The sequence below is a fragment of the Paenibacillus liaoningensis genome (assembly GCF_059609455.1).
This window is the reverse complement of the sequence record NZ_JCAALU010000008.1, coordinates 173,014-354,528: the sequence shown is the minus strand read 5'-3', so window position 1 is coordinate 354,528 and position 181,515 is coordinate 173,014. Positions and strand designations below refer to the sequence as shown.

The 181,515-nt window shown below is 50.4% G+C and carries 149 protein-coding genes, 4 pseudogenes, 1 CRISPR repeat array and 1 riboswitch (1 of these 155 only partly in view); of the genes and pseudogenes, 11 read left to right on the top strand and 142 right to left on the bottom strand.

Annotated elements, in window-relative coordinates:
• The 6 genes from AC6B99_RS14500 to AC6B99_RS14475 form a co-directional block, all read right to left on the bottom strand.
• Positions 1-15,483, bottom strand: a 15,483-nt coding sequence (locus AC6B99_RS14500; RefSeq protein WP_496663584.1) for a non-ribosomal peptide synthase/polyketide synthase, incomplete at its 3' end; no start/stop codon positions are given.
• A 681-nt stretch (positions 15,484-16,164) separates the two neighbouring features.
• On the bottom strand, positions 16,165-16,749 hold the full coding sequence (locus AC6B99_RS14495; protein ID WP_496663583.1) for a hypothetical protein: 585 nt from the start codon (positions 16,747-16,749) through the stop codon (positions 16,165-16,167).
• Positions 16,750-16,867: 118 nt separating this feature from the next.
• Entirely contained in the window at positions 16,868-17,836 is a 969-nt protein-coding gene (locus AC6B99_RS14490; RefSeq protein ID WP_496663582.1) for an EamA family transporter, read from the bottom strand.
• 273 nt (positions 17,837-18,109) lie between these two features.
• Positions 18,110-19,357: an MFS transporter gene (locus AC6B99_RS14485; protein WP_496663581.1), complete on the bottom strand. Its 1,248-nt coding sequence runs from the start codon at positions 19,355-19,357 to the stop codon at positions 18,110-18,112.
• Between the two features lie 137 nt (positions 19,358-19,494).
• Complete coding sequence (locus tag AC6B99_RS14480; RefSeq protein WP_063892601.1) at positions 19,495-19,944, bottom strand: GNAT family N-acetyltransferase; 450 nt, start codon at positions 19,942-19,944, stop codon at positions 19,495-19,497.
• 34 nt (positions 19,945-19,978) lie between these two features.
• Positions 19,979-20,725 (bottom strand): RNA polymerase sigma factor, encoded by a 747-nt coding sequence (locus AC6B99_RS14475; protein ID WP_056037841.1) that lies wholly within the window; start codon positions 20,723-20,725, stop codon positions 19,979-19,981.
• A 191-nt stretch (positions 20,726-20,916) separates the two neighbouring features.
• Between AC6B99_RS14475 and clpP the strand changes: the two genes are divergently transcribed.
• Complete coding sequence (gene clpP, locus AC6B99_RS14470) at positions 20,917-21,501, top strand: ATP-dependent Clp endopeptidase proteolytic subunit ClpP (RefSeq protein WP_056037843.1); 585 nt, start codon at positions 20,917-20,919, stop codon at positions 21,499-21,501.
• 426 nt (positions 21,502-21,927) lie between these two features.
• On the opposite strand, the gene AC6B99_RS14465 is transcribed toward clpP, so the two are convergent.
• The 18 genes and pseudogenes from AC6B99_RS14465 to AC6B99_RS14380 all read right to left on the bottom strand — a co-directional run bounded on the left by AC6B99_RS14465 (position 21,928) and on the right by AC6B99_RS14380 (position 39,300).
• Entirely contained in the window at positions 21,928-22,440 is a 513-nt protein-coding gene (locus AC6B99_RS14465) for an acyl-CoA thioesterase (RefSeq protein ID WP_046233197.1), read from the bottom strand.
• Between the two features lie 70 nt (positions 22,441-22,510).
• The gene (locus AC6B99_RS14460; RefSeq protein WP_494863890.1) at positions 22,511-23,470 is read right to left on the bottom strand and encodes a nucleoside hydrolase; all 960 of its coding nucleotides are present in this window, start codon (positions 23,468-23,470) and stop codon (positions 22,511-22,513) included.
• A gap of 167 nt (positions 23,471-23,637) precedes the next feature.
• Entirely contained in the window at positions 23,638-25,368 is a 1,731-nt protein-coding gene (ilvB, locus tag AC6B99_RS14455; RefSeq protein WP_496663580.1) for a biosynthetic-type acetolactate synthase large subunit, read from the bottom strand.
• 807 nt (positions 25,369-26,175) lie between these two features.
• Positions 26,176-26,955, bottom strand: a complete 780-nt coding sequence (locus AC6B99_RS14450) for an ATP-binding cassette domain-containing protein (RefSeq protein WP_494863891.1) — start codon at positions 26,953-26,955, stop codon at positions 26,176-26,178.
• A gap of 37 nt (positions 26,956-26,992) precedes the next feature.
• A complete protein-coding gene (locus AC6B99_RS14445) occupies positions 26,993-27,775 on the bottom strand; it encodes an ATP-binding cassette domain-containing protein (RefSeq protein WP_056039024.1) in 783 nt (260 codons plus the stop codon).
• Between the two features lie 66 nt (positions 27,776-27,841).
• The gene (gene nikC, locus AC6B99_RS14440) at positions 27,842-28,711 is read right to left on the bottom strand and encodes a nickel transporter permease (protein WP_056037855.1); all 870 of its coding nucleotides are present in this window, start codon (positions 28,709-28,711) and stop codon (positions 27,842-27,844) included.
• Entirely contained in the window at positions 28,708-29,649 is a 942-nt protein-coding gene (gene nikB, locus AC6B99_RS14435; protein WP_496663591.1) for a nickel ABC transporter permease, read from the bottom strand. The genes nikC and nikB overlap by 4 nt, the downstream gene beginning before the upstream one ends.
• 4 nt (positions 29,650-29,653) lie before the next feature.
• On the bottom strand, positions 29,654-31,255 hold the full coding sequence (nikA, locus tag AC6B99_RS14430; protein WP_496663579.1) for a nickel ABC transporter substrate-binding protein: 1,602 nt from the start codon (positions 31,253-31,255) through the stop codon (positions 29,654-29,656).
• A gap of 396 nt (positions 31,256-31,651) precedes the next feature.
• Positions 31,652-32,158, bottom strand: coding sequence for a hypothetical protein (locus AC6B99_RS14425; RefSeq protein ID WP_496663578.1), 507 nt, complete (start codon positions 32,156-32,158; stop codon positions 31,652-31,654).
• A gap of 242 nt (positions 32,159-32,400) precedes the next feature.
• A pseudogene (locus AC6B99_RS14420) lies at positions 32,401-32,556 on the bottom strand (IS110 family RNA-guided transposase); the annotation flags it as partial.
• Between the two features lie 134 nt (positions 32,557-32,690).
• On the bottom strand, positions 32,691-33,176 hold the full coding sequence (locus AC6B99_RS14415) for a MarR family transcriptional regulator (protein WP_056037865.1): 486 nt from the start codon (positions 33,174-33,176) through the stop codon (positions 32,691-32,693).
• A 36-nt stretch (positions 33,177-33,212) separates the two neighbouring features.
• The gene (locus AC6B99_RS14410; protein WP_056037869.1) at positions 33,213-34,127 is read right to left on the bottom strand and encodes a DMT family transporter; all 915 of its coding nucleotides are present in this window, start codon (positions 34,125-34,127) and stop codon (positions 33,213-33,215) included.
• Positions 34,128-34,228: 101 nt separating this feature from the next.
• Positions 34,229-35,728: a monooxygenase gene (locus tag AC6B99_RS14405; protein ID WP_496663577.1), complete on the bottom strand. Its 1,500-nt coding sequence runs from the start codon at positions 35,726-35,728 to the stop codon at positions 34,229-34,231.
• Positions 35,729-35,745: 17 nt separating this feature from the next.
• Complete coding sequence (locus AC6B99_RS14400; protein WP_056037876.1) at positions 35,746-36,150, bottom strand: RidA family protein; 405 nt, start codon at positions 36,148-36,150, stop codon at positions 35,746-35,748.
• A 493-nt stretch (positions 36,151-36,643) separates the two neighbouring features.
• Positions 36,644-37,003: a hypothetical protein gene (locus AC6B99_RS14395; protein ID WP_056037878.1), complete on the bottom strand. Its 360-nt coding sequence runs from the start codon at positions 37,001-37,003 to the stop codon at positions 36,644-36,646.
• The gene (locus AC6B99_RS14390; RefSeq protein ID WP_494863893.1) at positions 37,003-37,329 is read right to left on the bottom strand and encodes a hypothetical protein; all 327 of its coding nucleotides are present in this window, start codon (positions 37,327-37,329) and stop codon (positions 37,003-37,005) included. Before AC6B99_RS14390 ends, AC6B99_RS14395 begins: the two co-directional genes overlap by 1 nt.
• A 31-nt stretch (positions 37,330-37,360) precedes the next feature.
• Positions 37,361-38,350, bottom strand: a complete 990-nt coding sequence (locus AC6B99_RS14385) for a carbon-nitrogen hydrolase family protein (protein WP_496663576.1) — start codon at positions 38,348-38,350, stop codon at positions 37,361-37,363.
• Positions 38,351-38,520: 170 nt separating this feature from the next.
• Positions 38,521-39,300 carry an IclR family transcriptional regulator gene (locus AC6B99_RS14380; protein ID WP_056037887.1) on the bottom strand — a complete coding sequence of 260 codons (780 nt, stop codon included), beginning with the start codon at positions 39,298-39,300 and terminating at the stop codon, positions 38,521-38,523.
• A gap of 281 nt (positions 39,301-39,581) precedes the next feature.
• Between AC6B99_RS14380 and AC6B99_RS14375 the strand changes: the two genes are divergently transcribed.
• A complete protein-coding gene (locus AC6B99_RS14375) occupies positions 39,582-40,310 on the top strand; it encodes an alpha/beta fold hydrolase (RefSeq protein ID WP_496663575.1) in 729 nt (242 codons plus the stop codon).
• 341 nt (positions 40,311-40,651) lie between these two features.
• Here the strand turns inward: AC6B99_RS14375 and AC6B99_RS14370 are convergent.
• Positions 40,652-40,882 (bottom strand): annotated as a pseudogene (locus AC6B99_RS14370) (metal-sensing transcriptional repressor); the annotation flags it as partial.
• Positions 40,849-40,944, bottom strand: a pseudogene (locus AC6B99_RS14365) (IS30 family transposase); the annotation flags it as partial. The pseudogenes AC6B99_RS14365 and AC6B99_RS14370, both read right to left, overlap by 34 nt.
• 354 nt (positions 40,945-41,298) lie before the next feature.
• Between AC6B99_RS14365 and AC6B99_RS14360 the strand changes: the two are divergent.
• Together AC6B99_RS14360 and AC6B99_RS14355 are read left to right on the top strand one after the other, a co-directional pair.
• Entirely contained in the window at positions 41,299-41,946 is a 648-nt protein-coding gene (locus tag AC6B99_RS14360; protein WP_056037893.1) for a metal-dependent hydrolase, read from the top strand.
• A 72-nt stretch (positions 41,947-42,018) separates the two neighbouring features.
• Positions 42,019-42,558 (top strand): GNAT family N-acetyltransferase, encoded by a 540-nt coding sequence (locus AC6B99_RS14355; RefSeq protein ID WP_496663574.1) that lies wholly within the window; start codon positions 42,019-42,021, stop codon positions 42,556-42,558.
• 140 nt (positions 42,559-42,698) lie between these two features.
• Here AC6B99_RS14355 and AC6B99_RS14350 read toward each other — a convergent pair whose 3' ends face one another.
• The 20 genes from AC6B99_RS14350 to AC6B99_RS14255 all read right to left on the bottom strand — a co-directional run bounded on the left by AC6B99_RS14350 (position 42,699) and on the right by AC6B99_RS14255 (position 62,868).
• A complete protein-coding gene (locus AC6B99_RS14350) occupies positions 42,699-43,241 on the bottom strand; it encodes a histidine phosphatase family protein (RefSeq protein ID WP_494863895.1) in 543 nt (180 codons plus the stop codon).
• Between the two features lie 28 nt (positions 43,242-43,269).
• Positions 43,270-44,040 carry a metallophosphoesterase gene (locus AC6B99_RS14345; RefSeq protein WP_056037902.1) on the bottom strand — a complete coding sequence of 257 codons (771 nt, stop codon included), beginning with the start codon at positions 44,038-44,040 and terminating at the stop codon, positions 43,270-43,272.
• A 251-nt stretch (positions 44,041-44,291) separates the two neighbouring features.
• Entirely contained in the window at positions 44,292-44,714 is a 423-nt protein-coding gene (locus AC6B99_RS14340) for a VOC family protein (RefSeq protein WP_056037905.1), read from the bottom strand.
• 86 nt (positions 44,715-44,800) lie between these two features.
• Positions 44,801-47,023 (bottom strand): heavy metal translocating P-type ATPase, encoded by a 2,223-nt coding sequence (locus tag AC6B99_RS14335; protein ID WP_494881883.1) that lies wholly within the window; start codon positions 47,021-47,023, stop codon positions 44,801-44,803.
• A 183-nt stretch (positions 47,024-47,206) separates the two neighbouring features.
• The gene (locus tag AC6B99_RS14330) at positions 47,207-47,716 is read right to left on the bottom strand and encodes a GNAT family N-acetyltransferase (protein WP_056037910.1); all 510 of its coding nucleotides are present in this window, start codon (positions 47,714-47,716) and stop codon (positions 47,207-47,209) included.
• 33 nt (positions 47,717-47,749) lie between these two features.
• Complete coding sequence (locus AC6B99_RS14325) at positions 47,750-48,115, bottom strand: ArsR/SmtB family transcription factor (RefSeq protein WP_056037911.1); 366 nt, start codon at positions 48,113-48,115, stop codon at positions 47,750-47,752.
• Positions 48,116-48,260: 145 nt separating this feature from the next.
• Positions 48,261-48,935 (bottom strand): ThuA domain-containing protein, encoded by a 675-nt coding sequence (locus tag AC6B99_RS14320; RefSeq protein WP_494863899.1) that lies wholly within the window; start codon positions 48,933-48,935, stop codon positions 48,261-48,263.
• Positions 48,936-48,974: 39 nt separating this feature from the next.
• Positions 48,975-50,027 (bottom strand): adenosine deaminase, encoded by a 1,053-nt coding sequence (add, locus tag AC6B99_RS14315; RefSeq protein ID WP_056037918.1) that lies wholly within the window; start codon positions 50,025-50,027, stop codon positions 48,975-48,977.
• Between the two features lie 202 nt (positions 50,028-50,229).
• Complete coding sequence (locus AC6B99_RS14310) at positions 50,230-51,459, bottom strand: pyridoxal-phosphate-dependent aminotransferase family protein (RefSeq protein ID WP_496663573.1); 1,230 nt, start codon at positions 51,457-51,459, stop codon at positions 50,230-50,232.
• A 2-nt stretch (positions 51,460-51,461) separates the two neighbouring features.
• Positions 51,462-52,712: an allantoate deiminase gene (gene allC / locus AC6B99_RS14305; protein ID WP_496663572.1), complete on the bottom strand. Its 1,251-nt coding sequence runs from the start codon at positions 52,710-52,712 to the stop codon at positions 51,462-51,464.
• Between the two features lies 1 nt (position 52,713).
• Entirely contained in the window at positions 52,714-54,129 is a 1,416-nt protein-coding gene (locus tag AC6B99_RS14300) for an allantoinase (RefSeq protein ID WP_496663571.1), read from the bottom strand.
• Positions 54,130-54,183: 54 nt separating this feature from the next.
• Positions 54,184-54,555, bottom strand: coding sequence for a hydroxyisourate hydrolase (gene uraH, locus AC6B99_RS14295; protein ID WP_056037929.1), 372 nt, complete (start codon positions 54,553-54,555; stop codon positions 54,184-54,186).
• Entirely contained in the window at positions 54,552-55,520 is a 969-nt protein-coding gene (pucL, locus tag AC6B99_RS14290; protein ID WP_056037932.1) for a factor-independent urate hydroxylase, read from the bottom strand. Before pucL ends, uraH begins: the two co-directional genes overlap by 4 nt.
• A 51-nt stretch (positions 55,521-55,571) precedes the next feature.
• The gene (gene uraD, locus AC6B99_RS14285; RefSeq protein WP_056037935.1) at positions 55,572-56,066 is read right to left on the bottom strand and encodes a 2-oxo-4-hydroxy-4-carboxy-5-ureidoimidazoline decarboxylase; all 495 of its coding nucleotides are present in this window, start codon (positions 56,064-56,066) and stop codon (positions 55,572-55,574) included.
• Positions 56,063-56,581 carry a (2Fe-2S)-binding protein gene (locus AC6B99_RS14280; RefSeq protein ID WP_081418917.1) on the bottom strand — a complete coding sequence of 173 codons (519 nt, stop codon included), beginning with the start codon at positions 56,579-56,581 and terminating at the stop codon, positions 56,063-56,065. Before AC6B99_RS14280 ends, uraD begins: the two co-directional genes overlap by 4 nt.
• Positions 56,578-58,860 carry a xanthine dehydrogenase subunit D gene (pucD, locus tag AC6B99_RS14275; protein ID WP_496663570.1) on the bottom strand — a complete coding sequence of 761 codons (2,283 nt, stop codon included), beginning with the start codon at positions 58,858-58,860 and terminating at the stop codon, positions 56,578-56,580. The genes AC6B99_RS14280 and pucD overlap by 4 nt, the downstream gene beginning before the upstream one ends.
• 50 nt (positions 58,861-58,910) lie before the next feature.
• Positions 58,911-59,828 carry an FAD binding domain-containing protein gene (locus AC6B99_RS14270; protein WP_496663569.1) on the bottom strand — a complete coding sequence of 306 codons (918 nt, stop codon included), beginning with the start codon at positions 59,826-59,828 and terminating at the stop codon, positions 58,911-58,913.
• Complete coding sequence (locus AC6B99_RS14265; protein WP_496663590.1) at positions 59,815-60,468, bottom strand: nucleotidyltransferase family protein; 654 nt, start codon at positions 60,466-60,468, stop codon at positions 59,815-59,817. The genes AC6B99_RS14270 and AC6B99_RS14265 overlap by 14 nt, the downstream gene beginning before the upstream one ends.
• A complete protein-coding gene (locus tag AC6B99_RS14260) occupies positions 60,350-61,471 on the bottom strand; it encodes an XdhC family protein (protein WP_494864014.1) in 1,122 nt (373 codons plus the stop codon). The genes AC6B99_RS14265 and AC6B99_RS14260 overlap by 119 nt, the downstream gene beginning before the upstream one ends.
• Before the next feature lie 71 nt (positions 61,472-61,542).
• Complete coding sequence (locus AC6B99_RS14255) at positions 61,543-62,868, bottom strand: 5'-deoxyadenosine deaminase (RefSeq protein WP_056037947.1); 1,326 nt, start codon at positions 62,866-62,868, stop codon at positions 61,543-61,545.
• A 380-nt stretch (positions 62,869-63,248) separates the two neighbouring features.
• Here AC6B99_RS14255 and AC6B99_RS14250 point away from each other — a divergent pair, with 380 nt between their 5' ends.
• Entirely contained in the window at positions 63,249-64,316 is a 1,068-nt protein-coding gene (locus AC6B99_RS14250; protein WP_496663568.1) for an NAD(P)/FAD-dependent oxidoreductase, read from the top strand.
• 193 nt (positions 64,317-64,509) lie between these two features.
• Here the strand turns inward: AC6B99_RS14250 and AC6B99_RS14245 are convergent, their stop codons facing one another.
• The 16 genes from AC6B99_RS14245 to AC6B99_RS14170 form a co-directional block, all read right to left on the bottom strand.
• Positions 64,510-66,483, bottom strand: a complete 1,974-nt coding sequence (locus tag AC6B99_RS14245; RefSeq protein ID WP_496663567.1) for a copper amine oxidase N-terminal domain-containing protein — start codon at positions 66,481-66,483, stop codon at positions 64,510-64,512.
• 110 nt (positions 66,484-66,593) lie between these two features.
• Positions 66,594-68,003 (bottom strand): MDR family MFS transporter, encoded by a 1,410-nt coding sequence (locus AC6B99_RS14240; protein ID WP_056037954.1) that lies wholly within the window; start codon positions 68,001-68,003, stop codon positions 66,594-66,596.
• A 608-nt stretch (positions 68,004-68,611) separates the two neighbouring features.
• Complete coding sequence (locus tag AC6B99_RS14235) at positions 68,612-70,015, bottom strand: cobyrinic acid a,c-diamide synthase CobB (RefSeq protein ID WP_494883672.1); 1,404 nt, start codon at positions 70,013-70,015, stop codon at positions 68,612-68,614.
• A 157-nt stretch (positions 70,016-70,172) separates the two neighbouring features.
• Positions 70,173-71,306, bottom strand: coding sequence for a cobalt-precorrin 5A hydrolase (locus AC6B99_RS14230; protein WP_056037960.1), 1,134 nt, complete (start codon positions 71,304-71,306; stop codon positions 70,173-70,175).
• On the bottom strand, positions 71,303-72,082 hold the full coding sequence (gene cobM, locus AC6B99_RS14225; protein WP_046233158.1) for a precorrin-4 C(11)-methyltransferase: 780 nt from the start codon (positions 72,080-72,082) through the stop codon (positions 71,303-71,305). Before cobM ends, AC6B99_RS14230 begins: the two co-directional genes overlap by 4 nt.
• Entirely contained in the window at positions 72,079-72,789 is a 711-nt protein-coding gene (gene cobI, locus AC6B99_RS14220; protein WP_046233157.1) for a precorrin-2 C(20)-methyltransferase, read from the bottom strand. The genes cobM and cobI overlap by 4 nt, the downstream gene beginning before the upstream one ends.
• Positions 72,782-73,999, bottom strand: a complete 1,218-nt coding sequence (cbiE, locus tag AC6B99_RS14215; RefSeq protein ID WP_494864015.1) for a precorrin-6y C5,15-methyltransferase (decarboxylating) subunit CbiE — start codon at positions 73,997-73,999, stop codon at positions 72,782-72,784. The genes cobI and cbiE overlap by 8 nt, the downstream gene beginning before the upstream one ends.
• A gap of 72 nt (positions 74,000-74,071) precedes the next feature.
• Complete coding sequence (locus tag AC6B99_RS14210; RefSeq protein WP_056037963.1) at positions 74,072-75,163, bottom strand: cobalt-precorrin-5B (C(1))-methyltransferase; 1,092 nt, start codon at positions 75,161-75,163, stop codon at positions 74,072-74,074.
• A gap of 5 nt (positions 75,164-75,168) precedes the next feature.
• On the bottom strand, positions 75,169-75,819 hold the full coding sequence (locus tag AC6B99_RS14205) for a precorrin-8X methylmutase (RefSeq protein WP_056037965.1): 651 nt from the start codon (positions 75,817-75,819) through the stop codon (positions 75,169-75,171).
• Positions 75,820-75,859: 40 nt separating this feature from the next.
• Complete coding sequence (gene cobK / locus AC6B99_RS14200; protein WP_496663566.1) at positions 75,860-76,627, bottom strand: precorrin-6A reductase; 768 nt, start codon at positions 76,625-76,627, stop codon at positions 75,860-75,862.
• 3 nt (positions 76,628-76,630) lie between these two features.
• Positions 76,631-77,746 carry a sirohydrochlorin chelatase gene (locus AC6B99_RS14195; RefSeq protein ID WP_496663565.1) on the bottom strand — a complete coding sequence of 372 codons (1,116 nt, stop codon included), beginning with the start codon at positions 77,744-77,746 and terminating at the stop codon, positions 76,631-76,633.
• Between the two features lie 24 nt (positions 77,747-77,770).
• Positions 77,771-79,612: a precorrin-3B C(17)-methyltransferase gene (cobJ, locus tag AC6B99_RS14190; RefSeq protein ID WP_494863913.1), complete on the bottom strand. Its 1,842-nt coding sequence runs from the start codon at positions 79,610-79,612 to the stop codon at positions 77,771-77,773.
• A gap of 165 nt (positions 79,613-79,777) precedes the next feature.
• A riboswitch (cobalamin riboswitch) is annotated at positions 79,778-79,927 on the bottom strand.
• Between the two features lie 136 nt (positions 79,928-80,063).
• Positions 80,064-80,333 carry a hypothetical protein gene (locus tag AC6B99_RS14185; RefSeq protein ID WP_046233152.1) on the bottom strand — a complete coding sequence of 90 codons (270 nt, stop codon included), beginning with the start codon at positions 80,331-80,333 and terminating at the stop codon, positions 80,064-80,066.
• Positions 80,334-80,357: 24 nt separating this feature from the next.
• Complete coding sequence (locus AC6B99_RS14180; protein WP_056037975.1) at positions 80,358-80,831, bottom strand: DUF6376 family protein; 474 nt, start codon at positions 80,829-80,831, stop codon at positions 80,358-80,360.
• A gap of 217 nt (positions 80,832-81,048) precedes the next feature.
• Positions 81,049-81,372, bottom strand: coding sequence for a hypothetical protein (locus AC6B99_RS14175; RefSeq protein ID WP_056037977.1), 324 nt, complete (start codon positions 81,370-81,372; stop codon positions 81,049-81,051).
• Between the two features lie 185 nt (positions 81,373-81,557).
• On the bottom strand, positions 81,558-83,798 hold the full coding sequence (locus tag AC6B99_RS14170) for an MMPL family transporter (protein WP_494863914.1): 2,241 nt from the start codon (positions 83,796-83,798) through the stop codon (positions 81,558-81,560).
• A 135-nt stretch (positions 83,799-83,933) separates the two neighbouring features.
• Here AC6B99_RS14170 and AC6B99_RS14165 point away from each other — a divergent pair, with 135 nt between their 5' ends.
• Entirely contained in the window at positions 83,934-84,548 is a 615-nt protein-coding gene (locus tag AC6B99_RS14165; protein WP_056037982.1) for a TetR/AcrR family transcriptional regulator, read from the top strand.
• A gap of 158 nt (positions 84,549-84,706) precedes the next feature.
• Here the strand turns inward: AC6B99_RS14165 and AC6B99_RS14160 are convergent, their stop codons facing one another.
• On the bottom strand, positions 84,707-85,495 hold the full coding sequence (locus tag AC6B99_RS14160) for an undecaprenyl-diphosphate phosphatase (protein ID WP_099520601.1): 789 nt from the start codon (positions 85,493-85,495) through the stop codon (positions 84,707-84,709).
• Positions 85,496-85,702: 207 nt separating this feature from the next.
• Here AC6B99_RS14160 and AC6B99_RS14155 point away from each other — a divergent pair, with 207 nt between their 5' ends.
• On the top strand, positions 85,703-86,236 hold the full coding sequence (locus AC6B99_RS14155; RefSeq protein ID WP_056037986.1) for a hypothetical protein: 534 nt from the start codon (positions 85,703-85,705) through the stop codon (positions 86,234-86,236).
• Here AC6B99_RS14155 and AC6B99_RS14150 read toward each other — a convergent pair.
• The 20 genes from AC6B99_RS14150 to AC6B99_RS14055 form a co-directional block, all read right to left on the bottom strand.
• On the bottom strand, positions 86,231-87,517 hold the full coding sequence (locus AC6B99_RS14150) for a hemolysin family protein (protein ID WP_056037988.1): 1,287 nt from the start codon (positions 87,515-87,517) through the stop codon (positions 86,231-86,233). The two genes, AC6B99_RS14155 and AC6B99_RS14150, sit on opposite strands and share 6 nt — an antisense overlap.
• 158 nt (positions 87,518-87,675) lie before the next feature.
• On the bottom strand, positions 87,676-88,035 hold the full coding sequence (locus AC6B99_RS14145; RefSeq protein ID WP_056039034.1) for a Lin0512 family protein: 360 nt from the start codon (positions 88,033-88,035) through the stop codon (positions 87,676-87,678).
• Positions 88,036-88,099: 64 nt separating this feature from the next.
• On the bottom strand, positions 88,100-89,242 hold the full coding sequence (locus AC6B99_RS14140) for a DUF3900 domain-containing protein (protein ID WP_081418922.1): 1,143 nt from the start codon (positions 89,240-89,242) through the stop codon (positions 88,100-88,102).
• A 2-nt stretch (positions 89,243-89,244) separates the two neighbouring features.
• On the bottom strand, positions 89,245-90,351 hold the full coding sequence (locus AC6B99_RS14135; protein WP_496663564.1) for a nitric oxide synthase oxygenase: 1,107 nt from the start codon (positions 90,349-90,351) through the stop codon (positions 89,245-89,247).
• Positions 90,352-90,554: 203 nt separating this feature from the next.
• Positions 90,555-91,007: a disulfide oxidoreductase gene (locus AC6B99_RS14130; RefSeq protein ID WP_056037989.1), complete on the bottom strand. Its 453-nt coding sequence runs from the start codon at positions 91,005-91,007 to the stop codon at positions 90,555-90,557.
• A gap of 32 nt (positions 91,008-91,039) precedes the next feature.
• Positions 91,040-91,732: a DsbA family protein gene (locus AC6B99_RS14125; RefSeq protein WP_056037992.1), complete on the bottom strand. Its 693-nt coding sequence runs from the start codon at positions 91,730-91,732 to the stop codon at positions 91,040-91,042.
• 107 nt (positions 91,733-91,839) lie between these two features.
• A complete protein-coding gene (locus AC6B99_RS14120) occupies positions 91,840-93,939 on the bottom strand; it encodes a HelD family protein (protein ID WP_496663563.1) in 2,100 nt (699 codons plus the stop codon).
• Between the two features lie 410 nt (positions 93,940-94,349).
• A complete protein-coding gene (locus AC6B99_RS14115) occupies positions 94,350-94,643 on the bottom strand; it encodes a DUF1294 domain-containing protein (RefSeq protein WP_494881309.1) in 294 nt (97 codons plus the stop codon).
• Positions 94,644-94,689: 46 nt separating this feature from the next.
• Entirely contained in the window at positions 94,690-97,215 is a 2,526-nt protein-coding gene (gene hrpB, locus AC6B99_RS14110) for an ATP-dependent helicase HrpB (RefSeq protein ID WP_496663562.1), read from the bottom strand.
• 24 nt (positions 97,216-97,239) lie between these two features.
• Positions 97,240-98,064, bottom strand: a complete 825-nt coding sequence (locus AC6B99_RS14105; protein WP_056038003.1) for a hypothetical protein — start codon at positions 98,062-98,064, stop codon at positions 97,240-97,242.
• A 66-nt stretch (positions 98,065-98,130) separates the two neighbouring features.
• Positions 98,131-99,720: a cobyric acid synthase gene (locus AC6B99_RS14100; RefSeq protein ID WP_056038006.1), complete on the bottom strand. Its 1,590-nt coding sequence runs from the start codon at positions 99,718-99,720 to the stop codon at positions 98,131-98,133.
• A complete protein-coding gene (gene cobD / locus AC6B99_RS14095; RefSeq protein ID WP_056038011.1) occupies positions 99,713-100,825 on the bottom strand; it encodes a threonine-phosphate decarboxylase CobD in 1,113 nt (370 codons plus the stop codon). The genes AC6B99_RS14100 and cobD overlap by 8 nt, the downstream gene beginning before the upstream one ends.
• Before the next feature lie 18 nt (positions 100,826-100,843).
• Positions 100,844-101,653: an adenosylcobinamide-GDP ribazoletransferase gene (gene cobS, locus AC6B99_RS14090; RefSeq protein WP_056038013.1), complete on the bottom strand. Its 810-nt coding sequence runs from the start codon at positions 101,651-101,653 to the stop codon at positions 100,844-100,846.
• Positions 101,635-102,615: an adenosylcobinamide-phosphate synthase CbiB gene (cbiB, locus tag AC6B99_RS14085; RefSeq protein ID WP_496663561.1), complete on the bottom strand. Its 981-nt coding sequence runs from the start codon at positions 102,613-102,615 to the stop codon at positions 101,635-101,637. Before cbiB ends, cobS begins: the two co-directional genes overlap by 19 nt.
• Positions 102,612-103,217 (bottom strand): bifunctional adenosylcobinamide kinase/adenosylcobinamide-phosphate guanylyltransferase, encoded by a 606-nt coding sequence (gene cobU, locus AC6B99_RS14080; RefSeq protein WP_056038018.1) that lies wholly within the window; start codon positions 103,215-103,217, stop codon positions 102,612-102,614. Before cobU ends, cbiB begins: the two co-directional genes overlap by 4 nt.
• Positions 103,218-103,228: 11 nt before the next feature.
• Positions 103,229-104,293, bottom strand: a complete 1,065-nt coding sequence (cobT, locus tag AC6B99_RS14075) for a nicotinate-nucleotide--dimethylbenzimidazole phosphoribosyltransferase (RefSeq protein ID WP_494863923.1) — start codon at positions 104,291-104,293, stop codon at positions 103,229-103,231.
• A gap of 4 nt (positions 104,294-104,297) precedes the next feature.
• Positions 104,298-105,098 (bottom strand): heme ABC transporter ATP-binding protein, encoded by an 801-nt coding sequence (locus AC6B99_RS14070; protein WP_496663589.1) that lies wholly within the window; start codon positions 105,096-105,098, stop codon positions 104,298-104,300.
• An 8-nt stretch (positions 105,099-105,106) separates the two neighbouring features.
• Complete coding sequence (locus AC6B99_RS14065; protein ID WP_056038024.1) at positions 105,107-106,141, bottom strand: FecCD family ABC transporter permease; 1,035 nt, start codon at positions 106,139-106,141, stop codon at positions 105,107-105,109.
• Positions 106,142-106,144: 3 nt separating this feature from the next.
• Complete coding sequence (locus AC6B99_RS14060; RefSeq protein ID WP_496663560.1) at positions 106,145-107,122, bottom strand: ABC transporter substrate-binding protein; 978 nt, start codon at positions 107,120-107,122, stop codon at positions 106,145-106,147.
• Between the two features lie 193 nt (positions 107,123-107,315).
• Positions 107,316-109,613, bottom strand: coding sequence for a heavy metal translocating P-type ATPase (locus AC6B99_RS14055; protein ID WP_496663559.1), 2,298 nt, complete (start codon positions 109,611-109,613; stop codon positions 107,316-107,318).
• Positions 109,614-110,059: 446 nt separating this feature from the next.
• A CRISPR array of direct repeats spans positions 110,060-111,020; the repeat unit is 32 nt; unit sequence GTCGCACTCTATGTGAGTGCGTGGATTGAAAC.
• Between the two features lie 377 nt (positions 111,021-111,397).
• Between AC6B99_RS14055 and AC6B99_RS14050 the strand changes: the two genes are divergently transcribed.
• Positions 111,398-111,700, top strand: a complete 303-nt coding sequence (locus AC6B99_RS14050) for a BLB8/JUQZ-1 family protein (protein WP_155973307.1) — start codon at positions 111,398-111,400, stop codon at positions 111,698-111,700.
• Between the two features lie 288 nt (positions 111,701-111,988).
• On the opposite strand, the pseudogene AC6B99_RS14045 reads toward AC6B99_RS14050, so the two are convergent.
• From AC6B99_RS14045 to AC6B99_RS14000, 10 genes and pseudogenes are all read right to left on the bottom strand, one after another.
• Positions 111,989-112,750 (bottom strand): annotated as a pseudogene (locus AC6B99_RS14045) (Rpn family recombination-promoting nuclease/putative transposase); the annotation flags it as partial.
• Positions 112,751-112,835: 85 nt separating this feature from the next.
• Positions 112,836-113,144: a rhodanese-like domain-containing protein gene (locus tag AC6B99_RS14040; protein WP_046233130.1), complete on the bottom strand. Its 309-nt coding sequence runs from the start codon at positions 113,142-113,144 to the stop codon at positions 112,836-112,838.
• A gap of 114 nt (positions 113,145-113,258) precedes the next feature.
• Positions 113,259-116,270 (bottom strand): VWA domain-containing protein, encoded by a 3,012-nt coding sequence (locus tag AC6B99_RS14035; RefSeq protein ID WP_496663588.1) that lies wholly within the window; start codon positions 116,268-116,270, stop codon positions 113,259-113,261.
• Positions 116,260-118,245: a BatA domain-containing protein gene (locus AC6B99_RS14030; protein ID WP_496663558.1), complete on the bottom strand. Its 1,986-nt coding sequence runs from the start codon at positions 118,243-118,245 to the stop codon at positions 116,260-116,262. The genes AC6B99_RS14035 and AC6B99_RS14030 overlap by 11 nt, the downstream gene beginning before the upstream one ends.
• Positions 118,246-118,304: 59 nt before the next feature.
• A complete protein-coding gene (locus tag AC6B99_RS14025; RefSeq protein WP_496663557.1) occupies positions 118,305-119,345 on the bottom strand; it encodes a DUF58 domain-containing protein in 1,041 nt (346 codons plus the stop codon).
• The gene (locus tag AC6B99_RS14020; RefSeq protein ID WP_056038039.1) at positions 119,342-120,331 is read right to left on the bottom strand and encodes an AAA family ATPase; all 990 of its coding nucleotides are present in this window, start codon (positions 120,329-120,331) and stop codon (positions 119,342-119,344) included. Before AC6B99_RS14020 ends, AC6B99_RS14025 begins: the two co-directional genes overlap by 4 nt.
• 16 nt (positions 120,332-120,347) lie before the next feature.
• A complete protein-coding gene (locus tag AC6B99_RS14015; RefSeq protein ID WP_496663556.1) occupies positions 120,348-122,096 on the bottom strand; it encodes a DUF8809 domain-containing protein in 1,749 nt (582 codons plus the stop codon).
• A 38-nt stretch (positions 122,097-122,134) separates the two neighbouring features.
• A complete protein-coding gene (locus AC6B99_RS14010; RefSeq protein ID WP_496663555.1) occupies positions 122,135-123,028 on the bottom strand; it encodes an ABC transporter permease in 894 nt (297 codons plus the stop codon).
• On the bottom strand, positions 123,025-123,957 hold the full coding sequence (locus AC6B99_RS14005; protein ID WP_099521825.1) for an ABC transporter ATP-binding protein: 933 nt from the start codon (positions 123,955-123,957) through the stop codon (positions 123,025-123,027). The genes AC6B99_RS14010 and AC6B99_RS14005 overlap by 4 nt, the downstream gene beginning before the upstream one ends.
• Before the next feature lie 73 nt (positions 123,958-124,030).
• Positions 124,031-126,412 (bottom strand): DUF8725 domain-containing protein, encoded by a 2,382-nt coding sequence (locus AC6B99_RS14000; protein ID WP_056038048.1) that lies wholly within the window; start codon positions 126,410-126,412, stop codon positions 124,031-124,033.
• Between the two features lie 359 nt (positions 126,413-126,771).
• Between AC6B99_RS14000 and AC6B99_RS13995 the strand changes: the two genes are divergently transcribed.
• Entirely contained in the window at positions 126,772-127,977 is a 1,206-nt protein-coding gene (locus tag AC6B99_RS13995) for an MFS transporter (RefSeq protein ID WP_496663554.1), read from the top strand.
• A gap of 328 nt (positions 127,978-128,305) precedes the next feature.
• On the opposite strand, the gene AC6B99_RS13990 is transcribed toward AC6B99_RS13995, so the two are convergent.
• The 6 genes from AC6B99_RS13990 to AC6B99_RS13965 form a co-directional block, all read right to left on the bottom strand.
• The gene (locus AC6B99_RS13990) at positions 128,306-128,593 is read right to left on the bottom strand and encodes an S-layer homology domain-containing protein (protein ID WP_496663587.1); all 288 of its coding nucleotides are present in this window, start codon (positions 128,591-128,593) and stop codon (positions 128,306-128,308) included.
• On the bottom strand, positions 128,577-128,810 hold the full coding sequence (locus AC6B99_RS13985; RefSeq protein WP_056038055.1) for an S-layer homology domain-containing protein: 234 nt from the start codon (positions 128,808-128,810) through the stop codon (positions 128,577-128,579). Before AC6B99_RS13985 ends, AC6B99_RS13990 begins: the two co-directional genes overlap by 17 nt.
• 46 nt (positions 128,811-128,856) lie before the next feature.
• Positions 128,857-129,015, bottom strand: a complete 159-nt coding sequence (locus tag AC6B99_RS13980; protein WP_496663553.1) for a hypothetical protein — start codon at positions 129,013-129,015, stop codon at positions 128,857-128,859.
• A gap of 9 nt (positions 129,016-129,024) precedes the next feature.
• A complete protein-coding gene (locus AC6B99_RS13975) occupies positions 129,025-129,318 on the bottom strand; it encodes a hypothetical protein (protein WP_496663552.1) in 294 nt (97 codons plus the stop codon).
• A 544-nt stretch (positions 129,319-129,862) separates the two neighbouring features.
• Entirely contained in the window at positions 129,863-131,653 is a 1,791-nt protein-coding gene (locus AC6B99_RS13970) for an ATP-binding cassette domain-containing protein (protein WP_496663551.1), read from the bottom strand.
• Positions 131,650-132,519 carry an ATP-binding cassette domain-containing protein gene (locus tag AC6B99_RS13965; RefSeq protein ID WP_496663550.1) on the bottom strand — a complete coding sequence of 290 codons (870 nt, stop codon included), beginning with the start codon at positions 132,517-132,519 and terminating at the stop codon, positions 131,650-131,652. Before AC6B99_RS13965 ends, AC6B99_RS13970 begins: the two co-directional genes overlap by 4 nt.
• Positions 132,520-132,644: 125 nt before the next feature.
• On the opposite strand from AC6B99_RS13965, the gene AC6B99_RS13960 reads away from it, so the two are divergent.
• Positions 132,645-133,274: a biotin transporter BioY gene (locus AC6B99_RS13960; protein ID WP_496663549.1), complete on the top strand. Its 630-nt coding sequence runs from the start codon at positions 132,645-132,647 to the stop codon at positions 133,272-133,274.
• Between the two features lie 142 nt (positions 133,275-133,416).
• Here the strand turns inward: AC6B99_RS13960 and AC6B99_RS13955 are convergent, their stop codons facing one another.
• From AC6B99_RS13955 to AC6B99_RS13850, 22 genes are all read right to left on the bottom strand, one after another.
• A complete protein-coding gene (locus AC6B99_RS13955) occupies positions 133,417-133,908 on the bottom strand; it encodes a YlbF/YmcA family competence regulator (RefSeq protein ID WP_056038065.1) in 492 nt (163 codons plus the stop codon).
• A 76-nt stretch (positions 133,909-133,984) separates the two neighbouring features.
• Positions 133,985-135,574 carry a tRNA (N6-isopentenyl adenosine(37)-C2)-methylthiotransferase MiaB gene (gene miaB, locus AC6B99_RS13950; protein ID WP_056038068.1) on the bottom strand — a complete coding sequence of 530 codons (1,590 nt, stop codon included), beginning with the start codon at positions 135,572-135,574 and terminating at the stop codon, positions 133,985-133,987.
• 254 nt (positions 135,575-135,828) lie between these two features.
• Complete coding sequence (locus AC6B99_RS13945; protein WP_056038071.1) at positions 135,829-136,404, bottom strand: phosphate propanoyltransferase; 576 nt, start codon at positions 136,402-136,404, stop codon at positions 135,829-135,831.
• A 217-nt stretch (positions 136,405-136,621) separates the two neighbouring features.
• Entirely contained in the window at positions 136,622-136,882 is a 261-nt protein-coding gene (locus tag AC6B99_RS13940) for a stage V sporulation protein S (RefSeq protein ID WP_025335291.1), read from the bottom strand.
• 139 nt (positions 136,883-137,021) lie between these two features.
• A complete protein-coding gene (locus AC6B99_RS13935) occupies positions 137,022-137,816 on the bottom strand; it encodes a TIGR00282 family metallophosphoesterase (RefSeq protein WP_056038072.1) in 795 nt (264 codons plus the stop codon).
• A 76-nt stretch (positions 137,817-137,892) separates the two neighbouring features.
• On the bottom strand, positions 137,893-139,434 hold the full coding sequence (gene rny, locus AC6B99_RS13930; RefSeq protein ID WP_046230788.1) for a ribonuclease Y: 1,542 nt from the start codon (positions 139,432-139,434) through the stop codon (positions 137,893-137,895).
• A 231-nt stretch (positions 139,435-139,665) separates the two neighbouring features.
• Positions 139,666-140,295, bottom strand: coding sequence for a RecX family transcriptional regulator (locus AC6B99_RS13925; RefSeq protein ID WP_056038075.1), 630 nt, complete (start codon positions 140,293-140,295; stop codon positions 139,666-139,668).
• Between the two features lie 119 nt (positions 140,296-140,414).
• Positions 140,415-141,476 (bottom strand): recombinase RecA, encoded by a 1,062-nt coding sequence (gene recA / locus AC6B99_RS13920; protein WP_056038078.1) that lies wholly within the window; start codon positions 141,474-141,476, stop codon positions 140,415-140,417.
• A 260-nt stretch (positions 141,477-141,736) separates the two neighbouring features.
• On the bottom strand, positions 141,737-142,984 hold the full coding sequence (locus AC6B99_RS13915; protein WP_056038082.1) for a competence/damage-inducible protein A: 1,248 nt from the start codon (positions 142,982-142,984) through the stop codon (positions 141,737-141,739).
• Between the two features lie 158 nt (positions 142,985-143,142).
• On the bottom strand, positions 143,143-143,718 hold the full coding sequence (gene pgsA, locus AC6B99_RS13910) for a CDP-diacylglycerol--glycerol-3-phosphate 3-phosphatidyltransferase (protein WP_056038085.1): 576 nt from the start codon (positions 143,716-143,718) through the stop codon (positions 143,143-143,145).
• A 221-nt stretch (positions 143,719-143,939) separates the two neighbouring features.
• Entirely contained in the window at positions 143,940-144,431 is a 492-nt protein-coding gene (locus AC6B99_RS13905) for a YajQ family cyclic di-GMP-binding protein (protein ID WP_046230783.1), read from the bottom strand.
• 37 nt (positions 144,432-144,468) lie between these two features.
• Positions 144,469-145,368, bottom strand: coding sequence for a helix-turn-helix domain-containing protein (locus AC6B99_RS13900; protein ID WP_056038088.1), 900 nt, complete (start codon positions 145,366-145,368; stop codon positions 144,469-144,471).
• 20 nt (positions 145,369-145,388) lie between these two features.
• Positions 145,389-146,156: a DUF3388 domain-containing protein gene (locus tag AC6B99_RS13895; RefSeq protein ID WP_046230848.1), complete on the bottom strand. Its 768-nt coding sequence runs from the start codon at positions 146,154-146,156 to the stop codon at positions 145,389-145,391.
• Positions 146,157-146,353: 197 nt separating this feature from the next.
• Positions 146,354-146,605 carry a DUF3243 domain-containing protein gene (locus tag AC6B99_RS13890; RefSeq protein WP_056038091.1) on the bottom strand — a complete coding sequence of 84 codons (252 nt, stop codon included), beginning with the start codon at positions 146,603-146,605 and terminating at the stop codon, positions 146,354-146,356.
• A gap of 106 nt (positions 146,606-146,711) precedes the next feature.
• Positions 146,712-147,440, bottom strand: a complete 729-nt coding sequence (ymfI, locus tag AC6B99_RS13885; RefSeq protein ID WP_056039063.1) for an elongation factor P 5-aminopentanone reductase — start codon at positions 147,438-147,440, stop codon at positions 146,712-146,714.
• A gap of 14 nt (positions 147,441-147,454) precedes the next feature.
• A complete protein-coding gene (gene yfmH, locus AC6B99_RS13880; RefSeq protein WP_056038094.1) occupies positions 147,455-148,741 on the bottom strand; it encodes an EF-P 5-aminopentanol modification-associated protein YfmH in 1,287 nt (428 codons plus the stop codon).
• Between the two features lie 5 nt (positions 148,742-148,746).
• Entirely contained in the window at positions 148,747-150,021 is a 1,275-nt protein-coding gene (yfmF, locus tag AC6B99_RS13875) for an EF-P 5-aminopentanol modification-associated protein YfmF (RefSeq protein WP_494863936.1), read from the bottom strand.
• A gap of 169 nt (positions 150,022-150,190) precedes the next feature.
• A complete protein-coding gene (gene sleB / locus AC6B99_RS13870) occupies positions 150,191-150,979 on the bottom strand; it encodes a spore cortex-lytic enzyme (protein ID WP_056038100.1) in 789 nt (262 codons plus the stop codon).
• 110 nt (positions 150,980-151,089) lie between these two features.
• A complete protein-coding gene (locus tag AC6B99_RS13865; protein ID WP_056038103.1) occupies positions 151,090-153,915 on the bottom strand; it encodes a DNA translocase FtsK in 2,826 nt (941 codons plus the stop codon).
• A gap of 87 nt (positions 153,916-154,002) precedes the next feature.
• The gene (locus AC6B99_RS13860; RefSeq protein ID WP_473759297.1) at positions 154,003-154,221 is read right to left on the bottom strand and encodes a YlzJ-like family protein; all 219 of its coding nucleotides are present in this window, start codon (positions 154,219-154,221) and stop codon (positions 154,003-154,005) included.
• Positions 154,221-154,967: an ATP-dependent Clp protease proteolytic subunit gene (locus tag AC6B99_RS13855; RefSeq protein WP_494863938.1), complete on the bottom strand. Its 747-nt coding sequence runs from the start codon at positions 154,965-154,967 to the stop codon at positions 154,221-154,223. Before AC6B99_RS13855 ends, AC6B99_RS13860 begins: the two co-directional genes overlap by 1 nt.
• Positions 154,968-155,123: 156 nt before the next feature.
• Positions 155,124-156,437, bottom strand: coding sequence for a molybdopterin-binding protein (locus AC6B99_RS13850; RefSeq protein WP_494863939.1), 1,314 nt, complete (start codon positions 156,435-156,437; stop codon positions 155,124-155,126).
• Between the two features lie 463 nt (positions 156,438-156,900).
• On the opposite strand from AC6B99_RS13850, the gene AC6B99_RS13845 reads away from it, so the two are divergent.
• Positions 156,901-158,142, top strand: a complete 1,242-nt coding sequence (locus AC6B99_RS13845) for a nitrate/nitrite transporter (protein ID WP_056038115.1) — start codon at positions 156,901-156,903, stop codon at positions 158,140-158,142.
• An 82-nt stretch (positions 158,143-158,224) separates the two neighbouring features.
• Here AC6B99_RS13845 and AC6B99_RS13840 read toward each other — a convergent pair whose 3' ends face one another.
• The 21 genes from AC6B99_RS13840 to AC6B99_RS13740 form a co-directional block, all read right to left on the bottom strand.
• Positions 158,225-159,904: a ribonuclease J gene (locus tag AC6B99_RS13840; protein WP_496663548.1), complete on the bottom strand. Its 1,680-nt coding sequence runs from the start codon at positions 159,902-159,904 to the stop codon at positions 158,225-158,227.
• Positions 159,905-160,379: 475 nt separating this feature from the next.
• On the bottom strand, positions 160,380-161,270 hold the full coding sequence (gene dapA, locus AC6B99_RS13835; RefSeq protein ID WP_494863941.1) for a 4-hydroxy-tetrahydrodipicolinate synthase: 891 nt from the start codon (positions 161,268-161,270) through the stop codon (positions 160,380-160,382).
• Positions 161,271-161,452: 182 nt separating this feature from the next.
• Positions 161,453-162,664, bottom strand: coding sequence for an aspartate kinase (gene dapG, locus AC6B99_RS13830; RefSeq protein WP_056038124.1), 1,212 nt, complete (start codon positions 162,662-162,664; stop codon positions 161,453-161,455).
• A gap of 67 nt (positions 162,665-162,731) precedes the next feature.
• Positions 162,732-163,766, bottom strand: a complete 1,035-nt coding sequence (locus AC6B99_RS13825; RefSeq protein WP_046230766.1) for an aspartate-semialdehyde dehydrogenase — start codon at positions 163,764-163,766, stop codon at positions 162,732-162,734.
• Positions 163,767-163,813: 47 nt separating this feature from the next.
• Positions 163,814-164,407, bottom strand: coding sequence for a dipicolinate synthase subunit B (locus tag AC6B99_RS13820; protein WP_496663547.1), 594 nt, complete (start codon positions 164,405-164,407; stop codon positions 163,814-163,816).
• A complete protein-coding gene (gene dpsA, locus AC6B99_RS13815; RefSeq protein WP_056038125.1) occupies positions 164,404-165,303 on the bottom strand; it encodes a dipicolinate synthase subunit DpsA in 900 nt (299 codons plus the stop codon). Before dpsA ends, AC6B99_RS13820 begins: the two co-directional genes overlap by 4 nt.
• Positions 165,304-165,406: 103 nt before the next feature.
• A complete protein-coding gene (gene dut, locus AC6B99_RS13810; RefSeq protein WP_056038128.1) occupies positions 165,407-165,850 on the bottom strand; it encodes a dUTP diphosphatase in 444 nt (147 codons plus the stop codon).
• The gene (locus AC6B99_RS13805; protein ID WP_494863944.1) at positions 165,831-167,096 is read right to left on the bottom strand and encodes an insulinase family protein; all 1,266 of its coding nucleotides are present in this window, start codon (positions 167,094-167,096) and stop codon (positions 165,831-165,833) included. The genes dut and AC6B99_RS13805 overlap by 20 nt, the downstream gene beginning before the upstream one ends.
• Before the next feature lie 43 nt (positions 167,097-167,139).
• Complete coding sequence (locus AC6B99_RS13800; protein ID WP_056038133.1) at positions 167,140-168,144, bottom strand: polysaccharide deacetylase family protein; 1,005 nt, start codon at positions 168,142-168,144, stop codon at positions 167,140-167,142.
• Positions 168,145-168,436: 292 nt separating this feature from the next.
• On the bottom strand, positions 168,437-170,518 hold the full coding sequence (gene pnp, locus AC6B99_RS13795) for a polyribonucleotide nucleotidyltransferase (protein WP_494864018.1): 2,082 nt from the start codon (positions 170,516-170,518) through the stop codon (positions 168,437-168,439).
• Between the two features lie 188 nt (positions 170,519-170,706).
• Positions 170,707-170,976 carry a 30S ribosomal protein S15 gene (gene rpsO / locus AC6B99_RS13790; protein WP_046230760.1) on the bottom strand — a complete coding sequence of 90 codons (270 nt, stop codon included), beginning with the start codon at positions 170,974-170,976 and terminating at the stop codon, positions 170,707-170,709.
• Between the two features lie 177 nt (positions 170,977-171,153).
• Complete coding sequence (locus tag AC6B99_RS13785) at positions 171,154-172,095, bottom strand: bifunctional riboflavin kinase/FAD synthetase (protein ID WP_235533232.1); 942 nt, start codon at positions 172,093-172,095, stop codon at positions 171,154-171,156.
• 61 nt (positions 172,096-172,156) lie between these two features.
• Positions 172,157-173,056 (bottom strand): tRNA pseudouridine(55) synthase TruB, encoded by a 900-nt coding sequence (gene truB, locus AC6B99_RS13780; RefSeq protein ID WP_056038141.1) that lies wholly within the window; start codon positions 173,054-173,056, stop codon positions 172,157-172,159.
• Positions 173,057-173,059: 3 nt separating this feature from the next.
• The gene (locus AC6B99_RS13775; RefSeq protein ID WP_056038144.1) at positions 173,060-174,049 is read right to left on the bottom strand and encodes a DHH family phosphoesterase; all 990 of its coding nucleotides are present in this window, start codon (positions 174,047-174,049) and stop codon (positions 173,060-173,062) included.
• Entirely contained in the window at positions 174,046-174,402 is a 357-nt protein-coding gene (gene rbfA / locus AC6B99_RS13770) for a 30S ribosome-binding factor RbfA (protein WP_046230756.1), read from the bottom strand. Before rbfA ends, AC6B99_RS13775 begins: the two co-directional genes overlap by 4 nt.
• 7 nt (positions 174,403-174,409) lie before the next feature.
• Positions 174,410-176,977 (bottom strand): translation initiation factor IF-2, encoded by a 2,568-nt coding sequence (gene infB, locus AC6B99_RS13765; protein ID WP_235533233.1) that lies wholly within the window; start codon positions 176,975-176,977, stop codon positions 174,410-174,412.
• Positions 176,978-177,017: 40 nt separating this feature from the next.
• Positions 177,018-177,365, bottom strand: coding sequence for a L7Ae/L30e/S12e/Gadd45 family ribosomal protein (locus AC6B99_RS13760; RefSeq protein WP_056039066.1), 348 nt, complete (start codon positions 177,363-177,365; stop codon positions 177,018-177,020).
• Complete coding sequence (rnpM, locus tag AC6B99_RS13755; RefSeq protein WP_046230754.1) at positions 177,358-177,672, bottom strand: RNase P modulator RnpM; 315 nt, start codon at positions 177,670-177,672, stop codon at positions 177,358-177,360. Before rnpM ends, AC6B99_RS13760 begins: the two co-directional genes overlap by 8 nt.
• Positions 177,673-177,718: 46 nt before the next feature.
• Positions 177,719-178,822 carry a transcription termination factor NusA gene (gene nusA / locus AC6B99_RS13750; RefSeq protein ID WP_056038147.1) on the bottom strand — a complete coding sequence of 368 codons (1,104 nt, stop codon included), beginning with the start codon at positions 178,820-178,822 and terminating at the stop codon, positions 177,719-177,721.
• Positions 178,823-178,959: 137 nt separating this feature from the next.
• Entirely contained in the window at positions 178,960-179,421 is a 462-nt protein-coding gene (rimP, locus tag AC6B99_RS13745) for a ribosome maturation factor RimP (protein WP_046230752.1), read from the bottom strand.
• Positions 179,422-179,633: 212 nt separating this feature from the next.
• Positions 179,634-181,515, bottom strand: the 3' end of a protein-coding gene (locus AC6B99_RS13740; protein WP_056038149.1) for a PolC-type DNA polymerase III. Its footprint extends 2,429 nt past the window's final position; the window shows 1,882 of its 4,311 coding nt (coding positions 2,430-4,311); the start codon falls outside the window, past its right edge; the stop codon is at positions 179,634-179,636.

Here is a 181,515-nt window from a genome sequence, read left to right as displayed (position 1 = left end):
GAGCATATACGAGGGAAGTCCCTCTGCCAGCTTGCTGCGCATTTCCTTCGCTCCCAGCTCGCTGCTGCCGGTCACATACGCGCACAATTCCGCTGCGTCCGTCTCCCTTTCTCCAGCGATCACCGTCACCACCACTTCTTTTACCCCTTCGATTTGCAGCAGATGCGCTTCCACCTCACCCAGCTCGATCCGGTAACCCCGTATCTTCACCTGATGGTCCATCCGGCCCAAATGCTCCAGTCGACCATCCGGCAGCCATCTGGCTAAATCGCCAGTCCGGTACATCCGCTCGCCGGGGGCAAACGGATGCGCGACAAACCGCTCATTCGTCAGTTCCTCGCGTGCCCAATAACCACGGGCTACGCCTGCTCCTCCGATGCACAGCTCTCCCACCGCTCCGATCGGCTGCACCTGCAGCGCCTCGTTCAGCACATACACCTGCGTATTGCCCAGCGGACGGCCGATGCTCATTTTTCCGCCTTCGCCCGCTTCTCTCAGGTGTTCAAACGTCGACCAGACCGTCGTTTCCGTCGGGCCGTACATATTGTACAGCTCCGCCTCCGTTTGAACGCGCAATTGTCTTTCCAGCGTGACAGGGAATGGCTCCCCCCCAATCAGCAGCGCCTGCATAGGACGCAGCGCTGCGGCACTGCGCGCATCCTCCAGCAGCATCACCAGCCGGGAAGGCGTCGTCTGCATTACCTGGGCTGGATGCTTCATAAGCAGCGCAGCCAGCTGGGCAGGGTCCTGCTGCTCCGCTTCGCTCGCCAGCAGAACCTGCATGCCGCAGCTCAGCGGTACCCAGCTCTCGGTCACGAAAATGTCGAAGGACACCGTCGTCACACTAAGCATCGTCGCAGATGGCGCAAAGGGCAGTGCTTCCACCATCCCCGTCATAAAGTTGACGACGTTTCGATGCTCCACCACCACCCCTTTCGGCGTGCCGGTCGTCCCGGAGGTGTAGATCACATACGCGCTGCCCTCAGCCCGGGTCTCCACCTTCGTTGATGCCGAGGAATAAGCTTTCAGTTCCTCCACGGAGGCAAACCTCACCTGCGAATCGTCATCCTTCTGTTGTCCGTCTGAAGCATACCCCTCCTGCTGACCATCTGCATCTGAGATCTGCTCCTTCTGCCGTCCGCTCGTGGCCTGCTCCTCCAGACACAGCACCTGACGCAGCGGGGTTTCTACCCAGCCCGCCACCGTTTCCCGCTGGGCTTTTTCGCTTAAGAGAATGCGGATTCCGGCATCTCGGATCATCCCTTCGATGCGCCCGGCTGGTAGCGCCGGATCCAGTGGCACATAGGCCGCACCGGCTTTCATAATCCCCAGCAGACCGGCGATCAGCCAAGGCGAACGGGATAGCAGCACACCGACGCGGTCTTCGCTGCTCACGCCATGCGCGCGCAGCCAGCCCGCGATGCGGTTCGCTTGACCGTCCAGCTCGCCGTACGTCCAGACGGCCAGTCCACTCACCAACGCCGGATGCCCCGGCGTTCGGGCAGCCTGCTGCTCGAACAGCCCATGCACCGTCGCGTTCTCAGGGAGCTCCAGCTCCGTAGCGTTAAAGTGCACCAAGAGCTGCTCACGCTGCCCTGCCATCAGCAAGTCCATGTTTCCAAGCGTTGTATGCGAATCGCGGGTCACTTGACGCAGCAGCTCCGTAAAATGACCCACCCAGCGCTCTATTGTGGCCTGCTCGAACAGCTTCACCGCGTATTCCAGCGTGCAACGCATGCCCTGCTCTTCTTCACTCACCGACAGCGTCAGATCGAATTTCGCCGCTCCGCTTTCTATCGGGTACGGCGTCCATTGCAGATCCGCCAGCTCCAGCTCCGACTGCTCCGTGTTTTGCAACACCAGCATCGCATCAAAAAGCGGATTCCGGCTCAAATCCCGCTGCCTGACTACCTGCTCCACCAGCTCCTCGAACGGATAGTCCCCATGTTCGAAGGCACTTAGCGCCGTCTGCTTCACTTCCTGCAAGTAGGCAGAGAACGTTTTTTCCCCCGACGGACTCAGCCGCAGCGCCAGCGTGTTCACGAACATCCCCAGCATGCCCTGCAAGTCAGCATGCGAACGTCCCGCGATCGGCGTGCCAACGATTAGCTCCTCCTGACCGCTTAACCGGCCAAGCAACGCGCTGTACGCCGCCAGCAGCACCATATACACCGTCGCCCCGCTCGTACGGGCCAGCTCCCGCAGCGCTGCTGACAGCTCGCTGTCCAGCTCGAATTCTACGCGTGCTCCCTCGAAGCTCCGCACCGCCGGAAGCGGATAATCGAGCGGCAGGCTCAGCACTGGCAGCTCCCCGGCGAACTGCTTCAGCCAGTAGCGCTCCATCTCCCGATAAGACGCGCTTTCCCGGTAGCTTTGCTGCCAGACCGCATAATCTTTATACTGCAAACGCAGCGGCTTCAGTTCTTCTCCTCCGTACAGCTTCGTAAACTCCTGGATAAATATGCTCATTGACGTGCCATCAGAAATAATATGATGCATATCGAACAATAGCAAATGATTCGCTTCGCCCATACGCACCACCGTCGTCCGCAGCAGCGGCGCTTCGCTGAGGTCAAACGGACGAAGGAAGGTACGAACGCGCTCCTGTGCTTCCTCCTCCGTCGCCTCCTCGTAAGTTACCGCGAACACGGGAGACGCCGCAATACGCTGCATCGGCTCCCCGTCAACTACTGCAAATCCTGTCCGCAGCGATTCGTGGCGGGCCACCAGCGCTTGCAGCGCCCTTTCCAGCCGCTGACGATCCAGCGGTCCTGACAGACGCAGGGCGGCTGGCATGTTGTAACTAAGCTCGGCTCCCTCCAGCTGCTGTAAAATGTACAGGCGCTTTTGCGCTGAGGACAGCGGATACGCCTCCTGAGCCTTCACAGGCACCAGCGCTTCAAATTCGCGCTCGTCGGCTATTTCTAGTACGGCCGCCAGGCCTTCGACCGTAGGCGAAAGGAATAACTGCCGCAGGGGAACCTCGATCTCCAATACCTGATGAATGCGCGATACGAGCGTCATCGCTCGGAGCGAATGGCCGCCAAGCTCGAAGAAGTTGTCGCGAATGCCGACGCGTTCAAGCCCCAGCACCTCCTGCCACAGCAGAGCCAGCTTTGTTTCTACTTGCGTCCGTGGCGAGACGTAATCGCCTTCCGCCAATCTTTCCGTCGGCTTCGGCAGCGCTCTAAGGTCAATTTTGCCGTTACGCGTAACCGGCAGCTCTGCAAGCTGCACGAAATAGGCCGGTATCATATATTCCGGCAAGATCGTTCTAAGCGCTGCACGCAGCTCAGCAAAGGTATATTCACGCTCCCCTGCCACATAAGCGCACAGCTCATTGCTGCCGCGTTCATCTTGCAGTGCAATTACAGCTGCCTCTCGAATCCCGTCCAACTCCAGCAGCTTGGTTTCGATCTCGCCCGGTTCGATTCGGTATCCTCTAATTTTAACCTGATGGTCGATACGGCCTAAATACTCAATGCTTCCGTCGGCCAACCAGCGGGCCTTATCCCCCGTTCGGTACATCCGGGTTCCGGGTGACCAGGGATTAGAAAGGAACTTCTCACTTGTCAAATCAGGCTGATGCAGGTAACCTCTGCCGACACAAGCTCCCCCAATATACAGCTCGCCAGCTACGTTGATCGGTTGCAGCTGCCCCAGAGAATCGACAATATAAACAGACGAATTGCTAATCGGTCTACCAATCGGAGGCAGCGCAACCATCGGCTCTTTCGGTATTATCGTATACGTCGTAGCCACATGCGTCTCGGAAGGACCGTAATGATTGTGCAGCGTTACGCCCTGCTCTCGCAAAAATTGCTGTAGTGTATGACCAACAATTAGCGCCTCTCCCGCTGTAATCAAATGCTTCACGCACTTCGGCCATACCGATTCATAAGTCGGATCGTTCCAGACGAATTTGACAAACGACGAAGGCAGAAGCAAGGTCTGAATGCCTCGATCCTCCACATAACGGAAAAGCGCAGTTGCATTTTGGCGCATCTCCTCCTCGATCAAGTGCAGCGTTCCTCCGGCAAGCAAAGTCGAGAAAATTTCTTGATAGCTCACATCAAAGCTATACGAAGCATACTGCAACACATCCTTGTCAAACGGAATATAAGTATGCTCATATTGATGCATAATCAAGTTGATGAGGTTGCCGTGTTCAAGCATGACACCTTTCGGATTGCCTGTCGTACCCGATGTATAGATGACGTAGAGCAACCGGCTGCTTTCGGTCGCTGCCGGACTTTGAAGCTGCTCATGTGAAACCTCAATTGTATCGCTGAAGCTTATTGTCGCAAGAAGCTGCTCGATGATTCTCGTTTTGCTGCGATGGACAAGGCGATCATGCGTTTGGGCGGAATCCGAATCCACCAGTAGGCAAGAGACTTTAGAATCTTCCAGTATGAACGAAATTCGTTCCTCAGGGTAGGAAGGATCAAGCGGAAGGAAGGCCGCTCCCGTTTTCAAAATGCCAAGCAAACCGATAATCATTTTGGGAGAACGCTGAGCCATTAGCCCTACAATGCTTCCGTCTCCGATCTGCTCTTGTCGCAGAGCAGCAGCCATTTGATCCGATAAACGGTCAAGTTCCCCGTAAGTAAGCATGGTATCGCCAAATACGAGCGCAGCCGCTTCCGGTGTTTTCTCCGCCTGCTTATGGAATAACTGATGCACATTTGTGTCTTCGAGCTTCTTCACAGGCCCGTCCATCCACCGATGCAGAGTCATCAAATCTTGTTCATTAAGCAAGTTCGCCTTGCCGAGCATGACGTCCGGCTCAGCCACGGTATGCCGAAGCAATGCGATAAAATGATCTTTCCAACGTTCAATGGTACTCGCCTCAAACAGCGATGTTGCATACTCCAAGCTGCCGTGCAACTCATCTGCGGACTCGTTGACAAACAAAGACAAATCAAATTTTGCCGTCGGATTTTCCATCGGGACAGGAATGATCTCGACATCTGACATATGCAGAACAGATCGTTTCATATTTTGCAGAGCGAACATCGCATCAAAGACCGGATTCCGGCTCACATCCCGGTGTTGAACGACTTGATCGACAATTTCCTCAAACGGGTAGTCCGCATGTTCAAACGCCGCCAAAGAAATTTGCTTGATTTCCTCCAAGTAGTCCCTGAATGTTTTGTCTACAGACGGCATTGATCTAATCGCTAACGTGTTCACGAACATCCCCATCATATCGGACAGGTCGACATGAGGACGACCGGCAATCGGCGTGCCCACGATAATGTCATCTTGACCTGAAATTTTCGCTAGGAACACGTTGTAAGCAGCAAGCAATACCATAAATAAAGTAGTCCCTGTGTCTTGCGCCAGTTGTTTTACATGGGTGCTCAATTTTGCATCTATGACAAAATCCAGCCGACTTCCCGCAAAGCTTTTTATAGCTGGACGGGGGAAATCCGACGGCAAATGAAGAATCGGGACATCACCGCCAAGCTGCTGCACCCAATATTCTTTTTGCTTGACATACGTTTCCGAGTGTTTGTTAGCTGCAAGCCATACCGCATAATCCTTGTAATGAAGGGATAACGGCTCTAAACGTTTGCCAGCGTACAGCCTTGTCATCTCCTCGATGAAAAGACTTATTGAAGTCCCATCGGAGATAATGTGATGCATATCAAACAGCAGCAGATGCTGCGTATCGGTCAGCTTCGTCAACTGAATGCGCAGCAGCGGAGCCAGGCCCAAATCGAAAGGACGCATAAACGCCCGAATCATTTCTTCTATTGGTCTGTCTCCCGCTTCCCGGTAAGACAAATTGAAATCAACCTCTGCGCTAATTTTTTGAACTGGCTCGCCATCAAGCATCTCAAAACTGGTCCGCAGCACTTCGTGGCGGGCGATAAGCTCCCTAAAAGCGCGTTCCAGTTGGGCAAACTCCACCCGTCCATTGAATAGCAGGGCCGCAGGCATGTTATAGCTCATTTCCGCACCTTCAAGCTGGTGCAGCACGTACATCCGCTTTTGCGCGGAAGACAGCGGATAGTAGTCACGCGGAGCGGAAGGCTGCAAGCCTTCAAACAGGTCTTTCGCTCCCTGTTCTACTCTGAGCGCCAGCGCTTCAAGAGTCGAAAAACGGAATAGGTCACGAATCTCCACTCGCACATTCATCACTTGATGGATGTGCGAGGCCAGCGTCATCGCGCTTAGCGAGTGCCCTCCCCGTGCAAAAAAGTTATCTCGCGCTCCCACTTGCGACGTCTGCAATACATCCCCCCAAATTGCCGCTAGTTGAGCTTCCGTCGTTGTACGAGGAGCCACATATGGCGCAGTTGCCGCTGCATCGTATGCAGGCGCAGGCAATGCCGATCGATCCAGCTTCCCATTTCTCGTAAGCGGCAGTTCCGTAAGCCGAATGTAATACTCAGGAACCATATATACAGGCAGAGCTGTGCTCATCATATATCTCAATTTTGAAGGATCTAACATACCGTCGCTAACATAATAAGCGCAAAGCACTTCGTTTCCAGGTGTATCTTTCCGAATGACGACTGACGCTTGACGAATATCGGCGTGCACCAGCAGATGCGCTTCAATTTCGCCCAGTTCAATCCGGTATCCCCGAATTTTGACCTGCTGATCGATTCGGCCCATATATTCGAGGTTGCCATCAGGCAGCCAGCGCGCCAAATCCCCTGTTGCATACATGGTTTTACCTTCAATAAACGGATCAGACTTGAATTTTTCCTTCGTAAGCTCAGGCTGGTTCCAGTAGCCTTTGGCTACACCGGCACCTCCGAGGTGCAGCTCTCCCGGTACGCCAACGGGAAGCATCTGACCGCCAGCGCCCAGCACGTAGGCTGTCGTTCCGCCAATCGACCGTCCGATCGGAATGCTCGTCATCCCGATCGTCTCACTGAGAAGGAAGGCAGTCGAAAACGTAGTGTTCTCCGTCGGCCCGTATCCGTTCCATATCGTGATGGACGGGCTAGCCTTCTGAACAGCGTGAACAGGCTTCGGCAGCAATATTTCTCCACCCATGATCAAATGCTGAAGCCCAGCAAACATTCCCGCATCCTCATTGGCCAAGTGGTGAAATAGCGATGTTGTCAAAAACATGACCGTAATGCCGTTTGCTGCAATAAAATGTCCGAATCGTCTCGCGCTCAGCAGCACGTCTTTTTCTACCGGGTACAGCGCTCCGCCATGAAGCAGCGCGCCAAAAATTTCAAATGTTGCCGCATCAAAGCTGACCGAGCCGGTCTGCGCATAACGATGATCGCTATGAAACGGAACATACCCGCCTCCTGTCACCAGGTTGACGACATTGCCGTGTGTGACCAGCACGCCTTTTGGACTGCCTGTTGTGCCAGAGGTGTACATAATATAGGCAGGATCATCGCTGCGGGTTTTACGGATCGTGCGCAATTCCCCGTTGTCCTCCAGACCTTCCTCCAGAAGCATATCAGCATCAAGCCTGATTACCGCCCCCTCATACCGTTCCGGCACGCGCAAATCGCCAACAACGAGCAAGCAATCCGCACCGCAATCGTTCAATATATACATGTGACGGTCATCTGGTGCCTCCGGGTCCAAAGGTACGTAAGCGCCGCCCGCCTGCAAAATGCCCATGACTGCAACAACAAACTCGATGGAACGCTCAGCCAAAATGCCAACAGCCGCTTGAGGCAGCAGCCCTTTTCTAAATAGCTTCCCGGCTACAGCTCCGGACTGGCGCTGCAACGCCTCGTACGTAAGCTGCCGCTCGCCGCATACAACGGCCAGTCGTTCAGGATGATGATGGACGATTTCTTGAAAACGCTCTGTAATAGACACTTGCATCACAGGCGACACAGGTAGCCCGCTATAGGCCATAAGCTGTTCATGTTGCTCTTGCTCACGAAGCAACCTCGCTTCGGCAAGCCGCATATCCGGCTCAGCGACTACATGATGCAGCATGTCCGTAAAATAGCGGCACCAGCGCTCTATCGTTTCACGAGCAAACAATGCCGTGGAAAACTCCATGGAGCAGTAGTAGCCGTCCTGATGCTCGTTAACCTGAAGCGTGAGGTCAAACTTCGCCGATGTTTCGGCAAACGGATACGATTCTACGCTCAAGTCAGGTAGCGCAATGGGCAACAAATCGGTATTTTGCAGCACAAAAACGGCATCGAACAACGGATTGCGGCTCATATCCCGCTCTCTGACAACCTGATTTACAACATCCTCTAAAGGATAATCCCCATGCACTAAAGCATCCAGTGTCGTTTGCTTGATTTCCTCTAAAAATTGGGCAAAACCCTTTGGTCCTGAAGGGAATGTACGCAAAGGCAGCATATTAACAAACATCCCCATCATGGATGACAAATCTGCATGCGGACGTCCAGCAACAGGGGAACCAATGATGATCTCATCCTGGTTGGACAGCCGCGACAGGAACGTGCTGTACGCCGCCAGCAGCACCATGTACACAGTGGCCCCTTTATCCAGCGCGAGCTTTTGTACCGCCTCCGACAACGCATTGTCTAGCTTGAAATCGACTCGGTCCCCCGCAAAACTGCGCAATACCGGACGTGTGTAATCGGCAGGAAGATGCAGCACAGGCAATTTTCCGCCCAAATGCTGGAGCCAGTAGCCCTCTTGCTCCAGATACACGGCACTTTGGGCGTATTTCTGCTGCCATACGGCATAATCTTTGTACTGCAGCCGCAGCGGTTCCAATTTTTCTCCAGCATACAGTTTCGTAAATTCTTCTACAAAAATGCTCATTGACACGCCGTCAGAGATCATATGGTTCATGTCGAGCAGCACATAGTGCAGCTGTGCTTCCACGCGCACAACCTCCACGCGAAGCAAAGGAGCCTGTCCAAGATCGAATGGCCGTACAAACTCCGCGATTACGGCATCAAGCTGCTGCTGTTCCGCCTCCCGGTAGGCTGCGGCTATCTGCACATGCTCATGCACTTGCTGTACGGGCTCGTTGTCAATGAATGCAAAGGATGTTCGCAACGCGTCATGACGCAAAATGAGCTGCTGCAAGGAGGACTCAAAGCGTAATGGGTCCAGCATGCCTTCCATCCGCAGAACGGCGGGCATGTTGTAGCTGACTTCTGCTCCTTCCATTTGTTGCAGCACGAATAGCCTTTTTTGCACGCTCGTAAGCGGATAATAGTCCATCTGCGTCGCTAGCTCCAGAGCATCGAATATTTTCATCGACCTGGATGCGATCACTTCTGTCATCGACTCAACGGTCGGGTATTGGAACAGATCCCGCAGCGTAACGTCGGCCTGAAGCTCTTTTTGCATGCGAGCAACTACAAACGTGGCCTTTAACGAATGCCCGCCTCGTTCAAAGAAATCATCCCGAATCCCGATCGGACGTACGCCCAGCACTTCCTGCCACACTTCGATCATCTTTCGTTCTGCCTCGGATCTCGGAGCCAAGTAGCTGCCATCTTTGGTCAGATTGCTGCTGTCAGGAAGCGGAAGCGCTCGGCGGTCCAATTTGCCATTGGCAGTCAGCGGCATTTGCGGTATTTGAACAAAATAAGACGGCATCATATAAGACGGCAATGCCAAGCCAAGCAGCTGTCTTAATTCCTTCACTGCGTATTCCCGCTCCGCTACAAAATAAGCGCATAAACTGGCGTTGCCCTCTGATTCCTCGATCACAGTGACGGTTACCTCATTCATTTCTGGAAGCGTTAATAGATGCGCCTCAATGTCGCCGAGTTCAATCCGGTTCCCCCGAATTTTCACTTGATGATCCATTCGTCCCAAATACTCCAACGTGCCATCGGGCAACCACCGGCCCCAATCGCCTGTTCGGTACATACGTTCGCCCTTCACGAAAGGATCAGCCGTAAACTTGGATGCCGTCAATTCCTGTTGATTCATATAGCCCCGGGCCAAGCCGGCCCCGGCAATGCAAAGCTCGCCCGGTACACCGAGCGGATTCAGCATGCCTTGTGCATTCAAAATATAAACCCGCGCATTCGGTACGGGGCGCCCAATGGTTACAGCCGTCTCTTCCGTTAGTTCCACTGCTGTCGTCACGACGGTATTTTCGGTTGGACCGTATTCATTCATCAGCTGCATATCGGGATTCATAGCCTTCAGTCGACGAATTAAAGGCAGGCCAACCGCCTCGCCGGCTACTACCGCACTTCGCACCGAGCGCCAATCCTTATGCATCATGCTTTCCAGCATGGCAGAGTAAAAGCTCGGAGGGCTTTGCAAATGGGTAATTTGATGGTTCACGATCGCTTCGCGAATGGCTGAAGCATCTTTGCTGCCTTGATCACTCAAAATAACAACGGCTGCCCCTGAGACGATAGGCCCAAAAAAGTGAGTCACAAACGAATCAAAAATAAAAGGATTCAACATCAACGCTCTATCTTGCGGGCCAAACGAATAGTGGCGTTTTTTCCACTGTATCGTGTTCGCCAAGCTGCCGTGTTCAATCATAACGCCCTTAGACTTCCCTGTAGTACCCGATGTGTAGATGACATAGGCCAAGTGTTCTAGAGCGAACGAGCGTTTTACTGCCTTCACTGGGATCTGCCGTAGCGGGTGGTCCTCAAAATATAAAACAGAAATGTCCTGATGGAGTTCCGCTACGAGCGGCTCATACGTTCTGAACGTAAGCAGCACTTGAGGGAGGCTGTCCTCCAGCATATACCGGATGCGATCGATCGGAAATTCAGGATCGATCGGAAGGTAGGCACCCTCTGCTTTCAAGACCGCTAGTATGCCTACCGCCATTTCTAACGAACGATGAGTCATAACAGCGACAATCGTGTTCGCTCCCACTCCCTGCCTCCGCAGCTCAGCGCCGAGCTGCTCTGCCCACTCATTGAGTTGCCGGTAGCTCAGCTCGTCCTTTTCCAAAATGACCGCCGGTTGGTCTGGAGTTTCCACAGCTTGCTGCTCAAATAACGTTAGCACCGAGGTTGCTGGGCCATAGTTTTTCTTAGTCCCGGCAAATTTGCCTAACAGTTGCTCTCTTTCCTGACCCGTTACTATATCGTATGTCCCTAGCTTCGCATCCTGGGAGCGAGCAGCCTGAACCAGCAGCTCATGGAAGCAATCGCTCCAGCGTGTTATCGTACGATGTCCAAACAAAGCGGAGTCATACTCCCAACTCAATGAGAAGCTTTCCTCCCGCTCCGTCACGGTGAGCGTCAAATCAAACTTGGCGGCCGTATAATCCAATGCGTACGGAGTAACATGGACATTGGCCAGCTTAAACTCCTCGTGATCCGCATGCTCCACAACGAGCATCGCGTCAAAGAGCGGATTGCGACTTAGATCACGCTGCTGAACAATGCGCTGGGCCAATTCCTCAAACGGGTAATTCCCATGCTCAAACGCAGACAATGCCGTCTGCTTCACTTCTCGCAGATAGGCGGCAAACGCTTTGTCGCCTTCCGGGTACATGCGAAGCGCCAAGGTGTTGACAAACATACCTAACATGCCTGACAGATCCGCGTGCTGACGCCCTGCAACAGGCGTTCCGACAACGATCTCCTCTTGCCCGCTGATTCGCGACAACAGCGCGCTGTATGCTGCTAGCAGCACCATGTATACGGTGGCACCGTTCTTGCGAGCCAGCTCCCGGACCGCTGCTGCAAGCTCGCCCCGAAGCTCGGCGTCTACTCGGTTTCCTTTAAAACTGCGTACTGCCGGGCGAGGATCGTCGGTCGGCAGCTGAAGCACAGGCACGTCCCCGGCAAACTGATCCAGCCAATAGGCTTCCTGCTTGGCGTAATCTTGTGTGTACTTGTAGGCTTGCTGCCATACAGCGTAGTCTTTATATTGCAGCTGTAACGGCTCCAGCGTTTCTCCGGCATAAGATGCAGCTAGCTCTTCGGTCAAAATTTGCACAGAAATACCATCCGAGATAATATGATGCATATCAAACAAGAGCAGATGCCGTTGCTCCCCAATACGTACAATCTTTGCCCGCAGCAGCGGAGCCATGCCAAGGTCAAACGGCCGGATGAAAGTCGAAATTTGCTCGTATGCCTCTTTTTCCTCTGCTTCCTCATAAGGAAGGGAGAAGACAACCTGCTGATGCACATGCTGAACAGGCTCTCCATCTACAACTGTAAATGAAGTGCGCAAAGCGTCGTGCCGAGCAATAAGGACGCCCAATGTTGCCTCCATCTGCTGCTTGTCCAGCGGCCCTTCCAAATGCAAGACAGCTGGCATATTGTAGCTAAGTCCCGAAGCATCCAATTGCTGCAGCATAAATAGCCGTTTCTGCGCAGATGACAGCGGGTAATACGGCTGATGTGGCGCAGGCATAAGCGACTCGTAAATATATTCGGTGGCTGAGCTGACCGCCTCGGTTAAATCTTTGAGCGTAACGGCCTGAAAAATGTCCCGCAAGCCGAGCTCTATCTGAAATTCCTGATGGATGCGCGTCAGCAGCGTTATGGCTTTCAGCGAATGGCCTCCAAGATCAAAGAAATTGTCTTCCAGCCCGATCCGTTCTTGACCCAGCACCTCCTGCCATAACACAGCCATCCGCTGCTGCGCATCTGTAACTGGACGTATGTATAATTTGGAGGAAACTATTTCATCCAGTGCAGGCAAAGCTCTGCGATCCACTTTGCCGTTTGTTGTCAAAGGCAGCTTCTCCAGCTTCTTAAAGGCAGCAGGCACCATATAGTCCGGCAGCATCGAAGACAAAAATGCTCGCAGTTCGGCCGTTTCCAGCGCTGCTTCTGCTGTGTAATATGCGCAAAGCACCAGCTCTCTCTGGCGATCTGGCATGACAGCAACAACCGCCTCGCGGATGGATTCAATATCTAGCAGACGCGCTTCAATCTCGCCCGGTTCGACCCTGTAGCCCCGAATACTGAGCTGGTCGTCCAAGCGCCCGAGAAACTGCAAATTTCCGTCCGGCAGCCAGCAAGCCTGATCCCCTGTGCGATACATGCGCCCATCTTCAACGAATGGATCTTGAGCGAAACGCTCGGCCGTCAGTTCCGGCCTGTTCAGGTAGCCCCGAGCTACGCTGGCTCCGCCAATGCACAGCTCCCCTGGCACGCCGACGGGCTGTAAGGTACCACCCTGACCTAGCACGTAAAGATTGACATGAGGAAGCGGCCGACCAATCGGTATACTTCCTTCCTGAGGCAGCATGCCCCCCATCCCCACTTCATAATAGGACGCATCAATACATGCTTCCGTTACCCCATAACTGTTGAGAATGCGCATGGCAGAGCCGAAACGCTCGTGCACCCTCTGAAAGTCTTTCGCAGGAAAGCGGTCAGAGCCCATAATTAACAAACGCAGTTGCCCCGTACTTAAATCATTCTCATATATATAATCCATCAGCGGTACAAGCAATGCTGGCGTTGATTCCAGCAGCGTAATGCCGTATTCGACGATAGCGGCATGGAGACGAGGCAAGCTGAGACGATCCTCGTCCGAACATAAGGCAAGCAGCCCTCCACTGAGCCATGCTCTGGCCAAATCGCCAGCAAATACGTCAAAAGAAAAGCTCGCCAATTGCAGGAGCCTTACCTCCATAACTTCCAGTTTATATTCATGGCCCCAAGACCTCGCTGTTTCAGCCCAACTGAGTTGATCGACCATAACCCCCTTCGGTCTGCCTGTAGTTCCAGACGTGTAGATGACATACGCAAGCTGTTCAGCAGAACAATGATGTAGTAAATTGGCCCCATCCTCGGCATAGCTTGCCTCTTGTCTCAAATCAATGACTTGGCAGTCATCAGGAATAGCCATAATGACATCATCTGCCGTAAGCAGGATACGTGCTTCACTATCCGACACCATATAGGCCAGCCGTTCAGCAGGCAGCGAATTATCCAGCGGAACGAAAGCCCCGCCTGCTTTTAATACAGCAAGAACAGCGGTCACGATGAGCGGAGATCGTGTTCCCAAAATGGCCACAGGTTCCCCTTGGCGTATGCCTTGTTGACCCAATGTTCTCGCCAACTTGTTAGCTCGCTCATTCAATTGACGGTAGGTCAGCGACGAGCCGTCAGATCCCGCAACAGCGGTACGATCTGGTGTGTTTGCAGCATGCGCCTCGAACATTTCGTGCAATAAAAGCTCTTGTTGGTGCTTAATTCGCTGTCCAAAGCTGTACGAGCTCAGTACGTCCTGCAGCTCCCAAGGAGGCAGAATGTTAAAACGTCCTATCACTTGCAAAGGATCAGATATGGCTTCTCTGATCACATGCAGCAAGCGTTGAATCAAAAGGTCAATGTCTTCGCGTGCAAACAGGTCTGTTAAATAATCGATTTGAATAGCCATTTCGCCTGTTTTTACATGTTCGCGAATGTGCACCGTCAATTCGTTATCTTGATGATCATTTCCGAGCGGCTTCGTCTCATATTGGAAAGGTGCGTCAGCGGGCAGCGCATCCCACTCCATCGGATGGTAATTGAAAAATACAGGCAGCAGCGCATCAGTAAAGCCAAATTGGTTGCGAAGCTCAGGTACAATCCGGTTAAACGGGTATTTCTGATGCCGAATCAGTTCGCTTTGCTTGCCTTTCACCTGTTTCAGGAAATCCGCGAACGACCATGAAGTATCCAGCCGCATACGGAAAGGCGTCGTGCTGACCAGCATCGCCACCATCGCTTTCTGTTCTCGTGATGTCCGATTGGCATACATCGTTCCGAGCACGATCTCCTCATCTCCGCAAATTCGCGACAAATAAAGACAAAGAGCAGCCACGAACAAGTTAAATGGGGAAACTTGCTGTTCCTCACAGAAAGCATGGATAACGTCGCCTTCGGATGCAGCTATTTCATAATGTACACAGCTTGCCGAACTGCTCGCTAGCTGCCTCGCGCTTTGGGAAGTATCAATCCGTGTAATTGGGGGAAGCGTGCTGAACTCTTCGTCCCAGAAGGCTTTATCTTTCAGAAAGCGGGAAGATTGCAAATATTGTTCCTCACTTTGCAGCAGCCCCGTACAAGCAGGCGCCGGTTCCATAGGAAGCTCCTCATGACAAAGCAAGGCCTTATAGCCGCTAATGATTTCATTCCCTATCAAATTGAGCGAATAGCCGTCGGCAATAATATGATGAATGCTCAAAAACAATCTGGCTTCCTGTTCTCCAGTCCGAAGCAAGGTGAACTTAAATAACGGGGAATCAAAAAGAGAGAACGGCTGACGCGACAGAAAATCGACGTTTTCCCGCCATGCTTCAGCTTCACTTTCTCTTAAATCCACAACATTAATGTCAAATGGTTTATAAAGCACAACATAGCTGAGAGGCTCCTCCCCCTCCCTATACTGCAATTGCATGCGCAAAGCTTCATGACGAATTGCAAGAGTTTGCAGCACTTCCAGAATCAAATTCTCTTGTATCGTCCCCTTGATGGTAAGCAAGCTGTTAAGTGTGGCTACCGTGGTATGGGGATTCAGCAGCTCCATATACCATATTCTTCGCTGTGCTTCTGTAAGCACGTAAACAGCGCCTTCATTTTCTTGAAGTTGCAAATTGGTTTCACTCATTGACATGGAATAACCCTTCTTTCCTTTGACATATTTATTCAATCTCTATTGGCTCGCGAAAAATTTCCTGCATTGTTTCAGACATAAGTGCGGAGGACTCTACAAAGGTACCCGACAAAAAATGCACATCATGGAGAAGAAACTCGAATCGCTGGATTATATTACCTTTTCTATACCGAAAGCCAAACTCCTCTTTATCAAAATGTAAAATTTTATTTAAATAAAAATAAATTGTAAATAAGGATTATTTTGATATCTCTACAAAATGCCTGTTCTCCGATTCCAGAAGGGAATCCCTTACAGTACCAACTCGATAACTTAGCCCAGCCTGCCCTCACCAAACTGCATGTACTAAAAAGACTACAACGAAAAGCCGGGGATCTTCATCCCAGGCTTTTCGTTACTTATTTTTCAATTAAAGTCAAAGTGTTCATTTATAGATAAATACTGATGTATCGGGAATTCTGATCAAGTAAAGGGACTTAATAGCGTTCCTCCTTGGCCTTAGGAGCGCAGCCGCATGATTTTCGCAAGTGAAAAATGCAGCGTTTTGGCTAGCAAATGTCGACTACACTTGCTAGCCAAAAACTTTACTGCACAATGCAGTAGTAGAAAATTCTAAAAAACAGAAAAAGCCTGATTGCTCAGGCTCTCTCCTTCATTATGGCAGTATCGCATTGCGATCAATTACTTGTTCCGCCTGCCGTAGCGACGATAAACGATCACTCCTACCAAAATAACCAGCACCAATAATGCGATACCCATCCCAATCCTGCTTGATGAGCTGCTTTCTAGATTCTGACTACTCTCCACATTCCTCTCGGATATAGGCGAAGTCAGCTGTTTAGCTGCCGATTCTTGAGCTTTAAGATCTAATTCCTTGTCCTTCAGAAAAGCCGCCATTTCCTTGCTGACTGGCGTTGTCACGGAAGGCGCGCATAGCGGATGCTCCCACTTCCCGTCCTTCTCTTTTAGAAAAAAGAGATACTCCACGCCCTCTTCACTCGGACCATTTAAAGCTCCCCAGGTCGGGTTTTCCGACGCCGAAATGGTGCGCGCTTCAATTCCCTTATAACTCTTGCTTACGGTTAGAACAATTTGGTTGTCATCGGAGAATATAGACTTATACTGTTCATTTACTTTCGCAATCACAATGCCGTCATACCACTCATAAGCCTCAGCTGGTGTTCTCATTTGTGCGCAAGATAGCGCGGACACCTGTGATGGGAGCAGCCACAATAGCAGCAGCGACAAAATGAGCCATCTTTTCAAAGCTTACACCGCCTTTATACTACAGACGGAAAATTCAACTAAATGTTTCAAAGGTTGATGATAAAGAAGTTATGCCCTGTGAAAAGCTGCATCTTTTTAACAAGAAAGCAAGCGCTAGTTAAGCAGCCATTGTGCGCTGTGAACGCCCTTTAAAGCGTTTCAGCTCCGGCAGCAAAATGCCCGCCAGCACGACGGCGACGCCCAGCCATTGCAGCATGCTCACATGCTCATTCAATATAATTGCCGACATCGTGACAGCTACAGGAAGCTCGGCTGCGCCTAATACGCCAGCCATGCCTTCACCAATATGCGGCACTCCGATTGCGAACAGGACAGGCGGGATAAACGCCCCGAACAGCCCTAGCAGGAAACCGAATACGAGCAGCTGTCCCCATATCAAACCATTAAACAGGAACATTGGCGGGAATAAAATAAACACGAGCAGCAATCCGCCAGTAATCATCCACGCACTGCGGTAAGCCGGGTGCACGGCTGGCACCGCTTTGCCGCTAAACAAAATAAACAAGGAATAGCTCACGGCGGACAATAAGCCGAAAATAATGCCGATCCAGTTGAACTGGGCTGCGCCATCCTCCATAATGCCGGCAGCGAGCAGCGTGCCTCCGAATAATACAATCAATGCCAGCAGCATAACGCCTTTAGGACGTTGGCGCTTGCTGAAAGCTTGAATCAATACGCTGATCCATGTGAATTGAAATAATAATATAATCGCCAGCGAGGCTGGAATATAATGAAGCGAATGATAATACAACAAGCCTGTTATAGCTGTGGGCATACCCGAAAGCATCAGCAACACTCTGCTTTTCCACGTCAGCTTAGAGGCAAGCGTTTTGGCAGCCTCTGCCGCTCGAGTAATTGAAGAAACTGTGTTTGGGGCTGTACGGGCTTTGCGCTGCTCTCGCCATTTTGTATAAAAAGCCAGCATCCAGGCCAAAATAAATCCCGTCAGCAGCTGCGTTCCAACTACTTCTCCTAATTGGTAGCCTTGACCATATGCCAGGACTACGATTGTAGATAACACACCGTAACTAATCGCACCGAATAAAACCGATAATAAATACTTCATTTGTGCCTTTAAACCTCCTTGATTGTCTCTCTAAACGTGCCCAGACAACACAAAAAATCCTAACCACATAGCAACGACCAATACAGCTTGATCCTTGTTATCGTAGTTAGGAAGTAAAGGCTTCCTGTAGATACCCCCGACCTGTTCTTATATCCAGCTGCAGCTGAATACGGCTTACGAGGTTATACGAAAAAATATATGGTTTGATGCCCTGCTGTCATCTGATGTTAGATCGTAATTCATTTTACATGTTACATGACAAGTAAGGTCGTGTCAATTGTTTTTCATTGAAATGTTTTGGGAGACCGCTTCCGGCTTGCTCCAGCCCCGCTTTTTATTTTTTGCAGCCGCCGTCATGCTAATGATCATGTATACGAGCAAAAAGATAATCATGACGCCAGCAGCGCAGCGATACATCGTTTCATAGCTCGTTGCTGAGGCAATAGCGCCTAACAAAATAGCACCTGTAGCTACGCCAAGATCGGTTGCATTGTAGAACATGCTGTTCACAGCTCCATGCTGCTCCGGACTTGAGCTGCGCAGCATCCAAGCTTGAATCGTTGGCTGGACAGCACCGAATCCTAGACCATACAGCAGGGCCGATACGATCAGCAGCGAAATGGAAGTTGTAAACGATAGCACCGTCAAGCTTGCAATGACACATAATGCACCAGGAATAAGTACCGCGGCATGCCCTTTGCTGTCAAACAGTTTGCCAGAAATCGGACGAACAATAATAATCGTCACCGCATTAAACAAGAAAAACAAACCGATTTGATTGATCGCAAGCTTTTCTCCGTACAAGGCGATAAAGCTTAATATTCCGCTGTATGTAATCGACAGCAGTATATTTAATAGCGCTGGAAACACGAGCTGGAAATTAAAAGGCGGCTTGCTCGCGGCAGCCCGTTTCCGCTCTTCCTGATTAAGGCGCGGAGGCTCTGGCGGAAGCGGACGAAAAACCAAAAGAATCGGGATAATCAGCAGTATAGCTGCCGTCCCCGTTATGCTTAACGCCTCAAATCCGAATTGCTTCCAAATATTCAGCCCAATCATTGGTCCAATGGACATCGCAATGCTGGTGGATAAGCCAAAATAGCCAATTCCTTCGCCGATTCTTCCAGCGGGAATAATTTGCGATACGAGCGTTGGTATAATCGTACTGGCTATGCCAAAGCCAATGCCATAAAATACACGCATGATAAGCAAGGAGCCTACGGAATCTGCCGCGATATATAGGGCGGTAAATAGGGCCGCAAGCACAATGCCTGTGTACAAAATGGCCGATCGCGGCATTCTTTTCATCACAAATGCCGTCATAAAGCGCGTCAAAATCGCAGAAACAGCAAACACGCTCGTCACGAGGCTGACCGATACGTCGCTTGCCATAAAAGTGCTTTTCGTATAAGCCGTAAGCGGAGATAGAAGAAGCTGCAAATTAAAGAAAACTAAAAAAGAGCACACGGTAAGCGTAATAAAATTAGTAGTCCATAAGCGCGGGCGTTGTTCTTGAGACAGCATGCCGTTCCCCCTCATTGATGCAAAAGCAATATAGTTGTCTTAAACAATTATATTTCAGACAACTATTACTGTCAATGAAAGTGGCATGACTTGGATCGCTTGTTAGACACTGGACTGCACTCGCTAATTATCAGTAATTAATTACCTAATTCATGCATAGTTAGCTTTTTCACAAACCGATAGCCCGTAATATCAAAGCCACGGGCTTCATAAAAAGCATGAGCCTTCTTGCGCGATTCTTTAATTCCGCTCGTTAAATAGAGCGCACTTGCGCCCCTTTCCCTCGCCCATTGCTCTGTATATGCAACGAGCGCAGTGCCGATTCCGCTCCCTTGCTCCGATTGCTTTGTTACAAGCAGGCTGATTTGGACGACCATGCCATCCTCCTCATAATAGAAAATGTCACGGCAGCCAATCATCCCGACCGCTTGCCCATCTCGCACCGCAACAAACGTATAATAAGACGGAATGGAAGCTATTTTTTCCATACGGGCGCTGAGCGCTTCTTTATTCGTTGGGTAGCCCAGATCGGCCATGAGCTCGATAACTGCCTCCACATCCTGCTGCTCATATGAACGTATGAACATAGTTGATTTTCCTCCTCTGCTATCCCATAAACGATTAGGCTGCATTGTGTATAAAAGCATATTCCAGCTCCATATTCCTCGCTTCTGCTGGAACCGTCTGGCGCCGTGATGAAAGGCGCCCCAGCTCATGCTGGGCCATATGGATGGCCAGCTCTGGATCATTTTCGCTAAGCTGCATTAAAGCGGCAACTGTCTTCATATTGCCTAACAAATAGGCGGAGGCCAGCGCCCGTACATAGGTTTTCATATGCTCCTCCTGCGGCTGGGGCAGCCCATCCTGAAGCAGCTGCTGGCGCACAGCTATAAGCGCTTGCCTGGCACGGTGAAGCGCCGCTTTTACCGCCCCATCCGTCATCCCCAATATTTCCGCAGCTTCGATGCTTGAGCATCCGTATACGTCCCGCAGCATAAAAACAGCCCTTTGCGCAGCTGTCATATGCTTCACCAGCACATGAAAAACAATCTCAAGCTCGCTAGCATCTTGATTATTTATTGCGTTTCCCTGCTGATGCAAATGCAGCATTTCTCCGCTTATTTTTTGCCAGACCGCTTTTCTGCGGCTTTGGTCAATCCAGCTATTTTTGGCAATGCGCCGCAGCAGCGCTTCGGGATTCTGATGGCTGGCGGCATCTACAACGGGGCTCGCTTTCAGCCACGATTCCTGCGCCAAATCATCGGCATCCCAGCTTGAGCCTGTCAGCGAGATGCTGTACTTGCGCAGCGATACCAGCTGCTGACCGGTATATTCGTTCGGTAAGGCGGCTTTATTTTTCAAATGCATGGGACACGCTCCTCTTTACCAGATTCCGGGCGAAGACGCGGCAGAACCGTTTATTTTATAAACGAATGAAGCCCCTAATAAGATACGCGGATGAGCAAAAAAAAGCTTGCAGCGCTGCATATCCTTTTGGCCCCCGATAATCGTTTACTAAGTGAAAGCAAACATCAAACGGAATAAATGGAGGTAAACCTATGACCAATTATGTGCCTTACGTAGTGGAGCAAAGCGCGCGCGGCGAAAGATCCTATGATATTTATTCACGACTGCTGAAAGATCGCATCATCTTTCTCGGCTCAGCCATTGACGACCAACTCGCGAACAGCATCGTTGCCCAGCTGCTGTTTCTCGCGGAGGAAGACCCGTCGAAAGACATCAGCATCTATATTAATAGTCCGGGCGGCTCTACTTCAGCGGGCTTCGCCATCTATGACACGATCCAATATATTAAGCCGGATGTCAGTACGATATGTGTAGGGCTTGCAGCATCCTTCGCCGCTATTTTACTGCTTGCGGGTGCTGAAGGCAAGCGCTTTGCCCTGCCCAACAGCGAGGTAATGATCCACCAGCCGCATGGCGGTGTCCAAGGCCAAGCAAGCGATATTGCGATTTCTGCCAATCGGATTATTCGCATTAGGGAGCATCTCAACCAGATCGCCGCCACGCGAACCGGCCAGCCGCTGGAGAAAATCCAGCTGGACATGGACCGCGATTATTTCCTCTCCGCAGAGGAGGCTGTTCAATACGGCATCGTGGATCGCGTCATTACGACCTTATAAGAAAAACGCCTGGCGGCGTCCTTTCTATGAGACGCCATCGTTTTGGCGAAACGTATAGAGAAAGGATGAGAACATTCATATTCTTACCCTATACGTCAAGCGTAAACGGCAATAGACAGCAACGCCCCTTTCGGCTTATCGGCTCGAAGGGGCGTTGCTGCTATTCTGATTCTATTTAACGGTTCTGCCATTGCGTCGCCATGACATTCACTCTCATCTGCTTTATAATATAGAAAGAATTGATGAAAGTTGGTGTCCATGTGAGCGGCAAAAAAGCAGTTTATATCGTTTTAGGCATATGTACAGGCCTCGCCTTGTTTGTATACACATGCATTCAGTACGTCCTGTCCTTACGACCTTAATCGCAGCAGCAATACGAACCACCGCAAGCACGATCTATTACACTCTGACAGCTATCATTCACACTCAGTCCCAAGGATGCTTAACCGTCAAAAATTCAGCAAAGCGTTTACTCTGCTCGCGGCGGGTACGGCGCATTTCCGCCCGCTGCTCTGCTGTCTCAAACAGCTTAAGCTCCTCTTCCGTTTCGGGAACGACCGCTGGCACAGCTACCGGACGCCTGTCCGAATCAAGGGCAACGAACGTCAGAAAGGACGTCGCCGCCACTTCTCGCTCTCCGCGCAGCAAATCCTCTTTCACCACTTTAACGAACACTTCGATGGAAGAACGGCCCGTCCAAGTAACGAACGCTTCTAGACATACGGAATCCGTTGGGCGGATGGGGTATAGAAAATCGACCGAATCCGTCGAAGCGGTAACGACGGAACGGCGGCAATGCTTCGTTGCCGCAATGGAGGCAATATCATCGATATAGGCCATCAGTTTTCCGCCAAACAGCGTATTATGATTGTTCACATCGGTTGGAAACACCCTTGCTGTTTTATAACATCTAGATTCCCGCGAAAAACGCTGCTCCATCTGCCAAAATCCTCCCTTAATTACGTACACTTAACTTAACTTAACTTAACTTATCTTTCATTCTCTTGCTTTATTCGCTCCAGAATACCGACATCATTTGGCGAATCGCTCTGGCCGAATCCACCTCAACGCAAAATTCCACACTTCTGCCCACAGATGGACGTGGTCTTCTGTCTGTTACAATCATACCCGCTGTCAGCCCGCTGCTGCAATCAACGACGGCATTAAATTTTTGTGTCGTAACGAGCGACGGATTAAGCGCTACAAGAACAGCAAGCGCATCATGCATTGGACATTCCTCAATGAAATAGTTCACCTTCCGGTAAAACTCAAAATAAACGCCCAGCGATTCATTCAAAAAGCGGATGATAGCTTGCTTATGTTCCGGCGCGTAGCGGACAAGCTTCTCCAGATCAGCTCCAGTAAGCCTTGTGGGAACAGTTACATCCAGCCCGACAATCGTGAGTGGAACATTCGATGCAAAAACAGCCGCTGCCGCTTCAGGATCGGCATAGATGTTAGCTTCTGCAACTGGCGTGACATTGCCGGGTGCAAACAGCGTCCCGCCCATCGTCACCACCTGTTTCAGCTGCCCCGCAAGCTCGGGCGCTTTTTCCAGCGCAAGCGCCAAATTCGTCATCCTGCCCGTCGTCACCAGAGTGAGCTCTCCTGGATTTTCCGCAGCTTTGCGAATGATGAAATCGACCGCATTTTCCTTCAGCGGCTGTTGGGAGGAAGGCGGCAGTACAGCATCCCCAATACCATTATGCCCATGAATATGCGCATCCGTACCACGCGAAGGCCTTACGGTAGGCGCTACCGCCCCTGCTGCAACTGGCACCTCGTAGCCGCAATTGGCAAGCTGCACGACTCTTAGCGTATTATCTGTAGCTTGCTCCACCGTCGTATTTCCGTACCCTGTCGTAATGCCCTCCACCTTAATTTCAGGAGAAAGCAGCGCGTATAAGATCGCGATGGCATCATCGACCCCAGTGTCTACATCGAGTAAAATTCTTTTTCTGTCGCTCATCGCAAGTCTCCCCTTACTCATTGTGTCGAAGCAGCCATGCTCAGGCTCGGCACCCGCTTCATTCCTCCTCATTGTAAACGATGAAAGCTGACACTGACAAAGCCTATCTGCACAAAACGACAGTATTTATTTAACCACATAAAATAAATGGCTGCTCAGCCGCTTTATTATTCAAAATCTCCCATAATCATCTGATCCAATGTCGTTCCGGCTAAAACCATCGGATATACATTCTCTTCGGTCGGCACGACAAACTCAACAAGCACAGGTCCTGGTGTGTGCAGTGCCTCCTCCCAGACGCGAATGGCCGCTTCTTTAGTGCTTGCTCTTAGCCCCTTAATGCCATACGCTGCAGCAAGCTTAACGAAATCAGGGCTGCCGGCAAGATCGATCTGGCTATAGCGCCTTTCGTACATGAGCTCCTGCTGCTGCTTAACCATGCCAAGCACTTGATTGTTAATAACGACGATTTTAACGGGAATCTGGTTGATCGCACATATCGCCATCTCTTGCGCACACATTTGCATGCCCCCGTCACCGTTTATGGAGACAACCAGTCGGTCTGGGTTTCCGATTTGAGCACCGATAGCAGCGGGGAAGCCAAAGCCCATTGTACCTAGGCCTCCGGAGGTAATGAGCGAGCGGGGATGCTTGAATTTATAAAATTGCGCGGACCACATTTGATGCTGCCCCACGTCCGTCGTAATAATCGCATTTCCTTGGGTCGTCTCATGAATCATTTCAATAACAAATTGTGGTTTAAGCTCCGTATCGGAATCCTTGTACCTCAATGGATACAGCCTTTTATTTTGCTGCACTTCAGCAATCCAACTGCTCGATTGCGAGCTTACCGCGAGCGAATTGGCATATTGCAGCACAGCCTTTATATCTCCGATGCATGCAATATCCGTTTTAATATTTTTGCCAATTTCAGCTGGATCGATATCGATATGGGCAATCCATTTTGCTTGCGGAGCGAAGCCATCGAGCTTCATCGTCACCCGGTCATCAAATCGTGAACCTATTGAAAGGATGAGGTCAGCGTTTTGGATAGCCATATTCGCCGCATACGCGCCATGATGGCCTGGCATACCCAGCCATAAATCATGTGCACTTGGGAACCCCCCCAAACCAAGCAAGGTCGTGGCAACTGGAATATTGGTTTTGTTCGCAAATGCGATAAGCTCATCGGAAGCATTTGAATAAACGACGCCACCACCCGCTATAATAACGGGTTTTTGAGCTTGGGCAATCGCCTCGATTAATCGATCTATCTCCGCATGATTCGGAATCGGATTGCCGTGATAACCGCGTATATGAATAGGGCTAGCAGGCTTAGCCGGCATTTTCTGATTTGATACATCTTTTGGGATGTCGATTAAAACCGGACCTTTCCGCCCCGTGCTTGCGATATGAAACGCTTCATGGATAATGCGCGGAAGCTCCTGTGCGTCACGAACCAGATAACTATGCTTCGTTATTGACATCGTCATGCTAACGATATCGGCTTCCTGAAAGGCGTCCGTACCCATAACCGCTGTTGAGACATTGCCCGTAATAATAACTAATGGCACAGAATCATAATAAGCAGTCGCAATGCCGGTCACTAGATTCGTCGCGCCTGGACCAGAGGTTGCGATGCAAACGCCCACTTTCCCAGTTGACCTCGCATAGCCGTCAGCCGCATGAATAGCCCCTTGCTCGTGCCGGGTCAAAATATGCTTGAAAGCCCGATTATGAACCATTGCATCATAAATATACAGGACATTTCCGCCCGGGTAGCCAAATACACAATCTACCCCTTCCATCAGCAAGCCGCTTAATAGCATTTCCGATCCGGTTACCCATCTCTGATCCTGCTGCTGTAATTCGCTCGTAAGTATAGTTGATTTAACCATGTGACTGCCTCCTTAAAATATAAATAGCCCCTCTCATCCGCAAGCGACGGCAAACTTCTGCCATGCTTAAGGGACGAAAGGGGCAATCATTTCGTGGTACCACCCTGATTCACTGAAATCCTGCGATTTCAGTCTCATGAGATAGGGCCATGCCCTACCTGCCGCACAGTAACGTGTGCCATTCCGTTTGAGTCTACTTACGGGGCCCAGCGCACACAGGCTCCGCTTTCCATCAAAAGCTCCGAGATGACGACATACAAGAATTATGGCAAAGGTCTCAGCACTCCCCCTGCTCTCTGAACATAATCGCTAATGCATGTTTTCTCTTCCTCGCTTTTCCTATTTTCGGAAATAGAAAAACCCCTCTCATCCGCAAGCGATAGCAAACTTCTGCCATGCTTAGGGACGAAAGGGGAAAGTTTTCGTGGTGCCACCCTGATTCACTGGAATCTTGCGATTTCAGCCTCATGAGATAAGGCAAAGCCTTACCTGCAGCACGATAACGAGTGCCATTCCGTTTGAGTCTACTCACGGTAGCCCTTGTGAACACAAGCTCCGCTTTCCATCAAAAGCTCCGAGACGACGGCATACAAGGATTACGGCAAAGGTCTCAGCACTCCCTCTGCTCTCTGAACATAATCGCTTTCGTATGTTTTCTCTTCCTAGCTTTTTAAGATGGTTTTGATAATAGCACAGTTTCTAAAATGTTTCAAATTATAATTTTCTGACAAATTTGATAACCAGCAAAAAAGCCTATTTTTGTTCCGTAGCTCTACCCCGTTTTCTATGCTGTTTCAGACAAGACGGCTAGCTCGCCGCCTCCACCAACAGCTTGGTGTAGAGATGCCGCTCTTGGTGTGTCAACTCGGAGCTCGCAAACTCGTCAATCATTTCTCCATCCTTCATGACAATCATTCTATCGCTCATATATTGGACAGAAGCTATGTCATGGGAAATAAACAAATAGGACATACCCAGCGTTTGCTTCAAGCTTTTGAGCAGCTGCAAAATTTGCGCCTGAACGGATACGTCGAGGCTTGAGGTTGGTTCGTCACAGACGAGCAGCTTCGGGTTCAAGCTGATCCCCCGCGCAATGGCAACCCGCTGCCGCTGCCCGCCGCTGAGCTCATGCGGATAACGGGCCAAATGATCCATAGGCAGGCCGACCAGCTCTAACAGCTGCGCCGCCAAACCGAGCCTATCTGAGCGATCTCCCGTCAGAAAAGGCGGCATTACCTTTGGAAAATTATCCAGCGGCTCCATGATCGAACGCCAAATGGGCATTTTGCTGTTAAGCGCGGCGTTCGGGTCCTGAAATACGACCTGCACATGCTGCCGCTGCTCTCTAAGCGCTGCCCCCTTTAGCTGAAGCAGGGGTACATCATCCAGCCATACTTCACCGCTATCCGGTCGCTCCAGCGCCAAAATCACTTTGCCTAATGTGCTTTTTCCGCTGCCGCTTTCGCCAACAACGCCAAGACATTCTCCCCTGGCAATTTGCAGCGAAATTTCTTTCAGCGCATAAACCTGCTCCTTCGATTTCATAAAGGTTTTACATAAACGCTCTACGCGCAACAAAGGCTGCATCTACTTCTCACCCCCTTATTTCTCATAGTTAAATCATTTATGTTATATAAGGCCTTGCATTCAATAGCTGCTGCGTATACTCGTGATGGCAGTGATACAAAATATGCTCTGCTGTATCCAGCTCAACAATATGCCCATCCTTCATGACGGCTATCGTCGAAGCTCGTTTCACCACATGCCGCAGATCATGTGAAATGAGCAGCACTGCGCAGCCCGTTCGCTTCTGAAGACTGGCCAGCACATCCAGCACCTTTTCGCCAGAAAGCACATCCAGCGCCGTCGTCGGCTCATCTGCTATAAGCAGCGAAGGCTGAAGCATCATCGCCGCAGCGATGGCAGCCCGCTGAAGCTGCCCCCCGCTCAGTTGGAACGGATAGCTGCTGTAGACACGCTCCGCGGGCAGCCCTACCTGCTCCAACCATTCCAGCGCATGCACCTTCGCCTGCCGCCTTGTCAGCTTCTCATGAGAACGCAGCGTTTCATTCATCTGCTTGCCAACCGTAATAAATGGCGTAAAGCTCTCCTGATAATTTTGAAAAATAAATCCAATTTCGCGTCCACGCAAACCTCGCCGCTTCTTATCCGCCCACTCTAGAACATTGTCGCCGCGAAACCGAATTTCCCCACTGCTTATGCCAAGTGAGCTAGACATCAAGCCAAGTACAGCGCTTGCGGTTACACTTTTGCCGCTGCCGCTTTCCCCTACGAGTGCAAGTGTCTCGCCTCTAGGGATGACGAAGCTAACACCATGAACGAGCGGGCGCTGCTGCTTCCCCTGCCGTGTGAAAATTTGCAGCTGTGAAACCTCCAGCACTGGCATTTCCTTTTCCATTAATTGCGGTATCAGGTCATACGCCTCCTTTCCCTAGCTATCGTTGAATCAATATTAGCGACTGCGGACATCCAACGCTTCGCGCAGCCCTTCACCGAGCAGATTGCAGGCAATGACGATCGCCATAATGGCAAGTCCCGGATAAATCATGAGCTGCGGCGCAGATTGAAAATAAGGTCGGCCATCATTGAGCATGGCGCCCCATTCCGGTGTTGGCGGCTGTGCGCCAAGTCCCAGATAGGAGAGCATCGAGATGATCATAATGATTTTCCCAATATCCAGTGCCGCCAACACGATAACAGGAGAGATTATTTGCGGCAGCAAGTGGCGGCGCAAAATCGTCCACGTGCTGCAGCCCGCAACCTTTGCCGCCAGCACATATTCCTTCTCGCGCTCAGATAAGGCGACGCTGCGCACAACCCTGGCGTAGCCGATCCATTTCACCAGCACAATGGCAAAAATCAAATTAGGCAAGCTTGGCCCGAGAAAGCCGGCAAACGCGATAGCAAAAATAAATTCCGGCAGCGCCCCCATGCCATCTACAAGCCGCATAATAATCGAATCGAAGCGTCCGCCGATATAGCCCGAAATAAGCCCCAGCGGTACACCAAGCGCGATTACCGTGACAATGACAATGGCTGAGATGCCTAATGTGAGCTGCGCACCTATAACAAGCCTTGTGAAGATGCATCTTCCGAGATGATCCGTTCCGAGCGGGTATTGCCAGCTTGGGGAGAGCAGCCGTTCTCCCATTTGCACAGTTAAAGGATCATTCGGCACAATAATCGGTCCGAACAGCGCAAGCAGCACGATAATTCCAAGCAAGCCCATGCCCAGCATCATCGTACGGTTATGCAGCATTTGCCGGCCTGTTTGGCTCCGTCTTAGCGGCAGTGAAAGCTCAGCGGTTATTTTCCCATTCATGAGGCGGCTCCCTTCCCTAAGCGAATTCGCGGATCAAGCAAGCTGTAGCTAAGATCAACTAGCAGATTGACGATGACAACGAATAGCCCCGTCGCCAGCACATACCCTTGAATAATCGGATAATCCCGTTCAAAAATCGCTTCAAGCGCCAAGCTGCCAAGGCCTGGCCAAGCAAATAGCGTTTCAATGACGACAGAACCTGCGAGCAAATTTCCGAAGCTGACGCCGAACACCGTAATAACCGGAAGCAGCGCGGCACGCAGCGCATGTCCCATCAATATGCGCCGTTCAGCTAGCCCACGTGCCCTTGCTGCTTTAATATAATCCTGGGACAGGCTTTCCAACAGCCCAGAGCGCAGCAGCCTTGCATAGACAGCAGCCATTGCAAAGCCGAGCGTAATGGATGGCAAAATCATATGTGCGAAGCTGCCCTTGCCGCTTGTCGGCAGCCAACCTAGCTTTAAGGAAAATAAGTAAATGAGCAGCAGTCCCATCCAAAAGCTCGGAATCGACGCACCAACAAGTGCAAGTACCCGGCTTACATGATCCGGCCAGCGGTTGGGATAGCGTGAAGCAATGAGGCCGAGCGGTAGTGCTATGGCTACCATAACGACCAAGCCACTAGCTGTGAGCTGAATAGTTGCCGGCAGCTTATCCAGCAGTTCATCCAGCACCGGACGGCCTTTTAAATATGAAGTGCCAAGATCAAGCTGGATTAGCCCGAGCATCCATTTTCCGTATTGCACAAGCACGGGCTGGTCGAAGCCAAGCTCCTCGCGGAGCGCAGCTTCATCGGACTGTGTAATCGACATTTCATCGGCATGCAGCAATGTAAGCACCGGGTCGCCAGGAGCGAGCTTCATCAGAATAAAAATAACTAAGGATAAAATGAAGAGTACAAATACCAGTTGAATCAAACGTTTTTTTATGAGCTGCAGCACGTTAAGACACATCCATCTTGTTTGTAACTAAGTAATATTCTTCAGGTCCTGCCGTCCAACCCGTCACCTTCTTGTTCATGCCTACAATTACGTTTGGATAGACCGCATAGGAATGCAGAGCCTGCGCTTTAATTACCTGTACGGCAGCTTGGGTAAGCTTTACGCGCTGCGCTGCCTCACCCGTTGCATTCAGCTGTGCAATGATTGCGCTCAGTTCGTCGCTGTTAATATTAGCCGGATTAAGCGAACCGCCCACTATAAACGCCGAGTTTAGGAAAAAGCCTCCATCCCCGCGCGGTGCTGTCAAATTGCTGTAGGTGGCCAAATCCCAATCGTTATTTTCGCGCAAATACGTATCTACATTTTCAACGTTCTTTATCGTTAACGTTACGCCAATTTTAGCGGCATCGGATTGCAGGAGCTGGGCAATGAGCGGAAGCTCTGGCCGGCCTTTATAAGTAACGAGCTCAAGGGTCAGCGGCTTTCCATCCTTCTCCAGCTTGCCGCTGCTGCCTTGTGCATAGCCAGCTTGTTCGAGCAATAGCTTGGCCTTTTCCGTATCGAGCGGCTGGACCGCCTCCTTGCTGCCGAAAGGCAAACTCGCGTTAAATGGACCATTGGCAGGAGAAGCATTGCCCAGCATAACGTCCTTCGCCATGCTTTCACGGTCAATGAGCAAGTCCAGCGCCTGTCTGACCAGTACGTCTTTTAAAGCAGGCTGCTGTTGATTGAAAAGCAGGAAATGCGCACGCAAGCCAGCAAGCGACTCTATTTTCAACTCCTGATTCTGCTTAATGACGTCGACCATTTCGGCTGGAAGCTGAAAAGCCAGATCGGCCTCCTTCGCCTGAAGCGCCAGTGCCCGTACATTGCCGTCCTCATTAAATTTGAACGTAATTTCTTCAAGCTGTGCGGCACCATCCCAATAGCTGTCATAACGGGCCAGATTTATTTCCATATTCGGCGTGAAGCCTTTTACTTGAAAAGGGCCTGTACCGACTGGCGCTTTATTAAACGCTTCGGTGCCCATTGCTTGCTCAGCCGCCACATCGATAATTCCGCTATATGGATTTACAAGCTCGGATGGAAAAGCTGGCAGAGGCTCCGTAGTCGTAACGGTAAGCTCTTGGCCTTCCGCCTTCATAGAAGCGATCTTAAGTGTCGTGTCCAGCGCCTTGTTCACGCCTATGCCGCGTTCAAGCGAAGCTTTAACAGCGGCCGCATCAAGCTTGGCGCCATTATGAAAGGTAACACCTTCACGGATTGTAAGACGCCACGTTGAGGCATCTATCGACTCCCATTTGGATGCTAGCCACGGCTGAAGCTCCAGCTTATCATCCATGCGTACAAGCGTTTCAACAACGCCCGCTTTCAAAACAATATAATCATTATGCGGATCCAAACTTCCGCTCTTAAAATGGTAGAGCAGCGTCAGCTTTTTTCCCGCTTTATTTTCCGCAGTAGCAGTGTTTTGACCAGCATTTCCCGTCTCCGAAGATGGATTTGCAGCTTTTCCGCAGCCTGCAATGACCATGGACAGAATGAGCAGCAGGATGGTCATAAAAAATCGTTTATTCCTTTTATTCTCTTTCCATAACAGCATAACCAAGCTCCCTCTCCCTTTCGGGCATGTCTTTCGCTATAAATATATGTAATCATTACGATTAGCATCCAAAGAAAAAACGAGCACTGTAGCTCGTTATCTATTCGTAATATTTACTATCAGGAATGATACCATGGCCTTCATTAATGTGTCAATCGATTGCAATTAACTTTTTTGCTGAAAAACAAGCGTAAACGGCTGTCTCCATCCTCTGGCGGCAAAGCTTCCGTTTCGAGGTTGAAGGATAAGCCGATTATAGGGGGTAGCTTATAAATGCTTATATTTAAAAAAGCTGCTATGCATAATTGCATAACAGCTTCGCTTGCAGCTATTCATCAAGTCCAGAGTTAGGGTTATGTGTTCCTTGGCTCGAAAGCCCTGGATTCACACTCTGGTTTACGGGATATATTGCTGAACAATTTTCACAATTTCCCCGTCTTTAATCGTAACGTGATAAGGGAAATTTTTCAATTGAAAAGGATCATCGGAACTCATAATCGAGACAAATTTGTCTACAGTGATTGGCTCATTCCATTGAATGTCCGCTTCTGCTGCGTTGCCCGTGCGATTGTAAATTTGCATGAATACTTCAGCATCTGCTGCAATCGGCAAGTCGTGAAGCTGAGGATCGTCATTAACAATGTAGTAGCCGTCTGGGGCATCCGTCATTTCAGCATCTTGTTCATGCTGGCGGAACTGGACGCTAGCCGCCTCTCCTTCGTACCACTGAATTTCATCATATGTAACAACGAAGGCATTATTTTGTTTGATTATATGATCCATATAGACGGTTGTCTGATTAATCGGGCTGGTGGATGCATTGCCTTTGCCATTGTCTACGGCCAAACCAAGTGTTAATAAACAAGCGATGGCGAGTGCTGCGCTGAGAATTGCTTTTTTCATTTTGTACCGCTCCCTTACTCGTTTCTATGCTTATAACTATACAACGCAGATGCGGCGAAAAGTGTTGCAAAAAAGAAACAAAATTAATTTTTTCTTTTTTGACGATTGGCGTAAATTGCTGTAGGGTACGTCCGCTGGCGGAGTCTTCAATCAAGGTGCGAAGCCGCTTCCTGCTCCCTGAAAGCCGCTTCCTCCTCTGGTGCCAGTACAATATGCTCCGGCTACTGCTCATACGCATATACGTTACTAAATGAGAGATGTCGATTCGAGAGCACGATTTCCCGAAAATTCGTAGCTTGCACCACATGAGTTTCTTTAGCCATATCGATACCTACAACAAGATGAGATGTGCTAATTCGTTCAATTCGTTGTTTTTGTAAATCCCCCTCGGTATTCATTCTGAGGAGGATTATCTTATAGGCAGTGAAGGGGACGAAGATGGGGAGGACTTGACGCTTACTTATTGTCCTCAGACAAAAAAACGGCATCTTGTTTTAAGCTGCCGTTTTTGTTCCTACACCGTACAAATTGCTTAATAATCCCATTCCGTCAAGTCTTGCATTAGGTTTCTCGCAAAATTGAGCTGTTCATCTGTGTATTTATCCAAAAGCTTCATAAAGCGCTCTTCAATTTCATGATGGATTCGATTGTGAATAAGATGAACTTTTTTGCCTTTTGGAGTCAATCTATAATAAACTTCTTTTTTATTATCGTTAATCTGCTGTCTTTTTACCAGTTCAAGCTTCAATAGCTTTTTACTAATTCTTGTGATGGAGCCTTTCGTTAATCCGGTTTTTTCGGAAATGGAGGTTACATTGATCGGGGAGAAATCTCCGATACATGCGATTAGGTGAATATCCGACAGAGTCAGATTGCTCTTTTCGCCAAATTCCTTTTCGAAATTTTGCAATTCTTCGCGCATTCGGACTGCGAACTTGCTATCCCTCATCTCCTGTTGGCTAACAAGATTTATAAAGTTTTTGAATATCCACTGTTTAGATAGATCCGTTGGCTGCATCCGTTTCGTCTCCTCTATGCATGACTCTCCTCTCCATTATACATGATTGTTTTGCGTAAAACATTCGGGGCGGCTTGATTTCGGAGTCCTCGTCGACAAGATAATCCCGCAAATGGTGACAAGGGCGCCAATTAGCTGAGCCGTACCTATTCTTTCGCCCGATAAGGCAGATATGGCCATCGTTGAGATGGGAACGATATTAAAGAACAACGACGTTTTATTAGCGCCGATACGTGATATACCTTGATTCCACCATAAATAAGCTAGTACAGAACAGAATAAAGCCATAAAGATCACGGCTAGCCATGCTTCCATGACCTTAGCTGAAGTCGCTTCCCCCGTAGTAATAGAAGAGTAAGGCAGAAAGAACAATGCACCTACTGCCATTGTTATGGCGGTTGTTGCAAGAGGCGAGCCGTTGCCGACATATTTTTTGCCGAGGATTCCATACAAAGACCAGAGTGTAGTGGCAAGCAATACGTATAAGTCACCTTTCGAGATCAATCCCAGTTCAGTCAGCAAACCATTCGTAAGAACTAATAACACTCCCAAGAAAGAGATCACGATTCCTCCAATTTGGCGAAAGTTAATTTTCTCCTTTAATAAGAAAACAGACAGGCAAATCGTAAGCATCGGATTGGTAGCCGTTATTAATGATGTGTTGATGGGGCTTGTAACCTCTAATCCTTTAAACAAGAAAATATTCATTAAAAAGATCCCGACGATCCCCATTAGGAGATAAATCAGAGCATAGGGTTTGATCAATGACCAGGTGGGTCGCTCCTTTACCCAGTACAAAGCAAGAATGACCACACCAGCTATAATAAATCGCCAAGCTGCCACTTGTGTCGGACTCATCACTTCTACAGCAATCTTTCCGGCGTTAAAGTTTGCTCCCCAAAAAATGGCCGATAATGTGAGCGTAATGTAAACAACTGGAACTTTCTTCATAAGGACTCCCCCAAATAAAAAGCTTCTGCCCGGAAAGCTTTGGTTAAAATGCTTCCGGGCAGAATATTGTTTTTCCAAAAACAATATAGGCAAAGAAAGGTTTAACCTCTGCTGATTTGCTTAATTCCTAGCTCCATTCGGTTAATTAAATCGGCTTCGGCTGCAGAGATTGCCCATGCAATATATCCGTCCGGTCGAATCAATGCAGTGTGCACATTTTCCCAGCCTTTGGCTTGTTCAGCCAAAGTTGCACTTACGAATTTGAAATGTTGGTGCTGCAGATTACTAACGATGTCTTCTGTAATTTTATCCGAAGCTAGATTCAATAATATATATTTACCATCACGGAACAGCTCATAACTGCTGAAGACATCGCCATTCTGTGAAAGTAATTTAATCTCTGCAAGTCGGCTGCCATTTAGAAGATGTGACGATACATTCTCTTGTTCGTTGTAATGAACATCCATGGCCGCAATTTGACAGGCTAAGCGATAGTTTGCATCCGGACTTTGTAACAAATCCGAAATCATTCTGCGAAGGTGAATCGTTGTAGGTGAAAAATCGGTGCCGAACAATAGGGTTTGTACTTTTGTATTCCAAAGTAATGCCGTATTAACGGGGAACCGTTCCGCATGGTAACTGTCCAGCAACACCTCGGGAGCCCATCCCTTCACTTCGGCAGCTAGTTTCCATCCAAGATTCATGGCTTCTTGCAAACCCACATTCATTCCTTGTCCGCCGGCTGGGAAATGAATATGTGCGGCGTCCCCCGCAAGGAACAGTCTTCCTTCCCTATAGCGCTCCGCTTGACGGGTTGCATTGCCGAAACGAGTCATCCAGTAAGGATCAGAAATCCCGTAGTCATCCCCTAACATGCGGATCATACCCGAGCGCAGTTCTTCCAAAGTAACGGGCTCGTCCTTAGGTATTGATTTTCTTTCCGGATCGATAAAGACGACACGGTGCAACTCCTTCGAGACGGGTACAATCATGATCATTCCATTTTCATTAAAGCTTGAAACGACGCTCGTTTTCGGCGGATTTTTAAAAACGACATCTCCTTGAACCGCAGTAAGTGTTGCATCCGTTCCGTTAAAGGCAATCTTGGCCTGCTTTCGTACAATACTGCCTGCTCCGTCGGCGCCAACCGCATAAGCTGCCGTTAATGTAATTTGACCGCTAGCTCCGGAAGCAATAACCTCGACAGAATCAGAGCTCTGAGTTACCGATAATACTTCCATTCCGCGGCGAATATCAGCGCCAAGTTCCTTCGCTCTTTGTTCTAGCACCTTTTCCGTTTCCGACTGGGCGATAAACAAGGAATAATTAGAGGAAGAGTCGATGACTGTAAAGTCCAACCGAGTTTCCAAGCCTGCAAAATGGCCAGTAGGGAGAGGTTTTCCAATCTTCAACAATTCCGATTTCAATCCCCGCAAGTCCAACATCTCTAATGTACGGGGATGGATGCTAAGAGCCCGCGAGTAAGGCGTAGTGGCTTCTAATTTTTCCAATACGCAAACCTTAACATCAGCCAATGCCAGTTCCTCAGCCAACATCATTCCAACAGGTCCTCCACCAATTACAATAACGTCATAATTCATTCTTATTTGCTCCTCTCTTAGTGTGAAATGGCTACGATAGCATCGACTTCAACTAACCATTCCTCAAAGCCAAGCGCCTGAACGCCTATAAAGGTGCTTGCCGTAAGCGGCCACTGGTCGCCGAATACTTCAAAGCCTGCTCTAAAGATCGAATCAACCAACTCGGGCTTATGGTTCACGACATGAATTTTCATTTGTACGATATTCTCCGGCCCGGTCGCAATTGCTTCCAATGCGAGCTTTACGTTAGTAAACACTTGCTTTGCCTGCAGCCCGTAGTCCCCCTCTCCGATAAGCTCTCCCTTTTCATTTAACGCGACTTGCCCGGAAATAAAGGCTAGCTGAGAAACGGGAGCAACGACGATTTGAGATATCAGACTCGTCACTATACTCGTAAGGGTGTCGGGATTTATTTTCTTCATATGAAATCCTCCAATTTTATTTTGTGCAAAACAAAATTTTTTCATGAAATTTAGTTTCGTGGGAAACAATTAAATATGAACAACACGTCCTATACATTGCAATAACAATTATAATAATAGTTTATTACAAAATAATATTTCTCTGAAAGGAATGAAACTCATCGTTATTTTCAATCCTTTTGTCTATCCAAAGTTCAAATCTCCAATTTATCGTTATAGCAAATAAGTTAAATCCTGTTCCACCGTAAACTGCCTAACCATAAAATACTGATTATCCATCTGTTGCCAGACGTAATGATGAATGGCTTGCTCCTCTCCCTTAACCATCCGATATAAGAGCGAACAAATGTCTCCATATTCGGATATGCCTAATAATTCGATTTTATTCAGACCGGGAAGTGACAACTTCTGTTCTTTCAAACATTCGTACGTCGAGTTGAATGCTCGCAGTAAAATAATCCTTCATCCTATCCGTAACATTCTTGTTTATCATTTATTCTCCCAGAGAGCGATCGAGTACTTTAGAGCGCATATCTCGAAGCACCCAGGTTAAGGAATTATCGGGGATCAGGTATCCCCCCACTCCGTCTGTAAACAAGATGTCATAGATACGGCGGCAAGCAGCATCCAATGCCTCATTGCTCGTATCTTCCTCTACCGGCGATGGAAGGAGAATCGTAATGGTATCCGGTTCTTGGGAGATAATTTCAATTCGAAATTCCCCTTCAGGTACCGTGCCTGATCCAAAATACTCATCCAATCCTGCTTTTGGACCGGTCATTAAGCGCTGGCGGGCAGCTTGATCTCGTTGAAGCAATCGGTAATGACCGGTAAAAATATCATGTTGATCCATTAGGGGTTATTCCTCCTGTAGCTTTGTCGCATCGCCAAGAGTTGTACTTTCAGCTTCTGAGGCATGATCCAGACGAACAACTCGGCACTCTGCCACAGATCCATTTGATTAATGACCGTATCGGCCTTTTCCGGTTCCTCTGAATAAGGCGGAATAACGTAGTATAGGGTGTCTCTCCTTTGCCTCCGAATGTCAAGATTAACATTTTCGGGCACTTCTACCCCTATTTGCGCCAGCGCTCGATGCGGATCCGTTTCAATCATTTCAGCAAACAAAGGGTCTCTCCATGCGAGTTCGGTAATTTTCCGTTCAAGACTGCTATTCATGGTTTTAATTAGTCCTCTCCGACAATTGTTGTTAGCTATTTTGAATAGCTTCGTAACCGATAACATTTGGCTTCGATTCGCCGATCACCTTTACGGGCTCATGAACGGATTTATCGAAAGTTAAGCTTAAGAAGCCGGGAGTGGAATAATGTCCCGCATGATCGATCAGGAATTTACCGGGAATGATTTGTTTGAGGTCGATGTCCGCATACACGATACCTTCCTCATCATGCTCTAGCGTATTGCTGATCACATGACCGTTCGGCGCGATGATCTTCGCGAAGCCGTATCCAATCTTCATATAATTTCTTTGGTACTCGGTTTCTCCGAGCATATCTCTCATTTCTTCTGTCCAAATCTGGGAAGCCAACAGACAGAAGGCTTGATTAGATATCGCGTAGTACTTCGTTGCAATTTCGCACACCTCGACGCTGAACAAATGACCATCATATGGCAATCCTGTTGGCCAGGAGGCAACATGCAATTGTTCATTCATGGATGCCATTGCCGAGAGATTTAGTGGGATGAGGTGCTCCCAACATTGCAACCCGCCGAGATTGCCATACTCCGTCTCGAACACGGACATCATGCTTCCATCGCCGTCGCCCCAGATCATCTTCTCCGCATTCGTTGCTTTTAATTTACGGTGTTTGCCGATTAAGTCGCCTTTAGGATTAAACCATAACTGCGTCAGATATAAGGAACCGCGATCTTTCTCGGTGACCGATACGCAGAAATAAACCTTGTTGCGTTTGGCGGCTTCAGATAACTTCCGAATGGATTTGCTTGGGATTTCAACGGAGTTCTCGAACAGCCTAATGTAGTGCTTCATTCCATAGTCGGCATTGCCAAGCCATATCCACCAAGGGTATCCCGGTACGAATGCTTCCGGAAAAGCAATAACCTTAGCACCGTTAGCTGCAGCCTCATCCACGAGCCTGCACGTTTTGTCGATTGTTGCATCCAGATCCAAATAGACGGCTGCAGCTTGAACGGCAGCTGCTTTGAAAGTTTGATTCACTTTTGAACAACTCCTATTCTTTAGTTTTTAATTAGTTCACTATTAGTGTACAGTGTACACCATTAGTGATTTTAGCCCATTATAATTTAACTTTGTTTCTTATGCAAGGAAAAGTTACATAAAAAAAAAGACACTGCGGTCGATGTCGATGAGCGCAGTGTCTTTTTTCCCTATGTCAGTTGATTGGTTATTTGATTAGCTTTCTCCTTGAGCTTGAGTACATCTATTGAGGATGGACTAGTGTCGATTTCGCCAGTAAATCCGATGAGACAAAGTGCGGCAACCATGTTTCCCGTATAGTCAAAAATCGGACTTGCTACTGACATGCTCCCGGGTATTCCGCCAAACAGCGTATTTCGAAAGGAAACTCGTTCCTCTCGAATCGTCTGCAATTCCTGCTTCACCATCTGCTCGTCAAGTTGATAGTTGTCGATCTCCCGTTGTATTAATGGTTGAACCTGGGAGAACGGAAGAAAAGCGGCAAAACACTTACCAAGGGCCGTCATCAACAGTGGAAAGCGATAGCCGGCTTGAATTTCGACCTGTATCGGTTTGTCGCTTCGTTCGTATTCAGCAATTATCGGCCCTTCCTCGCTCCAGATGGCAAGCGCTACGGAGTGATTGATTTGTTTGCTGAATTCGCGGATATGAGGTTTGGCGATTTTAGCAACATCGAATTGTTGGAGCGCGACCAAGCCTAACTCGATTAGGGATGGCCCCATGGCGTAAGACGAGTCTTTTTTATTCTGAATAAGAGCGCCGACTCTTGTAAAACTAACCAGGTATTTATGAATTTTATTCTTCGGCATATCCATTCTTTTGGACAGTTCCGATACGGACAAGGGAGCTTTCGCCTCTTTGAAACATTTCAGTATGGAAAAAGCGATCTCTAGAGATTGGATTCCCTGAGAGGAGGAAATTAATCGAGTTGGAGCTTCCATCTCTTTCATGCATTCACCCTGCCTTAAAGTAGTGTTCTAGCCCATACATTTGTTGATGTTATCTAAATAGTAATAGATTTGATATTTTTTCGCAAGGAAGGGACAAGGATGTTTATCTAGGCCACGCGCGGTATGTTTTTCACCCCCTCTCCTTTCTTTGTAAATTAAGTTGACATCTGTTCTGAAAATAGTTGCAAAATTGATAAACATCGTTATAATGATGTTTAAAACATTCACAAATAGTGAACATATACACTAATAGTGAACAATAATAGGAGGGTGAGCGTACTATGTTTTACGATGCAGAGATTTCAGAGAATCCATCAGTTGTCCTCATTCATGGTTCTTGGTTAGGGGGATGGAGTTGGAGAGAAGTCGCCAATCAATTGGCTGCCAAAGGGTATCGTGTTCTGGCTCCGACTTTAACTGGGCTTGGCGAACGCAAACATCTGCTGACTGGGGACATTAATTTATCCGTGCATATCGAGGATATTGTAAATCTTATATTGTTCGAGAACATGACGAACGTTGTGCTGGTCGGTCACAGCTATGGAGCAATGGTTGCTGCGGGAGCCGCAGATCGTTTGTTCGGTCGAGTCAGTTGCGATATCGTAATTGTAGACGGTTTTATTACCGAATCAGGCGAGTCTGTCGTGGACCATTATCCAGAAGTATATTCCCTCATGCAGCATTTCTTGTCATTGAACCCCTCCTTAGTTGAACCGCCGCCTGTAGAGACATTTGGATTAAACGATACCAAAATCTCTGCAGCCATTACTCCCTTTTTAACCAGAATGCCGCTATCGACACATATGGAGAAACTCAACTACTCCTTGGAAAAACAAGCACAAATGTCCCGTTCTTATATTTGTTGCATGGAATTCCCCATGTTTCATCAAACGGCTTCTGAGGCAGCCGAACAAGGTTGGCGCAGTTTTGAAATTAGCGCAGGTCATCTGGCTCCAATTACTCATCCGAAACAAATTGCTGATTTAATCATTGCTTCAATCCAACCATAACATTAATTTCCTTGGATAAGAATCACATAAAGCACGTTTAGCTTTACGTCTGACGCTTGTCAAGAGGACATTGTCGTCAATCGAGGACCACAGTAAACTATGCAAGTTGTTGTCCTCAATCGGATAACGATGCAAGATCTTGTCCTAATTACAGGACAAGATCTTGCATCGTTAAAATGAAAAAACCGCGCAGCGCGCAGATCCTAATGAATGTATTAAACTGTTACCCCGGGTGAGGATGTAATATAATTCCCCCTGATTCATTCTCACTAATTGGCCCAAGTTAACAAACAACAATAAGAGCCCCGTTTTCGAGGCTCCGTATTGTTCCGACTATATGAACGACTCCTTACAAGTAGCTCGATTGCTTCCTTCACGACTTTATTAGTATCTCTTCCTGATGCCTGTTCTTCCAGAATACATCGCTCTCGGTTTTCCGCCACGATCTGCGCAATGGCTTTATCCGCAGCGTTGCGTACTGCCAAAAGCTGTCTCACCACGTCTTTGCAGTTCTTGCCTTCCTCCATTAATTGAAGGACCCCGCGTAATTCGCAATGACTCTCGTCAACCACCCCAGTCGATGCAGCGTCTCTAGTTGCCCACGTTCAATTATGCTGAGATGGGAGTAGCTCATGTTGGATTCTCCTGTAAAATATCACAGTTATTTTTAATTCAAACCCATTTACTTGGCAATGGCAAGAGGATTGATTCTGTACGCTAGTCCAGTCAAGCTAACCTATATTCTCCCTTTTTATCATCTGACGGATCATTTCATAAGGATGAGCCTTATTTTACGTATACAGTTGTATAAATATTCATTTTTCAGCAATTATGAAAGATTATTCTCATATTTTCTGAAACTTTTCTCAAAAATTATGACGTCACACAGATGCGTACTCTTGTTCCCTTCGGCTGTTTCTAGTATAATAACATAGCGAACATACGTTTGAATACACAACTGGATAATAGCCAGGCATTAGGAGGAACAATGAAAGGCACGACACATCTTACGATTGGCATGGCTATTGGAGCCGGTGCAGCAGCTTATTATTCCTTTACCCCTGCGAATGCGGCTGCTTATGTAGCCGTTGCCGCGATCTCCGCCTTAAGCGCGGATCTGGATGGCCCCAGTATTTTGAGCAGCAAGCTCGGCAAAGTGTCCAAGCTCATTCATGATTTGCTCATTTGGGGCGGCGTTATTATGATTGCGATTGTCAGCTATTTGTATGTGGTCAATCATACCGTTGGCTGGAAGCTGCTTGTTGCTTCCGTTGGCGTCGTGCTGCTGGGGCTCGTTGCGAAACGCGGCGTCATCCGCAATGCACTTGTCAGCGCTATCGGCGGAGCCTTTGTGTACGGGGGCTTCTGGTTCGGCATGAACTGGCTTATCGGGCTAGGTGCATTCGTGGCTGTGGCGCCTTGGCTTAAGCATCGCGGCATGACCCACACGGTATGGGCTACCGCGGCATGGGGCGCAATCGCCTGGGGACTGGAGCAGCAGCTTCATCTTGAAGGCATTATGCGAGTTGCCATTATCGGATACTTATCCCATTTATTCGCAGATACGTTGACGCCGAGCGGGGTCAAATGGCTTTATCCGCTATACAAGAAGCCTTTTAAGCTTAGCATTTTTTAATTGCCCGCCTCTATCCCCGTTGGCCGCACCTTCGATTTCAGGTGCGGCTATTTTAGAAAGGAGTACCGATAGATGACAATAAAGCAGAGTATTTATTTGAAGCCCCTCGAGCTTGCTGATGCTGAGTCCATGCTTGTACTTAGATTAAGCAACCAAGCCTTTCTCCAGCCTGTAGATCCCATTCGCCCCGATAACTTCCTCACCTTGGAAGGCCAGCAGGAGCATATTAGTCTTGGCATACAGAAACAGGCTGAAGCTGCTTCTTATCCTTTCGGCATTATGCTGGAGCAGCAATTAATTGGACGAATTGAGTTGTCTAATGTAATAAGGGGACCACTGCAAAATGCGAATGTCGGTTATTTTCTCGATCGCGCTCATCAAGGCAACGGTTATGTATCGGAGGCTGTTCGCTTGGTCACCGCTTATGCTTTCGAGCAGCTCGGTCTGCATCGCTTGCAAGCCGGGGTAATGCCGAGAAACACCCCTTCCATTCGTGTTCTGGAGCATGCCGGCTTTCGCCGCGAGGGCCTAGCCCTTCGCTATTTACAAATTAATGGGGTTTGGGAGGATCACCTCCTCTTCGCCTTGACTGCTGAGGAATATAAGTCCTGAAAGTCATGACCATTCTCAGCCAAGCGAGACGCATCGTATACTCAGCTTCTTTTAGCGAGTAGACGATGCGTTTTTTGCAATAGAAAAAAGCAGCTCATTTTCCTCATAAGGATAAGCTGCTTACGGTATCTTTTATTTTGCTAATCGGCCATCAATGTTTTGAATTCAAATGTCTTGTAGTCCCCATTAGCTGATGAGTACCTCGTAATATTTCCATCATCCGGTATGCCATTGAAGTAAGCACCGATACAGCCTGTTGTACAAGCATGTCCGGATATTAAAATATTAACCTCTTTGCCTTCATTCTTCGCTTCGAGCTCACTCATAAAACTAAAAATTCGCTCGGCAAAATGATCGGTTTCTTCCACTCCTTTATAGACGCTTGAATCAGGAGTAAAACCTTTCATTTTCACTTCGCTTGCTTTTAATTTATCCGCTTCCCCTAAATCGAAAGCATCGAGCCTTGCATCAATAATGGCAGTAGCGCCGGTTGCTATTTCAGCTGTTTGTACAGCCCTTTCCTGTGGTGAGGAAAATACAAAATGGAAGGTGACATCCCGCAGTCTCTCTCTTAGCTGCTCCGCTTGTTTTATCCCCTGCACATTTAATGGCAGTCCCGACCTTCCTTGCATTCTTTGTTCCTTGTTAAAATCGGTTTGCCCATGTCTCACTACATAAATCATCGGTAAGCTCCCCCTTTGTTATAGCCGCCTACAACTGATGCACCGTCACTTCACTGCGAATGAGGAATCTCGCATTGGGCTCGGTCTGGCTAATGCCTTTGGAAATATAGAAGGTGCCGTTGCTCCATTTATGCTGGCCTTTATAAATGCCGGAAGCAGCAAGCTTGCCCTTGTTAATAAACCGGAACAGGAACGGAACATTAAACTGCATGCCATGAAAATGGCCCGCCATGAGATAATCATAGGAATGCTTAATATGCAGCACCGTATTCGGATCGTGTGCGAGCACAATAATAGGCTTTGACGGGTCAACGTGGAGAAAAGCTCGTCCCGGCTTGCTCTTTTTGCTGCTCCAATCGTCAATGCCAACCAGTTGAAATGCGCCTAAATCGATGCTCTCATTAATGAGAACGGTAACGCCTTCCCGCTCCAGAAGCTTCTTCAGCTCGCGCACTCCGGAAGGCTTTATTCGATGGTCGTGATTGCCATACACCGCATAAACCGGAATGCCGCCCGCGCAAATCGCCTTCACATACTGCCTGACCTTCGGTAAATAACGCAGCTTCTGGGTAAAGTCTCCGGTGAGAAATATGTATGCCGGCTGCTCCCTTGCAATCAGCTTCTGGATTCGCCTTGGGCTGATGCGAATATTTTCAACATGCAGATCACTAATTTGCAGCACCTTGAGCCCTAATCCCGCTTGATAATGGCAACGCTCCACTTTAAACCACTGCGTAGGCAATATCAAAAATAAATAAAACAGCAGCGCAAGCGCTGCAATGCCAATAACAACGACCATGCAACCCCTCCTTACTACTAAAACCGCTAACAAGGTGAAACGGCTGACTACGTCCATTAGCGGCGCAGCGCGTTTCAGTCCGAGAAATGTAGAGAAAGGATGGCGACATCATATCCTTTCCTATATTTTAAAAATAGCGGCCCGCCTTCATAATGGGAGGCCATAAGCCGGAACAACCGAAGGCATCGCCTTCGGCCGTCGCAGCATTTTTGACATAAGATGATGATTCTTGCTTATAGCCTGCCGATTGCTTACAGCTGATTTTCACCTGTGCTTTGGAAAAACTCAATGATTTCGCCGTTCAAGCCTTTAACGAATGCGATTTTCACTGGAGTTGGCGGATTGTCGCCGAGTACAACTTCCTTCGTCTCTACCGTTACTACTGCGCCAGCAGCTACTGCTGACTGAACCGCCAGCTCTATATTTTCGGAGCGGTAAGCTAAATGGAAATAGGAGCCTTCGTCCGCCACCGGCGCTTTGCCGCCAGCGAATACTTCGAGATAGTTGCCATCGCCGCTATCGAGCATAATAACGCGGCCATCTCCTTCACCCCAGCTATGTCTTGGTGTAAAGCCGAGTCCTTCTGTATAAAATTTCACGGTTGCTTCAAAGTCAAATGCGCGCAGCGCAATATGATGAAGGCCGCCGCCGCCAATTTTTGCATTTTTATTCATTGGATGCTGTCCTCTCCCAGAAACGAAATGAAGTACCCTTTTAGAATACCCGATTCATAGGCGGACGGGCAACCCTGCCATTAGCATCAGCCTTTGATTTTCATCCGCTGCAAGCGCAGCGCATTGAGTACGACCGATACGGAGCTAAGCGCCATCGCCGCCCCCGCCAGCCAAGGAGCAAGCAGGCCCGCTGCCGCTATCGGAATGCCGATGACGTTGTAGGCCAGCGCCCAGAACAGGTTTTGCTTAATGTTGCGCATCGTTTTTTTGCTCATCGTTATGGCATCGACAATGCTGTTAAGATCGCCGCGCATAAGTGTGACATCTGCCGTCTCCATGGCAACATCCGTTCCTGTCCCCATCGCCATGCCGATGTCTGCTGCCGCCAGCGCCGGAGCATCATTAATGCCATCACCAGCCATTGCTACTTTCATGCCAGCCGCCTGAAGCTTCTTAACCTCCTCGGCTTTTCCTTCCGGCAGCACGCCAGCAATGACATGCTCGATACCCGCTTCGCTCGCAATAGCCGCCGCTGTACGCGGATTATCTCCTGTAATCATCATGACCTTAATGCCAAGCTCCTTGAGCCGGTCAATCGCTTGCTTGGATGAAGGTTTAATCGTATCGGCAACCGCAATCATGCCTGTATATTGGCCATCAACAGCCGTCAGCATAACCGTCTTCCCAACTTCCTCCAGCTTAGCCATTGGCGCTTCGCTGTTGTGTGCAACATCGTAACGCTCCATTAAAGCACGGGTTCCGACAACAACATCGCGGCCCGCTACAGTTGCCCGAATGCCAAAGCCCGGAATAGCTGAAAATTCAGTCGCTTCGGGAAGTGCAATGTTCCGCGCTTCAATTGCGGCTACAATAGCTTCGGCGAGCGGATGCTCCGAGCGTTTCTCGGCTCCGCCAACGAGGGCCAGCAGTTCCTGCTCCGGTATATTCCCTTCGACAATAACATCGGTCAGTGAAGGTTTACCTTCCGTCACCGTTCCTGTTTTATCGAGCAGCACCGCTGTAACGCGATGGGTTGATTCTAAATGCTCTCCGCCCTTGAACAAAACGCCGACTTCTGCCGCCCGGCCCGATCCCGCCATAATAGAGGTCGGTGTCGCAAGTCCTAGCGCGCATGGGCAAGCGATAACGAGCACTGCGATAGCTTTCTCCAGCCCTTCAGCAAACATGCCTGGCTCGAGCCAGAAGTACCACAAAGCAAAAGCGAGTAGGGCAATTCCTACAACGATGGGAACGAATATGCCGGAAATACGGTCTGCTATTCGCTGAATCGGCGCTTTGGAACCCTGCGCCTGCTCGACAATGTGAATAATTTGCGCAAGCGTCGTATTTTTGCCAACCTTCGTAGCCTGAATGCGCAAGACGCCATTTTTATTAATCGTCGCTCCAAATACTTGATCACCTGACTGCTTGTCAACAGGCAGGCTTTCTCCAGTCAGCATCGATTCGTCGATCGCCGAGCTGCCGTCCAGGACAATACCGTCGACCGGAATTTTGCCGCCCGGCTTCACAATAAGCTGATCGCCAATGACCACCTGTTCGACCGGGATGCTCATTTCGGAGCCGTCACGCACGACAAGCGCTGTTTTCGCTTGCAGTCCCATGAGCGAGCGAATCGCTTCCGATGAACGCCCTTTAGCGAGCGCTTCGAACCATTTTCCAAGTAAAATCAACGTAATGAGCAAGGCGCTTGTCTCATAATACAGCTCCTGCATAACGGGCATATTAGCCATCCCTACATGCTCTTCAGGCTTCAACGTCAAATACAGGCTGTAAAAATAGGCGGCCGATGTTCCAAGCGCTACCAAGACATCCATATTCGCGCCCCCACTCCGCAGCGCATTAAATGCCCCTTTATAAAAGGGCCAGCCGATTATGAATTGCACAGGAGTCGCCAGCGCTAATTGAAACCACGGATTGAGCAATAAATCCGGCACCCATATAAACGACGTAAATGAAAAATGTGCCGCCATTGCCCACAGAAGCGGCAGCGACAGTATCGCCGATAAGATGAACTTCAGCTGCTGCTTGCGGATCTCGTCACGCCGGCGATCCCCACCTTGCTTCTGCTCCACCTTCTCCTCAGCTGTAAAGCCAAGCTGCTCTATCCGCTTGATGACTGCAGCCAAATCGATCGTATCCGCACGATATTCGACATGGCTCGTCTCCATCGTAAAGTTGACCGTCGCTTGCGATACGCCTTCCAGCTTATTTAAGCCTTTCTCTATACGATTCGCGCATGCCGCACATGTCATACCCGAAATTTCCAGTGTAGTCTGCCTGTTCTCCATTGTAGTTACCACCTTTTCATACCCTATGGGGGTATCTCTTGTTGTTTTCATCATATAATACCCCGTGGGGGTATGTCAAGGGTTGACCCAATCTATGCCAAAAAAAACGACCCAAGCGCTGCGCGCTTGAATCGGTCTGGTTACAAATTGCAATTTAAAGTTCGTATAATACGATAAGTACGCTTATGTAACGCTCGCATCCATATGTACCGTTTGCCATTCATCCTGATCTTCAGCCGTAATAGCAAAGCCCTGCCGCTGCCAAAAATCGACGGCTCCCTTAAGAAAACGATGCGTATGCAAATACGCTACGCTATAGCCCTGCTCTGCAATAAAACGTTTGGCCTCTGCTGTAAGCAGCGAGCCTACACCGCTTCTGCGGCTGCTTGCAGCTACATAACATTTCACTATTTCTGCGGCTGGCCGGTTCGCTTCATACTTAGCCGTCTCAATTCGGTTATCATAGGGCTGCACACCGATGCACCCCCATATTTCTCCACGCTCCGAAAGTGCCAGGAAAAAACCAGCTCCCTCCTGGTGCAAATAATGCTCGGAGAAATTCACGAGATCCGGCGACAATCCATTTACCGCAAACATCGGCATAACCTCTTCACGCACTTGAGCTGCAAAAGCGACAGCATCCGCAATATGCTCCTCGCGAGCCTGTATAATAACTGGCGACACTACTGTCACTTCTAGATCCTCTCCTTAATATGGACGCAACACCTAGCTGTGATGCAAATGCTGAAGCGTCTGGATGAAAATTTCCTTTACATGATCATCGTCCAATGAATAATAGACGGTTTTCCCGACCTTGCGGCGCTTAACAATTCGCACATTGCGCAAGTAACGCAATTGATGCGAAATAGCCGACTGCGCCATATCCAGCACGACGCATAAATCATGCACGCACAGCTCTTGCGACAGCAGCGCATAAATCATTTTAACCCGCGTCGGGTCGCCTAGCGCCTTGAACATTTCAGCCAGATCAATGGCCGTCTGCTCCTCGACCTTTGCGGTCAGCAGATCTGCACCCTCCTGCTTCGTTCCCATACATGTGTCGTCACATTGCTCATCTATTACTTTGTCCATTCGGCTACACCACCCTCTAATCGTAATGCTTATGATCTTATTATAGCAGACAAAAGCGCAGTTCCTCTATTATTTGCAGGAACCGCGCGTTTCAAGCGTTATAAGGCCTTAAATCTTAAATGATCGTTTATAAAAAATACCAATGCTACGCCATGCGGGCGCACCACTGCACACAGGCATTTACCAGCTCGCCCAGCACCGGATGCAGCAGGCTTTCGCGATTATGCGCAGGCGTCAAACAACATACGCGGCCTTCCCCATAAGCATGGGACCATCCGCCAATCGACTGCCCATCCTCGGAATACGTCCGCATAAATACCGTTGTTGACGCTTCATCACAATCGACAAAATAATGCTCATCTACCGTTTCGAATGCTTGGTCTGCCGCTATATTGACATGCTCCTCGCCTGAACGCCCAGCAGGCTCAACCGTTATGGAACGCACGAGCTTCTGCTCCGGATGATGCTGAAAATAACCCCGCGTCATCTGTACATAGCCACCTTCTGCCGGATACGAAGCAAGCCCGGAATGCCAGGCGAGCCAGCCTCCGCCCGCCCTTACATACCGCAAAATCGCCTGCTCCGTCTCGTCGCCAAGCCATTGCTGCACTTGTTCATCAGCGGGATTGATATTATTATCTTTGTACAAAATGACGGCATCCGGCTTCGCCGCCAGTTCCTCGGCCAAATATTTGACTGTCGTATAGCTGAGCTCGATGTCCCCTGACGCCATTAATGGCGCCAAGCTTTGCTGCAAGCCTTCGGCAATCGCCTCCGCAGGATGATAATAATCCCCAATTACGGCTAAAATGGTTCGCATACGTCACTTCCTCCATTGTTTCCGAATCAGGGACTCTCCTTATACGGCAGGCTTCACTCCCGCAGCTGCGAGCCCCTGTTCAATATCGGCAATCAGCTGCCGTTTTTCTTCCTGCTCCAAAAAGGCCGCATAGGCGCTGTTCAAAATCAGCCTGCCGATTTCCTCCAGCGTTACGCCGCATTTTTCCATCAACAGCTCATATTCCAAACCAATCGTCGTACCTGAAACCGTCAGGTTATCCGTGTTAATGGTCGCCCGAATGCCTGCTGCCAGAAAGGCTTTAATCGGATAAGCCTCCCAGCCGCTAACGGCCTTCGTCTGGATGTTGCTCAGCGGGCATAGCTCCAAAGGCGTGCCTGTACGGCGTACCATTTCCATAATAGCAGGATTTTCCGTAATGCGCACGCCATGGCCGATACGTGTGGCGCCCAGGCTTTCAATCGCCTCCTGCACATTTTCCGCACCGCCTGCTTCTCCAGCATGAATCGTAATCGGCAGCCCCTTGCTAGCAGCGAGGTTAAATAAGGAACGATGCAGCTCTGGTGGGAAGGAAGCTTCATCACCAGCCAAATCTACCGCTGCGATTCCATCGCCATGCAGCTTGGCAGCGGCCAGTATGACCTGTTCATTGCGCTCATAGGCATCATGGCGCAGGCAGATGGCGATACCGCGCGCTTTCACGCCGAAATCCCGTTCTCCACGCCGCAAGCCACGAATGGTATGGCGCATCGCCTCCTCCAGCGACAAACCTCCTTTAATATGCAGCAGCGGCGCAAATCGCACCTCGATATAACGGCAGCCTTGTGCCGCCGATTGCTCAACCACTTCATAAGCTACGCGATCCAGCGCCTCTGGCGTTTGCAAATAGGGCTCCACAAACGCAAATTTGCTCAAATATTCTTTTAGGCTAGTGCAGCTCTCATCTGCAAGCATCCACGGGGTAAGGTCGCTGCCTTCCTCAACGGGCAGCTCCTTGCCTTGCTCCTTCGCCAGCTCGCGAAGCGTATTTGGCAAGACGCTGCCATCCAAATGCAAGTGCAAATCGATTTTGGGAAGCTTTTTCAATTGCTCCCGCACCACTATATCTTTCATCGTAAGCACTCCTTTAAATTTAAAATAAAAGCAAAAGCTATAGCAAACCGCCGAACCAGGTTAAACGGCCGAAAGCCGTCCTCTGGCGGCGTGGCGCGTTTCAGTCCGAGAAATATAGAGAAAGGATGGCGAAATCGTATACTTTCCTATATTTCCAGGAAAAACCCGGGCGGCGGTATAAAATAGCATTAGTTAAACGGCCTTAGTTCTCATACACAGCCAGTGCCGCTTGCAAGCCTTCTCCAGCTGGCACAATTGCGCCATGCCGAATCAGTACGGCTTCAAGCGCACCAAGCACATGCAGCACATTTTTCTGACTGCAGCTGTAGCCCATCGTGCCGATGCGCCAAATTTTCCCTTTTAGCACACCGAACGAACTGGCGATTTCGATGCCAAAGCTGTTTAGCAGCATGCTGCGAACAGCTTCTCCATCCACGCCTTCAGGAATCGTCACGCAGGTGACAACCGGAAGCTTGCAAGCCGGATTGCCATACAAGGTTAATCCCATCGCTGCAAGTCCTGCCATTAGCGCCGCTTCATGTCTGCGATGTCTCGCGAATCGCTCCTCAAGTCCTTCAGCGAGCAAAATACGCAGACCTTCGCGCAAGCCATACAGCATCGAGGTCATCTCCGTATGATGATTGAGCCTTGCTGGCCCCCAATAATCCTGAAGCTGGCTCAAATCCAAATAGTTGCTCTGGATTGCTGGACGCCGGTTGCTGCTTGCGGCATCGCCGGGAACGAGCAAGCCCCGTTCGACCTTTTTGCGGGCGGCAATTTTCCGCTCTGCCCTGTCGTTGTACGTAATAGGGGCCATGCCCGAAGGAACGGATAAACATTTTTGCGTGCCGCCAATGACCGCATCGATACACCAGGCGTCCGTCTCAACGGGAACGCCGCCGATGGTCGCAACCGCATCAACGACAAACAGAATATCTTGCTCCCTGCACGCTTTGCCAATCGCATCCAAAGGCTGAATCCGGCCTGTGGACGTTTCCCCGTGAACCATTAGCACAAGCGCCGGACGCTCATGCGAAATAGCGGCGATGACTTCATCCGGCTCAAAAACTTCGCCCCATTCCTTCTCCAGCGCCACAACCAGCGCACCGCAGCGCTCGGCAATTTCATAAAGCAGATTGCCGAAACGGCCATAAATCGGAACCAGCACTTTGTCACCCGGCTCAATTAAGCTGTTAAGTACCGCTTCAATGCCTGAACGCGACGTTCCATCTATTGGATAAGCCCAGCGATTGTCCGTTTGGAACAAGCTGCGCAGCATCTCCATCGTATCATTCATAAGTGCCGTAAACTCGGGGTCAAACTGACCCAGTATAGGATAAGATAACGCACGAAGCACGCGCGGGTCAACCTCAACGGGGCCAGGTGTCATAATCGTGCGGGGGGAAGGCGACAGTTCTCGGTAGCTCTTCATCATCATTTCTCCTCGTAAGCAAGTTCATATAACAAAGCGGACAACATCTCCGCCCCTGCTGCCAATTGGTCCGGCGACGTATATTCCTCTGGGGAATGGCTGATGCCGCCGCGGCTCGAGACGAATAACATCGCTGTAGGACATATGCCTGACAGCAGTTGGGCGTCATGTCCCGCCCCGCTCGGCATGACCGTATAAGGCAATGACAATTGCTTCGCAATACGTTCCAGCCGGACACGCAATTGTCCGTCCATCGGGGCAGGCGCGGCCTCCATCCATTGCTCAATCGTCACATGCAGCTCCCGCTCGCCGGCGATTTCTTGAAACTGCTGAAATACCGTTTGGCAAAATTCACGAATGGTCGGCTCATCAATATGGCGTACATCGACCGTAAAGCTAACGGAACCGGCAATAACATTCGGCGTATTAGGCGTTGCCGTCAGTTTCCCAACCGTAGCAACGAGCGGCGAGCCCGTTAAAATAGCTTCCGTCTCCAGCTGCACAATCATTGCAGCCGCTCCAGCCAGTGCATCGCGGCGCAGCGGCATCGGCGTCGTCCCGGCATGATTGGCTGTTCCGCCCACCGTTACCGTATAACGATGCTGCCCGACGATGGCCTCGACAATGCCAACGCTGAGCTGCTGCCGTTCCAGAACAGGCCCTTGCTCAATATGCAGCTCCACAAACGCTGCAATATCTGATCGGCGGACAGCATGCTGCTCCGCTTTGCCGAAACCGCAATGAAGCATCGCCTCTTGCAGGCTAGTTCCGGCTGCATCATAGCGCTCCGCACCTTGCTCTAAATCATATAGCCCGGCCATATTGCCCGAGCCCCAATACGTAAGCGGAAAACGGCTGCCTTCCTCTTCGCAGAGCGAGACTACCTCAAGCGTTTTTACAGGCTGCCCATACGTTTCCTTCAAATGCGCCAAAGCGGCAATTCCGGCAGCGACACCATAAGCCCCGTCATAAATGCCGCCCGATTGCACCGTATCGATATGGGAGCCCGTCATAATAACCGGACCTTCTCCCGAACTGCCTTGCAGCCTGCCGAATAAATTGCCTACTCGGTCAAAATAAACGTCCATGCCCAGCTCTTGCATCTGCTCGGCTAAATATTGCTGCGCCTCCAGCCACTCTGCCGTATAAAGCAGCCTAGTCACACCACCGCGCGGATCAGCGCCGAACTGGGATAATTCCTCCAGCAGCTTAGAGACGAAGGAGGCGAGCTGCGATTTGCTTGCCATTGTCATATCAAACACACCCCTTCATCATACCCTTTTCCGAGCCCGCCTCAAACGGTAGCAGCAACTTGCCCGAAGCTGGCTGTGCAAGGCCGCCGTCAACTGTATATACAACGGTTCCTCGAACGAGTGTCGCCACGACTCGGCAGGCCATTTCTTTCCCCACATAAGGGCTATGCTTGTGCCGATAAAACAAATGTTCCTCCCGCAGCTCATAGGCCGCATTAGCGTCTATAATAGCCAGGTCAGCGTCAGAGCCGATTGCGATAGCTCCCTTGCGCGGATACAGCCCGAGGCGCTGCGCAGGTCCTGCAGACAGCAAAGCGGATAACAATGGCAGCGGCAGCCCACGCTTGATCCATCCTTCACCTAGCACCAGCTCCATACTGCTCTGTGCCCCGGATATGCCTCCCCATGCCTCGAAAAACGTTTTGGAAGCATCCTCCTTCATCGAAGTCGGACATGGCGAATGATCGGAAGCGATGACATCCATCTTGCCTTCGCCAATCATTCGCCACAACCCCTCCCGCTGCACCTCGCTGCGCAGAGGAGGCGCGCATTTGGCAACTGCTCCAAGCGCCGTCATATCCTTCTGCGTCAGCAGCAAATAATGCGGACAGGTTTCCACCGTCACCGGCAAACCGCGCCGCTTCGCCCGATCAATCAGCTCCACCGCGTCAAAGCTGCTTATATGGACAAAATGAACTTTGCAGCCCGTCTGCTCCGCAAACAACAGCGCCTTGTTCACCGCCTCCAGCTCGGCAATAATCGGACGCGAGGCTGCGAATGCCTCTGCATCATGGCGGCCGGCTGCTAGAGCCGCATCAGCCAGTTGGGACGTAATGGCGTCACTCTCGGCATGAAGGGCGACAAATCCGCCGAGCGCGGCGATTTTTTTCATCCCCTCATACAGCGTCCAGTCATCAACCTCACGAAATCGCCCCTCCCCTTCGCCGCCGGGATTGGACATAAATGCTTTAAAGCCGACTACGCCCGCTTCGAACATAGGGGCAAGCTCATCCAGCTTCCCTGGGACGAGTCCGCCCCAGAACGTATAATCAACAGCTGAATGGCCTTCTGCCTGGCCTGCTTTCAACGCAAGCGCCTCGGTCGTAACAGTCGGCGGATTGCCATTGAGCGGCATATCAGCGTAGCAGGTTGCACCTCCGGCAGCTAGTGCGGCAGAGCCGCTCGCAAACCCTTCCCAATGCCCCAAATTCGGCTCATTGAAATGTACGTGAATATCGACCATGCCGGGCAGCACATACTGCCCCTCCGCATCGATTCGAGAGCCAGCCTCGGCACCTGCGAGAGACGGCTCCAAGGCGGCAATGCGGCCATCGCGAATGCCAATATCCAGCTTTTTCACTTGGTCAGGCAGCACAACAAAACCATTCATCACGATACAATCATAGTAGGAAGCCATGCGTATCCACCCCTTTTTCCCCATAACATAAGCCTGCGTGTTTACTCTGCTCTTCTAAGTACCGCGATAAGTGCTATAGCCCCCTGGCGCAACAAGCAGCGGAATATGATAATGCGCCTGTGCATCCTTAACGCGAAATCGAATCGGTATTTGCTGAAAAATAAATTCAATAGACGACTCCCGCGCAGCGTCATTATCGCGTGACAAAAAGCTTCCGGCATTAAACACAAGCTCATAGACGCCTGGCTGCATATTCTCGCCAGCAAGCATGGGCGCATCGAGCCGTCCATCCGCATTGGTGGAAGCGGCCTGAAGCAGCCGCCGTTCCCCAGTCTCCTCGCTCAACTGCCACAGCTCTAGCCCCATCCCCGCCGCAGCCTTCCCCGTAGAAATGTCGAGCACATGCGTCGTTATTTTGCCGCTCATGACGAAGCTTCCTCGTTTTCCAAATCCTCGCGGGTAAGCGTGAAGCCTTGGAAGCCGAATGGCGGACGCGGCTCGGTGTAGACAGCGGCTGCATCCTCTTCCGTATGGTCAACCACCGTTTCCCATGTCCGGTTATTCGATTCAAACCGCACCTCCGCCAATTGCGGGAAACGGGTCAAAATACGCAAGCCGACTTGATAAATTAAATATTGAATCGATGGCGTTTTATATTCGTGGAACACATTATGGGTAATATCCCGGATATGCTCAGCCGCAACGTATTGTCCGAAGCCCGTATCTACCGCATGTTCAACGTCTGCATAGCTCCAATAAATATTTAGAAAAATAAAGAGCGGCCGATCATAGCTTTCCGGCAGCGTCGTATATTCATCACGGACAAATCCATAGAAGGAGCTGCCGCTTACTTTAATCAACTGCAAATCAGTAATAGCGCACTCATGCTCGACGATAACCGGAGCGCCCTCTTCGCCGTCGCGGACAAGCTTCATCGAAGCGCTCGCATGATCATTATGGGAACGGCGGTACACAAGAGGGCTATCCACCAGCCCATCGCTGCCATCTGCCACTTCAAGCGTATGGAACGGGATGCGGTCCGCACTCAGCTCGATAGCTTCAATATGCGGATAGCGGCTAAGGAATTGCTTGCTGATGAACGCAAGCAGCCCTTCTGTCGTGCTCCCCTCAAAGTCGGCTGTTTGCCGCAAAATAAAATTTTTCATCGAATCTGTCGCCACAACCTGCGTATTGTCACCTTTAGTGAAGGAGGTGAGCAATGTCTCGCCGCTTACGGCAAATGTAATGTTATGGGCAAAAATAACGTTCGTATCGCCGGTAAAAGCCGATTCTGGGATGGACTTCACCGCCAGTGGCGCTGCATAGGTCCGATAAGTCAATACATCCCCTTTGCCATAATAAAGTGTACGTCCGCTGCCAAGTTTCAACATGTATACCCTCTCCCTTTGCTCTATATCAATTTTGGTATGATTTTTTTAGTCTCACTCTTCTATTAAATCGTTCAGGCGCAAGAAGGTGATGCGGGCGATTTGCCATTTTGCCTCCTCCAGCTCCTCCTGAAGGCTGTTGCCGATTCGCGCTGCCATCGCTTCCTTGATATCGGCTTTGCTTTTGCCACGAACCGCTAAAATAAATGGAAAACCAAACTTCTCCGTATACTGGCGGTTCATCGCTGCAAACTGCTCAAATTCCTCAGGCGTCAATTGGCTTAGTCCCGCGCCCTGCTGCTCTTTTGTGGAATATTCGCCAATGCTGATTCGAGTTGCCAGATCGGGATGTTCGCGAATAAGCACCAGCACCCGTTCTTCTCCCGCTGTATAAGCTGTGTTCACCATGCTCTCATGCAACTGCTCAACTGAGCGGAAGGGTTTATTCTCCCATGCCAGCTCCGCCACCCAAGGCGAATGTTCAAAAATAGCGCCAAGCGCTTCCGTAAATGCCTCACGGCTCATCGTATTTAATAAGTCCAATTTCATGGCGCGTTCCTCCTCCACTCTATCGCCCGCTCTACAGCCCGTTTAATGCCTCCGTAGCCGGTGCAGCGGCAAATATTGCCGGATAGTGCTTCTTCAATTTCATCCTCACTCGGATCAGCATTTCGATCCAGCAGCGCCTTGACCGAAATAATCATGCCAGGCGTGCAATAACCGCACTGAAAGCCTCCCTCTTCTAGAAAAGCGCGCTGCACAGGGTCAATTCCACCATCAGCCGCCCCTATACCTTCAATTGTCGTAATCTGTTTGCCCGCGCATTGGTAGGCCATCGTCAAGCAAGCGTTAATTGGCTTGCCATCCACCAGCACCATGCAGGCGCCGCAGCGGCCAATTTCACAAGACCGCTTCGTCCCTGTAAGGGCCAAGTCGTCGCGCAGCATATTCAGCAGCCGTTTGGAGCCCGCAACTTCAAGCTTCATTTCTTCGCCATTAATGGTACAGGCCAGCTCCGACTGCCCAGTGCCCCGCGTCACTCCCAGCATTTCATGCTTGCTCATCTTTCGCTCACCGCCTCTCCTGCAAAAGCGAAAGCCATTTGAAGCAGCTCTGGCTCAATTGGCAGCTTCGTCACGCGGATACCCACCGCCTGATGAATGGCAGCTGCAATAGCCGGAGCCAGCGTAACCGAGCCTACTTCGCCAATGCCGCGCGGACCATAGCTATCTCCTTGCGGCAAATGCTCAATCGGCTCAACGGTGACCGTACCGCGATGCTCTGCAATCGTTGGCACCAGATAAGTATCTAAATTTTTCGTCATATATTGCCCCTGCTGCATGACCGCATCTTCCGTTACTGCAAAACCAAGCGCCATGCTGCTGCCGCCTTCGATCTGCCCAAGAAAGCCCTGAGGATTCATGACAGGCCCTGCCGCTACCGCATGGTACTGGTCAAGCACCTTCACTCGTCCTGTCAGTTGATTGATCTCAACCTTCACAACAACGGCCGCATACGTATATAAAAAATGGGCTCCTGTTCGCGGGGTATCTGATGTAGGGAACTGAAAGGCAGTCGAACAGCTGATCGGCTCCCCTTCCGCCTCCGCCAGTTCCTTATACGTCAGCAGCATGGAAACGCCTTCTGCCTCATAAATGCCTCCTGCTCCCATAACGAGCACATCGGCTGTTTTTCCCAGCAGCTTCGCCGCCCGCTCCAGCATTTGCGATGTAAACGGCGCTTTCAGATTTTGCAGCGTCTTCCACATCATGCTGGTTGCTCTTGAAGCTGTTGTAGAGCCGCTGTCGGGCACAAGATCGGTATCCCCGATAATCATTCGGATATCGGATTCAGCCAAGCCGAACTGTTCAATTAGCATCAGCTCCAGCGTAGCAAGCAAGCCTTGCCCAAATTCCTCGTAGCCGAATATGGCTTCAATTCGGCCATCGGCCGCCAGCGAGAGCCTGCCGCCTGCCGGATCAGGAATACCTACACCAAGCCCGCCGCCGTGCATGGTAAAGGCTGAACCAATGCCCACCTTTATCCACGGCTCGCGCTCCTCAGCCCTATCCGGCATCCCTCTTTCCTGCCACAAGCCGCTCGCTTCAGCTGCATTCCACACCTGCATGGCGCCTTCGGTTACGACGATCGGCTGGCCGAACGGGCCTGGATCATCAGGCATACGCATATTGATCCGCCGCAGCTTCCAAGGGTCCATGCCAAGCTTTTCTGCCAGCCGATCAAGCTGCCCTTCCAGTGCGAAAATCGCCTGATTTCCGCCAAAGCCGCGGAATTCACCGGACATTCCGTTGTTCGTATAGACGGAATAACCGTCTACTTCCACATGATCGTAGCGGTATGGTCCAAGTACATGCTCAACGGCAAAGTTAAGCACCTCTGCTCCCAGCGTGGCGTATGCGCCAGTGTCGGCGATGATCCGCACTTGATGGGCAAGCAGGCGGCCACTGGCGTCTGTACCGGTTTTCATCGAAATTTTCATCGGATGACGTTTCAGACCGGCGCGGACTGATTCCCATCTAGAATGATGTAGCTTGACGGGGCGGTTTGTTTTTAGCGCCAGCAGCGCGCCATAAGGCTGCACATTCAATTCGTCCTTGCCGCCGAAGGAGCCGCCAATCGGGCTTGAGACGATGCGGATTCGCTCCTGCTTCATCGCGGCAATCCGCGACAATTGCAGACGATCCATAAATCCATGCTGAGTAGGCGAATATACCGTCAACCGCCCATCCTCCTCGGGCACGAACAAGCCGCCTTCGGTTTCCATATAGGTGTGCATCTGTCTCGGCGTGAAATAAGTTTCCTCTACAATATGGGCACAGGCGGCGAACCCGCTGCCTAGCTGCCCTCTATTAAACTGACTGCGGTGAAGCACATTGCCCTGCGGATGAAGCAGCGGCGCATCCTGCAAAAGCGCCTGCTCGGCATCGTCAACAATCGGCAGCAGCTCATAATCGACCTCAATAAGAGAAAGAGCATATTCGGCTAGTTCAGCCGTCTCTGCAGCTACAGCTGCCACCGCGTCACCGACATAACGAACTTTATTTTCACAAAAGACAGGCTGATCCTGAAGGGCAATGCCATAGCGATTCAAACCGGGCACATCAAGATGCGTCAGCACGGCATGGACACCTTCCAACTGCAACGCCTTCTCGGTACAAATGCTGAGGATAAGGGCATGAGGGTGGGGACTTCGCAGAACCCGGCCATAGAGCATGCCCGCTGCCGACATATCCGTCAAATACGCAAGGCGGCCTGTTACTTTCCCCAGCCCATCCGGCCTGATTCGCCACCGATTGCCACTTGTCTCGCGGTTCAACAGCATCGCTATCACCACTCCCCTATGAACGATAAGCTTGCTTGCTTATTTAATTATCATTTGAACTGCATGGCTTTCCACAGCTCTGACACAATCAGATTGGCAGCGGTTTTCTGGCGATAGCTTGCCGAAGCGAACACATCGCCTACCGGATGAAAATGTTCCAAGACCGACGTATAACAAGTCTGGAGCAGCGAATGGTCAAGCTTGCCGCCCTTCAGCAATCGCTCTGTATGCTCAAGCTGCTTTGGCATCGTCTGGCCGCCCCCAACCGCAAGGCGCAAATCAACGATATGCCGCTCGGCACTTACAACGGCGCTTATCGCAACAGTTGCTATTGATGGCGTGAATACTTCGCGGCGGCCAACCTTGTGATAAACATCCAGCCTGTATTGCCCCTCCTGTTCCGATAGATCGACTGGCGGCAAGATAATGGCGAGCAGCAAACGATTTTTCCATGCGTGATTGGCCTGCGCTTCCAACAGCCATTCTGCAAGCGGCTGCTCAAACGCTCCTTGCCCATCGTGCCAGAGGAGCATGGCCTCATATACGATTAACGCTGGAAGTGCGTCGCCTACGCGGGACAGCACATTGCCGCCTAGCGTAGCCAGGTTCCGAATCGATGGGGCAGCGATATTTTTCATCGCAGTTGCCAGCAGTGAATAATGAGTGCATATATGAGAGTCATTTCTGACCTCTGACAGCAGCGCCGCCGCTCCGATCTGACAAATTTGCCGATCATGACTGCTGGAAGCAAGCGTAATCGGCTTTTGCATGCTGGAAATACCGCTAATAACGATCAAATGACCAGGCATACGGGCAGTTCCCGCTTCCCACCACGTACGAAGCAGCGTACCGCCAGCAACGAAAACGCCTTCCGCGCCAAGCTGCTGTTTAAGCGTGCAAGCTTCCGCAGCATTACTTGGCTGCCATACGACGGGAGACTCCGGCTTCGTTTGTTTATCCATGGCCATCGCTCTCCCTCCTGTTCCAAAAACCAATAGCAGCCTGCAAGCTGTCCTCATCATCTATATCATGAAGCGCAAAATCTTGTTCCCCGTTTAAATCTAGTACTGCCCCTTTATACTTGCCTGTGGAGGCAAACAGCCGTCTTGCGCCTTGGTCACCCTCAAGCTCCTCCAGAGCGGAAAACATCGTTGCTCGCAGCAGCGCCGGAGGCATCGTTGCCGATCCATCGCTGTATGCCGCATAATCAAGCGTGGAATTGTGCTCCAGCGCCTCAACCAAGCGCTCTGCCATCCTTGCCGTCACAAAAGGCTGGTCAGCTAACGCAATCAGGACGGCATCCGTATGTGGATATTGAGCAAGCAGCGCTTCAAGACCACTGCGCAGCGAGCGGGACATTCCCTGCGCCGAAAGCGGGCATTCTTGCTTGTGCAGCTGTGCTGCGCGGCAAGCCCGCTCCAGTTCAGGAGTGTCCAGCCATTCCATTTCGTCGTTGCTTCGGTGAACGACGATCCAGCTTTTAATGGCACTATTTAATAGAGCATGAAGCGCCTGGCTGCCAAGCATTGCTCCCGGCGATAAAGGGAGCCTCAGCTTCGGCTGCTTCATCCGGCTGCTGAGGCCAGCCGCCAAATAAATGCCTGACACCTTCATCGCGAATCGCCTCCCTACTTTTCGCACGATACGCTGCCCGTACCTGTATAAGCTCGGAAACGATGCTTAAGGCAATTTCGTATGGTCCCTCTGCCTGTATCGAAAGTCCGATCGGTGCATAAACATTTTCAGGAAGCGTCCCTTCGCCAAATAACTGCTTGATCCGCTTACGCGAGCCCATAACGCCGATGTATATCGGCTGTGCTTCCAATGCCAGCTGAATCAGTTGATAATCGTAGTGGAGCTGATGGCTGCATACGATGAAAAAGTCATTTCTATTAAATTGCAGCTTGGAGGCAAGCTCCTCAGGCTTTCCAGTTACTCTCGCCACGCTAAACCAGCTATTATCCTCACTTTCCGGGCTTATCTGTGTACGCCAATCCGCCACAACCACATGAAATCCGCAGCCTGGAAGCATCGTGCAAAGCGCCTTCGCATCTGGTCCTGCCCCAAACACAATCGCCCGTGGTCGCGGCTCCAGCTTCGTCGAAAATGTCCCCGCCTCTTCTATAAGATCAGCTCCAGCTTGCCAGCTATTGCGAGATTCGCTTGCCGCTGAGGCAGGCCCTAATCTATAAACGATGCCCGTGCAATTGCCATTGCCAGCCTTCGGCCAGCTTCTATTCACAACAACCGCTTCTCCTGCCCGAAGCCTCTCTCTTGCTTGAAGCAGCTGATCTCTGAGTGCTGTCGTTACAGGCTCCAGCAGCACATGGATAATGCCGCCACATCCGATCGTATCGCCCCACATGATGTCCTCTTCCGGCTGCATATTATAGATAATGATTTCAAAAGCTTCGGCAGAGCACACGCGGCTAACCCGCTCCTGTAGATCTGCCTCCAGGCAGCCTGGGCTGATACTGCCCGTCTTCGTTCTATCCAGCCTCAGCAGCATGGCTGCCCCTTCCTTGCGGTAAGCATGGCCCTCTACTCGTATAATCGTTGCAAGCGCGGCCGGCTGCTCAAGCTTCACAATTGAATCCAGCACTTCGTGCATATCCACAAGCAGCCACCGCCTCTTTTTTAAAACGTTATGATGAAATGAAGTTCTGGCCTACAGCCTAAATGCTACAGCCTTGCCAGCAGTCCCTTAAGCGAACGGTCTGCTTCCCGCAGCACAAGCGGCTTGTCAATCGTCTTCATTATGCGTTTCTCCATGACGATTTGTCCGTCAATAATGACGGTATCCACGTCGCCGCGGGTTGCTGCATAAACAACACGCGAGAACCAGTCTGCATCATAGGACGGATACACATGAAAGTCTTCCAAATCAAGCATTTGCAAATCCGCTAGCTTGCCTTCCTCTAAGCTGCCAATATCCTCTTCCATGCCAAGCACCTTTGCCCCGCCCATCGTAGCCATCCGCAGCACCGTGCGCGCATCCATGACCGTTGGGCCATGCTTCACCTTCTGAATAAAAGCGGTCAGCCGCATTTCCTGATACATATCCAAATTGTTGTTGCATGCTGCGCCATCTGCCCCGATGCCAATATCGATGCCTTCGCGCAGCAGCTCGGGAATTTCCGCAATGCCCGATGCCAGCTTCATGTTGGAGCCGGGGCAATGGGTAACTTTAACGCCTCGCTCCTTAATAATCCGCTTCTCTTCCTCATCGAGCCAAATACTGTGGGCCAAAATCAAATTCGGCCTTGCCAGCCCGATATGATCCAAATAAACGACGTTGCGCTTGCCGCGTTCCGCTTCTACAATCGCGATTTCTCCCGTATTTTCGGAAGCATGGGTATGCACCTTGACCTTATATTGCTCGGATAAATCGCGTACCCCAATGAGCAGCTCCTCTGTACAAGACACAACGAACCTTGGGCAAAAAGCATATTGGATGCGGCCGTCGCCAGCGCCATTCCATTTCTCAAGCAAGTCGACGCTTTGCTGCAGCGATTGCTCTGTATTTTCCTGAAGCGCCAGCGGCACTTCCGTGCCATGGTCCATCATCACCTTGCCAGAAATGGCGCGAATGCCGCTCTCTAATATCGCCTGGAAAGCCGACTCGGTATGATGCACCGTCTCCATATCCAAAATCGTCGTCGTCCCGCTGCGGATCAGCTCGCCTATGCCCAGCATCGCGGAATAATAAACCGAATCGGGGCTGTGAGCTGCCTCTAGCGGCCAAATCCGCTCACGCAGCCATTCAATTAAAGCCAAATCATCTGCACGCCCGCGAAATAACGTCTGGCATAGATGTATATGTGTTTGTACGAAGCCCGGCAACACAACTTTGCCATCAGCCTCAATGATCCGATCTACTCCATCCGCCGCGATCTCCCCGCCAATCTGAGCAATACGCTTGCCGCGAATGAGCAAATCACCCGTAAAAATATCGCCACGTTCATTCATCGTCATTATCGTTGCGTTGCGAATAAGTATAGTTGTCATTGAATTGCCCTCTTTCAAGTTTGAGTCATGTTTTATAACATAATAAAGCACCAAACCCGATTTATCAATAGTATATGTAATTAAACTTAACATGTTGTCGTGGGTGAATGCCTGAAATACACTAAATACACCGCTTTCAAAGTAAAATATGACATGAGCAAGCTTCTATCGTTCCAAATTCCCCTTACAATTAACTGAAAAACACGCGCTATCGTTCGCCTTTTCAAGTATAATCAGCAATCGCCACTCCATCGCCTTCCATGCGAGCCTATTGAAATAAACAGATTGATCCCCTATTATGTAACGTTCTGCCGCATAGTTCTCTCGATTCTTTATGTCTACTATAATTAACTGAAATACAATGCTTATGTTAAAATAGGATGAAAAAGGGGGCGTCACTGCTGGAAAAACAAAAAGTAGTAATTATAGGAGCAGGAATAGTCGGAGCCTGTATGGCCTATCAACTAGCAAAACGAAATCAGGATGTAACCGTTATTGAACGACACACTACCGCAGCTCGTGAAGTTACAGAAAAATCATTTGCCTGGATACATACAACACATAGGGTGGCTCCGCAGTACAGACATTTGTATGACAGTGCTTCAGAAGAATACCTTGCATTACAGCAAGAGCTATCCGAATTACAAATTCAATGGCATGGAGCATTAACGTGGGGCGATTCGAGCCTAAATGAACAAATCCACCTTCAAAAATTAAACCGAGAGCAGATTGAGGCATTGGAACCGAATCTGAAGGAGTATCCGAACGATGCGATGTTTGCCAATGATGAAGGAGCAGTAGATCCGATCGGATTAACGGAACTATTGTTAAGAAAAGCACAGGAATACGGAGCAAAGGTACAGTTTGATACCAACGTTACACAACTGCAGCAAGAAAATTCACGCTTAATAGGCGTACATACATCCAAGGGGTTTATGGAGTCTGATATTGTGGTATTGGCCGCGGGTACAGGCGTATCCGAACTTTGCAATCCGTTAGGTTTCCCCATACCAGTAACGCCGTCACCTTCCATTCTGATTCGGATGAAGACCTCGAGTAGATTAATACACACACTAATCTCGAATGCGCAGTTTGAAGCGCGTCAGCTAACCGATCATTCATTGCTAGCTGCGGAAGATTATATCGATGATTCGGAGGAAAATGGGCCCGAGGCCGTGGGCAAACGTGCCTTCGAGACGCTGCGTCGCAGTCTGAAGGGTGGGGAGCAATTGGAGCTGGAAAGCATCAAAGTTGGGTTGAGACCAATGCCAGAGGACGGCTATCCGATTGTAGGCTTTCATAATCAGATGAAGGGACTTTATGTGACGGTGATGCATTCTGCCATTACTCTGGCTCCGCTAATTGCGCGTCTAGCTGCAACTGAAATAATCAATCGAGAATCAAGATGCGAACTAGAGTCTTGTCGTATTTCCCGATTTAAGCAGTAGAGTTATAAAATTGCCAACTTAAAATCATTTATGATTTCAACATCAAAACTCATTAACCAAAATCGACGAGCTATCATAAATGTTCAGATGCTGCCTAATGTTCGGAAATTCCTAATCGCAATAAAAAAAGCATCTTTGTGTTCAAATTTGTGAACACAAAGATGCTTTTGCTTGAATTTGCTTGCTGCATTCGCTAGCTTTTCTTCTCTGGCATTGGCATAAACAGCAAATTGATTGGCAAGTTGCTGCCGGATGCCGGCGAGAATACAATCGTTACCGCTTCTGATGAGCTGCCCGTCCGGTACAGAACACCCGCCTCACCATTGTTCGCTAGGAAGGAATTATTCGTCGTCAGAACAACATTGTTGTTAACGAGGAAGGCACCGCCGTAATGTCCGCCACGCGGGTTCAAGGCAATGAGCGTATTAGGCTGAACATTGAACAGCTTCACGACGTATACGACGCCATAATTTCCTTCATTGTAAATCGTTGCACCTGTAAGCTTATCGATCGTTGTAAGGCGTGTATCCACTACTTTATCGCCAAATACCATACGGCCTGGCTGTGCGCCTACTGGCTGGGTCAGGTTGATCGTACGATCAGCCTTTTCGAATGTGCCGCGAATGTGAATGCCATCCGGTTCCAAGTATGGCAGCAGTGGAAGCTCGGACAGAACATCCTTGCCGTCATCAATAATGACGTAGCTGAATTTGATTGGACCTGAGGTCGAAACATCCGCCATCATCGTCAATACGCGGTCCGGCGAAATTTTCAAATCGCTGAGCTGCTTCAAAATAAGACGGCTCTCGCCCGCTGGAATCGTTGTAATATCGTTCATGACCGGATTCATGCGCGAGGTCAAATATTTGCTAATGGAAGATTTGCCTGTTGCCGATACATACAGCGCAGGACCGCCAATACCGACGCGCTGTGTCTGAACCGTCGCTTCCTGATTGGTCTCGTTCGTAGCAACGATGTACATGCGCACATTGTTTAAACGGTTGTTTACATTATGTGACATCAAGCGAACGTTGCCTGAAGCCGAATCCGTATAATACACGCCTTCATTGACAATTCGCTCTGGACTGTTGCTGCGAAGCAGAGTCTGCTGTCCATACTCTGTCAATGAATAAGGAATGACATCATAATTCAGAACGGAAGATCCATTAATCGAGAAGCGCTCTCCCGGCGGCGTAAATAACATGCCAAAATCCTGCTTGGAATATAGCTCCTGATCTTCAATCATAATGGAGAGCGAATATTCATTGCTTGCCCCATGCTTGTCCGTTACTTTCAAGGAAATGGTCTGCGGGCCCGGCTCGAAAAAGCCTTGCTCCTTATTCGTCCAGTTGGTGCTCGTAATCGCATTTTCTTCGTCGCTGCTGAGGTCGGTATATTCAATTGGCTCGCCCATCAAGTAGCTCGTTTTGTTAGTGACGAACTTCGCTACTGGAGGCAAATTCGGTTGAAGCACTTCAAGCGTTACCGAATATGGTTCACTCCAGACGCCATCCGAATCTTGAACCCAATGAGTTACCGTATACATGCCCGGCTGGTCAAACATCGACAAATTGCCTTCCCAGCGCTCGTCCACAATGGGAGTGCTGCTGCTCGCCTGGTTCGTATAAGTCACCTGTGTTTCATTTGCATAAATGACTTTAGGACTTACTGTAAATGTTGCGACTGGCGCAATCTTGAACGTCCAAGCCAGCGTAATTTTTTTCTCCGCCTTGTTCACCTTCATCGTGATGCCCTGCGGCTGCAGCAGCGTACGAAGCGGAATCATCAGCGTTCCCTTCAAGTTATAAGGAGCTCCAGTAAACGGCTGTACCGCTCCATTCACATTGTAGGAGGATTTGCCAATGGCATAACGAAGCACGTTTTTTTCTGTCGTCAGCACATACTCCTTGGCTACCTTGTCGTATACGATTTTGCCGCCGAGCCGCTCTGCGAGCGAGCGCGCCGAAACGTACGTCGTGCCTTTCAGCTCGGTTACCGGCTGCGTAGCTGTATACAGCGTGCCATTGTGATACATTTTATTCGACTTTTGAAGCAGAACGAGCTGCTCTTGACCTAGGACATTTTGCGCTGCTTCCGCCTGAATCGGCACAGCCAAGGTAAAGACAAAAAGGAATACGAGTGCAAATAAGCTGACTTTTTTAAGCATGTGAATCTCCTTTTCCAAAATAAATTGCGATTTCTCTACATATCCGCCAAAAGTTTGGACGCAATATAATCTGAAAAGTTGCACTCTGCCTATTATTTATGACAAATATTTTAAGAAGCGTGCTTCGTTTCCTGTCGTTCTGCAGAAGAAATACGTGGTAATGCTAGCGATACTGCACCGACGACGAGGGACAAAACGACCACAATCGTAAAGATCTGGTGCAAGCTTTCCTCCAGCAATAGCGGATCAATAATGTTCGTGCTGCCAGTGTGCAGCAGCAGGCCGAATAAAGCGATTCCGATTGTCTGGCCGAGCGTGCGTATAAAGTTATTCGTTGCAACCGAGGCACCGCGCATTTGCCGCTCTACAGCGGATGACACGGATATCGTACAACTGGTTAGCGCAAGCCCAAAGCTTAAGCCCGTTAAAAACATATACAGCATAAACCAAGCAATCGGCGTCGTGGCATTCAGGAACATAAAGCCCAAACTTCCCAATAAGAGGGAAAATGCGCTGATTAGCGTTATGTTTCTAAGCCCAATTCGCGAAATCCATGTGCCTGCGAGAATCGAGCCGAGCGGCCAACTGACCGAAAGCGGAATCATCGCCAAACCGGAATAGGTAGCGCTTTTACCATATACGCCTTGCAGCCAGAGCGGCAAATAAAAAATAATAACGACATTGACGACGCATAGCAAAAAGCTGAGCAAATTCACCATGCTGATGGTGCGGTTTTTGAACAAAACAAGCGGTATCAGCGGCTCCTGCACACGCTTCTCAATGTAGAAGAATAGCGTCATCAGCACCGCAGCCCCTGCAAAAAGCAGCCCGATCTCCGTATAGCTGGCACCCTGCTCGCCCGTCTCTGAACGCAGCAGTGTCAAGGCATAGAGAAAACAGAACATCCCTACCGCAAACGTGCCAATTCCGCCATAATCAATCGATCGCTTCCGCTTCTCATAGGCTTCCTTCAAAGTAGAGCCCAGCAGAAACATCGCCACAATGCCAAATGGCAAATTCATATAAAATATCGCCCGCCACGAGACAAAATCGACTAGCAGCCCGCCCAGCAAAGGACCCGATATACCAGCTATTCCCCAAATGCTCGACATCCAGCCCTGCACCTTCGCTCGCTGCTCATAAGCATATAAATCACCGATGATCGTATAAGGAATCGTCGTGAGCGCACCAGCCCCCAGCCCTTGAATCGCGCGAAAAATAATAAGCTGCGTCATCGTCTGCGCAAGGCCCGACAGCATTGAGCCGCATAAAAAAATTGCAGCCCCGATCATAAACATATTTTTGCGGCCGAATAAGTCTGACAGCTTGCCGTAAATCGGCGTCGTGACGACCGTAGCTAGCAAATAAATCGAAATAACCCAGCTATACTGCTGGGTTCCTTGCAGCTCTCGCGTTATGCTCGGCATAGCCGTACTGACGATCGTCCCTTCGATCGCTGCCAGAAAGGTCGCAACGAACAGCGCGATAGTAATGCTGCGTGTATTGCCTGTTTTGATCATAGTCGCTCTGCTTCCTTCCCTTAACAACAAACACGCCCCTTATGAAGTTTTCATAAAGGAGCGCATCTGTGATTGATTTAAATAAGCATTGCTTGCGATCCGAAAAATATACCGATCCCTGGCTGAATCAGACGTTTTCCAAAACTGCTCGTCTGCAAACAGGCGCATGAGCAGCCATTCCGTCGCTTTCGCCGCCTGCTGTTCGTCCTGTAATAGCTTTAGGCATATCGTGTAGCATATAGACTCGCATTGTCTTAAACGATTTATTTTATATTGAAAATCCATCATAGTAATTGGAATCCCCCGGTCATATGTTTAGGTCACTCATCGTTACTATGATAGCGGAAACAATACGTTTAAAAGTTACGAAATGTTTAAGATGGTCAAGCGTAAACGGCTGTCTCCGTCCTCTGGCGGCAAAGCTTCCGTTTCGCGTAGAAATATAGAGAAAGGATCGGAAAATCATATGCTTTCCTATATTTCAAGCGTAAACGGCTGTCGCCGTCCTCTGGAGGCAAAGCTTCCGTTTCGCGTAGAAATATAGAGAAAGGATGGAACAAGCATATCCTTTCCTATATTTCCAAAAAGCGTAAGCGCTTCAGCGCAAATTATGCTTTACGGGCAGCATAGGCCATACATGCAGCAATCCAGCGCTCTGCCATCAGCGGATTTGAGGCAAAATGAAAGTGCGTATAGCCTGCGACCAGCTGCGCGAGCTGCGCCCCTTCCTGCTTCACGCCGCGTCTGCCCTTTGTCTCGTAGGCCGGCTCCAGTCCTTCACTATCGGTACTGGGCACATAAACCGAATAATGAAATTCATGTCCACGCGCCTCGTCGCCTTCCGGCAGCAGAAAATTAGCGCCCAGCCCCTTTGCCTCCCGATAGCCTAACGCGGCAAGCTTGCCTTGCATGACTACGCTTCCTGGCAGCACGCCAGCCATCGCATAGCTATTGCCGCTCGTATCGGTAAGCTGCTCCGTTAAATACATATAACCGCCGCATTCGGCAAGCGTCGGCATGCCGCCAGCAATAGCGTCCTGCACCGACTGATGAACGTGCTGCTGCTGCGCCAGCTGCTCGGCAAATTCCTCTGGAAAGCCTCCGCCAATATACAAGCCCGACACTTCATCCGGCACAGCTTCCCCTGCAAGCGGCGAGAAGTATACAAGCTCGGCACCATACGCCTCCAGCAGCTCAAGATTATCCGGATAATAAAAATGAAACGCCGCGTCCTTGGCAACCGCCATTCGCACGCTGCCCTCGGGATTTCTCCTCTCGAATAAGGAAGTACCCGCTGCTGCTCCACGAATGACCGGCGCTTCTGCTAGCGCAAGCACGTGTTCAAGATCAACCGACGCTTCGCACATCGCCGCCAGCTGGTCAAATAACGGCGACAGCTCGCCCCGCTCAATCGAAGGGACTAAGCCCAGATGACGCTCAGGTATATGAAGCTCGCTGCTGCGCTTGAAATAACCGACGACTGGAATGCCGCACTCCTGCTCGATGGCCGCTTTCACAATCTCATAATGGCTGTCGCTGCCCACCTTGTTCACAATGACGCCGACGATGCGCACATGGTCATCCAGCGCCTGAAAGCCCTTCACAATGGCTGCCGCACTGCGAGCCATGCTTTGGCAGTTGACGACCAGCAGCACGGGACAGTCCAGCAGCACGGCAAGCTCAGCGGTGCTGCCTTCGTTCGAAAGCGGATTTTTGCCATCATATAAGCCCATCACACCTTCAATGATTGAAATATCCGCCGTGCTCGCAGCACGCGAATATATTTCCTTCACCGTAGCGGGCGGACACATCCAGCTGTCCAGATTGCGTGACTGCCGTCCTGTCGCCGCCGTATGATAGGTCGGATCAATGTAATCGGGCCCGCTCTTGAAGCCTTGTACCGCTAGTCCTCTGCGCGCTAAAGCAGCCATCAGCCCGACGGTAGTCGTCGTTTTGCCAACTCCGCTGCCCGTTCCGGCAATAATGATTCTTTTTTGCGTTGCTATCGTCATAACGTGTGAATTCCTTTCTTTAAGGACTTGTGGCAAGGTGAAACGGCTGTCGCCGTCCTCTATCTAGCGGCACAGCGCGTTTCATTCGAGAAATATAGAGAAAGGATCGAGCAATCATATACTTTCCTATATTTTAAAAAAAGCAGTGCTGCACGGCTTATGCGAATGGAATAAGCCCAATTGAAATCGTGACATTGCCGGATTTTTGCTTGCCCAGCAGCAGCTCATTGTTTTTCGTATAACGCTTTACCGCAGGCTCGCTTACTCCGTAAGCTCCAGTAAATTTAAATACCGTTTCGGAGGGCTCGCTGATTTCCTCTTCGTTCAGCTCCGCAGGCGTATACGTCACCAGCGGCCAGCCGTATTTGGCGCATACCGCAAGCAGACCTTCTTCATCCTTTTTGAGATCAATGGTGCAAATCGCCTTGACGCTCCGAATCGAAGCCCGAATGCCTTCCAAAGCAGAAACGATAACCGCCTCGATTTCCTCTGCTGGCGTTCCCCGATTGCAGCCCACGCCAAGCGCCAGCACCTTCGGACGATAAAGCACGCCGTTATCCAGCAGCTTCTGCTCATCTGCCTCCAACAGGCGGTGCGTGACTATGAGCGCCGCATTAGGCGCGGCCGCCTCCGCTGCGGCAATGGAGTCGTAAATAACTAGATTAGGAGGCATCGGTGTATCATGCATCCACCAGTTCCGCTCGCCTGACTCCTGCACAATGGCAACGGGCTCTTCATTGACGACAGCAGCGCTGACAGGTGTCAGCTTTGCATCGCTTTCCCACTCCCAGCCAAAGCGCCGCCCGAACAAATCGACTGGCAGCGTACGCTGTACATCCGATGCCGTCGTCAGCACTGGACGCGCGCCAATAGCTGCTGCCGTCTCCCGCGTCAGCTCATTCGCTCCGCCGAGATGGCCGGACAGCACGCTGATGACATGCTCCCCCTTATCATCAATAACGACGATGCCGGGGTCCTTCTTCTTGTCCTGCAGCAATGGAGCAATCATTCGCACAACTGCGCCAAGCGATATGATACAAATAATTCCTTTATATTTCGGAAACAATGCAGGAAACAGCATGCGCACCGAGCCATTAAACAGCTGAATGCCGCGGCTTTGTTCATCGCCTGCTTCGAATTTGCCCATATAATACAAGTCGACTGCGCCCATATTTTCCAGCAGCCGTCTGCCTGTCTGCACGCCATGCTTCGTAATCGCAACTACCGCATATTCGTGCTTCTGGCGAATTTCCGGGATGACGCCTTCTTCCAGCTGAATGATCGCGCTCATTCCGGCTTCACTCCTCTGCGGAAGCGGTGCGTGAACGTTTTGTCATACAGCTTCGAACGGTGCGCGTCCTTGTTGTGCAGCTCCGGATCAAGCGCCCAGCCGGCCAAAATCATCGCATGCGCACGAATGCCATGCTCGCGCATCGCATTGTCAAGCTCCGCAAGCGTTGTGCGGATAATTAATTGATCCGGCCAGCTCGCTCGGCGAACGACAGCGATTGGCGTCTCGTCTTCCCAGCCGGCATCTTTAAATTCCTGCACCACTTTGCGCGTCAGCGTAGCGCTGAGGAAGAGCGCAATCGTACAGCGATGCGCCGCCAAATCCTTCAGCTTCTCCAGCTCAGGCACAGGTGTCCGTCCTTCTGCCCGTGTCAAAATGACCGTTTGCGTCAGGTCAGGTATCGTCAGCTCAGCCCCAACCGCAGCAGCGGCAGCGAATACCGAGCTAACGCCCGGCACGATTTCACAATGGATGCCTTCGCGTTTAAGCAGCACCATCTGCTCCAAAATAGCCCCATACATCGCTGGGTCGCCAGTATGGATGCGTGCTACGCTTTTCCCCTGCTTTACCCGGTCTACGATGATGCCAACCATTTCGTCCAAATCCATGCCGGCGCTTTTCAGCACCTCGGCTTCGGGCTTGGCTTTCGCAATCAGCTCTTCATTAACAAGCGAATCGGTATACATAACGACATCTGCCGCTTGCAGCAGCTTGAGCCCTTTTACTGTAATGAGATCGGGATCGCCGGGACCCGCTCCAATAATATGTACGATCATTTTCTCACCACCATTAATGTCAAGTATTCAAGCTCGCGCCCTTGCAGCTCTTCGACATCCATCCATACCTGCTCCTCGGATGATGTAACCTTCGTCAACACATAAGCGTTCTTAACCAGCTTCAGGTCGCGCAATACGGTCAGCATCAAGTCCAGCACTTTCGCCACTTTAATGAATACGACGCAGTCATGGCGCTCAATTGCCGTACGCATCGCTTCATAGCTTGGCGTTGCCGGAACAATCGCCACATGCTCATCGCCGTCGGCAAGCGGAATGCCAAGGCGGGAAGCCGACGCATTAAACGAAGAAATGCCGGGAATCGCCTGCATTTCCACTTCTGGGTGGCGCTCGCGCATAAGCCGCATCAGGTGGATATAGGTGCTGTAGATCATCGGATCGCCTTCCGTAACGAACGCCACATCGCGGCCTTCGCTAATCGGCTGCCATACCTGCTGCACCGTCTTCTCCCACTGGCGCTCCAGCGATTCGCGATCCTTCGTCATCGGAAAGGTCAGTCCGAGCATTTCCTTCTCCGCTGCATTTACATACAGTTCAGCTATCGTCAGCGCGTAGCTTTTGGCGCCCATTTTTTTACGCGGGTACGCGATAACCGGGCATTCCTTCATAAGCCGAAAAGCTTTAACCGTAATCAGCTCCGGGTCCCCTGGTCCAATTCCAATTCCATATAATTTGCCGAGCTTAGTCATTGCTGCTTTCCTCCTCGGTGAGTGTCTCTGGCTGCTTCCAAGCTGTAATTAGAAAAATCGGATTAAGCGCATCAAAACGCGTCAAATCGAGTATCGGTTTGCTGCGCGACAGCTGCGCCAGCGTAATATCGGTTTTAAAGCCTTCATCCTCAAAAGCGCTCATCGCTTTGCCCATCGTCTCAATCGTTGCCGCATTCACGACGATGCGTCCGCCTTCCTTGAGCCGCGTGCAGCAAATATGCAGCAGCTCGCGCAGCTCGCCGCCGCTGCCGCCGATAAATACAGCATCGGGATCAGCGAATGTGTCCAGACCAACAGGCGCGCGTCCCAGCCGCGTCGTCAGGTCGGTTCTGAATTTCCGGGCATTCTCCACACAATTGGCAAGATCGCCTTCGTTCTTCTCTATGGCATATACATCGCCTTGGCGGGCAATCCGTGCAGCCTCAATCGCCATGGAGCCTGTGCACGTGCCAATATCCCAAACCGTGCTCGTCTCCCTGAGTTGCATAGCCGCAAGGCTAAGCACGCGGATTTCACGTTTGGTAATTAGCCCTTTGTCCGGCTTCCGCTGGGCAAATTCGCTATCAGCAATACCTAGCGGCCACGAAGGGCTCGGCCCTACACGCTTCAAAATCAATACATTCAGCGGAGAAAATTCCGCCTCCGCAAGCTCGCCCAGCTCATACCACCCCGTGCGCTCATCCGCTCCACCTAAATTTTCAGCCAAAAAAGCTTTATATTCAGTCATGCCAAAGTCGAGCAAGTAGCGGGCAATAACGCTGGGGTTGTTCTTATCGTCGGTCAGCAGCGCAATCTTCGCTTTGCCGTCGATACGCTGCGCCAGCCCCTTGATGCTCTTGCCGTGAACGCTTGTCAGCAGCGCATCATGCCAGCTTTCGCCCATTCGCGCAAATGCAAGCTGCACCGAGCTGTGCGCCGGATAAATGTCCAGCTCCACCTTGCCGGCCAAATAACCGCCAATGCCATAAAACAACGGATCGCCGGAAGCGAGAATGACCGTCCGTCTGCTCTCCGCCTGCAGTTGCTTTGCCAGGTCAGCCAGGCCGCCTTTAATGACCATTTTCTCGCCCGCATATTGTGGAAAAAAGGCTAAATGGCGCTCGCCGCCAACTAGTACTTCACTCTCTTGAATCCAGCCTTCATAAAGCGACGGCAAGCCTGACGCTCCGTCATCGCCAATGCCGATCATTTTGATTTTGTTCCCCAAGCCTATCTCCCCCGATCCTTTGCTGCCGTGCAGCTTAAATGCAGCTTAAAAACGCTATTGTTCAGCTCTTCCTAACAGCTGGGCTTTCATCGATATAATGACCGTCTCGACGATAAGCTGCCCGCCAGCTTCCTTCTTGCTGTGATAGCAGCACAGCTCGCTCATCCGTTCGAAAAAAGCATCGATGCCGCGCTCCTGCATCATATCTCCAACCTGTGAGGCGGTGTTCGCGCCGCGAATTTCTTCCACAAGGCCTTCGGGAACAGCTGCATATTCTGCTATTTCAGCGAGAAAGCCAAAGTCGACAGGCGCGCTTTTGGAATGCACCATCATGACGCCCTGTGCCACCTTCGAAAACTTGCCCATCATGCCGACTAGCGTTACTTTGCGAATATGCTTGTTTCGGGCCATTTTCAGCGAAAAGCCGATAAAATCGCCCATCTCGATAAAAGCCTCCTCCGGCAAATCGGGATACAGCTCCATCCCAAACTTTTCCGTTCGGCCACCTGTCGATAAAACAAGATGGTCGCAGCCGCTGACGGCTGCGACATTAATCGCTTGCGCGACGCTCGCTTTATATGCTGAGGTCGAGAATGGCACAACGGTGCCTCTCGTCCCGAGTATGGAAATTCCGCCTAAAATGCCGAGGCGCCCATTTAACGTTTTGAGCGCGATCCGCTCGCCTTCCGGCACAGAAATGACGACGCTTACGCCCCGCCCCTCCAGCTCGAAGCAGCGCAGCACCTCTTCCACCGCTTCATGAATCATGCGGCGCGGCACCGGATTAATGGCGGCTTCGCCAACCGGCACGGGCAGGCCAGGCTTCGTTACCCGTCCAACCCCAATGCCGCCATCTAGCAAAACACCTTCGCCGTCATGCCATTTGACCTCCGAAAAAATGCTCGCGCCATGCGTAGCATCCGGATCATCGCCGCCATCCTTAATAACTTCTGCTATTGCGGAATCTCCGGTCAGCTCACAGCTTACAATGGTAAAAGTGACCCGCTCGCCAATCGGCAGCACAATTTCCGACTCGGTCTGCTGCTCGCGCAAAATCAGCGCTGTCAGCGCCGCTTTCGTCGCGGCAGTCGCACACGAGCCTGTCGTATAGCCATGGCGAAGCGGCTTATCCTCTTTCTTGTCCACGCTTTTTACACTTGGCGCTCTGCCAGCAGGGAAATCGCGTTAACCGCAGCCACGGCAACCGGGCTCCCGCCCTTTCGTCCGAGATTCGTAATGAACGGAATGTCCAGCTTGGCAAGCTCCTCCTTCGATTCTGCTGCCGATACGAAGCCGACAGGCACGCCAACGATAAGGCCAGGCTTGGCTTCGCCATTTTTCACCAGTCTAATTAGCTCCAGCAGCGCCGTAGGTGCGTTTCCAATCGCATAAATTCCGCCGTCCGCTTCACGAATCGCCTTGCGAATGGAAATAATCGCCCGGGTCGTATTGAGGCGCTTCGCCTCCTCCATTACATCTGCATCCGATATGTATACGCGCACGTCGCCGCCAAACTTCTCAATGCGCGGCTTGCTGATGCCAACCTGAACCATCTGCACATCGGCAACTACAGGCTTGCCCGCAAGAATCGCCTTAATGCCCGCCTGAACCGCATCCTTATGAAACATCATGCTGCGCCCCAGCTCAAAGTCTGCCGAAGCATGAATAACGCGCTGAACAACAGCATATTGCTCATCCGTGAACGGGTGCTCCCCAAGCTCCTCGGTAATCATTTCAAAGCTGCGTGCTTCAATTTCCTGCGGCTGTACAGTAAGCGGTTTAAAATCCGTCATAAAATCCATGTTTTTCGCTCAGCTCCTTCAATCTTGATCTAACGTTTATTTATTTCAACATTTCCTTTAATGTATCACTTATTTCGTCAAAGCGCGAAAAAACATGCCCATAGGCAAGCTTAGGGCGCCCAATAATAATTGTCTCAATACCCATTTCAAGTGCGGCTTCCAGCTTCTCATCCACAGAACCGACCTTGCCGCTCTCCTTCGTAATCATCAGCGTCACGCCGAATTGCTCATAAAGAGCGCGGTTGAGCGCTTTGGAAAATGGCCCTTGCATCGCAACGATATGCTTTTGCGGCAGTCCCAGCGCTTCGCATTTTTCCATATTGTCGAGGCGCGGCAGCATACGGGCGATCAGCGTCACGTTAGGCAAGCCTAGCAGACGCTCGGTAAAAACCTGGAGCGTTTTGCTGCCTGTCGTCAGCATCACGACGCCGCCCTTGGCAGCCGCCATTTCGGCTGCTTCGGCATAATCATCCGCATACTGAATCAGCGGCTGTCCATCAAAGGTCAGGCTCTCGCGCTCATAGCGAATATATGGCACCGATGCTTGCTCGGCCGCCGCCATTGCATTGCGATGCGCTTCCTCGGCAAAAGGATGGCTGGCATCAACGACAGCCTGTACCTGATTTCCCTTCAGGTAAGCAGCCATCTCGTCTGCGGTCAGCCGACCTACTCGCACGTCAAGCCCGGCTTCCTTCAAGCTGCCTGCCGCACTATCGGTCACGACCGAAGTCAGCACACTATAGCCCTGCGCCTTAATTTGTACGGCAAGCTCCCTCGCATCGCTTGTTCCACATAGCATAAAAATCATTGCTTAACCCTCCCCGACAAGCGTAGCCGCCTTGGACGGATCATTTTTCTTCTGCGAATCTTCCTTGGCATCATCGGCAGCAAGCTCACCGATTTCAAGATGCTCGTGCTCGTGGTGATCATGGTCATGTTGGTCATGATTATGCTCGTGCGTATGGCCCTCATGATGCTCGTGATCATGCGCATGGTGATCATGATCGTGACGATGGTCATGGCCGTGGTCGTGTGCATGATCATCATGACCATGGTCGTGATCATGATGATCATGGTGGTGGTCGTGATGGTCGTGATCGTGATCATGGTGGTGGTGATGGTCATGATCTTTCATCGCTTGCAGGCGGAACTGGCACATATCGCAGTTCATCTTCACTTCGTCCTGCAGCGCTTCTGCTGCGCGGTCTTTCAAAATCTCTTTAAGCAGCGGGTGGAAGCCGAAATATTCTGCAAGCACAAATTCCGTATCCGGATATGCAGCCGTATATTGCTCCATCGCCGCTTCCATCCGTTTAATTAAGACACCGGTAAACAGGAAATAAGGCAGTATAATGACTTTGCGCGCGCCCAGCTTGAGGCAGCGCTCTACTCCTTCATCCATCAAAGGTGCCGTAACGCCAATAAAGGCGGTTTCGACCCATTTCACTTTTAGACGCTCCCAGAACAAGCGGGAAATTTTGAATAGCTCACTGTTCGCATCCGCATCGCTGCTGCCCCGGCCGACGATCAAAATGGCCGTATCCGCAAGCTCGCTTTCCTCTGCGGCAACCGCTTCGCCAAGGCGGGAGGTCAAAATTTCCAGCACCTGATCGTGGACGCCAATTGGCCGTCCATAAATAATATTTACAGCAGGGTAACGCAGCTTTGCCTCATCAATTGCTGCTGGCATATGCAGCTTTGCATGCCCTGCCGAAAATAACGTAATCGGAATGACGGCGATCCGGGTCGCCCCTTTTGATACGCAAATATCAAAGCCCTGCTTCATCGTCGGCGTGACAAACTCCAGAAAGCACAGCTCTACCAAATCTGCTTTCAGTGTTGAAGCTACAGAGGCGACAAACTCGCGTACCTCTTCATTGCCTCTCTCATCCCGGCTTCCGTGCCCTACAAACAAAACCGCATCCATCTTCCTTCATCTCCCTTGCTGTCGCTAGTCTCCGCACAATGCGTCTTCGATATGAAAAACAGGCAGCTCCTGATAGCGATAGCCTTCTATTTGACCCATTCGTTTGAAAAATTTATGAAAGCGCTCATTCGGATGGCCTTCCGATTTATAAAGCGCAATAATGCGTTCAATCAGTGGCACGATTTCGTCGACGGCAATGCCTTCGGCAACCGGCTGCGCGGCATGCGCGTTGCGGCCGACGGTTTTGCCGCCGAGGAACAAATCGAATTTGCCACGGCGATACACGATGCCGATATCCTCGTTAACTGCGCCATAACATGCCATGCCGCAGCCATTGAACCCGACACGCAGCTCCTTCGGCATTGCCATGCCGCCGATCTTGTCTTGCAGCTCATCGGCATAAGGCACCGATTCCGCCTTCTCCAGATTGCAAAAATCGCAAGCCTTCAATTGCAGTACATCACCGATTGGAGCTAGGCTGAGCCCATCCGCGCGCAGCTTCGCCGTCACACTGTCCGGGTCCGATGTTGGAATCCGCACCAGCAAATGATGATGCGGCGTATATTCAATCGAACCCTTCTCGCCAACAGCCTGCGCCAATGCTACGAGCTGCTGGGGCGTGAAGTTTTTTGTCGCGACACCTGGGCTTACGGCAAACTCAAGTACCGATTGCTGCGCAAACACAGGCATAGGGCTCGATACTGCGCCAAACGCCGCACTAGGCTCGATCCCCTTGCTGCGATCATTCAGGAGAACCGCTTCCATCGCCAAATGCAGAGGCGATACTGCAGGTGCCGGGGCAGCCTCTGCCCTCATTGAAACGGCTGTATTTATTGGGGCTGGGGCCGGCTTCACGGGCGCAACCGGGGGGGCTACTGCAACCGCCACTCCGCCGCCCTGTCCATTATCATTTCTCGGTTCATCTGGCGCAACCGCCTGCGGCTCCTCCCGCTCGAGCAGCTGGTCCGTCGCGTCATATTCATCCGCACGATAGCCCCCGTCCGCTGGAAGCTCAGGCATTCCTGCCGTATGAAGCGCCCACGGCTCATTCTTCTCTTGCAGACGCTGGTGGGGCTTCAAAGGCTGCGCGCCTTCGCCAAGCGTATATTTGCGCTGATAGCCGCGCGGCGTAATCATTAGCCCGTCATAATTGACGGTCGTCGAGTTGCCGATGACGACTGTTGTCAGCATGCCGATATCATGGTCAAGCATACGGGCAAGCGTCGTCACGACAATGTCTTCACGGTCGCGGTACGCGCTTTTCACAATGCCTACCGGCGTATCTGGCGAGCGGTATTTGAGCAAAATCCGCTGAGTCTCCACGATTTGCCGCGTTCTTCTGCCGCTGCGCGGGTTATAAAGCGCAATGACGAAATCCGCTTGTCCGGCCGCTTCTACCCTGCGCGCAATCAGCTCCCAAGGCGTCAAATGATCGCTCAGGCTGATCGTGCAAGCATCATGCATTATCGGCGCGCCAAGCAGGGATGCTGTCGAGTTAATGGCAGAAATGCCGGGAATCACTTCAACCTCTACCCCGCCATTACGCTTCCAACCTTTCTCAATCAGCACCTCATACACGAGTCCTGCCATGCCGTATACGCCCGCATCGCCGCTTGATATAACGGCTACCTTCTTGCCGTTCTCCGCTTGGCGCACCGCTTCCTGCGCCCGGCTGACCTCCTCTGTCATCCCCGTACGCACAATCGCCTGATCGCTGATTAGCTCCCGAATCAAGTCGACATACGTGTTGTAGCCGATGACAATATCGCTCTCCTGAATCGCTTCACGGGCGCGTTTCGTAATATGCTCGAAGCTCCCTGGGCCGAATCCGATAATTAACAGCTTGCCGACGCCTGCTTCACTCATTGATGCCCAACTCCTTCTATGTAGCAATTTACAATTTCTATCCAACAAAAAAAGCACCTCTAACGATATGTGTTAGAAATGCTTGAAAAGACCAATGTCCTTGTTAAACGCAGACAGCGAAGGGCCATCCAATCTCTAACACCTTCCTAATATCCACGTAGGTTTACAGTGTCGTTGAAATAAGCAGGTCTCCTGGCTTTGAAGCGTTAGGACGCTTCATACAGTGGCGGGTCCGCGCCGGTCTCTCACCGACTTCCCTATTAAGTCAACTTGGGCGCTTTGGCGCCTGCTGACACTTATTCCCTTCCTATTAAATTGTAATCTTAATGATAACATTAGATTGTATGATCGACAAGTGCGTTTATGCCATCAGCCTTGGCGCAAATAGAGCCGGCGCAAGCACGGACAGCATGTCCAGGCTGACACCAGCTCTATTTTTTACCGGAGCTATTTATTTCTTCTCAAGCGTTTCCCAAGCTGCATTCACGAGGGAATCAAACAGTTCATCGTCCTCTTCCAGCTCATCCTCAACCGCCAAAAGATCTTCTTCCTTGCCCGATTCATTCAGAAAAAACAAACCGTAGCCCCACTCTGTCGCCTTGCGGCTATGAAGGGTAATTTCGTATTGGTTCGTCTGGCCCTCTACTTCAAAATGAACCTTGCCTACGAAACCGGATTCCTTGGAGTTCGTCATGCTAGCATGCAAAATATTTACTTTCATCTTCCACTCTTCCTCTCTTTACCGTTACGATACCAGCTGCTGAAGTTGATTCACTTGATTTAACAGCTCGTTGATTTTGTTAATCGTATTTGGAATTTCCGTTGCGTCAATCAATGCTTTGCCGTCTTCGATCTGCTTCAGCACCGCATCAATGCTTTCCTGCAGCTTCAAATTATAATCGACCACGGACTGATGGACGTCCTTGGCAAAATCCGGCGCGTGCAGCTCGCCAAACTGCTTGATGGACTCCTGCACAGCTACCAGCTGTTCTTTATAATCAGCGCGTGCACTCGCATCGTTTACGGCTTGCTCCGCAAGCTGCGTCGCCTGCTCGCTGAAATTTGTCAGCGTCTGCATGTACGTTGCTGCTCCCGTCACATATTCGGCCGAGTTTGATACGGAATTGACCGTCTGCTTGGCTTCCTCAAATAACGAGCATCCTCCTAATAATAACATTCCAATGATTAAAAGTATGCTTTTTCCTGAACGAATGGCCATGTTTAATCTCTTCCTTTCCGCCTGTCTTACACAGAGCACTACTTATACGGCAGATGCGTCCAAACGGTTGCATTTCGTCTTATCATTAAGCTTGTCCATCATTTAATAGAAAAATAAAACATGAGGCCGCAGATAGCTAAAATGCACGCTGGCTATTGTTCGCGTCTGCGGCATAACGATGCAGCCCTATCATTAAGCTGCGCCACTCCTTTGGCAGCTAACGCTTCGACTTGAAAGCATGCTGGCGCCATATGACGACGATAATGAGAAATAAAGCAATGACACCTGTAAGCAGCCACCCGGCCTGCTCATCGGTCAACTGATCCCCGGGAGCGGTTGCAGCCGGATCTGGAGCCTCATGACCCGCATGTTCATTACAGGGGGAGTCGGTTGGCGATGAGGCGGCAGCATTCGTCTGCTGCTCATTATTTGCAGGAGTACAGACATCTGCTGCGGACACGGATAGCGATGCGGAACTCCAGAGGCTTATTCCAATAAACAGGACTACGATAAATATTAGACGAAGGAACCTCTTTCTCATTTTGGCGAACCTCCTTTGCGCTTTTCGTTTCCCCTCATTTTATTCCTGTGCGCCCAGAACGGAAGCTTGGCCTATGGAATTTTCACACCTGTACATATATTAGCAGCAAAATAAAAAGCGCCTTTCCCTCCTGGTCATGCCGACCAGACAGAAAGGCGCTTTGCTGCTGCAAATAATAATGCGATTTAAACGATTTGCCTATGCTTGCCAGACTTGCTTTGTTCTTCTCCCACTAGCTCTGCCCTAGCCGGCCAGAAGGCTCTATTGCCAAGCAGCGTTGTAATGGCCGGCACGAGGAACGGTCTCACGATGAACGTATCCATCAGCACACCAATCGCTGTAATTACGCCGAACTGCACCAATACCTGAATAGGCAGCGTCGCTAGCACTGCGAACGTAGCAGCAAGGATCAACCCTGCGGACGTAATGACGCCGCCAGTCTCTGCGACACCTTCACGAATGGCTTGCTTGAGCGGCATTTTCGCTTTTTTCTTCCAAATGCTCGAGATCATAAAAATGTTATAGTCCTCGCCAAGAGCAATGAGGAACACGAAGGCGTACAGCGGAATCGCTCCTTGAATCGCTTCTGCCCCCATCCCATAATGCAATACAATCCAGCCGAGGCCTAAAGCAGAGCCAAATGACAATAACACGGTGGCGATTAAATAAAGGGCTGCAACGATGGAGCGCAAATAGACAATCAGCAGCACTAAAATCATCCCAATAACGAGTGGGATAATAACTTTATTGTCCCGATCGGTCAACAGCTGGGAGTCATGCTGCGTTGCTGTCTGTCCGCCTACCCACACTTTAGACTCCGCATCCGAAACTCCTACTTTATCCAATGCTTCCTCCGCCGCTCCGCGAAGCAGCGGAACCAGATCCATGGCCTCCTGTGAATAAGGATTAATGTTTAGCGTAACCTGAACGGACTGCAAATTCGGGTCCTCTTCACTTTGAACCGGCTCCGATACGGAATCAACGAGATCCATATCCGAAAGGCTGGCGACAAGCTCCACTGGCTTGCCATCGGTTTGAGCCGCCACGGTTATAGGAGCCAATTGGCCTGGTGTGAAAGCTGTTGAAATCGTATCAAAACCTTCACGCGACGGCATAGCTTTCGGAAAGGAAGACAATAAATCATACGTAAACTTAACCTGTGGAGCAAAACCAGCCAGCGCACCGAGAAAAATAACGCTCGCGATAACAACGGTCCAAGGCTTCGCCACGACTAGGCTTCCTACTGCTGTGCCTAGCTTGCTGCCTTGGCGACGCGGGCGAAACGGCTTGCTGCGCTTCTCTGCCCGCTGCTGCTGCATTCCTTCGGTGCGAGGAATGAACGGGAAGAAAGAAGCTCTTCCCATAATCGACAATAGCGCAGGCACGAGTGTCAGGCTCGCAATGCCCATAATGAAAATCGACAAGCTGAATGGGATAGCAAAGCGCTGGTAAGCACCATATTTGGCGGCAAGCAGCGCCAGCAAGGACAGAACGACCGTGAAGCCGCTCATCGCAATCGCTCCTGATGCATCACGGAAAGCGATTTTGAGCGCCGTCATCTTATTGTCTTCCCGCTCCAGCTCTTGGCGGAAATGTGCAATAAAGAACAGGCAGTAGTCTGTGCCTGCACCAAACAACAGCACCGTCATGATCGAAATGGCTTGGGCATCTACTGTAATCCAGCCCTCTGATGCAAGCCAGCCGAGAATGGGGCTCGTAACCAAATAAGCGAACCCTACGCCTACAATCGGAACGACCGCTAAAATAGGCGAACGATAAATAAGCAGCAATAGAATAAGTACAATCAGCACCGTAGCAATAAGCAGCGATACATCCGCTCCTTTAAATAATGCCGATGCGTCCACCTGAATGCCCACAGGACCGCTGATTCTTGCACTCAGCGCGTCAACACCAGTTGTTGCTGCGTCAAACGGGCTCGTGCCGCCTGCCGCTTCTTTAACAAGCCCTTGCAATTTCTCCAAATTGCTGCGCAAAATTTCCGTATCCGCATTTTCTGCAAATGTAATCGGTTGAACAAGCGTGCCTCCGTCTTCCGATGCCAGCTTTGAGAGCGCAGGAGCCGGCATTTGATGCAGCGGCAGCAATTCTCCTTGTTCTGGCAGCGGCTGCTCGCTGAGGAGCTGCGACGTTTTCTGAATGAGTGCATAATCCTCTTCCGTAAGCCCGGCATCCCTATGCCATACGAGCAGGGCGGGCACACCAGCCCCATTCGGGAATTTATCCTTCATTAATTGATCTGCAAGCACGGACGGGCTGACTGTTTCCAGATTAGGCGCATTATTTTTCTCTTGCCCACCAACAGCAGGAAGCCACATTGTTAAAGCCCCTGCAAGCACGATCCATACGATTACGGTGATCCAGCGTGTACGGCGGCCCGCAACCGCACTGCCTAATTTCTCTAGCATTACTCCCATCCTCCGTTTCACATCTTCAGTCATTTGGTTTAAAATAGATTTTGTAGACTAAATTAATTATATATACTCGAAGGTTAATTAATCAACTGCTTTTATTACAATGACATGAACATGGAGGGTCACGACATGGTAAATGAACAAGAAAAGCGCAAACCTGGCCGTCCAAAAGGCAGCAGCACCGCTCAAACGATGGAGAAAATTTTATTTACGGCATCGTATCAATTTATGGAGCTTGGCTTCGAGAAAGTATCGCTCGACGGCGTTGCCAAAGCATCCGGCGTTACCAAGGCAAGCGTCTACTACTATTTCAATAATAAAGCGGTGCTTTTTACCGAGGCGATTTTATTCGTCTTAAATATCGCTTATCAGCAAACGCGTAAAATCATTACCGGTCCCGGAGAGCTTAAGGACCGACTGCTTATTGTCGCTGAACGGCATATGGCGAACGCCCATGTCGACTTTGAAACGATGATGCGCGAAGCGGCTTCAGGCCTCACAGAGGAGCAAACGTTATCAATCCGTGCCGGAGAATCACGGCTCCATGAGCTGCTCGCTGACATTTTTCAAGAGGCAATGGATAAAAAAGAGCTGGTTTCAGGCAATCCGCTGCTGCTGGCCCACGCCTATACCGCAATGCTGAGCATCCGCAACCGTAAAAAAGTTGTCAATGATGAAGCTTCACTCAAGCAAACGGCGCGTGAGCTTGTAGAACTATTCTGGCATGGCGCCGCCCCCCATTAGTACGTGCGCCAGCTAGGAGGAGCTAGGCGGGCGTTTTCACGATCATTCAGCTATACGCAGACGCTTGCCGCGAAACCATAAAAAAAGACTCCCTTCAGCCTCCAAGGGCCAAAGAAAGTCTTCTAATGATTTAAGCTGCTGCTTTGTCCTGGCACCGGCTACAAAATAATAAAAGCAAACACGATGGCAAGCGCAAAACGGTAGTAGGCGAACCAAGATAAACGCAGCTTTTTGATTAAATTAATAAAGGTAACGACAGCAATGAGCGCTACGATAAACGCGGTAATGAAACCAATCAAAAACAACGGCATATCCGCCATCGTCAGAAATTCACGGCTTTTAATCAGATCAATACCGCTTGCTCCCGCCATCATCGGCACCGATACGATAAACGTAAATTCTGCAGCTGCCTTCTGGCTCGCCCCGAAAAACATGCCCCCCGATATCGTCGATCCGGAACGCGAGAAGCCCGGCCATAGCGCCAGTACCTGAAAGCAGCCAATCGCAAGGGCCTGCTTGTACGACAGGTCATCCAGCTCTTCAGCCGTTACTTTCCGCTTAATCCGGTCAGCGAAGATCATCAGAATACCGCCTGCGACGAGACCAACCAATACCGTAGTTGTACTAAACAAATATTCTTTAATAAATCCATGAAATACGACACCGATTAGACCTGCCGGAAGCATAGCAAGCGCAATATGCAGCGCGTTCATCCCGGATGATTTGGAGAAGTTGAAGTTCAATAGCTTCAAGAACCTTTTGCGATAAAGCACCAGCACGGCCAGCACCGCTCCAAATTGAATGACGACCTCAAAGGTTTTCGCACGGTCTCCTGTAAAGTTAAGTAAATCCGCGAGTAAAATGAGATGCCCTGTCGATGATACAGGTAGAAACTCCGTCAAGCCTTCCACGATTCCCATCAGAATCGCATTTAATAAATCCACCATTCTCCTGCCTCCTGCATCCTAATCTCTAATTTCTAATTTCTAATCTCAAATAAACTCTATTATTGTAACACATGACTTCCGCCAAGTCTTGCTCAGCAAGTCCCAGATTTTCGACAACGAAAGCTTGGTTTTTGCAACTAGTTGTAAGGGCCTTCCGTATTAGTGATGTGATATTTTCAACGTATGCCAAGAAGGGAGCCTGCACTATTGAATCAACAAGAAAACATGCCAAATAGCCCACTCCATAAAAGAGAAGGCGACCCGCTCGCGCTCACCAAGAGCGAAGTGATTATGCAACCGGATATTACCGCTCAATTAAGCGGCACATGGAAAAAGCTCTCGTTTTGGATAAAAATGACGGCTGCTCTAACGATGCTGTTCGGCTTGTTTCAAACGTTCGCCAGCCTGCTGCAATTTGGCCTCGGAACGATTGCTGGGCTGCTGGAAATCAGCATCGCCGTCGTCTTGTTCCTGCTAGGGAAACAGGTAAGCAAGCTTGCTGGCCATTCGGATGAAAATGCGATGCTCAAGCTGGCGCAGCGGCTGCTGCTTTATTTTCGGCTGCAAGCCGCCTTTATCGTTACGTTCGCTATCGTCTTCATCATCATTGTCGTGACCGTCATTCATTTTCTCGTGGACTGGGACTGGGCCATTAACCTTATGCAGCACGGGCGAAAAATGAACAAGCTGCTCCTGCGGCTGGAAAGCTTGTATAACACCGTTGCAGGCTGGTTCTCATAACGAACTGGAGACGATAATTTCGATTTTGCGAATGCGATGCGTCTCTTTTTCGCGAATGATGAATGTCAGCTCCGCAAACGTCCACGCCTCCCCTACAGGGAGGTCGGGCATTCGGTTAAACAGCCAGCCGCCAATGGAATCCACCTCTTCACTTTCTAAATGGCTTCCCGTCGCTGTATTCACCTCGCTAATGAGCGCATTGCCATTTACCATGAACCTCCCCTCCCCTAGCTGGTCGATTTCCTTCACTTCATCCGCATCAAATTCATCGCGAATTTCGCCTACGATCTCCTCGATAATATCTTCAATCGTAATCAGCCCCGATGTCCCGCCATATTCATCGAGCAAAATCGACATATGCACCCGTTCCGTTTGCATCGTTCGCAGCAGCTTTTTAATTGGCATAACCTCCGGCATAAACATGACCGGCTGCATGAGCGAGCTTACCTCGGTCGTCTTCTGATCCACATAATGCATAAAAAACTGCTTCGTATTAATGACGCCGATAATATTATCCTTGCTCCCCTGTGCCACTGGAAAACGCGTATATTGCTCGCGTTTGATGGTCGCGACATTTTCCTCATGCGGCTTATCGCTATACAAGCACACCATGTCGGTGCGCGGCACCATAATTTCTCTCGCCAGCCGCTCGTCGAATTCAAAAATCCGATTCACATAGCTGAGCTCGCTTTTATTGATTTTGCCGCTTTCGTAGCTTTCGGACATAATCAGGCGGATTTCCTCTTCAGAATGGGCTTCATGCTCCGTAGCAGGCTTAAAGCCCACTAATCGCACCAGCCCATTTGCTGACCCATTCAGCACCCATATAAACGGAAAAAACAGCCGGTAAAACCAAATGATAAGCGGCGCCGTGAGCTGGCTAATTTGCTCAGACTTAATAATGGCCAGTGTCTTCGGCGCAAGCTCGCCAAGCACGACATGCAAGTAGGTCACAAGACTAAAGGATACGATAAAGGACAGCACATCGGCAAAATCACCCACGACGCCCCAATGATGCAGCAGCGGATGCAGCACCTCATGAATCGTCGGCTCACCGAGCCAGCCAAGTCCGAGCGCTGTAATTGTAATCCCTAGCTGGCAAGCAGATAAATAGCCGTCCAAATTGTTAATGACCTTTTCTACCGCAGCCGCGTTTTTCGCGCCTTCGGCTACCATCTGATGCACGCGGCTTGCCCGTAAACGGACGACAGCAAATTCAGTCGCCACAAAAAAAGCGGTGAAAATAAGCAAAATTACGAATACCGTCAGCTTCCAAATCATGCCGAATCTCCTCTGCCATTTTGGACTATGCCCTATTGTTTCCATGAACGGCGAAAATCATTACAAATGGCTCGGCTGAAAAGAAAAAGCCCGCAAGGCAAGCTGTAAAGCTACAGCTGCCTGCGGGCTTTTTATAAGAAGCATGGACTAATTTCGGACTAATAGCCTACCTCAACGGATGCATTGACAATGTAGATCAAATCATTGCGGTCCGCCTTGTCCGGAAGCACAATGCCGCTTGTCGTCAGCATGCCGCCGTCCACAAGCTCCACAGTCACCGTCCCATAAGGGAGCACCGCTTTCACTTGCTCGATATCCAGCAGCTCCTTGTCGCAAGGAACAGCAAGGCGCACTCTGACCTTCATCGCATCCAGCGTTCCGCCAGGCAAAATTTCAAGCAGGCCAGGCATCGAATTGTGATGAATCGCATTTTGCACAGCCCGTACCGCCGCTTTCGTAACGTCTTGACCATGCAGGTCGCAGCCCATGCCGATTTCAATAAACAGCAGCTTTTCCATCGTTGCTCCTCCTTTATATTCCTTATTGCTTATTCCATATAGCTTGCCAATATGGCTGTAAATGTTATTCGCCTTCGTAATTCGGATCATTCGCTAGATCATCTGCATAACGCTGCAAATCCTCAATTGCGCTGCTCTCTTGCTTATGCGTCCCGATCTCCGGCAGCAGCTCCATCAAATCCGGCGGCTGAAGCAGCTCGATCGGCGACATCCCTTTATCAAACTGGAACGAATCCCCTTCAATGACGACAACATAACGGCCATTATGCTTGGCAAAATGCAGCGCTGTACCGAATTCGGCCAGCAGACCCTTAACCGTTACGCTGTCCAGCTTGAACGTGAATGGCAGATCTGGCTTTTGCTCCACAAGCGCTGCCGATGCCAATGTTACCTGCTCCTGTGACCAGTACTCATGAATATCGCGTTTCTCGCTGTGGGCCCATACTTCAATTGCATTTTCTTCCTCGTGGCGTTCAGTGCTCTCCGTCACGCCCTCCCACTTGTCATCCATATACTGCTGCACCATGTCCAGCAGCTGGTCGCTCATCACTTCCGGAAGCGGCTTCTCATAGGATACGTATTTGAGAAAATCCTCAAAATAGCGGGCATGCGACGCCTGATGAATTTTAAGCTCCCAATGCTCCAATATTCCCTCCTCGGGCATATGCGGATATTGAATCGACTTGATGCTGCGGGCGCTAATCGCCATTTCCACTTGCGAAATCAAATTGCGCTCATCGGAGATGCGGGCGATTTTCGGCTCAAAGTCACATTTTAGAAGGAATAAAAAGGGCTCATCAAAAAAAGTATTCAGCTTGGCTCTTGCAATAATAAAAGCACCGCCGCGCACCGCGCTCGTATCCATATAAATATGCACCAGCTCGTCTGCAATGCCAATGTAACGCTCCTTGTTGTCCGCATCACGCAGCCGCTGGAACAAATTATAGTTCTGATTGCTGCCCAGCTCATAGCCAGGCTCGACCATGAAGCGGCCGATCTTAGTCGGCGCATTTTCCGAATTCGGGTTGCGCTCTACTTTGCGCTTGACGATGCGGGCAAACTCCCCGTCCAAAAATCGCTTAATCTCACTATCTTCATAATCCTCTTCCTCCAGTGTCTGATAATGCTTGTACCGCTTGGAGGAGCTGCTGTCCTCTCCCTCAGTAACAATGACGAAAAAGGATAAATATTCCATTATAAAATCCACGTTTATGACCCTCCGCTTGTATACGCCTTTTCCTGATATAAATAAGCCGGCTTTAATTCCGTATCATCATAGCTCCGATGCCATACTGCTGTCGTTGCCGGAGACATCGGCGGTATAAGCCATGACCAGCGGCCTGTAACCGCACGTCCCTGTTCCTTCTCCTGCTTCTCAAAGCGCGTAAACTGCTCGGCAGCCGTATGATGGTCAACGATGCTGGCGCCATGCTTTTTGAACGAATGAATGACGGCCGCGTTCAGCTCTACCAGTGCACGATCTTTCCAAAGGGACGTATTCGTCGTCATATCTAATCCCATTAATCTCGCGACGACAGGCAGCTGATTGTATCGGTCCGTATCTGCCAAATTGCGCGCCCCGATTTCCGTTCCCATATACCAGCCATTAAATGGCGCTGCTGTGTAAGAGATTCCGCCGATTTCCAGCTGCATATCTGCAATGAAAGGTACCGCATACCAACGCAGGCCCAGCTCCGCAAACGACTCCAGCTCCGGATGCGACAGTGGAATTTCCAGCGCCAGCCCTTCCGGAAGCTCGTACAGCTTCGGTTCTTCTCCCTGCTTCTGAATAACAAGCGGCAGCACATCGAATCTGGTTCCCGCACCTTTCCAGCCCAATGCCTCGCAAGCCCTCGTAAATGACAGAGATGCAGGATCGCCAATGACACCGCCAACTCCGTCCTCATAGCCTGCATAACGAACAAGCTGATGGTTCCACAGCCGGATTTGGTTCTTCTCCTGCTTCGCTGCAAAAATCGTAATCGCCGGCCGGACTTTGCCGCCATTCGTTGCATAGCGAATATGCGAAAATATCGCGTCTGCAATATCGTCTTCCTGCTGCAGCGAACGGGCGTCAAACACCTCCATCGTATGCCAAAAAAGACGGCCAATACAGCGATTGCTGTTGCGCCACGCCATTTTCGCCCCATGCTGGAGCTCTTCATATGTATGCTCATAAATACCTGTACGCTCTACTTCGGACCGGATTTCAGCAAGCCGAAGCACAACCTCCGCTTCACTTTTGCCAAGCTCTGCATAACAGGTAAAGATGAACTGCTCTGCTTCTCTATATAGCTGCTGCTCCACTTCGATCATGGTGTTCCCTACTCTCTTTATGCTTTGACATCGCTTCTTTTAAGATACCCCATTTTGCCTTCATTCGCTAGCTGATTGCTAGGAGATTAGACGATCGGTCCGACGTTTGTTCACGGCGTTGTCACTTATGCTGCATCCCGAATATGCAAAAAGCAAAGCTCCGTTTGGCGTTGTCAGCCTCGGAGCTTTGCTTGGGAATACAGCTAGTTTTCGTTTGCTTCTTGATCATTGCTTTGGCGAGCCAACAGCAGAAACACGATAATAAGCACAAATGCGATCATGGACATCATCGGAATCGTCAGAAAGCCAAACCAGTTCAAATAATCAAAATTGCACGGGATGCCAGAGCGGCAAGGCACCAGCTCGCCCACCTTCGGAAACCAAATCTCGAAGTTATGGAAAACGGAAATCGCCAGGCCAATTATATTAATCGGCAGTAAGTATTTAACAATATTTCGGTCTCCGCGATACGTCGCAATACCTAAAATGATGACCTGCGGATACATGAATATACGCTGATACCAGCATAAATCGCAAGGCAGAAACCCTTTAATTTCACTAAAATACAAGCTTCCGCCCGTTGCGGCTAACGTAATAATCCAGGCGAAATATAAAGCGTAACGTTTCAACCACGATTCATAGGGTGGCGTTGTCATTTTCGACTGGGCTCCTTTTTAATCAAGGCCCCTTATTTTAGAGCTGCCTCGATTGTTGATTTGAGTGTTGCGTAATCGAGACTTGAAACCGCCTTGCCGTTAATAAAGACGGTAGGCGTTCCTCCGATATTCAGCGGACGAACGAGCGAATTATCGCGGTCTACCTGCTTTTGATAGGTTTTGTTCTCGATGTCGCTCTTCAGCAAATCAAAATCGATAGGAAGTTTGGCATCCTTTGCAAGCTGCACCAAATGTTCCGGCGTTGCCCATTCGATATTTTCATTCTGTTGATTATCATAAATCGCTTGGTTATAAGTCCAGAAGGCGTCATTATTTTGCTGATAGACCGCTTCCGCCGCGAGTGCAGCTGTCACGGAATCTTTGCCGATGAACGAATAGTTCGCAAAATAAAAGGAGGCTTTGCCTGTTTCAATGTAATCCTTCTCCAGCTGAGGTTTGATTTGTTGCGAAAAATCACGGCAAACCGGGCACTTGTAATCGCCAAACTCAACGATTTTGACAGGTGCATCTACACTGCCCTGCACAGGCATTGCGGCATAGTCAAATTCAAACGGCTTGTTCTGGTTGTTAATGCCGAGTACGATGACGATGATAACCGCCAAAATACCAATCGTCAGAAAAATAAGCGAGCTGCTCGAATTTTTCTTCGGCTGCTGCCTTTGCTGCTGATTGCTGCTAGAACCTTTTTTCTTTGTTTTCGTCACTACCGCTCAAATCCTCCTCAAAAAAATACAGGTATATACATCTTGTAGCAATTTTAGTTACAAGGCCTGCTAAAGTCAAGAATTTGCGGCAAAATGCCTTAATACTGTCATAATTCTTGCACGCCTTCCGCAACGTCCGCTACTAACGTGGTAAACAAGCCTTGATAAACTAATTTTAGCTTATGAAGCGCTCTCGTACAACCAACATATAGCAGCTTGGCGTCCTGATCGGTATAAGCAAGCGCCCCGGCATCGGCAATGAGAACCGCGTCAAATTCAAGCCCTTTGGACAAATATGCCGGCACAACGGACAAGCCGCCGCTGTATTCAGGCTGTCCTCGTTCTACGAGTGATGCTTCCACCCCCGCAGCATTCAAAGCCGCATGGATAACGGCACATTCCTCCGTCGTTCTTCCAATTACCGCGATCGTCTGATAGCTGCCGTCTGCCTGCCATTCTCGAACCGTTTGCTCCAGCATATCCATCCACTCGCTTGGCTGTGCTGGCGCAAGCTCCACGGCATCTCCGCTCCGGAATACAGGTACTGCTGCCTTGACGCCCGCCCCCATTGCACCAAGAATCCGATTGGCGAATGCGATAATTTCCATCGTGGAACGATAGCTGCGGTTCAGTTCAAAAAATCCGGTCTGTTCTTCGTCATACAGCGCCGTAAGCTCCTGCCAGCTATGAATGCCTGCATAGGCGTGGATGCCCTGCTGCAAGTCTCCCAGCACGGTCAATGACGGCGTTTGCTGGCAAAGACGCAGCGCTTCCAGCTGGAACGGCGAATAATCCTGCGCCTCGTCAATGACGATATGGTCATAAGGCGCTGTTTGCAGCCCAAACAGGCGCAAATGAATATAGGCGAGCGGCGCCAAATCCTCTGGCGCAATCGTTCCCGCTTTCAGGCGGGCAGCCGTTGCTGCCGCTATTGCTTTTGGCACCAGGCTCATCGCCTGCTTGCCTTGAAAGAATGACGCATATAGCTTCGGCGCGGTATAGGCCGGAATTTTTTTCGCTAATGCATTTAAGCGGGTTAACGCCTTGGCCCGTACTTTTTTATCATGAATGCCGCGCATTTTCAGCTCGGATTCCAGCCATCTGCGAATACGGCTGACGAATCGCTCGCGCTTGCGCATCAGCGGCTCCTCGCCATAATCGGTGCGATACCATTCAAGCATTTGCTCCGGCATAAGCACCAGCTTGTCTACAGGCTTAAATGGCTGCAAAGGCACGATGCTTTGTTCAAGCTGCTCCAGCCGCTCGTCAATCGCCTGCTTAAAATCAAGCGAGCCTTTCAAGCGTCCGGGCGCCTCCGCAATTTCCTCCGCGCTGCGATAATGCTCAAACCAATATTCTAGTGTATCGGTTTTATCATCCATTCGCACTTCAAGCTCCAATAGATCCAGCGCCCAGTCGGCAAACGTCGTTTGCTGAATATCGCCTACGCCCAGCTCCGGCAGCACGCCGGAAATATATTCGAGAAACATGCGGTTAGGCGCAAAAATAACCATACGCTCCGCCCGCATCCGATCGGCATATTGATAGAGCAAAAAAGCGAGCCGGTGCAGCGCTACCGTCGTCTTGCCGCTTCCCGCCACGCCCTGAATAAACAGCGCCTTGCTCCGTCCTGAACGAATGATCGCATCCTGCTCCTGCTGGATCGTCGAGACGATATCCCTGAGCCGATTGTCTTTATTTTCACCAAGTCGATAGAGCAAAAACTCGTCGGTGACCGATTCTTCTTCCTGACCACGGGTGAAGCTGTCTACCATCCTTACAAGCTCGCCCTGGCGAACCATCAGATTGCGCTTTAAATAGACGATCCCTTCGATTTCGCCATCAGGAGAATCATAGGTAATCGCCGCTTCACCGCCTGTAAAAGAATAAAACAAGCTGGCAATTGGGGCACGCCAGTCAATAACGATTAGCTCCTTGCCGCCCTCTCTAGCTACGCCTGCCTTGCCAATATAGAGCTCCTGCTTAGCGTCACCCGGCAGCTCCTGAAAATCAATTCTTCCAAAATACGGCTCGCGGAAAGCAATTTCCAGCCCCCGCTTCCGTTCCTCTCGTTGCAAATCGAGCATTTGCTCCGTAAAATCATCGCCTGTGTAGCGCGGGCCTATCGCGCTTAGCTGTGATTGTATTTCATCAAGCGAGCGTGCCAGACGCTCTTGCTCTTCTTGATAGGCACTTTGAACCGTCATATCAGCCAGTTACCTCCTAAGAATATAGTGGGAAAACGAACTGTCAATATACCATAGGAGAATAGCGGGAATCAACTTCTGATTTCCAATCAAGGTGAAACGGCTGTCGCCGCCCTTTGGCAGCGCGGCGCGTTTCATTCCGAGAAATATAGAGAAAGGATAACGAAATCATATCCTTTCCTATATTTCAAGCAAAAACGACTTCGTCGTCTTTCTGGGACGTGCGAAGAGCTTTGCCCTAGAATTCTAAGCGGATATAAGGATGAAACTTATAAATTCTTAGAATTCAAGGTGAAACGGCTGTCGCCGCCCTTTGGCAGCGCGGCGCGTTTCATTCCGAGAAATATAGAGAAAGTATGGCGAAATCATGCTTTCCTATATTTTAGAAAAAGCTAGCTGCGCCCATTGAGCTATTTGAAAATCGAGATGTCGAACACATAGTGGAATACCGCTGCAAATAGAACCAAATTCAACATGACAAGCAGCGGTATGCCAATAACGAAGGAGCGATGCTTCGTCTTGTGGCGCCATGCCCGCATTCCGGCATAGGCGCCAATAGCGCCTCCAAAAGCGCTCAAAGTAAACAGCCGTTTCTCTGGGATGCGCCTTTGCTGGCGGCGAGCGCTCTGCTTGTCGAGATACATGAGCGTAAACGTCCAGCAGTTAATCGCGAGTATAAATAAAATAAAAAGCTGCATCGACATTTTCTAGACCTCTTTTCCTTGTTGCTATCTAAATGAATCCTGCAAGCTACTTGCGCGGCTTGACCCGATTCGTCGGCTGCGCCGCGTAAGGGTCATCCGGCCAATAATGCTTCGGATAGCGTCCTTTTAAATCCTTCTTCACTTCAAAATAAGCGTGGCTCCAAAAGCTGCCCAAATCGCGCGTCACCTGAACCGGACGCTGCGAAGGGGAAAGCAGATGGAGCGTTAGCGGCAGTTTGCCGCCTGCGAGCAGAGGCGTATCCTTCATGCCGAACAGCTCCTGAAGCCGGACGGCGATGAACGGCGCTTCCGGGTCATTGTAATCGACCGGAATGCGCGAGCCGCTTGGCACCGCTATATGCGTCGGAACCTGCTTGTCCAGCTCCTGCCGCTGCGTCCAGGTGAGCATGCCTTCCAGAAGCTGCTGCATGCTGAGACGCTGCAGATCGGCTTTGCTCTTCATCCCTTGAATATGCGGCAGCAGCCATTCGGTGAGTGACGAGGTGGACAGCAGCCCCTCATCAGATACATCCGGCCAGCTGCTGTCATAGTGCCTCATCAGCCGCATACGGGCGAGCAACTGGGCTGCCTGCTTGGACATCGGCAGCAAGGCCCAGCCCTCCTGCTGCACACCCTGTGCCAGCGCCGCAGCGACGAGCTCCGCATCCGGCTTCGGCAGCGGTTTTTCCTGCAATAGGAGTGCGCCAAGCCGGACGCGCTCACGCGCCCTTACCGCTTGGGCGGACGCATCCCATTCCACGATGCGCTCCTGCCGGATTTGGTCGCGGGCCGCCGATGCCAGCTCGCCCTCCGTCAGTTCAGCCGCCAGCCGGATACGGCTTTCCGTTCCGGCGTCGTCAAGCTCCGCCGCAACCAGGTAGGCTGCGCGCGACAAGGGCTGGGCTTGCGGCAACGCCGCGCCGCGGCCGTTCGCCAGCAAATATCTGCCGTCGCTGCGCCGCTGCGCAATGCGATCGGGATAAGCGAGCGCCAGCAGCGCGCCGCAGGACATCGCGACGTCCTGCTGGCCCGCTCCGGCAGCCGCTGCTACGCGCGCGGCCGATCCTGCTTCGCCGGCTGCTGCGCTAGCCAGCAGCCGGCTCCATTGCTGCGCCTGCGAGCGAATTCGCTGCACGGCGCCGCGATCCACCTCAGCACCGTCGCCGCGGTGCAGAGCATCCAGCCGCAGCTGCACATCCGCGCTGCGCTGCTGTGGCAGCAGGTCGCGCTCGCTTAGCAGCGCGGCCAGCTCGCAAGCACGCTCCACCGCGCCATACTGCTGCGCGCGGAGCAGCATATATCCGAGCCTCGGATGAAGCCCGAGCCTCACCATTCGCCGGCCCGACTCCGTAGGCCGGCCTAATGAATCAACAGCCTGCAGCAGCTCAAGCAGCTGCAGCGCCTGCTGATACGCGCCGATCGGCGGCGGGTCCAGCCAGCCGAGCTCCTCCGGCTGCTGGATGCCCCATACCGCAAGCTCCAGCGCGAGCGGCGCAAGATCGGCCTCCAGCATTTCCGGCTGGCTGAAGGGCTGCAAATGCATTTGCTCCTGCTCCGTCCACAGCCGGTAGCAGACGCCCGGAGCAAGCCTTCCGGCGCGCCCCCGGCGCTGGTCGGCTGACGCTTGCGATACCGCTACCGTCTCCAGCCGCGTCATGCCGGTGCGCGGTGAAAAACGCGACACCCGCATCAGCCCGGCATCGACGACGATACGCACGCCTTCAACCGTCAAGCTGGATTCGGCAATTGCCGTCGCCAGTACGACTTTACGCTTCCCCTCAGCGGACGGCTGGATCGCCTGATCCTGCGCATCCAGCGGCATCGTGCCATAAAGCTCCGCCACCTTAACGCCCTTCATCCGCTCTTCACTCGCAAGCAATGAAGCGACGCGCCGAATTTCCCCAACGCCTGGCAGAAAGACGAGCATATTCCCTTCATCAGCAGCAAGCGCCTGAAGGATCGTACTGACAACACTCGGCTCGATGCGCCCTTCCACTTTCGAGGAACGATAGATCGTCCGCACCGGAAATACTTTGCCGGCGCTCTCAATGATCGGCGCTCCGCCGAGCAGCTCCGCAACGGGGCCCGCTGCAAGCGTCGCCGACATGACGAGCAGCCTCAAATCGCTGCGCAGCAGCGCCTGCGACTGAAGGCTCAGCGCCAGCCCCAGATCGCCATGCAAATGGCGCTCATGAAATTCGTCAAATATAATAACGCCAACGTCCAGCACAGCTGGGTCCTCCTGAAGCATGCGGGTCAGCACGCCTTCCGTCACCACTTCAATGCGCGTCCGCGCACTCACCAACGCATCCAGACGAACGCGGTAGCCGACCGTGTCGCCTACCTGTTCTCCGAGCATCGCCGCCATATATTTGGCGGCAGAGCGGGCTGCAAGCCTGCGCGGCTCCAGCATCATAATTTTACGGCCGTCCAGCCAGGCCGCATCCAGCAGCGCAAGCGGCACGCGCGTCGTCTTTCCGGCTCCTGGCTCGGCGACCAGCACGGCGCCGCATCCAGCAGCCAGCACCTCAAGCAGCTCCGGCAAAACCGCATCAATCGGAAGTTGATTCATCTTTTTCTCCTCAATAAAACCGTCTTATTTCATAATGCGCAGCATTTGCACAACGGGACGGCTATCGCCTTGAAGCGTCGCCTCCGCGCTGCGCAGCTGCGAGGAGCCGTCACCATCGAGAAAGATGCCGCCGGCAAGCTTGTTGTCGCCAATCTTTTCGATAACAGCTTCGCGAAAAGCAGGCAAGCTCCCCTTCGTGCTGCTGACTACCAAATAAATATTGCCCAGCTGATCGTATACCGCAGCAGACCTTAACCGCGCGTCATCGGGAAAAGGAGCATTTTCCTGTTCCGCCTGCGCCAGCCAGCCCGCATCATTGCCGATGCTCATGCTAATGCCGCCCTGCGCCCAGAAGCGTGTATGATCCTGAACTTTAAGCTCGGATGCCTTGCTCGCGATTTGGACGCTTAGCTGATCCTTAACGCCATCCCAAACGAGCGTACCGCGGGCATATTTGGCATTTTCGCTGCCGGAGCCATATTCGCCCTGCTCTTCATTGACTGCAAGGCTGTTGACCACGGCAATGCTGAGCAGCGATTTTTCATAAAAAAATCCGCCATTTATGCCATAATACGGCGTTAACGCCACATTATTTTGCACCAATTGAGGCTTTACGTTGGCTGGCCGGGTTTTCAGAACATGCAGCATGAAGCCATTTGCCGCTTCCACAGCCGCATAGCTGTAATTAACAGGCTGCTGGGTGCCGTCGCTTGCCGCTCCGCCCTTTTGCTGCATCGACTGAATCATTCCGTAAAGCAGCAGCGCGCAAAAGGCAAGAAACGCCAGCATAATGCCTGCGATGATCCAGCTTTTTTTCTTTCCCAAACGCTGCGCAGCTTGCTCCTCCATGACCTCGCCCACTCCCTTTTCCGCTCTTTGTCTAAAGATTCCATCCTACTAGATCTGAAACGTAAGCTAACTACCCAGTTCCCCGCCCGCAGCAAGCACCTTATAAACGAGCGGCATATTCAAATGCTGGCGTGTATGCTCTGCAAGACGATCAAACGCCTCTTCGCGGTTTTCACGAAAACGAAGCTCTGCCGCAAGCGGCTCCCAGCCGCGCGCTATACGAATGTCATTCAGCCACGCCCGGCGCAAATCATCATTATGTAAAATGCCATGTATAAACGTGCCCCAAAGCCTGCCATCCACCGAGCATGCTCCTTCGCCTGCATAATCAAGCTCGCCATCTTGCAGCGGTTCTACACCAGCCAATTGGCTTCGAATGGCAAAGGGCTGGCGCAGCACGCCATGCTGGAAAATTTCTCCCATATGAATTTCATAGCCTTCAACAGGCAGCTGTTCGGTCAGCCAAGCTGCGGCAGCGCGGGCATGGCCCTCTACACGAACCGTTTTCTTCTCCCCTGCAAACTTTACGTCAAAAGGAAAAAAGCCAAAGCCCGGTGTTTCCTTATGCTCAGACTCCACACCTGCCGGATCAAGCAGCATCGCGCCAAGCATTTCATAGCCCCCGCAAATGCCAACGAGATATCCACCCTTCTCAGCGAACGCGGTTATTTGCTGGGCAAGGCCCATTTCGCGAAGCCACAGCAAATCCTCGACCGTATTTTTGCTGCCTGGCAAAATAACCGCATCAGGAGTGCCCCATTGCTCAGGCCTGTCCACAAAACGCAGCATGACGTCCGCTTCAAAGTAAAGCGGATCAGCATCGGTAAAATTGGATATGCGCGGCAGACGCAGTACGACAATATCAAGTGTATCAGGCCGCTGTTTTACTTGCTCTTCCAGCTTGCGGTCCAGCGACAGCGAATCCTCATCCTCCAGCGCAAGTCCCGGTAAAAAAGGCAATACGCCAAGCACCGGCTTGCCCGTCCGCTCCTCCAGCCAATCGACTCCGGGCTGCAGCAGTCCTACATCGCCGCGAAATTTATTAATAACGAAGCCGCATACGCGCTCGCGCTCATGCGGTTCAAGCAGCTCAAGCGTACCGACAATCGAAGCAAAAACACCGCCCCTGTCGATATCTGCCACCAGAATGACGGGCGCATCTGCCCAAGCAGCCATGCGCATATTGACAATGTCGCGATCTTTCAGATTAATTTCCGCAGGGCTGCCCGCGCCTTCCAGCACGACAATATCATGGCTGCTGCGGAGACGGGCGAGCGCCTCCCGCACGATAACGCCAGCCTGCGGCAAGTAGCTCTCCCGATATTCACGCGCGCTGAAATCGCGCAGCGGCTTCCCATGAACGACGACCTGTGAAGACATCTCCTTCGTCGGCTTCAGCAAAATCGGGTTCATATCCGTCGTCGCCAGCACGCCGCAAGCATCGGCCTGCATCCCCTGCGCCCGTCCAATTTCCTTGCCATCCCAGGTAACGTAGGAATTAAGCGACATATTTTGTGATTTGAAGGGAGCGACGGTATAACCATCCTGTCTAAAAATCCGGCACAATGCGGCTGTCACCAAGCTTTTTCCAACATCGGAAGCGGTGCCCTGCACCATAATTGTCAGCCCGGCATTGTTTTCTGATTGCTTACTCATGCTTATCCCTACTATCCTCTTTAAAATCTTCCAGGCATTGTGCCAGCGCCTCGAGCAGCTTTTCATTATCGCTGCGGAGCTTGATCGCAAAGCGGCAGTACCGGTCATCAAGTCCGACAAAATGGGAAGCATCGCGAATAAGCACCCCGCGGCTGCCCATTTCCTGCTGCAAAGCAGCAGCCGTTAGATGAGGCAGAGACGGCAGCCTTACGAGCACATAGTTGGTTTTGCTTGGCGTTACGGAAAAGCCAAGCCCCTCCAGCTGCGAAGTGAGCCAAGGCCGCTCTTCATTAAGCCATTTCAGCGTCTCCTCTGCATATTCCGCATCCTCCAATACGCCCTCTCCAATAAGCTGCGCGAGCGAGTTGACGCTCCAAGGAACCTGCAGCAGCCGCAGCGCTGCAATCCGCTCTGGCGTACTGATCACATACCCGAGCCGAATGCCAGGAATCGCATAAAATTTAGTCATAGAACGAATGACATACAGCCTGTCATTGCTGGCAGCTTCCTTCACCAGCGAATAATCCGCTTCTTCAGGCACAAAATCCATGAAGGCTTCATCCACGACCACCGTAGCGCCGCCAGCCAGCAGCTTCTTGATGAGTGCCGGTTGAACAAGCCGACCCGTCGGATTATTGGGCGAGCCCAGCATATAAAAAGGCTCTTCCATCTCGGTCGTCATGCTTTGGATCGCCTCTTCCGTCAGCTCAAAGCCATTTTCCGGCTTCAGCATGATCGGGGCAATGCCGCTGCTAATTTTATGAACGGCGTCGCCATATTCGCTGAAACATGGAAACGCAAGGCTTGTAATAATAGGATTTACAGCACGAACGGTCAGATCGATCAACTCTGCCGCACCATTTCCAATTAATATGCACTGCTCGTCAATGCCGTGCAGCTTCGCAAGCTTCGCCCGTAATCCGCGTACCGCAGGGTCAGGATACTTGCCAATCTGCTGGGCATAAGATAGCAGCACCCTATGTACCAAGGGGGGCGGGCCTAACGGATTCATATTGGAGCTGAAATCGACAAACTGATCAGCTGGCCGTCCGAAATTTTCCTCTGCCGTACGCAGGTCACCGCCATGTCCGTATCTTTCAAGCATGGTGCGTATTCCCCTCTTCTAATGAGTTGTCAATAATAGCAGTGCAAGCAACAATATAGCTTCAATCGCTTCATTCATGGCGCCGTAGGTGTCGCCAGTCAAGCCTCCCAGCTTGCGGACGAGCCAGAAAGACATGAATGTCCCTATCGCCATCGTCACAGCAGCAGCACCTGCCGCTGTGAAAGCTGACGTGCTGAGCGGCAATCCGAATGCCAGGCCGATCCCACAGGCTAGCAGGAAGGTCAGCACAAAACCCGACCATACATGCCGCAGCGAGGCCGCTTGGAATAAAGCGCCGATCCCTTCTCCCTCACGGGCACTCGGCCAAATGACAATCGCCGCCGCCATCCACCAGCGGCTCCACGCCGGTATTGTGACCAACAGTGGAAGCACATAAATAGACTTTGTATTATAAAGAAGCTCATATAACACGGTGAATTTGAACAGCACCAGCAAAACCGCGGCAAGGACACCCATAGCGCCTACTCGGCTATCCTTCATAATTTCCAGCATCCGCTCTCGCGAGCGATGGCTCAGCACGCCGTCTGCCGTGTCCATCCAGCCGTCCATATGAAGCGCGCCGCTAAGCGAGAGCCACAATGCAAGCAGCAATACAGCTCCCGGCCCAGCAGGCAGCCAGCTTTGCACAGCAGCAAAGCCTAGCGTAATCATTCCGCCAATCATGCTGCCCGCAATCGAAAAATAAGTTGTGCTGCGCGATAACACTTGCGGCTCAAACGGAACGGTTAACGGCACCGGAATTCTCGTCAAAAATTGAATAGCGGCGACCAGCGCCTGAGCATGCAGCTTCAATGAACGAACAGCCATAATGCCAGCACCCCAACTACAAGTAATAGACTTACCAGATACAATAATCTAGTTGTGAAAATGATATCCCGCGCGGACAATGGACGCAAGGGCTCTCCCATACGTGCACGTTCGCTAGGCTCTCCAAAATAATAATTGAGTCCGCCCAGTTCAATACCGAGCGCACCAGCAACGGCCGATTCGGGAATGCCGCTGTTTGGGCTCGGATGTCGATGGGCAAATTTGCGAATCGCAGCGACCGAACGGCCGGCAGACATGCCCGGCAGCAGCCACGCCGAGAACGCGAGCAGAGCTCCCGTCAACCGCGCTGGTATATAGTTGAGCACATCATCGGTTCGTGCCGAGCACCAGCCAAAATCAATATACTTATCATTGCGGTAACCGACCATAGAGTCAAGCGTGTTTGTCGCCCGATAAAGCATAGCAAGCGGCGCTCCGCCTATTAATGCGAAAAAAATAGGCGATACGAGCGCATCGACTGTATTTTCCGCCACCGTTTCCACAGCAGCACGGGCAGCCTCTGATTCACCCAGCTTGTCCGTGTCCCGTCCGACAATGTAACCGACATATTTGCGTGCTTCCTCAAGGTTTCCAGCTGCAAGTGGGGTATAAACGAGCATCGCTGCCTGTTTTAATCCTTTGACCGCGATAGTCGTTGATACAAACCATATGGTCACCGCATAGCCGAGCCAAGAATGAATAAGTGAAGCGGCCGCGACAATTCCCCACATGACGCCATATGAAACGACCAACGTTATGAGCATTAACAAGACGCCCTTTAGCTTGAGGCGCTTGGAGGATTCTTTCTTATCGCTCCTTCGCAGCCTCTGCTCCAGCCAAGCAATGAACCTGCCGATCCAAATGACAGGATGCGTAGGCCATTTTGGATCGCCAACGATCCAATCCACGACAATAGCTGCTGCAATCAGCCACAGCATGTCCGGCAAGGAATAGAAAATCATAGCTGCTCCCAGCGGAAAGCCGCTGCCTTAAGCTCAATGGGAATGCCCGCCGTTACGAGAAACACTTTATCGCAAACCGCAGCCACCCGCTGATTCAGCCTTCCTGCCTCATCGCGAAACTTTCTGCCCATTGGATAAGCAGGCACAATACCAGCCCCTACCTCATTTGTTACTAATACGAGCGGATATGGATAGGCGGCAATCGCTTCAATGAGCATTTCCGTCTGGCGATGCAACTGCTCGTCTGCTTCTTTGCCGGGTTGTCCCGCCTGCTCCTCCGCTGCCATTAAAGCGTTCGTCAACCAAAGGGTTAGACAATCTACGAGCACAACCGGTGGCTGTTCTCCGGCTGACGCCACAGCTGCCGCAGCCTGTGCCTGCTTCTCCAGCAATTCGGCCAGGTCAAGCGGCTCCTCAACCGTCTCCCATTCAAAAACTCCCGCGCCGCGACTCTGCTGATGCCTATTTACGCGTTCAGCCATTTCTTCATCCCAAATGCGGCTTGTTGCTATATAAATGCCTTTTTTGCCAAGCCTCATCGCGAGCTGCTCAGCGAATAAGCTTTTGCCGCTGCGCGTACCGCCTGTTACTAACATTGCCATTTCAGCTTCACCTACGCTTTCGATACCCCTGCACTTTCAAAAGTGGCCATTTCCTGCATGAGCTTTAATGCCGCATCGATAAAATGAAAGCATAATACCGCGCCTGTGCCTTCTCCAAGCCGCATATCCATATGAATCATTGGGCTTAAGCCAACGGCTTTCAATAGCTTCGCATGACCCTGCTCATAGGAAAGATGGGACGCGATCATGCTTGGTTTTGTCTTATCTGAAATACGCGAAGCTACTAACGCTGCGACAGAGGAAATGTAGCCGTCTATAACGACCGGGCAGCTGTTCGCCGCTGCTCCAATAATTACGCCTACCAGTCCAGCAATTTCAACTCCGCCCAGCTTCATCAGTACATCGAAGGGATCCAGCTCATCAGGTGCATTAACCGCAATAGCCCGTTTAACAACCTCGACTTTATTTTTCCAAGCCTCATCATTAATGCCTGTTCCTCTGCCAACCGTTTCTTCGGGCGGAAGCCCTGTCAACACCGTCGTAATCGCAGCGCTAGCCGTCGTATTGCCGATGCCCATTTCACCTATGGCAAAGGCGCGGTAGCCTTTTTCGTAAAGCTCATCCACGACTTCTACCCCTGTCAAAATCGCTCTAATGGACTGCTCTTTCGTCATCGCAGCCTCTTTCGCCATATTAGCGGTTCCGTACATGATCTTGCGGCTTAGAAGCTTCGGATGCGCAAGCTCTGCGTTCACCCCAATATCAACGCAAAACACGTCAGCTCCCGCCTGACGGGCAAGTACGTTGACTGCTGCGCCGCCATTCAAGAAATTCAGCACCATCTGAGGGGTTACCGCTTGGGGAAATGCACTGACCCCCTCCTCGCACACCCCGTGGTCGCCAGCCATAATAATGACCGCTTTGCGCTCCATATCTGGCCAGCGCTCGCCCGAAATTCCCGCAAGCTGGCAGGCAACATCTTCAAGCTTGCCCAAACTGCCCGGCGGCTTCGTCAATTGGTCGGAATGGCGTCTTGCCGCCTCCGCTTCCTGTTCATTAAATGCCGGGATTCTCCCAATTGCGTTCGCCAGCAGCATGCAAAATTCTTCTTTCATCTTTTCATTCCAGCTCCCCATTGTTTATTCGCACATTGGGCGCAAGCAAAATTTGCGGCACCCCTGTTAACGGATGATTCATTATTGAAGCTTCAGCGCCGTATACCTCGCGAATAAGCTCCGTCGTATAAATATGCTGCGGCTTGCCCAGAGCTGCAATACTCCCCTTATGCAGCACCAGCACTTCATCGCAATATAAAGCGGCTAAATTTAGATCATGCAGCACGGTTACAACGGTAATACCCTGCTCACGCTGCCAGCTCTTTACCGTATCCAGCAATTGAATTTGGTAGCCAATATCCAAATAGGTCGTTGGTTCGTCAAGCAAAATGACATCCGCTTGCTGCACGATCACTTTTGCCAGCGCCACGCGCTGCCGTTCACCGCCGCTTAGCTCAGCCATTGTACGCTGCTCCAGCTTCTCAAGCCCCATTGCAGCAATCGCCTCATTAATAATTGGCGAGCTGTCGCGAGGCTCATTGCCGAACCAATTTTGATACGGAAAGCGTCCCATTTCAATCACTTCACGCACCGTAAAACCTACCGGAGGGAGTACGCCCTGCTGGAGCACCGCAAGCTTGCGCGCAGCCTCCTTGCGTGAATAGGCGGCAATGCTGCGCCCTGCCAGAAAAATATCACCTTGCGAAGGAGGCAATACGCCGGAAAGCAGCCGCAGTAAAGTGGATTTTCCGACGCCATTGGGGCCGATAATGCCGTATGTATACCCTTTTTCAAAGGAAAAGGTTAAGTCATTCAGCACATTTCTCCCGCGAATCGTCGTCCCGAGTTGACGCGCTTCAAGCATGATAGCCATCATCCCCCTCCTTCCAGCCGCTTGCGCCGATGCAGCAAATAAGCGAAAAATGGCGCACCGATCAGCGCCGTTACTACGCCTAGCGGAATTTCCTTCGGACTAAGCGCCATACGAGCAAGCGTATCGGCCCAGAGCACAAATATGCCGCCGCCAAATGCAGATAGCGGAATAAGCAAGCGGTAATCCGGCCCAACGATCAAGCGAATCACATGCGGTACGACGAGGCCAACGAAACCAATGACGCCCGCTACCGATACGGCAGCCGCTGTGAGCAGCGTCGAGCAGGCCAGCACGACCAGCTTCGTACGCTCTACCCGAATGCCCAAATGCGCCGCCTGCCCCTCGCCAAGCAGAAAAACATTCAAATGCTGCGCATAAGCGATCAGCACAATGACGCCAATAATGAGGAACGGAATCAGCATATAGACGTTCGCCCAGCTTTTCATCGCCAGCGAGCCCATGAGCCAAAATAAAATCTGGTTCACTACGCTGTTGGACAGCGAAACCATAAACGATACGAAAGCTCCGAGGAACGCCTGGATAATAACGCCGGATAATATAAGCGTTTCCAACTGCAGCCCCTCAGAGCTGCGCGCCAGCCAGAAAACGACCAATAACGTCGTAATTCCGGTTATGAAAGCGACGATTGGAATGGTCCAAATGCCAACTGCCGCCTGATAGCCGAATAAAATCAATGCCGCAGCGCCAACCGAGCTGCCGGAAGCAACCCCGAGCGTATAAGGATCGGCCAGCGGATTGCGCAGCACGCCTTGAAAACCGCTGCCTGCCAGTGCCAGACATGCGCCTACAAGCACCGCAAGCAGCACACGGGACAGCCTGACCTGGGTCACAATTGCAATTTCTCCTTCACTCCAGCTAACGGGCTGATCTCTAAGCCATGGCAGCTGGTGCAGCAAAATACCCCACACATCGGTAAAGGAAATGCCTGCTGAGCCAATCGACAAGCTCGCGATAATAGAAACAGCAAGAAGGAGCACTGCTGCTCCTCCATAGCCTAGCCATTGATGTCTCATCCGCTATTTAACGAGGTCTGGATGAACAGCCTTCGCCAGATCAAGCAAACCGTCGGCAAGCCGCGGTCCTACACGCACGAGCGGATCTTCCGCAACCGCGATAACCTGCTTGTTTTTCACCGCGTCAATGACGTTCCAGCCTGCCCGGCTGTCCATCGCTGCAACGATGGGGTTCGGTTTTACCTTCATATCCGGATAGATGATGATTTCCGGATTTTGCTTAACGATCTCTTCGGCGCTGACTTCATACCAGCCTTCTTTCGAGCCGGCCACATTGGCACCGCCTGCCATCGTCAGCAGCTCATCCAAAAACGTACCCGATCCTGCTGTATAGCCAGGGCTGAACTCCAAATACACCTTTTTCGCAGGCGCATCCTTCACCGCATTCATAACCTGATTCATGACGTCGCGCATATGTCCCGCAACGGTCTCGGCATCCTTCACCCGGTTCAAAATTTGGCCGACCGCCTCAATATGGGCAATCGTTTCGCCATACGTTTTCGGATCGGAGGCAAATACCGGAATATTCAATTCACGCAGCTTGGCAATCGCATCGCCATTCATGCTGGAGGATGCCAGCACAAGGTCCGGGTTCAGCTTCACGACAGCTTCTATATTAGTCGTCATATCGCCAATTTTCTCAATATCATTCGCTTCTTCCGGATAGTTGCTGTACTGATCCACGCCGACTACTTGCTTGCCTGCTCCTACAGCAAACACAACTTCGGTTTCGCTTGGCACAAGCGTTACAATTTTTTCAGGCGCTTGCTCGAAGGTCAGCTTAGTATCCATTCCATCGGTTACGGTGAGCGGATATGCGGCGCCTGTCTCGGCGGATGGAGATGCAGAAGGTGCGACAGATGGTGCAGCAGATTCCTTATTATTGTTTACCGCACTGCCGCAAGCGGCAAGCAGCGTTAGCGTTGCTATAAGCCAAATGGCAAGGCTTGTTTTCAGCATATGGTTCATTTTAACTTTCATTAATCGTATACACTCCTCTAAAATGGTATGTTCTCTCCATGCGGAGGGATGCTTCAGGCAAATCAGGCATAAAAAAAGCATTCACGGCAGCTGTGCCGAAAATGCGGTATCCCTGCTTGGCGCTGGCCCTCATCATTATGTAGGTTAGACGTAGTAACTATACCATCGTTTTTCCGTATTTGTCCACCTCACGCTAAGCAGCAAGCTGCTTGTGCCGCCGCAAAATATAGCTCAGCCGCATCGCATTTCCAACTACAGACACGGAGCTCAGCGCCATCGCTGCCCCTGCCATCCATGGTTCTAGCAGACCGAAGGCGGCAAACGGCACAATACTGCTGTTATATAGGAAGGCAAGCAGCAAGTTCTGCTTAATATTGCGCACCGTCAGCCGGCTGATGCCCAGCGCATCAACAATCGCGGTCATACGCGGCTGAAGCAGCGTTAAATGTCCGGCGGCGAGCGCCGCTTCCGTGCCATTGCCCATCGCAATGCCCACGTCGGCAGCAGCAAGCGCAGGTGCATCATTCCAGCCGTCGCCAGCCATGCCGACCCGTTTGCCCGAACGTTTAAGCTGCTCTACCAGCTCCAGCTTCTGCTCTGGCAGCAATCCGGCGAACACTTGCGTAATGCCTGCTTGACGGGCTGCATTATGAGCAGGACTTTGGTGGTCGCCTGTTGCGAGCATCACTTGCAGTCCATAACGTTGAAGCTGCTGAACGGCAGCAAATGAATGAGGTTTAACCCGATCTGCAAGCGAAATAGCCCCGATGAGCAGGCCATTTGCCGCTACATATAGCAGTGTTTCTCCTCTTTTTTCCCGTTCTGCGCAAAAAGCAGCTAAAGCTGCGGCGACCTCTGCATTCGCTTTCCACTGTTCGGCTTTGGCAAAGGTTGCATTTCCGACGGTTATTCGCCTTCGCTCCACTACCGCTTGAACGCCTTTGCCGGGAAAATAAACCATTTCTGACGCGCTTGGCGGCGTCAACCCGATTCGCCCCGCTTCACGCCCTATCGCTTGCCCTAGCGGATGCGTGGAACCTGCTTCAGCGGCAGCGGCCAAACGCAGCACGGCTGAACGCGTCTGATTTGGCGCAGCCCATACGGCGCTAACCTGCGGGCTACCCTCGGTGAGCGTACCGGTTTTGTCCAGCAGCAGCGTATTAAGCCGGGCGAGCCGCTCCAGCGCCCCGCCTTGTTTCAGCACAATGCCCTGCTTCGCCAGGCGGCCAGAAGCAATGACCAGTGAAATAGGCGCGGCCAGACCTAGTGCACATGGACAGGCGGCGAGCATAACGGCGACCCCGCAGCGGAAAGCTTGATGCCAATTGCCGGGGTCCAGGAGCACCAGCCAAAGCATGAAGGTGAAAGCCGAAAGGGCGAGCATCGCCGGAACAAACCAAGCGGCCACCCGGTCCACCTGCTGCTGAATCGCAGATTTGGAGCGCTGCGCCTGACGAAGCAGCTCGCTAATCCGGCTGAGCAACGTCGCATGTCCCGCAGCGGTTGTACGGATGCGTTGCATCGCTCCCACATTCGTTGTTCCTGCCCAAATTCGGTCTCCTGCCCGTTTAACGACCGGCAAGCTTTCTCCTGTCAGCAGCGATTCATTCATATCGGTTTCCCCGCTCGTTAAAACGCCGTCAACCGGGACCGTCTCACCTGTGGCAATGCGCACGATTTCGCCTTCCCGTACGAAAGCGGTCTGTACATTAACCCACTGGCCTGCCCGTTCTACAGTTGCGGTTTGCACCTCCAATTGGCTGTACCCGCCCGCCTCATCCTGCGCCCGCGATGCAGCTGTCATCTCCAAATATTTGCCGAGCAGCACTGCGCTGATAACGACAGCAGAGGTTTCAAAATAAAGCGGCAGCGTATGTCCAGCAGCAAGCGTTTTTCCAGTCGGAAGGCTGGAAAAAACAATATAATGGCTGTATAAATAAGCGGCAGACGTTCCTGCCGCTACCAAAACGTCCATATTCGCTGCACGCGAACGCAGCGCTTGGTAAGCTCCAATATAAAAAGGCAGCCCAATGACGAATTGAACGATGGTAGCTAACGCGAGCTGCAGCCATGGATGCAGCAGCCAAGCCGGAATGGGGAGCCCGCTTAACAGGGGCAGATGCTGGGTCATTCCAGCAAGCAGAGGCAGTGTAAGCAGCAGCGAGATCATAAGCCGGAGGCCAAGAGCGCTGCGTTCCTGCTTCCACTGTTTTTTGCTGTGCTCAGCTGCCGAAGCTTGAAAGCCGATGTGACCGATTTTCGCCATAATCTCCTCAGACCGCAAGCTTTCAGGCACAAATTGTACCCAAGCCGATCTTGCGGGATAGCTGACCGCGACCGATTGAACACCCTCCATTTTGCCCACGGCTTTCTCGATTCGCGCGGCGCAAGCTGTACAGCTCATGCCGCCCACTGCATATTGCAAAGTCACACTATTTTCACTATCATTATTCCGCTGCTCCAATCGCACACCCGCCCTTTCGCCTTTCAATTACACCAGCCGCCGCCATATTCAAAGATCAATTCATGATGATTTATTTTCTTTGTATCATCATATGTTCGGTAGGGGGCTGACATGTGTACAGGCTGAGGTTAGCCATATGGATCAAGCGTAAAAAGGTGTGAGCAGGGTTGAGCAGGCGTTGCCGACTTTTGACGACAGCTCTTATATCAGATAGAGATAGAAGCCTTATTATTCGCGTAAATAAGTATACTTTTTTCTTTCTATAAGCCTAATCAACCGTGGCCGTATTTTTGGTGCGAATGTGAAGCTCACATAAAAACCCTAGGTCACTCGCACCTCAGATTTTGTCGATTCAAGTCGAAAACGTGCTATTCAAGTAAAAGTCAATACCTCAGTCCATTTTTCTTGCTTTGTTTTTATTGAAAAAATGTAGCATTAATGCCATTATGGAATTAATTATGCATTTTTTCGCTGTCGCACTCTATGTGAGTGCGTGGATTGAAACAATGATATTGCGCCCGATCTCCGTTAGGTCGATGGTCGCACTCTATGTGAGTGCGTGGATTGAAACCCCGATCATGCTTGACGCCGCTGTATATGCAATGGTCGCACTCTATGTGAGTGCGTGGATTGAAACCTCCTTATCTTGATGTGCCTAGCGCGTCTTACGGGTCGCACTCTATGTGAGTGCGTGGATTGAAACAGATTAGTTTGGACGTATCCGATCTGTAAACCAGCGTCGCACTCTATGTGAGTGCGTGGATTGAAACGATTTCGTCGACGTGAAGATCGAAGAAGTCGTTGTGTCGCACTCTATGTGAGTGCGTGGATTGAAACATAACTACGATCAGATTCTAATACTCCTCTATCATGTCGCACTCTATGTGAGTGAGTGGATTGAAACTCACAAGTTTCATCGCATCCCACCTCTCCGCATATGTCGCACTCTATGTGAGTGCGTGGATTGAAACTTGCAAATAGTCGGTCATTTTAGCGGTGTTCCGCGTCGCACTCTATGTGAGTGCGTGGATTGAAACACTAGGAGGATTAGAGATGACTGAATTGATTAAAGTCGCACTCTATGTGAGTGCGTGGATTGAAACCCGTTCCGATGCTAGGCGACCGTTAGCCAATTCGTCGCACTCTATGTGAGTGCGTGGATTGAAACGTTTCAGTACCAAAACTGCTAACGATAATCAGAGTCGCACTCTATGTGAGTGCGTGGATTGAAACATCTCCTGCGACCACATCAACACTTCCCCTGCATTCGTCGCACTCTATGTGAGTGCGTGGATTGAAACTTGCCACGCTGTTCAATAGTCATGTATACCACTCGTCGCACTCTATGTGAGTGCGTGGATTGAAACGTAAAACTCGCCCCATATAAGCTGGCTGCGCGCGTGTCGCACTCTATGTGAGTGCGTGGATTGAAACATTTATTAAGCTCCGCTGCGGTGGGGCTATTTTAGTCGCACTCTAGTGAGTGTGTGGATTAAAACTTGCCAGTTCCACATAAAAGGTGATTGCCTTGCTCGTCGCACTCTATGTGGGTTCGATGATTAAAACATATTGGCTTGAGTTATCTTGCCAAGCAAGCTTTGTCGCGCTTTTGGTGGGCGTGTATATACAGCGCCTAATGTAGCCTCTTTAAACACAGTCGCACTCAACTATACAGAAACAAACGTGCTAGCAATTAATAGTCTTAATACGACAATTTACACCTCTATGCAAGCAGAAACTACTATTGTATGATTAAATTGGATTTACTTATTATTTCTATTTAAGTAAATTAATTGAAATAGGAGGTTCAAATGAAAAAATCCATTCAGAAAACTTTTCTCGCCACCACCTTAGCCCTTGCATCCTTTACAAGTTTCGCATTACTAGCTCCAACAACGGCTTCAGCAGCTGGAACAACCTTTATAACTTTGAAAAAAGGAAATTCTACGTCACTCTTTGGTGCGAATAGCTATGTTGTTGCATCAGGAACATCTATTGTTTCCGTATCTTCATCTGGATGGCTAACTGCTTTAAATACGGGCAGCGCAACAATTCGTGGCTACAGTTCCAGCGGGGTCCTTCTCTCGACTTGGTTTGTTACTGTAACCTCATAAATTTATCTATCAGACCGCCACACAAGGCGGTCTGTATTTTTTTATACAGTCTTTCTATTCAGCGCTGCTGTATTACTGTTTTTGCTCATGACCTACTGCGTGGATTGAAACCCAAACTGCTCAAGCCAAACCTGCCAGTAGTTTGTATCGCACTCTATAAGAGTGAGTTGATTAAGATTTATCTGGTTGGAAATAAAACAAAGATCAATTGACGATTTTTTTTGTAAAAACATCCCCTTAAAGACAAAACGAGCCGACCGCAATGGGGCGGCTCGTCTCTATTTTTTACTATAACGACTTTAAATCAATTATTTCTTTCTCAGTTAGACCGGATGCTTCGACGATAACGGAAAGCTCAACTCCAAGAGCAAGGAGCTTTCTGGCAATTTCCTTTTTCGCCTCCGCCTTTCCTCTTGAGTTAGCTACTTCATACATCGAAGCTTCATCATGTAAATACTTCTGGCGATCTTCATACTGTCTTCGTCCTTCTAAATCCTGACTCAAAAATTCCAGCGTATCCATGGCCTTTTTTAGTACCGGTTCATTCATCGTTAGCACCTCCCATTTGGATTGATCTGCACCTTTCAGAAATAACAGCCAGTTCACAAGTCCGCCTTCCTCAATTGAAATGGCTTGTTCGTCTAGCTTCGGCAGCTCCAGAAAGTGAAATTCAATATCGTCAATTAGTGAAATTCCGGTTCGATCTTCCCGCAGATGAAATACGTTATGATACAAATCATTTGGCAGCAAGGCGTAGTTCAAAATATTAATAGTCACGCACCGTTTCAGTTGGCTATAAGGCTGCCCTTCCTGCAATTGCCCAGAGTATTGCTTACTCTAATAGAAAAGCATTCTTTTCTCAGTATCATATTTATTAAAAAGCTGCATTTCAACATTAATAATTTCGCCTTCAGTTGTCCTGGCTCGAATGTCCAGAATGGACTGCTTGTCGCGCGGAGAGTCCTTATCTGTATAAGGGTTGAGCAAAATAATCTCTTTCAATGGGAGCCTTCCAGCCTCATCAAATGTTCGGTTTAAAAAGGTTAATAGTGAAAACCAACCTACAAAATCAAAAGCAGCCTAGCAATCCGCCAACAAGCGGTTGCAAGGCTGCTTTTCGTTTTAACGCTCTGTGCTACGCTCCAGTCACAATGGCTCCCGGCCAAGCGAGCATGCCGCCCGTCATATTAGTGACGGAGTAGCCCTGTGGCGCGAGGAAGCCGCATACTTTGCCACTGCGTCCGCCGCTGCGGCAGACGAAAATAATATTTTCATCCTTAGGCAGCTCATCCAAACGCTCCTGAATTTCAGACAATGGCAAATGCGCTGCTTCGGCAATGTGTCCCTCTTCCCACTCGTCAAGCTCACGAACGTCGATTAAATGAAACTTTTCCTTATTATTCAGACGCGCCTCTACTTGCTCCGGCGTGATTTCGTTATACATCGTTACGTCAGCTCCTCAGAAAAAATCTTTTATGTGCATTGTAACTTTCGACGCCGCCATTGTCCATTCCTCTAAACAAAACCAACATTCTAGCCTAGCAGCTTGTCAAAAATGCTACCGCTTGCCGCGCTTCTTCGCGGCAAGCAGACGATTGAGCGTCGCATGGCCGTCAGCTGGGTTTGTCTCTGAATTCGCAGGCGGAGCTAATGGCTGACTGCTTGTGCCTACTGATTTAAACTGCTGGTCGTCTCGCTGTTGCTTGCTTGCCTGACCTTGTCCCTCCGGCCGCACAGCTTGGGCTCGATTTGAGCCACTAGCAATCTGCGACGAATGGATCGCAGCTCGCTGCACGCCAGCAAGGTCTGCACCAGCACCCTTCGCCTGACCAGATGCTGGCGAGGCGGAAGCCGCATCACTTGTGCCCGCGCGCTCGCCATAAAAGCCTGCGGTGCGGCTTTTACGCTGCTGCAGCCTGCTCACTCCTGAAGGTGCAGCGGCGTCTGGCTCTTTCCTCTGCAAACGTCCGCCCGCTAATCCGAGCCTCGTCAAAAGCATTCGCCCGATTCGCTGCCAAGGCAGCGACAGCCGACGCAGCAAAATGTCGAGCAGCCACAGCGCCAAAATCAATAGGAGCAGCTCACGAGTCCAATCATAAGGCTGCCTGGACTCTACTGGAATGAAGCGGTAAACCTCCTGCGGCGCGTCCAGCGACAGCAGGCGTCCGCCAGTAGCGTTAGCAAGCTGCTGCAGCGCTTCTGTTCCATTTTCACCCGTCAATCGATACTCAGGCGAATATGGAATGACAAAACCCGTTGTCGTGCCACTACCCGTATTTGGCGTTTCCGCTCCGCCCGCAGCAGCGGTCTGTTCATTCACTTGCATTAAATACACGCCCGGCTCAGACACCGGAAGGCTTGCCGCATATTCGCCCGGAGCCGCGGGAAGCGGAGAAAGCGTCGTGCTTTTGCCAGCTTCGTCCGTGACCACAGCTGACAGCTTCGCTGCTGTATCACTGCCCTCGGTGCGCAAGCGCAGCATCGCCTCTCGACCATCCAGCTCAGCTGTTGCGGAATACGGCGTGCTCTCAAATTGGGGAAACGTCCATTTAATCCACTCGGCGAGAACATTAGGCAAGGCGGACCACTGTACCCAGTCTCGTGACCATTTTCCAGTCAAGTCGCTCGTCCAGGCTACCGTTCGTCCTGAGCCATAAGCCCAGCGTGCCAAAATCGGATCGCCTTGTGGGGATCGCAGCGCGACCTCTGCCGTTTCCTTCGCTGTCGTTGCGATGTACGCCTGCAAAACCGGCAAGCCATTTTGCCACATCGTCGCCCAGCTTCCGGCTTGCCCGATGAGCGGCGGCGCATTTTGCTCCACAATATACGTTCGTGACATTAACACCGTCTCACGGCTGAAAATAGCCGGAAGCGTGCTTTCATCATTTGTAAAATAAAACCGTCCCTTTGCCTGCTTCGCAAGCTGCTCCAGCATCACCTGATCCGCACCGTCTCCTACTGCAACTGTAGACATCGTCATTTTATTGTCGACCATGCCTTGTGTCAGTGTAGCATATCCCGGATTAGAAGCCGATTGGCCATCGGTGAGCAAAATAATATGCTTGCGCTGGGCATCCATTTCCAGCAGCTTGTTGTAAGCGGTATCCAGAGCCGGGAAAATTTCCGTGCCCCCATCAGCCTGAATGCCTTGGATTTTAGCCAAAACATCGTCGCGTTCCGTCAGCTTGGTCGGCTCCACGATCCACCATGGCGTCGAGTCGAAGGCGACTACGCCTACCGAATCCTCGGGACGCATCAGCTCAATCGTTCGCATCGCCGCTTCCTTCGCGAGCTCCAGCTTGCCGCCAGACATACTGCCGGAACGGTCAATTACTAATATCAAGCCGAGCGACGGAAGCTGTCGCTTGCCCTTCAAATCCATGTAAACCGGCAGCGCCTTCTCGATAGGCGTTTGAAAATAGCCGCCCAAACCAAAGCTGTTGTCGCCCCCTAGCATGACTAGGCCGATGCCATAATCGCTGACCGCTTTGCCGAGCCACTCCATCGGTTTTGCCGCAATGCGGGTTGCCGGAACATTATTTAAAATAATGCTGTCATAGGCAGCATATGAAGCCAGCTGTACAGACAGCCGCTCAGGCGGAATCGTCTCGTAACGAATGAGCGAGGCTTTCAAAGCTGCCTCCACATTTCCCGATGAGCCCGGCACGCCTTCGACAATAAGCACAGCGGGCGGGCCGCTAACTCTGCTGAACGCATAAGCCGTATTGTTCTGCTCGCGTTCATCCCCTTCGGCATATAGCTCGGCCCGGAAACGGTGAAAGCCCGGTTCCAGCGCAGCGCTTTGCAGGGCAAAACGATTTTCGCCCGGCTCCAGCACGATATCACTTGTCGAAAGCTCACGGTTATCTTCATAGATCCTCAGCTTGGCCGCACCGGATGATGTGCTGTTAATCGTAAACTCAAACGTAAACTTCTCGCCCTGACGCAGCGTTTGCGGTACGTCCATCGCTTCGAGCGAAGCGTCCACCCGCTGCGGGGCAGCTATCGGAACGACATCCACCTCAATGCCAGCATGCTTTAGCAGCTCTGCTTGGCGCAGCATGCTTCCGGCGTTTTCAGCGCCATCGGAGAGCAGCACGATTTTGCCGCCACCGGCTTCATGCAGCATGCCAGACGCAAGGCGGAGCGCTTGAGACAGATCCGTGAAATTTTCATTCACACCTGAACGGAACGTATATCGTTCCGCACTTGGAAGCTCATCAGGCGAAAGTACCTTATCGATTGCCGCATCCAGTCCGATGGACACAATTCCGCTTCGGTCCTCTTCGTCTTTCGCCGCCGAGGCTTTGGCAATCCACTCGCCTAAAGAGGCATCGGCATTGACGGACGCGGAGCGATCCGCTACAAAAATAACGTTTCGCTGCTCGACACGCCAGTAAGGCTGCACGCCAGCAGCGATCGCAATGACCAGTAGCAGGATGAGTCCACGCAGCGCAATGGCTATCTTTTTACGAGTGCCCTGCAGCCGCAGCGTACCTCGAATCATCCACCACACCGCCGCAGCCCACGGGATAAGAAGAAGGAGCGCCCAAGGTGAATCAGCCTGCATTCCCACGCCTATACACCTCCCATTCCACCAGCATCAGCGCAAGCAGTGCCAGCGCGAGCCATGCGGCAAAAGCATTTGCAGCATTTGCCGTCTCCACGCTGCCCGCAGCACTTCCCGCATCAGCCTGGTTTTGACTTGTCTCAGAGGAAGCAGCTGCAATCGGCTTAATATCGGCAGTTGCAGACATCGATGCACTTTCGGCGGAAGCCGCATTTACAGCAAGCATCCTCTGGCCGATCGTTTCTCCTTCTGCGTTTTGCTCCATTAAACGGTACAAGCCCGGAACCGCTGGGGCGATAGCCGGTTCTTGCGAAGCAAGCGCCGCAGACAGATTGCTGTCAGGCAGCGATTTTTCGCTATAGCCGCCTATAGTTTCAATCATTTCCCACTTGGCACTTACTGTCTCATTTAAAAAAGCAAGCTGTAGCGCACTTCCGGCATCCGCCGTCCCTAGCTGAGCCCGACTGCCACCGCTCATCCAGTCCGCAGCCTGTACAATTAGCACGGGAAACTCCGGCCGCAGCGGCAAATCGCTGCTTTGCATATCAAAGGTAAAGCGCAGCTGCGGCCTGCCTTGCACCGAGCCTGCATAAATAGCAGGCAAGCCGCCATAGGTGACGATGGCATCTCCCCAAGTCCCCGCATCCTTCGCCTTCACCATCCGTCCAATATGGGTATCTTCAAATGAAAGATAGGCGGTAACGGGATGGTCGGCTATCGCCACCCTGCTATTCGCAGGCGAAGCCGTCTCTTCCTCGGTCGCTTCTGGATGATCAATATACCAGACGGGCTTGGAGGCAAACAGCTCCTGCCAGCTTTTGTCCGTACGAAGCTTCGCTGTGTCTCCATCCATAATGACCCAGTCGATGTCCTTAACATGCTCCTTGGAAGGAACGTATTGTGTTGGATCAACCTTTATCGTTTTTACCCCAGCGAGCTGGAGTGCTTTTTCCAAAAACAAGTTGCCGGATGTAGCCAAAAGCACCTGCTGCGCTTTAGATACAATCGGAAACTGATAGGCGATATTGTCCGCCGCATAATCATCGGTCGCTCCGCTGATTTTGGCTGTATAATAGCTTGCCGCTTCCGGCAGGCCATTCATATCTACGCTCGTCCAGCCTCCAGACTCAAGCTTGACCGATTTTGTCGCCGCAGGCTCCGATTCCTTGTCCGCATAAACAGCAAGCTGGATCTGCTTGGAAGCAGCGCTGTCATTGCGAAGCGTCACTACGCCTGCCCGCTTGCCATCCTCCCCAACTGCCGCATGAATGCCAAAATACAAAATAGCACTATTATTGCTGCCAGCTTGTGGGGCAGAAAGCTTGAATTGCTCTAGCTTTGCATGAAGCGTGAGCAGGTTAACGGAGTCCGCATCCTGCCACCTGCCATCGGTTAAAAGCAAAATCTGCCCGCCTTGTTCATTCGCAAGCAGCGAGTCGGCTAGTGATAAAGCCGCTACGTTGTCCTGAGTACCGAAATCTGGAGTTATGGCTTTCAACTGCTGCAGCACGAGCTCATGTTCCGTTTCCTTGGACAAAATAATGCGAGGCTGCTCGCCCGTTACAAGCAAAGTAATGAGCTCCCCTTTCGGCTGCTCGCTCAGCCACAGCTCCGCCTGCTGTACAGCGGCGTGCAGCAAGCTGCCTTGCGAGCTTCCTCCGGGCATAGCCGCTGTCATGCTTGCGGAGCGGTCAAGTACGATGACGGTATGACTGCCGCTGCGGCTATCTGCCGTGAGATACGGCTGCATGAGCGCCAGCACTAATACAGCAGCTGCGAGCAGCTGCAACAGCATAAGCGGGCGGGTACGCAGCTTTTGCCACGGACGATTCGCCTCCTGCTCGCGCAGCATGCGATTCCACAGCATATGGCTCGCAATTTCGGTATCCATATACGTGCGCTTGAATAAATACATTAAAACGATGGCTGGAAGCGCCAAGCCGAATAAAGCCGATAGCGGCGATAGCAGCTGCATTTCTCCTCCTCCTTTCACCCAAGTTGCAAGTTTCTCCTCACATCAGTTCCCGTTCAAACTTAACTATGACTGTGCAGCACACCAGCGCGCAGCAGCGTATGCTGAACCGTTTGCTCCACCGGCTTGCTCGTATCAATAAAAATATAAAGCGCTCCACGCTCTGCGCAAAGCTTCTTAAGATGACTGCAATAATCGTTAACTGTAACGCGATATTGTTCGAGCAAACGGCTGCCTAAAGCAACCTCCTTGCCCGTGCCGAGTTCACTGTCGAGCAAATTCAATTCACCTGTCAAAGCTGGGTTTAGCTCCTCTGGGCTCAATAAATGGAGAAAGACAACCTGCTGCCGGGCAGCAAGCAGGCTGAGCAGCGTCTCTTCAATGCCCGCTTCATACATCGCATCGGATACGACCCAAGTGACGCCCGTACGATGCGGGAGCTGACCAGCCTGCTGAATAGCTTCCCTCATAGACAGGGCTGCCGCCTGTTGTTCCATTGCTCTTCCTAGGCCCGTCATAGAAGGCTTAAGCCCCTCGCCCTGTTGAAAAGACGGCTGCTCCATTCCCCGTTCCAGAGCCGCCGCCAAAAAATGAAATAAACGCGCAGTGGAGCCCCTGCCGCGAAGCGAGGGAAGCTCTGCCGGAGCTGTGCCGCCAAACAGCTTGACCGCAACGCGGTCCTCGCCTGACAGCGCAGCGTATCCCCCGCTGGCCGCCAGCTGCAAGGCGCAGAGCAGCTTGTTAGCCTGTTCGCTGCCAAAGTTCATCGATGGAGATACATCAACGTACACATGCAGCGTAAGCTCCTGCTCATCCCAATATTGCCGCATATACGCTCTGCCTGTTCGTCCATACACATTCCAATCCAAGCGGCGAATGTCGTCGCCGGGCGCATAAGGACGATAGTCTGCAAATTCCTGCGAGCCGCCGAGGGTGCTAGAGCGGCGCTTGCCAGCCATCGAACCCTTCACCCGGCTGCCCGCAGCCACTTTCATCCGCTCCAAACGATGCAGCAGCGAGGAATCGGGAAAAAGCTTGGCTAAGGCACCGCTGAACGCTGAATGCTGGAATCCGCTTCCAGAACCGCTGCCTTGCCCATTCATCTTGTCAGCTCCAATGCGCTTAGGATGGATTCGGTCATTTGATCCGTCGTTATGCCTGCTGCCTGTGCCTCGTAACCGAGTACAACCCGATGCCGAAGCGCTGGCACAGCTACCTCGCGAATATCGCTCCACGATACGTGCAGCTTTCCGCTGCAAAGCGCCCTTACCTTGCTGACCGCCACAATCGCTTGCAGCGCCCGCGGTCCGGCGCCAAATCTAACATATCGCTTCACATCATCAGGAGCATCTGCTTCAGCGGGATGCGTCATCATCACTAGCCTGACCGCCAAGTCCAGCACATCATCAGCGACCAAAATATGCTTGGCATACAGCTGCAGCTCGGTCAGCTCTTCCCCGTTCATCTTCACTTGGGCGCGGGGCTGAGCAGCCGCCGTTGTGCGCAACACAATTTCTTTGAGCTCCTCGCGCGTCGGATAGCTGACGCCGATTTTGAGCAGGAAGCGGTCAAGCTGCGCTTCCGGCAGCGGGTATGTCCCTTCCTGCTCGATAGGATTTTGCGTTGCCAATACAAAAAAAGGACGCGGCAGCTGGCGGGTTTCTCCGCCAGCTGTCACCGTGCCTTCCTGCATCGCTTCGAGCAATGCGCTTTGTGTTTTTGGCGTAGCACGGTTAATTTCATCGGCCAGCACCAAATTGCCGAAGATCGGTCCGGGCTGGAAGCTGCGTCCCGCTGCCCCCTGCTCGGTAAAATCGATCAGCGTCGTTCCCGTAATATCCGCAGGCATTAGATCAGGCGTAAATTGAATCCTTGAATATTGCAAGGAAATGGTATCCGCCACCGTGCGGACAAGCATTGTTTTCCCAAGACCGGGGATGCCTTCCAGCAGCGCATGTCCGCCTGCCAGCAAGCACCACAATAGCTGCTCGACTACCTTTTTTTGCCCTACAATGACGCTCCCAATTTCCGCTTGCAGCGCAGCTATACGCTCAGCCGCTTGTGTAATCTGTTCCTTGGATTCTATCATTTGACCACCCCGCTCCTTATCGATTCGGCTGTATGTTGTCGAAATATTGCTTTACTTTATCCTGCATGGCCTGTGGCAGCTGGGAGCGTCCAAGCGCTTTTTTGGCTTCGGTCGCATATTCGCTGTACACTTCCTCGTAAGGGCGTGTCGTGCCGTCAATCATTGGAGATTTGCCGCCCGTTTGCTCTTGGCCGCCAGTAGATGGTCCGCCATCCTCCTGCACATTGCCCTCACCCGCCATCGTGCGCGGCGTTGTTACAAGCGTTCGTCCGCCCGCTCCAGTACCGCCTTGCAAGCCTCCTTGCCCACTGCCCGAGCCACTGCCAGCACCTTGGCCGGCCCCGGCGCCTGTACCTGAGCCAGCACCAGCTCCTGCTCCAGCACCGGCCCCAGCACCGCTGGACGAAGGATCGCCGCCGCTGCCAGAAGCGCCGGAGCTTCCTGGCGCGGCGCCCGATACGGGCTCGCTCGGCGAGCCCGATGCTCCGCCAGCGCTGCTGCCGCTAGGCGAGCCATTGCCGGAGGCCGCCGCTGCCCAGCTCGGCGGCACGGTACCGCCGCTGGCAGCCAATTGGCCCGCAAGCGGCTGTCCGCTTTGTCCAAGCTGGCTCGCCATTGCGCTAGCCAGCTGCTCCAGCTGTGCCTGCGACAATTCGCCGGCCAGCGCTTCTTCCAGGGCGGCGAGGCCATCGCCGCCCTCCGTTTTGCCCGAAGCGTCATCACCCGCTTCGGAATTGCGCGCTTGCTCCGCGGCTTCTGCCAATGCGGACGCGAGCGCCTCCTTGTCTTGCGGCAGCTGCTCGGCAAGCTGCTCCAGCGCCTGCGCAAGCTGCTCCTTCTGCTCAGGCGTCAGCTTCTGCAGCTCCGAGCGCATATCGCTAATCGCTTCGCGCATGCCCGATTCCAGCCGGTCCTGCAGCGCAGCTCCCAGCTGCTTCAGCGCAGGCTCGCGCTGCATCGCTTTCGCAGCCTCATCAAGCTGCGACGCCGTTTGCTTCGCCAGCTCCGCCGTCTGTTCAAGCTCGCGCATCGCCTCGGCCAGCTCGGCAAGCGCCGCTTCCATGTCGCTGTCGTTTTCCTCCAGCTTGCTGCGCAGCTTCTCAAGCGGCTCGGCAAGCTGCTGCTTCGCCTCCTCAGGCACATCTGCCTGCTCCGCTTCCTCCGCGAGCGCAGCCGCTTCTTCCCGCAGCGCTTCGAGCTGCTGCCGCTCAGCAGCCCGCTCCTCCGCCAAATGATCCAGCGGATTCGCCCATACGAGCAAAAGCGCGGAAATAGCCCATACCGCGCTAACCCCCAGCACGGCCCGCTTCCACGCTGGCCATGCGGGCCAAGGCAGCCGCTTGCTCAGCATAGCGGCATAAGCTTTCGCTGCAGCGATAGCCTCCTGCCGCTGCAGCATAACAATAGCAGATGGCTGCCCAGCCGGGCGCAGCCATCCATCAAGCGCGGTCGACACGGCATCATCCGTGTCATGCCGATCCATCGCTCTCGCCGCATCACGCAGCGAGGCGCGCCGCCGAAGCCCATACAGCAGCCCCGCCAGCAGCCCCGCCGCCGCCAAAATCACAGCCGCTGGCCGCGCATGTAGCAGCGGCCACAGCCTGCTTGCGACCAGCAGCAGCAAGCCTGCCGAGCTGCCTATAAGCAAGCCTTTCAGCCCATACTTGCACATCGTGAACATCGTCAATCTCAGGCGCACCGGCAATAGCAGCTCAGGAAGCTGCTGCTGTTCTTCTTTAGCCCGACTGCTTCCGCTTGGCTCCATTCGTGTTCCCTCCTGATTTAATACCGACTTCTCATCCCTTATTTCCGGTTTTGCTTCATGCGAGGACGCAAGTAACGAATACTTAACCAAATCGCTAGAGCGGCTAATACTAGATAAATGAGCATGAACTCCTGCCATAGCTGCAGGAACGGTTCAGATGCTGTTGCACCAGATCCCGAATAAACGATTTCTCTGGTTATATTAGGGTCCAAAATGCTGTACATCGCCACCGCTGGATTCCATGCAAAAATATGAGCGATCCATTCGTTAGAAGAGCTGTTTCCTGAAACCTGCATCGATACCATTATCGCTACATAACCGATGAGCGCCGTGCCCGCATACAAAAACAAGGTCACGCCATACGTCAAAATGACAGCAATCATCGTCCGCTTGACGAGGGTGGAAAACAAAACGCCGAATGCTCCGATTACGATCATCAAAAATAAATAAAAGCAAAAGATGAGCAGCAGCTGCACAGGCGATATGCCGCCGAACAGAAACATCATGCTGTATATGGGAAGTGTACTTATGACGATTAAAATCATAAAGCTCAGGGAAGACAGCAGCTTGCTTAAAATAATCGTTGTCGAGCTTTGCTGCGTCGTAAGCAGCAGATTAAGCGTCTGCCGCTCGCGCTCCCCACTTATAACGCCAGCCGTCAAGCCCGGAGCCATAAAGGAAATAAGGCCAAGCTGTACGAAGCTGAGAAAATAAAACAGTATCCGGCTTTCACTCGGATTAAAGGAGGCAGTATTGCCCGAGCTCATATTGAGCAAATAGATAGAGCTAAGGGCAAACAGCCCAATGGCGAATAAATAGGCAAGCAGCGTCCACATCGTGCGCGGCGTCCGCATCCGCAAGCGGAATTCCTTATCCAGCACCGGATTGATCAGCTTGCTGCGCCAGTCTTTGCTTACTGTATCGTTTCTCATTCGAAGCCGTCCCCTCCTCTCGTAATTTCCAAAAAGACATCTTCCAAATTCGTCTGCCCTTCACTGAACGAAATAATCCGATAGCCCGCAGCAATCAGCTCGCCGACCAGCTCAGCCTGTTCGATATCCTGTCCGCTAAAATGGACATGAATGCCCCGTTCATCGCGCATCAGGCGCGTCACATGCGGCTGCTCCTGCAAAAACTGCTCAGCCTCGTCCAGCCGCTCCAGCAGCCGAATATATAAAATCCGCTTCACCCGCAGCCGGTTCTGAATATCCGACACATTGCCCTGAGCAATCATCTGTCCATGCTCGATGACGCCAATTTCGTCAACCATCTCCGCAAGCTCCGGCAAAATATGCGAGGAAATAATGATCGTTTTGCCCATTGCCTTCAGCTCAAGCAAAATTTCCCTCATTTCGATTCTCGCCCGCGGATCAAGCCCGGAAGCGGGCTCATCGAGTATGAGCAAATCGGGGTCGTGCACAAGGCAGCGTGCCAAGCACAGCCGCTGCTTCATGCCACGCGACAGCGTATCGACATAAGCGTCCCGCTTGTCACTGAGATTGACCAGCTCAAGCAGCTGCGGAATGAGCTCTTCCCGTTCCTTTTTGGGAATGCCATAGCTCGCACCATAAAAATGCAAATATTCGACCGCTTTAAACTGATCGTACACACCGAAGAAATCCGGCATATATCCAATGCGCTTTCTCACTTCTGCCGGATGCTTCGTCACATCAAAGCCATCTACTTTGGCATAGCCTGATGTGGGAGACAGAAGCGTAGCCAAAATCGACATCGTCGTTGATTTTCCTGCTCCATTCGGCCCTACAAAGCCAAACACCTTGCCTTTGGCAATCGTTAAATCGAGCGATTTTAAAGCATGAAACGAGCCGAAAGACTTACTTAGTCCTTTAATTTCAATCATAGGAACGGCTGCTTGCTCATGATCAGGCACAATCCCCGCTTCCTGCTCCCTTTGTATTTCCGCCTGCTCCGCCTTATTCATGCTTCGCCACCTCGCCTTCCACTGCAACTTGCGGCATTCTCGTCTCGAGATCCGTGTTTACGATCAGCTTCATCCGCAATTTGAAGCCGTCAATGAGATAGCTCGAAGGATCGTCCATTTCCGCTGCTACTTTAATCCATTTGCCTTGCGCTTCATCCCAAATGAGCCACTTCAAATTTTGCCCGGATTGGGAAGGATCAAGGTGAATGTCCAATTGGTCGTATGTCAGCTGTTCACGCTCAGGGAAGCTGTATTCCAGCACCAGCTCACCTTGCCCAATTGAAAAAGTTGAGTTTCCATAATTTTCTATTCGATTGACGCTTTTCTCAATAATAACAGGATTCACGAATCCTGCCGGCACGACAAGGCGGCCGTTTTCATCCGGCTCCATCTCGCCCAAGCTCTGCACCCACATCGTCAAATTAGCAGCTTTTACTTTATTGTTATTAACAGTAAACAATGCGTCTTCATTTTCACTGAATCCGATAATGACCGGACCATAAATCATCGGTATTGTCGAAGAACTGTAGTTCATATTAAAATACGTTTCGACCAGCGTGCGCTGCCTGCTGAACGTATCCTGATTGCCGCTCTGATACGGGAATATCATGCTGCCGTAATTAAAATATCCCATATTCGTGTTGGGATTGTTGGAGATGAGCGCAGAACCTTCTTCGCCTTGCTTTAAATCACCGATTGAATAGCTGCTGCCGTTCATCACCACAACCACATCATTTAAATCGTTCAAGGTGTCATTTTTAATGATATACTCCATTTGCCCGTTGCTGTTCTGGTAGGACACCTTGAATTGTCCGACCTGCTCCTGCATGGGAACATTTTCAAACACGGCTTTGCGTGTCGACCAATATTCCACATTTTTCCATTCAGCTGTCGTTTGTCCTTCTATGCTCACCACTCTGCTGTCGCTGCGCAAATTCAAGTCGCCCGTGCTGCTGCCTGATGCATAAGGTGTGAGGGGAAGCATTTCATCGAAGCGGGCAACAACTTCGCCGCCATTCGGAACGAAGATCGAAAATGCCCCGGTTTTAACCCCGTCGCCTTGGCCAGATAATTGCACGGTTTGAACCGTGTGGGTAGACATAAAACGTTTATTTTCAGCACCGAAGAAGAAAATAGCAACAGCGCAAATAATGGAGATGAGCGGAATGAGCCACCATGACCACTCCCGCTTATCTGCCTTGCGCAGCACCAAATACAGCACTGGAGCTACAATAATCATATAAATGATAAACATGACGAGTAGCAGGCCAAAATTAGGCGGTGTAATCGAAGGAAATTGATCTACAATTTGTTGAAAGCCCCAATACGCATTGTTGCCGCTCATATAGCCCTGCTGCATCGGAAATAACGAGCTTTGCAGCCAATTCGCATATAACGTGGCACTTCCCGACCAAGAAGCAATGGGCTCCAGTGCGGGATCAAAAGCAATGTACAGCACCTTGCCAAGTCCCAGCTTGCGCTCAACCGCAATCGGCGTTTCCCCGCCTATCAGCTTTGTTGCCCCAGTTGCAAGCTTGCCTGTCGACAGTGTCATATCACCTGCACTTGCGCTTTTTGCTTCGCCGGCGTTCACCATTTCAGGCGAAATCGGCTGTGACACCGTCCCGCCATCCGGCTCAACCGGCGCAATAGCTGCAAAAGCTTTCGCTGTTTTGCTGTAGCCTGCGCCTCCAGAGAGCAGAAGCGTGCCTCCCTTGCTGATCCAGCCAGTAATAGCCGCCACCTGCTGCTCGCTCCAATCCGAAGTCGCAACATCATTAATGGCAAGGACATCAAAGTAATCGAGCAGCGAAGCTTCGTTCGGCAGTTGCTCCCGCGTCAGCGGCATTACGGAAATTTGATAGCCTCGCACATTCAGCGAAGGCATGAAATTTAACGTATCGGGATCGCTTGCAAGAACCCCGAAAGTGTAATCGGAAGTGCCATTGCTATCCAAAAAGGCTTTGCCAATGAAAGCTACTTCCTTCCCTTTGGCTGATGCGCCTTCAAAAAAGCGTATTTTGTTATTGTCTTTGCTCAGCTGCGTGCCTGGCAATGAAACCGTCAGCTCGACGGGCGTTTCTTTCGGCAATTCGACCGGCACGACATAATCGGTCGTCATCCCGCCATAAGGCGAAATAATCGAAATGACAACCTCGCCCTTTAAGTCGGCATTCGTCCGATTCGTCAATGTTAGATGGGCAGGCATTCTTTTATCCACTTTCACACTGCCCTGATAGCCTGCTTCTGCTTTCAGCTCAATGCCTGCCGTTTCGGCAAACGCTTTCGAGCCTGTTGCTCCAAGGTCCGCACATAAACTGGCGATCATAATCATCATGACAAAAAGCTTTAATTTAAACCCTAATCGACTCACAGACAGACCCCTCCCTATTTTTTTATGTACTCATCCAAGTTTCTAACGCAAAATACGACGAAAATGTTTCATAATTTTACATAATTCATCCAATGCAGGAAAAAGAAAAGCCTTGTTCGCATAAAGCGACCCAAGGCTTAAGCACAATCTCATTTATTTACACTTGCTGGATAAATCCATAATCGGCAGAAGTTCGCCCCTTCGGGACCACACTGCGGCTTCACGGTACTAGCAGCATTTATCTTATGCCAAAAATATAAAACTCGTCATTCCCATTTATTTGAAGAAACCAACCATATTTGTGGGTGACAAAGAGCCGGATCGTAGGCTAAAGTAGTGATGAAAGGGGTTTTATAAAGATGTCTACTGCTTTGTCAGCTTCTGAACCAGCTCATTCTACTGCTTCACAGCGCTTGTTGTTTACGATTGTTACGCTATTATACTGGACTTCAATGTACGTTTACGTACCGACGTTATCGCCTTTTTTGAGCGGCCGCGGCTTGTCGATGCAGCTGATTGGCATTGTGCTTGGCAGCTATGGCTTTGTTCAAATGCTCGTCCGTTTCCCAGTTGGTGTCGCTTCTGACCGCTTCGGCAAACGCAAGCCTTTTATTATACTGGGCATGGTGACTGCTCTGTTAAGCTGCCTGATGTTTCTGGTGCCAGGACACTGGCTATGGCCGCTCGGAGGCCGGGCAATGGCAGGCATATGCGCCTCAACGTGGGTTGCTTTTACAGTCATGTATGCCAATTATTTTGCCGCAGAAGATGCTGCGAAGGCGATGGGAAGCATCAGCGTGATGATCGTTAGCGGCCAAATGCTCGGCATGCTGATGAGCGGAACAGTGACCGATATGTGGGGAGAAGCAGCACCATTCATTACTGGGGCTGTTATCGCTGGGGTAGGGCTGTTGCTAGCCCTAATTTTAAAAGAACCGCAAAAACAGCTGCATGAGCGCATCGGCATGACACTCGCGATGGCGCGCAGCATTATCGGCACGAAGCTCTTGCTTCAAGTATCGCTGCTCTCCATTCTCGCACATGGCGTGCTGTTCATAACGATGTTTGGCTTCACGCCACTCAAGGCAGAGACGCTGGGCATTACCGGGTATGGGCTGACTTTCATTGTTTTTGCCTTTATGCTGCCGCATGCGCTCGCTTCGATGTTCACCGCCAAATGGTTCGCACCGCGTTTTGGCAACTGGGTCACGATTGGAATTGGCTTCGTGTTAAGCGCAATATGTACGGTGGCCATTGCCTATACGGATTCGTTCGCTATGCTGGTACTGACGCAAGCGATAAACGGCTTCGCTCAAGGCTTGCATTTGCCGCTGCTGCTCGGGCTCTCGATTCGTGACGTCCAGCCTGCTGGGAGAGCTACTGCAATGGGCCTTTATCAGGCCGTGTATTCGATTGGAATGTTCTCCGGCCCTTTTCTAGCCGGTTGGCTCAACGACAGCTGGGGCATGAATAGCGGCTTCTGGTTCGGCGGCATGCTCGGCGCTGCCGCAGCGCTGCTTAGTGCGTGGTGGTATATGAAGGAGCTCAGAGAAAAAGGGCATTGAGTTGTAAGCGTGCTGAAACAACGGTTCGTTCGTGATGAAGATAGCCGTTTCCCAAAAACGAAAAATAGCGCCACAGGTGTAAGTGCCTGCGGCGCTATTTTTGTAATTTCAGCAGAGGGTCTCAAAGGTTGTCGTTCATTTCTGCCCTTTATATATCCGCCCAATGTATTCATTCACATTTCATTATTTGCTTTACGCATCCAGGATCCGCTAATCCATCCAATTTATTTATTCTTCTGTGCCAGCATGTTAAGCAGCACCGTAACTGCCTCAGCTCTTGTCGCAAGGTCTTGAGGGGCGAAATCATTATCTCCTTTTCCTTTTCCTTTTACCGGATTTCTTCATAATAAGCAATGCTGCCTTTTGCCCATGCCGGAATTACCGCTTCATCTGCAAACCCAGTTGCAGCACTCGCTGCGCTTGTATGGCCTAATGCAATCGCGATCATTGCTGCCATCTCAGCACGTGTAATTTGTGCGTTCGGACGGAAGCTTCCATCCTCGTAACCGTTAATAATGCCAGCTTGCAAGGCTTGACCGACTGCTTTATGAGCCCAGCTGCTAGTATTCGTTGTATCTGTGAAGGTTAGAGCCTTTCCATCATCTTGCGGCTTCAGCGTATAGCGTATTCATCAGCATCACAACAAATTCCGCTTGAGAAACCATTTTACCCGGTTTAAAGGTGCCGTCTGCATACCCGTTCACAATGCCGCTGCTGACTGCTTGATCAACATTTGCCTCCGCCCAATGCCCGGAGATGTCACAAAAATTAACATTAATTGGATGAATATCCACAACTAATACCGCAAACTTCGTAAAGGGATTGACATCCACTGTGATTTTATTGCCGCTTATTTTGCTGCCTGCGTATCTACTGTCGTTACTGTAATTCCCCCAAAGACAGGCACCCAGGCACCGTTATTCCCGGTATCGCTGTTTCAGCAATTACCGCTGCTGTTGCTGGGAATATCGCTGTTACAACTCCTGAATCCGTTTCATTTGATGCTGTTGCTTCGAAGACATCCAAGGAATCTTCCATTCCTCCTGTTTATGTATATCCGTTTTTCGGTGTAATGGTAATGGTTGCTGTATATGCTGTATTGGCAGCAAATGTGCTATGCGCAGGCAACCAGCCAATAGTAGCTGTGTACTCGGTCGTATCCGCTAGAACCGCTACTGGCCTTTCGCCAACTACTGGCACGTTTATTCCAGCAATTGAAGAGCCTGCAATTGTGACAATTTTGATATTCTCGCTTACTACCACCAGCACTTGTTCATAGGATGCCGGTTTGCCCGTGGTTGCCGCTGTTCGGACATAAATTTTAGCTCCTGAGACAGGCATACTGCTCCTTGCTTAGCGCTTATTCCAGGAAAAACGCCTCTGACGCTTCAAGGCTTGGAAACTACAGCCTTACAGCCTGCGATTGTTGCTCGGATCACTATTGCTGAGAACACAATTGCTGAGATTACTGTGGCTTGGAACACGAAACTCTGGACCCTCACTCCTTTTTTGGCGGACTGAGGTTCCGCTATTCTTACTTTTTCTCCGATTTCAGGCCGCACGCGGACAGGAGATCCGCTATTGCCCTCCTCATCCTGCCAAAATGGCGATGGGCAGCATATTAGCGGCTTCTGAGTCCGCAGCCTGTCCCAAAACCCATGCTTCGATTGAAATAGCGGCTGCTGTGTCCTCCAAAGACACCTTTGTGCAGGGAATAATGTAAACACTTGAAATTAAGAGCATGGCGCTACCTTTCACTCACATTCATTAGACGGCAGCATTCCCGGTAGTAGAGGGATTAAGTACAGGGTTCGAATGTCAGTGAAGCCAGCTTGCTTCCTCGAAAAATACGAAAAGAACGCTAAACCTTCGTCATCCTGAACGTTTAAAATAATGCTACCATATACAGCAGAGCCGCTCCGAAAACCGCCCCGGCAAGCAGCAGCACATCCTGACGGCCAAATCGCAAGCGAAAGCCTTGTGTCGAACGAATCTCACTGTTGCCAAACCCTCTCGCCTCCAGCGCCTCTGCCATTTGCTCCGCCATTCGCAAAATCGAACGAATGTAAGGGATAATCGCCGATGCCAGCATCGAGGGCGGCAATGAGCCGACTGGCGTAATTGCCTTCCCTCGCGTATGCGCGATTTTCGCAAACCGCTCCCATTCCTTAAGCAGCAGCGGAATAAATCGAAATATTAAGGTCACGGTCAACGTAATCGCTGAGATCGGTACTTTAAACCGGCTCAGCCAGCCGAATGTTTGCTCCAGCGCCCGCTGAATTCGCAGCGGCGTCATAAGCAGCAGCATCGGCAAGCCCAGCAGCATGGCGCAAAAAAGCGTCGCCAAGCGGAGCATCGTTCGTGCTGATTGCTCCCAATCAAACGATAAGGGCTGGATCTGCGCTCCGGCTACTACACCGAAGAGCAGAATGATTAAGGCGTAGGCTCGAATAAAGCCGAGCCAAGGCCGCATTTGAGCGCGCAGCGGCAGCCATATGGCGGCTGCAAGCGCTCCTGCCAGCAGCAAGCCGCTCCAGCTATGCTGCATGATGATGGTCGCCGCCAGCAGCATGTAGGCGGCGATAAGCGCTCTTGGATCGAAGCGCGTCGCCAGGCGCTGCGCTTCGGGCTGCGCCGGCGGGAGTTGCCGGCGCTTGGGTTTAGGCAGCGGCGGCGAAGCGTTCGCCGCTGTGGGCTTTGCGCCTGGCGATGGGCGAAGCTCCATCGCCGGAGGCGCCTGCGGCGCGGCGAGCGGCAAAGCCGCCGCGCCAGGCAGCGCCGCTGCGGCCGGGGCATCCGCCCGGCCGCTTTGCGGCTGCGCGGCGGCGGCATGGATCGCCGCCGCAAGCGCCTTTGGCGCCGGCCATACGGCGGCGCCACCGCCCGGCGGCTGCGCCGCGAAGCCGCGCAGCTTCGCCAGCGCGCGCAGCGCCTGCGGCGCAGCTGCATCTGCAGCGTGTGCGTTCGCCCACGCCGATGCAGCGACCGCTTCGCGGACTGAGCCGCCCTCGACCACGACGACTTCGTCCGCAAGCGGCAGCAGCGCTCCCGGGTCGTGCGTTGCCACGACCGCTCCGCGCCCAGACGCCTTGTGCGCCGCTAATACGGCGCACAAGCGGCTTATGCCCTCGGCGTCCAGCCCCGCCGTCGGCTCATCCAGCAGCAGCCATTGCGGCTTGCAGGCCAGCAGGCAAGCGAGTGCGAGCCGCCGCTGCTGTCCGCCGCTGAGCGACCAAGGATCGCGGGCAAGCAGCTCGGCAGGCAAGCCTGCTGCTTGCAGCGCATCATGCAGCCGCCGCTCCTTCTCCGGCGGCTCCAGCTTATACGGCTTCAGTGAATAAAGGAGCTCCTCCTTCACGGTCGCCGCAAACCATTGCGACTCCGAATGCTGGAGCGCGATGCCCGTATTCTGCACAACGCTGCGACTGAGACGTCTGCGTCTGCCCTTTTTCATCCAAAGGTTATCAGCGCCAAGCGCAATTTCGCCTTCGTTCAGCCTGCGAAGCCCTGCCATTGTTTCCAGCAGCGTGGATTTGCCCGCACCATTGCTGCCAATGAGCAGTGTAATCGTGCCTTCTTTAAAAACGAGCTTTTCTTTAATAGTCAGAAGCGTCTTGTCTCGTTCTCCCGCAGCACAGACGCGTATCTCTTCCAGTCTCCAGCTAAGGTCGGTCATCTTTGCAGCGCCTCCGCAAGCCTGTCTACGGTCAAAGGCAAAGGCTTTAAAACGATACCCAGCTTCTCCAGCTCCCAAGCGGTCTGTACCGCATAGGGGGCTTCAAAACCGAGCCGCTCGCACCAGCTCCGCCCTCCTTCTTCACTCCCCGTACTCGCCGCATCTTTTACAATAGCACTACGCTCATAAAACGACTCCGTAGTCCCGTCAAAAACGATTTGGCCCTGTTCCATCACAACGACTCGATCACCATGTCGAAGCTCAGCCAGCTTTTGCGTAATCCATATGATCGTTCCTCCTGCGGCATGAAGCTCCCGCACTTGCTCCCCAATAGCCAGGCTTGCTTCAGGATCAAGCATTGCCGTGGCTTCATCGAGCACCAGCACAGGCGAGTTGACAGCCAAACAGCCAGCAATAGCTGTCAGCTGCTTCTGCCCGCCCGACAAGGTGCCGACAGCTTGGTCCTTCCGTTCCAGCAAGCCGGTTAAGCTAAGCGACTGTTCTGCCAATGCAGCTATTTCATCGCTAGCAATTCCATGCTGCTCCAGCATCAGCACAACATCCTCCCAAGGTGTTGCGCCAAGCATGGAAGCCTCGGGCTGCTGCATCACAATTGGAATCGGCTTATTGTAGGCAGCAAGCTTTCCCCCCATTAAATAAGTCCCGCTTTTCTCGCCTACAGGAAATCCGGCTATGACCTTAGCGAGCGTACTTTTGCCACTCCCATTGCTCCCTAGCAGCGTCAACCAATCCCCTTCCTTCAGGGCAAGACTGACACCTCTTATTATTGGAAGCTGCTCACTCGCCGCATCAAAAACGCGTGGCTTAACCGTAAGCCCCTCAACCCGTATTAAATAATCGTTCAAAAAAATTTCACCTGCCCTCTTCCCCAAAGCGCCGCTCTGTGCTACAATCCATTTTGTTAACCATAAACAAATGATAATTGGTTAACATTATAAAAGCAATCATCATTTTAAAGGAGACGATTTCATTGATCAAAAGCAGTACGAATATTCGCAGCATGGTGTACATAGCCTTGTTCGCTGCCTTATTTATTGTCATGAGCAGCCTTCAATTCAAGTTTGCCGCTTCACCCGTACCGATAACCCTTCAAACACTCGCCGTTGCACTCGCAGGGATATTCCTCGGTGCACGCAATGGATTTTTCTCTATTTTGATTGTCGTTGTACTAGCTACGATCGGACTTCCGCTTATTAACGGAAATGGCGGCTTCGGCATGATAGCTGGACCTACCGGCGGTTTTCTCGTTGCCTTCCCCTTTTGCGCTCTGCTTGTAGGCTTCTTCACATCCAAGCTGCTTCATAGCTCTTTTGCAGCAAAAAATCGGGTCGCAACTGCTATTTTGCTATTTGTCATTTTCGAGCTGTTTAGTTCTTTTTTCGCTTATGTCATCGGCATCCCTTGGCTCATGCAAGCAACAGGCCTCTCGTTTCAAAAAGCAATGATTAATGGCTGCTACCCATTCCTCCCCGGCGATGCTGCCAAGTCCGTACTGGCCGTCATTATAACGCTGGCGTTAAAGCCTTATATTTTGCGGATACAAGCTTCAACTAGCAATAAAAACGCCGCTCCTGCTGTTCCATTCACAACAACACCATAAATTCCTTCAAATTCATTACACTCTTTACCTTCAATAGTTACAAAAAAAGGGGCTGCAAGCAATGGTATTCCACCATTGCACAGCCCCTTTCCTGTTTCATTGCACTTGCCCGAATTCCACTGGTTCAACCTCAAGCAAGTTGTTAGTCGCACTCAGCAGGCGCTTCCTCAGCTCCTGCCTCCACATTGATTTTCTCAGAAACCGTATCCCGTACAATGGAAATAACGAGCTGCAGCAAATAGTTGATGTCGGACTGGCTTTGCTGGAATTCCGTTACAATCGGAATGCCGTCCAGCTCATCCTGCAGCACTTCCATTTCCTGCTCGATTTTTTTGACCATCGTTTCGTTTTTGAAAGTTGTCTCAAATGCGACTAGTTCCTTCTGCTTTTTCTTTACAGTCGCAATTAATTCCTGAATTTTCGTATTGCCTTGAATTTGGCTTTCCGCACGGCGGTAATGCTGTACTTCCTCAGAAGTATAAATCAGGTCAGCAAGCTCCTTCGCCTTCTTCATAATGTCTTCGCGAATTAGCAAATCACGCGTATCAAACTTTGGAATGCCGCATCCTTCACCATGCTCATGATGGTGATGGCCATGCTCCGTATTGCCTTGGACCGTTTGTTGCTCAGACATATATCATCTCTCCTGTTATTTAGTTTCAAGTGTAAACGGCTGAAGCCGTCCTTTGGCAGCAAAGCTTCCGTTTCGTTTAGAGTACAACCGCTTCGCGCAGCTCCGTTCCTGTAGGCTCTGCTTTAATATACCAGGTTTTCGCTTCTGTTACTTTCGCTTGAATGAGCTGGCCAATCCATTCCTGCGGACCTTCCAAATGAACGAGCTTGTTCGTACGTGTACGTCCAGCTAGCACATTTGCGTTATTTTTGCTCTCACCTTCAATCAGCACCTCGATTGTCGTGCCGATCATCCGTTCATGACTCTCCAGGCTCATCTGCTTCAGCAAATCATTCAGACGCTGCAGCCGACGTTTCTTGACATCAAGTGGAACATTATCCTCCATACCGGCAGCTGGCGTGCCCTCACGCGGCGAATAGATGAAGGTATAGGCTGAGTCAAAGCCCACCTCGCGAACGAGCGAGAGCGTATCCTCGAACTGCTCATCCGTTTCGCCAGGGAACCCGACGATAATATCAGAGGTCAGCATAGCATCCGGGATAGCCGCCTTAATTTTACCCACAAGCTCTAAATACATTTCACGCGAATATTTACGGCTCATCCGTTTAAGCACTTCCGTGCTGCCCGATTGAACAGGCAGATGAATATGCTCGACCAGATTGCCCCGCTGCGCCAGCACCTCAATGAGATGATCATCAAAATCTCTAGGATGGCTCGTTGTAAACCGAACACGCGGAATGTCGATTTTAGACATGTCGTTCATGAGGTCGCCAAAGCGATACGCTATATCTTCAAAATCTTTGCCGTAAGCGTTCACGTTTTGCCCAAGCAGCGTCACTTCCTTGAAGCCTTGTCTTGCCAGCTCCCTTACTTCGGCGATGACGTCCTCCGGACGACGGCTGCGTTCCTTGCCTCTTGTATAAGGCACAATGCAGTAAGTGCAAAATTTATCGCACCCATACATAATGTTAACCCAAGCCCGCATGCCTTCACGTTTCTTCGGCATGTTTTCGATAATGTCGCCTTCTTTGGACCACACCTCGACAACCATCTCTTTGCTGAAATAGGCATTTTGCAGCAGGAACGGCAAGCGGTGAATGTTATGCGTACCAAAAATCATATCGACGAAGGAATGTTTTTGCAAAATACGTCCGACAACCGATTCCTCCTGCGACATGCAGCCGCATACGCCGAGCAGCAAGCCCGGCTTCTGCTGCTTCAGCACCTTAAGATGCCCAAGCTCCCCGAACACTTTATCCTCGGCATTTTCCCGGATCGCACATGTATTCAGCAGCACCACATCCGCCTCAGTCCGATCTTCCGTCGCCGTATAGCCCATTTCCTCGAACATGCCCTTCATAACTTCCGTGTCATGCTCATTCATTTGGCAGCCGTACGTTTGAATCAAATAAAACTTGCCTTTGCCCAGCGTCCGGAATTCCTCCGGTATGGAAAAATCATAATGAACCTCTATATCCTCTTTGCCCCGTTTTTTCTCTTCCTTGTGGTTCGGAGCAGCATTGATTTGAATATTGCGTCCTTTGATTCGATAGGTGATTTTGCCGTCTTCCTCGCTAAGAACCTTCGCATCAGAGAAATCAAAATATTTCGAGTAATCCCTATCTTTATTAGCGGCTTTCAAATCCGCTGAATTCCCCTTTGTCATGCTTTAGTCACATCCTTATATCCTTGTGCTCACCCGTGTTTAAACATCAATAAGAAATTATAACACATATAAGTCCATCGAATCCATTACTGTTGCTGCTAATGCTCTATTTTTTCCAACAAATCTTGAAAACGCCTTCTTATTTGCTTGTTAAAATCAAAAAACGGATAGCAGCTTCTTCGCTGCTATCCGTTTCAAAAATGAGAAAAACCTATTACAGCTTCTTCACAAGCTGTATCTTGGAAAAAGGATGATTAGCCTACAATTTCAGCTGTATCCCCGTTTTTAATGCCTGCGGCATTCGCTTCATCCGTATCAATATGCATGTCCAATGCGAAATCTGGGGATACACGGGCGATCACTTCCTCAAATACGACGCCACGATCTCCGCCAAAACGCACTTTCAGCTTTTGCTTGTCGGCAATGCCCCATTTTTCAGCATCGCTCGTGTGGAAATGAATATGGCGGGCTGCAACGATAACGCCCTCCTCAATCGTCACTTCGCCAGCCGGCCCTTTCAGCGTAATGCCAGCCGAGCCGCTAATATCACCGGATTCTCGGACCGGCGGGTTTACGCCAATCGAGAAAGCATCCGTGCGGGAAACTTCAAGCTGAGTCGCCTTGCGGACAGGCCCAAGAATTCTTACTTTAGGAAAAGAAGATTTCGGTCCGATTACGGCAACCGTTTCATTTGCTGCATATTGTCCTGGCTGTGAGAGAGCTTTCGCCTCCGTCAGCTCGTAGCCTTCTCCAAATAAAATCGCGACATGCTCTTGAGATAAATGAATATGGCGTGCCGATACCCCTACAGGTACTAGTTTTTGTGTCATTGCATTTACTTCCCTTCGCTTATTGATCTGCTTTCCTTGCAACAAGGATCATGTGCCTAATCTGCAACATGCTAGGCAATCATAACATTTATTTGTTTTATCCCACAACAACATATGTCACTATAAAGCAAAAAACCTGCTTACGCGATTGTAGGCAGGCGTTACATATGAACTTTTTTCTACATTTCTCTAACGACTTAAGGCTTCGTTTAAGCGCTTATCTAGGCTCAACAATGAGCTTAATCGCTGTCCGATCCTCGCCATCAATTACGATGTCTGTAAAAGCCGGTATACAAATTAAATCCACCCCGCTGGGAGCAACAAATCCTCGCGCAATCGCAACTGCCTTAATTGCTTGATTTAGTGCACCCGCCCCGATAGCTTGTAATTCAGCGGCGCCGCGTTCACGTAAAACTCCGGCCAGCGCACCTGCAACGGAATTTGGATTGGACTTTGCTGAAACTTTTAATACATCCATAAAAATGTACCTCCTCGGGAATGATGGATGGATTCCACTACTAGCAATAGTATTCGAGAGAGGTAGAAAAATTCCTGCTTTTATTGCCGAAATTAACGAACTGTTCTGAATTGTCTAAACTTTCAATAAAAAAAAGCTGCTACATGAGCAGCCAATCTTCTTCTACAAGTCTAATTTTTTGGAATTTGGTCGTTTCGCCTGTCGCATCGTCGATTTGGATCGACACGCCATGCAAATGCCATTTGCCTTCATCCACGACAAAACGTGTAGGCATTTGGGTCATAAACCGATGCAGCACCGCATTGCGCTCCATCCCCAGCACACCGTCCTTCGGCCCCGTCATGCCAACATCCGTCAAGTAGGCTGTGCCGCCTGGCAAAATCGTGTCGTCATTCGTCTGAACATGTGTATGTGTCCCTACAACGACAGAAGCATGTCCAGCCAAATGCCAGCCCATTGCAATTTTTTCCGAAGTCGCTTCCGCGTGAAAATCGACCAAAATATTTTTCGTTGTTCCATGCGCCACCTCGATTAGCTCATCCGCTTTGCGGAACGGACAATCAATCGGCGGCAAAAACGTTCTTCCCTGCAAATTTATAATGGCGAGCTGCTTGCCGTTCGCTTTAATAATCGCCATGCCTTGTCCTGGCGTTCCTTCCGCGAAGTTCGCAGGTCTTACGATACGAGGCTCATCATCTATCCAGTCAAAAATATCTTTGTTATCCCAAGTATGATTGCCCATCGTAATCCCATGAACACCGCATTCAAACAGCTCATTGACAATGTTCTTTGTAATGCCCCGGCCTGCCGCTGCATTTTCGCCATTTACGATAATAATATGCGGGTTGTATTTCGATTTAAGCGCTGGAAGCACTTGCTTAACGGCTGCACGCCCTACACTTCCAACAATATCCCCAATAAATAATACGTTCATTGCTGCTCACTTCCTTTACCTATTCAGACAGGAAAAGTGGCTGCAGGGCAGCCACTTTTCCGCGTTGCTATGCTGTTTACTTCGCGTATTCCACAGCCCGTGTCTCACGAATAACGGTGACTTTGATGTGGCCTGGATAATCAAGCTCACTTTCAATCTTCTTCGTAATGTCGCGAGCGAGTCGGAATGCTTCTGTATCGTCAATCTTCTCAGGCTGTACCATAACGCGTACTTCACGGCCGGCCTGGATGGCATACGATTTCTCAACACCATCGAATGACTCCGAAATATTCTCCAGCTTCTCCAGACGCTTGATGTACGTTTCGAGCGTCTCACGGCGTGCGCCTGGACGTGCTGCCGACAAGGCGTCAGCTGCACCAACCAGCATTGCGATAACCGAAGTGGCTTCACAATCACCATGGTGGGAAGCGATACTGTTAATAACAACAGGATGTTCTTTGTACTTCTTGGCTAATTCAACGCCAATCTCAACGTGCGAGCCTTCAACCTCATGGTCAAGTGCTTTACCGATGTCATGCAGCAAGCCTGCACGCTTCGCGAGAGTAATATCCTCGCCCAGCTCGGCAGCCATAAGTCCAGTCAAGTAAGCAACCTCCATGGAGTGCTTGAGCACGTTTTGACCGTAGCTTGTCCGATACTTGAGTCTTCCCAAAATCTTAATCAAGTCAGGATGCAAGCCATGCACACCCACCTCAAAAGTAGCTTGCTCCCCGTATTCACGGATACGCTCGTCCACTTCCTTGCGTGATTTCTCAACCATCTCTTCAATACGAGCAGGATGGATACGTCCGTCAGCGACAAGCTTCTCAAGTGAAGTTCGGGCAATTTCACGCCGGATAGGATCGAAGCCGGACAGGATGACCGCTTCCGGTGTATCGTCGATAATGAGATCGATACCGGTCAATGTTTCCAGAGCGCGGATATTACGACCTTCGCGTCCGATAATGCGGCCTTTCATTTCCTCATTCGGTAAGGAGACGACTGATACAGTCGTTTCTGCTACGTGATCAGCCGCACAACGTTGGATAGCGAGCGATATAATATCACGTGCTTTTTTATCTGCTTCTTCTTTAGCCTGCTGCTCGATTTCCTTGATCATCTGCGCTGTCTCATGTCGTACTTCCTGTTCAACATTAGACAAAATAATCGATTTCGCACCTTCCATCGTCAAGCCGGAAATTCGCTCCAGCTCGCTAAGCTGCTGCTTATAGATGGTATCAATCTGTTCTTGGGTTTCATCGATCCGTTTCTCTTTGTTGGCAACTAATTCTTCTTTGCGTTCCAGCGCTTCTAATTTTTTATCCAACGACTCCTCTTTCTGGAGTAAACGTCTGTCCTGTCGCTGAACCTCATTACGACGTTCACGAATGTCTTTTTCAGCTTCGGTACGAAGTTTGTGGACTTCATCTTTCGCTTCCAGCACCGTTTCCTTTTTCTGCGCTTCTGCTTCTTTTTTCGCATTTTCTACGATTTGGATAGCAGCCTGCTCAGCACTGGAAATTTTGGCTTCGGCAATCGACTTTCGAATAAAATAACCAACTCCAAAGAAAATAACGCCAACAACGAGACTGATCAAGATCGTCCAAATAGGATTCATCCTCTTGTTCACCTCCTCGTTGCATTCACAAAAGCAAACGCTTGGAATGATATTTGATTTTAGTCGGTTTCCATACCGTTTTCATCTTCTAACAACTTGCCGAAAATAATCTTCTCAAATCAATTTTTGGAAGGAAAATAGATTTGATGTGGAAGGAATACAAATTCATTTTATCTTTTGGTAAAATCAATTGTCAAGCAAAAGCCCAACGTGATCTTTTTGCTTTATTGATTATGCATTCTCTTCCGCTGATTTTACTGCGGCTTTAATAATGTCTACAGGAAAGCCCCTTCGTATTAAAAAAGCTGCCAGCTTGCGTCTGCGCTCAAACGGCTCGCCTTTTATAGTTCGCCATTTTTTGGAAGCTGTAGCAATAGCTGTTTCAAGCTCCATTTCACTGTCAATTGCCGAAGTAGCGGCAAGCGCAGCTGTTTTCGACACACCCCGCTGCAGCAATTCCTGCTGAATGTAACGCCTGCCCTTCTGGCTGCTTTTCATTCGCTGAGCAGCAAATTGCATCGCATACTGTTCATCATCCACAATATGTTCCTTTTCTAAACGCTCAATGGTGTAATTAATATGATCCTCAGCAATTATTTTCCGTTTCAGATACTGCTCTATTTGCTTGCTTGTCCGCGGCTTAAAACCCAAATAATAAACCGCCATCGCATAAGCGCGATAACGCTCGTCCTCGCTGCCAATTTCCTCTATTTGCGCCTCTGTAAGAAGTTGTCCTTTAAACAGTGTATGGCGGATCAACAGATCCTCATGAACCGATAAAATCGGCTCTTCGCCTTCCGCGAATATAAGATAGCGGCTTCGATGCTTGCTGTCTTTCTCAACCGCTCTGATTTCAATCATAGGCCCTCCATGTTACGTTTTGCAACTAGTTATAAATGCTAAATAAAACAAGTTCGCCGTCCCTAGAAAGGAACGGCGTCATCATCATTCTTTATCCATTTCGCTACTAATTGAGCGTATTAGTCCAATTCAGACTCATCAAAATCGTCTTCATCCTCTTCTTCTTGACCAAGACCTGTCGCTTGAGTAGCAGTCGCTACCAAGTTGCTGGCATCACGAATTTGCTTATCAATGACGTCTGCAATATCTTCATGGTCTTTCAAAAACTGCTTAGCATTTTCCCGGCCTTGACCGAGGCGCTCGCCATTGTAAGAGAACCATGCACCGCTTTTTTGTACAATATCGAGTTCAACGCCCAAATCAACGAGCGTACCCTCTTTGGAAATGCCCTCACCGTACATAATGTCAACCTCGGCTTGCTTGAACGGCGGAGCCACTTTGTTTTTGACAACTTTAATACGTGTACGGTTACCAATCATATCATTGCCTTGCTTCAGTGTCTCAATCCGGCGGACATCAAGACGTACGCTGGAATAAAATTTCAAAGCGCGTCCACCTGGTGTCGTCTCAGGGTTACCGAACATAACGCCGACTTTCTCACGCAGTTGGTTAATAAAGATCGTAATCGTCTTCGATTTGCTGATGGCTCCGGATAGCTTGCGAAGTGCCTGTGACATTAGGCGTGCCTGCAAACCAACGTGCGAGTCACCCATGTCGCCTTCGATCTCAGCCTTAGGTACCAGTGCTGCAACAGAGTCGATAACAACAATGTCAACCGCGCCACTACGAACGAGCGCTTCTGCAATTTCCAGCCCTTGCTCCCCTGTATCTGGCTGGGAAAGCAGCAATTCATCGATATTAACGCCCAGCTTGCTTGCATATAACGGATCAAGTGCATGCTCCGCATCGATAAAGGCAGCTTGTCCGCCTGCACGTTGAACTTCTGCAATCGCATGAAGCGCAACGGTCGTTTTACCAGATGATTCCGGTCCATATACTTCAATAATACGTCCTCTCGGGAAACCCCCGATTCCAAGTGCGATATCTAAAGCAAGCGAGCCGCTCGGCACGACCTCCACTTGCATATGTGTTGATTCCCCTAGTTTCATGATAGAGCCCTTGCCGAATTGTTTCTCAATTTGACGCATAGCCATATCTAACGCAGCACGACGATCAGCCAATCAACTCACATCCTTCGTTATTTATAATATAATGATAACCTTTTTCCGACCCTTTGCCAAGCACTTTTTCGAACATACATTCGTTTTTTTTGTGAAGCCGACGGAAGGCATGCAACTTTTAAATATCTGTAACTAAACAAAAAAAACCGCAGCAAAGTTATCTTCGCCACGGTTCTTCCGTAAGTTGAGTTCAGTATACGCCCGTTTCCGGCAAAAAGCAACACCTTTCGCCAAATTTTGGTCGAAGAACTCTTATATAGTTAGTTTTGAATTGCAAGCCACAAACGGTACAGCAATGTTTTTACAGCGCGAACGCGAATAATCGTCCGGCTGCCGCTTAATTGCAATGGATAAACCATCGTCTCCTTGCCACGCTCGGCAATAGCTATATAAACAAGCCCTACCGGCTTGCCTTCACTCTCCGCAGGGCCAGCAACACCTGTTATAGACACGCCGAAATCGCTGTCTGCGAGCTGCTGCACCCGCTCAGCCATTAGCGCAGCTGTCGATTCGCTTATGGCGCCAGGAGCCCCTTCGCCCTCTAGCTGCGCAAGAGGTATGCCTAGCAGCGCATGCTTCATTTCATTCGTATACGTTACAACACCGCCCGTGTATTCCCCACTGCTTCCAGGTACGCTCGTAATCAACTCTGCTAGCAGACCGCCGCTGCAGCTCTCAGCACTAGCTAGCTTGCGTCTGCTAGCGCGAAGCAGTCTTATGACCGCCTCCTCCAGCGGAATGTCCTCTTGGGCGTATAGATGCTCTCCAATGCGTTCAATAATCTGCTCCACTGTCGCATCAATCTTGCCATCAGCCTCTGCCTGTGTGGCCGCCTTCGTCGAAACGCGAATAGCTACCTCGCCTTCCTTCGCATAAGGAGCAATTGTCGGGTCAACCTGAGCCTCGATTAGATCGAGCAGTTTAGCCTCCAAATTGGATTCCCCAATGCCTGCAAACTTCAGCAACCGCGAATAAAGCGGCTGCTCATGCCCGAGCAGCGTCCGCAGCCATTCCTTGCCCGGCCCGTCGATCATCGGCTTCATTTCCCGTGGAGGTCCCGGCAGCAGCATATAATGCGTGCCATCCTCCGTTAGAGCGTTGCCTACCGCAAGGCCCGCCGCATTGTGCAGCGGTACGCTTCCATCGATAGACAATGCCTGTCTGCGATTGCTTTCAACCATATGTACGCCTCTTGAGCTGAACAGCTCTTCGATTTTATCCATGGAAGGCTTGTGCAAGGACAAACCACGGCTCAAATAAGCAGCCAGCACATCCTTCGTCAAATCATCAAGCGTGGGCCCCAAACCGCCTGTAAACACGAGCAGGTCAGCGCGTTCTCTCGCTGTCACAATTGCTTTGCGAATACGCTCGGGGTTATCCCCGACTACGGTTTGAAAATAAACATCAATGCCTAGCGCGGCCAGCTCTTGGGACAAATACTGTGCATTTGTATTTACAATCTGTCCGAGCAGCAATTCTGTACCTACTGCAATAATTTCTGCTTTCATGCTATTCATCCTCCTTTAGGTAATGGCAGCGCCATTTCGCGATGAAATATAAGCCCATTATAGGGGTGTAACTTATAAATTTCTTATATTTTAAGCAAAAGCATCCTTCCCGAAACAGGAAAGATGCTTTTCAAAAAACGGCAAAGCGCGTTTCATCGTTATTCAACCGGTATTAGATGTTTATTTTTCACAAAATAATCAATTCCGGAATAAAGCGTAATCGCAACTGCGACCCAGCTTGCAATCAAATCAAATGGAAATGAGATGAAAGCAAATGGGAAATTGTTAAGCAAAAGCGAGATAATCATCGTAATTTGTATAGCTGTTTTCCATTTGCCCCAGTTGCTGGCCGCCATAACACTGCCCTCAAGCAGCGCAATTTGACGAAGTCCCGTAACGGCGAATTCACGGCTAATAATCAGGATGGCAATCCAGCCAGCCAGCTTATCCATCTCCACAAGGGAAATCAGAACCGCAGCCACAAGCAGCTTGTCAGCGAGAGGATCGAGAAGCTTGCCTAAGTTGGTTACGATTTTGTTCTTACGGGCGATATACCCGTCCAAACCATCCGTACTCGCTGCCACAATAAAAATAATCGCCGCAATAATCTGGTTATATGTAATGGAATAGTCATCAAATACAACTGAGCCCACATTCATATTAACGAGTAGGAAAACCATAATAATCGGCACTAAAATAATTCTAACCAGCGTGATTTTATTGGCGAGATTCATACCTCATCCTCCCCGAATAAAACAAAATCCGTCCTGCCATTGCCTATCATTGCAATCACCTGTTCTGTCATCTGCGTCTCCCCAGATCCCTTCCGCGAAACTATCTTATCAAGTATAATACATTGTTTAATCTGGTGTCAAAATGAAGAAAAACAGGTTTAACAAAGCCCCCTTCTCCCGCCAAAAGCGAAAAAAGAGGACTTCAATACCGCCACATGCGGTTAACGATAATTTGTAAATTGCAGCTCAATCGGCAAGTTAGCACCGCGCAGCAAATTCATAACAGCTTGCAAGTCGTCACGGCTTTTGCCGCTTACGCGAATTTGATCGCCTTGAATCAGGCTTTTCACCTTAAGCTTCGAATCGCGAATCAAAATATTAATTTTTTTGGAATGCTCCTGATCAATGCCCTGCTTAAGCTTTACATGCTGACGAACAGTATTCGCCGAAGCCGACTGAATTTTGCCGTAATCCATATTTTTGATCGGCACGCCGCGTTTAATCATTTTCGATTGCAAAATATCAATTACACTGTTCAATCTGTACTCATCATCAGAGACGAGAACCAGCTCTTCATTTTCCAGCTTAATGCTGCTTTTGCTGCCTTTAAAATCAAAGCGCGTCTCGATTTCACGCTCCGCCTGCTGAATCGCATTGTTTAGCTCCTGCATGTCCACCTTGGACACAATATCAAATGAACTTTCTGAAGACATGTAACTCCACTCCCCTATAAAATAGCTATTATCCGTGTTATGGCGTAGCCGAACCGGTCGCTTCCGGGCTGCCTGCATTCGCCGATGCCGCCGGATTCAACTGGATTTTTTTTGAGCCTGCACGGTCCCCATCGGGAACAAGCACGCCATCAACTGAAATCGTGACCAGATCGGCACGGCCCACATTGATATATAACGGCTGAGTCAATTCAAAGTTCAATGTCGAGCCGTCATTTGCATTTTCCGATAGCAGCGCGCTGCCTTTTGAGCCGCCTTCACGAACTTCCATCCAGCTTTTTCCGCCTGCAACCTTGATTTCCAGCTTGTGCACGGCTGTTCCTGGACCTACATCATAATGGTCGACCTTGCCGATTTTCGATGAAAAAGTAACCGTCACATCCTCCTGAATCGTCGGTGTAGGAGATGGTGTAACCGTAGGCGCAACAGCACCCGTTGACGCTCCAGCTTCCGGCGTTGGCGTAGGTGGTGCAGATTCATCGGTAATTTTCGTACCTTGATCAACCATATCAGAAGGTTTGTCTTTTTGATTAATGACAAAAATCCATACGACCGCCACAATCAAAATCAAAAATGACCACATCATCACATTAAAGCCGAGCTTGCCAATACGGTCAGAGCCGACAGACTGTACGCGTCTGGGCGGCCTTGTGGTAACAGGCTCCGTTAATGTTTCTGTAATCGTATTCGGTACTTCCTTCTCGTGCAGGCGCAGCACCTCTTCGGTATCAAGCCCTACAGCTTCGCAATAATTTTTCACAAAGGCCCGCAAGTAGAAGCTTCCCGGCAGCACGCTGTGATCGCCGCTCTCGATAGCTTCGAGGTAGCGTTTGCGAATTTTCGTCGTTTCCTGAATATCGTCAAGCGTCAGCCCGCGTTCTTCACGCGCCTTGCGGAGCAGCGCTCCAAGATTAGACATGCCTGCTTCCTCCTTTCAACTTAAAAATCATCCGAGTAATTTGCAGTAAACGATTCGTACGTAATTTCCTCATCCGGCGTATTGCGCAGCTCTATAATAATATCAAAATGGCTGTGATCGTATTGGGACTCTTTAATAAAAATATCGGGATGCTCAATGACCTTCGTCGAAGGCATAGCCATAATTTCCTGCAGCAAGGCATGATGGCGCTCATTGGAACGAATCGTGCTCACAATGCCGTCAATAATAAAAATATTATTTTCGTTCATTTCTTCTTCCGACAGCTGGCTTCTTACCGTTTGGCGGAGAAGCGTTGAAGAAACGAACGCCCACCGTTTATTTGAGCATACGCTGCCAGCGATGATGGATTCTGTTTTCCCTACGCGCGGCATGCCACGTAAACCTATTACCTGATTGCCTTCACGTTTAAACACTTCGCCAAGAAAGTCAACGAGAATACCCAGTTCATCGCGGGTAAAACGGAATGTTTTGCGATCGTCAGAATCCCGTTCGATATATCTTCCATGGCGCACAGCTAAAATATCTACAATAGTTGGCGTCCGCAGCTTGTTCACTGTAATATTATCAACTTTTTTCAGCATTTTGCCGAGCAGCACGATTTTTTCTTCATCATCGGTTTGCAGCAGCATGCCGCGCGTCCGGTCTTCTACACCGTTAATCGTCATTATATTAACTTCCAACATACCAAGCAAAGAAGCTATGTCGCCGAGCAAGCCTGGCCTGTTCTTATGTATCTTATATTCCATATACCATTGTTTTGATTCCAGCCTAATCACCATCCCAGCACATTGTTGACCGTACATTTCCTGTTGTCCGTCAAAATCTTATTCTACAATTTTCGCCACAATCCTGCAACCTCACATCAAAACTATTGAAAAGATAGCGGCCGGTGCTTGCGGTTATGATTCATATTCGCAGAAAAGCCCCCGTGCGGGAGGCTTTTCTGCGAATAACATGTAGCGGATTACGCCTTTTGTACCAGCTTTATCATGAGGCAGGCTAGAACTTTACGCTCGGAATCGTCGCCTGCATCCCACAGTTCCTTCAATACGCGCTGCTCCTCATTTTTCGGATCGACCTTTTCATCGAGAAAAGAACCGATTTCGAAGGCCAGGCTGGTGATGGCCTCATCATTCATTCCGATTTGCTTCGCATGCTGCACCTTGTCAGCCAAAAACTGCTTCCACGTATCGAAGTTTGTAAGAACGGTTGACATTTTTCTTCGCCTCCTTGTTTTGTGAAGAATCATCAACAGTCATTATTTTGCTTCGATACGAGGCAGATTATGCGGATCATTTGCCATCAAAAAACAGCATTTTTCCTTACGTATGCCAGCCGCCATTCGGACTTATGACTTGACCTGTAATGTAGGAAGATTCCGGCAGGGAGAGAAAATAAACGAGCGAAGCGACTTCATCCGGCTGGCCGAGGCGGCCCAGCGGAATTTCCTGCTCTAATGCTGTTTTCTCATCCTCATTGAATCCATCCATCATTTCGGTGTTTACCGCTCCAGGAGCAACCGCATTGACTGTAACGCCCGACGGCGCCAATTCCTTAGCCAAAGCTTTCGTGAAAGCGTTCATCCCTCCCTTGGAAGTGGAATACAGCACTTCACAGGAGGCGCCTGATATTCCCCAAACGGAGGAAACATTAATAATTCGGCCGAAACGATTTTCAATCATGGGCGGCATAAAAATCTGGCTGCACAAAAACATTCCCTTCAAATTGACAGCCATCAGGTCGTCCCATTCTTCCTCCGATACGTCCATGAGCATGCCATAATGCGCAACACCGCCATTGTTAACGAGTATATCAGGCATTCGGTTATGTGCCTCAAGCTTGTCTCGCATGCGCAGCAGCTGCTCCTTGGAGCGCAAATCAGCGGTAATGGTCATTGCATCTCCGCCAAGCTGCAAGCATTCCCTTGCTGTTTCATTTGCCGCCTCATGGGCGTTTAAATAATGGATGACGACATTCATGCCTTCCGCCGCGAAGCGCCGCGCAATTGCGGCGCCGATGCCACGGCTTCCCCCTGTTATAAGCACAGTCATCTCCCCCAGCGTCTTCACGCCTCAGGCTTCTCCACTATTGATACCGCCAGCTGATTAAAATCGAAATGCTCGCGCAGGCGCTCATTTGCCTGCTCAAGCGTACAGCTTTCATACAACGGCAGTACATCAAACATATCGCTGTCGCGGAAGCGGTAGCGTGTAAATTCGCCTGCGATGGATTCAGGGGAGTTCAGCATCCGCAAGTAACCGCCGATTTTTTTTCGTTTTGAGCGTTCAAAGGCGATTTCATCGAGTCCACTCTCAAGCGCTTGCTCAATAGCAGACTTAACACGAGCTAGCAGCTGCTCTGGATTTGGCGTATCTCCGCCAAGCACCGAAAACGCATAACCCGGATTTGCATTATATTCGGTTCCAAAGGAATCGGAAATAAGCTGGCTTTCATATAGCTCTTCATACAAAGCGGAGCTTGGCCCGAACAATACGTCCAGCATTAGCTTGGAAGTAACTTCCTGACGCAGCAGCTCTTCGCTGGATAGCCCTGTGTTTTTCTCCTTAAAGCCAAACATGCATTTTGGCAGCGATACCGGAAGCTTCGTTACTTTATGCGGCGTTTTGACCGAAGTCGGCTCATCCTCAAATAAACGACGTATTTCACCCTGCGGCTTGAAGTTTTTAGCCGCTTGATTGCGCCTTACAAGCTCAAATACTTCCTTCGCATCTACGCCGCCAACGACGAACAGCAGCATATTGGATGGGTGGTAAAAGGTTTCATAGCACTGATACAGCGTTTCCTTGTCAATTTGATAAATCGACTCTACAGTGCCGGCAATATCAATATGAACCGGATGGGTGTGGTACAGCGCATCAATAAGCCCAAAATAAACGCGCCAATCGGCATTATCCTTGTACATATTGATTTCCTGTTCGATAATGCCTTTTTCCTTGTCCACATTCGTATCGGTGAAATAAGGATTTTGCACGAAATTAATGAGCGTCTCTAAGTTGGCAGGAATTTGCTCCGTCGCTGAAAACAAATAGACAGTACGGTCGAAGCTCGTAAAAGCGTTCGCTGAAGCGCCTTGGGAAGCAAACGTAGCGAAAATATCGCCAGTTGGCTCCTCGAACATTTTATGCTCCAAAAAATGGGCAATACCGTCGGGAACTTTGACCGCTTCCCCATCGCCGACTGCAAACCAATTATCTACGGAGCCATATTTCGTCGAAAATGTTGCGTAGGTTTTATGAAAGCCCTCTTTAGGCAGCACTATGACTTCAAGCCCATTATCCAGCACTTCACGATAAAGCGTCTCCTGTACGCCCTTATACTCCAATGGTTGCACGATGGTTACGCCTCCTTCCGATCACGCAAATAATAAATCGTATCGAGCTGCACATTTTGTGCGACTCTGACAATATCAGCAGCAGTAACGGCCTGCACCTGCTCAAGCAGCTTCTCGGCACTTCTTTCCTTGCCGGACAGCACCGCATTAAAATCGTAAGCAATCATTTCATAAGCGGAATCCTGCAGCTCGCGCAAATGATTCGCTATCATCGCTTTCGTCTGGCTCATTTCAAGCTCGGACAGCTCGCCTTGACGCATGCTCTCAAGCTGCTCGCGAATAATTTTGACCGCTTTCTCATAGTTCTCGATTTCGATGCCTGACTGCACCGTGCATATGCCTTTATGTCCATCAAGACGGGAAGCGGCATAATAAGCCAAGCTTTCCTTCTCACGCACATTTAAAAATAGCTTGGAGTGCGGATATCCGCCCAGCACACCATTATACATAAGTGCTGCTGCATAATCATCATCGCCATAAGCGACGCCCGTACGCAGGCCCAAATTAAGCTTCCCTTGGGTCACATCCATCCGTTCAACAACCGTATGAACCTCGCGCACCTGGTGAGTAACGTCTGCCTTTGGATAATTTGCCGCTGCTCCGTCTGTCAGCTTGAATGCATCACGTACATAAGCTGTCACTTCCTCAAGCGTAGTATCGCCTACTACGTACAAATCGAGCGCCGCTTCATCAAGCCACTTCTTATATTGCTTGTAGAGAGATTCCGGGGTTATCTCGTCAATTACAGCCAGCTTGCCAAGCGGATGCAGCCTATAAGGCTCATTTGCGCACATTTCTTCAACGCAGCGCTCAGCGGCATAGCGAATTTTATCATTGACGATGGACTCCAGCCGCTTCGTGAGCGTCACTTTCTCCGCATCGACGTATTTGCGGCTGAATGCGCCATTTTCCAGCAGCGGCTCAGTCAGCACCTCGCCAAGCAGCCCTAATGACGCAGCAAGCAGCGGCGTGCCCGAAGATACGAATTGATCATTAATCACATCCATGCGGAATTGAACGATTTGAGAATCGCCACGCTTATATACATCAAAGCCGAAGCCGGCACCGTACAAATCATCGAGTCGCTCGCGAAATGCTTTCGTCTCAGGCGTCGCCGCCGTCCCTCTGCGCAGCACAAAAGGAATAAGAGCTGTCTCTGTAACCGTATCTTCTGCAAGCACGCGCCCGGCAAACAAGGAAATCGCGAACGTCTTGAAACGCTTAGTTGGCAGCACATGCAGCCGTATTCGACCAAATTGTCCTCTTTCGAAAAGTGTCACCTTCGCTAGCTCCTTCCAAACTAAATTCTTATGCCTACAAAAAGCATAACGTTCTATGCTTCAAGTAAATGTATTCCAATTTCGAGCTTCCTATACCATTCTAACCGATGCGAAAAGGAAGAAGCAACCAGAGCTGCGTTAAGGCAGAACGGTTGCTTCTTTACAGGCTCTACATGCAAAAAATATGCTTGCCTATCGTTTTCACTTGAGGCCTGGTCCATATCCACTTCGAGGTTGCCGTTTCCGGATTAAAATAATACAAGCAGCCATTTGATGGATCCTGGCCATTGATGGCATCCATCACCGCACGGCTGGCTGTTTCATTTGGCGTCAGCCAAATTTGGCCATCCGCTACCGCGGTAAAGGCACCCGGCTGAAAAATAACGCCCGAAATCGAATTCGGAAAGCTCGTCGATTGCAGTCGATTTAAAATGACGGCTGCAACGGCTATTTGCCCTTCGTAGGGCTCGCCTCGGGATTCGCCGTAAACGGCGTTGGCCATCAGCTTCAAATCATTGGCGCTGAGGCCCAGCTTATTGCCCTTGGAAAGCGAGCTTCCACCTCCGCCGCCATTGCTAGGGGCAGCTGTATTACCCGAGCCAGCTTGTCCAGATGAAGAATCTGCTGCTGTCGGCTTCCAGGCTTTAGTCGCTTCCCAAAGCTTCAGCTTTGTCGATGCCCCAACTACACCATCGGCCTTCATTCCAAATTTCCATTGGAACCAGGTAACGGCATTTTTCGTGCTTGCTCCAAACTGTCCATCCACTTTGCCGCTGAAATATCCAAGATGCTTCAGCCTGCCTTGCAGCTCGTACACATCATTGCCCGAGGAACCAACCTTGAGCGTAGCATTACTGAACGTCTCCGAAGTCTTGACTTGATGCATATGCCGGAGAGAGTAGGAGCCAAACAAGACGAAAACGAGTACTGCTGTTATGACCATTAGTCGCTTTTTCATAGAAGGATCTGCCTTTCTCTTACAAGATAGTACGCTAATTAGCAGCGTTGCCTAAGTCTAGTATGAGAAATCAGTGCAGCTTCTATGCAAAATTTTTCGCTGCTGGCATTTTAAGAACTGATTCGTCCCGCTTCGAGCTGATCTATTGTAAGCAGCACCTCACGCGGCTTGCTGCCTTCGTATGGCCCCACGATATGACGGGCTTCCATCTCGTCAATAAGCCTTGCAGCCCTTGTGTAGCCAATACGCATGCGGCGTTGAAGCAAGGATACCGACGCCTGCTTTGCTTCGACGACGATCTGAACGGCCTGATCATACAGCTCGTCCATGACCTCGTCAGAGCTAGCCGTCTCCTCCTCAATTTCCGGTACAAGATCTTCTTTGTACTCCGCTTCTGCCTGTCCTCTGGCATAACCGACAAGCGCCTCTACTTCCTGATCGGAAAGGAATGCGCCCTGTACCCGCGTCGGCTTGGAGGTACCCATCGGCAAGTAAAGCATATCGCCGCGGCCGAGCAGCTTTTCCGCTCCGACCATGTCGAGTATCGTTCGCGAATCGACCTGTGAGGAAACGCCAAAAGCAATCCGCGATGGAATATTCGCTTTAATGACACCGGTAATGACGTCAACAGACGGACGCTGCGTTGCAATAATAAGATGAATGCCTGCCGCACGGGCCATTTGCGCGAGTCTGGCAATGGCATCCTCGACATCATTAGCCGCTACGATCATCAAATCGGCAAGCTCATCGACGATGACGACGATGTAAGGCAGAACCGCTTTCGGATTGTCTGCCATTAAAGTGTTATAGCCTTCAATATTTCGCGTTCCCGATTTGGAAAACAGCTCATAGCGTTTTTCCATCTCGACTACGATTTTCTTAAGCGCAAGCGATGCACGACGCGGATCGGTTACAACAGGAGCCAGCAAATGCGGGATACCGTTGTATACGTTTAGCTCCACCATTTTTGGATCGACCATGAGAAACTTCACTTCATCCGGCGTTGCTTTGTACAAAATACTAGTAATAATTCCGTTTATACAGACTGATTTACCGGAGCCCGTCGCTCCCGCTACAAGCAAATGGGGCATTTTCGCCAAATTGCCCACGATTGGCTTGCCCGCAATATCACGGCCGAAGGCAATCGACAGCTTGGAAGGAGAATCATAAAATTCCTTTGTTTCCATTACTTCGCGCATCGTAACAATCGATATTTCCATATTCGGCACTTCAATGCCGATGGCCGATCTGCCTGGAATAGGCGCTTCCATCCGAATATCCTTAGCTGCAAGCGCAAGTGCAATATCATCAGTCAAGCTGACAATTTTGCTAACCTTCACGCCCGATGCCGGCTCAACCTCAAAACGGGTAACGGCTGGACCGATAACGGGATCAAGCACCTTCGCCTTCACGCCAAAGCTTTCAAGTGTGCGCTCCAGCTTAAGCTTCGCCTCCATGGAACTGGAGCCAATGCCGCCTCTAACCATATGGCTAGGCTTGGACAGCAAAGTAAACGGCGGTAAAACGTATGGCTTGACTAGCGGTACGTTTGATGCGGCTAGCGCCGGCTTGCTTTCGGCTGCTTGTTGGTTCGCTTCATGGCTGCCAGCGTTTGAGCCAGGAACAGCAGCAGCTTCCAAATGATCTTCTGCCACTCTCTCGCTATCCATTAAAGGCTCATCATATTCATCGTCACCTTGTTGAACAGCTTGCTCCCCAAATGCACCATTCGCTTGCTCATCTGCGTCATACTCCGAATCTTCTGCTTCATTTCCTTCTATATGTACCAGCTCTTGCTGCTCCTGCGTTTCTTGCGGTCTCCATGGCTCTGACCATTCCTGTTCATCGGTTATGCCGGGGTGAGCGTACGGCTGGGCATCTTTAGCAGCCAAATTCTCCTGCTCACTAGGCCATAAGCTAGCGCTTGTCTCTGGCAGCGGAACTGCAGCAGCTGTTGATGAAGCAACTGTGCTGGGCGCTGTTTGGGCAGCAAATTCATCCTGCTCATTGTCCCAGTCCTGATCCCAATCTTCCGCCCAATGCGGTACTGCCGCGCCCTCTTCGCCACGACCAGACTCACCGTGAAGCGGATCATCCTCCAGCTCCCATTCGTCATGGCTGGCGGCAGCCTTCGACTTATCGGATTGTCGCCAGGAGAAAAACAATGACTTTTTATTTTTGACTGGACGTGGTGCAAAATCCTCTTCATCATCGTCAATCGTATTGTCCGAAGTAAGCACGGTGCTTGCTGACGTTACCACGCTTGCATTTCTAGTTGATTGTGCTGCAGCCCGCTCGGCGGAATAATCCGACCATTTGGCTGCGAGCAGCTTGAGCATACGGACAAAGCGGGTACGCAGCGTCTTGAACAACTCCACATACGACTTCCCCGTTATGAGCATAATGGAAATTGCGATCATGACAAGCATGAGCAACTGAGCTCCAATTTTCCCAAATAAGGTGAAAAGTACGGAATATTGCAGCGCTCCAACATAACCACCGCTAATAGCCTTGTCCTTAAGCGGGCGCAAATCCTGCGGATTGGAAGTAAGCAGCTCTCCCCTTAAGTCGCTGTCCAACTGATTCAAAATCACTTTGCCAGACAGCAGTGTCGTATCCCCAAGCTTGCGGTCGATTTCCGCAATGGAGCTCCACAGCGTAAAGGCAAGCACCAGCACAAGCATGCCTGTTTTCCGATTGGACCAGCCTTTCGGCCACATCCGTTTGACCATCACGACCAGCCCCACATATATGCCAATCAGTGCAATCACAAAGTAAAATTTACCCAGAAAGAGGCCAAACAGTTTGGACAATGAACGTCCTACCGTCGCCTCTCCCGATAAAGCAATAATCGATACCGTAATGAGTAAAATACCGTAAACCTCATATTTCAAATTTGCTGCGAGCGATTTCTTGCCCCTTCTTTTCTTAGCCAACGTTCGTCACCCCCGGTAAAACATTATACCATAGGTGGACAAATGTTCCTATTCGTTCGATAGTCCCTTAAACGGCAAAATCCTTTATCAATATTTGACAACAGCTCCTGGCGAAAGCTGCGGATTTAAATAATCATCCAGCCCGCAATGAATGAGTCGAATGACTTTGCCCATCCCTGGCGCAATTGGCTCTACCTGCATATATACGCCATCCACCCAAACTTCGCGGCCCTGATTAATTTTCTCCTCCGCTTGCCAGCCCGCCAGCACTTCTTCCAGCGGAACAATCGTATATAGAACAGACATTAGTTAAACACCCCCGGCATTCCCGTCTGCCTGCGTTCCTCTACTAGCCGCTTAAGCTCCCGAAGCGCATCGCCAAGACCGCCTACCGCATCAATCAAGCCATGGCGAACCGCGTCTCCGCCAATGACTGTTGTTCCGATATCGCGTGTCAGCTCTCCTGTTTTAAACATCAATTCCTTGAAAGTCGCTTCCGACACTTTGGAGTGCATCGTAACGAAGCGAACGACGCGCTCCTGCATTTTATCCAAATACTCGAACGTTTGGGGAACGCCAATCACGGTGCCATTCAAGCGAATCGGATGTATGGTCATCGTTGCTGTCGCAGCAATGAAGGATAGGTTGCCCGCTACTGCTATCGGAACGCCGATCGAATGTCCGCCACCAAGTACGAGCGTAACTGTCGGCTTTGACAAAGAAGAAATCATTTCAGCAATAGCGAGCCCCGCTTCCACATCACCGCCAACTGTGTTGAGAACGATCAGCACACCTTCGATTTTTTGATTTTGCTCGGCTGCGACCAGCTGTGGAATCAAATGCTCATATTTTGTCGTTTTATTTTGCGGCGGCAGCACCATATGCCCTTCAATCTGTCCAATAATCGTCATGCAAAAAATATTGGATTCGGCCTGCGGAATGTTTACCTGGCCCAACTGCTGCAAAGCGTCAAGCGCCCCAGCCGCCTTTTTCTTCTCTTCGTCATACGGCTCAGGTTGTTCTCCTGTTAAACTCATTGAATACGGCCACATCGGCGAATTCCCCCTCTTGAACAAGGCTAATACCGTTTTGGCTGAACCTACGGCTCGTCATAGTATGGGAATGTCGCGTTTATTTATGCCCCTGCTCCTGCAAAACGTCACTTTACGGCCGAATTATTGTAAAATCGCCAACATGGCAAACGCTCGTTAAGTCAAACTAAGAAATGCGGCCTGCCTTCCTGCCTGAAGGCCTTCACTAGGAATCGCTGCCAATGCATTTGCCCCGGCAAAAGCAGCAATATTTCCCGATTTATCGTTCGGCAGCGGCCTAACCCGCCATTCCCCCTCCTCCATCCACACAAATGCGCGAATATAACGGGGATACGGCGAAGGCTTATCCACATCGTCCATTAATATGGCTTGCTTCCACCCCGCCTCACTTCCATCAAGCCCCATCCCATGTTTTACGATTGGCTTCACCAACAGCACAAGCCCTGTGTAACATGCTCCAGGATTGCCAGACAAGCTGATCAGCAGCTTGCCTTGATTTATAAATGCTGATGAATGCGGCCCAGGACGCATCATCACTTTCGTGAACAAAGGCTCAAAACCAAGGCAGTCTGCCGCATGAGCAACGCAATCGTAATCACCTACCGAAATGCCTCCAGTTGTAATAACCAAATCCGCCTGCTCCGCAGCTAGCTTAATCGCCTTAGCAATTAATTCGGCATCATCCTTAATGGGCAAGGAACGAATAACCGATGCTCCCTGCTCCTGTAGAAAGGCTTCCACGGCGAAGCCATTGGCATCATAGATCCGATTAGGCTGCAAGGGCTGGCCTGGAAGCAGCAGCTCATCTCCAATAGGAAGGATTGCAACTATCGGCCGAGCGACTACAGAAGCGTGTTCCTGTCCAAAAGAGGCGAGAATGGCGATTTCCTTCGAACCAAGTATGGTGCCTTTTTTAATGACGAGGCTGTTTTCAGCTATATCTTCGCCTGCTTCGGCAATATTTTTTCCCAGCTGCACGGGCTGATTGATTTGAATTTGCGACATGCCCAGCGCTAAGGCATCCGATTGCTGTCCATGCAGGCTCGGTTGCGACTGAATCTCCTCCTGCCTAATCACAGCATCAAAACCACCGGGTACAGGGGCTCCAGTAAAGATACGTACTGCCGTCAGCTGTTCATTAATGAGAGGACGGCTGCCAAAGCCCGTATGCCAAGCTATTTCTCCCGCCCCCGCCTGCACCTCGCCAGTTACAATAAGCCGAATCGGGTTGCCAGGTGAAGCCGTCTGCGTAAAAGCAGCATGGAGCGCATATCCATCCATCGCTGCTCGACGAAAAGGCGGCATTGGAAAAGGGGAGTAAAAATCCTCGGCAAGCACTCGCTGAGCAGCTTTCTGTAAAAGCACTTGCTCCACCTTTCCCGGCAGCGTATGTTCGAGTAAACAGCGAACCGCTTCGTCAACGCTAAAACCTTTTTTTATATCAACACGATCTACACGGGCAACTGCCATGCTCGACTCCTCCTTCTTATAGCTGAAAATAAGCATAAAAGCCCGTTCCCTGTCTGCAGGGAGCGGGCTTCATTGCCGGTGGGCGGCGGCACACCATTGTGCGGCCTTTTATGTGGATTATGATGAGCATAAAAGAATTCGACATTCATGTCAATATATATGACGCAAATTAAGCGTATAGAGAAAAATTAAGTTTTGTGTAATATTTATTGACATGAATTAGTCGATATTCTATAATTCAGCTTGAGTTCACAATGAGGTGAGCAACTATCGTCCGCACAGAGTCGTGCTGGCGTTCGGCAATGAGGCCGCAATCCGTCCGAGCTTTAGCTTGGGGCAGACTGCGGCCTTTTCTTCATATGACAGCTGGAATTGCGGTGCGCCATGCACCCCGGGAATGCGAAAACCGCCATCACCCATGCTGACTGAGCACGTGAAAATCAATCATAGAGGAGATAGAGACATGTTAGATAAAAAAGCGTTTTGGAAAAGTGGACATAAACCATCCTTGTTCAGTTCTTTCTTGTATTTCGATATCAGCTTTATGATTTGGATTTTGATGGGGCCGCTCATTGTCGTCATCGCCAGCGATTATCCGATGGATGCTGCACAAAAAGCGAAGCTTGTAGCGCTCCCGATTTTGGGCGGCTCGGTGCTCCGGCTCGTGCTTGGTTTCATGACAGACCATATCGGTCCAAAAAGAACAGGCCAAATCGGCATGCTCGTCACTATGATTCCGCTTATTTGGGGCTGGAAATTCGTTGACTCGTTAACTGAGCTCCACTTTGTCGCTTTATTGCTCGGTGTAGCTGGAGCATCTTTTGCAGCAGCGCTTCCGCTCGCCAGCAGATGGTATCCGCCACAATATCAAGGACTTGCGATGGGTATTGCTGGAGCCGGAAACAGCGGTACGGTTTTGACAACGCTTTTTGCGAACAGGCTGGCACAGCATTTTGGCGGCTGGGAAGCCGTATTTGGACTTGCCCTCATCCCTATTGCAGTCGTATTTGTAATATTCACGATTTTTGCAAAAGAAAGTCCGAATCAGCCTGCTCCTAAAAAACTTTCCGAATATGCGCAGGTTCTTAAGCAAAAGGACGCTTGGCTATTCTGTCTTTTATACAGTGTAACGTTTGGCGGCTTCGTTGGCATGTCGAACTATTTGACGATTTTCTTCAATACGCAGTATGGACTTTCCGCCATACAGGCGGCAGATTTTACAACGATTTGTGTCATTGCCGGAAGCTTCTTTCGACCAGTAGGCGGCTGGCTCTCTGATAAGCTGGGGGGTATTCGCGTCCTGATGTCGCTGTATGTTGGAGCTGGTGTTATGCTAGCTTCCATCTCCCTGCTGCCTCCACTCTATGTAGTAAGTACCTTGTTGTTCCTTGGCATGATGTGTCTCGGCGCAGGCAATGGCGCTGTATTCCAGCTCGTACCGCAGCGCTTTGGTAAAGAGATTGGCATAATGACCGGCATCGTTGGCGCAGCAGGCGGTGTTGGCGGTTATTTCCTCCCCCTTATTCTCGGCAGCCTTTATCAATCGACGGGCTCCTACACGCCAGGCTTCCTCATTCTCAGCAGTATCGCCCTGCTCAGCATGCTCATGCTCGCGTTCATTCAAAAGGAATGGAAGCGTACCTGGATTGGCAGCGGCGGCAAGGCTAAAATCGACAGCAGCGCTACTATAGCAGCAAAATCCTAATCTGCTGCTCTGTTTCAACGATAAAAAGGAGTGGCGAACGTTCCGGCTATCCGGGCGTCCCTCACTCCTTTTTATTTTTAAACTACACTTCCATAATAATCGGCAAAATCATTGGCCGACGACGCGTTTTCTCATAGAGGAAACGTCCCAGTGCATCCTTGACATTCGTTTTTAGCGAAGCCCATTCGTTCACTTTATCGTTCATCAGCTTCAGCAGCGTAGCAGACACAATTTTGTTCGCTTCATCGAGCAGACCTTCCGATTCACGTACATAAACGAAGCCGCGCGAAATAATATCAGGTCCAGACACAATGGTGCCCTCCTGCTTCCGCAGCGTCACTACAACGACGAGAATGCCATCCTGAGACAACAGCTTGCGATCCCGCAGCACAATATTGCCGACATCGCCAACGCCAAGACCATCAATCAGCACATTGCCTGCTGGAACCTTCGAGCCTCTGCGCGCCTTGCCCCCCTGCACCTCTACTGTGTCGCCATTTTCCATAACGAAAATATTGGATTTCTCAATGCCAACCGCCTCGGCCAGCAAAGCATGCTGCCGCAGCATCCGATATTCACCATGAATGGGAATAAAATATTTGGGCTTAATCAGATTAAGCATCAGCTTCAGCTCTTCCTGGCTGCCGTGACCAGAAACGTGGACTCCAGATACCGAGCCTGGACCATAGATGACGTTCGCTCCAAGACGGAACAACTCGTCCACTGTCCGCCCTACATACCGCTCATTACCTGGAATGGGCGTCGCTGCAATAATGACCGTATCTCCCGGCAAAATATCGACTTTACGATGCGTCGAGCGCGCCATGCGTGTCAAAGCTGACATGGGCTCTCCTTGACTGCCGGTACATAAAATAACGACGCGATCCGCGGCCAGCTCATTCACGGCTTCCGGTTCAACAATCATGCCGTCTGGAATGTTCAAATAACCTAACTCTCCAGCGATTCCGACCACATTGACCATGCTGCGTCCTACTACAGCAATATAACGATCCGTAGCAATAGCTGCGTTGATGACCTGCTGGATACGGTGAACGTTGGAAGCAAACGTTGCAACTACGACACGCTGCGGCGATTTGCGGAATATATCTTTGAGCTCTTCCCCTACATTTTTCTCTGAAGGCGTATAGCCTGGACGCTCCGCATTCGTGCTGTCAGACAGCAGAGCAAGCACGCCCTTTTGCCCGATTTCCGCCATCCGCTTAATGTCAGCATATTGCTCATTGACTGGTGTATGGTCAAACTTGAAGTCGCCTGTGTGCACGACGACACCTTCTGGCGTCTCCAAGCACACGCCTACGGAGTCAGGAATGCTGTGGTTCGTTTTAAAAAAGGATACATGGATGCTGCCCAGCTCTATCTCCGAATCCGCATTAATCAGTATTCGCTTCGTTTCGCCCAGCAGCCCTGCTTCCTTCAGCTTGCCTTCAATCAGTCCCAGCGTAAGCTTCGTGGCATATACCGGAACGTTAAGACTGCGAAGCATATAGGAAAGCCCGCCGATATGATCCTCATGTCCATGCGTTATGACAATACCGCGCACCTTCTCGCGATTTTCCTTCAAATACGAAATGTCCGGAATAACTATATCTATGCCGAGCATATCCTCTTCCGGAAACTTAAGCCCCGCATCTACAATTACAATATCATTGTCATATTGAATGACGTACATGTTTTTACCAATTTCACCAATACCGCCTAATGCAAAAATCAACAGTTTATCCTGCACATTTTTTTTGGACAATGACTATCCCTCCTTTTTCCAACCTGATGAGGTCATGTTTTTTTCCTGTTAAACAAGAAGGAAGCTGCTCCATTCTTAGCTTAATTTGCAAATCATTTCCGCACCCGATCACTTGAACTTATTATACATGATGAAAAAGATCGAATACAAGGCTGAGGGGCTGGGTGCGGGAAAAGAATGGGGTGAGGTTGGGGCGCTGCGGGAAAGGTTTGGGGGTCGATCGCCATTCCCCTGTGATTTCTCCAATCTGTAAAAGCTTTAGCGGTAGAAATCACAAGGAAAAAGCGAACGCTCGCGCTTCTTCCTCTTCACCCATTGCTTTTAAAACCGCTTATTGCCCGCATCACCGGCTGTATATGAAAAATAGGGAGTACAAATGTAATAGGAATAACATGAAAGTTCATGTTGGAAAAATAAAGTGAATAAAAAAAGCTGGTGCCTAGGCACCAGCTTAATGATTTATGAAGAGCTTGAATTAAAATGCGGTTGATGAATCGACGAGGTTTTGCAAAAATTCAGCTTCCGATTCGGTAACGCCTACCAATGGAAGTCTAACTCCGCCAACCGGGAAGCCGCTCAGTCCCATTACATGCTTCAGAGCAACCGGGTTCGGTACCGGATTCGGACATTCGAACAAGCCCTTGAATACCGGGAAGCATTCAGCGTTTAGCTTGGCCGCCAAAGCAACGTCTCCACTCACATAAGCATCGATAAGCTGCTTCATTTTTTTGCCGATAACATGGCTAGCTACACTGATAATGCCATAACCGCCTACTGCTAAAGTCGGGAGCGTTGCCGCATCGTCGCCACTGTAAACCTTAAAGCCCTCTGGAGCGCCTGCTACAAGCTGAATAATCTGTTCCGATGACGCACAATCTTTTGTAGCTACAATGTTGCTAATCGCCGCTAGGCGCAACGTCGTTTCAACCGAAATATTCACGACTGTACGGCCCGGAACGTTGTACAATACAACCGGAAGCTTCGTCGAATCTGCAATCGCTTTAAAATGCTGATAAAGGCCTTCCTGGCTCGGCTTGTTGTAATAAGGAGCAACAAGCAGCACGCCGTCAACTCCACATGCCTCTGCCACCTTTGTCAAATGGATGGAATGTGCCGTATCATTGCTGCCTGTGCCTGCGATAATTTTAGCCCGTCCAGCAGCGCGCTCTACCGAAAAACGAAATAGCGCTTCTTTCTCCGCATCCGTAAGTGTAGGAGATTCCCCCGTCGTACCGGATACAACAAGACTCTCGCTAAGCTGCTCTTCAATTAAGTAATCGATTAATCGCCCAGTCGCATCCCAATCAATTTCGCCAGCGGCATCGAATGGGGTGACCATCGCCGTAACTAACCTTCCATATTCCATTTTGACTCCTCCTTAAAGTTTTGCGGAGCAAAACTTACTTCGTAAGCATAATCTTAAAGTTTTGCGGAGCAAAACTTACTTCGTAAGCTATCTACATTCAAGTTTCGCAAAGCAAAAGCTTCTTCGCAAGCTCAGGCCCAAAGCTTTGCTTCGCAAAACAGGTCTATTGCCTGTGTTTCCTGCTACAAATGAAGCTCGAACTTGGCATGAAGCGCACGCAGCGCAGATGCCATATCCGCATCTTTAACCAGTACCCAAATGGTCGTATTGGAGTCCGCCGCCTGCATTATAGCAATTCCCTGCAGTGTAAGGGCTTCTACAATACGGGCCATAATGCCTGGAACACCGTTCATGCCGCCGCCAATGACAGATACCTTTGCACAGCCGCTAATCGCGGTCGGTGCATAACCGCAGTCCGTCAGTACGGCTACAGCCTTAGCTGCATCGTAGTCAAATACGGTGTAGACGACTCCGCTTGGCGTCACATTTATAAAATCTACGCTAATATGATGACGGGCCATCGTTTGAAAAACTTGCAGCTGGACGTCCGCCTTGCCTTCTACCGTCTGCACCGAAATTTGAGTAATGCCCGCTACATGCGCAATGCCTGTTACATGACGGTCACTTACCATTCCGGTAGCATGGAGCGGGCTATCCGTTACTAACGTTCCTTCATCGAGCGAAAAGGTCGAGCGCACACGAATCGGTATTCTGGCTTGCTGGGCAATTTCAACAGCACGCGGGTGAATGACCTTAGCCCCTTGACGAGCCATATTGCAAATTTCTGCATAGCTGACGACAAGAAGCGGTTTTGCATCATTCACAATTCGCGGATCAGCTGTCAAAATTCCGTTAACATCGGTATAAATATCTACTCGCTCTGCACGCAGCGAAGCGCCAAGTGCAGTCGCCGACGTATCGCTCCCGCCGCGGCCGAGCGTAGTCAGCTCCCCACTTTCGGTACCGCCTTGAAAACCGGTAACGATAACGACTTTATTTTCACCAAGATTCGTTAGAAGCTGTTCCGGACGCAAGTCGGCAATTCTCGCTTGGCCGAAATGCCCGTCCGTTATAATGCCTGCCTGATAGCCGCTTAAAATAGTAGTGGGAATGCCCTTTGAACAAAGCAAGCTGCATAAGACCGCGGCAGAAATCATCTCACCACAGCCCAGCAGCATATCCCGCTCACGCAGCGGAAGCGAGTCACCATTGCTTCGTACTAAATCAAGCAGCGTATCCGTAGCATAAGGGTCGCCTAGGCGACCCATAGCCGAAACGACAACGACGAGCTGAAAACCATTTTCGCGTTCACGCTTAATATGCTCCAAACAATGATTTCTGGCAAAATCGGATGATACCGAGGTTCCTCCAAACTTCATAACGAGAGTTCGCATAAGCCTCTTCCCCCATCACCGAAAGGCAAGATGCCGCCAGCTATCAAGTCCTTACACCGTTTATTCGTTAAGCCTGTGCGATGTGCTCGGCGATTTGAACCGCATTCCATGCGGCCCCTTTAAGCAGGTTATCCGATACGATCCATAGGTTAAGCCCATTTTCATGGCCAAGATCGCGTCTCAAACGTCCGACAAATACTTCCGGCTTGCCGGCTGCTTCCGTTGCGAGCGGGTAAAGCTGATTCGCCGGATCATCAACCAGCACGACACCCGGGGCGTCAGACAACAGCTGCTTGACATCTTCCAAATCGTAGTTATTTTTCAGCTCAACAAAAACCGATTCCGAATGGCCGTAAACGACTGGAATACGTACGCAAGTAGCAGTAACCTCAATGGTCTGGTCATCCAAAATTTTCTTCGTTTCATTGACCATCTTCATCTCTTCAAGCGTGTAGCCGTTTTCTTGGAACTTGTCGATTTGCGGAATCGCATTAAAGGCGATTTGATGCTTCACAGGCAGCGAGCCTACTGGCAAAATAGCCGGATTGACCGCTTCGCCGTCAAGGGATGCACGCGTCTGGCGCAGCATTTCCTCAATGGCTTTCGCACCTGCTCCAGATACTGCTTGATAAGTCGATACGATAATGCGGTTAATGCCGTATTTGTCTTGAAGCGGCTTAAGCGCAGCTACCATCTGAATTGTCGAACAGTTCGGATTCGCAATAATACCTTTATGCTCGCTTACCTTGTCAATATTCACTTCAGGCACAACAAGCGGCGTATTTGGGTCCATACGGTAAGCGTTCGTATTGTCAATACATACCGTTCCATATTCAACTGCATGCGGCGCGAGCGCCTTCGTAACGTCTCCACCAGCGCTGAATAATGCTATATCAATGCCCTTAAAGCTTTCCGGCTTCGCTTCCTCCACCGTCACTTCCTGGCCTTTGAATGTGATTTTCGTACCAGCAGACCTCGCTGAAGACAGAAGCTTCAGTTCCTTAATAGGGAAGTTTCTCTTATCGAGCAAGTTTAGTATTTGTTCCCCTACTGCGCCTGTTGCGCCAACTACTGCAACGTTAAACAATTTTTGATTTGACATTTGCCGTAATGCTCCCCTCGGTCTTATAAAAACTCAGAATAAAAAACTTAATAATTAAAACGCTCAATAATGAGCGGTTGTAACTGTTTGCCTTGCAGCGCCGCCTCGCATGTTTCCAGTACCAAATCCATTCTCGCTACGAGCGAATTGGGCTTCTGTACCGGATTATCTTGGCCGAACGGCACAAAATAAATATTTTTCGTTACGATCAGCTTCGCAATATTCGCCAAATTAAGGCCAAGGCCATCATTCGTAGAAATTGCAATGACGATTGGCCTTCCATTTCGCATTTGCGATTTGGAAGCCATGAGCACCGCACTGTCAGTCTGCGCATTAGCCAGCCTGCTTGTTGTATTGCCCGTGCATGGAGCAATGAGCAGCACATCAATAAGCTTGGATGGGCCAAGCGGCTCCGCTTGCACGATCGTCGAAATAATTTCATTGCCAGTTATCGCTTTGAGCTGTGTCTGCCACTGCTCCGACGTTCCGAATCTCGTATCCGTCGTCATAATCGTCTGCGATACTATAGGTACTACGTTCGCGCCTGCGTCTACAAACCGCTGGATTTGCGGCATAACCTCGGCAAACGTGCAGTGAGACCCTGACAATGCATACCCTACCGTAAGTCCGGACCAATTCATTCCCCATTCCCCCGATTTATCAAGTCGTCCATAATCAATTGTGTTAAACAATCGGCTATGATTCGTCCAGCAGTTCTGGGTGCGACGATACCGGGGAGTCCGGGCGCGAGCATCGCCTTAATAGCCCGTTTCTCAGCAAAGCGGAAATCAGTTCCGCCAGGCTTCGAAGCCAGATCAATAATGACGCTTCGCGAAGGAAGATTTGCTATAATTTGCGCTGTGACTATCATAGTCGGAATTGTGTTAAAAAGCAAGTCAATATTGCCCGTATATTGCCGCAAATTGCTGGTGTAGAAAGGCTCGAAGCCCATTTCGAGCGCTCTTGCAAAATGCTCTCCCTTGCGTACTCCGACAAGCACATTCGCCCCTAAGCCCTTTAACGTCCGCGCCAATGTGAACCCCGTTCTTCCGAACCCGAGCACCATGCAGGTGGAGCCATGAATCGTAATATCGGTATGTTGAATCGCCATCATTACCGCACCTTCAGCTGTCGGAATGGAGTTGTAAATTGCGACATCGTCGCGCTCAAATAACTCTACCAATTCCAGCTGATGCTGCTTGCAAAGGTCGCTTAAATATGGTTTTGCCATACCAGCGTATACTTTGCAGTGCTTAGGCAAGCGTGCCATATGGCGCTCTTCCAGCCTGATCTTGCTATCGCTGAATACAGCGCTGATGACGCCCTGGTCATCGGTTCCGACGGCAGGCAGCACTAGTGCGTCAACCCCGTCAAACAGCCGTTCATTATATTCAGCCTGAACCGCTCCCTCTGGCGTCGACTGCAGACCGTCAAAGCCCGTTATGACTACGGTCGCATCCAGCTCCGCCAGTTTGCGGATCACCTCAAGCTGCCTGGCGTCGCCGCCGATAAGCAGCACTTGAACGCCTGTTAGCATCGGCTTCACTCCTCTCTTGCGCATGTAGATATAGACTATCTTATGCCTGGGCCTAGAATGGGTGAAAAAAAAGACCGGAGCATCTGCTCCGGTCTTCTAATCCTTAAACGCCAGTATGTCCGAACCCGCCGCTGCCACGCACGGTATCCGGCAATTCGGATGTCTCTTCAATGGTGACAACCGGAACTTGCTGGAACACCATTTGGGCGATGCGCTCGCCGCGTGCAATCGTGAACGGCTCCTGCCCCAAATTGACGAGCAGCACCTTCACTTCGCCGCGGTAATCGGCGTCGATCGTTCCTGGGGAGTTCAAGCATGTAATGCCATGCTTGTAAGCCAGGCCGCTGCGCGGGCGGATTTGCGCCTCCAGCTCGGCTGGCATAGCCATGGCAAAGCCTGTAGGAATGAGCTTGCGCTCTCCCGGTGCCAGCTCAACAGGCTCTGATACAGCGGCCTGCAGGTCGAAGCCTGCAGCCCATTCGGACATTTTGCAAGGAAGCTTGATGTCTTCGTTGCCCTCTACTCTTTTAAACAGTACGCGATACAAAACGATCCCTCCCAAGTTTAGATGCAGCCCTTTCACTCGAACCTACCATCGCCACCGCAAAAGGTGCTGCAAGCAAACGCTCTGTTACGCTCCTCACATCTTCCATCTTCACGGAATCAATGCGCTCAAGCAGCTCATCGAGCGTGTAATGCCGGCCCAGCATCAGCTCATTTTTCCCAAGACGGGTCATTCGGCTGCTCGTGCTCTCCAGACTGAGAATCAGGCTGCCCTTCAACTGCTCTTTGCCGCGATGAAGCTCAGCATCCTCAAGCCCCTTGGAAGCAAGCTCCTCTAACTGCTCCATCGTCAAATCAAGCACTTCCTTCGTTTGCTTAGGCGCCGTACCCGCATACAAGGTGAACAGGCCGCTGTCCGCATAAGAGGAGTGATAGGAATAAACCGAATAAGCAAGGCCGCGTTTTTCGCGAATTTCTTGGAACAGGCGCGAGCTCATGCCGCCGCCAAGCGCATTATTGAGCAGCACCATCGCATAAAGCTTCTCATCGGAAATCGAACAGCCCTGAAAGGACAGGCAAAGATGATTTTGCTCGGTTTTCTTTTTATAGAAAATATAATCGCCGCGGAAATCCGGCGCCTCCACCAGCTGCGATGTACCTTTACGGTCAAACTTGCCAAAGTACTTCTCCAGCAGCTCCAGCAGCTTGCCCTCTTCCACATTGCCGGCGACACTGACGACGGTGTTGTCAATCGTGTAATAATCGTTCATATACGCGCGCAGTGTATCAGGCGTCATTTCGGCAAGACGCTCCTCTAGGCCCAGAATCGAATAAGCGAGAGGGTGATCGCCATAAGCGGCACGCGAAGCTTCATCATGCACCTTGTCATCTGGCGTATCCTCATACATCGAAATTTCTTCTAAAATAACATTCCGCTCTTTCGCCAAATCCGCCAAATCCAGCTTGGAATTGAAAAACATGTCCGAAAGCGCATCAACAGCGAGCGGCAAATGCTCATCCAGCACCTTGGCGTAATAGCAGGTATACTCTTTGGAGGTAAATGCATTTACATTGCCCCCAATACCATCGAACAGATCGGCAATATCTTTAGCCGTCCGCTGATCTGTCCCCTTGAAAAGCATATGTTCGATAAAATGGGAGATCCCGTTATTTTCAGGCGTCTCATTGCGGGAGCCTGTTTTGACCCAAATGCCAAATGAAACCGAACGGCAGGTTGGGATATATTCAACTACGACTCTTAAACCGTTGCTAAGCGTATATTTTTTCACGTAGGGTCCTCCTGTAAGCATGAATGTTAACACTATATCAAAATTATGGTTGCGGCTCAACAGCAGCAGGTATCCGCGCCTCCGAAAGCGTCTCGCTAACGGGGCCAAGCGCATAGCCCTGGCGTTTAATTTCACGAATCATTCCGGTTAAAGCATCGCGCGAGGACGCTGTCGGATGCATCAGAATAAGTGCGCCTGGCTCCAGCCGCGACGAAATGCGCCGAATGATCCAGTCTGCTCCCGGCTTGGTCCAATCGACCGTATCGATTGTCCATAACACCGTGCGAAGCCTCTGCTCCGCCGCCACCTGTACCGTCATTTGGTTAAAATCGCCCGAAGGCGGGGCAAACCACTTATTCGTCACGCCAAGCGTCGATTTGAGCAATTCCTCCGTACGGGAAATTTGCAAATAAGCATCATTTCGGCTGAGCTCGCTCATCTTCGGATGCGTATACGCATGATTGGACATTTCATGCCCTTCCGCTTGAATTTGCTTGGCGATTTCCGGATATTTCTTCAGCCACGAGCCATCTAGAAAAAAAGTTGCCTTTACCTCTTCCTTGTTCAAGGTTTCAAGGATCGGCGTTATGTATTCATTGCCCCACGCAACATTAATCATTAGCGATACCATTTTTTTGTTTGGATTGCCTTTGTATACCGGAAGCGGCCCTAAATCCGCAAGCTTAATACGAGGAGGCGTCTCCTTGTATACATATAAAATCGGCGAAAGGGAGCCCGATGCAATCGTCTTCTCCACCGTGGCGTCGACATCCACCTCCAGCCCATTGTAGCCGGGAATAGCCTTCCATACGCGGTCAATCCGGGCATCGATAGGCTTAATGGAGCGGCTCTCGGCTTCGGCTACGACAGCAGCGCGCAGCTTTGCTTTATTTTCATCCAAAACCGACTCTTGCAGCTGCGTCATCATGCCTTTTTCCTGTTTAATTGCGCTGATATAGTCCGCCGTACCTCCTCCATTCGCCCGAATGAACACCACCATAATCAGCATACAGCCTATGGCTGCCCCTATTTTTCTCAGCACCTTCATTCACCCCGTCCCTCATTGCTCCATATGTATGAATATTGGGACGAGATTATGTTAGGGAGATAATGGTTGCCTTATATAAGCAGGGGATTTTTGACGGCAAAATAAAAAGAGACAGATGGAATCTGGCTCTTTGCTTCGAGTATAAAAAACAAGTGTAAACGGCGTTGCCGTTTTTTTGCGGCAACAGTCCGTTTGGCGTAGAAATAGACGCGTAAATATAAGAGAAAATCTCTGCATTCTTATATTTCAAGAAAGCACCTTGCGGTGCCCCTACCATGTAACGCTGCAGCCGTTATTGTGCTGGTACAGTTGGCGTCAATACAGCTTTACGGGACAAGTTAATACGGCCCTGCTGATCAATTTCCGTTACTTTAACTGTAATTTGGTCGCCGATTGCAATGACATCTTCCACTTTAGCGACACGTTCGTTCGCCAGCTGGGAAATATGCACAAGACCATCTTTGTTCGGTAAAATTTCAACGAATGCGCCGAACTTCTCGATCCGTTTTACTGTACCTAAATAAATTTCACCAATTACAACTTCCTTCACGATACCTTCGATAATCGCTTTGGCTTTTTGGTTCATCTCTTCGTTCGAAGAAGCAATGTAAACCATGCCATCCTGCTCGATATCGATTTTCACGCCAGTTTCCTCAATAATCTTGTTGATGATTTTACCGCCAGAGCCGATAACATCACGGATTTTGTCCGGATTAATGCGAAGCGTGAGAATTTTAGGCGCATACTCAGAAAGGTTAGGACGAGCTTCCGAAATAATCGCTGTCATTTTACCTAGAATATGCATGCGTCCTTCACGTGCTTGCTCAAGCGCCTGCTCCAAAATCGAACGATCGATACCGTCAATTTTGATATCCATTTGAATGGCAGTTACACCTTCTGCTGTACCCGCTACTTTAAAGTCCATATCGCCGAGATGATCTTCCATCCCTTGAATGTCAGACAAAATGGAGAAATGGTCGCCATCTTTAATCAGACCCATTGCAATACCTGCAACCGGAGCTTTAATCGGAACGCCTGCATCCAGCATTGCAAGTGTGCTTGCACAAATACTAGCCTGCGAAGTCGAACCATTGGATTCGAGCACCTCGGATACAAGACGAATCGTATACGGGAAGTCAGCCTCAGATGGAATAACTTTCGACAAAGCGCGCTCGCCGAGTGCACCATGTCCAATTTCACGACGGCCTGGAGGACGAAGTGGTCTTGCTTCGCCTACGCTGAATGGCGGGAAATTATAGTGATGCATAAAACGTTTCGTTTCTTCCGGGCTGATGCCGTCAAGAATTTGCACATCGCCAAGCGGTCCAAGCGTACAAATGCTGAGTGCTTGTGTTTGTCCACGTGTGAATAGTCCAGATCCGTGTGTACGCGGCAATATCGCCACATCACATTCGATTGGACGAATTTCTTCAGGCGCACGGCCATCAGGACGGATTTTTTCATGTGTGATCAGGCGGCGAACTTCTTCTTTAACGATATCATAAAGCACTTCTTTGACATCGCCAAGCAGTTCAGGCGTCTCTGCATATACTTCTTCAAAATGCGCAACCGTGTCCGCATTAACGGCATCAATGGCATCTTGACGCTCATGCTTCTCGGGAATGCGAATCGCTTCTACCAAACGAGCAGATGCAAATGCGCGAACAGCTGCATTTACTTCTTCGTTGACGGCATGAAGCGTTACTTCCATTTTTTCTTTGCCGGCAATGGCCTGCAGTTGCTCGATTGTAGCAACGATTTTCTTGATTTCATCATGCCCGAACATAATCGCTTCCAGCATAACGTCCTCAGGAACTTCATTAGCTTCTGCTTCCACCATCATAATGGCATCTTTCGTACCAGCAACTACAACGAAAATATCGCTTTTCTGCTCTTGCTCAACGGTTGGAATGATCACGAATTGACCATCAACACGACCTACGCTCACGCCGCCGATTGGCCCGTTGAATGGCACATCAGAAATGGCCAGCGCTGCGGAAGTACCAATCATTGCAGCCATTTCAGGCGAGCAATCTTGGTCCACGCTCATGACGATATTCGCGATTTGAATATCATTACGGAACCCTTCAGGGAACAACGGACGAATCGGACGGTCCGTCAGACGGCTGGACAAAATCGCTTTCTCACTTGGACGTCCTTCACGTTTAATAAATCCACCAGGGATTTTACCAACTGCATAAAGACGTTCTTCATAGTTCACCGTAAGCGGGAAAAAATCTAAATCCTTCGGACCTTTGGAAGCGGTCACTGTACAGAGTACAACGGTGTCGCCATAACGAACAGTTACAGCAGCATTCGCTTGCTTCGCAAGTCTGCCTGTTTCCAATACAAGCTTCCGTCCACCCAAAATCATTTCAACTTGTTGCAAACGTATCCCTCCTGTATTTCAAAAATTAATTTAAACGATTGACAAACATAACCTTCGCCAGCAGGACCTCTATATCCTGCTTAACCCTCGCATATTACAAAAAGCAACCCGATTTTGCCAAGTCCGTAATGCCGGACAGCAAAACAACCAGGTTGCTTCTCTTGAAACATGTTTTAGCGGCGAAGGCCGAGTTTTTCGATCAATGCGCTATAACGGCTAACATCTTTGTTTTTAAGGTATCTCAACAGCTTACGACGTTGACCTACCATCTTGAGCAAACCACGACGGGAGTGGTGGTCTTTCTTGTGCTCCCGGAAATGTTGCGTCAAGTTAACGATGTTTTCCGTTAGGATAGCTACTTGAACCTCCGGTGAACCCGTATCGCTCGCATGCGTTTTGTGCGTATCAATCAATTCTTGTTTACGCTCTTGTGTAATTGCCATCCTAAAGTCACCTCCTTGAACTTATATTCAATAATCGCCATTAGCCCAGGCGCCGTCGGTGAGAGCGGACATCCAAGCTAAGGTTCCAATTGCAGCTGCGTATTCTGACAAAAAGTAGAATCGCAACGTGTTTCAGTATATCACAAGCCTATAGCAAAAGTAAATGCCGACCGGCATTTATTCGACGCCAAACTGCCGCTTCGCCTGCTCGGCATCCGCATGGATTTGCCGAATAAGCTCATCTACACCGCTAAAACGCTGCTCAGGACGAATAAAAGAATGAAATTGCAGTTTAATTGGCTCGTCGTAAATAACTTGATGAAAGTCAAATAAATGGGCTTCCAGCACAGGACGAATATCTTCTTTATTAAAAGTAGGTTTCATTCCGTGATTTAATACGCCATAATACGACTTGCTGAGTACGACTGCTGAAATGCCGAAAACGCCGAGGCGCGGCATAACATATGGCAAGGAAACATCCACATTAGCTGTCGGGAAGCCAATGCTGCTGCCTCTGCCATCGCCATGCACTACTGTCCCTGCTAGCTCATAGGGCCGGCCAAGCAGCTTCGTAGCAAGCTCAATATCACCGTCGCTAAGCGCCTGCCTAATGTAAGTACTGCTCACCTTCAAGCCATTATCGTATAACGGTTCAACGATTTCGACCTGAATGTCCGGCTCGCATAACGCCTTCATTGTGGCAGCATTTCCTTGGCCCTTGTAGCCAAAATTGAAATCAAAACCAACTACAATTTGGGCTGCACCTAAAGGGCGAAGCACTTCATCAACAAACTGCTCCGGCATAATCGCTGCAAAATCATGGTCAAATTTGACGACTAGCACCAAATCGACACCTAATTCAGCAAATAGCGATTGCTTGACGGCAAGTGGCGTCAAACAATTGTAATATTGATCGCCACGGCCCAGAACTTCCTTTGGATGCGGGTTAAACGTCATAACCGCAGACAATCCTCCGGTTCTCTTGGCAGCGGCAACGACTTGCTCAATGACATTGCGGTGTCCGCGATGTACACCGTCAAAATGTCCAATTGCAATAGAAAGCGATTTGTTTCGCAGCTGTTCCGGCAGCTCAATTGCCGGATATTCCAATGAAATCATTTCCAACGCTGATGCACCTGCAATTCCTATATGACTTTCCGATAACCGAGTATGGGCTCAGTTACGAGAACACCTTGATAGGCTTCAACACTGATAAAGCATGATCGGCCTCGAAAATACCAATAAACAAACCATTTTCATCAAAAAGACGTACCGGCTGCTCCGTTTCAAGCTTTTCAGCAAGCAAGCGAAGCGGAAGCTTTTGTCCTTTCAGGGCAAGCGAGGCCGAATGAGCATCGACCGTAACGCGAGGCAAATGCTGGATACCCAGCTCAGCAGGCAAAATAAACGGCCCGATTCCCTCCGTGCCAAGAGCTTCAATCTGCTCTAGGCTTACGCATTGCTCCTTCGTAAAACCACCGGACATCGTCCGGGTGAGCTCCGCCATCGCCGCTGGAACACCTAGCGCCTGGCCGATATCTACACATAAAGTGCGGATATACGTTCCTTTCGAACAGACAACCGAAAACGAAAAACGCGGAAACTCCAAATCAAGCTCAAGATTGATCAGTTCAATTTGATGAATCGTTACTTTCCGTGATTTGCGCTCTACCGTCTTGCCTTCACGTGCCAGTTCATACAATCGTTTTCCATCTACCTTTACAGCAGAGAACATCGGCGGAACTTGTTCGATAACGCCCACGAAGCTGCGCAGCACGCGAATAATATCTTCACGCGTTACCTGCACACCTGTTTGCTCCTGCGTAACCGAGCCTGTCAAATCCTCTGTATCCGTTGCAATGCCAAGCTGGATAACAGCTTCATATGCCTTGGGACGCTCCTGCACGTATTCAACTACACGAGTAGCTCTGCCGAGACATAGCGGCAGAACACCTGTCACCATCGGGTCCAGCGTCCCCGTGTGGCCGATACGCTTCATCTTCAGCAGTCTCCGCACCTTGGCTACGACGTCATGCGAGGTCCAGCCAGCGGGCTTCCATACTGCGATAATACCGTCCATCTGTTAGCTCAACGCCTTTCTGACCGCATCGACCAATTGGGCGATTGCTTCTTGAAGCGGCGCATCAATTCGGCAGCCAGCAGCGCGTACATGTCCACCGCCGCCAAAGGATTGGGCAATCGCGGCAACATCAGCCGTTCCTGCTGATCTTAAGCTGGCTTTCACTCCGCCATCTTCTGTCTCTTTAAACATAATGCCGACTTCCACGCCGTCAATGTTCAGAGCATAATTGACGATGCCTTCCATATCTTCCGAAACAGCACCTGTCTCAGCAAAATCATCCTTATTGACATAAAGCCAGCCAATTTGCTGATTATCGCTAAAAGTAAGCCTGCTAAGACAACGCTGCAGAAGCTTCAGCTTTGACATCGTCATCTTTTCGAGCAGCAGATCGGCTAATTTGTGACCCGGTACACCAATCGACAGCATGCGGGAAGCAATATTCATCACATGAGGTGTCGTATTTGAGTAGCGGAAACCGCCAGTATCTGTGATCAAGCCTGTATATATAGCCGTCGCGCATTCCAAATCAATCGAAATGCCCGCACGTTCAATTAAATCATATAAAATTTCAACCGTAGCTGCTGCATTCGGACGAATCAATTGAACCGTACCAAAGCCGTCATTAGTCGGATGATGATCGATGTTAAGCAGTTCCACGCCTGCAGCAAACAAACTTTCCACTTTGCCCATCCGGCGATAATCCGCACAATCGACTGCAATAACGCGAGCAAACGATTCTGATGGCTGTACTTCACCATAATTAATAATCGTATCGAATGAGCGCAAATGAGCAAGTCTTGAAGGCAGCTCACTTTCGTTAATCAGCTTGGATTTTTTCCCAAGCTTCTCCAGCAGCCAGCCGACGACGACCGTCGAGCTAATGGCATCGCCATCTGGTTGAACGTGGGAGACGACCAAAAAGTCGTCCCCATCACGCATAAAAGCAAGTGCATCATCCAACTGCTGCAAATAGGTCGCAGCAGCCGTCATGATCCTTTGTTCTCCCCATTAATTTCCTCGAGGATTCCTTCAATACGGCTTCCATACTCAATGCTGCTGTCGAATTTAAAGATCAGCACTGGCGTATGACGCAAACGCATCCGCTTGCCTAGCTCAGAACGGATAAAGCCTGTTGCGCGGCCGATTGCTTTGAGCGTTTCTTCCTTTTGCTCTTCGCTGCCCAGCACGCTCAAATATACTTTGGCTTGGGACAAATCATTACTCGTTTCAACGCCGGTCACTGTAATAAAACCGACGCGTGGATCTTTGATTTCTGTCTGGATAATTTGGCTAAGCTCTTTTTTAATCTGCTCGCCTACCCGACCTACACGAATTTTAGCCATGCTTTATTCACCTCTCTACTGACTCCATTACGAAGGCTTCAATAATATCCCCTTCTTTGAAGTCGCTAAACCGCTCAAGCGTAATTCCGCACTCGTAGCCTTGAGCAACTTCCTTGACATCATCCTTGAAGCGTTTGAGCGTATCGATTTTTCCTTCGAAAACAACGATGCCGCCGCGAACGATCCGCGCTTCAGAAGAACGAGTGATCTTGCCGGAAGTAATCATGGAACCAGCGATAGCTCCAACTTTGCTTACTTTAAATACGTTACGGACTTCAGCATGACCAATAATTACTTCTTTGAAGATTGGATCAAGCATCCCTTTCATCGCTTGTTCAATCTCTTCAATTACGTTATAAATAACGCGGTGCATACGAACATCAACTTTCTCCTGCTGTGCAGCCAGATCAGCCTGCGGCTCAGGACGAACGTTAAAGCCGACAACGATTGCATTCGAAGCAGAAGCCAGGTTGATATCCGATTCGGTAATCGCGCCTACACCGCTATGAATGATTTTGACACGTACGCCTTCGATGTCAATTTTCGCGAGCGAGCCTTTAAGCGCCTCTGCCGAACCTTGAACGTCGGATTTAATAATAACGTTGAGATCCTTGATCTCTCCATCTTTAATATGCTTATACAAATCGTCAAGCGTTACGCGGGAGTTCGCGCCAAGCTCGGATTGACGGTGCTTAATCGCACGGCGATCAGCGATTGCTCTCGCTTTACGCTCGTCTTCAAACACCATGAACGGATCGCCAGCAAGTGGAACCTCTGTCAAACCAGTAATTTCGACTGGTGTGGAAGGTCCAGCTTCTTTTAAGCGGCGGCCCTTGTCATTAACCATTGCCCGAATACGACCGAAGCAGTTACCTGCAACGAAGGCATCTCCGATTTTGAGCGTACCATGCTGTACGAGTACACGAGCAACCGGACCTTTACCTTTATCCAGTTCAGCCTCAATGACCGTACCGCGTGCACGCTTGTCGGGGTTAGCTTTGAAATCATTTACTTCCGCTACAAGCAAAATCATATCGAGCAGTTCTTCCAGACCAATACGCTGTTTCGCTGAAACGTTAACGAAGATGGTATCTCCGCCCCACTCTTCCGGAACCAGCTCATACTCTGTCAAAGCTTGCTTGATTTTATCTGCATCAGCATCTGGCTTATCAATTTTGTTAACCGCAACGATAATTGGAACGCCCGCTGCCTTCGCATGGTTGACTGCCTCTACCGTTTGCGGCATAACGCCGTCATCGGCTGCAACAACGATAATTGTAATATCCGTTACTTGCGCACCACGGGCACGCATCAGCGTAAACGCTTCGTGACCAGGTGTATCGAGGAACGTAATCTTTTTATGGTTAGCTTCGATTTGGTAAGCACCGATATGCTGGGTAATACCGCCAGCTTCTCCGCCTGTTACGTTCGTTTTGCGAATTGCATCCAGCAAAGTTGTTTTACCATGGTCAACGTGACCCATGATCGTTACAACAGGAGGGCGAGGCAATAGATCAGCTTCCTCATCCGTTTCTTCAACCGTTTCGAACGTATCTTCTTCAACCGGAATTTTCACTTCTACTTCTACGCCATATTCACCGGCAAGCAGAAGGATTGCATCCATATCGATCTCTTGGTTAATGGTAGCCATTACGCCAAGAACGATCAGCTTCTTAATAACTTCGGAAGCATCTTTATGAAGCAATTTTGCCAATTCGCCAACGGTCAACGTACCACGTACGATGATTTTCTTAGGCGTATTGTCGATTTTCTCACGGAATACTTGCGGCTGATTACGCTGGTTGCGTCCTCTGCCACCGCGATTATTGTTATTGTTGCGGCCAAAACCGCCTGGTCTTCCATCTTCAAACCGTTTTTGCCCTTGGTTTGCGCCTGGTTTTCTTGCACCTGGCTTATTATTCGCATTGCCGTTTGTGCTTCTCGAAGCATCGCCTGACGGACGGGACGGACCTGTTCCAGATGGGCGATTAGCTCCTTGTGAAGCTGGTGGACGCGATGGTCCGCCACTGCTTGGACGGTTGCCTTGGCCTGATCCTTGGCTAGGACGGCTGTTTTGCGATTGGCCACCTTGACTTGGACGGCTATTTTGCGTTTGGCCGCCTTGGCTAGGACGGCTGCTGCTTTGCGATTGGCCAGAACCTTGCGCTGGACGGCTGCCGCTAGGTGCTGCGGACCTGTTGTTGCTGCTTGGGGACGATTGGGACGGACGTTGCTGTTGGTTGTTTTGCGTTGTCGTTTTAATAGAATTCATAGGCTCCTGTCTATCTTGCGTAATTTTTTTATTGTTTAATCCGGAAGCTTCGAGCTCCGGTTTAATGGCTTCTTGCTGTGATACTGGTTGTTGCTTCGGCTGAACAGGCTTAGATGGCGCTTGCGAAGTGGAAGATACGGTTGCTCCGCTTGACTCTTTCGCCCGCTTTGCTGCTGCGTTAGCTTTAATATCGCGGAAAAAGCCTTCCACTTTATTAACCATTTCGTTTTCCATCACACTCATATGGTTGTTAACGGGCATATCCAGCCGTTTAAGAATCGTTATAATTTCTTTACTGCTCATGCTGAGGGATTTCGCATATTCGTATACACGCAGCTTATCTTTATTGTCCTTGCTGTCCTGTGGTTTGTTCAATATGATCCACCTCCGAATTTTGATTCAGATGACCCGCAATCATTTTTCCGAACTTTGCGTCAGTTACCGCCAGTACGACTCGGTCCAGCTTTCCTATAGCTTTTCCAAGTTGATCGCGGTCGAACGCTTCGGCGAGCTCTACCCCATAGGTGCTGCATTTATCTTGAAACTTTTTTTTCGTATTTGGAGATGCGTCACCCGCAATAATGACGAGATGCACCTCTCCCTTACGTACCGCCTTGAGCACGATTTCATCGCCAGTAACCAATTTTCCAGCCCGCATGGCCATGCCGAGCGAGGACAAGCCTTTATTCATCTTCATCGCTTACCCGCTCCTTTTCTGCCAGAAACTCTTCCTCTACCGCAATGAAATCCTGTTCAAGCTGGTCGTAAATAGCTACGCCAACAGGTTGCTTCAAAGCTCGATCCAGTGCTTTTGTCTTTTTGGCCAGCTTAAAGCAGCTGACTTTCCCGCACAAATAGGCGCCCCGACCGGCTTTTTTGCCAGTAAGATCAATTAGAATTTCCTCATCAGGCGTTCTAACGACCCGAATAAGCTCTTTCTTCGGTTTCATTTCCTGGCAGGCTACGCATTTGCGCAGCGGCACTTTTCTCGGTCTCATCGCACATCCCCCCTTTACCCGTTGATGAACGCAGCCGATATATTAGTTAAGCCAGATCAATGGAAACCGAATCTTGCGGCATAACTGCCGTCATCGTTTTCGGACGACCGTACTCCTGCTCAGCTTGCGATTCACTCTTAATGTCGATTTTCCAGCCAGTCAGCTTCGCCGCTAGACGAGCGTTTTGCCCTTTAATCCCGATTGCAAGCGAAAGCTGATAATCCGGTACAATAACACGGGCCATTTTTTCCTGCTCAAAAACGATAACTTCAAGCACTTTAGATGGGCTCAGCGCATTCGCAACGTATTCTTCGACATTTTCAGACCAGCACACGATATCAATCTTCTCGCCTTTCAGCTCGCCAACAATAGTCTGCACACGCATTCCTTTCGGACCTACGCATGAGCCTACAGCGTCAACTTCGTCATTGCGCGAAAAAACGGCAATTTTCGAACGGAAGCCTGCCTCGCGCGCAACCGAGCGAATTTCAACGACTCCATCGTAAATTTCCGGAACTTCTAGCTCAAATAAACGCTTAAGCAGACCTGGATGCGTACGGGACAAAATAATTTGCGGACCCTTAGTCGTATTTTCCACTTTCGTAATATACGATTTCACACGGTCTCCGTGCTTGAACTTATCAGTTGGCATAAGCTCTGTCAGCGGCATTACTGCTTCTACTTTACCCAAATCGATAAAAAGGTTGCGAACGTCCTGGCGCTGCACGATACCATTCACAATATCCTCTTCTTTGTCGATAAAAGCATTGTAGATCAAGCCGCGTTCAGCCTCGCGAATGCGCTGCGTTACGACCTGCTTCGCGGTTTGCGCTGCAATACGGCCAAAATCACGAGGCGTCACTTCAATGTCCGCCACATCGTCAAGCTGGTAATGCGGATTCACTTCACGAGCCGCTTCTACTGTAATTTCCAAACGGGGATCAAGCACTTCGTCCGTCACCGTCTTGCGGGCATATACTTTAATAACACCCGTATAGCGGTTAATATCGACACGCACATTTTGCGCAGCGTTAAAGTTCCGCTTATAGCTTGAAATCAGCGCTGCTTCGATCGCATCAATCAGCACTTCTTTGGCTATCCCTTTATCCCTCTCTATTTCCGATAATGCTTCAATAAAATCCATGCTCATTGGAACTCTGGTCCCCCCTTCAATTATAACAAACGTTGTTCAAGATGAAACGGCTGTCGCCGTCCCTTGGCGGTGCGGCGCGTTTCATTCCGAGAAATATAGAGAAAGGATAACGAAATGATATACTTTCCTATATTTTAAAAAACGATGGCGAGGCGTGCTCCCGCCACTTTAGCATAAGGAATGGCATGCTCTTTCTTGCCGACTTTGACTACAAGCTCTTCTCCATCGAACGAAATGAGGTCACCTTCAAATTCCTTGGATGCGTTAATCGGCTCATAGGTCGTGATGTATACGTGCTTGCCGACGGCTTTGCGCACATCTTCGGCTTTCTTAAGCGGCCTTTCGGCGCCAGGCGACGACACTTCAAGAAAATAAGCATCCGTTACCGGATCGTTCTTGTCCAGTTGTTCACTTAAAAATTCGCTAATACGGCCGCATTCGTCAATATCAATGCCGCCTTCCTTGTCTACTGAAACCCGGAGGAAGAAGTTGCTTCCTTCCTTGACGTACTCAATATCAACAAGTTCAAATCCATTTTCGCTTAGAAATGGTGTTACCATTTCTTCCACGACGGTTTTGATTTTGGAAATGCTCAAATTGCTGCTACCTCCCGTTCGGTCCAAACGATTGATTTGGCCTTTCAGACCCTTAAAGACCCGAAAACAAAACGTAAAGAGTGGGTTTCCCCACTCTTCTGCATCAAACGCTTATCAACATCATTGCCACGAAAATTATAACATAACCGCATAAGTAGTGACAAGAAAACTTTTCAAGTTGAAATGCTGTACAAATGCCGATATACCACGTTCTAAAACAACGAGAGCTGGTTCGATTCCGGCAATCCTCGGAAACAGCCCATCCCGTTCAGCACCTCGACAATCGTTTTACTCGCCTTCGATCTTTGCTGGAAATCCTCAATCGACAGGTACTCGCCATCATTACGGGAAGCGGCAATATTGCGTGCGGCATTTTCACCAATACCCGGAATCGCTGCAAACGGAGGCACGAGCGAATCGCCATCGACTTGGAATTTTGTCGCATCCGAACGGTAAAGATCAATCGGTTTAAAAGAGAAGCCGCGTGCTGTCATCTCAAGCGCCATCTCGAGCAGCGAGATGCTCGCTTTCTCCTTAGGCAGCGCCGCAAAGCCTTTTTCTTCAATTTCTATCAGCTTGCGTTTGATTGCATCGTAGCCTTGGCACAATATTTCAAGGTCAAAATCTTCCGCGCGAACGGTAAAGTAAGTCGCATAATAAGCAATTGGATAATACAGCTTGAAGTAGGCTGTCCGCACCGCCGAAATAACATAGGCCGCGGCATGCGCCTTCGGAAACATATACTCAATGCGCAAGCAGGAGTCAATGTACCACTGCGGTACTTTGCAGCGCTTCATCTCTTCGATCCATTCGTCAGAAAGTCCCTTGCCCTTACGCACGCTCTCGGTAATTTTGAAGGCCAGACCTGCATCCATGCCCGCCTTGTAAATTAAATAAAGCATAATATCATCCCGGCAGCCGATAACGGTTTTGATATTGCAGGTTCCCTTCTTAATGAGCTCCTGCGCATTGCCGAGCCAAACGCCGGTTCCGTGGGACAACCCGGAAATTTGCAGCAAATCGGCAAAGGAAGACGGCTGCGTCTCCTGAAGCATTTGCCGAACGAACTTCGTACCCATCTCGGGAACGCCATATGTGGCTACTGGCGTACGAATTTTCTCTGGAGAAACATCAAGCGCTTTGGTCGAATTGAACATGCTCATCACTTTAGGATCGTTCATCGGGATCGTTGTTGGGTCAACATCAGTCAAATCCTGAAGCATCCGCATCATCGTCGGATCATCGTGTCCGAGTATATCGAGCTTGAGCAAATTCGTCTCAAAGGCATGATAGTCAAAATGGGTCGTCTTCCATTCTGCATTTACGTCATCAGCCGGATATTGAACTGGTGTTACATCCTCTACTTCGATGTAATCCGGCACAACGACGATACCGCCCGGATGCTGACCAGTACTACGCTTAACGCCCGTTACACCGGCAGCCAGTCTGGACAGCTCGGCACCGCGCCATTTTTTGCCATTTGCTTCTTCATATTTCTTGGCAAAGCCGAAGCCCGTTTTCTCCGCTACCGTACCTATTGTCCCGGCCCGAAATACAGCTTTTTCCCCAAACAGCACCTTTGTGTAGTTATGCGCTATCGGCTGGTATTCACCAGAGAAGTTAAGATCGATATCGGGAACTTTATCACCTTTGAAGCCAAGGAATGTTTCGAACGGGATATCCTGCCCTTCGCCCTTTAGCGGCTCTCCGCATTTTGGACAAGATTTGTCGGGAAGGTCAAAGCCGCTCGGAATGCTGCCATCGAGAAACCATTCGCTATGCTTGCATGCTGGATTTTTGCACATATAATGCGCTGGCAGCGGATTAACCTCGGATATGCCGAGAAACGTAGCTACAACAGAGGAACCAACAGAGCCCCTGGAGCCGACCAAATAGCCGTCCTCATTCGATTTTTTCACAAGACGCTCAGAAATTAAATAGTTCGCGGAAAATCCGAATTTAATAATCGGCACGAGTTCTTTCTCCAACCGGTCAATGACGACTTGCGGCAGATCCTCGCCATAAAATCCTTTAGCTGTATTGTAGCAGGTGGTGCGGATCTCCTCTTCTGCTCCCTCCATAATCGGCGTGAAC

Coding starts and splice junctions, on each gene's coding strand:
- pgsA (WP_056038085.1), bottom strand. CDS start 143,718: ATGAATCTCGCCAATAAAATCACGCTGGTTAGAATTATTTTAGTGCCG.
- AC6B99_RS14040 (WP_046233130.1), bottom strand. CDS start 113,144: ATGTATAACGAAATCACGCCGGAGCAAGTAGAGGCGCGTCTGAATAAT.
- AC6B99_RS14390 (WP_494863893.1), bottom strand. CDS start 37,329: ATGAATAGCAGTCTTGAACGGAAAATTACCGAACTCGCATGGAGAGAC.
- AC6B99_RS14415 (WP_056037865.1), bottom strand. CDS start 33,176: ATGCAGCCAACGGATCTATCTAAACAGTGGATATTCAAAAACTTTATA.
- AC6B99_RS14180 (WP_056037975.1), bottom strand. CDS start 80,831: ATGGCCATTCGTTCAGGAAAAAGCATACTTTTAATCATTGGAATGTTA.
- AC6B99_RS14450 (WP_494863891.1), bottom strand. CDS start 26,955: ATGCAGCCTTTGTTGCGCGTAGAGCGTTTATGTAAAACCTTTATGAAA.
- AC6B99_RS14160 (WP_099520601.1), bottom strand. CDS start 85,495: ATGGTGGATTTATTAAATGCGATTCTGATGGGAATCGTGGAAGGCTTG.
- AC6B99_RS14005 (WP_099521825.1), bottom strand. CDS start 123,957: ATGATTGAAATTAAAGGACTAAGTAAGTCTTTCGGCTCGTTTCATGCT.
- AC6B99_RS14050 (WP_155973307.1), top strand. CDS start 111,398: ATGAAAAAATCCATTCAGAAAACTTTTCTCGCCACCACCTTAGCCCTT.
- cobI (WP_046233157.1), bottom strand. CDS start 72,789: ATGACTAAGCTCGGCAAATTATATGGAATTGGAATTGGACCAGGGGAC.
- nikA (WP_496663579.1), bottom strand. CDS start 31,255: ATGCTGTTATGGAAAGAGAATAAAAGGAATAAACGATTTTTTATGACC.
- AC6B99_RS14120 (WP_496663563.1), bottom strand. CDS start 93,939: ATGACGGTTCAAAGTGCCTATCAAGAAGAGCAAGAGCGTCTGGCACGC.
- AC6B99_RS14175 (WP_056037977.1), bottom strand. CDS start 81,372: ATGAGAAAGAGGTTCCTTCGTCTAATATTTATCGTAGTCCTGTTTATT.
- AC6B99_RS14460 (WP_494863890.1), bottom strand. CDS start 23,470: ATGAGCGACAGAAAAAGAATTTTACTCGATGTAGACACTGGGGTCGAT.
- AC6B99_RS13905 (WP_046230783.1), bottom strand. CDS start 144,431: ATGTCTTCAGAAAGTTCATTTGATATTGTGTCCAAGGTGGACATGCAG.
- AC6B99_RS14245 (WP_496663567.1), bottom strand. CDS start 66,483: ATGCTTAAAAAAGTCAGCTTATTTGCACTCGTATTCCTTTTTGTCTTT.
- cobS (WP_056038013.1), bottom strand. CDS start 101,653: ATGGCTGTTCGTTCATTGAAGCTGCATGCTCAGGCGCTGGTCGCCGCT.
- AC6B99_RS14320 (WP_494863899.1), bottom strand. CDS start 48,935: ATGCGAACCATTTTAGCCGTAATTGGGGATTATTATCATCCTGCGGAG.
- AC6B99_RS14325 (WP_056037911.1), bottom strand. CDS start 48,115: ATGGACAAAGTAATAGATGAGCAATGTGACGACACATGTATGGGAACG.
- AC6B99_RS13775 (WP_056038144.1), bottom strand. CDS start 174,049: ATGACGGCTGCTGCGACCTATTTGCAGCAGTTGGATGATGCACTTGCT.
- pnp (WP_494864018.1), bottom strand. CDS start 170,518: ATGATTTTGGGTGGACGGAAGCTTGTATTGGAAACAGGCAGACTTGCG.
- cobK (WP_496663566.1), bottom strand. CDS start 76,627: ATGATTTTTATGCTATGTGGAACAAGCGATGCGAGGGAGCTTGCCGTA.
- AC6B99_RS13890 (WP_056038091.1), bottom strand. CDS start 146,605: ATGTCAACCGTTCTTACAAACTTCGATACGTGGAAGCAGTTTTTGGCT.
- AC6B99_RS14195 (WP_496663565.1), bottom strand. CDS start 77,746: ATGGATGCGGTTTTGTTTGTAGGGCACGGAAGCCGGGATGAGAGAGGC.
- AC6B99_RS13925 (WP_056038075.1), bottom strand. CDS start 140,295: ATGATTGAAATCAGAGCGGTTGAGAAAGACAGCAAGCATCGAAGCCGC.
- AC6B99_RS14255 (WP_056037947.1), bottom strand. CDS start 62,868: ATGACAACTATACTTATTCGCAACGCAACGATAATGACGATGAATGAA.
- cobT (WP_494863923.1), bottom strand. CDS start 104,293: ATGAAAGAAGAATTTTGCATGCTGCTGGCGAACGCAATTGGGAGAATC.
- AC6B99_RS14065 (WP_056038024.1), bottom strand. CDS start 106,141: ATGAGACATCAATGGCTAGGCTATGGAGGAGCAGCAGTGCTCCTTCTT.
- AC6B99_RS13855 (WP_494863938.1), bottom strand. CDS start 154,967: ATGTGGCCGTATTCAATGAGTTTAACAGGAGAACAACCTGAGCCGTAT.
- AC6B99_RS13975 (WP_496663552.1), bottom strand. CDS start 129,318: ATGCCTGTCTCAGGAGCTAAAATTTATGTCCGAACAGCGGCAACCACG.
- AC6B99_RS13995 (WP_496663554.1), top strand. CDS start 126,772: ATGTCTACTGCTTTGTCAGCTTCTGAACCAGCTCATTCTACTGCTTCA.
- AC6B99_RS14350 (WP_494863895.1), bottom strand. CDS start 43,241: ATGATTTATGTAGTGAGACATGGGCAAACCGATTTTAACAAGGAACAA.
- AC6B99_RS13955 (WP_056038065.1), bottom strand. CDS start 133,908: ATGTCTGAGCAACAAACGGTCCAAGGCAATACGGAGCATGGCCATCAC.
- AC6B99_RS14100 (WP_056038006.1), bottom strand. CDS start 99,720: ATGAGTAAGCAATCAGAAAACAATGCCGGGCTGACAATTATGGTGCAG.
- cobD (WP_056038011.1), bottom strand. CDS start 100,825: ATGCTTGAAAGATACGGACATGGCGGTGACCTGCGTACGGCAGAGGAA.
- AC6B99_RS13820 (WP_496663547.1), bottom strand. CDS start 164,407: ATGAATTGGTCCGGACTTACGGTAGGGTATGCATTGTCAGGGTCTCAC.
- AC6B99_RS13935 (WP_056038072.1), bottom strand. CDS start 137,816: ATGAACGTATTATTTATTGGGGATATTGTTGGAAGTGTAGGGCGTGCA.
- AC6B99_RS13785 (WP_235533232.1), bottom strand. CDS start 172,095: ATGATTTCATTGGAATATCCGGCAATTGAGCTGCCGGAACAGCTGCGA.
- nusA (WP_056038147.1), bottom strand. CDS start 178,822: ATGAGCATGGATTTTATTGAAGCATTATCGGAAATAGAGAGGGATAAA.
- AC6B99_RS14310 (WP_496663573.1), bottom strand. CDS start 51,459: ATGAAGAGCTACCGAGAACTGTCGCCTTCCCCCCGCACGATTATGACA.
- AC6B99_RS14205 (WP_056037965.1), bottom strand. CDS start 75,819: ATGGATTTTATGACGGATTTTAAACCGCTTACTGTACAGCCGCAGGAA.
- pucL (WP_056037932.1), bottom strand. CDS start 55,520: ATGTTGAAACTTGGCAGCGGACGTACACTTTATTATGGCAAAGGGGAT.
- AC6B99_RS14425 (WP_496663578.1), bottom strand. CDS start 32,158: ATGAAAAAAGCAATTCTCAGCGCAGCACTCGCCATCGCTTGTTTATTA.
- AC6B99_RS14485 (WP_496663581.1), bottom strand. CDS start 19,357: ATGCTGTCTCAAGAACAACGCCCGCGCTTATGGACTACTAATTTTATT.
- dapG (WP_056038124.1), bottom strand. CDS start 162,664: ATGCGAACTCTCGTTATGAAGTTTGGAGGAACCTCGGTATCATCCGAT.
- AC6B99_RS13860 (WP_473759297.1), bottom strand. CDS start 154,221: ATGTCTGTTCTATATACGATTGTTCCGCTGGAAGAAGTGCTGGCGGGC.
- AC6B99_RS14130 (WP_056037989.1), bottom strand. CDS start 91,007: ATGACAACGCCACCCTATGAATCGTGGTTGAAACGTTACGCTTTATAT.
- rny (WP_046230788.1), bottom strand. CDS start 139,434: ATGAATCCTATTTGGACGATCTTGATCAGTCTCGTTGTTGGCGTTATT.
- rbfA (WP_046230756.1), bottom strand. CDS start 174,402: ATGGCTAAAATTCGTGTAGGTCGGGTAGGCGAGCAGATTAAAAAAGAG.
- AC6B99_RS13945 (WP_056038071.1), bottom strand. CDS start 136,404: ATGACACAAAAACTAGTACCTGTAGGGGTATCGGCACGCCATATTCAT.
- ilvB (WP_496663580.1), bottom strand. CDS start 25,368: ATGGTTAAATCAACTATACTTACGAGCGAATTACAGCAGCAGGATCAG.
- cbiB (WP_496663561.1), bottom strand. CDS start 102,615: ATGATTTTCTATTCCTTGCCGGACATGCTGTGGCTGATTGCAGCAGCT.
- AC6B99_RS13915 (WP_056038082.1), bottom strand. CDS start 142,984: ATGAAAGCAGAAATTATTGCAGTAGGTACAGAATTGCTGCTCGGACAG.
- AC6B99_RS14300 (WP_496663571.1), bottom strand. CDS start 54,129: ATGGCTTCCTACTATGATTGTATCGTGATGAATGGTTTTGTTGTGCTG.
- AC6B99_RS14280 (WP_081418917.1), bottom strand. CDS start 56,581: ATGAGCAAGCATGAAATGCTGGGAGTGACGCGGGGCACTGGGCAGTCG.
- AC6B99_RS14060 (WP_496663560.1), bottom strand. CDS start 107,122: ATGAAAGTTAAAATGAACCATATGCTGAAAACAAGCCTTGCCATTTGG.
- cobM (WP_046233158.1), bottom strand. CDS start 72,082: ATGATCGTACATATTATTGGAGCGGGTCCCGGCGATCCCGATCTCATT.
- AC6B99_RS14230 (WP_056037960.1), bottom strand. CDS start 71,306: ATGAGCGCGATCATTCAGCTGGAAGAAGGCGTCATCCCGGAAATTCGC.
- AC6B99_RS14240 (WP_056037954.1), bottom strand. CDS start 68,003: ATGATCAAAACAGGCAATACACGCAGCATTACTATCGCGCTGTTCGTT.
- AC6B99_RS14340 (WP_056037905.1), bottom strand. CDS start 44,714: ATGAATAAAAATGCAAAAATTGGCGGCGGCGGCCTTCATCATATTGCG.
- AC6B99_RS14025 (WP_496663557.1), bottom strand. CDS start 119,345: ATGAATGGGCAAGGCAGCGGTTCTGGAAGCGGATTCCAGCATTCAGCG.
- rnpM (WP_046230754.1), bottom strand. CDS start 177,672: ATGAGACCGAGAAAAGTGCCGCTGCGCAAATGCGTAGCCTGCCAGGAA.
- AC6B99_RS13800 (WP_056038133.1), bottom strand. CDS start 168,144: ATGAAGGTGCTGAGAAAAATAGGGGCAGCCATAGGCTGTATGCTGATT.
- AC6B99_RS14410 (WP_056037869.1), bottom strand. CDS start 34,127: ATGAAGAAAGTTCCAGTTGTTTACATTACGCTCACATTATCGGCCATT.
- AC6B99_RS13970 (WP_496663551.1), bottom strand. CDS start 131,653: ATGACCGACCTTAGCTGGAGACTGGAAGAGATACGCGTCTGTGCTGCG.
- AC6B99_RS14335 (WP_494881883.1), bottom strand. CDS start 47,023: ATGGAGAACAGGCAGACTACACTGGAAATTTCGGGTATGACATGTGCG.
- AC6B99_RS14015 (WP_496663556.1), bottom strand. CDS start 122,096: ATGGAGCCAAGCGGAAGCAGTCGGGCTAAAGAAGAACAGCAGCAGCTT.
- hrpB (WP_496663562.1), bottom strand. CDS start 97,215: ATGAATCAACTTCCGATTGATGCGGTTTTGCCGGAGCTGCTTGAGGTG.
- AC6B99_RS14010 (WP_496663555.1), bottom strand. CDS start 123,028: ATGAGAAACGATACAGTAAGCAAAGACTGGCGCAGCAAGCTGATCAAT.
- AC6B99_RS14475 (WP_056037841.1), bottom strand. CDS start 20,725: ATGCATTTGAAAAATAAAGCCGCCTTACCGAACGAATATACCGGTCAG.
- truB (WP_056038141.1), bottom strand. CDS start 173,056: ATGGACGGTATTATCGCAGTATGGAAGCCCGCTGGCTGGACCTCGCAT.
- AC6B99_RS14395 (WP_056037878.1), bottom strand. CDS start 37,003: ATGGATCAACATGATATTTTTACCGGTCATTACCGATTGCTTCAACGA.
- AC6B99_RS14260 (WP_494864014.1), bottom strand. CDS start 61,471: ATGCACGAAGTGCTGGATTCAATTGTGAAGCTTGAGCAGCCGGCCGCG.
- AC6B99_RS13760 (WP_056039066.1), bottom strand. CDS start 177,365: ATGAATAAAGGCTTGTCCTCGCTCGGCATGGCCATGCGGGCTGGAAAA.
- AC6B99_RS14115 (WP_494881309.1), bottom strand. CDS start 94,643: ATGTCGATGCAGCTTTTTATTTTATTTATACTCGCGATTAACTGCTGG.
- uraD (WP_056037935.1), bottom strand. CDS start 56,066: ATGAAATTGGACTTATTAAATACGATGAGCCGTGAGGCATTTACGGAA.
- AC6B99_RS14375 (WP_496663575.1), top strand. CDS start 39,582: ATGTTTTACGATGCAGAGATTTCAGAGAATCCATCAGTTGTCCTCATT.
- miaB (WP_056038068.1), bottom strand. CDS start 135,574: ATGACAAAGGGGAATTCAGCGGATTTGAAAGCCGCTAATAAAGATAGG.
- AC6B99_RS13850 (WP_494863939.1), bottom strand. CDS start 156,437: ATGGCAGTTGCCCGTGTAGATCGTGTTGATATAAAAAAAGGTTTTAGC.
- AC6B99_RS14105 (WP_056038003.1), bottom strand. CDS start 98,064: ATGGAGGAGCAAGCTGCGCAGCGTTTGGGAAAGAAAAAAAGCTGGATC.
- AC6B99_RS14380 (WP_056037887.1), bottom strand. CDS start 39,300: ATGAAAGAGATGGAAGCTCCAACTCGATTAATTTCCTCCTCTCAGGGA.
- AC6B99_RS13845 (WP_056038115.1), top strand. CDS start 156,901: ATGTTAGATAAAAAAGCGTTTTGGAAAAGTGGACATAAACCATCCTTG.
- AC6B99_RS14480 (WP_063892601.1), bottom strand. CDS start 19,944: ATGTTCATACGTTCATATGAGCAGCAGGATGTGGAGGCAGTTATCGAG.
- AC6B99_RS13940 (WP_025335291.1), bottom strand. CDS start 136,882: ATGGATGTATTAAAAGTTTCAGCAAAGTCCAATCCAAATTCCGTTGCA.
- AC6B99_RS14165 (WP_056037982.1), top strand. CDS start 83,934: ATGGTAAATGAACAAGAAAAGCGCAAACCTGGCCGTCCAAAAGGCAGC.
- AC6B99_RS14345 (WP_056037902.1), bottom strand. CDS start 44,040: ATGGTCGTTGTTATTGGCATTGCAGCGCTTGCGCTGCTGTTTTATTTA.
- AC6B99_RS14360 (WP_056037893.1), top strand. CDS start 41,299: ATGAAAGGCACGACACATCTTACGATTGGCATGGCTATTGGAGCCGGT.
- nikC (WP_056037855.1), bottom strand. CDS start 28,711: ATGAATGGGAAAATAACCGCTGAGCTTTCACTGCCGCTAAGACGGAGC.
- AC6B99_RS14445 (WP_056039024.1), bottom strand. CDS start 27,775: ATGCCAGTGCTGGAGGTTTCACAGCTGCAAATTTTCACACGGCAGGGG.
- dapA (WP_494863941.1), bottom strand. CDS start 161,270: ATGGAATATGGAAGGTTAGTTACGGCGATGGTCACCCCATTCGATGCC.
- AC6B99_RS13825 (WP_046230766.1), bottom strand. CDS start 163,766: ATGTCAAATCAAAAATTGTTTAACGTTGCAGTAGTTGGCGCAACAGGC.
- AC6B99_RS13900 (WP_056038088.1), bottom strand. CDS start 145,368: ATGTCTAATCTTGGAGCGCTGCTCCGCAAGGCGCGTGAAGAACGCGGG.
- AC6B99_RS14235 (WP_494883672.1), bottom strand. CDS start 70,015: ATGACGATAGCAACGCAAAAAAGAATCATTATTGCCGGAACGGGCAGC.
- clpP (WP_056037843.1), top strand. CDS start 20,917: ATGACCAATTATGTGCCTTACGTAGTGGAGCAAAGCGCGCGCGGCGAA.
- AC6B99_RS14490 (WP_496663582.1), bottom strand. CDS start 17,836: ATGAAGTATTTATTATCGGTTTTATTCGGTGCGATTAGTTACGGTGTG.
- AC6B99_RS14465 (WP_046233197.1), bottom strand. CDS start 22,440: ATGGAGCAGCGTTTTTCGCGGGAATCTAGATGTTATAAAACAGCAAGG.
- uraH (WP_056037929.1), bottom strand. CDS start 54,555: ATGAGCGGCAAAATAACGACGCATGTGCTCGACATTTCTACGGGGAAG.
- AC6B99_RS14170 (WP_494863914.1), bottom strand. CDS start 83,798: ATGCTAGAGAAATTAGGCAGTGCGGTTGCGGGCCGCCGTACACGCTGG.
- ymfI (WP_056039063.1), bottom strand. CDS start 147,440: ATGACTGTGCTTATAACAGGGGGAAGCCGTGGCATCGGCGCCGCAATT.
- pucD (WP_496663570.1), bottom strand. CDS start 58,860: ATGCTGTTGAACCGCGAGACAAGTGGCAATCGGTGGCGAATCAGGCCG.
- rpsO (WP_046230760.1), bottom strand. CDS start 170,976: ATGGCAATTACACAAGAGCGTAAACAAGAATTGATTGATACGCACAAA.
- AC6B99_RS14030 (WP_496663558.1), bottom strand. CDS start 118,245: ATGCAGCTGCTATCGCCGCTATCGGCTTTATTCGGCTTGGCGCTTCCA.
- infB (WP_235533233.1), bottom strand. CDS start 176,977: ATGAGCAGTAAAGAAATTATAACGATTCTTAAACGGCTGGATATGCCC.
- AC6B99_RS14020 (WP_056038039.1), bottom strand. CDS start 120,331: ATGATAGAATCCAAGGAACAGATTACACAAGCGGCTGAGCGTATAGCT.
- AC6B99_RS14150 (WP_056037988.1), bottom strand. CDS start 87,517: ATGATTTGGAAGCTGACGGTATTCGTAATTTTGCTTATTTTCACCGCT.
- cobJ (WP_494863913.1), bottom strand. CDS start 79,612: ATGAGTGAAGCAGGCGTCGGCAAGCTGTTAATTATCGGATTCGGCCCA.
- AC6B99_RS14355 (WP_496663574.1), top strand. CDS start 42,019: ATGACAATAAAGCAGAGTATTTATTTGAAGCCCCTCGAGCTTGCTGAT.
- dpsA (WP_056038125.1), bottom strand. CDS start 165,303: ATGCTAACAGGCGTTCAAGTGCTGCTTATCGGCGGCGACGCCAGGCAG.
- AC6B99_RS13980 (WP_496663553.1), bottom strand. CDS start 129,015: ATGGAAGATTCCTTGGATGTCTTCGAAGCAACAGCATCAAATGAAACG.
- AC6B99_RS14070 (WP_496663589.1), bottom strand. CDS start 105,098: ATGCTTGAAGCGCGTCAACTCGGGACGACGATTCGCGGGAGAAATGTG.
- allC (WP_496663572.1), bottom strand. CDS start 52,712: ATGACAATGGCAAGCAAATCGCAGCTCGCCTCCTTCGTCTCTAAGCTG.
- AC6B99_RS14035 (WP_496663588.1), bottom strand. CDS start 116,270: ATGCAGGCTGATTCACCTTGGGCGCTCCTTCTTCTTATCCCGTGGGCT.
- AC6B99_RS14250 (WP_496663568.1), top strand. CDS start 63,249: ATGAAAAAGGGGGCGTCACTGCTGGAAAAACAAAAAGTAGTAATTATA.
- cobU (WP_056038018.1), bottom strand. CDS start 103,217: ATGGCAATGTTAGTAACAGGCGGTACGCGCAGCGGCAAAAGCTTATTC.
- AC6B99_RS14405 (WP_496663577.1), bottom strand. CDS start 35,728: ATGAATTATGACGTTATTGTAATTGGTGGAGGACCTGTTGGAATGATG.
- AC6B99_RS14135 (WP_496663564.1), bottom strand. CDS start 90,351: ATGATCGAAGTGGAGCAGCAGCTATATAGAGAAGCAGAGCAGTTCATC.
- AC6B99_RS14400 (WP_056037876.1), bottom strand. CDS start 36,150: ATGAAGAAAATAAATCCCGACACCCTTACGAGTATAGTGACGAGTCTG.
- add (WP_056037918.1), bottom strand. CDS start 50,027: ATGAAAGATATAGTGGTGCGGGAGCAATTGAAAAAGCTTCCCAAAATC.
- AC6B99_RS14185 (WP_046233152.1), bottom strand. CDS start 80,333: ATGAAAGTAAATATTTTGCATGCTAGCATGACGAACTCCAAGGAATCC.
- cbiE (WP_494864015.1), bottom strand. CDS start 73,999: ATGATCGGCATTGGCGATGACGGAGCGTCAGGCTTGCCGTCGCTTTAT.
- AC6B99_RS14270 (WP_496663569.1), bottom strand. CDS start 59,828: ATGGCCATGGATAAACAAACGAAGCCGGAGTCTCCCGTCGTATGGCAG.
- sleB (WP_056038100.1), bottom strand. CDS start 150,979: ATGAAAAAGCGACTAATGGTCATAACAGCAGTACTCGTTTTCGTCTTG.
- AC6B99_RS14145 (WP_056039034.1), bottom strand. CDS start 88,035: ATGGAAAAGCTGCTGTTTATTGAAATCGGCATGGGCTGCGACCTGCAT.